This window comes from Rhodothermales bacterium (assembly GCA_040221055.1).
In the GTDB taxonomy this organism is placed as follows: Bacteria; Bacteroidota; Rhodothermia; order Rhodothermales; family UBA10348; genus 1-14-0-65-60-17.
The window spans coordinates 1-230,686 of the sequence record JAVJVN010000009.1 but is presented as its reverse complement, the minus strand read 5'-3'; the positions used below and the strand labels follow the sequence as shown (position 1 = coordinate 230,686).

192 protein-coding genes and 7 tRNA genes (1 of these 199 cut by a window edge) are annotated in these 230,686 nt (G+C 59.4%); 98 read left to right on the top strand and 101 right to left on the bottom strand.

Going from position 1 to position 230,686, the window contains the following annotated elements; all coding sequences use genetic code 11:
• The 7 genes from RIE53_03650 to RIE53_03620 all read left to right on the top strand — a co-directional run.
• Positions 1-117: the end of an MqnA/MqnD/SBP family protein gene (locus RIE53_03650; GenBank protein ID MEQ9103770.1), read on the top strand. Its footprint begins 750 nt before the window's first position; only the last 117 of its 867 coding nucleotides appear in the window; its start codon lies beyond the left edge, outside the window; the stop codon is at positions 115-117.
• Positions 114-563 carry an SsrA-binding protein SmpB gene (gene smpB, locus RIE53_03645; GenBank protein MEQ9103769.1) on the top strand — a complete coding sequence of 150 codons (450 nt, stop codon included), beginning with the start codon at positions 114-116 and terminating at the stop codon, positions 561-563. The genes RIE53_03650 and smpB overlap by 4 nt, the downstream gene beginning before the upstream one ends.
• A 5-nt stretch (positions 564-568) precedes the next feature.
• Positions 569-2,083, top strand: a complete 1,515-nt coding sequence (locus RIE53_03640; protein MEQ9103768.1) for a hypothetical protein — start codon at positions 569-571, stop codon at positions 2,081-2,083.
• 87 nt (positions 2,084-2,170) lie between these two features.
• Complete coding sequence (locus tag RIE53_03635; GenBank protein ID MEQ9103767.1) at positions 2,171-2,569, top strand: hypothetical protein; 399 nt, start codon at positions 2,171-2,173, stop codon at positions 2,567-2,569.
• A gap of 3 nt (positions 2,570-2,572) precedes the next feature.
• Positions 2,573-4,870: a TonB-dependent receptor gene (locus RIE53_03630; protein ID MEQ9103766.1), complete on the top strand. Its 2,298-nt coding sequence runs from the start codon at positions 2,573-2,575 to the stop codon at positions 4,868-4,870.
• A gap of 8 nt (positions 4,871-4,878) precedes the next feature.
• The gene (locus RIE53_03625; GenBank protein ID MEQ9103765.1) at positions 4,879-5,790 is read left to right on the top strand and encodes a hypothetical protein; all 912 of its coding nucleotides are present in this window, start codon (positions 4,879-4,881) and stop codon (positions 5,788-5,790) included.
• Positions 5,791-5,896: 106 nt separating this feature from the next.
• Positions 5,897-8,356 (top strand): tetratricopeptide repeat protein, encoded by a 2,460-nt coding sequence (locus tag RIE53_03620; protein MEQ9103764.1) that lies wholly within the window; start codon positions 5,897-5,899, stop codon positions 8,354-8,356.
• Between the two features lie 3 nt (positions 8,357-8,359).
• Here RIE53_03620 and purE read toward each other — a convergent pair whose 3' ends face one another.
• From purE to RIE53_03595, 5 genes are all read right to left on the bottom strand, one after another.
• Positions 8,360-8,884: a 5-(carboxyamino)imidazole ribonucleotide mutase gene (purE, locus tag RIE53_03615; GenBank protein MEQ9103763.1), complete on the bottom strand. Its 525-nt coding sequence runs from the start codon at positions 8,882-8,884 to the stop codon at positions 8,360-8,362.
• A 2-nt stretch (positions 8,885-8,886) separates the two neighbouring features.
• Complete coding sequence (locus RIE53_03610; protein MEQ9103762.1) at positions 8,887-10,020, bottom strand: 5-(carboxyamino)imidazole ribonucleotide synthase; 1,134 nt, start codon at positions 10,018-10,020, stop codon at positions 8,887-8,889.
• Complete coding sequence (locus RIE53_03605; GenBank protein ID MEQ9103761.1) at positions 10,017-12,416, bottom strand: DNA translocase FtsK; 2,400 nt, start codon at positions 12,414-12,416, stop codon at positions 10,017-10,019. The genes RIE53_03610 and RIE53_03605 overlap by 4 nt, the downstream gene beginning before the upstream one ends.
• Before the next feature lie 61 nt (positions 12,417-12,477).
• On the bottom strand, positions 12,478-13,587 hold the full coding sequence (gene gcvT / locus RIE53_03600) for a glycine cleavage system aminomethyltransferase GcvT (protein MEQ9103760.1): 1,110 nt from the start codon (positions 13,585-13,587) through the stop codon (positions 12,478-12,480).
• 19 nt (positions 13,588-13,606) lie between these two features.
• The gene (locus RIE53_03595; protein MEQ9103759.1) at positions 13,607-14,746 is read right to left on the bottom strand and encodes a prephenate dehydrogenase; all 1,140 of its coding nucleotides are present in this window, start codon (positions 14,744-14,746) and stop codon (positions 13,607-13,609) included.
• A 134-nt stretch (positions 14,747-14,880) separates the two neighbouring features.
• Here RIE53_03595 and RIE53_03590 point away from each other — a divergent pair, with 134 nt between their 5' ends.
• The 4 genes from RIE53_03590 to rsgA are packed head-to-tail and all read left to right on the top strand — an operon-like array spanning position 14,881 to position 17,669.
• The gene (locus RIE53_03590; protein MEQ9103758.1) at positions 14,881-16,092 is read left to right on the top strand and encodes an acyl-CoA dehydrogenase; all 1,212 of its coding nucleotides are present in this window, start codon (positions 14,881-14,883) and stop codon (positions 16,090-16,092) included.
• 42 nt (positions 16,093-16,134) lie between these two features.
• Positions 16,135-16,395, top strand: a complete 261-nt coding sequence (locus tag RIE53_03585; GenBank protein ID MEQ9103757.1) for a hypothetical protein — start codon at positions 16,135-16,137, stop codon at positions 16,393-16,395.
• Positions 16,388-16,735 carry a hypothetical protein gene (locus RIE53_03580; protein ID MEQ9103756.1) on the top strand — a complete coding sequence of 116 codons (348 nt, stop codon included), beginning with the start codon at positions 16,388-16,390 and terminating at the stop codon, positions 16,733-16,735. The genes RIE53_03585 and RIE53_03580 overlap by 8 nt, the downstream gene beginning before the upstream one ends.
• A 1-nt stretch (position 16,736) precedes the next feature.
• Positions 16,737-17,669, top strand: a complete 933-nt coding sequence (rsgA, locus tag RIE53_03575; protein MEQ9103755.1) for a ribosome small subunit-dependent GTPase A — start codon at positions 16,737-16,739, stop codon at positions 17,667-17,669.
• Positions 17,670-17,708: 39 nt separating this feature from the next.
• Here rsgA and topA read toward each other — a convergent pair whose 3' ends face one another.
• Positions 17,709-20,369: a type I DNA topoisomerase gene (topA, locus tag RIE53_03570; protein ID MEQ9103754.1), complete on the bottom strand. Its 2,661-nt coding sequence runs from the start codon at positions 20,367-20,369 to the stop codon at positions 17,709-17,711.
• Between the two features lie 196 nt (positions 20,370-20,565).
• Between topA and ppdK the strand changes: the two genes are divergently transcribed.
• The 3 genes from ppdK to RIE53_03555 are packed head-to-tail and all read left to right on the top strand — an operon-like array spanning position 20,566 to position 23,842.
• On the top strand, positions 20,566-23,205 hold the full coding sequence (ppdK, locus tag RIE53_03565) for a pyruvate, phosphate dikinase (protein ID MEQ9103753.1): 2,640 nt from the start codon (positions 20,566-20,568) through the stop codon (positions 23,203-23,205).
• A gap of 60 nt (positions 23,206-23,265) precedes the next feature.
• Complete coding sequence (locus tag RIE53_03560) at positions 23,266-23,595, top strand: hypothetical protein (GenBank protein ID MEQ9103752.1); 330 nt, start codon at positions 23,266-23,268, stop codon at positions 23,593-23,595.
• A 4-nt stretch (positions 23,596-23,599) separates the two neighbouring features.
• Positions 23,600-23,842, top strand: a complete 243-nt coding sequence (locus RIE53_03555) for a hypothetical protein (GenBank protein ID MEQ9103751.1) — start codon at positions 23,600-23,602, stop codon at positions 23,840-23,842.
• Here RIE53_03555 and lon read toward each other — a convergent pair.
• Both lon and RIE53_03545 read right to left on the bottom strand, forming a co-directional pair.
• Positions 23,829-26,330, bottom strand: coding sequence for an endopeptidase La (gene lon, locus RIE53_03550; GenBank protein ID MEQ9103750.1), 2,502 nt, complete (start codon positions 26,328-26,330; stop codon positions 23,829-23,831). The genes RIE53_03555 and lon overlap by 14 nt on opposite strands.
• Before the next feature lie 86 nt (positions 26,331-26,416).
• Positions 26,417-27,853, bottom strand: a complete 1,437-nt coding sequence (locus RIE53_03545; GenBank protein ID MEQ9103749.1) for a response regulator — start codon at positions 27,851-27,853, stop codon at positions 26,417-26,419.
• Between the two features lie 47 nt (positions 27,854-27,900).
• On the opposite strand from RIE53_03545, the gene RIE53_03540 reads away from it, so the two are divergent.
• Both RIE53_03540 and RIE53_03535 read left to right on the top strand, forming a co-directional pair.
• Positions 27,901-29,277: a pyridoxal-phosphate dependent enzyme gene (locus RIE53_03540; GenBank protein MEQ9103748.1), complete on the top strand. Its 1,377-nt coding sequence runs from the start codon at positions 27,901-27,903 to the stop codon at positions 29,275-29,277.
• Complete coding sequence (locus RIE53_03535; protein ID MEQ9103747.1) at positions 29,274-29,600, top strand: DUF3467 domain-containing protein; 327 nt, start codon at positions 29,274-29,276, stop codon at positions 29,598-29,600. Before RIE53_03540 ends, RIE53_03535 begins: the two co-directional genes overlap by 4 nt.
• 26 nt (positions 29,601-29,626) lie before the next feature.
• Here RIE53_03535 and RIE53_03530 read toward each other — a convergent pair whose 3' ends face one another.
• Positions 29,627-30,712, bottom strand: coding sequence for an LptF/LptG family permease (locus tag RIE53_03530; protein MEQ9103746.1), 1,086 nt, complete (start codon positions 30,710-30,712; stop codon positions 29,627-29,629).
• A 114-nt stretch (positions 30,713-30,826) separates the two neighbouring features.
• Here RIE53_03530 and sucC point away from each other — a divergent pair, with 114 nt between their 5' ends.
• Positions 30,827-31,999 carry an ADP-forming succinate--CoA ligase subunit beta gene (gene sucC, locus RIE53_03525; protein MEQ9103745.1) on the top strand — a complete coding sequence of 391 codons (1,173 nt, stop codon included), beginning with the start codon at positions 30,827-30,829 and terminating at the stop codon, positions 31,997-31,999.
• 37 nt (positions 32,000-32,036) lie between these two features.
• Positions 32,037-33,002 carry an ABC transporter ATP-binding protein gene (locus tag RIE53_03520; protein MEQ9103744.1) on the top strand — a complete coding sequence of 322 codons (966 nt, stop codon included), beginning with the start codon at positions 32,037-32,039 and terminating at the stop codon, positions 33,000-33,002.
• A 265-nt stretch (positions 33,003-33,267) separates the two neighbouring features.
• Here the strand turns inward: RIE53_03520 and RIE53_03515 are convergent, their stop codons facing one another.
• The 9 genes from RIE53_03515 to RIE53_03475 form a co-directional block, all read right to left on the bottom strand.
• A complete protein-coding gene (locus tag RIE53_03515; GenBank protein ID MEQ9103743.1) occupies positions 33,268-33,501 on the bottom strand; it encodes a BON domain-containing protein in 234 nt (77 codons plus the stop codon).
• Positions 33,502-33,524: 23 nt separating this feature from the next.
• A complete protein-coding gene (locus tag RIE53_03510; protein ID MEQ9103742.1) occupies positions 33,525-36,128 on the bottom strand; it encodes a putative LPS assembly protein LptD in 2,604 nt (867 codons plus the stop codon).
• Positions 36,118-37,122 carry an ROK family protein gene (locus RIE53_03505; protein MEQ9103741.1) on the bottom strand — a complete coding sequence of 335 codons (1,005 nt, stop codon included), beginning with the start codon at positions 37,120-37,122 and terminating at the stop codon, positions 36,118-36,120. Before RIE53_03505 ends, RIE53_03510 begins: the two co-directional genes overlap by 11 nt.
• Before the next feature lie 14 nt (positions 37,123-37,136).
• On the bottom strand, positions 37,137-37,445 hold the full coding sequence (locus RIE53_03500) for a septum formation initiator family protein (GenBank protein ID MEQ9103740.1): 309 nt from the start codon (positions 37,443-37,445) through the stop codon (positions 37,137-37,139).
• Positions 37,446-37,456: 11 nt separating this feature from the next.
• Positions 37,457-38,746 (bottom strand): phosphopyruvate hydratase, encoded by a 1,290-nt coding sequence (gene eno / locus RIE53_03495; protein ID MEQ9103739.1) that lies wholly within the window; start codon positions 38,744-38,746, stop codon positions 37,457-37,459.
• A gap of 100 nt (positions 38,747-38,846) precedes the next feature.
• Positions 38,847-40,178, bottom strand: a complete 1,332-nt coding sequence (locus RIE53_03490) for a tetratricopeptide repeat protein (GenBank protein MEQ9103738.1) — start codon at positions 40,176-40,178, stop codon at positions 38,847-38,849.
• Positions 40,179-40,220: 42 nt separating this feature from the next.
• A complete protein-coding gene (locus tag RIE53_03485; protein ID MEQ9103737.1) occupies positions 40,221-41,519 on the bottom strand; it encodes a hypothetical protein in 1,299 nt (432 codons plus the stop codon).
• A 3-nt stretch (positions 41,520-41,522) separates the two neighbouring features.
• The gene (locus RIE53_03480) at positions 41,523-42,674 is read right to left on the bottom strand and encodes a hypothetical protein (GenBank protein ID MEQ9103736.1); all 1,152 of its coding nucleotides are present in this window, start codon (positions 42,672-42,674) and stop codon (positions 41,523-41,525) included.
• A gap of 116 nt (positions 42,675-42,790) precedes the next feature.
• Entirely contained in the window at positions 42,791-43,567 is a 777-nt protein-coding gene (locus RIE53_03475) for a glycogen/starch synthase (GenBank protein ID MEQ9103735.1), read from the bottom strand.
• Between the two features lie 189 nt (positions 43,568-43,756).
• On the opposite strand from RIE53_03475, the gene RIE53_03470 reads away from it, so the two are divergent.
• The gene (locus RIE53_03470) at positions 43,757-44,197 is read left to right on the top strand and encodes a thiol-disulfide oxidoreductase DCC family protein (GenBank protein MEQ9103734.1); all 441 of its coding nucleotides are present in this window, start codon (positions 43,757-43,759) and stop codon (positions 44,195-44,197) included.
• On the opposite strand, the gene RIE53_03465 is transcribed toward RIE53_03470, so the two are convergent.
• A complete protein-coding gene (locus RIE53_03465) occupies positions 44,148-47,546 on the bottom strand; it encodes a DUF4175 family protein (protein ID MEQ9103733.1) in 3,399 nt (1,132 codons plus the stop codon). The two genes, RIE53_03470 and RIE53_03465, sit on opposite strands and share 50 nt — an antisense overlap.
• A gap of 86 nt (positions 47,547-47,632) precedes the next feature.
• On the opposite strand from RIE53_03465, the gene RIE53_03460 reads away from it, so the two are divergent.
• Positions 47,633-48,913 carry a glucose-1-phosphate adenylyltransferase gene (locus tag RIE53_03460; protein MEQ9103732.1) on the top strand — a complete coding sequence of 427 codons (1,281 nt, stop codon included), beginning with the start codon at positions 47,633-47,635 and terminating at the stop codon, positions 48,911-48,913.
• Positions 48,914-49,104: 191 nt separating this feature from the next.
• Complete coding sequence (locus tag RIE53_03455) at positions 49,105-50,928, top strand: TonB-dependent receptor plug domain-containing protein (GenBank protein MEQ9103731.1); 1,824 nt, start codon at positions 49,105-49,107, stop codon at positions 50,926-50,928.
• Here RIE53_03455 and RIE53_03450 read toward each other — a convergent pair.
• Positions 50,911-51,282: a putative quinol monooxygenase gene (locus RIE53_03450; protein ID MEQ9103730.1), complete on the bottom strand. Its 372-nt coding sequence runs from the start codon at positions 51,280-51,282 to the stop codon at positions 50,911-50,913. The genes RIE53_03455 and RIE53_03450 overlap by 18 nt on opposite strands.
• Positions 51,279-52,094, bottom strand: coding sequence for an orotidine-5'-phosphate decarboxylase (pyrF, locus tag RIE53_03445; protein MEQ9103729.1), 816 nt, complete (start codon positions 52,092-52,094; stop codon positions 51,279-51,281). Before pyrF ends, RIE53_03450 begins: the two co-directional genes overlap by 4 nt.
• 181 nt (positions 52,095-52,275) lie before the next feature.
• Here pyrF and RIE53_03440 point away from each other — a divergent pair, with 181 nt between their 5' ends.
• Complete coding sequence (locus tag RIE53_03440) at positions 52,276-54,309, top strand: acyl-CoA dehydrogenase family protein (GenBank protein MEQ9103728.1); 2,034 nt, start codon at positions 52,276-52,278, stop codon at positions 54,307-54,309.
• A 66-nt stretch (positions 54,310-54,375) separates the two neighbouring features.
• Here the strand turns inward: RIE53_03440 and serS are convergent, their stop codons facing one another.
• From serS to RIE53_03410, 6 genes are read right to left on the bottom strand one after another with little or no spacing between them, the layout of a single operon-like run.
• On the bottom strand, positions 54,376-55,659 hold the full coding sequence (gene serS / locus RIE53_03435; GenBank protein MEQ9103727.1) for a serine--tRNA ligase: 1,284 nt from the start codon (positions 55,657-55,659) through the stop codon (positions 54,376-54,378).
• A 2-nt stretch (positions 55,660-55,661) separates the two neighbouring features.
• Positions 55,662-56,585, bottom strand: coding sequence for a dTDP-4-dehydrorhamnose reductase (rfbD, locus tag RIE53_03430; protein ID MEQ9103726.1), 924 nt, complete (start codon positions 56,583-56,585; stop codon positions 55,662-55,664).
• A gap of 12 nt (positions 56,586-56,597) precedes the next feature.
• On the bottom strand, positions 56,598-57,086 hold the full coding sequence (locus RIE53_03425; GenBank protein MEQ9103725.1) for a hypothetical protein: 489 nt from the start codon (positions 57,084-57,086) through the stop codon (positions 56,598-56,600).
• Positions 57,049-57,537 carry an acyl-CoA thioesterase gene (locus RIE53_03420; GenBank protein MEQ9103724.1) on the bottom strand — a complete coding sequence of 163 codons (489 nt, stop codon included), beginning with the start codon at positions 57,535-57,537 and terminating at the stop codon, positions 57,049-57,051. The genes RIE53_03425 and RIE53_03420 overlap by 38 nt, the downstream gene beginning before the upstream one ends.
• 47 nt (positions 57,538-57,584) lie before the next feature.
• Positions 57,585-58,823, bottom strand: a complete 1,239-nt coding sequence (locus RIE53_03415) for an asparagine synthetase B (GenBank protein MEQ9103723.1) — start codon at positions 58,821-58,823, stop codon at positions 57,585-57,587.
• Positions 58,824-58,846: 23 nt separating this feature from the next.
• Positions 58,847-60,712, bottom strand: a complete 1,866-nt coding sequence (locus RIE53_03410) for a tetratricopeptide repeat protein (GenBank protein ID MEQ9103722.1) — start codon at positions 60,710-60,712, stop codon at positions 58,847-58,849.
• Positions 60,713-60,766: 54 nt separating this feature from the next.
• On the opposite strand from RIE53_03410, the gene RIE53_03405 reads away from it, so the two are divergent.
• The 9 genes from RIE53_03405 to RIE53_03365 all read left to right on the top strand — a co-directional run bounded on the left by RIE53_03405 (position 60,767) and on the right by RIE53_03365 (position 70,032).
• A complete protein-coding gene (locus tag RIE53_03405; GenBank protein ID MEQ9103721.1) occupies positions 60,767-61,942 on the top strand; it encodes a 1-deoxy-D-xylulose-5-phosphate reductoisomerase in 1,176 nt (391 codons plus the stop codon).
• A gap of 53 nt (positions 61,943-61,995) precedes the next feature.
• Positions 61,996-63,378, top strand: a complete 1,383-nt coding sequence (gene rseP / locus RIE53_03400; protein ID MEQ9103720.1) for an RIP metalloprotease RseP — start codon at positions 61,996-61,998, stop codon at positions 63,376-63,378.
• Positions 63,375-64,136 carry an isoprenyl transferase gene (locus RIE53_03395; GenBank protein MEQ9103719.1) on the top strand — a complete coding sequence of 254 codons (762 nt, stop codon included), beginning with the start codon at positions 63,375-63,377 and terminating at the stop codon, positions 64,134-64,136. The genes rseP and RIE53_03395 overlap by 4 nt, the downstream gene beginning before the upstream one ends.
• A gap of 119 nt (positions 64,137-64,255) precedes the next feature.
• A complete protein-coding gene (gene bamA / locus RIE53_03390) occupies positions 64,256-66,730 on the top strand; it encodes an outer membrane protein assembly factor BamA (protein MEQ9103718.1) in 2,475 nt (824 codons plus the stop codon).
• A 56-nt stretch (positions 66,731-66,786) separates the two neighbouring features.
• Entirely contained in the window at positions 66,787-67,332 is a 546-nt protein-coding gene (locus RIE53_03385; protein ID MEQ9103717.1) for an OmpH family outer membrane protein, read from the top strand.
• Between the two features lie 47 nt (positions 67,333-67,379).
• On the top strand, positions 67,380-67,931 hold the full coding sequence (locus tag RIE53_03380; protein MEQ9103716.1) for an OmpH family outer membrane protein: 552 nt from the start codon (positions 67,380-67,382) through the stop codon (positions 67,929-67,931).
• 11 nt (positions 67,932-67,942) lie between these two features.
• Entirely contained in the window at positions 67,943-68,776 is an 834-nt protein-coding gene (gene panB / locus RIE53_03375) for a 3-methyl-2-oxobutanoate hydroxymethyltransferase (protein ID MEQ9103715.1), read from the top strand.
• A complete protein-coding gene (surE, locus tag RIE53_03370; GenBank protein ID MEQ9103714.1) occupies positions 68,760-69,569 on the top strand; it encodes a 5'/3'-nucleotidase SurE in 810 nt (269 codons plus the stop codon). The genes panB and surE overlap by 17 nt, the downstream gene beginning before the upstream one ends.
• Positions 69,562-70,032, top strand: a complete 471-nt coding sequence (locus tag RIE53_03365) for an OsmC family protein (GenBank protein ID MEQ9103713.1) — start codon at positions 69,562-69,564, stop codon at positions 70,030-70,032. Before surE ends, RIE53_03365 begins: the two co-directional genes overlap by 8 nt.
• On the opposite strand, the gene RIE53_03360 is transcribed toward RIE53_03365, so the two are convergent.
• Complete coding sequence (locus RIE53_03360; GenBank protein ID MEQ9103712.1) at positions 70,029-72,383, bottom strand: alpha-amylase family glycosyl hydrolase; 2,355 nt, start codon at positions 72,381-72,383, stop codon at positions 70,029-70,031. The genes RIE53_03365 and RIE53_03360 overlap by 4 nt on opposite strands.
• Before the next feature lie 25 nt (positions 72,384-72,408).
• Positions 72,409-73,278, bottom strand: a complete 870-nt coding sequence (gene folD / locus RIE53_03355; GenBank protein ID MEQ9103711.1) for a bifunctional methylenetetrahydrofolate dehydrogenase/methenyltetrahydrofolate cyclohydrolase FolD — start codon at positions 73,276-73,278, stop codon at positions 72,409-72,411.
• A 133-nt stretch (positions 73,279-73,411) separates the two neighbouring features.
• Here folD and RIE53_03350 point away from each other — a divergent pair.
• Positions 73,412-73,483 (top strand) — tRNA-Gly (locus RIE53_03350).
• Positions 73,484-73,578: 95 nt separating this feature from the next.
• Positions 73,579-74,940, top strand: a complete 1,362-nt coding sequence (locus tag RIE53_03345; protein MEQ9103710.1) for a serine hydrolase domain-containing protein — start codon at positions 73,579-73,581, stop codon at positions 74,938-74,940.
• Here RIE53_03345 and RIE53_03340 read toward each other — a convergent pair whose 3' ends face one another.
• The 11 genes from RIE53_03340 to RIE53_03290 form a co-directional block, all read right to left on the bottom strand.
• Positions 74,941-76,404: an oligosaccharide flippase family protein gene (locus RIE53_03340; GenBank protein ID MEQ9103709.1), complete on the bottom strand. Its 1,464-nt coding sequence runs from the start codon at positions 76,402-76,404 to the stop codon at positions 74,941-74,943. It lies immediately after the preceding gene.
• Positions 76,401-77,969 (bottom strand): DUF6798 domain-containing protein, encoded by a 1,569-nt coding sequence (locus tag RIE53_03335; GenBank protein ID MEQ9103708.1) that lies wholly within the window; start codon positions 77,967-77,969, stop codon positions 76,401-76,403. The genes RIE53_03340 and RIE53_03335 overlap by 4 nt, the downstream gene beginning before the upstream one ends.
• A complete protein-coding gene (locus tag RIE53_03330; protein MEQ9103707.1) occupies positions 77,966-78,916 on the bottom strand; it encodes a GNAT family N-acetyltransferase in 951 nt (316 codons plus the stop codon). Before RIE53_03330 ends, RIE53_03335 begins: the two co-directional genes overlap by 4 nt.
• Entirely contained in the window at positions 78,913-80,358 is a 1,446-nt protein-coding gene (gene hslU / locus RIE53_03325; protein ID MEQ9103706.1) for an ATP-dependent protease ATPase subunit HslU, read from the bottom strand. Before hslU ends, RIE53_03330 begins: the two co-directional genes overlap by 4 nt.
• Entirely contained in the window at positions 80,351-81,316 is a 966-nt protein-coding gene (locus RIE53_03320) for an NYN domain-containing protein (GenBank protein MEQ9103705.1), read from the bottom strand. Before RIE53_03320 ends, hslU begins: the two co-directional genes overlap by 8 nt.
• A gap of 130 nt (positions 81,317-81,446) precedes the next feature.
• A complete protein-coding gene (gene hslV / locus RIE53_03315; protein MEQ9103704.1) occupies positions 81,447-81,992 on the bottom strand; it encodes an ATP-dependent protease subunit HslV in 546 nt (181 codons plus the stop codon).
• 50 nt (positions 81,993-82,042) lie between these two features.
• Positions 82,043-83,539 (bottom strand): D-alanyl-D-alanine carboxypeptidase/D-alanyl-D-alanine-endopeptidase, encoded by a 1,497-nt coding sequence (gene dacB, locus RIE53_03310; GenBank protein ID MEQ9103703.1) that lies wholly within the window; start codon positions 83,537-83,539, stop codon positions 82,043-82,045.
• Complete coding sequence (gene mreC, locus RIE53_03305) at positions 83,536-84,345, bottom strand: rod shape-determining protein MreC (protein ID MEQ9103702.1); 810 nt, start codon at positions 84,343-84,345, stop codon at positions 83,536-83,538. The genes dacB and mreC overlap by 4 nt, the downstream gene beginning before the upstream one ends.
• Before the next feature lie 7 nt (positions 84,346-84,352).
• Positions 84,353-85,933, bottom strand: coding sequence for a bifunctional phosphoribosylaminoimidazolecarboxamide formyltransferase/IMP cyclohydrolase (purH, locus tag RIE53_03300; protein MEQ9103701.1), 1,581 nt, complete (start codon positions 85,931-85,933; stop codon positions 84,353-84,355).
• Positions 85,930-86,532 (bottom strand): phosphoribosylglycinamide formyltransferase, encoded by a 603-nt coding sequence (gene purN / locus RIE53_03295; protein ID MEQ9103700.1) that lies wholly within the window; start codon positions 86,530-86,532, stop codon positions 85,930-85,932. The genes purH and purN overlap by 4 nt, the downstream gene beginning before the upstream one ends.
• 101 nt (positions 86,533-86,633) lie before the next feature.
• Entirely contained in the window at positions 86,634-87,572 is a 939-nt protein-coding gene (locus RIE53_03290) for an LD-carboxypeptidase (protein ID MEQ9103699.1), read from the bottom strand.
• A gap of 86 nt (positions 87,573-87,658) precedes the next feature.
• Here RIE53_03290 and RIE53_03285 point away from each other — a divergent pair, with 86 nt between their 5' ends.
• Positions 87,659-88,279, top strand: a complete 621-nt coding sequence (locus RIE53_03285) for a WbqC family protein (GenBank protein MEQ9103698.1) — start codon at positions 87,659-87,661, stop codon at positions 88,277-88,279.
• A gap of 6 nt (positions 88,280-88,285) precedes the next feature.
• On the opposite strand, the gene RIE53_03280 is transcribed toward RIE53_03285, so the two are convergent.
• From RIE53_03280 to RIE53_03265, 4 genes are all read right to left on the bottom strand, one after another.
• On the bottom strand, positions 88,286-89,017 hold the full coding sequence (locus RIE53_03280) for an SIMPL domain-containing protein (GenBank protein ID MEQ9103697.1): 732 nt from the start codon (positions 89,015-89,017) through the stop codon (positions 88,286-88,288).
• 161 nt (positions 89,018-89,178) lie between these two features.
• Positions 89,179-89,252, bottom strand: a tRNA-Asp gene (locus tag RIE53_03275).
• A 124-nt stretch (positions 89,253-89,376) separates the two neighbouring features.
• Positions 89,377-89,449 (bottom strand) — tRNA-Phe (locus RIE53_03270).
• Between the two features lie 46 nt (positions 89,450-89,495).
• Entirely contained in the window at positions 89,496-90,389 is an 894-nt protein-coding gene (locus tag RIE53_03265) for an NAD(+)/NADH kinase (GenBank protein ID MEQ9103696.1), read from the bottom strand.
• Between the two features lie 181 nt (positions 90,390-90,570).
• Between RIE53_03265 and RIE53_03260 the strand changes: the two genes are divergently transcribed.
• From RIE53_03260 to RIE53_03250, 3 genes are read left to right on the top strand one after another with little or no spacing between them, the layout of a single operon-like run.
• Positions 90,571-91,839 (top strand): FAD-dependent oxidoreductase, encoded by a 1,269-nt coding sequence (locus tag RIE53_03260; GenBank protein MEQ9103695.1) that lies wholly within the window; start codon positions 90,571-90,573, stop codon positions 91,837-91,839.
• The gene (locus RIE53_03255) at positions 91,836-93,362 is read left to right on the top strand and encodes a 4Fe-4S binding protein (GenBank protein ID MEQ9103694.1); all 1,527 of its coding nucleotides are present in this window, start codon (positions 91,836-91,838) and stop codon (positions 93,360-93,362) included. The genes RIE53_03260 and RIE53_03255 overlap by 4 nt, the downstream gene beginning before the upstream one ends.
• Before the next feature lie 22 nt (positions 93,363-93,384).
• Entirely contained in the window at positions 93,385-94,905 is a 1,521-nt protein-coding gene (locus RIE53_03250) for a YifB family Mg chelatase-like AAA ATPase (protein MEQ9103693.1), read from the top strand.
• Between the two features lie 6 nt (positions 94,906-94,911).
• Here the strand turns inward: RIE53_03250 and RIE53_03245 are convergent, their stop codons facing one another.
• From RIE53_03245 to RIE53_03225, 5 genes are read right to left on the bottom strand one after another with little or no spacing between them, the layout of a single operon-like run.
• The gene (locus RIE53_03245; GenBank protein MEQ9103692.1) at positions 94,912-95,316 is read right to left on the bottom strand and encodes a biopolymer transporter ExbD; all 405 of its coding nucleotides are present in this window, start codon (positions 95,314-95,316) and stop codon (positions 94,912-94,914) included.
• 9 nt (positions 95,317-95,325) lie between these two features.
• Positions 95,326-96,033 carry a MotA/TolQ/ExbB proton channel family protein gene (locus RIE53_03240; protein ID MEQ9103691.1) on the bottom strand — a complete coding sequence of 236 codons (708 nt, stop codon included), beginning with the start codon at positions 96,031-96,033 and terminating at the stop codon, positions 95,326-95,328.
• A gap of 36 nt (positions 96,034-96,069) precedes the next feature.
• Positions 96,070-97,341, bottom strand: a complete 1,272-nt coding sequence (locus tag RIE53_03235; protein ID MEQ9103690.1) for a hypothetical protein — start codon at positions 97,339-97,341, stop codon at positions 96,070-96,072.
• 24 nt (positions 97,342-97,365) lie between these two features.
• Positions 97,366-99,156 (bottom strand): hypothetical protein, encoded by a 1,791-nt coding sequence (locus tag RIE53_03230; GenBank protein MEQ9103689.1) that lies wholly within the window; start codon positions 99,154-99,156, stop codon positions 97,366-97,368.
• A gap of 2 nt (positions 99,157-99,158) precedes the next feature.
• Positions 99,159-102,182 carry a tetratricopeptide repeat protein gene (locus tag RIE53_03225; GenBank protein MEQ9103688.1) on the bottom strand — a complete coding sequence of 1,008 codons (3,024 nt, stop codon included), beginning with the start codon at positions 102,180-102,182 and terminating at the stop codon, positions 99,159-99,161.
• A 144-nt stretch (positions 102,183-102,326) separates the two neighbouring features.
• Between RIE53_03225 and RIE53_03220 the strand changes: the two genes are divergently transcribed.
• Positions 102,327-103,253, top strand: a complete 927-nt coding sequence (locus tag RIE53_03220) for a PfkB family carbohydrate kinase (GenBank protein ID MEQ9103687.1) — start codon at positions 102,327-102,329, stop codon at positions 103,251-103,253.
• A gap of 15 nt (positions 103,254-103,268) precedes the next feature.
• On the opposite strand, the gene RIE53_03215 is transcribed toward RIE53_03220, so the two are convergent.
• Positions 103,269-104,120, bottom strand: a complete 852-nt coding sequence (locus tag RIE53_03215; protein ID MEQ9103686.1) for a hypothetical protein — start codon at positions 104,118-104,120, stop codon at positions 103,269-103,271.
• A gap of 157 nt (positions 104,121-104,277) precedes the next feature.
• Here RIE53_03215 and RIE53_03210 point away from each other — a divergent pair, with 157 nt between their 5' ends.
• The 7 genes from RIE53_03210 (at position 104,278) to RIE53_03180 (ending at position 110,111) form a co-directional block, all read left to right on the top strand.
• Positions 104,278-105,225: a hypothetical protein gene (locus RIE53_03210; GenBank protein ID MEQ9103685.1), complete on the top strand. Its 948-nt coding sequence runs from the start codon at positions 104,278-104,280 to the stop codon at positions 105,223-105,225.
• An 8-nt stretch (positions 105,226-105,233) separates the two neighbouring features.
• Complete coding sequence (gene folB, locus RIE53_03205) at positions 105,234-105,605, top strand: dihydroneopterin aldolase (protein MEQ9103684.1); 372 nt, start codon at positions 105,234-105,236, stop codon at positions 105,603-105,605.
• Positions 105,602-106,120 (top strand): histidine phosphatase family protein, encoded by a 519-nt coding sequence (locus RIE53_03200; GenBank protein MEQ9103683.1) that lies wholly within the window; start codon positions 105,602-105,604, stop codon positions 106,118-106,120. Before folB ends, RIE53_03200 begins: the two co-directional genes overlap by 4 nt.
• Positions 106,121-106,135: 15 nt before the next feature.
• Positions 106,136-107,467 (top strand): PAS domain S-box protein, encoded by a 1,332-nt coding sequence (locus tag RIE53_03195; GenBank protein MEQ9103682.1) that lies wholly within the window; start codon positions 106,136-106,138, stop codon positions 107,465-107,467.
• 19 nt (positions 107,468-107,486) lie between these two features.
• Complete coding sequence (locus RIE53_03190; protein ID MEQ9103681.1) at positions 107,487-108,137, top strand: response regulator transcription factor; 651 nt, start codon at positions 107,487-107,489, stop codon at positions 108,135-108,137.
• Positions 108,138-108,300: 163 nt separating this feature from the next.
• Positions 108,301-109,035, top strand: coding sequence for an energy transducer TonB (locus tag RIE53_03185; GenBank protein MEQ9103680.1), 735 nt, complete (start codon positions 108,301-108,303; stop codon positions 109,033-109,035).
• A gap of 209 nt (positions 109,036-109,244) precedes the next feature.
• The gene (locus RIE53_03180; protein MEQ9103679.1) at positions 109,245-110,111 is read left to right on the top strand and encodes a hypothetical protein; all 867 of its coding nucleotides are present in this window, start codon (positions 109,245-109,247) and stop codon (positions 110,109-110,111) included.
• On the opposite strand, the gene RIE53_03175 is transcribed toward RIE53_03180, so the two are convergent.
• Genes RIE53_03175 through lnt form a run of 3 tightly spaced genes read right to left on the bottom strand, consistent with a single transcriptional unit; the run spans position 110,083 to position 112,912 of the window.
• On the bottom strand, positions 110,083-110,841 hold the full coding sequence (locus RIE53_03175) for a type 1 glutamine amidotransferase (protein MEQ9103678.1): 759 nt from the start codon (positions 110,839-110,841) through the stop codon (positions 110,083-110,085). The genes RIE53_03180 and RIE53_03175 overlap by 29 nt on opposite strands.
• Entirely contained in the window at positions 110,838-111,440 is a 603-nt protein-coding gene (locus RIE53_03170) for a Maf family protein (protein ID MEQ9103677.1), read from the bottom strand. The genes RIE53_03175 and RIE53_03170 overlap by 4 nt, the downstream gene beginning before the upstream one ends.
• Complete coding sequence (gene lnt, locus RIE53_03165; protein ID MEQ9103676.1) at positions 111,437-112,912, bottom strand: apolipoprotein N-acyltransferase; 1,476 nt, start codon at positions 112,910-112,912, stop codon at positions 111,437-111,439. Before lnt ends, RIE53_03170 begins: the two co-directional genes overlap by 4 nt.
• 81 nt (positions 112,913-112,993) lie before the next feature.
• Between lnt and RIE53_03160 the strand changes: the two genes are divergently transcribed.
• From RIE53_03160 to RIE53_03145, 4 genes are all read left to right on the top strand, one after another.
• Positions 112,994-113,812 carry a ParA family protein gene (locus RIE53_03160; GenBank protein MEQ9103675.1) on the top strand — a complete coding sequence of 273 codons (819 nt, stop codon included), beginning with the start codon at positions 112,994-112,996 and terminating at the stop codon, positions 113,810-113,812.
• 137 nt (positions 113,813-113,949) lie between these two features.
• A complete protein-coding gene (locus RIE53_03155) occupies positions 113,950-116,193 on the top strand; it encodes a penicillin acylase family protein (protein MEQ9103674.1) in 2,244 nt (747 codons plus the stop codon).
• Positions 116,190-117,689 carry a sodium-dependent transporter gene (locus RIE53_03150; GenBank protein MEQ9103673.1) on the top strand — a complete coding sequence of 500 codons (1,500 nt, stop codon included), beginning with the start codon at positions 116,190-116,192 and terminating at the stop codon, positions 117,687-117,689. The genes RIE53_03155 and RIE53_03150 overlap by 4 nt, the downstream gene beginning before the upstream one ends.
• Entirely contained in the window at positions 117,614-118,195 is a 582-nt protein-coding gene (locus RIE53_03145) for a low molecular weight protein-tyrosine-phosphatase (GenBank protein MEQ9103672.1), read from the top strand. Before RIE53_03150 ends, RIE53_03145 begins: the two co-directional genes overlap by 76 nt.
• Before the next feature lie 33 nt (positions 118,196-118,228).
• On the opposite strand, the gene RIE53_03140 is transcribed toward RIE53_03145, so the two are convergent.
• Genes RIE53_03140 through rfbB form a run of 4 tightly spaced genes read right to left on the bottom strand, consistent with a single transcriptional unit; the run spans position 118,229 to position 121,228 of the window.
• Complete coding sequence (locus RIE53_03140) at positions 118,229-118,918, bottom strand: haloacid dehalogenase-like hydrolase (GenBank protein MEQ9103671.1); 690 nt, start codon at positions 118,916-118,918, stop codon at positions 118,229-118,231.
• A gap of 8 nt (positions 118,919-118,926) precedes the next feature.
• On the bottom strand, positions 118,927-119,409 hold the full coding sequence (locus RIE53_03135; GenBank protein ID MEQ9103670.1) for a dTDP-4-dehydrorhamnose 3,5-epimerase family protein: 483 nt from the start codon (positions 119,407-119,409) through the stop codon (positions 118,927-118,929).
• Positions 119,406-120,146, bottom strand: coding sequence for a sugar phosphate nucleotidyltransferase (locus RIE53_03130; GenBank protein MEQ9103669.1), 741 nt, complete (start codon positions 120,144-120,146; stop codon positions 119,406-119,408). Before RIE53_03130 ends, RIE53_03135 begins: the two co-directional genes overlap by 4 nt.
• On the bottom strand, positions 120,143-121,228 hold the full coding sequence (gene rfbB, locus RIE53_03125; protein MEQ9103668.1) for a dTDP-glucose 4,6-dehydratase: 1,086 nt from the start codon (positions 121,226-121,228) through the stop codon (positions 120,143-120,145). Before rfbB ends, RIE53_03130 begins: the two co-directional genes overlap by 4 nt.
• Before the next feature lie 97 nt (positions 121,229-121,325).
• Between rfbB and polA the strand changes: the two genes are divergently transcribed.
• Both polA and RIE53_03115 read left to right on the top strand, forming a co-directional pair.
• On the top strand, positions 121,326-124,151 hold the full coding sequence (polA, locus tag RIE53_03120) for a DNA polymerase I (GenBank protein MEQ9103667.1): 2,826 nt from the start codon (positions 121,326-121,328) through the stop codon (positions 124,149-124,151).
• Positions 124,152-125,432: a pitrilysin family protein gene (locus tag RIE53_03115; protein ID MEQ9103666.1), complete on the top strand. Its 1,281-nt coding sequence runs from the start codon at positions 124,152-124,154 to the stop codon at positions 125,430-125,432.
• Here the strand turns inward: RIE53_03115 and RIE53_03110 are convergent.
• A complete protein-coding gene (locus tag RIE53_03110; protein ID MEQ9103665.1) occupies positions 125,408-125,974 on the bottom strand; it encodes a TlpA disulfide reductase family protein in 567 nt (188 codons plus the stop codon). The two genes, RIE53_03115 and RIE53_03110, sit on opposite strands and share 25 nt — an antisense overlap.
• A gap of 129 nt (positions 125,975-126,103) precedes the next feature.
• Here RIE53_03110 and RIE53_03105 point away from each other — a divergent pair, with 129 nt between their 5' ends.
• Positions 126,104-127,894 carry a M3 family oligoendopeptidase gene (locus RIE53_03105; protein ID MEQ9103664.1) on the top strand — a complete coding sequence of 597 codons (1,791 nt, stop codon included), beginning with the start codon at positions 126,104-126,106 and terminating at the stop codon, positions 127,892-127,894.
• Here RIE53_03105 and RIE53_03100 read toward each other — a convergent pair.
• The 4 genes from RIE53_03100 to thiE are packed head-to-tail and all read right to left on the bottom strand — an operon-like array spanning position 127,873 to position 132,297.
• Entirely contained in the window at positions 127,873-129,051 is a 1,179-nt protein-coding gene (locus tag RIE53_03100) for a DUF819 family protein (protein MEQ9103663.1), read from the bottom strand. The genes RIE53_03105 and RIE53_03100 overlap by 22 nt on opposite strands.
• Positions 129,048-130,466: an ATP-binding protein gene (locus RIE53_03095; protein MEQ9103662.1), complete on the bottom strand. Its 1,419-nt coding sequence runs from the start codon at positions 130,464-130,466 to the stop codon at positions 129,048-129,050. Before RIE53_03095 ends, RIE53_03100 begins: the two co-directional genes overlap by 4 nt.
• A complete protein-coding gene (locus RIE53_03090) occupies positions 130,463-131,572 on the bottom strand; it encodes an aminopeptidase P family protein (protein MEQ9103661.1) in 1,110 nt (369 codons plus the stop codon). The genes RIE53_03095 and RIE53_03090 overlap by 4 nt, the downstream gene beginning before the upstream one ends.
• A 59-nt stretch (positions 131,573-131,631) precedes the next feature.
• On the bottom strand, positions 131,632-132,297 hold the full coding sequence (gene thiE / locus RIE53_03085) for a thiamine phosphate synthase (GenBank protein MEQ9103660.1): 666 nt from the start codon (positions 132,295-132,297) through the stop codon (positions 131,632-131,634).
• Positions 132,298-132,375: 78 nt separating this feature from the next.
• Here thiE and RIE53_03080 point away from each other — a divergent pair, with 78 nt between their 5' ends.
• The 3 genes from RIE53_03080 to RIE53_03070 are packed head-to-tail and all read left to right on the top strand — an operon-like array spanning position 132,376 to position 137,995.
• On the top strand, positions 132,376-133,434 hold the full coding sequence (locus tag RIE53_03080) for a N(4)-(beta-N-acetylglucosaminyl)-L-asparaginase (protein MEQ9103659.1): 1,059 nt from the start codon (positions 132,376-132,378) through the stop codon (positions 133,432-133,434).
• Positions 133,435-133,436: 2 nt separating this feature from the next.
• Entirely contained in the window at positions 133,437-136,004 is a 2,568-nt protein-coding gene (locus RIE53_03075; GenBank protein ID MEQ9103658.1) for a M14 family metallopeptidase, read from the top strand.
• Positions 135,947-137,995: a thioredoxin domain-containing protein gene (locus RIE53_03070; protein MEQ9103657.1), complete on the top strand. Its 2,049-nt coding sequence runs from the start codon at positions 135,947-135,949 to the stop codon at positions 137,993-137,995. The genes RIE53_03075 and RIE53_03070 overlap by 58 nt, the downstream gene beginning before the upstream one ends.
• On the opposite strand, the gene RIE53_03065 is transcribed toward RIE53_03070, so the two are convergent.
• Positions 137,979-138,902 (bottom strand): DUF4097 family beta strand repeat-containing protein, encoded by a 924-nt coding sequence (locus tag RIE53_03065; GenBank protein ID MEQ9103656.1) that lies wholly within the window; start codon positions 138,900-138,902, stop codon positions 137,979-137,981. The two genes, RIE53_03070 and RIE53_03065, sit on opposite strands and share 17 nt — an antisense overlap.
• Before the next feature lie 154 nt (positions 138,903-139,056).
• Here RIE53_03065 and alaS point away from each other — a divergent pair, with 154 nt between their 5' ends.
• The 4 genes from alaS (at position 139,057) to RIE53_03045 (ending at position 145,766) form a co-directional block, all read left to right on the top strand.
• Positions 139,057-141,894 (top strand): alanine--tRNA ligase, encoded by a 2,838-nt coding sequence (alaS, locus tag RIE53_03060; protein MEQ9103655.1) that lies wholly within the window; start codon positions 139,057-139,059, stop codon positions 141,892-141,894.
• The gene (locus RIE53_03055) at positions 141,891-142,637 is read left to right on the top strand and encodes a geranylgeranylglyceryl/heptaprenylglyceryl phosphate synthase (protein MEQ9103654.1); all 747 of its coding nucleotides are present in this window, start codon (positions 141,891-141,893) and stop codon (positions 142,635-142,637) included. Before alaS ends, RIE53_03055 begins: the two co-directional genes overlap by 4 nt.
• An 85-nt stretch (positions 142,638-142,722) precedes the next feature.
• Positions 142,723-142,810 (top strand) — tRNA-Ser (locus RIE53_03050).
• A 130-nt stretch (positions 142,811-142,940) separates the two neighbouring features.
• On the top strand, positions 142,941-145,766 hold the full coding sequence (locus tag RIE53_03045; GenBank protein MEQ9103653.1) for a BamA/TamA family outer membrane protein: 2,826 nt from the start codon (positions 142,941-142,943) through the stop codon (positions 145,764-145,766).
• On the opposite strand, the gene RIE53_03040 is transcribed toward RIE53_03045, so the two are convergent.
• Both RIE53_03040 and RIE53_03035 read right to left on the bottom strand, forming a co-directional pair.
• Entirely contained in the window at positions 145,755-147,425 is a 1,671-nt protein-coding gene (locus RIE53_03040) for a hypothetical protein (GenBank protein MEQ9103652.1), read from the bottom strand. The genes RIE53_03045 and RIE53_03040 overlap by 12 nt on opposite strands.
• Complete coding sequence (locus RIE53_03035) at positions 147,422-148,255, bottom strand: hypothetical protein (GenBank protein ID MEQ9103651.1); 834 nt, start codon at positions 148,253-148,255, stop codon at positions 147,422-147,424. The genes RIE53_03040 and RIE53_03035 overlap by 4 nt, the downstream gene beginning before the upstream one ends.
• 114 nt (positions 148,256-148,369) lie before the next feature.
• On the opposite strand from RIE53_03035, the gene RIE53_03030 reads away from it, so the two are divergent.
• Positions 148,370-149,299, top strand: a complete 930-nt coding sequence (locus tag RIE53_03030) for a DUF4835 family protein (protein MEQ9103650.1) — start codon at positions 148,370-148,372, stop codon at positions 149,297-149,299.
• A 34-nt stretch (positions 149,300-149,333) separates the two neighbouring features.
• On the opposite strand, the gene RIE53_03025 is transcribed toward RIE53_03030, so the two are convergent.
• Positions 149,334-149,417: transfer RNA gene (locus RIE53_03025), tRNA-Leu, on the bottom strand.
• 19 nt (positions 149,418-149,436) lie between these two features.
• Here RIE53_03025 and RIE53_03020 point away from each other — a divergent pair.
• A complete protein-coding gene (locus RIE53_03020) occupies positions 149,437-151,626 on the top strand; it encodes a S46 family peptidase (protein MEQ9103649.1) in 2,190 nt (729 codons plus the stop codon).
• Here RIE53_03020 and RIE53_03015 read toward each other — a convergent pair.
• Both RIE53_03015 and RIE53_03010 read right to left on the bottom strand, forming a co-directional pair.
• Positions 151,610-152,521 (bottom strand): peptidase, encoded by a 912-nt coding sequence (locus RIE53_03015; GenBank protein MEQ9103648.1) that lies wholly within the window; start codon positions 152,519-152,521, stop codon positions 151,610-151,612. The two genes, RIE53_03020 and RIE53_03015, sit on opposite strands and share 17 nt — an antisense overlap.
• A 62-nt stretch (positions 152,522-152,583) precedes the next feature.
• A tRNA-Met gene (locus RIE53_03010) sits at positions 152,584-152,656 on the bottom strand.
• A gap of 139 nt (positions 152,657-152,795) precedes the next feature.
• Between RIE53_03010 and RIE53_03005 the strand changes: the two genes are divergently transcribed.
• The 6 genes from RIE53_03005 to RIE53_02980 all read left to right on the top strand — a co-directional run bounded on the left by RIE53_03005 (position 152,796) and on the right by RIE53_02980 (position 159,251).
• Positions 152,796-154,001, top strand: a complete 1,206-nt coding sequence (locus RIE53_03005) for a DUF1015 family protein (GenBank protein MEQ9103647.1) — start codon at positions 152,796-152,798, stop codon at positions 153,999-154,001.
• A 7-nt stretch (positions 154,002-154,008) separates the two neighbouring features.
• On the top strand, positions 154,009-155,211 hold the full coding sequence (locus tag RIE53_03000; protein ID MEQ9103646.1) for a 3-phosphoglycerate dehydrogenase family protein: 1,203 nt from the start codon (positions 154,009-154,011) through the stop codon (positions 155,209-155,211).
• Between the two features lie 2 nt (positions 155,212-155,213).
• Positions 155,214-156,284, top strand: a complete 1,071-nt coding sequence (gene serC, locus RIE53_02995) for a 3-phosphoserine/phosphohydroxythreonine transaminase (GenBank protein MEQ9103645.1) — start codon at positions 155,214-155,216, stop codon at positions 156,282-156,284.
• A gap of 132 nt (positions 156,285-156,416) precedes the next feature.
• Positions 156,417-157,550, top strand: a complete 1,134-nt coding sequence (locus tag RIE53_02990; GenBank protein MEQ9103644.1) for a Re/Si-specific NAD(P)(+) transhydrogenase subunit alpha — start codon at positions 156,417-156,419, stop codon at positions 157,548-157,550.
• Positions 157,547-157,822 carry an NAD(P) transhydrogenase subunit alpha gene (locus RIE53_02985; GenBank protein ID MEQ9103643.1) on the top strand — a complete coding sequence of 92 codons (276 nt, stop codon included), beginning with the start codon at positions 157,547-157,549 and terminating at the stop codon, positions 157,820-157,822. Before RIE53_02990 ends, RIE53_02985 begins: the two co-directional genes overlap by 4 nt.
• Positions 157,823-157,826: 4 nt before the next feature.
• Complete coding sequence (locus RIE53_02980; GenBank protein MEQ9103642.1) at positions 157,827-159,251, top strand: NAD(P)(+) transhydrogenase (Re/Si-specific) subunit beta; 1,425 nt, start codon at positions 157,827-157,829, stop codon at positions 159,249-159,251.
• Here RIE53_02980 and RIE53_02975 read toward each other — a convergent pair.
• Positions 159,238-159,846, bottom strand: a complete 609-nt coding sequence (locus RIE53_02975) for an arylesterase (protein MEQ9103641.1) — start codon at positions 159,844-159,846, stop codon at positions 159,238-159,240. The two genes, RIE53_02980 and RIE53_02975, sit on opposite strands and share 14 nt — an antisense overlap.
• 192 nt (positions 159,847-160,038) lie before the next feature.
• On the opposite strand from RIE53_02975, the gene RIE53_02970 reads away from it, so the two are divergent.
• The 8 genes from RIE53_02970 (at position 160,039) to RIE53_02935 (ending at position 169,885) form a co-directional block, all read left to right on the top strand.
• Positions 160,039-160,677 (top strand): ABC transporter ATP-binding protein, encoded by a 639-nt coding sequence (locus RIE53_02970; GenBank protein ID MEQ9103640.1) that lies wholly within the window; start codon positions 160,039-160,041, stop codon positions 160,675-160,677.
• A 1-nt stretch (position 160,678) separates the two neighbouring features.
• Positions 160,679-163,198, top strand: coding sequence for an FtsX-like permease family protein (locus tag RIE53_02965; protein MEQ9103639.1), 2,520 nt, complete (start codon positions 160,679-160,681; stop codon positions 163,196-163,198).
• Complete coding sequence (locus tag RIE53_02960) at positions 163,188-163,895, top strand: YggS family pyridoxal phosphate-dependent enzyme (GenBank protein MEQ9103638.1); 708 nt, start codon at positions 163,188-163,190, stop codon at positions 163,893-163,895. Before RIE53_02965 ends, RIE53_02960 begins: the two co-directional genes overlap by 11 nt.
• 28 nt (positions 163,896-163,923) lie before the next feature.
• A complete protein-coding gene (locus RIE53_02955) occupies positions 163,924-164,715 on the top strand; it encodes a DivIVA domain-containing protein (GenBank protein ID MEQ9103637.1) in 792 nt (263 codons plus the stop codon).
• Positions 164,699-165,544 carry a purine-nucleoside phosphorylase gene (locus RIE53_02950; protein ID MEQ9103636.1) on the top strand — a complete coding sequence of 282 codons (846 nt, stop codon included), beginning with the start codon at positions 164,699-164,701 and terminating at the stop codon, positions 165,542-165,544. Before RIE53_02955 ends, RIE53_02950 begins: the two co-directional genes overlap by 17 nt.
• A gap of 87 nt (positions 165,545-165,631) precedes the next feature.
• Complete coding sequence (gene ileS / locus RIE53_02945) at positions 165,632-168,826, top strand: isoleucine--tRNA ligase (protein MEQ9103635.1); 3,195 nt, start codon at positions 165,632-165,634, stop codon at positions 168,824-168,826.
• 12 nt (positions 168,827-168,838) lie between these two features.
• On the top strand, positions 168,839-169,231 hold the full coding sequence (locus RIE53_02940) for a TraR/DksA C4-type zinc finger protein (protein MEQ9103634.1): 393 nt from the start codon (positions 168,839-168,841) through the stop codon (positions 169,229-169,231).
• A gap of 15 nt (positions 169,232-169,246) precedes the next feature.
• Entirely contained in the window at positions 169,247-169,885 is a 639-nt protein-coding gene (locus RIE53_02935; GenBank protein ID MEQ9103633.1) for a signal peptidase II, read from the top strand.
• Here RIE53_02935 and RIE53_02930 read toward each other — a convergent pair.
• From RIE53_02930 to RIE53_02920, 3 genes are all read right to left on the bottom strand, one after another.
• The gene (locus tag RIE53_02930; GenBank protein ID MEQ9103632.1) at positions 169,829-172,693 is read right to left on the bottom strand and encodes a carboxypeptidase-like regulatory domain-containing protein; all 2,865 of its coding nucleotides are present in this window, start codon (positions 172,691-172,693) and stop codon (positions 169,829-169,831) included. The genes RIE53_02935 and RIE53_02930 overlap by 57 nt on opposite strands.
• A gap of 178 nt (positions 172,694-172,871) precedes the next feature.
• A complete protein-coding gene (locus RIE53_02925; GenBank protein MEQ9103631.1) occupies positions 172,872-173,846 on the bottom strand; it encodes a FecR domain-containing protein in 975 nt (324 codons plus the stop codon).
• A 17-nt stretch (positions 173,847-173,863) separates the two neighbouring features.
• A complete protein-coding gene (locus RIE53_02920; protein ID MEQ9103630.1) occupies positions 173,864-174,427 on the bottom strand; it encodes an RNA polymerase sigma-70 factor in 564 nt (187 codons plus the stop codon).
• 346 nt (positions 174,428-174,773) lie between these two features.
• Between RIE53_02920 and lepA the strand changes: the two genes are divergently transcribed.
• The 3 genes from lepA to lepB are packed head-to-tail and all read left to right on the top strand — an operon-like array spanning position 174,774 to position 178,491.
• Positions 174,774-176,579: a translation elongation factor 4 gene (lepA, locus tag RIE53_02915; protein ID MEQ9103629.1), complete on the top strand. Its 1,806-nt coding sequence runs from the start codon at positions 174,774-174,776 to the stop codon at positions 176,577-176,579.
• 31 nt (positions 176,580-176,610) lie between these two features.
• Entirely contained in the window at positions 176,611-177,390 is a 780-nt protein-coding gene (locus tag RIE53_02910; protein MEQ9103628.1) for a hypothetical protein, read from the top strand.
• Between the two features lie 9 nt (positions 177,391-177,399).
• Positions 177,400-178,491 carry a signal peptidase I gene (gene lepB, locus RIE53_02905; protein MEQ9103627.1) on the top strand — a complete coding sequence of 364 codons (1,092 nt, stop codon included), beginning with the start codon at positions 177,400-177,402 and terminating at the stop codon, positions 178,489-178,491.
• 6 nt (positions 178,492-178,497) lie between these two features.
• Here lepB and RIE53_02900 read toward each other — a convergent pair whose 3' ends face one another.
• Together RIE53_02900 and RIE53_02895 are read right to left on the bottom strand one after the other, a co-directional pair.
• On the bottom strand, positions 178,498-179,460 hold the full coding sequence (locus tag RIE53_02900; GenBank protein ID MEQ9103626.1) for a L,D-transpeptidase: 963 nt from the start codon (positions 179,458-179,460) through the stop codon (positions 178,498-178,500).
• Positions 179,457-179,966, bottom strand: a complete 510-nt coding sequence (locus tag RIE53_02895; protein ID MEQ9103625.1) for a hypothetical protein — start codon at positions 179,964-179,966, stop codon at positions 179,457-179,459. The genes RIE53_02900 and RIE53_02895 overlap by 4 nt, the downstream gene beginning before the upstream one ends.
• A 117-nt stretch (positions 179,967-180,083) precedes the next feature.
• Between RIE53_02895 and RIE53_02890 the strand changes: the two genes are divergently transcribed.
• Positions 180,084-180,860, top strand: coding sequence for a glucose 1-dehydrogenase (locus RIE53_02890; protein MEQ9103624.1), 777 nt, complete (start codon positions 180,084-180,086; stop codon positions 180,858-180,860).
• Positions 180,861-180,880: 20 nt separating this feature from the next.
• Here the strand turns inward: RIE53_02890 and RIE53_02885 are convergent, their stop codons facing one another.
• Positions 180,881-181,957 carry a hypothetical protein gene (locus RIE53_02885; protein ID MEQ9103623.1) on the bottom strand — a complete coding sequence of 359 codons (1,077 nt, stop codon included), beginning with the start codon at positions 181,955-181,957 and terminating at the stop codon, positions 180,881-180,883.
• A gap of 118 nt (positions 181,958-182,075) precedes the next feature.
• On the opposite strand from RIE53_02885, the gene RIE53_02880 reads away from it, so the two are divergent.
• From RIE53_02880 to RIE53_02820, 13 genes are all read left to right on the top strand, one after another.
• Positions 182,076-183,677, top strand: coding sequence for a M14 family metallopeptidase (locus tag RIE53_02880; protein ID MEQ9103622.1), 1,602 nt, complete (start codon positions 182,076-182,078; stop codon positions 183,675-183,677).
• The gene (locus tag RIE53_02875) at positions 183,674-184,642 is read left to right on the top strand and encodes a hypothetical protein (GenBank protein ID MEQ9103621.1); all 969 of its coding nucleotides are present in this window, start codon (positions 183,674-183,676) and stop codon (positions 184,640-184,642) included. Before RIE53_02880 ends, RIE53_02875 begins: the two co-directional genes overlap by 4 nt.
• A 15-nt stretch (positions 184,643-184,657) precedes the next feature.
• A complete protein-coding gene (locus tag RIE53_02870) occupies positions 184,658-185,464 on the top strand; it encodes an enoyl-CoA hydratase-related protein (GenBank protein ID MEQ9103620.1) in 807 nt (268 codons plus the stop codon).
• Positions 185,451-185,876 (top strand): hypothetical protein, encoded by a 426-nt coding sequence (locus RIE53_02865; protein ID MEQ9103619.1) that lies wholly within the window; start codon positions 185,451-185,453, stop codon positions 185,874-185,876. The genes RIE53_02870 and RIE53_02865 overlap by 14 nt, the downstream gene beginning before the upstream one ends.
• A 53-nt stretch (positions 185,877-185,929) precedes the next feature.
• Positions 185,930-186,925 carry a phosphoribosylformylglycinamidine cyclo-ligase gene (gene purM, locus RIE53_02860; GenBank protein ID MEQ9103618.1) on the top strand — a complete coding sequence of 332 codons (996 nt, stop codon included), beginning with the start codon at positions 185,930-185,932 and terminating at the stop codon, positions 186,923-186,925.
• 49 nt (positions 186,926-186,974) lie between these two features.
• On the top strand, positions 186,975-187,658 hold the full coding sequence (plsY, locus tag RIE53_02855; GenBank protein ID MEQ9103617.1) for a glycerol-3-phosphate 1-O-acyltransferase PlsY: 684 nt from the start codon (positions 186,975-186,977) through the stop codon (positions 187,656-187,658).
• 49 nt (positions 187,659-187,707) lie between these two features.
• Entirely contained in the window at positions 187,708-188,730 is a 1,023-nt protein-coding gene (locus tag RIE53_02850) for an NAD(P)H-dependent glycerol-3-phosphate dehydrogenase (GenBank protein ID MEQ9103616.1), read from the top strand.
• A complete protein-coding gene (locus RIE53_02845; protein ID MEQ9103615.1) occupies positions 188,727-189,374 on the top strand; it encodes an ATP-binding protein in 648 nt (215 codons plus the stop codon). Before RIE53_02850 ends, RIE53_02845 begins: the two co-directional genes overlap by 4 nt.
• A 68-nt stretch (positions 189,375-189,442) precedes the next feature.
• Positions 189,443-191,764, top strand: a complete 2,322-nt coding sequence (locus RIE53_02840; GenBank protein MEQ9103614.1) for a DNA topoisomerase IV subunit A — start codon at positions 189,443-189,445, stop codon at positions 191,762-191,764.
• A complete protein-coding gene (locus RIE53_02835) occupies positions 191,761-193,692 on the top strand; it encodes a DNA topoisomerase IV subunit B (protein MEQ9103613.1) in 1,932 nt (643 codons plus the stop codon). Before RIE53_02840 ends, RIE53_02835 begins: the two co-directional genes overlap by 4 nt.
• Before the next feature lie 77 nt (positions 193,693-193,769).
• Positions 193,770-193,842 (top strand) — tRNA-Lys (locus RIE53_02830).
• A gap of 121 nt (positions 193,843-193,963) precedes the next feature.
• Positions 193,964-194,284 (top strand): helix-turn-helix transcriptional regulator, encoded by a 321-nt coding sequence (locus RIE53_02825; GenBank protein ID MEQ9103612.1) that lies wholly within the window; start codon positions 193,964-193,966, stop codon positions 194,282-194,284.
• 197 nt (positions 194,285-194,481) lie between these two features.
• A complete protein-coding gene (locus RIE53_02820) occupies positions 194,482-196,890 on the top strand; it encodes an FtsX-like permease family protein (protein MEQ9103611.1) in 2,409 nt (802 codons plus the stop codon).
• On the opposite strand, the gene RIE53_02815 is transcribed toward RIE53_02820, so the two are convergent.
• Both RIE53_02815 and RIE53_02810 read right to left on the bottom strand, forming a co-directional pair.
• The gene (locus RIE53_02815) at positions 196,879-197,370 is read right to left on the bottom strand and encodes a DinB family protein (protein MEQ9103610.1); all 492 of its coding nucleotides are present in this window, start codon (positions 197,368-197,370) and stop codon (positions 196,879-196,881) included. The genes RIE53_02820 and RIE53_02815 overlap by 12 nt on opposite strands.
• Positions 197,363-197,797, bottom strand: a complete 435-nt coding sequence (locus RIE53_02810; protein ID MEQ9103609.1) for an FxsA family protein — start codon at positions 197,795-197,797, stop codon at positions 197,363-197,365. Before RIE53_02810 ends, RIE53_02815 begins: the two co-directional genes overlap by 8 nt.
• A gap of 129 nt (positions 197,798-197,926) precedes the next feature.
• On the opposite strand from RIE53_02810, the gene RIE53_02805 reads away from it, so the two are divergent.
• Both RIE53_02805 and miaA read left to right on the top strand, forming a co-directional pair.
• A complete protein-coding gene (locus RIE53_02805) occupies positions 197,927-198,862 on the top strand; it encodes a tyrosine-type recombinase/integrase (protein MEQ9103608.1) in 936 nt (311 codons plus the stop codon).
• On the top strand, positions 198,855-199,784 hold the full coding sequence (gene miaA, locus RIE53_02800; protein ID MEQ9103607.1) for a tRNA (adenosine(37)-N6)-dimethylallyltransferase MiaA: 930 nt from the start codon (positions 198,855-198,857) through the stop codon (positions 199,782-199,784). Before RIE53_02805 ends, miaA begins: the two co-directional genes overlap by 8 nt.
• Here the strand turns inward: miaA and RIE53_02795 are convergent.
• From RIE53_02795 to RIE53_02685, 23 genes are all read right to left on the bottom strand, one after another.
• Positions 199,765-201,624, bottom strand: a complete 1,860-nt coding sequence (locus RIE53_02795) for a methyltransferase domain-containing protein (protein ID MEQ9103606.1) — start codon at positions 201,622-201,624, stop codon at positions 199,765-199,767. The genes miaA and RIE53_02795 overlap by 20 nt on opposite strands.
• A 71-nt stretch (positions 201,625-201,695) precedes the next feature.
• The gene (locus tag RIE53_02790) at positions 201,696-202,082 is read right to left on the bottom strand and encodes an ATP-binding protein (protein MEQ9103605.1); all 387 of its coding nucleotides are present in this window, start codon (positions 202,080-202,082) and stop codon (positions 201,696-201,698) included.
• 34 nt (positions 202,083-202,116) lie between these two features.
• Positions 202,117-203,439 (bottom strand): glycosyltransferase family 4 protein, encoded by a 1,323-nt coding sequence (locus tag RIE53_02785; protein MEQ9103604.1) that lies wholly within the window; start codon positions 203,437-203,439, stop codon positions 202,117-202,119.
• A complete protein-coding gene (locus RIE53_02780; protein ID MEQ9103603.1) occupies positions 203,429-204,121 on the bottom strand; it encodes a nitroreductase family protein in 693 nt (230 codons plus the stop codon). Before RIE53_02780 ends, RIE53_02785 begins: the two co-directional genes overlap by 11 nt.
• 3 nt (positions 204,122-204,124) lie before the next feature.
• Positions 204,125-205,237 (bottom strand): aminopeptidase P family protein, encoded by a 1,113-nt coding sequence (locus tag RIE53_02775; GenBank protein ID MEQ9103602.1) that lies wholly within the window; start codon positions 205,235-205,237, stop codon positions 204,125-204,127.
• Position 205,238: 1 nt separating this feature from the next.
• Complete coding sequence (gene guaB / locus RIE53_02770; GenBank protein ID MEQ9103601.1) at positions 205,239-206,708, bottom strand: IMP dehydrogenase; 1,470 nt, start codon at positions 206,706-206,708, stop codon at positions 205,239-205,241.
• An 11-nt stretch (positions 206,709-206,719) separates the two neighbouring features.
• Positions 206,720-207,520 carry a pseudouridine synthase gene (locus RIE53_02765; GenBank protein MEQ9103600.1) on the bottom strand — a complete coding sequence of 267 codons (801 nt, stop codon included), beginning with the start codon at positions 207,518-207,520 and terminating at the stop codon, positions 206,720-206,722.
• A gap of 20 nt (positions 207,521-207,540) precedes the next feature.
• Positions 207,541-208,260 (bottom strand): SMC-Scp complex subunit ScpB, encoded by a 720-nt coding sequence (gene scpB / locus RIE53_02760; GenBank protein MEQ9103599.1) that lies wholly within the window; start codon positions 208,258-208,260, stop codon positions 207,541-207,543.
• Complete coding sequence (locus RIE53_02755; protein MEQ9103598.1) at positions 208,257-208,964, bottom strand: segregation/condensation protein A; 708 nt, start codon at positions 208,962-208,964, stop codon at positions 208,257-208,259. Before RIE53_02755 ends, scpB begins: the two co-directional genes overlap by 4 nt.
• Positions 208,965-209,885 carry an NAD-dependent epimerase/dehydratase family protein gene (locus RIE53_02750; GenBank protein MEQ9103597.1) on the bottom strand — a complete coding sequence of 307 codons (921 nt, stop codon included), beginning with the start codon at positions 209,883-209,885 and terminating at the stop codon, positions 208,965-208,967.
• Positions 209,882-211,114 carry a pitrilysin family protein gene (locus RIE53_02745; GenBank protein MEQ9103596.1) on the bottom strand — a complete coding sequence of 411 codons (1,233 nt, stop codon included), beginning with the start codon at positions 211,112-211,114 and terminating at the stop codon, positions 209,882-209,884. The genes RIE53_02750 and RIE53_02745 overlap by 4 nt, the downstream gene beginning before the upstream one ends.
• A gap of 72 nt (positions 211,115-211,186) precedes the next feature.
• Complete coding sequence (pnp, locus tag RIE53_02740) at positions 211,187-213,427, bottom strand: polyribonucleotide nucleotidyltransferase (GenBank protein MEQ9103595.1); 2,241 nt, start codon at positions 213,425-213,427, stop codon at positions 211,187-211,189.
• A gap of 91 nt (positions 213,428-213,518) precedes the next feature.
• On the bottom strand, positions 213,519-213,785 hold the full coding sequence (gene rpsO, locus RIE53_02735; GenBank protein ID MEQ9103594.1) for a 30S ribosomal protein S15: 267 nt from the start codon (positions 213,783-213,785) through the stop codon (positions 213,519-213,521).
• Positions 213,786-213,916: 131 nt separating this feature from the next.
• A complete protein-coding gene (locus RIE53_02730; GenBank protein MEQ9103593.1) occupies positions 213,917-214,840 on the bottom strand; it encodes a bifunctional riboflavin kinase/FAD synthetase in 924 nt (307 codons plus the stop codon).
• Complete coding sequence (truB, locus tag RIE53_02725) at positions 214,837-215,556, bottom strand: tRNA pseudouridine(55) synthase TruB (GenBank protein MEQ9103592.1); 720 nt, start codon at positions 215,554-215,556, stop codon at positions 214,837-214,839. Before truB ends, RIE53_02730 begins: the two co-directional genes overlap by 4 nt.
• Entirely contained in the window at positions 215,534-215,914 is a 381-nt protein-coding gene (gene rbfA, locus RIE53_02720) for a 30S ribosome-binding factor RbfA (protein MEQ9103591.1), read from the bottom strand. The genes truB and rbfA overlap by 23 nt, the downstream gene beginning before the upstream one ends.
• A gap of 15 nt (positions 215,915-215,929) precedes the next feature.
• Entirely contained in the window at positions 215,930-218,725 is a 2,796-nt protein-coding gene (infB, locus tag RIE53_02715; GenBank protein MEQ9103590.1) for a translation initiation factor IF-2, read from the bottom strand.
• A 50-nt stretch (positions 218,726-218,775) separates the two neighbouring features.
• A complete protein-coding gene (gene nusA, locus RIE53_02710; protein MEQ9103589.1) occupies positions 218,776-220,038 on the bottom strand; it encodes a transcription termination factor NusA in 1,263 nt (420 codons plus the stop codon).
• Positions 220,039-220,050: 12 nt separating this feature from the next.
• Positions 220,051-220,569 carry a ribosome maturation factor RimP gene (locus RIE53_02705; GenBank protein ID MEQ9103588.1) on the bottom strand — a complete coding sequence of 173 codons (519 nt, stop codon included), beginning with the start codon at positions 220,567-220,569 and terminating at the stop codon, positions 220,051-220,053.
• Positions 220,570-220,794: 225 nt separating this feature from the next.
• On the bottom strand, positions 220,795-222,381 hold the full coding sequence (gene nadB, locus RIE53_02700) for an L-aspartate oxidase (protein MEQ9103587.1): 1,587 nt from the start codon (positions 222,379-222,381) through the stop codon (positions 220,795-220,797).
• Positions 222,381-223,482, bottom strand: a protein-coding gene (prfB, locus tag RIE53_02695; protein MEQ9103586.1) for a peptide chain release factor 2 whose coding sequence is annotated in 2 segments (ribosomal slippage) — positions 222,381-223,421 and positions 223,423-223,482 — 1,101 coding nt in all. Because the reading frame shifts where the segments join, the coding sequence is not laid out codon by codon here. The genes nadB and prfB overlap by 1 nt, the downstream gene beginning before the upstream one ends.
• Positions 223,460-223,825 carry a hypothetical protein gene (locus RIE53_02690; protein ID MEQ9103585.1) on the bottom strand — a complete coding sequence of 122 codons (366 nt, stop codon included), beginning with the start codon at positions 223,823-223,825 and terminating at the stop codon, positions 223,460-223,462. The genes prfB and RIE53_02690 overlap by 23 nt, the downstream gene beginning before the upstream one ends.
• The gene (locus RIE53_02685; protein MEQ9103584.1) at positions 223,822-225,021 is read right to left on the bottom strand and encodes an aminotransferase class I/II-fold pyridoxal phosphate-dependent enzyme; all 1,200 of its coding nucleotides are present in this window, start codon (positions 225,019-225,021) and stop codon (positions 223,822-223,824) included. The genes RIE53_02690 and RIE53_02685 overlap by 4 nt, the downstream gene beginning before the upstream one ends.
• Positions 225,022-225,161: 140 nt before the next feature.
• Here RIE53_02685 and RIE53_02680 point away from each other — a divergent pair, with 140 nt between their 5' ends.
• The 4 genes from RIE53_02680 to RIE53_02665 all read left to right on the top strand — a co-directional run bounded on the left by RIE53_02680 (position 225,162) and on the right by RIE53_02665 (position 229,691).
• Complete coding sequence (locus RIE53_02680; protein ID MEQ9103583.1) at positions 225,162-226,655, top strand: aldehyde dehydrogenase family protein; 1,494 nt, start codon at positions 225,162-225,164, stop codon at positions 226,653-226,655.
• 64 nt (positions 226,656-226,719) lie between these two features.
• On the top strand, positions 226,720-227,691 hold the full coding sequence (locus RIE53_02675; GenBank protein ID MEQ9103582.1) for a hypothetical protein: 972 nt from the start codon (positions 226,720-226,722) through the stop codon (positions 227,689-227,691).
• The gene (locus RIE53_02670; GenBank protein MEQ9103581.1) at positions 227,692-228,636 is read left to right on the top strand and encodes an ornithine cyclodeaminase family protein; all 945 of its coding nucleotides are present in this window, start codon (positions 227,692-227,694) and stop codon (positions 228,634-228,636) included.
• Positions 228,633-229,691, top strand: a complete 1,059-nt coding sequence (locus RIE53_02665) for an FAD-dependent oxidoreductase (GenBank protein ID MEQ9103580.1) — start codon at positions 228,633-228,635, stop codon at positions 229,689-229,691. The genes RIE53_02670 and RIE53_02665 overlap by 4 nt, the downstream gene beginning before the upstream one ends.
• 5 nt (positions 229,692-229,696) lie before the next feature.
• Here RIE53_02665 and RIE53_02660 read toward each other — a convergent pair whose 3' ends face one another.
• Positions 229,697-230,515 carry a phosphohydrolase gene (locus RIE53_02660; protein MEQ9103579.1) on the bottom strand — a complete coding sequence of 273 codons (819 nt, stop codon included), beginning with the start codon at positions 230,513-230,515 and terminating at the stop codon, positions 229,697-229,699.
• Positions 230,516-230,686 lie beyond the last annotated feature (171 nt).

The window sequence follows — 230,686 nt, the reverse complement described above, 5'->3', positions numbered from 1 at the left end:
CGTATGGATGATCTGGCCATTGCCAGCCTGACCGAATTGGGGGAATACATGTATTTCTACGAATTGAAGGAAACCATTGACCCCGTAGCCTTCGCCAGCCTGACCGACAACGAATGAAGACCATCACCACCAATCGGAAGGCGCGCCATGAGTACCACATCGAGGAATCGGTGGAGGCGGGACTCGTGTTGCGTGGTACCGAGGTGAAGTCGCTTCGCAACGGCAAGGCGAATCTGGTGGATGGGTTCTGCGTCGTGGAGCACGGTGAGATGTATCTCATGCAGTGTCACATTGCACCGTATGACCACGGCAACATCCAGAACCACGAACCGCTTCGACCGCGGAAATTGTTGCTGCACCGACGTGAGATTGAACGATTTGCCAAGGCGGCCCAGCAGAAAGGATATACCATCATCCCGTTGTCCATGTACTTCAAGGACGGTAAGGCGAAGGTTGAAATCGGCCTGGCAAAGGGCAAGAAGTTGTACGACAAGCGTCACGACATTGCCGAACGGGATACGAAGCGACGTCTGGAGCGGTTGACGGGAAAAGCCTCGGAGTGAACGGCATGCGTGTTTACGTGACCCTTTTGCTGTTGACCCTGCTTTCACCGCTTGCGTCTGCACAGTCCACGTCAAACATCGACCGCTTTCTCACAGAAGCGGAAGCCTACCTCGTCGGGCGGCCACCGCAGCCGGACAGCGCTGCCCGACTGTTGGAACGTGCCCTGGAACAGGATCCGGATTACGGCCGGGCCCGCGCCCTGGACCTCTGGCTGCGGTATGCCCACGGCCGGTCGTTCCTCCCTGCGCTGCGCCAGGAGCGTCACCGCCGTGCGGGTCTGCGGTTGCTGGCCGAAGATTCGACCAATGCCGTTGCCCACCTGCTCTTGGGAGCCATCCAACTGGACCTGTACCGGAATCAGAAAGATCGCGTTTCCATTCCGGTTCGGTATGCAGACGATAATGTCATGGACCTGGTCATCGGATACCTCGATCCAAGGCGCGAGGACGGACGTGACCTGGGAATCGTCCGCGATGCCGAGTTGGAAACCACCTATTCCGTGAACGCCGAACGGCACCTGCGGACCGCATTCCGGGTTTTGGAAAGCCCCATCCATGTGCTCGCAGCGCGCCACCTGGCGGAATTGGCCCTTCTGAAGGATGATGCGACGCTGGGCCGTGATGTGGCCCGCGAACTGCGCTCCCGACTCCCGGGGGACCCGTCGGGATATGCCCTGGATGCCTTGTTCCAGAACCGGTCAGGCAACAGGACCGCTGCCTGGAATGCTGCCCTGTTGGCCCTGGAAAAGGCAGATCCAGCTGAACGGATCGCCTTGCTGGACCGCACGCCCATTGACGCACCTTCGGCTTCGGAATCGGGGCGGGATTGGTTGGACGATGATCCACGATGGGAAACACCGGAGAATGAACGGCTCACGGAACACGTTGCCCGGCGTACAGCCCTCCAATTGCTCGACCATCCGGAGGCATCCGATCCCGGGCGCATGATTCTCCGTTACGGGTTGCCGGTGGAGTCGGTGCGCTTTTCCAGCGACAGAGACGCCTTCCTGGCCGTGTCCTATCCGTTCACGACGTTCATTTTCCACGACATGGCCAAAACGGGTGATTGGATCTACTGGTCTGCCAGTGCGGCCGACCTGACCGGGCCGCGGAACGTCGTTCGTCAGTGGCAACGGGATCAGACCATCCATGCCGCTGAACAGTTCGAAGCCAGGCCGTTCCAGTCCAGCGTGGGACCTACGGAATCCATTCCGATGCATGCAGCCATCCATGGCTTCGGTCCCCGGGACCGTCGGGAGTGGGTCGTCGGCTGGTGTCTGGAGCCTCGCGAAGGGCAGCGTTTCGATGCCGTAAACCACGTCGGGCTGTATGCTGCAGGTATTCGTCCGGGTCCGGCGTCCGACCGCCTGCCGATACCTGCACCGGTCACGGTAGCGGAGTGGACGGAGGACCTGGTTCGTCCTCCGGCTGCAGCCAACACTGCCAGCCAATCAGGCTCCACAACTGATGCAGACTGCCGTCCTGTTTTCCATGCGGTGCGGTCCGGTGCCGATCAGTAACGGTTCTCCCTGGAACTGGGGGATGGGCATGGCCGTGGGGGGGCGTACCGATTGCGGACCGCCCCCACACCGGACGATGGTCCTGTCATGAGCGACCTGATGCTTGCGTGGCTGGTCACGGAGGTCGACCCGGCCGAGGCTCGCGTTCCTGACGGTTTCGTCCTGCGGGGAGACCGGTTGATTGAGCCCCTCTTGCCGCGCGTCACAGATCAAGGAACTTCGATTGCGGTTTATTTCGAAGTCCATGACTTGACAGCAACGGTTCGGATCGAAGCGGTCATGACGCCGGTCGAGCAGCGTGATCAGACGACGGTGTCGGTTGCATTCGTGGAAGATGTCCCGGGAGGAATGTGGGCCCGGGATATCATCCTGGATCTGGATGGGGTAAAACCCGGTGCCTATCACTTGACCGTGCGCGTTACCGATATTCCGGGCAACCTTCGGGTCCTTGAACGGTCCACTACCCTGGAAATCCTTTCCCGCTGAATCATGTCCACGTTGTCCATCAACGCGTTGCGCTTGCCGGTCGTCCTCTTATTGGGCTGGCTGATTATGCTGGCCGCCCCGCTCCGGGAGGCGCAGGCCCAGTCAGGCATTGTGCGGGGTGTCATCTCGGATGCCGACACCGGAGAAGCCCTTCAAGGTGTGAATGTGGCGCTACTCGGCGCATCGGGTGAGCTGGTGACCGGAACCGTGTCTGGCTCGGGGGGCGTGTATGCGTTGTCGCGTCTTGACGAAGGGGCTTACGTGCTGCGCGCATCGTTCATCGGATTCGATACCTGGGAGCAGGGCATCACACTGGAAGAAGGGGAGCGCATCCTTCTAAACATCCAACTGACCGAAGGGTCGGAAGTACTGGATGAACTGGTCGTCGAGGAAGAGCGGGACTCGGGTTCGGTCCGCGTGACCGCTGGCCAGGTGACCATCATTCCGGCAGATATCGAAATGATTCCCTCGCCGGACGTATCCGGTGATCTGGTCAATTACTTGACCACGCTCCCGGGCATCGTATCGGTGGGCGACCGGGGAGGGCAGTTGTTTGTCCGTGGTGGTGAGCCGTGGCAGAACCTGGTGCTGCTGGACGGGCTGTGGATCTATCAACCCTTCCACGTACTCGGCTTTTTTTCATCGTTCCCGGCGGATATCATTGCCGATGTGGAGGTATTTGCGGGCGGTTTTCCCAGCCAGTACGGGGGGCGCATATCCTCGGTAATGGACGTCACAAGCCGGAACGGAAGCAAATACGGATACAAGGGTTCCGCGTCGCTTGCACCGTTCGTGTCCGGACTCATGATTGAAGGACCGCTTCACAACAATGGAAAGGTGTCGTTCCTGGCCTCTGTCCGCGAATCGGTCATCGGACAGGGTGCGTCGCGGATTATCAGCCAGGACCTTCCGTACGAATTCGGCGACCTGTACGTAAAATTACACGCACTTCCTTCGTACAACTCCCAATTCACCGTCAACTTCCTGCGGACCCACGACAAAGGTTCTGTTTTCGAGGGATCGGTTCAGCAACCCCGGGAATTCGTGGAGTGGACCAACGAGGCCGGTGGCCTGAGGTACCTGGTTTTCCCGCGCGCGTTTTCGGTCATGGCCGAATTTGCCGTCAATGCTTCCCGGCTTGAATCATGGCAGAGTCGGGGGACGGCAGCGGAACGATTCTCGCGTCTTCAGTCGGTCAATACCATTGCCAACCTGACGCACTTCCACGGAAATACAACCATTCGATGGGGCCTGTTTGCCCGCTCGTTGACCATCGAGAGTGAGTTGAACGGGCTGTTCCAGAATCTGTCGTTCCGGGAGGAATTCGTGACGGAAATCGGGATGTACGTGGAGCCCGAGTGGAGTTTCGGCAATGGATGGGAATTGCGGGCCGGCGCCCGGATCCATGGTTTCCCCAGCAAGAATGTCGGTTTCCTGGAGCCCCGGTTACGTCTCGTCCGCCGTCGGGACCATGACGAATGGTCGTTCGCTGCCGGCAGTTATCATCAGGAGATCGTAGGACTTGTGGACAGGAGGGATGCGGCGGGCGTCTTTTCAGCATGGACGTCCAGTCCGAATAATTTCGATGTTCCTTCCGCGCTCCATGCCATTATTGGATACCGTCGCGCCCTGTCTTCGTCGTTCGAAGTCGGGCTGGAGGGCTATGCCAAGAAGCTGGACAATCTTTTCATCCCGGAGTGGACGGCGTTTCCCCGCTTCACGACGCGCATCCAGAACGCTGACGGACGGGTGTTCGGCGGAGACCTGCGCGCGGAATATTCGGAAGACGGGTTCCGCGTGCTCGCCACGTACGGGTTGTCCAGTGTGGAATATTCGGCCCGTCAGGAATCGCTTCCACTCTGGTACGGAACCGAGAGTGTATCCTTTCGACCGGCGCACGATCGCCGGCACCAACTCAACCTGGTCGTCAACAAAGACACCCGACTTGCCGTCTTCTCGGTCCGTTGGCAATTCGGGAGCGGCCTGCCCTTCAGCCGGGCCCTGGGATTCGACGGATTCGTCCTGATGGAAGGCAACGTGGATGTGTTGGAAGAGGAGGGCAGTCGGCGGGTCATCTTCGAGCAGCCCTACAAGGGTCTGTTGCCCACGTACCACCGCTTGGATCTCTCGGCCGAACGGGAGATGGTCTTGACGGAAAAGGCCCGACTGACCATACATGCCGGAATCATCAACACGTATGACCGAGCCAACCTCTTCTATCTGGACGTGTTTACCCTGAGGAGGGTGGACCAGTTGCCCTTCATTCCTACGCTTGGACTCAAACTGGATCTTGAAGAATGAGGACCTGGATGCAAGAACATCTTGCCGAAACTGAACGCCGGTCCATGCTTCCGGTCCTGGCCGTTCTTTTCGTACTATTTTCTGTCGGATGCGACTCCACGGTGGACCCGATCGTGGAAACGGACCGGCCGTACACGTTGTGGGGATGGCTCGATCCTACGGCGGATCTGCAGAAAGTGCGGCTGTTTGAAATCGAGCCCATCCTGGTAGCGGACGACGGTGCGCCCTCCACGGCCACGGTGACGCTGACCGATTTGACGTCGGGAGCCAGCGTGGCCTGGCGGGACTCCGTGGTCCAGTTCGCGTCCGGGTCGTACGGACACGTGTTCATTGCCGACACGCCGGTGGAATACGACCGTGAATACCGCCTGGATGCGGCGCACCCGAATGGCCAGGTTTCCACGGTGCGCGTGGCCACGCCGCCCCGAACAGCCCCCCGCGTATCCGATATCCAGAATGTACGTGGAAACGTTCGTGTCCGGATCGACTGGGAAAACGCGCCCCGACTCCTGGACCTGTATCTCATCTATCATGTGACACTGACCACGGCGCGGAACCCCGAACCTGAACCGTTCAGTCTCGTGATCCAATCCGGCACCATCCTGCAGGATACGGGCACAGGTCTGGGGGTCGTGGTCGAGCCATCCCTGGACATCGGTGCGGTATATGGTGCTTTGAATGTTTCTCCCGGAGGGCTGACGGCCATTGAACTGTTGGGGATAGATGTGCGCCCGTTCGTCGCGGCAGCGGAATGGACGCCTCCGACCGGCCGGACGTTCAATCCGGAACTTCTGGTTCAACCGGGGACCTTGAGCAACGTCCAGAACGGATTCGGATTCGTGTCGGCCGGATTCGAGGATTCCTTCGTCATTCAACTCTCCGATGACGCCGCCCGGAACGCCGGATTCACCGTTCGGTGATCTTCTCCGGTGTTCGCCCGCGGTTTGAAGTAGAATACGTATTGAGGTGAATCACACGGTCACCAATGGCGTATGAACCTGACCAGGTATGTACCGGATAATTTGCATGAAGACTATGTCCCCCGCAAGCTCTCTCCCGGGCTTTTTCAATGGATGCGTTGCCGGCATCGTGGCTGCTCTTTTATTTGTCGCCATGCCGGTCCTGGCGCAGCAGGCGGATCCGATGACGGACGGCATCCTTGATTTCCGTCGCGGCGAGTATTCCAGTGCGGTCACGCATTTTGAGCGGGCGCTCGAACAGGATCCGGCGAATGCAGAGGCGCATTTCCTGCTGGCCCGGATCTTCTGGGAAACACCCCTTCGGGATGAACGCAGGGCAGGTCGCGAACTCGACCGCGCATTGGAAATCGAACCGGAAAACGTCCAGTACATGGTTGCGCGCATGCAGCAGTACAAAGCAGACGCTTCCAATTTCATTGTCGAGAAGTCCCGCGAAACGCGTCGCCGAGAACTGGCCCGGGCCATCCTGGAGATCGATCCCCAGAACGCGTTTGCGCACGAAGAACTCGGGGTTGCCTATATCCGGGATTTCTGGAGATACCGGAATGCCCTGATGTATCCGGCCCTGACATTCAACGAGTACAGATACCGGTCGCAGACCACGGTCGACCCTCTGGCGGGTTACCTGGTCGAACAAGCCCAGGATTACGACCGGGACCAAGGCATCGAATATGAGCCGACAACCGACGAGTTGATCGGTGCCGTGGAACAGAACCTGGACCCGAATTCGATTTTCCTTGCCGACGAATTCGACGTGGAGACACTCAAACAACAGGGAATTCCCGTCGTGGACATGTCCAGCCGTGCCCAGAAGGCGTACGACCGGGCGATCGGACACCTGTCGACTGCCCTGGAGTCGGACCCGCGTCAACGCACGGTCTACGACCACCTCATGGAAATCTACGCCCTGAAAGGGGAGTATGAGGAGGCGTTGGACATGCTCTCGCAGATGTACGTGTATTTCCCCGATGATGCCCAATTGTGGACCTATCTGGGATATGCGCACTACAACGTGGGCAACATGGACGCGGCATCGAAGTCTTTCGAGACGGCGTTCCGCTACATGACGGAAGAGGAGCAATTTGCCTATGAACGGCTGGATGATATCCTGCCCCGCGATGAACGCGCCGCGTATGCGGCGGACGCGGCAGCATATGCATCCCGGTATTGGACGAGCAAGGACCCGCGTTACCTCACGCCGTACAATGAGCGGAAACTGGAGCACTATGTGCGGCTGACCTATGCCGACTTGTTGTATGGTGCTCCGGATGTTGATCTGCGGGGCTGGAATACGGAGCGGGGCCAGATCCTCGTACGATACGGTCCTCCGCAGGGAGATGTGGTCATCATTCCCCGCAGTACATCGGGCGTACGGATGGGTGCACCGAGCTCAGGGGGCACGCAGAGTGATCCCACGGGAAACGCAGGGCTGGCGCTGGAAGTAGCGCGGCGTGGAACGGACATGGATCTGGGTGAAGAGGCCAATACCTACAATATCTGGGATTATGGCACGTTCAAGTTTGTCTTTGAAGATCCGTTCCGGAACGGAGAGTACCGTTTGTACAGCCCGTCGGCGTCCGAACTTGCCGATGGTAGCCTGCCGTGGGTGAACGATTACACGATCAAGGCATTTGAGACGTTCGATCAGACTCCGGAATTGTATGAGTACGAAGCGCCGGGACGACAGATCGAATTGCCCTACCTGGTATCGTCGTTTCGCGGACGTGACGGCAACTCGGACGTTTACGTCAACTACGGGATTCCGATCACGGAGGGGTACGACCCGGATCAGGACATGATCAACCTGACTGCGAATGCGGGTACGTTTGTTGTGTCAGACAACCGGAACATGCTGGCAGAGCGTCGGCAGACCATTTATGGGCTTCGGACCTCCCAGATTGTCCGGTTCGATGAGGCGAACTTGTGGGTGAACTCCGAGGCATTCGCCACACCACCAGGCAATCACGAGGTGTCGGTGGAATTCGAAACAGCCAGCGGTGGAACGGTGGCCGTCCAGCGACGTGAGGTGCCCGTTCACGATTTCTCCGGGGACCGATTGGCCCTTTCCGACGTCATGTTGGCGTATCGAATTGACGAAGCCTTCGATGGCAAACCGGTGGTCGCGTCCGATATCTACCGGAATGGATTTTCCATCCAGCCGGCACCGTGGTCGGTGTTCGGCGTGGATCAACCCATCTATCTCTACTTTGAGGTCTACAACCTGGGACAGAATCCGGACGGGACGGCATCGTACGACATCGAGGCCGTTCTGCTGCCGAAGGAAGATGGCAATCGGATTGGACGGGCCGTCGGGCGGCTCTTTGGCGGAGGAGACGCCGGCGTATCCGTACGTCTGCCGGTCCAGGTCGAGTCACAAGACGATGCCCAATACCTCATCCTGGGTGCAGAGAATCAGGAACCCGGTTTGTACACACTCGTGGTCCGTATCCATGACAACGTATCGGATCGGGACGTTGAAATGGAGCAGGATCTGTTCCTGGAATAGGGATCAGCCCTTCATCCCACGGACGGCTGCATCCATGTCGGCCACCTGGGCGCGCAACGTAGCACGGTACGTTTCCATGGCATCCAGATGGTGTTCCTGGCCGGCCCCCAGGATCTGGACGGCCAGCAGCGCAGCGTTTTTCGCATTGCCGATAGCCACCGTGGCCACAGGGACTCCGCCGGGCATCTGTACAATGGAGAGCAGGGAGTCCAGACCCTTCAAGCTCCGGGTTTCAACCGGAACACCGATGACGGGTAGGACCGTGGACGCGGCAATCATGCCGGGCAAGTGGGCAGCACCGCCTGCGCCGGCTATGATGACACGCATTCCTCGTTCACGGGCTTTCTGGGCCCATTCCGTCATTTTGTCCGGCGTGCGATGTGCCGAGAGAACGCGGGCCTCGAACGGGATGCCGAAGTCCTTCAATATGTCGGCTGCCGCCTCCATGGTCGGCCAGTCCGATTGACTGCCCATGGCAATGCCGACAAGCGGGGTGGATGCGGTCGTACCTGGATGGGAAGTGTTCATGGTCAAAGCTGGATGAGGGCTGCGGCGGACTCGGCTTTTTCACGGGCTTCTTCGACGGTATGGGCCGTAACCGTGACATGACCCATTTTTCGCTTGGGACGCACATCCCGTTTGCCATACAGATGGACGGAGGCACCGTCAATGCCGAGGGCATTGGTGTACCCGTCGGTGTGCAGGGCTCCTGCCCTGTGGCCAAGCACGTTGATCATGACAGCGGCTGGAACGCGAAGGGAGGGATCTCCAAGCGGCCAATCAAGCACAGCCCGGATATGGTTTTCAAACTGGGAGGTGTGGCACGCCTCGATGGTGTAGTGTCCGGTATTGTGTGGGCGGGGCGCCAATTCATTGAGTAGAAGGGTGCCATCCATGCCTTCAAACAGCTCCACACCCAGGACACCAACAGCGTCAACGGCTTCCGCGGCTTGAAGCGCCATGGCCTCGACCGCCGCAATCCGATCCGGAGTGAGGCCGGAGGGCACCCATACGGCGTGACAGCGGTGATCCTTCTGTTCCGTTACCACCACGGGATAGACCACGGTCTGACCGGAGGGACGCCGGGCGACCATCACGGCCAACTCACGCTTGAAGTCGATGAAGTCTTCAATCAGCAGACCATCCTCGGCGGCCAACTCCGACCATGCGGTTTCCACGTCCTCAACGGTACGGATGGTAGCATTCCCGTACCCATCGTAGGATCCTTCGAACCGCTTGGCAATCACGGGGAATCCGAAGTCCTTCACGGCTTGACGGGCATCAGCAATCGTGGGACAACTGCGCCATGGGGCGACAGCAACCCCGGACGCTTCCAGCGCGCGCTTCTGGCGTCCTTTGTGCCGGATGGTTTCCAGGGTTGAGGGTGAAGGCCAAACGGGTGTCCCACCAGCAGAAACACGTGCCGCCACATCGGCCGGTGCCCATTCGCTCTCCACCGTAACGACATCGACGTGCCCCAGGAAGGCCTTCATGACCTGTTCGTCCTCCCAGTCACCGGTGTGGGCATGTCCAAGCGACGCCACCGGCCCGGAGAATGACGGAGACAACGTTCTCACATCCAGGCCCATCCGGAGGGCGGCCATGGCGGACATCCGGCCAAGCTGTCCGCCACCCAGGATTCCGACCGTCGGGAAACCACTCATTCCGTATTGCCTCGCAACAAATTGTCCAAAGCCATTTCATCGTCCACGTAAACCTGCCGGGCCTTGGAGCCCTCAAACGGGCCGACAATCCCTGCATCTTCCAATTGGTCCACAATCCGGGCCGCCCTGGAATAGCCGACGGAAAGCTTGCGCTGCAGGAGCGACACGCTGCCCTGCTGGGCGCGGACAATGATGTGGGCGGCCTCGTCAAAGAGCTCGTCGCGATCGCCCCCCGACATGGACGACATGCCGGGTCCCTGGTCGCTGGTGGACTCCTCGATGGATGGCAGCATGTACGGTCCCGGTCCTTCCTGATCCACGATATGTCCCGTGACACGGTCTATTTCGCCAAGGGAAATGAACGGACCCTGCAGGCGCATGACGCGACTTCCGAGCATGTAGAGCAAGTCTCCGTTGCCTACCAGACCCTCCGCACCATTCTGGTCAAGAATGGTCCGGGAGTCGACCTTGGAAGCCACCTGATAGGCAATCCGTGCCGGGAAATTGGCTTTGATGAGCCCGGTGATTACATCCACCGACGGACGCTGTGTGGCCAGGATGAGGTGGATGCCTACGGCGCGCGCCATCTGTGCCAGGCGGGCAATCGGAGCTTCGATGTCCTTCCCTGCGGTCATCATGAGGTCGGCCAATTCATCCACGACAACGACGATGTAGGGCAGCAGTTTGTGCCCGGCGTCCTCATCCAGATTGCCCGTGCGGAAGCGCTCATTGTATTCCTTGATGGACCGCACCTGTGCATCCTTGAGCAGATCGTACCGCAGTTCCATTTCCCGTTCACAGGATTTCAACGTCCCGAGGGCCTGATGGAAGTCGGTGATGATGGCGTCGTCGGCCTCCGGTGGCATGGCCACGTAGTGGGATGTGATATTCGTGTAGACGGAGAGTTCGATCTTCTTCGGATCGATCATCACGAACTTCAACAGGGAAGGGGGTACCGAGTAGAGCAGGCCGGCAATGAACGTATTCACGCCCACCGACTTGCCTGAACCGGTAGCACCTGCCATGAGCACGTGGGGAAGCTTGGTCAGGTCCTGAAGAACCACCTCGCCCTCGATGGACTTGCCCAGGATGAGCGGCAATTCCATCTTGGTCTCTGAAAACGTCTTCGTTTCGACAACGTCCCGGATGAGCACCAATTCCCGGTGACGATTGGGGATTTCCACACCGATGGCCGACTTGCCTGGGATGGGTGCGATCATTCGGATGCCCCGGGCGGCCAACGCCATGGCCAGGTCGTTCTCGAGCGCCGTGATCCGGCTGATCTTTACGCCTGGTGCGGGTGTCAATTCATACAACGTCACCGTCGGGCCGACAACCGCGTCGATGCCGATGATTTCGATATTGTAGGTAGCCAGCTTGTCCAGGAGGATCTGCTTGTTTTCCTCGAGTTCATCATAATCAACGCGACGACCACCAACTTCGGCCGCGTCGAGCAAGTCCACCGGAGGCATCTCGAACGCATAGTCTCCCGTCCGGCTTCCCGGCCTCCGCGTGCGCGCTTTTTCCTCCACCTTCTGCTCATGGACGCGGATTTCGAGTTCACCGTCCTCCCGTGCAGGGTCGGGTTCCGGACGCCGTTCCGGCAGTACTGCCGGCGGACGCTGGTCAGGGACGGGCTCCGGTTGTCGCTGACGTTGCAACTCCTCCCGTCGGGCGGCTGCCTGCTGTTCCATGCGGGTTGTCTCCCGCTGCCGGGCATCGTTCCGCCGGGCGGCCTCGACTTCCTTCCGTTTCTGTTCGAGCAAGGCCTCTTGCCGGTCACGGCGGGCTTCTTTGCGCGCCTTGCGGCCGAACCACCAATCCTCAAGGGCCCGGAACAGGCGTCGGAACGTATTCTCAATCCGGTCGATGGTGGCCTGGATGTCCCGATCCACGAGGAGTAATGCGGTCACGAGCAAGAGCAGGACGATCAGGATGATGGATCCGGTAGCCCCGGCAATCCGCTCCAGCCATCCGGCCGTCCCCAGGCCCCACAGGCCGCTCCAATGAAGCAGGTCCGTTTCCAGACGCAGGGAAACCCAACCGAAAAGGACGGCCAGCATATAGGTTGCCAGCATCACCAGAACCGTGACCAGTCGCATGAATGCGGGCGCCCCGTGGCGCAACAGGACGTACCCCCATGCACCGATCAACCCGGACAGGAGCAGCACCGGGTAGCCGAGGAAGGAGGGAACGAGCAAGCGGGCCAGCCAGGCACCGGTCAGTCCAAGTGCATTATTGACGACATCATCCCCCGGACGCAGGATGAGATCCAGCGAAAATCGGCGGGCAACGCCGTCATCTGCCGCGTTGTAGGTCAGTACCGCGAGCGCCACCAGCAACCCGATGGCCATCAGGATGATGCCCAGGACTTCCTGCTTCCTTTCCGGGGACACGACGGAAGCGGATCCTTTTCCCGATCGTGCTCCGGAACGCTTTTTGACCGTGGATGCCATGCTATCGGTTTACGTGGAACGGGGGCTTTTCGACCGTGACACCGAAGGTACGCCCGCGGGCCGAAACGAGGAGTTCCGATCCCGGTGTCGTGTACTCTGGCTTATTGGGTACATACCCCATACCGATGCCTTTTGCAAGAACGGGACTTTGCGTACCGGAGGTAACGGTTCCGATCACGGTGCCGTCAGGAGCGCACAGGTCGTAGCCGTGGCGGGGAATGCCACGTTCGCTGGCTACGAATCCAACCAACCTCCGGGATGGACCAGCCTCCTTCACCGAGAGCAACGCATCCCGGCCAATGAACGGTCCGGCATCCAGTTTCGTCAACCACCCCAGTCCGGCCTCCAGCGGATTCGTTTCCGTCGTTATGTCGTTTCCGTAAAGGCAGTACCCGGATTCCAGACGGAGCGTATCGCGCGCACCCAGGCCGGCCGGGGCAATGCCGAACTCCGCACCGACCTCCAGGAGCGCATCCCAGATGGTCCCCGCCTGATCGTTCGGACAGTACAATTCGACGCCGGGCTCACCGGTATAACCCGTACGGGAAACCAGGATGTGCTCCATGTCCATGAAGCGCTCCGGACGTTCGAAATGATAGAATCGGAGATCCGACCAATCCCGTCCCGTCGCTTTCCGGAGGATATCCAGCGAGGCCGGACCCTGAAGGGCAATAAGCGCCGTGACATCCGATACGTCATGGATTTCGGCGCCCATGGGATTGTTCGCGTGCATCCATGCAACATCCTCATCAATACGCGAGGCATTGATGACGAGCGTATAGATTTCGGACGTCCAACGGTAGACAAGCAAGTCGTCGATAATACCCCCGTCTTCCCGGCACATGGCTGTATAGAGGGCCTTGCCGTCATACAGGGAGCCCACATCATTGGTGATCAGGTTCTGCACGAACGAGAAGGCCGCCGGCCCCTTGACCAGTACCTCGCCCATGTGGCTGACATCGAACAACCCGGCCCGCGTCCGGACGGCTGTATGCTCTTCGATGATTCCGGCATACTGGACCGGCATGTCGTAGCCGGCAAACGGCACCATTTTGGCTCCCAGGGCCACATGGCGATCGTGGAGGGGTGTTTTCTTCAATTCGGTGGACATGAGAACGTAGTGATTGGAGTCAAAGTCTATAAGCCCGGATACCGACCTCGGTCAGTGCTTCGACAGCGGATGTGGCATGTTCCGGCGATACGAATCCAAGCCGGAACGTTCCGCCCGTACCTTCCCGGATCCGGAGCAACTCGATATCCCGGATGTTGATCCGGGCATCGAAAAGTGTGGACGTAATGCGTACGAGTGCTCCCGGTTTGTCATCGGCGAAGACATAGATGTTGGATAGGGGATGCAGGAAGCCCTTGCGGTCGGACGGAACGAAATCACGCGTCTGCTCGGCGTCATTGAAAGAGGCCGCGATGGACGGCAGGTCAGCGTCCCGAACGGCATTCGAAAGGGCCTGCAAACGGTCAGAAAAAGCGGACAGGACGGCATGTATCTCGCGATCATTCGATGCCAATATATCCCTCCACATGGCAAACGGCGAACTGGCAATCCGCGTCATGTCGCGAAAACCACCAGCTGCCATCTCTAGCAGTTCCGGGTATCGGTGCCGATCCGATGAAATGACGTTGACCAGGAGTACGGCCAGCAATTGCGGGAGGTGGCTGACGCGGGCGGCAATCGCATCGTGTCGATCGGCGGGCAGTTCCATGATGCGGGCTCCGAGACGACCCAGGAATGAGACCAGTCCATGGTAACGAGCGTCCTCATGTGCAGGAGGTGTCAGGATCCAGGTTGCGTTCTCATACAGCAGGGCGTCGGCATGTTCCACGCCGGATTTCTCCGATCCGGTCATGGGGTGGCCACCGATGAACAGGACGGAGGACGGCAGCACTTTGGAAGCGCGCGTCGCAACAGGCTGCTTGACGGACCCGATATCCGTGATGACCGCATGGTCGGAGACCGATTCTCCGATTTCCCCCAGGATATCCAGTGCAGTACCCACCGGCGTACAGACCACCACCAGGTCAGCTCCCCGAACCGTTTCTGCGAGTGATGAACCGGCCTGGGAGATGGCTCCGGTCCGAAGGGCCATCTGCATTGTGGCCGGATCGTCCCATCCCACGACGGTCAGATCCGGAAACCGACTCCTGGCGGCCAATCCGAGGGATCCGCCCATTAGACCCGTGCCGACGAGGGCCATGGTACGGGGCCAATCGGACGTCGGTCGGAAAGAGTCAGGCGTGGGCTCGGAGGGACGCATGGGGTGGCCGAAGGCGGCAGAGGATGGAATCGCCCAAGGTACGCCAACTGCGTGGAAATCACGTAAAGTACTGACGTGGCGGGTGTGCCGTCGTATCTTTGAAACTACGCCAATCCGTCATTCCAACCATCGCCATGCCGCTGCCACCGTTCAATCCCGACGACGCATTCAATTTCGAATCCATGCTGGGCGAAGAGGAGCGCCTGATCATGGAAACGGCTCGCGAATATGCCCAAACCCGACTGGAGCCCCGTGCGCTGGAGGGAAACCAGGAGGGCATTTTCCATGCCGAGATCCCGAAGGAACTGGGAGAGCTCGGATTGCTCGGTGCCACGATTCCGGAGCAGTATGGCGGCGTGGGCGCCAGTCATACGGCGTATGGGCTGGTTGCGCGGGAGCTGGAGCGGGTTGATTCCGGCTATCGTTCATTTGCCAGCGTCCAGTCGTCGCTGGTCATGCACCCCATCCACATTTTCGGGACGGATGCCATGCGCGAAACATGGTTGCCGAAATTGGCGACCGCCGAGGTCATTGGCTGTTTCGGCCTGACCGAACCGGATCACGGATCGGACCCCGGTTCGATGGTTACGACCGCCGTACGCGGCGATGGGGGGTGGATCCTGAATGGTGCGAAGATGTGGATTACGAACTCACCGGTGGCCGACGTGGCCGTCGTCTGGGCCAAAGCCAAGGAGAAGAGCGGCGACAAAGGTGTCATCCGGGGATTCCTCGTGGACGCGAAGTCGAAGGGATACTCGGCGCCGGTGACCCACAACAAGATGTCCCTGCGTGCGTCCCATACCGGTGAAATTGTCCTCGAAGATGTCTTCGTGCCCGATGACATGATGTTCCCGGACGTCACGGGCCTTAAGGGACCGTTCTCGTGCCTGAACAGCGCCCGTTACGGGATCGTCTGGGGTGTCGTGGGAGCGGCTGAGAATTGCTATCAGCGGGCCCGGCAGTATGTCATGGAGCGCAAGCAGTTCGGGTATCCCCTGGGAGCCATGCAGCTCATCCAGACGAAATTGGCCAACATGGTGACTGAAATCACGCAGATGCAACTGCTGGCTCATCGTCTGGGTCAGCTCAAGGATGCGGGGCAACTCAATCCCGCCATGATATCCCTGGCCAAGCGCAACAACTGCGGCAAGGCACTGGAAATCGCACGCACGGCCCGGGACATGATGGGAGGCAATGGTATTACGGGCGAATACCGGGTTATCCATCACATGGTCAACCTCGAGAGCGTCAATACCTACGAAGGGACGTACGATATCCACGGGCTGATTGTCGGACGTGAGTTGACCGGCATCCAGTCGTTCACGCCACGGGGTAACGACCTGTAATGGCGCGTGCAACCTCGTCACGGCGACGGGCGTAACCGGGGCATGTTAATACCTGTACTCATCGTCGGAATCGTCTTCGGATCGGCCTTGTTGCTGGTCAAGATGGCCTTGGATTTCAAGAAATCCCAGGCCCTGGCCGAACCCGCGTCCGACGGCAGCCTCCGGACGTCCGAACTGGATGCACTCATCCGCCGGGCCGTGGACGATGCCGTCCAGAATGCGCTTGAACCGTACCTTGAGCGGGAAAAGCTGCTGCTTCCCGGCCCTGACACACCGCCAGACGAATCCGAGCACCATGCCTGAAGAAATCCTGTTCCTGTTCCTGTTCATGTTTACGATGGTGACCTCGATTGTCCTGACGGGCATGGTCCTGGGGCACAGGCGAAAGACCAAAGAATTGCAGGCGGGATCACGATCCGGTGACGGGAGCTTGACGACATCGGAACTCGAGCGTCTCATGCGTCGGGCCGTGGACGAAGGCACCGAGCCGTTGCGTCAGGCCCTAGAAGACCTGGAAGCCCGGTTGGCCGACCGGGGAGATGCGGTCCACGCGTTGCCCCCGGCAGACAAGCGTGTTCGTCTGGACGAGGAAGAGGAAGTCATTTCAACGTCGCCCATCCCCAGCCGCACGCGGACCCGCTGACGTGGAAGGCGTCGTCATCCGGTCGACCGGAAGTTGGTACCAGGTCCGTACCGCCACCGGCATTGTTTCGTGTACCATCCGGGGCAAGTTCAGACTGGATGGACGCGTTGCCACGAATCCCGTCGTCATCGGAGATCACGTCACGCTGTCCATGAACGAGGACGGCACGGGACTGATCACGGATATCGGTGAACGTCACAATAAACTGACCCGACGGGCGGCCGGTCGGCGGGTCGGTCGGGAGCACGTGATCGTCGCCAATGTGGACGCGGCGTGGGTTGTGCAGAGCGTCCAGGAGCCCAAATTCAATGGCGGCCTGGTGGACCGCTTCCTGGTGATGGCCGAAGCGTGGGAGATTCCGGCCGGCATCATCATCAACAAGGCGGATCTGATTGACGAGCGAAGCGAGGACGCCATGGATTTCTGGTCAGAGACCTACCGCGATCTGGGATACCCGGTTCTCTTCACGAGCACCCGCACGGGTGTGGGAATCCCGGAATTGCGCGACCAACTGGCCAACCATATCCACGTCATTGTAGGGCCGTCCGGCGTCGGGAAGTCATCCCTCATCAATGCCCTGGAACCGTTGGCGGATCTGCGTACGGGCGAGGTCAGTGAGCGGACCCGCAAGGGAAAACATACGACCACGTTCGCAGAACTGATTCCGTTGGGCAACGGGGGATACGTAGCTGATACACCCGGACTCAGGGAATACGGGCTCGTGGATATCGGTCCGGCCGAACTCAGTCACCGATTCGTCGAAATGCGCGAAAACCTGCACGAGTGCCGATACCCTGATTGTACGCACGACCACGAACCGGGCTGCCGGATCAAGGAAATGGTCGAAGCCGGTGAAATCGTGGAAGAGCGGTATGAGAGCTATCTCAACATCCTGCACTCCATTCATATGGGAGACAAGGACGTAGGGCGATAGGGACCGTTAAGACGCCCTGCGCCGGTGTCCGGCCTGCCGTCATTTCTTCTTCGGTGCGGCTTTCTTCGGGGCCGTCTTACCGGGAGCGGCTTTCTTCTTGGACGTGCCTTTAGGCTTGGCCTTCGCTTTGGCCTTCGCTTTCGGCTTGGCCTTCGCTCCCTTCTTGCCGGCGGACTTCTCGGCCAGCAGTTTCAGGGCAAGCTCCAGCGTGACATCAGCAACTTCGGTCCCCTTGGGCAGCGACGCGTTGGTTTTCTGATGCTTGATGTACGGCCCGTATCGTCCCTCGAACACCTCAATGGGCTCCTCCGACTCCGGGTGTACCCCGACTTTGAGGAGCGGCTTGTTGCGCGCCTCTTTCTTGACGATCAACTCCAGCGCGCGGTCCAGGTCCACGTGGAGCACATCGTCGTCCTTGGTCAGCGAAGCGAACGTGGAACCGTGCTGCACGTAGGGGCCGAATCGTCCGATGTTGGCCTTGATGACCGCTCCGGACTCCGGGTGATTTCCCAGCTCACGCGGCAATCGAAGCAAGTTGACCGCTGCATCCAGATCGATAGCGGCCGGATCCATGGTTTTGGGTACGGAAATGCGCTTGGGCTTGCCCTCCTGTTCGTCGTCGCCGAGCTGAACGTAGAAACCGTACGGTCCCTTCTTGACGAAAACAGGCTCGTCCGACTCGGGATGGATACCCAGGACGTCATCGCCTCGCTCTTTCTCCTCAATGAAGCGTGCCAGGTCCTCGGCCGTCAGGTCGCCGGGCGCGGTGTCGTCCGGGACAGAGGCCATGATCCGGTCGTCGCCTTCTCCGGTCTCCACGTAGGGACCATACCGACCGACACGCACGACGTAAGGGGCCCATTTCTCGAATCCGATCGCCGAGACTTCCCGCGCATCAATCGCGTCGAGTCCGTCTGCGACCATGCTCTCCAATCCGTTCGTGCCGCTGTAGAATTCCTTCAGATAGGGAAGCGATTCCCGCTTTCCGCTGGCGATCTCATCGAGCACGTCTTCCATTTCGGCCGTGAACCCGATGTCCACGAACTGACTGAACTGATCCTTCAGCAGGTTGTCCGTGGCAAACGCAGTGAACGTGGGAATGAGTTGACTGCCCTGGCGCCGGACGTACCCGCGATTGACAATGGTATCGATGATGGAGGCGTAGGTGGACGGACGACCGATTCCTTCCTCCTCCAATAATTTGATAAGTGAGGCATCGGTAAATCGGGCAGGTGGCTTCGTCTCATGACCCTTGGCCTCCAGATCCCTGATGGGAATCGAATCGCCCTCGGCCAGATCCGGCAGGGGGGCGTCCCGGTTTTCCAGTGCCGCCTCCGGATCGTCCGAACCCTCGACGTAGGCACGGAAGAAGCCGGGAAACACGATGGATCGGCCACTGGCGCGGAAGCGCGCCGGGCCATCGGAGGTGTCAGCCTCCAGGTGGACCGTTGTTTGACGGATACGCGCCTCGGCCATCTGCGAGGCAACGGTACGTTTCCAGATCAGATCATACAGGGCATGCTCCCGGTCGGACAGGCCAAGCTGATCCGCCGTACGCATTTCGGTCCCGGCTGGCCGGATGGCCTCATGGGCTTCCTGGGCATTCCGCACTTTGCCCGCATACTGTCGCGGCCCATCGGACAGGTAGTCCTTCCCGTACAGATTTTCAACCGCCCGCCGACTGGCCCTGATGGCCTCGTCCGAAAGCGCGGTCGAATCGGTACGCATGTACGTGATATGGCCGTTCTCGTACAGCTTCTGGGCGACACGCATGGTATCGCGCGCGGACAAGCGGAGTTTCCGACTGGCCTCCTGCTGCAGGGACGACGTAATGAAGGGCGCAGCCGGATGCCGGCTCGTCACTCGCGTATCGACATTGCGGACGGTCAGCGACGCCTCCTTCAGTTCATCCCGCAATTTCCGGGCACGGTCCTCCGTCAGGACAATCACGTCTTTCCCGTCCACCGTACCTGCGGTCAATCGCCCGGTATTCTGGTCGAAATTCTTGCCGGAGGCCAGGGGAATGGCGGAAAGATGCGTCATGGACGCCTCGAACGGTGTCGCGCCTTTCATGAGCGAGGCAAACAGATCCCAATAGGAGGCCGGAATGAAAAGGATGCGCTCGGTCTCCCGCTGCACGAGGATGCGCACTGCCACGCTCTGCACGCGACCTGCGCTGAGCCGGGGGGCAATCTTCTTCCAGAGCAGCGGGGATATGCTGTAGCCTACCAGGCGGTCCAGGATGCGTCGTGTCTCCTGGGCATCCACCAAGCGGGTATCCATGTCCCGGGTGTGCTCCAACGCATCCATGATGGCGGATTTCGTGATCTCGTGGAAGACCATGCGACGCACCGGGACACTCGGGCGCAGGGCTTCCAGGAGATGCCACCCGATCGATTCTCCCTCGCGGTCTTCGTCCGTTGCAATGAAGAGCTCCTCGGCATCCTTCAGCGCATCTTTCAGCATGCTGACGGTCTTCTTCTTGTTGGCTGCAACGACGTAGAGGGGGGAAAAATCATCCTCCACATTCACGCCGAGCCGGGACCACTTCTCCTTTTTGTACTTCTCCGGGATTTCGGACGCCGATCCAGGCAGATCCCGTATGTGTCCCATACTGGCCTCGACCCGGTACGAGTCGGGGAGGAATTTCCGGATGGTTCGGGCCTTGGTAGGGGACTCAACAACAACGAGCCGATTCATGCGCAGGGGGGCAAAGGATACGAATTAAGGTGGCCCTCTCACGCCGGGAGGGGTACATGCGTTCCGAAGGTCTTCCGGAAGGGCTTCCAGCGCAACGATTAATGATTTCTTGGCGTGACGGCCTTAGACCCGCTCCCGTGGAACAGTATATTCACTCGGTTACGCACATAATTATCACATTCGAACGCGCACAGAGATGACAGACGTCCTGAAGAAAATGGTCTATCCTTTCGGGGGATCGAAGACCGACGGCGACCGCAGCATGAAAGCCCTGCTGGGAGGCAAAGGTGCCAACCTTGCCGAAATGAGCTCCATCGGGTTGCCCGTGCCTCCCGGCTTCACGGTGAGCACGCAGGCCTGCAAGTACTACAGTGACCACGGCGGTGTTTGGCCATCGCATCTGGAAGAGCAGGTCCGGGATGGCATCCGCCATATCGAAGAAGCCATGGGAGCCGGGTTCGGTGATGCCAAGAATCCCCTGTTGGTTTCCGTTCGTTCAGGGGCCGCGGTGTCCATGCCCGGTATGATGGATACGGTATTGAACCTGGGCCTGAATGACGAGGCCGTGGAAGGACTGGCGAAACACACCGGGAACGTCCGTTTCGCGTACGATGCGTACCGACGCTTCATCGACATGTTCGGTGATGTCGTCATGGGCGTCCATCATGAGCATTTCGAGGAGGCCATTGAAGGACTCAAGCAGGAGCGTGGCGTCAGCAACGATGTGGATCTTACGGGCGATGATCTGAAAGTTCTTGTGGATCGGTACAAGGCCATTTACCGGAAGCATACCGGCTACATGTTCCCTGACGACCCGTTCGAGCAGCTCTCCCTGTCCATCAACGCTGTATTCGGATCGTGGGACAGCGATCGGGCTGCCAAGTACCGTGCCATCAACAAGATCCAGGGCCTCATCGGGACGGCCGTGAATGTGCAGGCCATGGTCTTCGGAAACATGGGTCCAGAGTCCGGAACCGGGGTGCTCTTCACGCGCAACCCGTCCAACGGCGAGAACAAACTTTACGGGGAATTCCTGGTCAATGCCCAGGGTGAGGATGTGGTAGCCGGAATCCGTACACCGGAGGACATTTCGCAGATGGCGAGTGAATTCCCGGCGGCGTACAAGCAGCTGGTTGAAGTCACACAGCGCCTCGAGAAGCATTACCACAACATGCAGGATATCGAGTTCACCGTCCAGGACGGGAATCTGTTCATCCTGCAGACCCGTTCCGGGAAGCGTACGGGTGCGGCTGCCATCAAGATCGCGGTCGACATGGTGAAGGAGGGCCTCGTCTCAAGCAAGGAAGCCGTTCGTGACCTCGTGGAGCCCGGGCACCTGGACCAGCTGTTGCATCCGGGATTCAAGGATGTGACTGCGTACAAGAGTGACGTCGTCGCCAAGGGGCTGCCTGCATCGCCGGGGGCGGCCGTTGGGCAGGTCGTGTTTTCAGCAGATGCCGCCGAGAAGGCCCATGCCGACGGCAAGAAAGTAGTCCTGGTCCGCATTGAAACCTCTCCAGAGGACGTCGGCGGCATGAATGCTGCCGAGGGGATCCTGACCTCACGGGGTGGCATGACCTCCCATGCGGCTGTCGTGGCCCGCGGATGGGGCAAGCCGTGCGTGGCCGGGTGCTCGGAGATTGTCATCAACTACAAGGCCGCCTCGTTCACGAACGGCAAGGTCACGGTCAAGGAAGGCGACTGGGTTTCCATCAACGGGACCACCGGAGAAGTCATTCTGGGTGCCCAGGAACTGGTAGCCCCGGAATTGACGGGTGATTTCTCCCAGTTCATGGAGTGGGTGGATGAGAACCGCACGATGAAGGTCCGGACCAATGCCGATTCTCCGGCAGACGCCGAGAAGGCCATCGAGTTCGGCGCCGAAGGTATCGGTCTGTGTCGCACGGAACACATGTTCTTTGAAGGCGACCGTATTGACAGTGTCCGCGAGATGATCCTGGCCGAAACAGAAGCCGATCGCCGCAAGGCGCTGGCGAAGCTGTTACCGTACCAGAAGGACGACTTCCTGGGCATTTTCAAGGCCATGGCCGGCAAGCCGGTAACGGTTCGTCTGCTCGATCCACCACTGCATGAGTTCCTGCCGCACGAAGAGTCGGACCAGGAGGAGATGGCCAAGCAGATGGGGGTATCGCTCGCGGTCGTGAAGGCCAAGGTGGCTGCCCTGAGCGAGTTCAACCCCATGTTGGGTCATCGCGGTTGTCGCCTGGGGATCACCTACCCGGAGATCACCGAAATGCAGACGCGGGCCATCATGGAGGCGGCTGTGGAATTGGCCGAACAGGGCGTTGAAGTATTGCCTGAAATCATGGTTCCGCTCATCGGTACCGTCCAGGAGTTCGCCAACCAGAAAGCCGTCATTAATCGTACGGTCGAAAAGGTATTCGAAGAGAAGGGTAGCCGGGTCGAATACCTGGTCGGAACCATGATCGAAATTCCCCGGGCCGCGCTCACGGCCAACGAGATTGCGCTCGAAGCGGAATTCTTCTCATTCGGCACGAACGACCTGACGCAGATGACCTTCGGTTACAGCCGGGACGACGCGGGTACCTTCCTTCCCGTCTACGTGGACATGAAGATCCTGCCGGAGGATCCATTCCAGTCCCTCGATGTGTCTGGCGTCGGCCAGCTGGTTGAAATCGGTACCTCACGGGGTCGCGAGACCAGGGAAGGGCTTAAAGTCGGTATCTGTGGAGAGCACGGCGGCGATCCCCGATCGGTGCATTTCTGCTACAAGGTGGGTATGGACTACGTCTCCTGCTCTCCCTTCCGCGTACCGATTGCCCGCCTCGCGGCGGCCCAGGCGGCACTCGCCTGAAACTCGCCGTCGGCCCGTCCGTCTACCTTGTATTGTACAAACCCATCAAGGTAGACGGACATGGCCGACGACAACAAGGCGAAGGAATCACGCAGTGAATCGTTCACGGCGGCACAGGCAGCGTTCAATGCGCTGACGACGGATGAGAAGCTCTCCTTCCTGATGGAGAACATGTTGTCTGCCGCGGTAGGCGGGGTCCAGAAGGCCTCGGACATCTTTGCGGATGCCATGGAGGAAGCCATCCGTACGGCGCGCAAGGCCTGTGCGGATGATGGTCCCGCGCCTGCGGATCGTGCGGGCGGCTCAGCCCCGGAAGCCGGGTCTGACGGAGACGTTGGCGCTGGATCCGATTCCGACTCCGACTCCCCGGAACAGCGGGGGGAAGGGTGACCACATGACCCAGCCCCGGAATGATCCCCGACGCGTCGTAGAGTTCGACAAATTGAACCCGGCCGGAAAAGTGATTTACGTCGCCGGTACGGCCGTTGAGGTCGCTACCGGACTGTTGGGTATTGCCGTGGGCGCGCTCGGTTTCCTCTGGGAGGAAACCGAGCGCGCCTTCAGGGATGGGTTGGGAGAGCGCACCCGGGATGGCGTGGACGATGCCCGCATCCTGGAGGAGTTCACGGATCCATGACCACGACCTTGCCCGACTCATTCCGCGGCGTGCCGCGTTTCTCGGAATCGGGCACGGTGAAGAAGGTCTCCGGGTTGGTTTCGGGGCGCTTCAGAAGCACGTGGTCGAGGACTTCTTCCATGCGTTTGACATAGATGACCTTGAGTCCCTTCAGCGATGAAGGCTTGAGCTCATCGATGTCCTTCTGGTTCTTGTCCGGAAGAATGACGGTTTTGATTCCGGCCCGCTTCGCGGCAAGGACTTTTTCCTTTATTCCACCTACTGGCAGGACCAATCCGCGCAGGGTGATTTCACCGGTCATGGCGACGGTATGCCGGACACGGCGCTGGGTGAAAATGGAAATCAGTGCGGACAGCATGGCGACGCCAGCGGAAGGTCCATCCTTGGGGATGGCGCCGGCAGGTACGTGGACATGCAGATCCCAGTAACGGAATGCATCCGGGGGAATGTTCCACGTGTCGGCGTTGGCTTTCACGTACGAGAGCGCGGCCTGGGCGGACTCCTTCATGACATCGCCCAATTGTCCCGTCAGGATCATCCGTCCCGACCCGCGTGCGACGGAGGCTTCAATGAAGAGGATATCGCCTCCGACGGGCGTCCACGCCAATCCCGTCGATACGCCCGGTACCTCGGTCCGCTCTGCGGTGTCCGAAAAGTGGATCCGAGCCTTGAGATACGTCTCCACGTCCGGTGCATCCACCTTTTCTCCGTCGGATTCTTCCATGGCAATCTGTTTGGCCACTCCGCGTGCGACGGCCCCGATGGTCCGCTCCAATTGACGAACCCCGGACTCCCGAGTGTATCCGTCAATGATCAGCTTCAATGCGGCATCGGAGATTTTCAGTTGCTGTTTTTTCAGGCCGTTCCGCTCAATCTGACGCGGGACCAGATACTGCTTGGCAATGGCGAGCTTCTCCTCCTGCGTATAGCCGGTGATCTCGATCATTTCCATGCGATCCCTGAGCGGAGCAGGTATCATTTCCAGGTAGTTTGCCGTGGCAATGAATAGCACCTTCGACAGATCGTAGTCCAACTCCAGGTAGTGGTCGTTGAAGGCGAAGTTTTGCTCGGGGTCGAGGACCTCCAGCAGCGCGGATGACGGATCGCCCCGGAAGTCGTTTCCGAGTTTGTCCACCTCATCCAGCATGAAAACGGGATTGGCCTTGCCGGCTTTCTTCATGCCCTGGATGATCCGTCCCGGCAATGCGCCCACATAGGTTCGGCGATGGCCCCGGATTTCGGCTTCGTCCCGAACGCCGCCCAGACTCATCCGAACGAATTCGCGTCCGAGTGCCCGCGCAATACTCTTGCCGAGGCTGGTCTTTCCAACCCCTGGGGGACCGTGGAAGCAGAGGATGGGCGATTTCATATCGCCCTTCAGTTTCAGTACGGCCAGGTGTTCCAGGATCCGTTTCTTGACCTGCTCCAACCCGTAATGGTCTTCATCCAGGATGTCGCCCGCGCGGCGGATGTCCAGGTGGTCCTCGGAATACTCCGTCCATGGCGTATCCAGGATCCAGTCGATGTAATTCCGGGTCACTGCATAGTCGGGTGAGGCCGGGTTGGATCGCGAAAGTTTGTCGATTTCCTTGTCCACCGTCTCGAATACATGGTCCGGCAGGTTCTTTTCATCCAGCCGTTCCCGCAATTCGGCAACCTCGCCCATGACGCCTTCGCCTTCACCCAGCTCATCCTGGATGGCCTTCATTTGTTGGCGCAGCAAATATTCCCGTTGCTGCTGATCCACATCGGTCTTTACGCGGGACCGGATTTCCTCAGAGAGTTGCATGACCTGCAACTCCTGGTTCAGGTGATTCATGACGAGCTCAGCCCGCTCGATCAACGGAATGGTCTCCAGCAGCTGCTGCTTCTCGGCAACCTCGATCTGCAGATTCGATGCAATGAAATGGATGAGGAACGTGGGCGAGTCAATGTGCTGGATGGCAAAAGCCGCTTCGCTCGGCAAATTCGGCGACAGGTTGACGATCTGGATGGCCAATTCCTTGATGGAACGGATGCGGGCCTCCAGCTCAATGTCCTCTCCCGGTGTTTCTTCGACAATGGGCGTGACCCGTGCCGAGAAGTACGGCTCCTCCTGGATATACTCTTCCACATGGAAGCGTCGCTTGCCCTGGATGACGATGGATTTTGAACCATCAGGCATCTTGATGAGCTTCAGGATACTGGCTACCGTTCCGGTCGAATAGAGGTCGGCAGGCGTCGGGTTCTCAGTATCGGTGCTCTTCTGGGCAACGACACCAATCAACTTGTCGTCTCCGAATGCATCCTTGACCAATTTCAGGGAGGTGTCCCGTCCGACCGTAATGGGAAGGACGACACCGGGAAACAGCACCGTGTTCCTGAGGGTCAATATGGGAAGCACGTCCGGAACGTCGGACGTGCTCATTTCTTTCTCTTCGTCGGCCGTGGGAAGCGGAATGCTTTGTTCCGGGTCGTCGCTCAAAACCAACAGGACGTCCTGTGACATGTGGGGATAAAGGTCGGTTACAAATATGGCAGGCCGTGTCGCCTGTACCCGGTACATTCAAAAACCAGGCCAAAGCCGGGTTCATGTCAGGATGTCGTGTGCGTGACCAATTCGGCGATGGCCTTTGAAAGGTCATCGATCTTGAATGGTTTTGTCAGTACGCGGGCGATTTCCGCCTCATTCACGTTCAAATCCGTGTCCCCCGTCAAGAGTACCACCGGCAGTTCGGGATGCCGTATGGCAATATGATGGGCCAGCTCCCGTCCGCTCATCCTTGGCATGCCCTGATCGGTGATGACCAGGTCGACGGGGTGTCGCTCAAGGACATCCATGCCCTCGGCACCGGAAGATGCGGCCAGCACGGTGTGTCCCCGGAGCTCGAGCAATCGGGTTACAACATTCCGGACCATGGCCTCGTCGTCAACGACCAGGATGGTGCGATGGATTTCCTCGCCAGGTTCAAGGCGGGAGGAGGCAGGAAGCGTGCTTTCTTTTGGCGCTTGCTGAACCGGGAGGGGGAGCAACAACGTGAATGTGCTCCCGGCACCGGGTTCGGTTTCGACCCGGATTTCCCCGTCATGCTCCCGCACTATGCCAGCGGCCACGGCGAGACCCATGCCCGTTCCCTTTTCTCCTTTGGTGCTGAACAACGGTTCGAAAATGCGATCGGCGACCTCCGGGCTCATGCCCAGTCCGGTAACCTTGAGGTCAACGCGGACCCGCTCTCCATCCAGGGCGGCCGACAGCTGCAACTTTCCACCGTCGGGCATGGCATGCACGGCATTCAGGATGAGATTCACCATGACATCTCGCAATTCCGCTGCCGAACCCAGAATGGACGGAAGGACCGGGAGGTTGTGATCGAACGTGATTTCGATGCCGTTCCGGCGAGGCTCATTGAACCAGTAGGGTCGTGTGAATGCAATGCATTCCAGGAGGAGCCCCGAGACATCAACCGGGGCAAATCCGGACCGGGATTCCTGGCGGATGTATCGCTGAACTTTCTGGATGAGTTCTGCACCGTCCGTGGCCGCCCGTTCCATGGTGCCGATATGCAATGCAGCACGCGACGCGCCTTCGGGATCTTCTGCACGCCACAATGCGAGGTGTCCAAGGATCCCGCTCAGCAAGTTGTTGAAGTCATGGGCCATTCCCATGGTCATCCGGCCGAGCGTCTCCATCCTGTGGCGCTCGGTCTGGCTCTCGGTCCAGGTTTCCGGCTCGGCCAGGACTTCGCCGCTGATGGCGACGTGCCAGGTGCTGCCGGAACGTACGGGAATGAAATGCAGCAGGACCGGCAGCGGCTCATCGCGCATGGGTCGGGTGACCATGAAAAGGGCATGCGATACGAGTGCCCCGCGCGCGGCTTCCTGAAGATTCTGTCGGGCCAATTCACGATCGGTTTCCACGAGACCGGACCACAGGTCGTCGTCGCTACCCATCACACGGGTCCAGCTGCGGTTTCGCCAAAGTACGAGTCCCGTCGGATCACACGTGGCGACGAGTAGTTCGGGGTCGATCATGTTGGGGAGAGGCCGTACCTTCACGGGAACGTTCAACGCAAAATACCATGTGGCACGACAGTATTCTTGAGACCATCGGAAATACCCCGCTCATTCGATTGAATCGGGTCGCCAAGGACGTGCCGTGCACGGTCCTGGCCAAGGTCGAATATTTCAATCCGGGACTCTCGGTCAAGGACCGGATAGGCATTGCCATGATAGAGGCAGCCGAGCGCTCCGGAAAACTCAAACCGGGCGGGACCATCGTGGAAGGAACCAGCGGAAATACCGGAACAGGCATAGCTCTGGCTGCCATTTCCCGTGGCTATCGGTGTGTGTTCACGACCACGGACAAGCAGAGCCAGGAAAAGGTGGATGTGCTTCGCGCCCTGGGTGCGGAGGTCCTGGTCTGTCCCACCAATGTGGCGCCGGAGGATCCCCGTTCCTATTACAGCGTGGCCCGGCGCCTGGCTGAGGAGACGCCCAACGCCGTCTATCTGAACCAATACGACAATGCCGCCAATGCCGAGGCACATTATCGGACGACGGGCCCTGAAATCTGGGATCAGACCGATGGCAGGATTACCCACTTCATTGCCACGGCCGGAACCGGCGGTACCATTTCCGGGACCGGTCGCTATCTGAAAGAGCAGGACCCGAACATCAAAGTCATTGGTGTCGACACCTATGGATCGGTTTACTTCAAGTACTTCCACACCCGGGAGTTCGACGAATCCGAGATCTATCCCTATGTGACCGAGGGCGCCGGAGAAGATATCCTGGCCGGCAACATGGACTTCGATATTGTCGATGCGTACACCCGCGGTACCGACAAGGAGAACATGCTCATGACGCGTCGATTGGCCCGGGAAGAAGGGCTGTTCGTAGGGCAGACAGGCGGACTGGTCGTGGTCGGTGCCTTGAATTGGCTGAAGGAACAGGCCGGCACGCTTTCGCCGGATGATGTGGTCGTGGTGCTCATGCCGGACTCCGGATTCCGTTACCTGTCCAAGACGTACAACGATGCCTGGATGCGCAACAATGGATTCCTGGACAGTCCGGCTGAAATCCGCGCCGGGTCATTGCGGTCGGATCGGTCACTGGTGTCCGTTTCGCCCGAGGATACGTTGGGTGTGGCTATTGATCGCATGGTGGAACACGGCATCTCCCAGATCCCGGTCCTGAACGGGGAAGACGTGGTAGGAAGTATGACGGAATCCGTCGTCCTCAATCGGCTCGTCAAGGACCCGCAGGCAAGAAATCATCCGGTTCGGGAGAACATGGGTGCTCCGCTCCCCGTAGTGGAGCCCGACCTCCCCTTGGAGGGCCTGACACGCCTCTTGAGTGAGGCACCGGGAGCCGTCATGCTCAGAACCGGGGACTCGTTCCAGATCATCACAAAGAGCGATCTGATTGAAGCACTTTCCAAACAATCGACCCCATGACCGACAACAAGAAGGAGCCGAAGAAGGCTGGAAACCAGCTGAATATTGAATTGAGCGAAGAAGTGGCCGAGGGGATCTATTCGAACCTGGTCATGCTGGCGCATTCGTCCGAGGAGTTCATCCTGGACTTCATCCGAGTCATGCCGGGCGTACCGAAAGCCCGTGTGAAGAGTCGCATTATCGTTACACCACAGCACGCCAAGCGGTTGTTGCACGCCTTGGCGGAGAATATTGATCGCTATGAACGGTCACATGGCGAAATTGACGAATCACAGGCGTCGAATCCGGCCGTTCACTTCGGGGTACCGGGTGGCGAGGCCTGAACGGGCCTGCAGGACGCTGAAACGGATCAGGTGCGTGTCCGGGCCAGGAGGATCAAGGAGGCGGCCAGGAACAGGACGTGAGGCAGCCAGGCTGCCGCAATCGGAGGGATCATTTCCGAATACCCGAAGGGTTCCGTCAACTTCATGACGGCCAGGTAGGAAAAGGCAATGAACAGTCCGAGACCGATCTGGACCGCCTGGCCGCCGCGGCGTCGCACCGATGCCATCGGGACGGCGAGCAGAAGTAGGATGATATGCGCGAGCGGATAGGAATATCGGCTGAAATAGGCCACCTGCGGCTGTCCTACCCGGTTGGCACCGGTTCGCTTCAATGTTTCGATGTACGCGTGCGCCTCAGGCAGGGTCATGGCATCCACGTCACCCTGGGTACGCGCCAGATCCCTGGGCTGAAGTGAAAGGAGGGTATCGAGCAGCGCATGGTTTACCCTTGTTTCCGTGCCCGAGGGATCGAACGTCCGTACGGTCGGATCGTACAGGCGCCACACGCCAAGGGAATCCACCCAGCTCATCCGGGGGGCATCAATGCGCGATACCAGACGCTGACGATCACTGAATTGTTCGAGTGTCACAGACGTGGCCGTTTGTGACGTCGGCTCGTAGAAGTTCACACTGAGCATGCTGCCTGGCTCGTTCTGCCGATGGATATTCGCATATTCCAGTCTGCGGGCACCGGACTTGGTGTACTCCTGTTCGAAGGCCAAGCGCACCGTATTGGTCGTCGGAACCACCCAGCCGCCCATCCAGAACAGGACAATCGTAAGCACCATTCCGACCGCGAGATAGGGCAGCATGAGGCGTCCCAGCCGGACACCCGATGTTTGAAGCGAGGATATTTCCAGGTGTTGGGCGAGCCGCCCCGTAAGGAAAACGGCGGCCAGATAGAGGGCCAGCGGGCTTATGAGCCGGACGATTTCGGGGACATAATTCGGATAGTAGACCAGGAAAACATCTTTCATGGTGGCGCCGCGATCCAGGAAATCGTCCACGTATTCCACGTAATGGAGCACAATGAAAAACAGGATGAGTCCCCCGACCAAGGCGAAATACCCCTTCAGCAGCCGCGCAATGATGTGCCGATCGTATATGGACATGCAGGCAAAGGTGAAAGAAACAACGAATACGTCGGGACCTCTGTTTGTGGTCCTGCAAGGCCGACTTTTCGGCTGTAGTTTCTTAGGATTGTCAACGTACGAATTCCAGAATCCATGAAAGTCCACGAGTACCAGGCGAAAGATCTTCTTGCATCGTATGGCGTAGCCGTCCAACCCGGAATTGTAGCTGCTTCGGTAGACGAGGCTGTAGCAGCCGCCCGGAAAATGAACGCCGAAACAGGTACGGACCTGTTCGTCGTGAAGGCCCAGATCCATGCCGGAGGCCGGGGAAAGGGCGGAGGCGTCAAATTGGCGCGTGGTATTGATGAGGTCCGGGAGAAGGCGGCCGCCATTCTGGGTATGCAGCTGGTGACGCACCAGACCGGTCCGGAAGGTCAGAAGGTCCGTCGGGTGCTGATCGCCGATGCCGTGGATATCGACAAGGAATTCTACCTCGGCATCACGCTGGACAGGCAGGCGAATATGCCGGTCATCATGGCGTCCACCGAAGGCGGTGTGGAAATCGAAACGGTCGCTGAGGAAACGCCTGAAAAGATCCTGAAGGAATGGGTAGACCCGTTGATTGGTCTGCAGGGTTTCCAGGCGCGGAAAATTGCCTTCGGACTCGGTTTGGAAGGGCAGGCGTTCAAGTCGGCCGTCAAGTTCATCATGGCCCTGTATCGGGCGTATCACGAAGCTGATTGTACGCTGGCTGAAATCAATCCACTCACGCTGACCAAGCAGGGCGACGTGCTGGCCATCGATGCCAAAATGGATCTGGATGACAATGCGATGTTCCGCCACAAGGATTACGCGGAATTGCGGGATGTCGACGAAGAAGATCCGCTCGAGGTGGAAGCCGGAAAGCACAACCTGAACTACATCAAGTTGGATGGCAATGTCGGATGCATGGTGAATGGTGCCGGACTGGCCATGGGTACCATGGACATCATCAAGTTGGCAGGCGGGGATCCGGCCAATTTTCTCGATGTCGGAGGAACGGCAAGTCCGGAGACCGTGGAAGCCGGCTTCCGGATCATCCTTTCGGATCCGAACGTGAAGGTGCTCCTCGTGAATATTTTCGGCGGCATTGTACGCTGTGACCGTGTTGCCAAGGGAATTGTCCAGGCGGCCCGGAATGTGGACATCACCATCCCGTTGATCGTTCGTCTGCAGGGTACCAATGCAGAGGAAGCCAAGGTCATCCTGGATGAGAGTGGACTCGCCGTGCGTACGGCCATCCAGTTCCAGGAAGCCGCCGACAAGGTGAACCAGGCGCTGTCCTGACGTGGAGGTCCACGGCGCACATGTTCAGACCTTCGACGTGCGTCGCACGTTCGGCGGACTCGTTGCCGTGGATGGACTCACGCTGGACATCCCACCAGGCTCCTTTTTTTCCTTGCTCGGTCCAAGCGGTTGCGGGAAGTCAACGACCCTCCGCATGGTTGCGGGGTTCGAACCGCTCGATTCCGGTCGCATCCTTCTGGATGGGACGGATATCTCGGGACTCTCCGCGCGGAAGCGGCCCACGGCCATGGTATTCCAGAACTACGCGCTGTTTCCGCACATGACAGTCGGTCGCAATGTGGGATACGGCCTGTCGGTACGCCGCGTAGCGAAGTCGGAAATCCGGAAACGAGTCCAGGATGCGCTTGAGCGTGTGGACATGGTGGAATACCAGGATTCGCCCGTAACGTCCCTTTCCGGCGGACAGCAGCAACGTGTCGCATTGGCGCGGGCCGTAGCCGTGGAACCCAAGGTTATCCTGTTTGACGAGCCCTTGTCCAACCTGGACGTGGCCTTGCGGCACCAGACCAGGCGCGAGTTGAAAGCGTTGCAGCACCGCATTGGACTGACGAGCATTTACGTGACCCACGACCAGGAGGAGGCCATGGCTCTCAGCGACCGTATAGCGGTCATGCGGGCGGGGCGGATTGTGGAGTGGGGCAAGCCCGAGGACCTTTACAGGGAACCGCAGAGTGCGTTCGTGGCCTCTTTCCTCGGTGGCGCCAACGTTCTGACCGACGCGCGAAGTATAAAGGACCTGGTTGGAATCGATCGCCCCGGGCCGGACAAGGCCCTTGTGGTCCGCGCGGAAGACCTGGTTCCCTCCCCGGACGGCGTGCCGGTGCGTGTGGAAAGTCGGCAATTCCTGGGCTTCGTAACGGAGCTCGTGGTACGATCAGGGGAGGAGTTGCTGCGCGCACTTATTCCGGGTGCCTACAACCCGTCGTCGGATGACATGCGCCTTTCCGTTCGTCACTTCCGCTTCGTGGACAACGACTTCTAGGGCGTGTTCACACTACGCCAGAACCTGCTGTAGCTATCAGAAATGGCGTTTATCACGGCGAGAGGAGTGAAGTATGGCAGCGTCATACGAGCGACGAACAACACAGAGAAACGCCATTTCCGACGCTACCCGAAGGGACGGGGCCAATTTGGCACCCACCGGCGTTGTCCTCCCCTCGAGTAACGCTGCTACACTTCGGCTCGTCCGCCTTGGCGGGCACCAAATTGGCCGCCGTCAGCGGGCTCTGGCGTAGTGTGAACACGCCCTAAGGCTTGACCTCAAGCTCGCTGATGACTGACAGGACGTCCGGAACGTCCGAGGCCAGTTGCAGGATGGACCGGATGTCCGCCTCCGTCGGTACGCTGCCGGCAATCGTTACGACCCGGTCCTGCACCTTGAACAGCAGATTGTCGACCCCGGCCAATGCGAGTTGGTCCTCGAAGAGCCGGAGCAACGCCGTGGCGATTTCCCGGTCCAGCGACTGCACCGTCAATTCCATACGTATACGTCCCGGAATGACCATTACAACAAGGATCCGAATCGATCGCGAACGTCCGACTTGGGTTGCCGGATACGGAGAAGATCGCGCAAGTGGCCGCTCTTGACGTGCAGATCGAATCCCCAGGACTGATAATTCCCGAACGGAATCCAGTTGAACGACATCTGCCAGCAGTCGAAATCCCGAGCCAGTGCCAAGTTGGAAGTCACCAGCTCCTGACGTTCGAAGTCGTAACCGGTTCGCCCGGTAACTTTCCAATTGGGTGTCAGGCTGAGATCGAAGGAGCTGTTCACGGTCGCCCGCCGGATGGTCTGGACGCCTGTATTCACCATTCCCCAGGACAGGTCCAGACTCAAGGACCAAGGAATGGAAAAATCCGTCTGCGGCGACGTCATGGTGTTCTGCAGGATCTGTCCGGTCATCTGTCCAGTACCTGGAACCATGCTTCCGCGTGGCGCCGTCAGTGGCCGGTCCCCGGAACCCCGCCGACTCCGTAGCGACGTGCGCATGGTGATGTCGGCGGATGTCAGGCGGCCAAAGGGTGTCCTCAGGGAGAAGGCCTGCGCATTGATGGTCCGTCCGGACGGATCCACATCATAGGCCGAGAACGTGCTGCGGGCATCCACATCCACTTTGCCGAGAAGCCGGGTCCGGGCCGTAAGACGCACATCATTGAATTTGAGCGAATCGGCAGCAAAATTGTAGCTGGTGGAGGCTGACAGGTCCAACAACTTCAGGGTCTGAAGTCGCCCGTCCGCCGGAGCGTCGGGATCGCTGCGACGGGTTTCGAAGGTGTTGTTCAAGGAAAACGTGAGGGCCTGCTGCTTGCCACGTCCCACACCTGGAACAGCGGCATAGGTAACCGATTCACCGTCTGCATCGGTATAGGTCCGGGTGTACCCGAATCGTTCGGCATAAAAATCCGGGCGGAACGTGAATCCCACATTCGGTCGCAGGGTGTGGCGAAGCCCGTCGAACCCGAAGGCCGACACTGGGAAGAGACCGTAGAACACGGTGCTCCCGGAAAGGGACGTATTGTATTGTCTCAGCGCAAAGAACTCCGCTTCGGACTCCGACTGCACACCCGAGGAATCCGGCGCGAGCGATCGGGTTTCGGTGCGGATGAACCAGTCTTCCGTATAGTTGACCGCCGGCGACAGGTTCAGATTGACGGCACCCAATCCCGGTATTCGCCGCACGGAAAAGGGGGCGGAAACGGGAATCCGGTGGCTGGCCTGGAAAGAAAATGGATCCGTTCCATTGGTCGCCCGCCGATAGTCTTCGGGAGATCGGAGGGCATCCCACCATGTGATATCTTCCGCGCCCGGGTCATCCGGGAATGACGCTTTCGGTGAGAAACTGAACCGATTGTCCACATTGAAGGAATAGCTCATGGTAAGCTTGTCCCGTATGCCTTCCTGTTGGCCCGGCGCGCGTCCATCCGTGCTGAACGGTTTGAAGCTGCTCTGTGAGAAACGGAACGAAGGAAGCGTCATGGATACCTGCCCGGTCGCGAGTTGCTGGCGTTGATCCAGTTGCACGGACAGGTTCTGGCCGGTCCATCGTTTTGAAAAACGGAGGGTCGACTGGATATCCTGCCGGATCCGGTCATCATATTGCTGCGATACCGCGCGCAGGTACGTGGATGACGACAAGTTCACGCCGGCATTCATATTTGCGGACTGGCCGATGGTCTGGTTGTGCGTCCAGCGAAACGAGCCGGTCTGTCGGATGGAGAACGCAGGGTCGCCTCTCACGCCGCTCCGGAAGCGCGCGTAATCAATCCGGGTTTGACCATCGAAGCCATATCGTTTGTTGTAGCGGTACAGGACACGCGATTCCCAACTGCCCTGCGTCCAGAATCCGGCCTGGAGTTGGAGGTCCATGTAGTCATTCATCGCAAAGTACCATCCGAAATCACGCAGGTAGAATCCGAATTGGTCTTCCCCGTACGTAGGAGGAAGGGGGCCTGAACGGCGGGTGTCCTGGGCGGGCAGGAAACCGAAGGGCAGCCAGAGCGGGGTAGGGATGTTGTAGAGGTACAGTTGGATGGGCCCCGTGTAGATCCACTTCCGATTGATGAGCTTCATCTTGTCCGACCGCAAGGAGTAGGACGGATCCTCCACGCAGGCACAGGTGGTATAGGCCCCGTCCCGGACGTAGAGCGTACTGTCTTCCCCGGCGGTTACCGATGCGGCACGTATGAACCCTTCCTCGATGGCGGTCTGCGCTCCGACCACGCGTCCGCGGCGACTGACCATATCGAAAAAAAGGGAGTCCCCGGTGAATGCTTCCGAACCCTGTGTAAAGGTCGGCCGGCCAATCCAACCGGTCGTGTCCTGTCTGCCACTGGCCCGCAGCCGGTCCTTGTCGAAAAACAGGTTGATGGCAAAAGCATTGAGTCGGGCTTCCTCATAGGAAACCTCGGCCTCGCCGAACAGGGTGGCGGTCCTGGCGTCGCTTCCCAGGACAATGACCAGGGAGTCCGCCGCAGAGAACACGACCGGTTCGGACAGTTCATTCCCGTCGACGGACTGCGCGTGGAGACGAACGGAAGAAAGGGTCAGAAAAACGATGAAGGCGAGGCACCGGGAGAGGGGTGCGCCACCGCAGGTCCTACGGTGCACGGTGCACGGTTCCGGAATGGAAACCTTTTTCGTCAACGTGTTGGAAAATAAGATGTGCGGCTCCAAGCATACCGACGTCATTTCCGGCGGTTTCCTGGACCACTTCGAGATCGTCGGCCAACGCCGGGAGAACGAACGACGGCAGGGTCCGGCGGGTGGCATCCAGAATGAGGTCACCAGCACCCGAGAGCCCACCACCCACAACGAATTTGCGGATGTCCAGCAGATTGGCGGCCGAACCCAGGACGCATCCCAGTTTATGGCCGGCCCAGGCCAATACTTCACGGGCACCCTCGTCACCGGACATCGCCGCATCGTACAGCATTTTCGGTGTGATCCCCATCAAATCGGGACCCGCCATCTGGTGGAGGAGGCTGTCCTTGCGATTCATCAATCGGTATCGTGCATGCCGGGAAAGGAACCGCTGCCCGAGATAGGCTTCAATGGCCCCCGAGACGCCACTGCGCGCCACAGGTCCCTCATAATCGATGGTCATGTGACCGATTTCACCGGCGGCGCCCGTGGAGCCGCGGAAAATGCGATTCTGATAGATGATGGCACCTCCGACGCCCGTCCCGAGGGTGACCATGATGAACGAGTCGAACTGTTTGCCGGCTCCGTAGTGAGCCGATCCCAGGCCGGCGGCATTGGCATCGTTTTCCACCATGGTCAGCATCGTGCTGTCCAGTCGCGAGGCCAATTCCTTGCCCAGGTGTACGACCTCCCAACCCGGAAAATTCGGCGGCCAGGATACGGTCGTGCGATCCCAACTGATGGCACCCGGGGCACCCACGCCGACACCGGCCAAGGTGGCGTGACCGGCCTCCGCAGAGAGCGTCCGGACGAGATCGGCGATGGTGTCCAGAATGTAGGCCGGACCACGATCGGCATCCGTATCGGCAATCCGTTCCGCCAGCAACCCGGTTTCCGAAGATACGAGACCGGCCTTGATGGCCGTTCCACCCAGGTCGATTCCAATGGCAAGTTGGGGCATGGACATCGTCATGTTCACGGGTGGGCCTCAATCGGGTAAACGGTCTCGTCCTCCCGCTGCATACCGTACTCCTCCCTGGCTATCCGCTCCACTTCGTCGTCGGTAAGGGGCCGCGAGAGCTTGGTTTCCAATTCCTCGATCTCCGCGGCAATGGCCGCATTGTGCGCACTCAGTCGTGCATGTTCACGATGCAACTGTACACGGGTCCACAGGCTGTGGCTGTCCAGGAAGAGGAACCAGAAAATGGCACCGATCCCCAAACCCAGCAGAACCAACCGACGTCGGGCAAGAAAAAAGCTCTTGATGTCGGAAATCCAGGTCATGGTGCCAGGGTTCAGCGCCGGAATCGGAACGTGTCCATCCCGGAATATACGGCAGCTGTACCGAGCTGTTCTTCTATGCGCAGCAACTGGTTGTATTTCGCGAGGCGATCGGATCGACTGGCCGAGCCGGTCTTGATCTGGCCACTGTTCACGGCGACGGCGAGGTCGGCAATCGTGGTGTCTTCGGTTTCGCCGGACCGGTGGGAGATGACTGCCGTGAAGCCGTTCTTGTGAGCCAACTCGATGGCTGACAAGGTTTCCGACAACGTACCTATCTGATTGAGTTTGATCAGGATGGAGTTCGCGGACCGTTCTTTGATGCCGCGTTGCAGGAATTCCGTGTTGGTCACGAACAGGTCATCACCTACAATCTGGACGGACTCACCGATGGCCGCGGTCAGCTTGCTCCAGCCGCTCCAGTCGTTTTCGGCCATGCCGTCCTCAATGGATACAATGGGATACCGCTTGACCCAGTCGGCCCAGAACTCGACCATTTCGTCGGAACTGCGCACGCGGGAAGGATCGCTTTTCCAGAACTGGTAACCGCCATCCAGGGCCATTTCCGACGTTGCCGGATCGAGCGCGAGGTGGATGTCTTCTCCCGGCCGATATCCGGCCCGTTCAACGGCTTTCAGGATGACTTCCACCGCCTCCTCGTTGGACGAGAGATTAGGGGCAAATCCGCCTTCGTCACCCACGGCCGTGCTGTGTCCCATGTCAGACAGCACCTTCTTCAAATGGTGGAACACTTCCGACCCCATGCGCAGGGCCTCAGAGAAGGACGATGCGCCCGTCGGCATGATCATGAACTCCTGCATGTCGACGCTGTTGTCGGCATGTCGCCCACCATTGATGATGTTCATCATGGGAACGGGCAATTCCCGGGCGCCGGCGCCCCCCAGATACCGATACAGGGGAAGACCGGCGGCATCGGCCGCTGCGTTCGCCACGGCCAGCGATACGCCGAGAATGGCGTTCGCTCCGAGTCGGCTCTTGTTGCGCGTACCGTCCAGTTCAATAAGGTGCTCGTCGATCTCCATCTGATCGAATACGAACCATCCGTCCAGTTCGGGCGCAATGATCTCGTTGACATTCTCGACGGCTTTCATGACGCCCTTGCCCATGTACCGTTCGGGATCCCCGTCCCGGAGTTCAACCGCTTCGTGCTCTCCGGTGGAGGCACCACTGGGAACGGCGGCCCGACCCATGAATCCATCTTCGGTGACAACTTCAACTTCGACCGTCGGATTCCCGCGGCTGTCGAAGATCTGGCGGGCGTGGACATCAAGGATTTGGGACATGCGAATTAGCGTTGGGATGGGTTTTCAGGCCAAAAAAGTGGGGGCGGAACACGCGTGTGTTCCGCCCCCGAAATATACCGAATGATCAGGTCAACTGCCGTCAACGAACGGTGGTCGATTCATTGATCCATGTATAGCAACCGAAGTCGATGGCAAATCGGTCGCCGGGATTCCAGTTCTTGAAGAACTTGTCTTCAGCGGTCGGGAAGAACCGGGCGATGTTCGAGACGCGGCTGCGGGCCTGCTGAGCAATCCGATCGTCGGCTGCGCGGGCTGCTGCCCGTTCAAAGTAGTCGGCCGCGAGCCAGTAAACGGCTCGGTCCTCACGCTCGAACGATCCGCAGCCCTGGACGGCCGAGACGTACAGGTCGCCGATGGCAATCAGCGCAATGGCGTAATTGGGGTCTGCACTCAGTGCTTCCCTGAAGGCCGTACGTGCACGCGCCAACCGTCCTTCCTGCTGATGGGCGATGCCGATGTTGTAGTACACCTCACGGGCAGACTCCATGCCGCCCTCCATGGTGAGGGATTCCTCGTAGAGGCGAATGGCATCGTCAGAGTCTCCATCCTCCAGGCGCATCTTGCCCACAACGCGATACAGTCGCGCAGAAGGGGAGGTCTGCATGACGGATTCGGACAACTCATAGGCCAGGTCGCGCATCCCTTCCTGCATGTAGAGCTCAAGGAGTTCTTCCTTCAGTTCCGAATCGTCAGGATTCTTTTCAATCTGGCCCTCGAGGAAGGAAATCCGCTCGGCGGGTGACGTGAACAGCTGTCCGCGCCACTGGTCGATCAAGTCCTGCAGTTCCTGGTTGTCCGGGAAGTCGGATTCCACGCGGTCCATGAAGTCGACGGCCGACGCCTTGTCTTCCTTCCGCACGAAGTCATCGATGATGAAGTTGATGTAATAGGACTGCAGGCTCTCCTTGTCGAGTTCGTAGGTCTGCAGATAGAGGCTGCCGACTTCGGATTGCAGATCGGGGAGGTCCGCACCGTGGGTCTGGATGAATCGACCCTTGTTGAAGATCCACCAGGACTCGCTTACTTCAGCGCCAGCAGCCGACAACTCGGGCACGGCTACATCGTGGATGTAGAGCGCGCTGTCGAGGTAGGCGCGGCGCAGCTCCGGATCTTCCAGGGACGTGGCAATACCGGTGTAGGCCTCCACGGCACGACGGTAATTGCGGTCGGAATTCGTCGGGAATGCCGGGGCGCACTTCAGGATCCAACGCAAATACGGAAGCGCCGTCTCGTAGCTCTCGATCTTGAAGTCCTCGTAATAGAGGCTGTAGTTCATCCGGATGGTGTTCTCGTCGGCGGCTTCGCATTCATTCTGGGCGAAGGCAGCCTTGGAAACGCCTGTGGTGGCGAACAATGCCATCAGCAGCGTCAGCATGACGATTTTCGGATTGGGTGCGTTCTTCCTGATCATGGTGGTCTTTGAATGACTGATGAAGGTAAGATCCTGGTCCTGTCAGCCGAGTGGCAAGCGGTCGAACCAACGTTCACCAAAATTTATGTTTATACCGAATTTCATGTACCGATCCCTGACGAGACCATCGGAGGTCGTCCCTCGACGCCCGACATCCAGATTCAGATCAATAGTCGTGCCGGGAATGCCGGTTGGAACGCTGACGCCCCCGGTTACACCGACGGACCGGATCTGTTCTGAAGGATGCGGCGAAACATACGACTCGTCCATGTAAACGCCCATTCTGTACGCCATTCGTACGAAATAGGGGCCGAACGGACGTCGTGCTCCGGGCCAGTATTCGAATCCGGCCGCCAGTCTGGTGCGGTCCATCACGCCCTGGTTCCCCGCTCCGACGCCGGGCAGGGAAAAGTCCGAAGAAAGGGACGACCATCGTTCATGGTGTACATCGGCGACTACAGTCCACTCCGTCGCTGGTTGGAACATGAGGCCGAAAAGGATGCGTACGGGCAGATCGATATTCCCGGATCCGACGACGGTAAGGGTATCGGACGTGGACCCGGCGTCCAACGTCAGCGTCCGTTCGCCGGAGAGCGTCGAGGGGAGTGTCACGGACAGACCCATGGCTATCGGACGATCCCATCCAAGGATACCCTGTCGCTGGAACCGGAGTCCCAGTGTGGCCGATGCACCACTGAGGCGGGTATTGTTGGATATGTCGCTGTCCGTGAATCGTACATTGTTGAAGGTGGTCCGTTGGGCTTCTTCCAGCAGGCCGAAGACGTACGAGACGGCCAGTCCGGCAGACAGGTTGGGCGTGAGCCGCTGCCCCAATGCCCCTGTCATTTGATAAAGACCCCCGTTTCCCTGGAAAGTTGTCAGTACGGGGGTTTCCGTTCCGTCGGCGACAATGCTCGTGGTCTTGTCAATCCGGTAGTTCACATGAGTGAACGGTTCGAGCGACAGACCGATGCCTGTCTTGCGCGTCCGGATGGGGAAGCTGATGTGCACGGCATTGAACCGCCCCGAATTCAGTATGCTGTCGTCGAGACCGGTTTCGGAGGAGGTAAGGCGCTCCATGGTCATTCCACCGTTCACACGGGTGAAAAACTGATCGGCCAGACCCGCCGGATTCGCGAGGTTCGCGTACCGGAACGATCCGAGCGCCGAGCCGGCATGACCCATCGCCTGGGACTGGGAGGACAGGAAAAACGCACGCTCACCGAGTCCGAAACGGGAGTAGACCGAGCCGTCTGAACGGCTCTGGGCCATGGACAAGGATGCGCCCGTGAAGACAAGAAGGGCGATGGCCGCCAAGGCAGGTCGGGTAAACTTCAGCATGGCTCAATCAAGCGGAGTATGGGTAACGATCAGGCGAGGGCCACCGCCGGCCGATGGTCCACCCGTCAGCGACAACGATCCGACGGTTGAGCTGCCGGTCGGGATATACAGCTCGAAACGGTCGAACTCGGACAAGCCGAGGACGGCTTGCTGCATGATCCGCGTGATGATGGGGTCCTCGAACACCACAGATCCGTCTTCGGCCGCCTGCACGGTCAGCAGTGGCAGGCGGACGGAATTGTCCGCAGTCACCGCCCGGAGTCCGATAGCCGGTGGCACAGGGCGTGCAAATCCCTGGGGATCCTCTGCTTGTGGCGTGTACACCTGGGCCCGTACCACGGCCTGATGGACGGCCATGGAGGGCAGGTCCGGAAATTTCAGTGTGACGGTATTGCGGCCGGCATCCTGGAGCACGACCGCACCCGCCGGTCCGCCGGTCGGATCGGCGGGCAGCGTGGTCAATACTTTTGACATGGCGAACGATACCGTGTCGCCGGCCACGGCCGATGCACGCATGCGGGAGTTGACCAGGTTGAATCCGACCACGGCATTGCCCGAGAGACCCCGGATGCGGAAGCCGTGGAAATCGTCCTGGAAGGTCGTGGACCGGAGAACGGCCCCATTGACGGCGACCCATTCGTCCGGCATGACAACCCGTACCGTCCGGGAGATCGGGTTGACATCGAAGGCCTGGATGGGTGAACCGACCGTCAACGTGGTATCGGCACGACGACCGACGCTCGTCCATGCCGTCGAAATGTCCGATACGTCCATTCCAAGGGTCCGGGTCGTATCACCGTGGACGTAATCGATATCCAGAAGCAGCTCCACATACGAAACCGTGCCCGAGGTAAAGGACGCGGGGAAGGTCCCGGACGGTACGAAGTCAACGAATCCATTGGCGGTGAAGACGCCGATCCTCGGATCGTCCACAAGCCCGGCGAGGGCCCGCGTGGCACCGGTTGTGATGTCCCCGCCGGTGATATCCGCGGGCCCATCGGCCGCAAAAGTCACGGCATCGTGGGTTTCCACCAGCGCATCGCCGGCTTGGGCATCGACCAGACCGATACCTACGTTTGAGGGGTCATCACTGCATCCGGTGGAGAGGAGCGTGGCAAGAATCAGGAACAGGGCTGTCGCTGGAGGACGGTACATTCAGTCGTCAATATGAAACGAGCGTACAAACCGAAAACCCCACTGACCGAGGCCGATGGGGTTTTCGACGAGTTCACCTACAATGCACTGCTGGAGTGTCAGGTTTCCCGCTGTGATCAGACAGCTACGACCGGCCGGATGGAGTCGTAAAGGGCCATGGCCTGGTCGCGCTGTTCTTCGATGGTCCCTTTGAATACCGGATGACCTTCAGCAAGCGCTTCCAGCTGTTCCGGGAAAATGACGCCATCCGCATACCGCATGCCAATCCGGTTCGGGCTGAGCCCGACAAGGTCAGCATCGGCCTCAAGGCTCAGCCCGGCGATATCACCTTCCTTCAGCGCGCCGTCGAATTCCACGACTTGCGGGGTATATGCAATCTTGGCATCCTTGAACAATTCGTCGTTGGCGAATTCCGTCCGCAGGACATAGGGCACGAACCCGCTCATCCAACCGAAGGCGTGAACCAGATCCGGTTGCCAACCCAGGTTCCGGATGGTCCGGATGACACTCCTGGAGAAAAAAGCGGCCCGTTCCAGGTTGTCCTCGAACAGCTTGCCCTGACGGTCCGCAAAAATGCCCTTCCGTTTGAAGTAGTGGACATTGTCCATGAAGTAGACCTGGAGCCGGATGCCCGGGATGGAGGCCACCTTGACGCGGAGGGTTTCCACGCGTTCTCCCAGTCGAATTTCGCTTCCTGACAATCGGATGACCTCATGCAGCCGATTTCTTCGTTCACTGACCGTAGCATAGCGCGGCATCATGATCCGCGTCTCATACTCACCTGTCTCGTGAAGCGCTTCCGGAAGATTGCGGGCAAGGCCGGCAATGAACGACGTTTCGGAAAAAGGAGCGACTTCTCCTGAAATGACCAGTATCCTTTTCGGGTTTGCCATACCTGTAGCGTTTGTTGGAACGAAGGATGGGCGACCGATTGACCAGGCTCCTGCACCGGAGGCCGAAGAAAGGTCTCCATCCAGCTTCACACGAACACTAAAAATACCACATTTGAATTGTTTTTACAAGATTCACATGTGATCTACCTGTACAGGAAGCATTCGAACGGGGTGGGCGTTCCAAGGACGATGCCTTCCCATCCGATCATACTCTTCGATGGCGTCTGCAATCTGTGCAATGCCAGTGTCAATTTCGTGATTGACCGTGACCCCCATGCCGTTTTCCGGTTCGGTGCATTGCAGTCCGAGGAGGGCAGGCGGGTGCTCGCGCAGTCCCGAGTGGATGAGGCCTGGCTGGACAGTATTGTCCTGATTGACGGGGACGGCGTCCATACGGCATCGGATGCGGCGTTGAGGATTGCATCCCGGATGCCGTTTCCATGGTCCTGGCTTCGCGTGTTCCGTATCGTGCCCCGGGCTTTGAGGGACGCCGTATATCATTGGGTAGCCCGCAACCGCTACCGCTGGTTCGGGAAGCAGGAGACCTGTCGGATACCGACACCCGAGCTGCAGGCGCGGTTCATTGACGCGGGTCCTGCTGCTGAAGCAATTCGAAATAGCGCCGGATGAGGACCTGGTAGTCTTCCGCGTAACCTGACTCCAGGGCGCGGATGAGATCCCGACGGAGTCGCTCCGCCTGTTCGGATTGCGTCAGATCGGCCGGGCTGTCCCGGAGGATTTCCTCAGCGGTCCGACCTTCCCGCTTGTTCTCGCGGCCACGCTGTTCCAGGGAGCGCGAGGCCTCCAGCAACCGGGTCAGGATTTCCTGTTGCCGCTCTACGGTCTGTCGGTTGACCCGCGAGCCCTGCAGTTCCTCAATGGTTTCCTGCATTTGATCGGCAATGCGGTTGAGGTCACCCAAGGCCTTGTTCCGGAGTTCACGGTTCCGACTCAGTTCACGGAGCTGCTGACGGATCTGCTCCTGTTGGGCGCCCATTTGTCGGAGCCGTTCGGTCATGTCCTGGGTCAGTCGGTTCCCCTGCATGTCGTTGAGCAGCTGCTGGATCTGTTGATTGATCTGTTGCTGCTGCTGGCCCATGTTCTGGAGCTGTTCCATCATCTGCTCCATGGACATGTTGCTCTGGCCGGCACCGGATGCATTGTTCATCTGGTTGAGCAATTCGGACAGGAGCAGCGCCAATTCATTCATGTGCGTCATGGAGGTGCGCTGATGATTCACGGCGCGCCGGGCCGCCCGCTCCGTCAACGCCGACGTCGCTTCCGACATTTGCCGGAGCGCACTGCCGGTCTCCTCCTGGATGGTCCTGGACATCTGAGGAACTTCACGGGCAATGCGCTGCAGCGAATCGGCCACGACGCTCAGGCCTTCACTCAAGCGCACCTGAAGTTGGGCTGCATCCCTGAGTTGGGGGGAGTCGACGGCATAGCCGGTCACGTCCACCCGCAACTGCTCCTGTCCCACGGACAGGGTAAGCACGTCTTCCAGGGCAGACCGGATGCCGGCCAGATTGAGCTGCATCTGTGCCCCCGCAGCGTTCATCTGCATATTGGACAGGTCTCCCGACAATTGATCCAGTTGTTCGGACATCTCCTGCTGTTGCTGCTGGGCCTGATTCATGTCGCCCTGGCGCATCTGCTCCGCATTCTCCTTCATTTTCTGCGGGATCTCCTGATCCTGCGTGTCTTCGAGAAGATCCTGCATTTCTTCGGTCGGCTGATTCTTCAGCTCTTCCATGCGCTCCCGGATCTCTTCCATCTTTTCCTCCAGGGCGGTCATCTCTTCCGACGCTTGCTCCTGTTGTTTGGCAAGATCCTCGGCCTTTTCCTGGGCATTCTCCGCCTGGGTCTCTTCCGCCAGTTTTTCTTCGGTCCGGGCAAGATCTTCGGCGCGTCGCTCCACTTCCTCGAGGTCCTGCTGCACGCGGAAGTTTTTGAACAGATTCAGTGACCGCTCCAGCCTCTCTTGATACTGTTGCTCGGAGAACTCGAATTTCTCCATCGCTTCCTGCATCTGGTTCGGATTCATCTGCTCGATGGACTCCTGCATTTCACGGAGGGCCTCCATCAAATCCGGAGTCCGGACTTCCTCGACGACCTGTTGCAGTTCTTCGAACGTATTGAGGGTTTCCTCCGAGACGAGGTCGTTACGGGACATTTCGTCGGCCAACTCCTCCATTTTCTGGGAAACGGCTTCGACGGCTTCTTCCATTTGCTTCTGCTGCTCCTGGAGTTGCTCCAACGCACGCTCTTCCTGCCACTCGGCTTCCGTCTTCTGCATGAGATTGCGACGCAGCTCCTCGAAGTCCTCCCGCGCTTTCTGCGCCTTCTCCATCAATTCCTCAAGACTCTCTTCCGTGTCGTCTTCCAGGTTGTCCACCGCTTCGTATTTCTCGGCAATGGACGGCATGCGCAGCCGATGGACGCGGGTTTGCGCCCGCTTCGGGCCGGTCACGGTATCGTTGTCGGTGATTTCAGCGTAGTACTCGACGACATCTCCGGGAGCAAGCACGAGGCCAGTCGTGGACGACACGTTCCATTCATGGCTGAACTCCTGGTCCAGGAGATAGGGCTCGGTCAGGGGCAGCTCCGTGGATGAGAAGGTCTCCTGGACGGTACCGAATCGGCTCTCCGCCAGCCTCCAATGGAGTGTCAGCGACCGGAAACCGAAATCATCCGTGAAGTGGAGCAGCACGAACGCACGCTGGTCATCATCCAGATTGGTCAGGGGCTCGGGCGCCAGGATGGAAATGGACGGTGCGCCGTCACGGACCGCCGTTATCCGATAGGGGATGGGTGTGGCGTTGGACACGCCCTCCGTCGAACGCAACGTGACGTGGTAGGCATCGGAATCCCGGATGACGAATGATGCCGTGGCCATGCCGGCCTCCAGATCCAGGGCGATGGAATCTCCCGATGCGAACGCGATCCAACCTTGACCGACTTCGGCGCCGGCCGTCCGGATACGCGGTCTGACGACGGTACCAGCCAATGCAGTCACGTCTCCGACGTTGGGCTCAAGGACGCGGGCCGGTATGCGTGTGTAGCCCGGATGGAGCAGTTCCAGCTGGAGTTGCTGTACGATGGGACGGTTCACGACATGCACGTCATACCACTCCGATGCGATTCCTGCTGCAGTGACCCGGTAGCGGAAGGGCTGGAGGATGTCAGGGAATTCCATGGACCAGGAAGCCGGACCCGTGGCCTGGACATCCAGGATCTGTGGGCGCGATTCGCCCGTGATGAGGCGTTCCACCACGGGAGCCACGTCCGGAATGGCGCCGTCCGCTGCCACGCTGACGACAAGGGACTCCCCGGCGACACGCTCTGCATGGCCAGGCGAAACACGGAGCGAGAACGGAGCCGGCTTCTCGAACGTGGTACCGGGGTGCAGGAGTCGCTCCGAAGCGGACAGGAAAACGCTCGGAGCGGCCAGGAGGAAGACCAGAAGGATGGACACGGGTAGCACACTCCACCGGAACAGGGGGTTCACGGAACGGAATTCCTCAATCCGTTCCCAGGAAACGCGATCGAGTGGTCGGGCCAGCCGCTGGACCGCCTGGTCCACGAAATCCGGTGGCGCATCGGAATGCTGACCTGCGGACAGCTGCAGCAAATTGATGAGGGAGTCGCCGACAAGGGCTTCGCGACGCCCCATCAAGCGGGCCACGTCCATGTCATGCAATCCAGGCAATAGTCCCATCCCGCGGGCGACCGGAACGACTATCCACGCTGTCAGGGCCCCCAAAACGGCGACGCCGGCCACGGCCAGCAAGACCGAACGGATGGAAGGCGGGGTCCAGAGCAACGCTTCCAGGATGGAAAGCACTGACCAGAGGCCTGCAAGGACCGTAAAAAGCAGGATGGTTCCCCGGAGGAGGGCCACCTGGACCATGCGTTTCCTGGCCTGGCGCAAGCCATCCCGAATCCGCGCCACCAAATCCTGTGATTCCTTGCTCATAGTGGCCCGTGTACCGACCCTTGGTGCCGGGGGTTTCACGATTTCACAACTTGACGGGTGCATCGGCACGCAGTACACTGTACCTCATGCCGTATGATCCTGCAAATACGCTGGCCATCATCCTGGGCGGAGGCGCAGGTACACGCCTGTATCCCTTGACGCAAATGCGTTCAAAGCCCGCGGTTCCCCTTGCGGGAAAATACCGGCTTATCGACATACCGGTCTCCAACTGCATCAATTCCGATATCAATCGGATCTTTGTCCTGACGCAGTTCAACTCGGCGAGCCTGAACCGGCATATTTCCCAGGCCTATCGGTTCGACCGATTCAGGGACGGGTTCGTGAACATCCTGGCTGCCGAACAGACCCCTGACTCGAAGGAGTGGTTCCAGGGAACGGCCGATGCGGTTCGTCAGGTCATGCAGCACCTGGTCAACTACCGGTATGAGCATGTGCTCATCCTTTCCGGAGATCAACTGTATACCATGGACTACCGGCTCATGCTGAATGCCCATGTCAGCTCCGGCGCGGATATCAGTATTGCCACCATTCCCGTTCACGCCGACCATGCTCCCGGATTCGGCATCCTGAAGACCGACGAAGACGGATTCATCACGGAGTTCCACGAGAAGCCTTCAGCGGACTCGTTGGCTGGAAAGGAAAGCCCGGTTTCGCCTTCCATGACGGCCGCCGGGCGTACCTTCCTGGCTTCCATGGGCATTTATGTGTTCAGCAGGGGTGTGCTCAAGAAACTGTTGGATGATGCGCCCGGTGCCCACGACTTCGGCAAGGGGATAATCCCGAATGCTATTGGCTCACAACGGGTTGCTTCCTATGCATTCGACGGGTACTGGAGCGACATCGGGACCATCCGGTCATTCTTTGATGCCAACTTGATGTTGGCCGGTCAGTCGCCCGAATTCGACATGTACAATCCCCGCATGCCGATCTACACAAATGCCCGCATGCTCCCGCCGGCAAAAATCGAGAAGTCATTCGTGGAGAATTCCCTGGTGGCTGAGGCCAGTGTCATCGGGAATGCCAAGATCACGAACTGCGTCATCGGGATCCGGTCCTTCATCGGTAACAACGTTACCATGAGCAACACCATCATGATGGGGGCGGATTTTTTCCGCTGGCATGATCCGGACATTCGGCCGACCACGCTGGGTCCGGCATTTCCGGGAGTGGGGGACGATACGGTGATCGAGCATGCCATCATTGACCGGAATGCCAGCATTGGCAAGGGATGCGTCATCCGGAACCGGGACGGGTTGACGGAAGCCGATGGACCGAACTGGTGCATCCGGGACGGCATTGTGGTCATCCCGAAAAACGCCACGATTCCCGACGGGACCATCATTTGATGGGTCGGGTGGGTTCCGGATGGACACGTCGCGTCGCACGGGCCTTCCTGTACCTGTGTCTCTTTGCCGACGTGTGTTCAGCTCAGGATGGGAGTACGCTTCCTCCGGATTCATTGCGCCAGTATGATCTGGCGGGAATCGTCATTTCAGCCGGCGCTGAGCCTCGCTCGACCTTTCCGAACGGCTCGTCCGTGTATCGTACCTCCCTGGCTCGACTGGCAGGCTTGGGTGGCGTCGGAGTGGCCGACGTCCTGGAGCTGGTTCCCGGAGCCCACATCCAGACCAACTCCCGCGGAGAACACCTGGTCTACATCCGGGGCGCCGGCGAGCGGCAAGTATCCTTGCTGCTCGACGGCGCCCCACTGAACATTCCGTGGGACAATCGTATGGATCTGGACATGCTTCCGGCGTCCGTGCTGGGTGGAATGACGGTGGTCCGGGGAATTGCGTCGTCGTCGTTCGGACCCAACACGGCTGGCGGTGTCATCCAGTTGGAGACCCGGTCGGTCCTGGATCCGGAGGGCCTGGTAGAGATGGAGGTACGTGCTGGAACAGGCCAGGAGCGGCATGTCCACGGATTGGTGTCCGGATCCGGTCGCGCCTGGTCCTGGATCGGCATGGCCTCCCTGCTCGGACGCAGCGGACTTCCCGTACCTGACAATGCGGAATTGCCCTTCAACCAGGCAGGACGCTGGCGAACCAATACCGACATGCACAGGGGAACCGTGTTCGGACGTGTGTCGTGGTCCAATCGGCTCGCCTTCTCGATCCTGCACGTCGACGGGCGGAAAGGCGTGGCACCCGAAGGACATCTTCCAGCGGAATCCGGAGCAGTCCGCTATTGGCGGTATCCCGACTGGACGTTCTCGACCCTCATTGCCGGAGGACGCCCGCTCCCCGGTTGGGATCTTTCCCTGTGGTGGACCCGGTTCGGGCAGGTCATCCACGACTTCCCCGACGGCAACTATGCCGCACCGGACGGGCGACAGCAGGATCGGGACCGGTCCGTCGGTTTCCGGTCCCGGACACAATCGACATGGCGCGGAGCGCGGGTGACATGGTCGCTTTTCGGTACGGGGTCAACCCATCATCAACGGGACATGCCACTCCCGGAGGGAAGCGTGCCTGGACTCAACGAACAATTCGGTCAGATCCTGCTGTCGTCCGGAGTGGATGTTGCAGGCAGGCTGGGGTCGGCGATGCGGTGGGGTGCAGGCGGGAGCCTCGATGCACAGTTCATGCCTGTGACCGGAGAAAAACCCCGACGGGATCCATTCCTGGACTGGACGGCTCATGCCACCTGGCAGTATCGTCATGGGGACCACTGGTGGCTCCAGGCCGCAGCCGGAAAGAAAGCACGTTTTCCGACGCTGCGGGAATTGTTCGGTGAGGCCTTGCACCGATTCGTTGTAAATCCGGGACTTCGGCCGGAGTCCGTGTGGATGGGCGAATGGACCCTGGGGTATGCGCGGGACATCATGGGCCTGGAAGTCACGGCGTTTCATCGACGATCCCGTCACACGATTGATCAGGAGTGGGTGCAAACCTTGGAAGGGACGAAGCGACGGCGTGTCAACCTGGACGGAAGTCATACCACCGGAGTCGAAAGCGTCGTCGGTATCTCGATGCCCGGGCGGGTTCGAATGGATGCACACGCCTCCGTCATGTGGCATCGGGCACGTCAGGATGGCGCGTCGGTACGCATGATCGAAAAGCCGGAGAGGCTGGGTAGGGTGGATGTGGAACGTACGTTCCTGCAGCGATGGGCGGTACGGGCGTCGGTGTCCTACCGCGGGCCTTCCTGGGGCATGTCTCCGTCACCCGGTACGGATCGACTGGAAGGTGCAGCAACGCTGGACGGCCAGGTCCGCTGGCGGTCGGTCGTCTCGGACGCAGGGACGTTCGTGGATATCCGGATCGGTGTCCGGAACATCCTGGATGCGGTCGTGGAGCCACAGACCGGGTTGCCGGCCCCGGGAAGATCGCTCCACGCCGGACTATCGGTTACGCTTTGACGCGGGCTCCTGCGTAGTGCTGACAGGTCCGTAGCTCTCGGCACGTGGGGGGGCGGCGAACAGCGCTTTGGTCAGCGACCAGGTCTTGCGGAAGAACGGCGTCTGCCGGTAGGCCTCCAAGGCGGCTTCGGATTTCCAGACGCTGAATGTGGCGTACACGTCGGGCCACTGTGCGTCGCGCATGAGTTCAACGTGCAGACAGCCGGGTTGCCGGCGGATATCGGCCACGACATCCGCGAAAATCTCCAGGAACTCGGGCACGGCTTCGGTACGGAAGGTCATGCGAACGACGCGATGCAGGCCGGTCTGCGCGGTTGGTCCGCGCTGTTCCAACGATTCCCGCTGCTCCGTCATGGCTGCACCTCGCGGAGTTCGTCGGCCAGTTGTCGGGTGGCCCGGGCAGCGGCGGCTGCGTAATCCCGATCCTGCGAAGCGTAGATGATTCCACGACTGCTGTTGACCAGTACCGGACCTCCTCCGTTGGCCTGCATGACGGCTCCCGGCGCGCCTCCCTGGGCACCTACACCGGGAATGAGGAAAGGGGTGTCGGGCAGGATCCGGCGCAGATGGGCCAGCGCATCGAGGTCCGTGGCTCCGACGACCAGACCTGCCTCGGCCGGCAGCGCGGACGCCCAATCGGCAGCGGATCGTGCCACGTGCTCGTACAGCGGCCTACCGGCAACGTCCATCCGCTGGAAATCATCACCTCCCGGATTGGACGTCCGGGCCAGGATGAACGCGCACGTACCCGCATGTTGAAGGAAGGGCTCCACTGAATCGCGGCCCATGTACGGGGCGACGGTTACACTGTCGAATCCCAGATCAGCAAACACGGACGATGCATAGAAGGAGGCTGAGTTGCCGATGTCTCCCCGTTTGGCATCGGCGATGGTAAGCGCATGGTTTCTGGCCTCGGCTACCGTCTCGGACAGGATGTCCAGCCCCGTGGACCCGAGCGCCTCGAAGAAGGCAAAATTGAATTTGTAAGCGCAAGCCGACTCCTTGGTGGCCCGGATGATTTGCAGGCAGAACTCCCGGGTGGCAACATGGGGATCGGTACCGAGGTGGGTCGGCAGCCGTGACGGATCGGGGTCCAGGCCGACGCAGACCACGGATCGACGTTCCGTCTGCAGGGCCATCAGCCGGGATGAAAAAGTCGCGTTCACAGAAAATTGATGATGATTGAATTCGTGTTCCAGTGCGCTGAACAGTGGAAAATAGCAATCCTGAACTTAACACTGTTCACCGGCCAGAATGACGTTCTGGAACCGTATTTGGTGCCCGGAATACTGACTGTACCCGGCCGGCAAAAGGGCGGGTCATTGCTCACTCAACCTCCGATCGACCATGGGACTCGACACGCTCAAGCTCAAGAACGTTTCCGCACAGGATCAGAAAATGATCCAGGATATCGAACGCATGATGGGTCCGGAGCCGGACGAATTGGGCTTCGCCAAGAACCTGTTCTGGGGGCGATTCCGTCCGGAACTGATTTTCCCGTTCCCAGCGGAATCGGATGAGGAGCGGGCAAAATGCGATCGATTGCTGGACGAGCTCGAGGTGTACCTGAAGAACGAGCATCCGGCCATTGAAATCGACCAGGAGCAATACATCCCCGACTGGGTCATCCAGCGCCTGTTCGACATGGGCGTGATGGGGATGACCATCCCCGAGTCCTATGGCGGCCTGGGGCTGGGTATTACGAGCTACAACCGGGTGCTGGAGATGATCGGTGCCTACTGCGGGTCGACCGGAGTCATGGTTTCGGCGCATCAGTCCATTGGATGCAAGGCCATCATGCTGTTCGGTACCGAAGAGCAGAAAGCCGCGTATCTCCCGATGGTGGCCCGCAAAACATTGTCCGCGTTCTGCCTGTCCGAGCCCAACGTGGGTTCCGATGCCGCAGGACAGGAAACGCGTTGTGTACTGTCTCAGGACGGATCCCATTACATCCTGAACGGAGAGAAGAAGTGGAGCACGTCGGGAGCGTTGAGTGGCATCCTGACGGTCATGGCCAACCAGCGCGTGGTGGTCAAGGGCAAGGAGCGGGATGCCGTGACGGCACTCATCCTGACGCCGGACATGGAAGGCGTGGATATTTTTGAGAAGAACCGTTCGAAGACGGGCATCCGGGGAACGTGGCAGGCGCGGATCCGGTTCACGGACGTGAAAGTGCCCCGGGAAAACCTGCTCCATGAGGAAGGCAGGGGGCTGCACGTGGCCCTGACGTGTCTGAACTTCGGTCGCTGTACGCTCAGCGCCGGGATTACGGGCGCGGCGAAACGTTCGGCCGCCCAGTCCACGAAGTGGGTCCAGTCCCGCTATCAGTTCGGTCGCCCGCTGGCGGAGTTCGAACTTGTCCAGGAGCGGATTGCCCGGATGTATGCATGGACCTGGGCCGCCGACGCGGTCCTGTACACCATGACGGGCATGCTTGACCGCGGTGACAAGGATATCATGGTCGAAACGGCCATGACGAAAGTATTCTGCTCGCAGCTGGGTTGGGAAGTCATTGACGATGCCATGGAGATCATGGGCGGCGAAGGCTACATGACCGAGCACGAAGTGGAGCGCGCCTGGCGGGACAACCGGATCCACCGCATAGTGGAGGGCTCCAACGAAGTCATGCAGCCCTTCGTGTTTGCGTATGGCGGCAAGCAACTGGCCGAACAGATGCTCGGCATCAAGGACGCCCTTGGTTGGGATTCGGACGAGTCCTTCCTCGGGAATACGGGACGATTCCTGCGCAATGCCATCAATCCCAGGATTCTGAGTCGGGCCATTCCACTCGCCGCCGAGTTGTACCTCGGTTTCAAGCGCTCAGCGCCGGCCGTGAAGGGCGTGCATGCTTCCCTGGAGGCGCATGCGGAGCGATTGTCCCAGCTCATCCAGAAGCACGCACACATGTTCAAGATGGCCAGTAAATGGCACGAGAATGACATCGTGACGCATCAGGCAACCCAGGCCCGGTTGGCCAATTCCGGCATTTACCTGTTCGCCATGAGTGCATCGCTGTCCAAGATGGACCGCCTCATGCGCACCGCACAGGATCATCCGGAATTCGAGAAGGACAAGGCGCTGTTCGCGCACGCCTTCGACCTGCTCGAGTTGCGGTTGGAGTCGGAGCTGCGCGCGGTCCGCGCCAACGCCGATCATACCATGCGAACGGCTGCCGCCAAGGTTCGCTCCTTCGTCGATACGCTTCCGGATTCGGACTTCTATATTCACGAAGCATCGCCCACCAAAGCCGGAAAGGGCAAGCCCGTGCAGACCGATCACATCCAGCAGTTTCCCGGCGACTCCGCCAAAGCCGCCACGCAGTCCGTCAAGACCGGTGGAGATGGATCGGGTGGCGTGACCACGCCGGAAATGGCGGGCTGAGCAGCCAGGGCGTAGTGTGAACACGCCCTAATAGAGGTCGGTAGTCCTACCGTCGCCGGTGGTTCGTCAGGCGCCTATCCGGTCCGTACCCATGTACCGGTGGAGGACTTCCGGCAGCATGACGCTACCATCGGCTTGCTGACCGTTTTCAAGCAGGGCGGCAACAATGCGTGGGACCGCCAGGCCGCTGCCGTTCAGGGTATGCAGGATCTGCGGTTTGCCGCCGCCCTCGGGACGGTAGCGGATGCGCATCCGGCGGGCCTGGAAGCCTTCGAAATTCGAAATCGAGCTGACTTCGAGCCACCGCTGCTGCCCGGCGCTCCAGACCTCCAGGTCATACTTTTTCGACTGGGTGAAGCCCATGTCGCCCGTGCACATCAACAATCGTCGGTAAGGCAGTCCGAGCAACTGCAGGATGCGCTCTGCGTCGTCCCGCAGGATTTCCAGTTCATCGTAGCTGGAATCGGGAACGACGAACCGGACGAGTTCCACCTTGTCGAATTGGTGCAAGCGATTCAGACCGCGTACATCCTTGCCATGTGAACCTGCTTCCCGTCGGAAGCAGGGCGTATAGGCGCAATACGTCAGCGGAAGGTCTGCTTCGTCAATGATTTCGTCGCGATGGAAATTCGTTACGGGGACCTCGGCGGTGGGGATGAGGTAGAGCCCGTCCCGCCTGGCCTCGTACATGAGGTCCTCCTTGTCCGGCAATTGCCCGGTTCCTCGTGCCGAATCCTCGTTGACGACGAGCGGGGCCTGGACTTCCGTATAGCCGCCTTCGTGGACGGCGGTATCCAGGAAGAACTGGATCAGAGCCCGCTGAAGGCGCGCGCCGGCACCCAGGTAAAAGGGAAATCCGGCACCGGTCACCTTGGATCCGCGATCGAAATCCGCGAGACCGAGATCTTCGATCAGTTCCCAATGGGGTTTGGGCTCGAAGTTGAAGGATGGGGGGGACCCCCACTCGAAAGCAGTCACATTCTCGTCCGGAGTGCGTCCGACGGGAACGGATGGATGTGGGATGTTCGGCACTTCCAGCAACAAGCCCTCGAGCGCTTCCTCCTGCTGGCGGGCCTCCTGTTCCAGGGCTTGAAGATCCTTTTTAGCGGCCGCCGTCCGGGCCATCAGGTCCTGGGCCTTGTCGCGCTCACCACTCTTCATGAGCTCACCGATCTGTCGGGCGGCAGCGTTGGCGTCGGTCTTGAGTTGCTGCGTCCGCGTTACCGTGTCCCGCCACGTGGCATCGGCCTCAAGGATGTGATCGACCAGGTCCGGTTGCCCGGTTCCCTTGTCCTGGATGGCCTTTCGGACCCGTTCGGGAGACTCGCGAAGAAGTTGGATGTCAAGCATGTTCAGGCATAGGTTTTCAAGCCGAGTTCCTGTCCGAGATGGACAAGCGCCTCCCGGAATGGCCGGGGATTGTACCCGACCTCCGTTTCGGCCTTGAGGATGATGAAGCCCGACCGGGCGGGTCGCCGGGCGGCTTGGGAAAAAGTGGAAGCCGTGGCAGGCTGTATGAGACCGGGATCGAACCCGAAAACCTCAGCGGTCTCGAGGGCCAGTTCATGGATGGACATGAAATCCCGACCGGACAGGTGGTAGACGCCATGTTTTCCGAACCGGATGAGGCGCTCGACGCCGGCGGCGAGATCGGGTGCATACGTTGGCGTTCGCCACTGGTCGGTGACCATGTTCACGGACTCACCACGGGAGAACTTGTCCAGCAACCAGAGCACGATGTTCGACCGGGTCAGACCCTCGGCATGGCCATAAACGAGCACGGTTCGAACGATGGCCCAGCGATCCATACCGGCTCCACGCGCCGCATTTTCGCCAGCCAACTTGGATCGTCCGTAATACGAAAGCGGGTTGGGACGTGCATTTTCCCGATACGGTCCGTGCTCGCCATCGAAGATGAAATCCGTGGACAACTGCACGAGACGGGCTCCTGTCTGCAGACATCTCCTGGCCAGGGTTTCCACGCTGTCCGCATTGAGTTGCCAGCACGCCTCCTTGTTGGCCTCGCACGCATCCACATTGGTCATGGCAGCGCAGTTGATGACCACGTCGGGCGCGAAATCCAGGAAGACTTCCTTTACCCGTTCCGGCTGCGTCACATCCAGTCGGGCGTATCCGCAGGAGCCACCCGAGAACCGGGGTTCATCGTCAAGTCCGGTGGCCAGCACATCATACTCGGGCTGCCCACCCATCCGGCGGACAAGCTGCTGGCCGAGCAGGCCATTGGCTCCCGTAATCAGAACACGACGATACAACAAGGAAAGGGGGATTCAAAAGGTGAGTCGCAGTCCGGCGGCGGCGAGTACATCTCCCCGCAACTCCGGGACGAGATGCAATTGAGGCACGAGCTGAAGAAAGGCGCGATACCTGGACAATGCGAAAAATACACCCAATTCGGCCGATGGCCCAAGAAAAACTTCCGAATCGTCCAATCCGAGGTTCAGTCCCGGTCCCAGGAAGGTCACCAAGGGACTGTCCTTGAGCGGACGCTCCCGAAGGACGTGGCCGGAAAGGGATGCGTACCCGGACGCATTGAAGGACAGGTGGGCGTCGTAGGAACGAGCCGTGGGGCCGCTTCCGGCAACCTTGACGGAGAGACCGGACAAGCGGCCGACCATGCCGCCGATTTCGAGGTGGTGGCTGCGGCCCTGGGCCCGTCCGTCGGAAGGATTACCGGCCACGAACGCAGCCAGCAGCACCAGGAGTGCCAACAGGCGTTCCCTACGCACTCCTGAACGATGCGAGGTAGTCTTGGACATGTACGGCATCGGAGGGCTCCATCCGACCGGACAGGAGCAAGCGGAACTCACGCCGACGCATGGCCGCATTGGACTTTTCCTGCTCCTCCGGGGTTTCTGGGCGGGAGGCCGGTACCACGACGGGCTTGCCGTCCGCGCCGACGGCCACGAAGGTGAAATAAGCACGGTTGCAATGTCGACGGGTGTTCTTCCGCGGGTTCTCGGCATAGACATTGATCTCGATTTCCATGGAGGAACGGAAGGCCCGGTTCACCTGGCTTTCGAGGACGACGATTTCGGACTGCAGGATGGGTGAGTGGAACTCCACATTGTCGACCGAAGCTGTCACGCAGACCATCCCGGCGTGCCGTTGGGAGGAAATGGCGGCGCAAACGTCCATCCAGTGGAGCAGTCGGCCACCCATGAGATTCCCAAGGCCGTTCGTGTCATTGGGCAGCACCAACTCGCTCATGACACACCGGGAAACGGAAACGGGACGTTCGGGACGCGGGTCAGCCATCAGGTTTTTTGTTTCTTCTTTTTCGCAGCCGGAAAAAGGATGTTGTTGAGGATGAGCCGGTAGCCCGGGGAGTGCTTGTGCAGGGAGAGGTCGGTGGGCTCGTCACCCACGAAGTGCTGGTAATCTTCCGGGTCGTGTCCACCGTAGAACGTGAATGTGCCCTCGCCGAAAACACCGTGCAGATAGCGTACTTCATTCCGTCCCGGAGCCTCGGCGAGGATGGTGACGTTCGGTTTGACAAGGGGTTTACGGAAGTTGGTGGTCTGTCCGACGAACCCCTTCACCGTGGCTACGTGATTCTGGGTGAGCATGGTCGGGACGGGATCGTACTTTGCGCTGAATTCGAACAATGTGAAGTAATCCACGGCAGGATTCCGCAGCTGGGGTGGCGGTGGACCGGAGTCAATGTCCGAGTGTTCATATTCCCGCGCATTGAAGATGGGCCGGAAGTCCTGGAAGGCGAACGTCCGCTCGAAGTCGAGTTTCGAGAGCGCTGCGGGATCGATCGGGTCCCCGTCATATTCCGACGGCACGATATCGGTTTGATGCGCCGCCAGTGCGATATCGAAGGTGTCCGTGCCGGAACACATGGCAAAAAGGAAACCACCACCTCCGACATACATGCGGATTTCCTCTGCTACCGCGGATTTCAACTCCGATACTTTACGGAAGCCCAGATTGCGGGCAGACAGTTCAGCGACCCGCTGTTGTTCGATATACCACGCTGCTGATCGGTAGGTCAGGAACTTGCCGTATTGTCCCGTGAAGTCCTCATGGTGCAGATGTACCCAGTCGTAATCCTCAAGGCGTCCGGACATGATCTCCTCATCGTATATCATGTCGTAGGGTACTTCTGCATAGTTCAGGGCGAGCAGGACGGCATCGTCCCACGGCAACGTCTGGTCCGGGGCATAGACGGCAATCTCGGGGGCCTTCTCCAGACGGACGATGGACGTGTTGCTGTCCTCGGCCTCAACCGTGCTGATGATGGTGGCCGAGGCCGCGGCTGAGATCGTCTCGAAAGCCACGCCACGAATGCGCAGTTCCGACTGGACGGGCTCGGTTGCGGCCAGCAGGAAAGAGCCACCGCGGTAATTCAGGAGCCAGTCCACCTCGATATTCCGCTCCAGCGCCCAGAACACCACGCCATAGGCTTTCAAGTGGTCCGTCTGCACCGCATCCATGGGCACGAGGACATCCTGTGCCAGGACGCCGGGCCGCGTCAGGGCGACAAGCATCAACAAGGTCACTATGCGCATCATCATACCTGCTCACCTCTTAAAATCCGGATGTGGTCACGGGCTTCCCGGACCAGGAGCGAACGGGGAAAATCAGTCAGGATACGTTCGTAGAGGGCAATAGCCCGATCGCCATCACCCAGGCGCCGATCTGCCACGCGCGCCGCCTGGAACAGGCTGCGGTCCCCAAGGAAGGACTTCGGGTAGAAGAGGGGCAGTTCCAGCCAGGCCTGGATGGCATCCTCATACTGCTGCAGTTCCTCGTATACCTGTGCCCTGAGGAAATGGGCATCGTCCGCCAGCTTGTGGGATCCGAATTCGTCCAGCAGATGATTCAGGGTCAGAAGGGCATTCGCAGTCTGCCGTTGCCGTTGCTCCAGCATGGCACGCGCATACCGGCGGAGGGCCGTGTCCAGGGAGTCCGGCCCACGATTGTCGTTCAGCATGACCTTGAACTCGATGGCGTCGTTGGCCACATCGGTGGATGTCTGCTCCTGCATGGCCTCGACCAGACTCTTTGCGATGTCGAATTCACCCTGGTAGAAGTGCAGTTTGGCCAGTTCGAACCGGGCGGCATCGGCCAATTCCCCCGTGCGAAGCCGGGTGACCAGTCGCGTGAACCGGATCCGGGCATCGGTCAACCGATCTGTTGAGATGGCCAGTCGACCCATGTCGAATTCAGCCTGGTCTGCCGCCTGAGTGCCCGGATAACGGGCTATGACTTCCGACAACACCATTTCCGCTGCTTCCATGTTGAGGAATACGTCCTGGTGGAGACGCCCCATCCGTTGCAGTACGTCGGCGACGTGGGCATGCTGGGGATAGTCAATAAGGAAACGCTCATACGTTTCCAGCGCTCGCGTGTAATGGGAGTCCAAGGGGGTTCCGTCCGGACCGACGGCAGTCTCAGACAAGGTTTCAGCCCAGGCCTCCTGCATGAGTCCAAGCCCGCGCATGGCATCGGGAGCGGATGGGGCTTCCGGGTGTCGGGTCAGGACTTCCTCGAAGGCTTCCATGGCCACATCGAAGGCGCCCGCATCGACCGCCGCGAGTCCGAAGCCGAACAGCGTCTTGCCCTCCTCGTTCTCCAGTCGATCGATCGCACTGTAGACGGCGAGCGCATCGGAAAACCGATCCATTTCCACGTACAACCAGGCCTGCAGCTCCCGGAACGACCGGTTCAGTGGCGCGCGCGCGACGGCTTCTTCAACGGGCGTCAAACTGGCCGCCACCGATTCATCGTCCGTGAGATATTGCCCGAGTCGGCTCTTCACGAAATTGAGTTGCCCGGCATTCTCTTCGATCAACGCCAGGTATTCCGTGGCAGCCTGGCCATGCTGGGAGGTCAACGAGTAGAGTTGGGCGAGGTCGGTCTGGAAGAGCGAAGGGCTCTCCATTTCCCGGCGACCCCGCTCAAGTACGTCAATGGCGTAGTCGAACAACCGGACCTGGAGCAGGGATCGGTACACCATGAGATACACGGACGGGGACAAGGGCTGCCGGTCCACGACGGCCATCCAGGTGGCTCGGGCTGGTTCTTCCATGCCGGACAGGAACTGGAGACGAGCTTTTTCGACCATGAACACTTCAGGAGTCGGACTTGACGCTATCCGCGATTCGATGAGCTGGATGGCATCGTCGTACCGCTTCAACTGCTCGTACGATTCCCGGAGGCGCTCGTAAAACACGTGTGTAGCCGGGTTGGACGCACTCAATTCTTCCAGCAAGGGAATGGCGCGTTCGTATTGACCCGCCTGGATGAACGTCTCCGCGAGCTGGAAGCGGGCGATCTGGGAGTCCTCCTGATCTTCGGTGGACTGCCGCGAATCCTGCCCCCGGACATCCAGGGTCAACAAGAGGAAGAAAGACAGGAACAGGCTGCGGATCATGCGTCGGACTCGATGTTTGGGCCTTTAATATCGAGCCGGTGCAGTGTATGTTTCATGATGCCCTCTGAACCTCAACAAGTGGCCATATTCGGCTCGACCGGGTCCATCGGAACCCAGGCGCTGGATGTCATCCGGAGTCACCCGGACGCATTGGAGGTGCGGGTGCTTACGGCATGGTCCAACGCAGGATTGTTGGTACGGCAGGCGCTGGAATTCCGTCCGGAATGCGTGGTCATCGGAGACGAATCGGCGGGTGCATGGGTTCGGGAGGGGCTGTCGGGGTCCGGAATCACGGTCCTTGTCGGTACGCAGGGCCTGAATGACGCCGCTTCCTGGCCCGGCGTGGATGTCGTATTGACGGCGGTGGTCGGCGCCGCGGGCCTCGAATTGACGCTCACGGCCATTTCATGCGGCCGCCGGATTGCCCTTGCGAACAAGGAAACCCTGGTCGTGGCCGGAGATCTGGTGACCCGTGCGGCCGAACAGAAAGGCGTATCCATCATTCCCGTGGACTCCGAGCACTCGGCTATCTATCAGTGTCTGGCTGGCGAGGCGATGGAGGATATCCGGCGCATTGTCCTCACAGCGAGTGGGGGGCCGTTCAGGGAGTGGACGAGCGATGCCATGAAGCACGTGACGCCAGCCGATGCCCTGAAGCATCCGAATTGGGACATGGGTGCCAAGATATCGATTGATTCGGCGACCATGATGAACAAAGGGCTTGAGGTCATCGAGGCCCGATGGCTGTTCAATGTCATGTCAGACCGGATTGCCGTCGTCGTGCATCCGCAGTCCGTTATCCATTCCATGGTGGAATTCCACGACGGATCGACCATGGCACAACTGGGCCCGCCCGACATGAAGCTGCCCATCCAGTACGCCCTGGCATTTCCGGAACGATGGCCGGCATCCCGACCGGGTGTGGATTGGTCCACGGCCTCGTCCATGACCTTCGAACCGCCCGATACGGGTCGTTTCCCTTGCCTTCGCTTGGCTTTTGAAGCATTGGATGCCGGTCCGTCGGCCACGGCCGTCCTGAATGCAGCCAATGAGGTCTCCGTGGGTGCATTCCTGGTCGGGAGGGCCTCGTTTCCGGACATTCCGAGGATCAATGAAGGAGTGCTTTCCCGATTGTCCGGCCGGGCGACCACGAGCGTAGCCGACCGGCTGGCCCTGGATGCCGAAGCGAGGGCCCTGGCTGCGGAACTCATGGGGACACGGGTTCATTAGACCGGGCTACTGTCGTATCCAATCCTTCTGCCCGTCTTTACGGCAGCGACTCAATGGAATCTGTGATCAATATCCTGTCCTATGTTGGATGGGTCCTCCTGGCAATCATGATCCTCGTGTTCATTCACGAGTTGGGGCATTTCCTGTTTGCCAAATTGTTCAAGATGCGTGTGGAGAAGTTCTCGGTGGGTTTTCCACCGAAAGTGCTTGGCTTCACATGGGGGGAGACCGAATATGTCCTGGGGTTGACGCCACTCGGTGGATACGTCAAGATCGTGGGCATGGTGGATGAGAGCATGGATACCGATTCGTTGTCCGAGGAGCCCAAGGAGTATGAGTTCCGGGCAAAACCTGTTTGGCAACGGATACTGGTGATTACCGGCGGCGTCCTGTTCAATTTCATCCTGGCCGCGTTGATATTTGCCGGGTTGAAGGCGACCTACGGGGAAATGTACGTGCCGGCAGATGGCCCGCTGCTCGTTACGGAAGGATCCATCGCCTATGATATGGGGCTCCGGACCCAGGATGAACTGTTGTCCATGAATGGTCAGCCGTATGACGGTGGCGAGTCCTATTTCAGCATACAGGAAATGCTCCTGGCCAACCCGCCCGTCCTCACGGTTCGTCGAGGCGAGGAGATCCTCACGCTCTCGGGTCCGGACGACATCATGACGCGACTGAACCAGTCGAAGGGCGAGCACGGAATTGCATTCGATCCAGCCATCATCGGCTATGTCTCCCCCGATTCACCTGCTGACCGCGCTGGGCTGCGAGCCGGTGACAAGGTCGTAGCCATTGGCGACAGCTTGGTGTCATTCTGGTCGGACGTGCCACCCCTTATCCAGCCATACAGGGATGCCCCTTTCACGCTTCGGATCCTGCGACCGGACTCGATTCAGTCCCTACCGGCCTCTGCTTCTGTCCGTTTGCCGGACTCCATACAGGTCGCCGCCGGCACATTTTTTGACATACCGATAGCGGCGGAGGAATCGGCTTCCGCTTATGTGATCGGCGTGAACCAGCTCTTCCGGACTCGGACGTACGGTCCGGTAAAGGCGGTCGCGGCAGGTTTTGGCGACATGTTCACCAACACCCGGCTCATAGGAACGAGCCTGAAGCGCATTTTCACCGGCCAGGACGCCTTCCGGGAAAACATCGGAGGTCCGGTCATGATTGCGCGGGCTACAAAGGAGGCGGCGGACAGGGGCGCACCCTTTTTCTGGAATATCGTGGCGGTGCTGTCCATCACGCTGGCCATCATCAATATCCTGCCCATCCCGGCCCTGGATGGGGGACACCTGGTCTTCCTGATTTATGAAGGGGTAACGCGCAGGGAACCGTCGCTCAAGTTGCGGATGATCCTGCAGCAGATAGGAATGGTTGTCCTCCTGATCTTCATGGTTTTCGTCATCTTCAATGACTTCCTGAACCTGTGAGCTCGGACAAGGACGATCGTGCCCGGCAGGACGCGCTGAAAGCGCGTGGCCCCCTACCGGGCCACATTGCGGTCATCATGGACGGCAATGGGCGATGGGCACGCCAGAAAGGCAAGCCGCGTGTGCAGGGGCACCGGGCAGGCATCGCGGCCGTTCGGGATGTAACGGAAGCGGCTGCGGAACTCCGGATTTCCAATCTGACGCTCTACACGTTCAGTACGGAGAATTGGAGTCGTCCGGCCACGGAAGTGAATGCCCTCATGCAGTTGCTCATCCGGTCGTTGGAGAAGGAAGCCAAGACATTGCAGGACAACAATATCCGTTTTTCCTCCATTGGCGATCGGACCATGCTGCCGCCCGCCTGTCGGGTCCAGTTGGAACGCGTTGTCGAGACCACGTCCGCGAACACCGGTATGGTGCTCACGCTTGCCCTGTCGTACTCGGGTCGGTGGGAGCTCGTACAGGCGGCGCGATCCATGACGAAAGACGCCGCTGCCGGTAAGCTGGATCCTGAACTGGTGGACGAGACAGTCATCCGGCGGTACTTGAACGACCCGGAACTGCCTGATCCTGATCTGCTGATCCGGACTGGAGGAGAACGTCGCATTTCCAATTTCCTGCTCTGGCAACTGGCCTATTCCGAGCTGCATTTCACGGAGGTGTTCTGGCCGGACTTCCGTCGGAATCACCTGTATTCCGCCATCGAGGATTTCCAGGATCGGGAACGTCGCTTCGGACGCGTAGGCGGAAGTCGGTGAAGGTGTACGCTCGGACGACGGGCCATGTCGGGGACCGGTATTCGCCCCAATTTTGTGAAACCAGGCGTCGGTATGGACCGTTACCCCGCCCGCACCATTCAACAGACCGCTCATATCTCTTGCCCCGTTTCCTCAATCTGTTATTCCCGGCCTTGGTTCTGCTCGTCCTGGCCCAGGGCTCCACGGTCGCATTCGCCCAGTTCGAGCCCCAGGCGTATTCACGACCGGAGCAACTGGACATACTCGGAATATCCGTTGAGGGGGATGTTGACGAATTCAGTCGCAGCTTCATCCAGCAGACGAGTCAGCTGACCATCGGCCAGAAAGTAAGCGTTCCCGGCGACCCTGCTTTTTCAGAAGCCATCCGGGCCATCCATCGACTGGGCACCTATGAGGATGTCCAGATCGTACAGGAGCGCCGCGTCGGTCAGGGCGTCTTTCTGGCCATCCGCGTCCAGCGGGCACCTACCCTGGGTTCGTACGAATTCTCGGGCGTGAAAAAAGGGCATGCCAAAGATCTGAGAAAGGAAGTGCCGTTGGTTTCCAGGGGGCCGGTACAGGAGAGTGCCATTGCCCGAACCGTCCAGATCATCGAGGACTTCTACCTGGACAAGGGGCACCCGCTGACCACCGTCGATGTCGTTCGCGAACGCATAGACGATCGTTCGATCGACCTGGATTTCCGGATTGATCGCGGGCCGAAAGTGAAGGTCGAGGATATCCGTTTCGCAGGAAATACCGGGATTTCCGACAGGAAACTCCGGAAGGCGATGGAAACGAAAAAGGAGTCCACCTTGCGCTTCTGGAGAAAAGCCATCCTGGACCGTGACACGTTCGCGGAGGACCTGGACCGGATTGTCCAGCTGTACAATGAGAACGGTCATTATGATGCGCGTGTCGTGCAGGATACGGTCATGATGATGAACGCGGACGGATCGGACCCCTACATGGTCCTGGAAGTGACCGTGGATGAGGGACCCCAATATGCGGTCCGGGATATCGAGTGGACGGGCAATACGCTGTACAGTGACGAGGCGTTGACGGAACGGCTGGGGCTGTACGAAGGCGATACGTACAACAGCAAAACCATCGATGAGAATCTGTACGGCACGGGCAAGGACAATGACGTCTACAGTCTGTATCAGAATTCAGGTCACATGCGGTTCCAGGTGGAACCGCGGGTTACCGTCGACGGGGACTCCCTGGACCTGACCTTCAACGTGTACGAGGGGGATGTCTATACGTACGGCACCGTGGGGATCGCCGGAAATACGACCACCAAGGAGCACGTCATCCGTCGTGAACTGTCTACCATTCCGGGATCGACGTTCCGACGCTCCCAGATCCAGGAGTCCATCCGCCGCCTCATGCAGCTGAACTATTTCACCCAGGAGTCGCTGGCGGCGGGTCCGGGAATTGAAATCCGTGACGAGACGCAGACGGTGGACCTGGCCTACAGCCTTGCTGAAACGGGCACGAGCCAGCTTGAGTTGTCCGGTACGTGGGGCCAATTCGGCCTCATCCTGCAGTTGCGATTCAACTTCAACAACTTCTCAGCCCAGAATATTTTCAAGAAGGACGCTTGGTCACCGTTGCCTACTGGTGACGGACAGCGGTTCAGCGTCGGCGTCCAGACCAACGGATCCCGGTACCAGCAGTACTCCATGTCCTTCACGGAGCCCTGGTTCCGTGGCAAACCGAAGCCGATCGGGTTCTCCACGTCGTTCTCCCGCATAAAGGGCCTGACGTTCCTGGATACCGGTGCGGGGACCACCAACGGCCGGTTGCTGACCTTCAACCAGAACGTCTTCTACGAACAGCGATTGAAGTGGCCGGACAACTGGTTCAGTACATCCACGTCCGTCGGCTACCAGTATTTCCAGAACCAGGACTGGATTGCCACGTTGCCCCAGGGCGTCAGTCAACAGGTAACCATCTCGCAGAACCTGTCGCGAAATAACACGAATCACCCGCTCTTTCCGAGCCAGGGGTCCAAATTCCTGCTGTCCGTACAGGTCGCTCCTCCTATCGGGGACCTGATCCAGTTCCACAAGTGGCGCTTGAATACGTCATGGTACGCACCGCTGACCCGGAAACTGTCCGTCAGCTTCACGGCCGATTACGGTTTCATCGGATCGCTGACCGGTGACGAAGTCGAGTTTGAGCGGTTCGTGGTGGGCGGGTCACCTTTTGAGACGCAGGGCTTCTTCAGTTTCTTCGGAAAGGATGTTGTTTACATGCGGGGGTATCCGCTGGCCGCTCTTGGTCCGCGCAATGCGAGCAATGATCCGGTTGGCGGGCGCATCCTCAACAAGTATGGTGCGGAAATCCAGTGGATAGCCATACAGTCCGAACAGTTGCAGGCAGCCCCGTACCTGTTCCTGGATGCCGCCAATTCCTGGGATACGTTCAGCGCGTACAATCCTACGGACGTGTTTCGCTCCGGGGGTTTGGGCGCTCGCGTCTTCCTGCCCATCCTCGGGATGGTGGAAATGGCCTATGGATACAACTTCGATGCATTCGTGCCGGTATCCACAAAGCACAATGGAACGCGGAAGTGGACCTTCCAGTTCAGCCTCGGGCAGGGCTTCTGACCGTGTCCAGAATGCCCCATCCCATGCACAAAATGTCCATTATACGAGACACTTTCATGCGCGTGACCTTGTTCAGTCTTCTTCTCCTGGTGACCGTTGGCGTGATCGACGCGCGGGCCCAGCAGACCATTGGATATATCGACTCCGACTATATCCTGGAGCGCACCCCGGAGTTCGCAACGGTACAGCAACAGCTGGATCGTTTGGCATCGGAATGGCAAAAGGAACTGGATGACATGCGCAGGGACCTGGATAACCGATTCAGGGAGTACCAGGATCGCGAATTGCTTTACACCAACGAGGAACGGCAGCGCCGCCGCCAGGAAATCGTACGTGCGGAAGATGAACTGGAGCGTCTGCGGGTCAAGTATTTCGGACCGGAAGGGGACATATTCCTGCAACAGGAACAGCTCATGCGACCGCTTCAGGAACGCATCCTTGCCGCCATCGAGGAAGTGGCAACGGCAGAGGGCTATGACTACGTCTTCGATACGGCCGGTGAGTTCCTTTTCATGTTCCGCCGTGAGCAATACAACCTGAGTGACCTGGTCCTTCGCGAACTTGGCATAGACGTTGAGAGTACGCAGGGCCGTAACAACTGACCCATCAAGCCGACTCCGGTCGGACCCACCTGTAAATCATCCGAATCATGATCAAGCGATTTCTCGTTCCTTTCGCCATCCTGCTGGCGGTCGTCGCGTTGCCGACCACCGAATCCCAGGCCCAGACACTCCGCATTGGTTACGCCGATCCCGAGCTGATCATCCAGTACATGCCGGACTATCAGAACATCCAGCGTCAGTTGGCGCAGGAAGTCCAGACCGGACAGCAGGCCCTCCAGGCACTGGCCGAGGATTTCCAGGAGCGTGTAGCCCGTTATGAGCGCCAGAAGCCGCTGCTGTCTCCGGAACGCCAGGCCGAACGCGAACAGGAGCTGGGCGCCCTGCAGGCGGAAATCCAGCAATCTGCTGAGGCCAAGGACGCGGAAATCGCGGCCCGCCAGGAAGAACTCATGGCGCCCCTGCTGGACCGCGTCCAATCGGTCATTGACCAGGTGGCCACTGAAAAAAACCTGGACGTCGTGCTCCGTTCTCCGGCCTTGTTGTTCGTCAAGGAAGACCGGATTGTCAATCTGAACCTGGATATCGCATCCCGATTGGGAATCGAGATCGAGGAAGACGATACTACGCCAGGAAACTGACGTAGCACGTCGTGAGCAAAGCAACTCCGGACCTTGATCCTGAAGGCATAAAGCGGGTTACCACCCAAACGCTGCAGGAAATGAAGGCATCGCACATGCCCATTGCGATGTTGACAGCGTACGACTACACGTCCGCCCGGATCATTGACGGGGCTGGTATCGACATCCTGTTGGTGGGTGATTCCGCGTCGAATGTCATGGCCGGGCATGAAACGACCCTGCCGATCACGTTGGATCATATGATCTACCACGCCCAGTGCGTGGTCCGTGGGGTGGAGCGTGCCCTCGTGGTCGTCGATATGCCGTTCGGTTCCTACCAGGGCAACAGTCGTGAAGCCCTGGCCTCGGCCATCCGGATCATGAAGGAGGCAGGCGCCCATGCCGTCAAGTTGGAGGGTGGGCGATCCGTGGTTCCCACGGCTGAACGCCTGATTGAAGCCGGCATTCCGGTCATGGGACACCTGGGGCTTACACCGCAATCCATCTATCGCTTCGGTACCTACAAGGTGCGCGCGCGAGAAGAATTGGAAGCCGATGAACTCCGGGAAGACGCCATCCGGTTGCAGGAGGCCGGTGTATTTGCCATCGTCCTGGAAAAAATCCCGGCTGCATTGGCGCGCGAAGTCTCCGGAACGCTGAGTATTCCGACCATTGGCATCGGCGCGGGACCCGGAACCGATGGGCAAGTCCTGGTCACGCACGATGCGCTGGGTCTCACGACTGATTTCCATCCGCGTTTTGTCCGCCGCTATGCTGCGCTGGATACCCTGATTACCGATGCGGTCCGGTCGTACGTATCGGATGTACGGGAGCGAAAATTTCCATCTGATGACGAAAGCTACTGAGAGACCGCTGATTCTGGTCTGCAATGATGACGGCATAGATGCTCCGGGAATCCTCTCGCTGGCAGCCGGACTGGATGGACTTGGAGAAATTGTGGTGGTTGCGCCCATCGCGGAGCAAAGCGCCGTCGGTCACGCCATTACCATGCGGGATCCAGTCCGTGCTCGTCCGTGGCCATTCCGGGGGCCTACGGGCGCATTGAAGGCATGGGCCGTTGATGGAACACCAGCCGACTGCGTCAAACTGGCCTTGGACAAGCTCGTACCCCGGAAACCGGATCTTGTCGTATCGGGGATCAATCACGGCCCGAATACGGCCGTGAACGTCATCTATTCCGGGACGGTCAGTGCGGCAACGGAAGCTTCCATACTGGGCATCCCAGCCATCGCGTTTTCCCACTGCCGGTGGGGTACGGGTGATTACGAGGCGTCTGCCCGGATTGCGCGGCAATTGGCAGAGTGGGTATTGGCCAACGGCATGCCGGCCGGGATCCTCTTGAACGTGAATATCCCCGATTTACCCCTGTCACGGATCAAGGGCATCATGCCGACGCGGCAGGCGCGGTCCATGTGGGAGGAATCATTCGCGGAACGGCGCGATCCATTCGATCGACCCTATTACTGGCTCTCGGGCACCTTTCGAAATCTGGATCCGGGTGAAAATACAGACCTTTGGGCCATTGATAATGGATGGGTGTCGGTGACACCCGTCCTGCACGACCTGACTGCCCACGCGGCTTTGCCCGCCATGCAGGATTGGTCCATGATGAAAACATTCGACGAAGACCATGGCTGACATCCGCGTCCATCTTGCGAGGCAGGAACAACCCTATCACTTCAAGGCCACGAATGCCGCCGGGCATGTCGTGGATATCGACGATGCCACGGCTTATGAAGACGGCAAGGGCAACGGGGTGGGTCCCATGCAGTTGCTGATGATGGCCATTGGCGGGTGCAGCGGCGTGGACGTCGTGTCCATCCTGGAAAAATCCCGACAGGACATCCGTACCCTGGAAATTGACGTCCACGGACACAAGCCGGACGGGACGAGCCCTTCGCTCTATGATCACGTTCACGTGCACTTCAGACTCACGGGTGAACTGGATGAAGTGAAGGTCCGTCGGGCCGTCGATCTGAGCCTGGGAAAGTATTGCTCCGTGGCGAAGACGCTCGAGAAGTCGGCGTCCATTGCATGGTCGTTCGAAATCAACGGAACACCATACGATGGCGGTTCCAGTAATCCGGTCGAGACGCCCTAATTGTCCGGATTCCGGACCCAGACCAGAGCGGTTTGTGCAGGAACGGGAATGAACGGGATTGTCCCGGAGAGCGTCTGTTCTCCCAAGCCGGTCAGATCAATCCGGTTTCCGTCCGCAACCAGGCGCCACGCGCCGTCGAAGGGAGGCAGGTCATGGAATTCCGCGTCTTCGAACGACGTGTTCATGAGTACGAATACCTCGTCGCCGACACGATAACCCAGCAACTGCGTGTTGTCCGGAGTAATGAAGTCATAATGCCCTTCATCCGGCGAGGAGCCCCCCATTCGGAACACGCTTCCGGCATGGGACAGCCTCAATTCCACAAGACCTTTCCAGTAGGCCAGCATTCCGGCATAGTCCATGGGCGTCGTAGCACCGACCGTATCCCACAGGAATCGATTGGCTCTCCGCAGATTGTATGAGTCCCGCTTTCCGTGAAAATAGAGGGGCCCGGTCTCCGTCCATCTGACGACCTCTTCGAGTGGGGCATGACCCTTGGATCGCATGATTTCCGTTCCTCCGTGCAGTACGATCGGACCAAGCGACGTGAACAACAAGGTTGCGGCAATCCTGAATGCCTTCTCATCCACGTGGAGCAACCCGTTCCAATCTTCATTGCTGAATTGATCTGCCAGTGTCCAGTTGTCATGGATGTCCAGGTAGTTGATACCGCGGTTTGGGTCGCCTTCTTCGGCCCAACCGTTCGTCAATCCCAACACGGCACGCTCGCGTACGGAGCCGTCACCTCCTGCGAAACCGCGATCGGTCAGCGGATTGATCGGGTCGGAAACCGGCCCCTTGAAGGCATTCCGGGCGTCATCCTGGAAATACGTTATCGGGGAATCGGCCTTGTACCAGCCAAAATCAGGATCCGAGGCTACTTCGGGGTCGGATGGCGGAATCCAGGCTTCCCCGTAGATGATCAAGTCGGAAGGCAACTCTGACTTGATCCAGAGAAGGGTTTGCTCGTCGATCTGTCCAGCCAGATCTATTCGGAAGCCATCCACACCGAGAACCTCGACCCAGTGCCGCAACTGATCCAGGATCCATCGCTGGACCATGGGTCGTTCTTCCGATTTGATCTCGTTGCCAAAGGGTCCGATATGGCGGAGCGAATCGTCCGTCCGGTGATAGTAGGGCAGATCGAATCCATTGAAATTCAGCAGGAGGTGCCGACCGTCCATGTTCTCGCCGGTGTGATTCGGCACGACATCAATGATGACGGATATGCCCTTTTCATGGAAGGCCTGAACGAGTTGCTTGAACTGTCTGCGTTCCTCTCCGGGTTCGGGTTCCAGCCCCCGATCCGAGCGACGATCCCGGAAGCGGGACTCCACGGCCAGCGCATGCGTCGTCCGGTAGCCCCACTGGTAATTTTCCCGGGCAATATCCTGTTCAATCATGTACGGGTTATCCGCGAACGCGGCCTGCCATTCAGCGTCCGGATAATGCAGGTACTCCTGGACCGGCATGAGATGGACCACATTGATACCCAGGTCGACGAGGTAGTCGAATCCCACACGGTGTCCATCTTCGTTCTTCAGGCCCGGCATGGCCATGGCGGAGAACGTGCCTTTCAGGTGATCGGCAACCGGAAGCGCATCGGTGAAGTCCTGTACATGCACCTCATAGGCAATCACGTCTTCCATGGAAGGGCGTCCGCCCTTGACCGGTACCGGGGGGGCGTCAGGAATCCACACGCGAGCCTTTCCGAATGAGTCGTCACTGACGAGGGCGTAGGGATCGGTGAGGTGAACCGGATGCGTCCCATGGAACCAGTTGCCGGGCTCATCCGGGCCGTGCACGGTATACGTGTAGTACACGCCGTGGTGGTTTCCAGGCTCTGTGGCCTCCCATACCCCGTCCCGGTCACGATTCATGTCGATGGATTTGTCGGGTGCATCCAGATCCCCGTACCGGTCCGAGAACAGGTGCAGACGGACCAGGGTTGCCCGCGGCGCGAACACACGGAAATCGGTATGCGTGCGATCTTCCGACACAATCGCGCCCAGGGGCTTGTCGGAATAGAGCGTCTTGAACCAGGCATCCCGGCGAACAAAGACCTGGCTGCCGTCCTTTCCGGATGCCAGAACATGTAACCGGGTGGGATCCATGTCCTGCGCCGGGACGACCAGATAGGTATCGGCGCGCTTGGGTAGGATAGAGGCGATGGGGATGATCCGTCCATCCAGCCCGGTCAATGACAGATCTTCCGAGCGGAAGGGTTTTGCAGATTCATCGACCGTCAGTTCAACGGCACGTGGGCCAAGGATGTGGGCCTCCAACAAGGCCTGGGCTCCCACGGACGGGACGGAAAGGCAGAAGACCAACAGGAGGAGGAAGGCGCGCATGGTGGCGGGAGTCAGTCGATGGGGGTCAGTGGTCGGTGGCAGCTTTGAGCGTATTCTGCAGAAGTACGGCAATGGTCATGGGTCCGACACCGCCCGGAACAGGCGTGATATGGCCCGCAACTTCCTTCACGGCATCGAAATCCACATCACCGACCAGGCGGTAGCCGCGCTCCCGAGTGGGATCATCCAACCGATTGATCCCCACATCTATGACGGTCGCTCCCGGCTTGACCATGTCCGCCGTGACGAAGTTTGCCCGTCCAATGGCGGCTACCAGGATGTCTGCCTGGCGTGCAATGGAGGGCAGGTCCTTGGTGCGACTGTGGCATACGGTTACCGTCGCATCCACGCCCTTGCGCAGCATGAGGCTCGCAAGCGGCTTGCCGACGATGTTCGATCGGCCGATGATGACGCAGTGTTTACCGGATGTCTCGATACCTGAACGCTGGAGAAGCTGGACAATGCCGGCCGGGGTAGCAGGAGCGAAGCCATCCAATCCCGTGGACAGCCGACCTACCGACTCGGGATGGAAACAATCCACATCCTTGGCCGGGTTGATCGCATTGATGACCCGGTGCTCGTCGATGTGCGAAGGAAGGGGCAGTTGGACGAGGATGCCGTCGACGCCGTCGTCGTTGTTCAACCGCTCCACCACGTCCAACAACTCGGCTTCAGTAATGGATGCGTCATAGGTGAGCGTCTCGCTTCCGATGCCCACTTCGGCCGAACTCTTGGCTTTTCCGCGCACATACGATGCCGATGCGGGATCCTCACCGACCAGGACAACTGCCAGGAACGGGGCGCGATGACCGGATGAAATGTGCCGTTCAACGGATTGTTTGACTTCGTCCCGGATTTCCGCGGAAATGCGCTTTCCGTCAATGATGTTGGCCATGATCGTGTCGGCTGGTGGAATGTCATGACCAATGTACGACCGGACGGGAATGTTCTTGTTTGAGGTTCGTGTAAAGGTGTGTGTGTGCATCTTGACGGCGGCCGGAATTCTGCCTATTATTGCAGGCTCAAATGCGGGTGTAGCTCAGTGGTAGAGCATCACGTTGCCAACGTGAGGGTCGTGAGTTCGAATCTCATCACCCGCTCCGCGAGAAGGGGGGCAGTCAAGCGACTGCCCCCCTTTTTTTGTGCCTCCGATTTGGGCTATCATGTCGGGTCCTGCCACCTTCCCCGATTGATCATGCACCTGAATCCGAAATTTCCTCTGTTTATCCTGTTCATGTTGTCGGCCGTGCATCCGGTGACGGCCCAGGAAGTGCCCCTCCACCTGGACGGGCTCAAAGCCCACGCGGACAGCCTTTTCAGCCCTTGGAACGAGGAAACACCGGGTGCCACGGTTGCCCTTTTCAAAGCGGGTGAGCCCGTGTTCGAGGCATCGTACGGCACGGCCGACCTGCAATGGGCCATACCGACCAGCGGCGATACCGTCTACATGCTTGCATCGGTATCCAAACAGTTCACGGCATGGGCCATTGCCACGCTCGCGGTCCAGGGGCGGATTGACCTGGATGCGGACGTGCGGACGGTCATTCCGGAGATGCACGCGTTCGACCCACCGGTTACCATCCGGCATCTCGTGCATCATACCAGTGGACTCCGGGATGAATTCGATCTTCTCGGCATGGCCGGTTGGCGAATGGATGACGTGACGCTCCATGAGCACATCCTGGGCCTGGCGTATGCCCAGCGGACGTTGAATTTCGAGCCGGGAAACGCGTACTCCTACAGCAACACGGGGTACACGCTGATGGCCGAGATCGTTCACCGGGTAAGTGGCCAGACGCTGGGGGAGTGGCTCCAGGAGAACGTGTTCGGGCCACTTGAAATGAAGGACAGCCACATCCATGAGTCCTACACGGAGATCGACGCGCGTGCCGCACAGGGGTACGAACCGAACGGCGAGGGGGGATATCGAAAGCAACTCCTGGTCTATGAAAACAAGGGGTCGACCGGGATGTTCAGCACGGTCGGTGACCTTGCCACATGGGCACATGCGCTGAACCGGAAACAGATCGGTGAGGAGGGCACGTGGGAGCTGGCCCACACGCGCGGCATGCTGACGTCCGGAGATACCCTGGCATACGCCTTCGGACAGAGTCTCAACACCCTGTACGGGCACGCCAGGGTGTCACACAGTGGTTGGCATAGGGGGTTCCGGACGGTACTCATGCGATTCCCGGACGATGATCTGACCATGGTCGTTCTGGCCAATACCAATTCGTTGAATCCGTCGGAAATGGCGGAGAAACTGCTTCATCATGTGTTTGCCCCGGACGCCGATTCGTTACGAACGTACGCTGGTGTGTACCATTCCGACGAGTTGGGTTCTACGTTCGACGTGTCTCTGACGAACGGCACATTGACGGCGACCCACGCCCGGAACAGCCCGTTCACCATGACCTGGTCCGACCCTGACATGTTTTCCACGTCTGCGTGGTATTTCGATACCATCCGTTTCGTGCGAAACCACGCGGGAAGCGTAGTCGGCTTCGAGGGCACCACGGATCGTGCGCGGAAGGTGCTCTTCACCCGGATCGAGTGATCATCGCACGTTCAACAGCTGCTCTTTCCGGATGACATAGAGTCCGAACAGGCCCAGCGCCACGCACGCGCTGAAAGTGGTGACCAGTCCGTTGGCGCTTGCTCCGATGAAATGCAGTGCAACAAGCAGCGGTGAACACACCAGGGTGTATCGGACATAGGGCTTGATGACACGCCGGAAGGGTACCCGCGCGAGACGCGTAAGCAGCACGATACTGAAAATCCGAACGGCAGCGCCACCCACACCGAGATAAATCATGGTGGTTGTGACATCGCCGGTCCGACCGCCGACAATCATGGCTCCCGTGAGCACGACGAACATGATGATGGCGACAACGAGCTCGAAGCGCTGGCGCTCCAGCACATCGAACAACCGCGTAAGCGGAGACGACACGGTGGTAAACAGGATCCATGGTCCCAGGAACAACAAGTATTCTCCGCTCGCCCGCCAGGTCGCCGAGAACAGGAATTCGAATACATCGCCACCGACCACCATCAGGACCGCCGTGACCGGCAGCACGAGCATGACCATCCGTTTATGGATGTTCTCCGACAGTCCGGCCAAGGTGCCCTCCCGGTGGGCTTCCACGGCACGCACGAAAAAGACCTGGGCAATGGTCATGGCCAGCTGGCTCATTGGAATGAAAAGGACGGCAAAGGCCTGTGAATAGATGCCCAGGACCTCTTTGTTGAAGTAGTACAACAAGAGCAGAGCCGGGAGTTGGGAGACGCCGGCAGAGATCATGGCGGCCGGTGTCGTGAACATGGGAAATTTCCGATAGCGGACCGCCACTTCACGGAGCATACCCGTATCCAGACCTCCTGGAGATCCTTCAAGGGCCGCCCTGACGGAGGTGCCCATCCGTTTCACGTACAGGGCGGCCTGGGCCAGGTGGCCGAGGGCGAACCCGAAAATCAGTCCGCCCGGGCTGGCCCGTACGAATCCGGCCCCGATACGGACCACCGTCATGACGGTGCTCTGCGCCACCTGCCCTCCACTGATGAGACTGAACTGTTCATTGCGCGAGAGCCAGAGCTCCATGGTCTTGGCACCCCGCTGGATGAACAGCACAACGGGGACGGTCCAGATCCAGTCGGCCATGGCCGGCTCACCGAAGAGCTGCTCGATTTCGTGGCGCAGGGGAATCAGCACCAGCAGGAGCATACACATGCCGATGAGGACACCCATGGACAGCACGAACGCGTGCGCCGCCTTCCGGGGCGTGTCCGAGATCATGAGCGCATCCTCATAGCGCAGCGTGACAAGCGGCTGGCATATACTCACGATGGCAAAAACCGCTGCGTAGATGCCAAAATCCCCTGGATCGTACATCCGCAGCAGGATCGTCTTCGCGACATAGGCGAGGATGAAGGCGTATCCCGTCCCGGTCAATAACTTCAGGACCGGGCCGCGGAAACCGGAATCATCCAGCAAATGCGAAAAACGGGCTCGGAGTCGTTTCATGGGGCGAGGGGTGCAGGCGCACGCAAGAGACACCAGCCGGACTGGCAAACAAGGGGTGCAGGGGGAGCAATGGACTCCGGAACGATGGCATGGGTAGCGTTGATCCGGGCCAGGAGCGTTTGCCATTCCCCGGCTGTACGTTGGACATAGGCCCGTGACAGGGCCTGCAGCCAATCCGTACCTGCTTGTCCCGGTTCAGGCGCGGCGCCGATGGCAACCAGACGATCGTACCACTCCAGCACGGCGTCGGACTGGAACGGGAACGCCTTGAAGTTGACGTACTGGGCCCGGTGTGACGCAAATTGGAATCCGGTCCAGCCCGGCGGAATGACCACGACGGCATTGGCGGGTGTATGTGTTTCGACCACCTGCGCCAGACGCCGGAATTCCACGCGATCGGGTCGCATGAAGGGCAGGGCCCGCTGCTGGACCGGGGTCAGGCTGACCACGAGGGCCACCCCGAGCATGGTCAGAAGCAGGGCCACCACGGCGCACTGGCGAATAGTGGGGAGGCGGTGACTGAGCATCGCCACGAGTCCGGTCGAAACAAGTACGACACAGGCGCCCCGCAGGAGCACGGCCAGTTTGAACGGCTGCACGACCGTCAGGGGGCCGTCGGGCCAGAGGTGGACGACCACGGCTGATGCGGCCAGGCCACCGGTCAGCACCCAGCAGACAAGCGCAGCGGTCTGGCGTGAAAAGGCAGACCGGAATACGGCCGGTTTGCTCCACAGGACCCACGCTGCAGCGCCGACCAGTACGAGGAGAAGCATGAGGGAGGCAGGGTCAAACGCATGCGGCAGATAGTGATGTGGCGATCTGAGGTGTACCAGGATTTCGGATGCGCGGTCATCGGCCGGAGATGAACCCGGCAGGAACATCCAGACGACGGGGATTGCCAATGCCAGCCAGAGACCGCTCCACAGTCCAATCATCTTCCAGGACAGCGTACCCGTAAAGCGGGCGAACAGCAGGACGACGAGTACGACGCCGCCGGACTGAAGACCGACCAGGGGATGGATCCACACGGCAAGGCCGAACAACAGGCCACTGGCCCAAACCGCCGTGTTTCGATTCATCCTGGCTGTCGTCCAGATGCTCGCCCCGAACAGGACCATGCCCCAGGCCAGGGACTCCGGCACGAGCAGCCCATACATGAAGTCATTCCCGCCCGGATTCCACCGACTCGTCACGATCAGGACCAACGGAATGGCCAGCAGACCGGCGCGAGGGTCATCGGTAATGGCGAGTGTCAGGCGGTAAATGCCCGCACCAAGCAGGAGCCAGGAGAGGACATACAGGGCCAGGACCGCCTGTCCTGTCGTCAGCCCAGCCAGGGTCATGCCGTGCAGCACCCAGGCGAACGCCGCACGGACGGAAACCGAAGCAAGCTGGGATTGAACGAACCAATCCGAGGTCAACCAATCGGGATTCCCCAGATGAATCAGGTAGGGCAGGAATTCATCCTGATCCGACACGCCGAAATCAACACCGAACCGGATGGCAAACCAGACGGCGGTCATGGCGGTGACCAGCAGCACAGCTGCACTCCGGACCCGGTTCATGATGCCCCACGGAAACGGCCAACAGTGCGTCGTGCCGCAGCCAGCAGCGCAGGCATCCCGTTACCCGGAAGGATCAAATGGGCGTACGTAACCCGCTCTGCGCCAAGGCGACGCTTGAATTCCGCGATGGATGGGGTGTTTGCTCCCATCAGGTCGAAGTTCCGGATACCCTGTTCGGCCAGGTCCGCAGCAGCGGTCCCCACCAGGACGGACATGGCTGGTCCTGGCACACTTCCACTCAGCCAGTACCAGGCCGTCGAACCCCGGTGAAGGACGACAATTCCGGCCGCTATCCCATTGTCGGATTGACGACGCGCAGTGTACATCCGCGCCCGTCCAACCTTGAGCATCAACAGGGCCAGGTCGGCCATGCGGGCCGGTGATCCGCCGGGAAGGGTCCGGCCATGGCGACCATACGCGTTGGCCAACAGGTCGATGGTGGCACGGACATCGGACTCCACGGAGGGTGATCGGGACGTCTCCGCGCACACATATTCATCCGCATGCTTCCGGAAGGTTCGTCTGGACGAAGAAGAATAGCCGGAAAGGACGGTTTCCAGGGTTCCGGTTGTCAATACGGCGGTATCCCGTTCGCGCACGGTCCAACCCGGAAGGGCGGGTAACGGTTGCGGCCAGGAGGCGGGCAGGGACAACAGGGCCGGAATGCCGACATTCCGGAGCATTTCGCACAGTTCCTGGAGCCCGGTGTTTGGCAACGGCTCGCCTGGGTTAGTGTCAAGGGCAAGGGCCGTCCACGGGGCAAACGGGGGAAGCACGATTTCCCGGAACGGACCGGTTCGTCGCTCCACCAGCAGGGCCGAGAGACCGACGGTCGTATCCACGCGCCGGACGGACCAGCCGAACACAGCGGCCAGGCCAGCCACAAACCGCTCATCGGAAAACGGAGTGGGCAACACCGACTGTGCGTCGATGTCAGCCCACCTCATAGGATATACTGGCTCAAGTCCCGGTTCTCGATGACCGAGTCCAGTTTGGCCGCAACCATGGCTTTGTCCACGATCACCGTCGTGTCCTGAACCACATCCGGGACATCGAACAACAGGTCTTCCAGCAAGGTCGTCAGGATGGTATGCAGACGGCGTGCTCCGATATTTTCCACATCGGCATTCACCTCCGCGGCCATCCGGGCAATCTCACGGACTGCGACGTCCTCGAAGTGTACCGTCAGGCCTTCGGATGCCAGCAGGGCTTGGTATTGCTTCAACAAGGCGTTTTGCGGCACCGTCAGGATCTGATAGAAATCATCCTCGGTAAGACTGTCCAGTTCAACCCGGATGGGGAAGCGCCCCTGGAGTTCCGGGATGAGGTCGCTGGGCTTGGCCACGTGGAACGCACCGCTTGCTATGAACAGGATATGGTCGGTCTTGACCATCCCATACTTGGTCATGACGCCAGACCCTTCCACGATGGGCAACAGGTCCCGCTGGACGCCTTCACGCGAGACGTCCGGTCCCGACTTGCCGGATCCCGTGCGTGCGGCCACCTTGTCGATTTCATCAATGAAAACGATACCGGACTGCTGGACGCGGGTCAGGGCATCCTTCGTCACTTTGTCCATGTCAATCAGTTTCTGGGCCTCCTCCTGCGCAAGCAACTCACGGGCTTCCTGAACCGGAACGCGGCGCTTCTTGGACTTCTTTCCACCCAGATTACCGAACAGATCCTGCAGGTTCACGCCCATCTCTTCCATGCCCATGGGTCCAAAGACCTGCAACATGGGCGACTTGTCGGCACTGACTTCGATTTCGATTTCCCGCGCATCCAGGTCGCCGTTGCGCAGTTTGCGGCGGAATTTGTCCCGGGTGCGCTCGCGCAACTGGGCTTCCGATTCGATTTCCGGAGCGTCTACCGACGAAGCCGGGCTTCCTTCGGGACGGACACCGTGGTCAGCCGTCAACGAGCCCTGCGCGGACCGGGTTGCCACGGGGCTGGACGGTCGTGCCTGTGCGGGCGGAGGCGGAATCAGGATATCCAGGATCCGATCTTCCGCACGTTCACGGGCCCGTTCCTGGACGCCCTCGGTATGCTCCTCGCGGACCATGTTGATGGCGATGTCAGCAAGGTCGCGGATCATGGACTCGACATCCCGACCCACGTAACCGACTTCCGTGAACTTCGTGGCTTCGACCTTGATGAACGGGGCGCCGGCCAAACGCGCCAACCGGCGTGCGATTTCGGTTTTTCCGACACCGGTCGGGCCGATCATGATGATGTTGTTCGGCATGATTTCGTCCCGCATGTCCTCCGAGGCACTCATCCGGCGCCACCGGTTGCGGAGTGCGATGGCCACGCTCTTCTTCGCTTCGTGCTGCCCGATGATGTATTTGTCGAGCGCATCGACAATCTGATGGGGGGTCAACTCAGACATGGGGCTCCTCGTAATCGTCGTCTTCATCATCTGCTGCACGGTCGTCCTCGTACTCCTCGTCCCGATAATGATCGTCGTAGTGCGGGCCCGTTCCGGCGGCTGCGTGCTCGCGTACATCCTCCACGTCCGGGTGCTCGTCGTTGACCAGCAGGACCGTGTAATTATGCGGGAAGCCCCGCCGCTTTTCGAGCCACACCGCGCCGCACTCCTCCAGGATGGTCACCAATTCCTTGGGCTCTTCGGCGTCGCCCAGGACTTCCGACAGTTTCCTGAGCAACGGGGTCAGGTAGACCTCCTCGTATTGACCGAAGAATTGCTCGATGACCTCGAGTGCCTGGCGCGCGCCATCGTCATCCAGCGGAATGATTTCTGCCGGACCGCCGGCATATTCGTCGGGGCGTTCGCCGTCCGCGTCGAATCCCTTGTCACCCCCGGGGAAGGTGGTCTTGTCCAGCAGGAAGCGGACATTCAGGAACGCCTCCATGACATCGGCAGGGAAATGATCGCTTCGGGAAGGACTTTCCAGGGAGGCCATGACGACAAAGTGCCCTTTCTTCTGGAGACGCTGCACCAGGGGCACGAACCACTGGTTTCCTGAAAGGATGATGTAGGCGTGGGGGGATTGTTGAGCGACCGCGATTTCAACGGCCTCCATGGCCAGGTCAATGGTCGTGGCTTCGTCGGACGCGAGGGCGTGGGAGAACCGGGGCTCTATGCCGGATGCCAGCCACGCGCCGGTGGCGCGATGGCCTTGTACGTGCCCCGGAGGCAGGCTGGCAAAGGCTACCGTCCGGATGGTCCGCAGCTGCAGGTGGTCCTGCACGTGGCGTTGGACTTCCTTGATGAGTTCAATGACGACCGAGTCCGGCTGTTCGTCGGTACCGGCTCGTTCCACAATGACTCCGAACAAGTTGGTGTAGTCCACAAGAAGTGTGGCGTGGAACGACGGGTCGGACATGGGATGAATTTTCTTGTTGGGCATATTTCCAATACTGATTAACGGGCGCCTTGAGTCACCTTCAATTATTGCTTTCAATTACTTATCCGGATCAAGGCGCTGAAAAAAGGCTCTGGATCATGGATTTCAATCAGGATACATCGTTCAATTCAAGGATGGTCAGGTTCGAATTCGTGTAGATGCAGATCTCGGATGCAATCGTGAGTGACTGCTCAACGATGGTCCGGGCGTCCAGATCACGACCATGTCGGATCATGGCGCGGGCCGCCGCCAGGGCAAATGGTCCCCCGGATCCGATGGCCACGATTTCATCATCCGGTTCAATAACGTCGCCTGTTCCGGAAATCACCAGAAGGCGATCTTCTGCGCCAACCGCCAGCAGGGCTTCCAGCCGCCGAAGGTAGCGATCCGTTCGCCAGTCCTTGGCCAGTTCAACGGCCGATCGGGTCACGTCTCCGCCATACCGCTGCAATTTTTCCTCGAAACGCTCGAACAGCGTGAACGCATCGGCCGTGGCTCCGGCGAAACCGGCCACGATCTTTCCGTTGAACAGGGAGCGGACTTTCCGGGCCTTGTGCTTCATCACGGTGTTGCCCATGGTCGCCTGGCCGTCCGATCCCATGACCACGCGTCCGTTGTATCGGACGCCTACGACAGTTGTGCTTTTAATGCTCACGTATACGTTTTTGAAGTGAGTGCGTGGTACGGCAACGCGTACCGGTTTGTTCAGTCGACCGATGCAGCGAGCGCCGCCCCTATCCGGTCCTGGATGGCGCGGACACCCGATGTGGATCCGGTGTAGTGATTGACCATCACGGAAAATGTCAAACGGGTACCGGATGCGTTCGTGACGTAACCGGAAAGCGCGCTCGCGCTGCCCAGCGTGCCCGTTTTCCCGATCAGATTGCCGGCAGCGGGGGTACCCCGCATACGGGAGCCGATGGTACCGTCAACGCCTGCTATCGGGAGCGAGGCGGCGAACACGGAGCGTATGGTGGAATCGGGATGATGGGCCATATACTGCAGCAAGTCCGTGGTCATATCGGCAGTCACCAGGTTCAGCCGGGACAATCCGGAGCCGTCCACGAGCTGGATGCGTGACGTATCCAGCCGCGCAGCGCCGAAGACCTCGAGGGATGCCCGTACGCCGTCGGCCGCCGATGCGCCGGTGGAATCATTGACGAGACCGCCCATGGTTTTGAGCACCTGCTCTGCGTACAAATTCTGGCTTCGCTTGTTGATGACCGTGACGATATCGACCATGGGCGGGGAGCGATGGACGGCAACTCGGGTGGCCTGCTCATAGTCGGGCAGGAAGGACAGGTCATCCACATCCCGCGGCGAGCCGCCTACCGAAATCCCTTCGGCGAGCAGCGTTTCCCGGAGCACATGAACGAAAAACAACGTCGGATTGCGGACGGCCAGCGATTCGAAGTCCGTTCGACCTTCCGGCACCTCGCTCCAGAACCGGAAGGCGTTGCCGTCCCGGCTCCGACTGTACCCTTCCCGGATCCTGCTGTCCGCCGGGCCCGTCATGCTGGCATTCTCGGTGTGGACGTAACTGGTCCGGGCCGGCTCCCAGGTCAGGAAGGCTGGCTGGTTCTCCAGAGCGGCGACGAGCGCAAAATCGACGCAATTGTCATTGAAAGACAGCCCACTGATTTCCGCCGAGTACCAGTAAGGTTCATCATCCCAGGCCCAGGAATAGCCCAGAGGAACATCATCGAACACATTGTCATCCCCGACGATGTCGCCTTCAATCCGGTGGATTCCGACGGCCTTCAATGAATCTGCCCAGGTGCGGAACGTCTGCGTAAGGTCTCCGTCGTTGAACCGGCCACCGATCACCGGATCGCCTGACCCTTTCACCACGAGCGCGCCCTCAAGCACGCCGTCCCGGACGGGCCCCGCGGCATAGAGGCCGGTTTTGTATACATGATCCGCACCCAGCATCTCGAGCGCAGCCGCTGTCGTGTACATTTTCGTGTTCGATGCGGGAATCATGCTGGTGAACCCATTCCGGTCGTAGATGACCTTGCCGGATTCCGTTTCCAGTACGCGAACGGCCCAGATGGCATTGGGTGTATTGGCGTCGAACAGGATCTGGTTCAATGTATCCCTCAGGGCCACATTGGTTTGCGCCAATGTCTGCGCAGGATGCATGAGGCAGGTCATGGCAGCCACACAGGTCATCAGAGCGGGCAGGGAGCGGAATCTCATCATGGATTGAACGGAATTTGTGAGGAAACAGGGCGCGAACGATCCACGAAGACATGGGTCAGGTCGTCAATGCGACTGAAGGGCCGCACGTAGATGGCAAGCGTCGGGGCTCCCGGTGGAACCATGACCGTGTCTATGACCCCGATGGGGGTGGAGGAATGGAAAATGTCGGATGGCCCGGCTACAACCTGGTCGCCAACCCGTACCGGAGCCGTGCGCTCCACCAGCTCCATGAGCAGCGTGCCGAAACGCTCTCCGTCCCAGCGGATCATTCCGTCCGATCCACTCGGCAGGATCCGGGCGGGGACATAGAAATCGGTATTCTGGAACGTCATGACTTGCGTGAACCGCTCCGTCACAAGCAGGGTTTTGCCCACTATGCCGCGCTCGTCGACGACGGCCATCCCTTCCTCGATTCCGTCACGTCGGCCGACGTCCAGCACAATCAGATTGCGCTCACGAGTGATATCCTTGGAAATCACGCGTGCGGCCACAAGGTCGGTGGAGACGGTATCACGAAGACCGAGCATGTCCTCGAGCTCCCGGTTCTCTACGATGGCTTCGCGCATCTGCGCGACTTCGTTGTTGAGCAATACGTTGCGCTCCCGCAGTGCCTCATTTTCCTCAAGGGCCCGGAAATAGCGGCCTATGCCGGCAAACAAGGTTTCGACGGCAGAGGTGGCTTCAAGGGATCGGGCGCGAAGTCCGCGGAACATGGGGTCATTCGCCGTCAGCAGGGTGACGACCGACACCATGAGCAGGCTGCCCAGCAGAACCCAGTCCCGAATCCGTTCCCAAATGCGCGTCATTCGTCCATCAATGGCGGAAGTGTCGGTGGCCCGTAAAGATCATGGCCATTCCATGCGCATCCGCTGCAGCAATGACTTCATCGTCCCGGACCGATCCTCCGGGTTGGATGGCCGCAATGGCTCCATTCTGTGCTGCTTCGAGCAGGCCATCGGCAAACGGGAAGAAGGCGTCGGACGCGATCACGGATCCGGCCAGGTCCAGGCTGGATTTCCGGCTCTTGCTCACGGCAATCTCGGACGAATCGATCCGGCTCATCTGACCGGCGCCTATACCGAGCGTCCGGCCATGTCCGGCATAGACGATGGCGTTGCTCTTCACATGTTTTGCCACGCGCCAGGCGAAGTCCAGGTCGGCCCATTCCGCATCGGTCGGTTGCCGCTTGGTGACGACCGTGCATCGCTCCCGCAGGGCATCCGGACCCGGGAGGACCGGATCGCGATCCTGCACCAGAAGGCCGCCGGCCACGGACCGGATGTCCCGACCCATGTCGGACCGGGCGGGCGACAATTGGCGGATGATGCGGCGGTTCTTCTTCTGCTCCAGGAAGTCCTGTACGCCGTCTTCGAAGGCCGGGGCAATGATGAGCTCGGTGAAGATGGCATCGATGGATTCGGCCGTTGCCATGTCCAACGGCCGATTGGTGACCACAATGCCACCGAAGGGAGACTGCTTGTCTGTTGAGAAGGCCTTCTCGTACGCTTCCCGCAAGGTGGATGCCGTACCGACACCGCACGGATTGGTGTGTTTCAGGATGGCTACCGTGGGTCCAGCCTCAGCAAACTCATCAATCAACAGCAGAGCAGCGCTCAGGTCCAGCAGGTTGTTGTAGGACAACTCCTTGCCATGCAGCTTCTCGAACAGGTCCTCCGGCCGTCCATACAGCTCGGCCTGTTGATGCGGATTCTCGCCGTACCGCAAGGTCTGTGCACGGGGAGCCACCCAGGCAAAGGGCGCATCGTCGCGGGTGCGTGCGAAATAACGCGATACCGCCGCGTCGTAGGCCGCCGTATGGTCGAACACGTCGGCGGCCAGGCGACGGCGTGTGGCCATGCAGAGCGTGCCGGAGTGCTCGGTCAGTTCCTGTGTGACGGCTCCGTAGTGGGTCGGATTGCAGACCGTTGCCACGAAGAAGAAATTCTTGGCGGCTGCCCGGAGCATGGTGGGGCCTCCGATATCAATATTCTCGATGGCCACGGCATCCGTGGTGTCGGCAGCAGATGTGGCGTCGGAAAACGGATACAGGTTGACCACGACGAGGTCGATTTCCTGGATGCCCTGCGCGGCAAGTTGGGCCTGGTCTTCCGGGTCCGTCCTTCGGGACAGAAGGCCTCCATGTACCGCTGGATGGAGCGTTTTGACCCGACCTCCCAGGATTTCCGGATAACCCGTGAGGTCATCCACGGGTGTGACCGGAAGCCCGGCGGCCAGCAGTTCGCGCGCCGTCCCCCCGGTGGAGATCAATTCCACGTTCAAGGCGTGAAGGGCACGTGCGAATTCAACGATGCCGGTCTTGTCGAACACGGAAAGCAACGCGCGGCGAACAGGATACCGGTCATCCGGCGGGGGCAGGTCTTTAACGTGGATCATGCGTCTTGTATTCTGACCCGACGGCCATGAACCGTCAGTCGGTTGGCGGCCAACAGCTGGATGGCCTCGGGATAAAGTGAATGTTCCACTGCCAGCACACGTGCAGCCACGTCCGCGGGAGTGTCGTCTTGATGGACCGGAACCGCCTGCTGCAGGATGATAGGGCCCGTGTCGTACGTTTCGTCGACAAAGTGGACAGTGGCACCGGTAATCCGGACACCATGTGCCACAACGGCTTCATGGACCCGAGCTCCATACATGCCGGAGCCTCCGAACGCCGGCAGGAGGGACGGGTGGATGTTGACCATCCGGTGCCTGAAGGAAGCGACCATGTCGGGCGGAATGCGTCTCATGTACCCGGCGAGGGCCACGAGGTCAATGGCGTGCTTGTCGGTGAATACCGAAGGATCGTCGTCCGGTCCACAGACTTCCGTCGGGACACCTGCCGCCCGGGCCCGATCCAAGGCACCCGCCGATGCGGACGATGCCACCAACAGGGAGACATCCGCGCCGAGTCCGCCGGCTGCGGCCCGGTCCAGGATGGCCTGGAAGTTGGAGCCGCCTCCGGAAGCAAAAATGGCCAATCTGGGCAGGGACATGATGAACGATGGGTGTGGAGCTCCAGTCTACGATTTCCGGGACTCACCGACACACAAGAGCCCATGAAATAGTCGGGCACGTCGGCTCCGGGGTGTGGAACTCACGCTGGACGGACCACCGACTCCAGCAGATCAAGACGCGCCGTGTCTTCCGTAACCGAGAGCCGGGCGCGGACACCGATCGGAACGGCACTTTTGACCGGAAAGTGACCGTACAACAACCCGGTTGCAACCGGGATGTCCAATGACATCACGTTGTCCTCGAACACCTCGTCCAGGGTCAGCGAGCGCTTTCCCGCCGGGAATCCGCACTCAGTGAATCCTGCAAGCACGATCCCGCCAAGTTGTTGCAGGACACCGGCCAAACGTAGTTGCGTGAAATAAGCATCTATCCGATAGGGTTCTTCGCCCACGTCCTCGACCACCAGGATGGCACCCGACATGTCCGGCAGGTACGGTGTACCGAGCAGTCGGACGACCATCGACAGGTTGCCTCCAATAATGCGTCCCTCCACCGTTCCACGGCGGGCGGGGGACAGATCTTCGCCTGCGGGACCCAACAGCGGCCCCGCCCCTCCGCCAGCCAGTTCCAGGAATTGCTTGCGGGAACCGGAGTCGAGATCCGGCCAGTCCACCGCCACCATGGGACCTGATACACCGGACCACCCGGATTTTGCCAGGAAGGCCAGGTGCAAGGCGGTGATGTCGGAATAGCCGACCAGTAATTTGGGATGTGCCCGTGCCGCTTCGTAATCCAGGTGGGGCAGGATCCGCATGCATCCATAGCCGCCACGGATGCAGATCAGGGCATCGATATCGGTGCGCCTGAGGAAGTGGTTGAGTTCATTCGACCGATCCTCATCAGATCCGGCCAAGTAGCCTCGAGCATCCGTGAAATCACGACGTTGCTCGATATGCCACCCTTCGCGACGCATCCGGTCGATGCCCCGGGCAATCCGGGTGTGATCGGCGGGCAAGGAGGCCGGGGCAATGAGGCCGATCCTGGAATCGGGTCCCAGTGGAGCAGGTCTGTTCAGCATTTCATCCGGATGGGTTGACGCGGCAGGGGTTGCAATATATCATCGGGCGGAGACTTCCCCGTACCCTCATCTGCCTGTCAGACACCGTGCCCCGTCAAGACGCTGCCGCGCCCCACCAAGACCTCGTCCGCATACCGGAATATCTTCCTCGTCCGGGCTGGTTCATGGAGGTCCTGGACCGGGACGTCCTGTGGCTGGACGATACAGTCCAATATTCGCGGCAGTCTTTCCAGAACCGGACCCGATTCCGCAATGCCGACGGGTTCCAGTGGCTTACCGTACCGGTGGGCAGTGGGCAGTTCGGACGGGCCATCTCCGACACGGTCATCCAGGGCGACCCGGGATGGCGGACCCGCCACCGGAAGGCGCTCAAATTCAACTACGAATCGGCGCCGTACTACGTGCATTACGAGCATCTCCTCATGGATTTCTGGTCGACGCCGTGGACGTCGTTGGGAGCGTGTACCTGCCGCAGTGTGCGTATGGTCATTCAGATGCTCCGACTGCCCGTGGACGTGCGTGTCGTCTCGGAATCCGGGAAGCAGGCACCCGGTGCTCCACCGCCGGGCCCCATTGCAGATGCGACGCCGGCATACCGTCAGAACTTCGACGGATTCATTGTGGGCATGTCGGTCATCGACCTCATCCTGAACCACGGACCCGATGCGGTTCCGTGGATGAGGAAGGCAGCGCTCCGGGCATCCTGATCCGACCTACTCCAGGTAGTACTCGACCGTGCTGACCACGCGGACGGTTTTGGTGATCTGTGCCGATTCCATGATCCCCGGTGCCTGATCGCGGGCAAGAATCTGGAACACACCCTGATTGGCGCGGCGGATGCCTCCAACGTTGCTGTTGGCATCGGACGCAAACTGTTCTGCTGCCTCCCGGGCGTTGGCCGTGGCCTCTGCAATCATGGTCGGTTTGACATCATTCAGGCGCGTGAAGATGAACGTGGGTTGGGCCGGTCCGTAACCGGAACCTGACGTGAAGACGACCCCGGCATCCACCAACTGCCCCATTTCCTGGCTGGCCGCAAGGACGGACCCTGGATCTTCGGAACGGATGATGAGCGTCTGCTGCACGACGTACCGGTTCTGGATGGGTCCACTTTCCCCGTAGGGATTCGCCAGTCGATCCGTGACTTCGAGTCCCTCAATGCTCACGCCGGACGTATCGACGCCATGCCGGATGAGGAAACGGATGACTTCGGCAACCTGGCCGTCCAGATCGGCCTGGATGCTGCTCAGGTTGTTGCCGGATACGTTCAATTTCAGGGGCCACAGCGCAAGGTCCGCTTCCACGTCCTGTTCCGAAACGCCTTTCACGGTCACGAAGCGGTCCGTGACGCGGGAGGTTATCAGGCCGTTTCCGACGAACCAACCGGCTCCGAGGATGCCGAAGGCCATCAGGAGCGATGCGAGAAGCAGGGGACGTTGTTGCATGATGACAGGATACGGAAAGGGTGTTGGACACTCTGGCACGAGCGTTGTATACGTCACGTACGACAGATGGCTCCGGAAAATGAAACGTCCGCGCGGGAACGTCCAGAACGGAACGGCCCAGTACAAAAAAAGGCCCCAGGTGGATACCTGGAGCCTTTTTGCGGTCCGGACGAGACTCGAACTCGCGACCTCTGCCGTGACAGGGCAGCGTTCTAACCAACTGAACTACCGGACCGTTCTGCTCACTCCGAGCGGCCGCAATAATACGGCGATGGAAAGGGACCTGGCAAGACGTTCACGCAATGTTGACACCGAGTGTTGACTGCTTGCCTGCGGCCCGGATTCCCTACGGAGCGGGGTGGTCAGGGAGGGAATTGAACCCCCGACACATGGATTTTCAGTCCATTGCTCTACCAACTGAGCTACCTGACCCACAGACTTCCAAATATACACGTTCCTTGGATCGAAGGTCAACCATTCACGAATGCTTAACCGATTGAAATCGTGCTCCCCACATGAGTTTGTCCCGGAGCGTGCTGAAATAGTCCTGGTCCTCGAACCGGATGAGGCGAACCGTGTGGGAGGCCTTGGCTACGTGGATGGTCACGGACTCGTTTTCGTACAGGGAAGGTTCGCCGTCAACCGTGACCACATACCGTCTGCGCTGCCCCGACACCCACAACCGGATCCGGGACGTATCGGGCAGTACGATGGGGCGTACGGTGAGGGTATGCGGAGCAATGGGCGTGATCAGGAGGCTGCCACACCCGGGAGCCATGATCGGTCCGCCAAGGGCAAGCGAGTACGCCGTTGATCCGGTTGGTGTGGATACGATCAATCCGTCGGCCCAATACGTGTTCAGCGGGCGTCCGTCCACCTCCACGTGGATGGTCATCAACCCGGTATCACCGGATCGCTGGAGCGTGACGTCATTCAGTGCCCACCGCGGTGACTCGTCGTCGACCCGCGCTTCGAGGACCAGCCGCTCATCGATACCGAAATCGCCCTGTTCAATCCTTCGGAGCGCCATCTCCAGATCGGATGCATCGACGTTGGCAAGGAACCCCAGGCGCCCGTAATTGATGCCCAGGATGGGAACGCCGCGATCGCCGACCATCCGCGCAGTATTCAACAAAGTGCCATCGCCTCCAAAAGACAGGATGATCTCCGATGCTTCGACAAATTCCTGAGCGGAGGAGACATGGACGAGATCGTCTGTCGGAATACCCGGATTCCCGTCCCGCTCGAGAACCTCCAGGATATCCGGATGCAGCACGAGGGTCCGGCCAGCCGCCACCAGGCGCCCGGCAATATCCTCGACGGGCTTCCAGAGCGACTCCTTCTGGGTATTTCCGGTAATTCCGATGCGCACGGATTTGTAACCTCCCAGGTTACATTTTCAGGGAATGCAGGGACAAACTACGTCACGGTCCGTGGGCGCGCCATGCATTCGGATACGGCGGACCGATGCCGGGTTTGGTATACTGTTCCGGCGGCCGGACGGCTGCGATCTTCACGGCACTCCGTTCATTTTTCAATCGTTTTCTGCTCCAGTGCACGTCGTCATCATCGGAAACGGCATTGCCGGAATTACTGCAGCCCGTTTCGTCCGCAAGAACGGTGACGCCCGGTTGACAATTGTCAGTTCGGAAACCGAGTACCATGTGGCCCGGACTGCATTGATGTACGCCTACATGGGCGATCTCAGGGAATCCGACCTGAAGCCCTACGAGGACGACTTCTGGACAAAGAACCGGATGGAGCTCGTCCTGGACCATGCAACGGACCTGGATACCGCTGCCCGGAGCGTTCAACTCGCTTCCGGGCGTCGTCTGACCTACGACCGCCTGGTACTGGCCACCGGCAGTCGCCCGAACCGCTTCGGATGGCAGGGCGAATACCTGGATGGCGTGCAGGGGCTGTATGCCTGGTCAGACCTGAAAACCATGCAACGGGTCACTGAGGGCATTACCGATGCGGTCGTGGTCGGCGGCGGGCTGATTGGCATCGAATTGGTCGAGATGCTCCGGTCCCGTTCCATCGATGTCCACTTCCTGGTCCGGGAGACGGCCTACATGGACCACCTGTTTTCCCGGGATGAGTCGGAGCTCATCCACCGTCAGATTGACCGGCACGGCGTGCATTTGCACCTGGGTTGCGAAGTGGACCGATTCGAGGATGACGGCAACGGTCGAGTGGCTGCCGTGACCACCCGGGACGGCCGCTCGTTCCCGGCCGCGTTCGCGGGTATCGGAGTCGGAGTTCATCCCAGGACGGAACTGGCCGAAGCGGCCGGAATCGAAACCAACAAAGGCATCCTCGTCGACCGGTCCTTCCGCACGAGCGCCCCGGACGTGTTCGCGGCCGGAGATTGTGCCGAATTCCGTCGCCCGTTGGTTGACGGCCGCACGATTGAACAATTGTGGTACAGTGCCCGGAGGCAGGGACGCATCCTTGGTTTGATCCTGTCCGGAAAGGACCTGTCGTACGATACGCCCGTATTCTACAATTCGGCCAAGTTCTTTGATCTTGAGTACCAGACGTATGGCAGCGTACCCGCCACCGATGATGCCGGACTGGAAACGCGCGCCTGGCAGGACGGAACGCGCTTGGTCCGTGTGGCGCGGCGCGCCGACACCGGTGCGCTTGCCGGCGTGACGGGCTTCGGGATCCGACTCCGTCATGACGTCGCCGCCACCTGGATCCGGGCGGCGCGCCGCGCCACATTTTCCGGGCAGGACGTCCGGGAGTTGGCATTCGACCCCGAATTCACCTCACTGCCGCACAACGATATAGCCCGAGAGCTCTCGGCCTGGACATGACCCGTCACACAGATACAGCAGTTGCTACCGACCTTACCCTTCGGTGGTTGGTCCGGGGAACGACGGCTACGGCCGCGATCCTCCTGCTGACGGCCGTTTTCGACATCTGGCCTTTCAAGCCGCTCGCATCGACGGGCACCGCCATGCTGTTGTTGGCGGCTGCGGTCACGATCGAGGTCTCCCGGCGGTCGGGCTGGCGATCGCATCGCATCCATCATCGGTGGGCAGGCATGTTGACCGGGTTGGGTATCCTTGGGACCCTCATCGCGATTTCGGGTGTGGGCCAGGCCTGGCCGATTCCCATGTTCGGACTTGGACTGGGCGCCCTGACGGTCGGCTCGACGTGGATGATCCTGGCACGCTACCGGAGTACACCTGAGGGTGTCGACAACCATGGCGTCATGACGAACCCCACCATGAACCGGGGCGCTGCCGGATGGATGCTCGGTATTCTCATGACGGGATTCTACGTCCTGGTCTACTGGTATCCGTCCGCACTGGATGGACTGGTCCGGACCACCGACTGGCTGTCGTGGGCCATGCGCGGGCGGGCTGCGGACCATTGGTTCATGTACAGCCTCGTCTATACCCTGGCGGTCGCGGTTTTCGGTATCCGCGCGTGGTACCGGTACCGGCACGTCAAATACCAACGCCTGAGGACGCTTTCGGTCGTGTTCGTGCAGGTTATTCTGGCCTTCGTCCTGCCAAGTATCCTCGTCCTGTTCCAGCAACCGGAGTTCTACTTTTCGTACTTCTGGCCCCTTAAATGGACCTATCTGTGGCCGGGAGACTACGGGATGGGGTGGATCCTGGCCGATTCGGGGCGGCTCGGGATGTTCATGATCGGGTGGGGGGCCATCATGAGTTTCGTGGCGACGCCCATCCTGACGTACTACTACGGCAAGCGCTGGTACTGCTCCTGGGTCTGCGGCTGCGGTGCGATGGCCGAGACCATGGGCGATCCGTACAGACACTTGGCACCCCGATCCACCGCCAGCTGGCAGCTGGAACGGTGGATGATCCACGGGAGCCTGCTGGTCATTGTCGTGGCGACGGCGGTCCTCTGGATCAATTCGGCCACCGAAGGAGCGATGCTGGGAAGTCTGTCCGGAGCCTTTGCACAGACGTATGGATTCCTGTTCGGCTCCATTTGGGCCGGTGTGATAGGGGTCGGGTTCTATCCGTTCCTGGGCACCCGGATCTGGTGCCGGTACGGATGCCCCATGGCGGCCATCCTGGGCCTGCAACAGCGATTCTTCTCCCGATTCCGTATTACCACGAACGGCGGACAGTGCATCTCCTGTGGAAACTGTTCGGCATACTGTGAGATGGGCATTGATGTCCGTTGGTATGCACAACGCGGTCAGAACATCGTGCGGGCCTCCTGTGTGGGATGCGGCATTTGCAGCTCGGTATGTCCACGGGGTGTGCTGAAGCTGGAGAACGGACCTGCCGATGGCCGGCTCGGCCGACCCGTTCTGGTCGAATGGGAGGACGTGGATATACTGTCGGGTTACGACTGAGCGGGGACCGTGTCATGGATGCATGCCCGGATCATCCTACAGTCGCATAAATACGGGGGCCATTTCCGGCTCCGGTGCCATTCCGGTAACTATTGAGACATCGGTCGCCACGGGACTTCCGCGGCATACGGTCGTGGGGTTGCCTGGAACTGTCGTTAGGGAGTGCCTGGACCGGATCCTGACAGCCTTCCGAACGGGTGAATGGCCATTTCCGAAGGGCATACTGACGATCAACCTGGCGCCCGCAGACATTCCCAAGCACGGAAGTGGATTCGATCTGCCTGTTGCACTCGGTCTGCTTCTTGCGACAACCGGATCAGACGTGACGTGCCGAACAGGACGCACCGCCTTCGTCGGGGAGTTGGCCCTGGACGGCCGCCTCAGAGCCGTGCGCGGCATCCTGCCCATCGTCAAGGCATTGCGGGATGACGGCATGGAAACGGTGGTCGTACCGGCAGCGAATGCACGGGAGGCTGCATTTGTCACGGGTATTCGGGTCCTGGGTGCTGACCACCTGGAGACGGTCTGGAATTGGCTGCATGAAGGTACCGGTCTGGACGTTCATGTACCGGAGACCATGTCCAGGACACCGTCCTGGGACGTCGATTTCGCCCAGGTCCTGGGGCAGGATTCCGTCGTGAGCGCGATGACACTGGCAGCGGCCGGAGGGCACAATATGATCATGATCGGCCCCCCAGGGTGCGGGAAAACCATGTTGGCGGAACGGTTCAGGACCATCCTTCCATCCTGGTCCGACGAGGAGGCGTTGGAGGCCAGCGCCATGCACTCCCTGAAGGGCTTGCTCCGGGGAAAAGGAATCCTGGACGGACGGCCTTTCCGCGCACCGCATCATTCCGTGACCCGGCCGGGAATGCTTGGTGGCGGTAATCCGTTGCAACCCGGCGAGGTATCTCTTGCGCATGCCGGTGTGTTGTTCCTGGATGAGTTGCCGGAGTACCCTCGTTCGGTCCTTGAGGGATTGCGGGAGCCACTGGAGTGCCGTTCGGTCGTGCTTTCACGGGTGCATGGATCGGTACGATTCCCCGCCGGATTCCAGTTGCTGGCTGCCATGAATCCGTGTCCCTGCGGATTCCTGGGTGACAAGATCAAGGCCTGCACGTGCTCGTATCCCATGCGGATGCGGTACAGGAGCCGAATATCCGGGCCCCTGCTGGACCGGATTGACATCCATTGTCAGGTGCGGCCGGTAAATCCATTGCACATGACCGGGGCGCGGCCTTCAAGCTCCAGTGGCCGTATCCGTCGCCGGGTCGAACGGGCCCAGGCTCGACGCATGGACAGGGGGCAGACATGCTTGAATGCCCATTTGCCCGGGCGGGAGGTCCTGCGTCAGATGTCCGGGGACGCCCAGGAAACGCTGCAGGATGTCATGGTGCGGCACAATTTCTCCATGCGTGCCCGGGAACGGATTCTCCGGATGGCCCGAACCGATGCCGATCTCCGGGACATGGACACCGTCGACGCCCAGGCCATTGCTCACGCAGGTCGATTGCGGTATCTGGACGAGGCGCAGGAGCCGTAACAGGCCCTAGTTGATCTGTCCCCGCTCGGTGGCCATCAGGAACCGGAGGTTCAGGGCCCGGGCAATGCCACCGACCGCGGCGAAGTTCTTGACGGTACTGTTCTCATCTGCGCGGAGCACCAACGTCGTGCGCCCCTTCAACTCCGTGCGGATGACCTCCAGCAGACGCTCACGGGGTACGCGTTGCTGCTCCACATAGAAGGTGCCATCCGCGGAGATGGACACCGTTATGTACTGTCCCTGGTTCGGAGCCGCGGTTTCGGTCCGGGGCAGGTCCACCTGGATACCGAATTGCGGAATGAAGCTGGACGTGAGCAGGAAGAAGACCAGGAGTAACAGTACGATGTCCGCCAGGCCGGCGAGGGAATAGGCCGTCAGCGGCTTTCTTTCCGTATTGAAATCAACAGACATGGTATTCTCCTAGAATCGTTCCTGGGAACTGGACGGACGGGCCGGCGCGGGTGCCGGAGCCTGCAACAGGTCGATGAACTCGGTAGCAGACGATTCCATGTCGTGCACGAGGCGATTGATCTTGCCAAGCAGGAAGTTGTAGAAGAAGAAGGCCAGAATGCCCACCACCAAACCGCCGGCCGTGGATACCAACGCTTCCCAGATGCCTCCCGCCAGGACGGACGGATTCACGTTGCCCTGGAGACTCTGGATTTGCTGGAAGGCCTCGATCATGCCCGTCACGGTGCCCAGGAAGCCGAGCATGGGACCGATGCCGGCAATCGAAGCCAGCATGTCCATCCGCTTCTCCAGCTCGAAGGCTTCGCTCTTGCCGGCTCCGTTGACGGCATCCTGGATTTCGGAAATCGGGCGACCCAAGCGCTCCAAACCATGCTTTATGATGCGGGTCAGCGGTTTGTTCTGGGCCTCACAGAATGCCTTGGCCCCCTGGATGTTGCCCTGTTCCACGAACTGGCGCACGCGATCCATGATCTGGTCTCGGTTGGCCTCGGCGCGTTTCAAGGTCCGAAGACGCTCGACAAGCAAATAGACCGTGAGAATGGAAAGCAGGAAGATGGGGACCATGATCCACCCGGCCTGCATGAGGATGTCCAGTTGGGAGGTGGTTTCCACGGGCAGACTCTGGAGCGTGTCCAGCGCAGCACTTGTGTCCTGCATGGCTTGAAGGTTCATAGTTGATATAGGGTTGGAAAATCAGTCAAGTCGCTTGACCCACGTGCCTTCCGGCAGTCGATCCGCAAGTATGGTCCGCATGCTGTCGGCTTCTGCCACAGTAGGCCATTGGCCCAGGGCGAGTCTATTGAGCGTGCCACCGTCGGATGGATACGTCAATACTCCATACGGAAGGCCGAGATCAGAGAATGTACGGGCCAGCGCTACCGCGGAACCCTCGCTGATGCCGGATGCGAGGATGAGGGTATAACCGGGCAGTCCCCGAGAGAGCGCATAGGTCAAGGCGGGAGTGTCGGTTGGGGAGGCCGGCGGCGGTTCCACGGGGGAAACAACGGTTGTATCGGAGGGGGCAGCCATACCGTCGTCCGTACCGGCATCGGCGTCATCCTCCGTGCCGGTATTGGCTGCCGTCTGCAGTGTGTCTGCCGGCATATTCTCCGACGCATCGGATACAGGATCGGAGGCGTCGGGCCAGAGCAACACTCCGAGGACCACGACAAGGACAGGGATCAATGCGCCCGCAATCATGAGCCAGACCGGCATCCGTGACGATTCACGCTTCCGGTCCTGACGGGAAGCCGCCGCGCTCCTGCGCTCCTTCGGTTTCTTTTGAGCCGTGCGGTCCGACAACTTGGACGTGCCTCCGGTGGTTGCCAATTCCTGCCATTCCGGGACGGGACCGGATGGGGACGGGTGAGGAGGGTTCGGCTCTGCGATCGGCTCGGGCTCAGGCTCAGGCCCTGCGATCGGCTCGGGCTCGGGCTCAGGCCCTGCGATCGGCTCGGGCTCTGCGATCGGCTCGGGCTCGGGCTCAGGCTCTGCGATCGGCTCGGGCTCAGGCTCAGGCCCAGCAATCGGCTCGGGCTCCGCGATCGGGCCGGAATCGGTTTCTGGGGGAGTCGCGAATACCGGTGGCGCAGGCAATTCGTGGGGTTCCAGATGCCCCCACTCTGCATTCACCGAGTGCCGGAGGCGTTCATCTGCAAGAAAAACGAGACCGTCCGCTTCCTGCTCGAACGTTCCGAGGCCGTCGACCGTAACACGTGCGTCGTCAGACAGTTTTTCCCGGATTTGCCGGGACAGGAAATCCACCGGAACCGGCGGCTCGGATTCAGCCAGGTTGGGCTTGGTGTCGAGTACGATGTCCACGAACGGAGGCCATATCTGCGCGTCTTCCTGCCGTGCAGGGGTCCAGGACGAGCGCAGGATCCCGATACGGGCCATGCGGACGTCGTGCCCGCGCATGAGTCGGGCAGCAATGGCAGATACGGTGGCGGGGTCCTGTAGCGACATGGATGGAAGATAGCGGATGGAAGGCTACCAGCGCCAACGCAGGCCGGCTCGTACGGCAGTGGATTCAAGCGGATAGCCGGGCCAGAATGTCGGCTCGGACAAAAGGTGGCGGATACCGACCGTAATGCCCAGCTCCGGACGGATCCACCACTGACCGTTCAACTCGGCATCCAGCAGGGAATCCCCGTCGTTGTCACCGCCCGGTTGTACGGGTCGGGCTGATTCGAACCGGATGGCTGAAAGCAGTTGGAGGCGGGCATCCAGGAAGGACGAAGTCACCCAGATCCGGGAAGAGACGGGAGACACGAATGGCAGCGCCTGTTCCGTTTCCTCAAGCTGGGCATCCTGTACGCGAAGGCGGACGCCGGCTTCGAGTGCGGTGGATGCGATGTACGTCAGATCGCCCTCGACCCAGGTCGTTCGGGTCCGGGCATGATCATACGCGAAATACCCGCTCGTATATCCTTTGAGCGATGTCGTCGGCACGCGTGCATAGGATGCGGACGGCGAATCGGTCCAACCGGCTGACAGGACGCCGTTGAACGAAACCGACGTCAATTCAACACCCAGGTACGCATCCACCGAATTCATACGGGGAAGGACGAGCGGCTCGTCCATCAGGAACGGATGCACATCGTATGCGGCTTTCAATGAGGTCGCTTCAAGCCCTGGTCGGGTTCCTCCGGTGACAAACAGACCCCCTCCCAACCAGTATCGCGCACGGAGGACGGGGGCAAACCAGGCCAGGTAGCGTTCCGAACCGGAAGCTGTCTGCGCTTCGGAGTCGTACCCCATGACTGAACCTCCGATATCGAGGGTCAAAATCCGGTCGCGAGGCGTCAGAAAGACCAATGCGGCTTCGCCATACTTCAGCGTGGAAACGTCAAGAGCATTGCCCGTATCGAATCCATGCATTCCGCCGGCCACGTCAAAGCGTACACCGACGGGTCCAGCCGGGATTTCCAGATAGGAGTCGAGGGAAAGACGCTGGGTTTGGCGTGCCGTGGACGGATCGACCCGGACATCCGGATTGAAGATATCGGTCTCCACCAGGGTGCGCTCCACTTCAAGTCGGGTGTGGCTGCCGATGCGGGAGCCGGCCCGGGTCTCATGGGCCAGACCGGTGAACCAGGACGTCAAAGTCCGATCCGGATTGGGCGATGCGCCGGAAAACGCGTCCGGCGTTGCCCCGAACAAGGACCACGCATTCCTGGTCAGGCCGGCCTGGGCCGTGAACCAGCCTCCGGGAGCCATTCGATTCCAGGTCAGGTCGCCATTGAACAGATCCCGGGCCGACGAGGCGTTTCCGGGACCGACGTCCTGGCCGTTCGTTCCGAAATAGTTGATGTCCAGAGTGGTTGATGATCGCTCGGTGAGGCTGAGTGTGAGGACCCCTTCGACCGTGCGGTCCAGATATCGACCGGCGGTCGCCGTCACATAACCCCGCGCCGGCATCCGACTGGCAAGGGACGAGACGGCCGGGGGAGACGGCGGCTGGAGCGGGCTGGGTGGGAGATCCGCACTGGGCTGTTTGTAGGCCTCCGAGAACGGAATCCGGGAGACCGGGATTTCCGGGACCCGGGGCGGAGGATTGAAGCCGATGAGCGGCTGTCGACGAAGCGAAGGAAACGAGATGGTCAGGTCTCCCGTTATCTCGACCTCGCGGGGCGCCAGGTCCGGCAACACCACGTCCTGGGCGCTCGAGGACGAGACCGTGACCCATGCAAAAAGGAGCAGCGGCAGGACACGGGCCAACCCACCGGATGCCCGGATGGCTTGTGCCGGATGCGAGAGTGTTCGGAGCGGATTGTTCATGGTCAGTTCTCCAGTGCGGCTATCCGGGCGCGTGCGGCGGCGGCCTCGGTGGCGTCGGGATAGGTGGAAACCAACTCATTGTAGAGTTGGAGGGCCTGGCCGGCTTCGCCCAGCGATTCGAAGGCTTGTCCCTGGGCCATGAGCGACTTCGCCATCCACTCCGGATAGCCGGGAAAGAGCGCGGCCATCCGTCCCAGGGTTTCTATCGCTTGGCGGGGATTGTTTCTGAGCAAATACTCCTGTCCGAGCAGATACAGGGCTTCGGCACCGGTTTCATCCTGGGCTTCGGCAGCCAGCTGGTTCAGCAGGGGTACGGCTGCATTGGTATTTCCTTCGTCCAGATACAGACGGGCAAGACCCAGGAGAGCCGGGTGCGCATCGGGGGAGGAGCCGGTTTGCTCCACCACATCCTCAAGCAGGCGACGCGCCTCCGCATCGCGCCCCAATTGAGAGAGGGCCAGACTTTGCCCGAACCGCGCTTCCGCCACCAGCCGGGCATTGCCCTCTGCGGCGCGCTCTACAGCCTGGAACGATGTGAGTGCCGCTTCGGCATTACCGGCATCCAGTTCGAGGTGACCGAGTTCGCGCGCGGCCTGCGCCCGGCGGTTGGCGGTGGCCGGGGCTTGCAGGACCTGACGGAACGCATCCATGGCCTCTGCAGGCCGCGCATCATCCCGTGCAATCATTCCCAGGTAATACCATGCTTCGGCTTTCAGAACGGGCTCGGCGTCCGAGGACACGAAGGCTGCAAAATCAGTAGCAGCAGCTCCGGAGCGACCACTCTGGTATTTCGCTTCGGCCTGGCGGAAGCGGAGCTGATCGGCTGCCGGAGTGCCAGCCAGCGCTGTTGCGAGCGAGTCCACGATGGAATCGGCCCTTCGGTCCTGCCCGTCGGCCATGAGGGCAAACTGGATGCCTGCGGCGGCATCGGCCGTGAACGGGCTGCCCGGATAACCGGTCAATACCTGCTGATAGGCACGTACGGCAGCTTCCGTCTCTCCGGCATTGAACCAGGCATCGCCGATGCCATACTGCGCCTTGGCGGCGAGCGGATCACGCGGAAAATCGGCAATGAGTTCTTCCCACGTCGAGATGGCCAATTCGTATTCCTGGCCCAGAAAATAGAGATATCCGAGTTGATACCGGGATTCCTCCTGCCACTCCGAATCCGGGTAGTCGGTCAGGAGTTGCCGGAACGTGGAAATGGCTTCGAAGGCGTCACCGGCGTTGGAGTAGGCCTGACCGATCTGGTAGAGGGCATAATCGTCGCCATCGGCAGCCATCTGGCCGTAAACCCGTACGGCTTCTGCGTAGCGCTTCAGGGCAAAGTAGCTGTCCGCGAGGCGCAATCGGGCATCGGAGCGGTACGGAACCGTCTCGGAAGTTTCCTGATAGGCGTTCAGGAAGCGCTGGAATTCCGGGATGGCTTCGGTATAACGACCTTGTCGGAAATACGTCCAGCCCAATGCATAGTGGGCCGCGTCCACGTGCCTGCCACCGGGGTAGCTGTTCAGATACCGCTCGAACAGCGTCTCGGCCCGGCGGAAATTGTCCACCTGGAAATAGCTTTCGGCGGCCCAGAACAGGGCCTCGGCGGCTTGCACGGAGACGGAATTGGATTCGAACAGTGCCAGGAATTGTTCGGAAGCCTCCCGGTAATTCCGATTCCTGTAAAGCAACCATGCTTTCTGGAACCGGATGTCTTCACGCAGGGATACGGGCGCCGCGTCCAGCGCGATGGCCCGATCGAACGCTTGCAGCGCGGGGTCGAATTCCCCAAGGGCGATGTGGGCGTTTCCAAGGTGCATGAGGGCGTCACCACGGACGTCGGACTCCGGGAATCCGCTGACGAAGACGGACAATGCATCCCTGGCCTCTGCCCAGTTCCGACGCTGGTATTGCAACACGCCGAGTTCATGCCATCCATGGTCCACCATGCTGTGGTCCGGCCAGTTCGTGACATAGCTCTCGAATATCCGGACGGCTTCTGCATCCTCCCGGGCCATGCGCCGGTTGACGGCTTCGTAATACATGGACTCGGCCGACAGGTCATCCGCCCCCGATTCATGGACCAAGCGGAACGTATCGGCCGCCCATTGCCAGGATTCCTGGTGGTGGTAATTCCATGCCAGGCCGTACAGTGCACGACGATAGTATGGATTGCCGGGGTCACCTTCCGTGAAATACCGGTACTCCACGATGGCATCGTCGTGCTGACGAAGCTGATTGAGCGACTCGGCCAGCAGGAACCGCGCCCGGTCGCGCGCGACCCCGTCCAGATAGGGCAATTGGCGCCGTATTTCGTCGGCGGTGCGTCCGAAATCATCCAGTTCGTAGTAGACTTCGGCCAGGGCCAGCCCCACATTGCGCGCATAATCCGAATTCGGCCAGCGTGATGCCAGGTCCTCGAAGCTGCCGGCTGCCTGGTCGTAGCGGGCCATGTTGACCTGGGCGACTGCAATGGCGTACGCGGCACGCGGGGCGGTCGGAGTCCCGGGGAATTCATCCACAATCCGCTGGAACGTCCGGATGGCCGCATCGGGTTCATTCATCCGGATCCGTGATTCAGCCATCCAGTAGAGGGCGAGCGCCGAGGATTCGGGGCCGGGACTCCGTTCCAGAACGCTTTCCAGGACGTTGCTGGCCCGGGACCACTCACCCCGGTCGAAATAGAACTTGCCCAGGGCGAGCCGGGTACCGAAGGCGAACGGGTGGGTGGGCCAGGACGCATCGAACGCATCCAGGATGCGGATGGCTTCTTCATCGCGACCGAGCGCCAGTTGGGCTTCGGCGGTGTAATACATCGCATCCATCGAACGGGGATGGTCAGGATAGGTCCGGCGCAGCTCATTGAACGAGTCAATGGCGTTGGCGAAAACGTTGTTCTGGAACTGTTCGAAGCCGGTTTCGAACAGTCGTTCCGCGTCCGTATTCACCGGCTGTGCCAGGACGGGAGCCGTCATCAGGAGCCAGGCAGACGTCAACGTGGACAGAAAAAACAGTCGGATCAACCGTCGGAGCTTCATGCGTTGTGGAAGGAGAGCGCTGCGTGGATGTTGGCCTCCAATACGGTCGCTGATCGGCTACGTTTCCGGGATCGCCTGCGACAACCAAAAAAGACGGGCAGGCGTTGTATCTTGGGGCGCTTTCTTTGCCACAACCGGAAAAACATGAGTGTTCTCGCAGTAGGTACGGTCGCTTTCGATCGGATCCAGACTCCTTTTGGTCAGCGTGACCGTGTCCTGGGCGGGAGCGCCATGTACATCACGATGGCTGCCCGGTTCATGTGTCCGTCACCTCGCCTTGTGGCGGTGGTGGGGAACGATTTTCCGGACGAGTACATGCAGGTCATGCGTTCGAACGGCGTGGATCTGGAAGGGCTTGAAGTCCAGGCAGATGGCAAGACGTTTGCGTGGGGAGGACGGTACCACTACGACCTGAACACGCGGGATACGCTCTATACGGATCTGAATGTACTGTCGACCTTCCGTCCGAATGTGCCTTCAGCCTATCTCGACAGTCGGATCCTGTGCCTGGGCAATCTGGACCCGACGGTCCAGGCCAGCGTCCTGGATCAGGTGCCCGATGCAGATTTGGTGATCTGTGATACCATGAACTTCTGGATTGATCATACGCCCGAGGCCCTGAAGGACTTGTTGCGACGTATTGATTGCCTGGTGATCAACGATTCGGAAGCGCGGGAATTGTCTGGCGAGCCGAATCTCATCCGGTCGGCCCGGTTGATTCGGGAAATGGGCCCCCACATTGTCGTGATCAAGAAGGGGGAGCATGGCGCGTTGTTGTTCGTCGACGATACGGTTTTTGCCGTTCCCGCCTATCCACTCGAGGACATCCAGGACCCGACCGGTGCCGGTGATGCCTTCATGGGCGGTTTCTCGGGATATCTCTCGACGTGCGGACCCATTGACGAAAGTGCGTTGAAGAACGCCCTGGTCTATGGAAGTGCAGTAGCGTCATTCTGTGTAGAAGCGTTCGGGCCGGACCGACTGGCAACCCTGACGGCGGATGAGTTGAGCTATCGTATCCACGAATTCCGGAGTCTGACGTCCATTCCGGCGGTGACGCTGGCGACGTAGGCCGATCGCCTCGCGTCAAGTCCGGTTGAATTCCGCGCTGAATACGGCTTTCTGTGCATCCGGTATCCAATGCTCCCGGATCTCGCTTTCCGGCACGCCGAATATCCCGGACAATCGCTCCACGGAGACCGTGGTCAGCGATGCGATCCGGTCGACCGTAGCATATCCGATTTCTTCGAGCAGGGCATATTGTTCGGCATTCATGCCAAGCAGACGCTGGAGCGGGGGGGCACCGCTCGTATCCCGTGACGGCTCCACGAGGTCGGATACTGGTTGGAAGGCCGGGCGTTTGGGAGGTTCAGGACGTCTGGGAGGTTCAGGGGTATGTGCCGGTGAAGGAATAGGCAGGGGTCCGGTCCAATGGAAATCGAATGGGTCATCGGGCTCCGGTTCGGGCTCCGGTTCGGGCTCCGGTTCGGCAAATCGGATGTCAGACAGATCCATTTCGGGGACATCCACGAACGAGGCCGGGGCGTTCCTGAGGCGCTCGATTTCATCCCGGGCTGCGCGCAGTTCTTCCTGCAGGATGGTGCGCTCGATTTCATGCTCCTCCTGGAGGGACACACGTTCGAACTCTGCCTGGGCCAATTGTTCGCGGACAGACGTCATGAGCGCTGATTCCACGTCTGCGGCCCCGGTTTCGGACGGATCCTGGGGATCACGCCCTCCGTGGATCCGGGTCGTCGAGTCCTGGAATGTGCTGCGTTGCAATTCAAGGACTTTCAGACGGATGCGACGCTCGCGCTCGTCAAGCTCTTCCTCCCGGCGTTGCATGCGCCATACGGCTGCAAACCAACCGATGGCCGGTCCTGCGATGAGCAGGGCGAAACCGATGATTAGGAGCCATATGGGCAGCGTTGTGTCCAATTTGCGTAGTTGAGAGGTTCAATTGCTCTCTGGATCGGTCAAAATACTGATTCCTCAAGGGAACGCCTCGAATGTCGGTATCGTTGGGCCGGGACGTTGATCATTTGTCTGTGATGCCTCTATGTCCTACATGCGATGGATGCTGGCTCTACCCGTCATGCTGGTACTGCTCGCTGGTTGCAATCCGGCAGCGGAGGATGACGGGTCGGGATCGAGCCGGATACCCATCCGCCTGGACCGGTCGGGAGAGGATGCCCTGATCCACTATTATTTCGGTTCCTACCTGGATCCGGTCTCCAATCCGGTTGCGGCCGGCCTCGTGACGAACGAGGATGGAGCCTGGTATCTGAACCGCCCCGCCTCGGTCCCGCAAGCCATGGCATCCATGGATTCACTGTATCTGTCTGTCGGGACCGGAGCGTTGACATGGGATATCCTGTCCACATTCGTGCGTCAAACCTGGTACGAAGCACGCGGACTGCCACGCACGACGGCAGACCTCATGGAATCGGTAGGCTCCTTCAGGGACGATCCAGCCTGGTTCCGTTTGGATGTGTCGGGTTCCATGTCCCCCTGGGAACGACGCATCCATGTACCCATGGACGCGCTCCTGCATGCACTGGAGTCCGGCGCCGAACCGGAAGGGCTGCGGTATCCGGTCGGCACGTGGTTCATTGCAGACCACTACGACCAGGACCGATTGGTGGAAACCACGGCGATGGTGAAACGGGCCGATTCCCTGTGGGACTATGCCGGATACGATGCGTCGGGGCGGCTGGTCGACCGGATCCGTAAACATGACGGCACCATGGATGTGCCGACGCAATGCCTGGGATGTCACAACGGAAACCGTGCGTTCGAGCCCGAGCGCAGTTTTCCGGCCGAGGCATCGCCCGGACCTGCCGGGGAGCGGCGTATTTACGTCGGCGCCGACTTCAGGGATCCGGTTGTGGCATCGATCCTCTCGGAGCATATGAAACGTGCCGACACGATATTGGGGGTTTATGCCACCGTATTCCTTTCCGGAATACGATCCCGTGCCATCCGTGGTGAAGCAAGTCCCGAAGAACGGGTGCTTCTGGAGAAGTACGGGGTTTCACCCTGAAGATTACCATGGAATTGGGAACGGTTCGACTGATCAATGCGGTTTTTTACGCCCACCATGGCGTCATGCAGGAGGAACACCGCATAGGGGGGCGATACGAGGTGGATGTGGAAATGGCCGTCAACTTCGAGGATGCGGCCCGGAATGATGATCTGGAACGGACGGTGGACTATGAAATGGTCTACGCACTGGCGAAGGAGATCATCCTCAACAACCGGTTCTTCCTCATTGAACGCCTGGCGTACTTGATGGCCCATCGGATTCTGGACGAGGCGCCCATTGTCCACAGTGTGCAGGTTACGGTCCGCAAGGCGAACCCGCCCGTGGGAGGTCCGTGTGACCGGGCAGAGGCCGTCTACAAGTGCGTACGGGGATCATGATCGACGAGAATTCAGTACTGGACAAAACGCTGTTGCTCATGCGACACGGGAAGTCTGATTGGTACGCTGGTGCGGACTCCGACCATGAGCGACCACTCAACAGTCGTGGACGCGAGGAGTCGGCAGCAGCTGGGGTATTCCTTGACAGGAATGGGTTGGTGCCGGTACTTGTCCTTTGTTCGACAGCCTCCCGCACCCGGGAGACGTGGACCACGGTCCGGGACGCCGCCGGATGGAAGGATATTCCCGTCGTCCATCTCGACGAACTGTACCTCGCGCCGGTTGCCAAAGCATTTGAAATCCTGGCTGAACACATTTCGCGCGTTGAAACGCTCATGATGGTGGGACATCAGCCGATCTTGTCCGGATTGGTTTCCCGGATAGCCGCTGGTTCCTCCTTGGAGGTTCCAACCGCGACCCTGGCCGTTCTTCAGGTGCCTGGAAGGATGACTACCGGATCCGGACAACTGACGGCATTGGTTACGCCGCGTGAATTCCCAACGACCAATCTGTAATCACGAGGAAGGAGCATGCACGTTCTGGTCGTAGGGGACAGCAGGATGGCGGGGGAGGTCGTGGATGCCATGTCACAGGCCGGGCACCTGGTTGCTGCTGCCGGGTCATTGGACGGGATCGAGCAGGCAAATCCGCTGGATTGTGATCTGGTCGTCATTGTGGATTTGCCCGATGCCGCCGGATTGGTGGATACCGCGCTGGGCGTAGCGCACTCGCGTGTTTGCCTGGCATTCGGGTCGCTGTCTGAACAGTTCAGCAACGTGGATGCGATTGACGACTTGTTCTATTCGGTGGATCACCTGGTTCAACGACTGCCCTTCATAGAACGGCGTGTAGGCATCCGGGATATTCGGCAACGGGAGTATGCGGCCTTGTTCGAGACGACCGTGGACGGCATTATCATCATTGACAGCAAGGGCATCATCCAATCCTACAACCGGGCCGCGGCGTCCATTTTCGGCTATGAAGCCGAGGAAGTTATTGGACGCAACGTCTCCATGCTCATGCCGAATCCCCACCGGGAGCAGCACGATGAGTACGTGAACAACTACCTCCGGACCGGACAGGCCCGGATCATCGGGATCGGGAGGGAGGTGAATGGTCTGCGCAAGGATGGCACGACCTTCCCGATGGACCTGGCCGTGTCGGAGGTTCGCAAGCACGGGGATGTGTTTTTTACGGGGGTGGTTCGCGATATCACGGAGCGAAGACGGCTGGAGAGTGAAATCCTGCGCATTTCGGAGCAGGAGCGCCGGAGGATCGGTCAGGATCTGCACGATGGATTGGGACAGATGCTGACGGGAATCGGTCTGATTACCCAGAACCTGGCACGTCAGATGGAGGCGCAGGGCTCCGCGTTGGCCGGTGATCTGTTCGAAATCACGCAACTGGTAAGGGATGCGGATCAGCTGGCGCGGAATCTGGCCCGGGGATTGGTTCAGGTTGAACTGGAGGGAGATGGCCTGCTGGCCGCGCTGCGTATCCTGTGCAAGAACGCCGAGCGGATGTTTGACGTGAGTATCACCCTGGAGTCCCAGGGTGACCTGTCGTTGGATGACAGCGGCATGGCGTCCAATCTTTATCGGATTGCACAGGAGGCCATCAGCAACGCCGTCAAGCACGGTCGGGCTTCCCGGATTTCAGTTCGCCTGGCCAAGAAAGGACATGCGGTTGAATTGGCCGTCGAGGACGACGGGGTGGGCTTTCCCAAGAAGTTGTCCGCAGACCGGGGGATGGGTGTCGATATCATGGGATACCGGGCCCGGGTCATCGGTGGTTCATTGTCCATCCGTTCCCGGCCATCCGGCGGTACAGCCGTCAAGTGCGTCGTATCTTCGTATTCTTGACTGACCACACCCTATTGCCATGACACGAATTGTAGTTGTCGACGACCATCCTCTCATGCGGAAAGGACTCATCATGTCCATCGATGCAGAGTCCGACTTGACCGTGGTCGGCCAGGCATCCAGCGCCGAAGATGCACTGGGGATCATCGAGAAGGAAAACCCCGATCTGTTGGTCGTGGACATCTCTCTTCCCGGCATGAGTGGACTCGAACTGGTGAAACAGATCCAGGCCATCCGTCCGGGCATCCGGTCCCTGGTGGTCTCCCGGCATGACGAAATGCTCTACGCCGAGCGGGCCATCCGGGCAGGCGCGCGGGGTTACGTCATGAAGCTCTCTGCAGTTGACGTAATGGTCAAAGCCATCCGTCGGATAATGAATGGTGGAATCTATGTTTCGGAAGAGATCAACGAGCGCCTTTTGCTGGGCATGGCATCGGGACATGAACCCTTGAAGGAGTCTCCATTGGATGTGCTTTCCGATCGGGAATTGGAGGTATTCGAGCTGACCGGACGGGGAGCGGGTACGCGGGATATCGCAGAGCGGCTCCATCTGTCCGTCAAGACCGTCGAGTCTTACCGTGCAAGGATCAAGACGAAGTTGAATCTGGACAGCGCGGCCGAACTCATGCAGCATGCTGTCCAGTGGGTTGAAGGGGAAAAGGCCGGATAAACACGTCATTGTCGGCAACGGATCGTGTAGGGCCAGGGACTACACCTGGTCACGGTATTCCTGCATAGGGTGCAAGGTGCTGGCCCTATACCGGGCCTTTGGGATTACGGGTAATCTGCGTGTGAGCTTGGAACACACCCGTTCAAATCCCAGAGAGGTTGACATGAAAACCAACCAAACCATTCGAGAGATCCTCCTCGAGAATCCGCGCCGTCCCCGCAAGAACGAAGGGCTGGAACACAAGTCGGCTTACCGGACCATGGTCATGGCCGGACTTGTCCTGTCGCTATCCGTCATGGTGGTCCTGGTACGCATGAACTTGACGCCTGCCGGTGAGGGGCTGGACTTCGTACTTGTGGATCAGGAAACCGTCCAGATGGAGGAAATCATCCAGACCACACAGGAACTGAAGGCGCCCCCACCACCCCGACCGCCGGTCCCGGTAGAGGTCCCCGATGACTTCGTGTTCGAGGAAGAAGAATTGGATCTGGATGCGACGCTCGATCTGGATGCTCCTCTTTCAGACCTTCCTCCACCGCCACCCATGCCGGCGAGTCCTGAGCCCGAGCAGGAAGACGAGACCGAAATCTTCGTGGTCGTCGAGCAGATGCCGACCATCATCGGGGGTGCCCAGAAGGTCTACGAATATCTGGAGTACCCGGAAATCGCCCGGCAGGCTGGATTGGAAGGCCTGGTTGTCATCCAGATTGTTGTGACGCCGGAAGGGCGACCGGCCATGCCGGAAGTTGCCCGTTCCAGTGGTCAAGTACTGGATGAGGCGGCCGTCAAGGCCGTCATGCAACTCACGTTCCAGCCGGGAATGCAGCGGGGACGTGCCGTGAGTGTGCGGATGTCCATTCCCATCCGGTTCCGCCTGAGGGACGCGGCGAAGAACTGACTGCCTGTCGGGAAATCCACTACAAGAATGAAAAGACCATGCTGGCAAATCCGGAAAAAATACACGCCTAATCTTGCATGAACGTCGCTATTCCCTCCACATATCCAGCGCCATCGTCGGTATTGATGTCCAACCAAGGCCACAATCCCCGGGATGTCAGCCCGACCGGATTTCCGGACGGGCTTTCGTTGCAGGCTCAACTTCGATTCTTGATCCAGTACGCTGTTCTGGCACCGTCAACGCACAATACACAGCCTTGGCTGTTCCAGGTATCCGGCTCGAGTGTCTTTCTCTATGCGGACCGGAGCCGGGCGCTTGCTGTCGTTGATCCCCAGGTTCGCTCGCTTGTAATGAGTTGTGGAGCGGCCCAGTGCAACTATGAAATGGCTCTGAGCGCATACGGATTCGATTTTCGCACGTCTGTTTTTCCGGAGATTGCGGATGCCGATTTGTTGGTCAGGACCGATGTCCTGAACAGGAATCATATGGACGTCGATATGGACATCCTGAACGCCATGCGGGAGCGACGCACGGTCCGGACGGGTTTCCGCGCGCCGCTTTCCGACGGGAAGATCAGGGACGCGCTGTCTGGTATTGCAGACGACGGCGGCGTGGTCCTGCAATGGTTGGATCAGAACCAGATCCGGACGCTGGCGGATGTGAGCGGCCGGTTGCCGCGGCTGAGTGAAAATCGTCTGCGCGAACTGGAAGCATGGCGACACCCGAACAGGTCGCGTTCCCGGGACGGACTCCCTGGGGAACGCCCCCCCTCGTTCGCGTTTTTCGGAGACGCCGATGAGGACGTCAGCATGGCGCTCCTTAGTACGCGTGGTGATCGCATGGCGTCCTGGCTGCGTGCTGGTCTGTCCCTGGAAGCCGTGCTGCTGTCCGCAACACGGCGCGGCGTCCGGGCCTCGATGTATGCCATCGATGCCATCCGCGACGAACTCACTGGGATGATGACAGAAAGCGGGACTCCTCAGCTGCTGGTTCGATTTGGATACAGTGATCCCCCCCGTGCAACGAACCGGAGAAGCCTGGTCGACGTCATGCTGCATCCGGGGTATGCCCCGTGACCAATCGCAGGAAGTCGAACAGCAGATGATCGACTTCCGTGGTCTCCGCCAGGTTGTCGATGATGCGTTGGAGGGCCGAGTCGTCCGGCAACTCGTTCCGGTAGAAGCGCTGATACCGGATGAGGCGCTCCCGTTCACGCCGCGCATCGAGTTCCGAGTGGAATTGGGTCCCATAAACCCGGGTACCTTCCAGGCGGAAGGCTTGGTGCGGTTGCGATTCGCTGCGTGCCAACTCCACGGCTCCGTCGGGAAGGATGGTGACCCGGTCGTGATGGCCCATGTTGGCAAGAAAGGATGGCGGGAATGGAGAAAAAAGGGCATCCGCGCGCCCAGCCTCCGTGAGTTGAACCGGGAGGCAACCCATCTCGGCCCGGGTCGGATCGTGTTCAACACACCCACCCAGGGCGCGCGCAATGATCTGGTGCCCCCAACACGAACCGAAAATGGGCACATCCGCATCCACCGCGAACCTTACGAGGTCAAGAACATGCGGCATCCAGTCATAATCCCTGGTGGCGGAAAATTCGCCCGCGCCTCCGATGAACAACACATCCTTGTCCGTCAGGAGATCCCGGGAAGGCGTGCCATCGGTCACATTGAACGTGCCGAGTTGATGACGCAACAGACGCGTACGTTCGGCAAAACAGTCCAACTCCTGACTGGCCATGTCAACTTCGGTGCGGGCCTGCAGCAACAGGCAACGCAGTTCCGGAAAGGAGGACTCAATCATGGGCTGGCTCGAACAATGAGGTCTGCGAAGTCCCGCAGCAGGATCCGGTACAGTGCGTTCAACGGAAGCCCAACGACGGTGTAGTAATCGCCTTCAATTCCGGCAACGAACATGGCCCCCCGGTCTTCCTGGATACCGTACGCACCCGCCTTGTCCATCGGGGAGCCTCCGGAAACATAGTCGGCGATCTCGTCCGGTGACAGCACATCCATGGTGACGTGCGTCCGGCTTGCGTGCGAAACACTCCGCCTCGAGCGACCATGCTCAAGCGCTATTCCCGTATACACCACATGCGTTCGGCCGGACAAACGTGCCAGCATGGCACGGGCGTCGTCGGCATCCTCCGGCTTTCCGAGGATTGCGCCGTCCAGGACCACGACCGTATCTGCTCCCAGAACGAGCGCGTCTTCATGCGAATAAGAGACCTCCCTGGCCTTTTCGGACGCCAGGCGCCGGACGAGGGAATCAGGTGTTTCTCCCGGCACATGCACCTCTGCCGTACTGGACGGAATGACCTCAAACGGGAAACCGAAAACGCGCAACAGATCGCGCCGACGCGGGCTGGCCGATGCAAGGATGAAGGGTGTGGACAGGATCATGGATCGGAGGACGCGCGTCGGAGTCGACGATTCCGGACTGAGGCGAGGATGAGTGATCCAAAGATAACCCATGCCGGCCAATCACCCACGACGGAGTACGGGGTCGCCACTTTCACGGAAGGCACCGTGAAGGTTCTCGTGGCCTGGACGCCCTGCGGAATGGTCTTCGTTGCCTTCCCGCGAGCACCGATAACACCGCTGGGACCATTCACGCTGGATACGATCAACGGCAGACCCACACTTCGGGCCGTGAGCGAGGAGTAGGCCATGTGCTGATGGGCCGCCCGCGGCAGCGACCACCATCCGGTCTGTGACAGGACAACCAGTACATCGGCGCCTTCCCGGGCGTGTCTTCGGGCCAGTAGGGCAAAAACACTTTCGAAGCAGATCATGGGGGCCAATGTCCATCCGTTCACGGTCCAATATGACGAATGATCACCGGGTGCGTATCCCGGTACGCCTCCGGCATCCACCGCCAGCGCCGACAGAGCGGATATCCACCGGCTTCCCGGCACATACTCGGCAAACGGTACCAATTCCTGTTTTGCATAGACCTCTGCCACCTTGTCCGGCATCAACAGGATTGCTGCATTCCAGGGAGCGGTATCCGACCGGGACAGGATGCCGCCCGACAACAGGGGCAACGGGAGCGGACCCCGGGGACCGTACCCGGCCCCAGAGTCCCTCCACGGCAACGGGTCGGCAGGTGTCTTCGGTAATGCCGTCTCGGGCCAAACGGTGAGGTCGACCGCCGATCCGCTGGACAGACGCAGCAGTGAATCCACCCGGGTCGATGACTGAACGTCTGCCCAGGTGTCGGGTGTCATGTTCGGCTGGACGATCCGCACGTTCAATGGATCCTGCAGGGGAGTCGTGACATCGGACCCGGGGAGATGAGACCCAAGAAAGGTGAACAGGGACATGAATGCCGCCACCGCCACCATCCTGGTCCACGGTCTGTGTTTCCCCTTGCGCGCGACGAGGGCCAAGGCCGACGTCCAGAGCAGGACGGACGTTCCGGCTATTCCGAACAGCGAAACCAGTGGCGCCAGAACCGTCCCGCTGACCGTGAATCCCGACGAGACCCAAGGCATGGAAACAGGTCCGTATGTCAGCAATCCCTCCAGGGCGAGGTGTCCCGTGGCCAGGCCGGGAAGTCCGGCCCAGTTGAAACCGGCGGTTGACGCCGCCGTCGCCAGCATGATGAGGGCCAGCAGCACCAGCATCGACGTCGCGGACACATGTGGCACAGCATGGAAGCCGACCCACGAGAACGCCCAACCCCAGGCTGCCATCATATGCAGGAGGATGGGTATGGCGGGATTGGTGTCATCTTCCTGCCGCCGCATGACGAACAGGAACACCACCAGGCCCGGACCGGCCGTGATGGGCAGGAGGGAGGGTGGAAACGAAGCGCCGACCATCAACCCACTGACCATGGCCCACATCCAGGACGGAGGAATGTGCTTCATGGTACCTGGCGCTCAGGGTTTGACATCGCGATTTCAGGCCCTAACTTGCGCCCCCGTCGTGTTACACTCAATCCAGTCTGCATGCTCACGCTCACGGTTTGCAACCACAAGGGGGGGACGGGTAAAACCACTTCTTCCATCAATCTGGCCGCTGCCCTTGGTTTGAGTGGCCTCAATGTACTGGTTGTCGACCTGGATCCCCAGGGTTTCCTGACGCGGATGATGGGCGTGCCCGAACCGGACCCGACCCGGTCGTCCGTGGTTATTTTCGATCCGGACATGAAAGATGGCCATCGGCCGGGTATTCTGGAGTTGGCATCGTTCAATCTGCTTCCCTCTTCCCCGGCATTGTCATCCGGTATCCGGAAGTTGACCCGACCGGTGGACGTGCTTTGGGCCCGTGAATTCGTCCAGCGGGATGTTTCCGGATACGACGTCCTGCTGTTCGATACGGCTGCTGCCGTTACCGTGTACAGCCTGAACGCGCTGGCCGCCAGTGATCATGTGTTGGTTCCGGTTCTTCCAGAGTATCAACCCGTGGTTGGTGCCGAACAGACCTGGCAAACGGCGCGCATGGTTTCCAAGAAACTGAACCCGTCGCTCGCAGAGCCCAGCTTCCTTTTCACGATGGTCGATGCCCGCAAGCGGAATCATCATTCCTTCCGGAAATACATGCGTGACAAATATGGCGAGCACGTGTGTCACAGCATCATCCGGACGTGCACCACGCTCTCGGTGACCAATTCGGATGGCCTCACGGTATTCGATCGCAGTCCACACGCCCGTGGTGCGGTCGACTACGCCAATGCCGCAGAGGAAATCTGGGCTCGAGCGGCACCCGCTCCTGCTCCCGCTCCCGCGTCCGCAGTGCGCGACCAGAACGCAGAACCGATTCGATGAAGGGATTGGTGACCATTGTTGCTGGAGGCATTACGATCGGTCTCGTCGGATTGCTCTTTCTGCCGCTGGCTGGGACGTTTCGATTGGGACCCTTGCTCGATCCAGTGGATGGACTGTACGCAACGGCTCGCCATGCCGTGCCCCATGTTTCCTCGTCGTTGTTCCTGGACGGGATGGATGCACCGGTCCACGTGGAGGTGGATGCCCGCGGTGTGCCCCATATCCACGCCGGGAGTGAAAAGGATGCAACCATCGCGCTTGGGTACGTCGTGGCACGGGATCGCCTCTTCGAGATGGAATTCATCTGGCGGGCCGCCACCGGCCGTCTTGCCGAATTGCTCGGTCCGGCGGCCGTCGAGCAGGACCGGTATTTCCGGGACATCGGAATGGTGCACGCCGTTCGGAACAATACGGAGCTCCTGATGGCCGAAACGTCGGCGGTACGGAGCCACACGGAGTGGTATGTGCAGGGGGCCAACGCCTGGGTCGAGAGTCTGTCCCGCTCGGAATGGCCATTCGAATTCCGGTTGTTCGGGCGTGGCCCGTCCCGGGTCACGCCCGAACACACACAGGCCCTGTTTTCATTCATGGCTTATGACCTCAGCTTCCGGAGTGATGATGTACCGCTGGATCTGGCACGTCAGCGGTTGGGTGGTGACGGGTTCCGGGCGTTGTACCCGGAATTCTCGACCCACGAGAAGTACATCGTGCCTTCGGGAAGTCATATCGGTTCGTCTCGCACGGATGAAGGGACGGGCAGTCCGGAGACGGGCACGGCCGTTGCATCTGTGAGCAGCGTGATGGACAAGGGAACGCATGCAGTGTTGGACGGCTTGGCCGAAGGACTCCGTCCCGGAAAGGGGTCGAACAACTGGGCGGTCAATGGGCACCGGTCCCTCACGGGCATGCCTATTCTGGCCGGAGACATGCATCTGAACCTGTCCCTGCCCGCTATCTGGTATGAAGTGCACGTGGTGACGCCGGAGTCGAATTCGTACGGCGTCACGTTTCCCAGCGCTCCCGCCATCATTGAGGGCATCACGGAGACGCACGCGTGGGCGTTCACCAACACCGGGACGGATCAACTGGATACGTACCTGCTCCAACTGGACGAAACCGGGGAGCGATATCTGCACGATGGCCAGTGGAAGCCCCTGGTGTCTGTCGTCGACACGATCAGGGTCCACGGAGGGCCCGATGTCGTGCACGGAGTCCGCTGGTCTCACCACGGTCCTGTTCGCACGGCAGGGGACCGAACCCTGGCCATCCGCTGGGTCGGTCATGAATACGGTCGGACGCTCGAAGCCTTTCTGCTCATGAACAAGGCGGTCGACCATGCTTCATTCGAGGAAGCCACGCGTTCGTGGGACTATCCCATGCAGAACATCCTGTATGCGGGCCGGGATTCCATCATCTCGTTGCGTTCGACCGGGTATCTGCCCATACGCGGGACCGGAAGTGGTGCCGGGATCCTGGATGGCACCTCGTCTTCGACCGAGTGGGTAGGGCGTGTTCCCTTCGATGCGTTGCCGGTCATGCATAATCCCGGTTCGGGATGGGTCAGCTCAACGAATCAACGACCGGCTGGCGCTGACTATCCGTGGTACCTCGGCACCAATTGGGAGCCCATCCATCGTAGCCAACGCATCCACGAATTGATGACAGCCGCTGAACGCCACGGCGTGGGGGATCTGAAGACGTATCAGGCCGACGTTTATGCGAAGCAGGCGGATTATCTCGTACCGGTCCTCGCGGAGTTGGACGGGCTGCTTGCCGCTTCCGCTGAACGGGTGCGGTTCCTGTCGGAGTGGGATCGCCGGATGACGGTGGAGTCCCGGGAGGCTACCCTCTTCGCACAACTTGTGGACACCCTGGAAGCGCTCGTCTGGGATGAGCCCTCATTCGACGGGATTCCGCCGCCCTCGTTCGTCCGCATGTTCGACCTGCATCCGGACTCTTCCGTCTGGTTCGACATCCAGGGCACGCCGGAACGGGAAGACAGACAAGCGGTGCTCAAGGCCGCACTGTCGCGACTTGACGAGCTACACGAGGTGCCTCCGTGGGGCCAGGTGCATACGCTCCGGATGCGGCATCTGACCAGGAGCACGGCTCTGCGCCCACTGTGGCGGGAAGGGATGCCCTATCCGGGTTGGCGCGAGACGTTGTCTCCGGCCGACGGAATGGCGGCGACACATTCAGCCTCGTGGCGCGTGGTCGTCGATTTGTCCACGCAACCGCCGACAGCCTGGGGAGTCTATCCTGGTGGCCAATCCGGGAATCCGTTTTCCCGGCTCTATGACGCCCATGTCACGACTTTCACGTCGTTTGAGTATTATCCGCTGAACCTCTCCAGAACTTCCCCACGTGACACATCGCAATGAGCACCGATAAAGGACCCCGTTTTTCAAGTCGACTTGGCATGATCCTGAGTGTCCTCGGGATCGCCGTGGGAACGGGAAATATCTGGCGGTTTCCTCGGATAGCGGCGTCCAATGCCGGAGATGAAGGTGCAGGGGCGTTCCTGTTGGCCTGGGTCACATTCCTGCTGGTCTGGTCGGTACCGCTCATCATCGCGGAATATGCGTTGGGCCGGAAGGGACGGATGGGCGTCATTGGGTCCATTGCAAAAGTGGCTGGCGAGCGCTTCGGTTGGATGGGTGCGTTCATTGCTTTCGTGGCAACGGCCATCATGTTCTATTATTCCGTGGTTGCCGGCTGGTGTGTGTACTACATCACTCAGATGACAGCCAATCCACTGCCACTCTCATTGGAAGCGTCGACCGCCATCTGGGACGGTTTCCAGGCTGGAGGATTGCCGATAGCATTCCATGCCCTCGCCATGATCATCGGGGCTGTCGTAGTGGTCCGTGGTATCTCATCCATTGAAAAGGCGAACAAATTCCTGATTCCGGCACTCCTGGCCATCGTGGTCATCAGCCTCATCCGGACGCTGACCCTGCCCGGCTCCGGTGATGGAATCGCGTTCCTGTTCACTCCGGACTGGGCGACCTTGACGCAGCCCAGGACGTGGCTTGAGGCGTTGACCCAGAATGCCTGGGACACCGGTGCGGGTTGGGGACTCATCCTGACCTACGGCGCGTACATGCATGCCAAGCACGGTGTTGTCAAGAACGCCTTCATCACCGGGTTCGGAAACAATCTGGTCTCCATCATGGCCGCCGTCGTGATCTTCGGGACCGTATTCGCGACATTGGGTGCCCAGATGGACAAGGCGGACGTGCTGGCCATCATGCAGACCAGTGGACCGGCTGCGACCGGCTTGACGTTCATCTGGATGCCGCAGTTGTTCGCCATGATGCCCTTCGGCGAGGGACTCGCCATCCTGTTCTTCCTGGGTCTGGCGTTTGCCGCGCTCAGCTCTCTCATTTCCATGATTGAACTGACCACCCGAATCCTGGTGGATCTTGGCATAAACCGACGGACGGCTGTCCTTTCGGTCTGCTCCATAGGATTTCTCCTGGGTGTCCCATCGGCAGTCAATCTGGACTTTTTCGGAAACCAGGATTTCGTATGGGGCATTGCGCTCATGATTTCGGGTGCCTTCATTTCCTTCTCCGTGGTCAAGTATGGCGTTTCGGCTTTCCGGCGTGAAAGCGTGGATTACGGAGCGGAAGGCGATTGGCGCGCCGGGCGAATGTGGGAAATCCTGATCAAATGGGCGGTACCTGTCCAGGCGGTGGCGCTACTGACATGGTGGTTCTTCCTGTCGGCCACGGTATACGCTCCTGATTCCTGGTACAATCCGCTGGATCCGTATTCCGTCATGACCGTGTTGGTTCAGTGGGGCATCGTGTTGGCGGCATTCGTCCTGGCCAACAAGTGGCTGGTGTCCAGAACCTTGATGCAGCGGGCGTGAGCAGGTCGATATCGAATCCCATACGTGTGCTGTTTGTCTGCTTGGGCAACATCTGCCGGAGTCCGTTGGCCGAAGGGGTGTTTCGTCACAAAGTGGCTTCAGCCGGAATGGACTCGCATTTCATGATTGCTTCGGCCGGGACGGGCGGATGGCATGTGGGTCACCCACCAGATCCTCGCATGACGGAAACCGCGTTGGCGAACGGCGTGGATATCCGGTCGCAGCGGGCCAGGCAGTTCATGCCGGAAGATCTCTCCCTTTTCGACCACATTTTCGTGATGGACAAGAGCAATCTGGAGGATGTACTTGCGCTCGATCCGGATGGTACGCTGTCCTCTCGCGTGCGACTGTTCCGGGAGTTCGATCCGGAGCCAGGGGATTTCCAGGTCCCCGACCCCTATTACGGCGGTACGAAGGGGTTTGAGGACGTATTTGCCATCGTGGATCGCACCGCGGACCTGTTGCTTCACCGCCTGTGGGAAGAATTCGGCGGCATTCGCGGCTGACCGACCCGGGGTGCCGGGCGCGTCCGAACCGTCCTACGCGGGAAGGGTATCCATGAAGGCCAGTACCGGGTCCATGGGAGCCAGGCTGTCCAGGAGCAGGTCGGGCCCGTGGATTTCCAGCATGCGTCGGTCCGAGCGTCCCGTACAGACGGCAATCGCCCAGGCACCGCCGGAGCGGGCGCAGGTGATGTCATGCTCCGTATCTCCAATGATGATGGTCCGGGAAGACGGGAAAAAGCGACCGGTCCGCTCGCGGAAACGATGGGCGGCAATGCCGGGCAGTTGATTGCGGTCGTGATGGTCGCTCCCGAAAGCACCCCATTCGAAGTAGTCGTTCAACCCGCCGGCATGCAACTTGGCCCAAGCGGTGCGCTCGAGGTTTCCGGTCAGCAGTGCAAGATGGGTGTCCGGTCGGATACGCAGGGATGAAAGGATTTCTGTTACGCCGTCAAGGACTGTGATATCGGACGGTTGCAGTCGCGCTGTCAACTCGTCCGCATACGCCTCAAGGCAGTCGGCAAGCGAGGCGTCTATCTCGCTGGTCGTACACCCCGATCCAGCGAGCATGTCCCGGACGATGGCCGGATCTGTCCGGCCGGAGAAGGCCACGCCCTCGGCCGTTACGGCTCGACCCATGCACCGTGAGAGTGCGGCTTCGATGGCCGACCTTCCAGCACCATTGGACGTGAGCAGGGTACCGTCAATATCAAACAGGACAAGCATGGAATTGGTCAGAGTGTGTCAACCAGGGTGAACGGGGATTCGGGATCATCCTCATGACGTATTTCGTCGACCACCTCCTGACGGTTCCGGCCTGCGTAGAGAGCGTCCGGAAAGTTCATGACGAAGGCGTCTTCGCTGCCCTCATTCCGATAGGCGTGTACGACACCGGGAGGGATGACCAACAGGAGTGGGAAGTCGGCTCCAGCCGTCAACATCTGGCGGCATCCACGCGTAGCCGAATCCGGACGTACATCCCAGAGCCAGATCCGGTAGAGCCCGTGGAAAAAAGCGAACCGGTCGGACTGGCGGACATGTTCGTGGGGACCGCGTGCCACGCCAGGGTACGTAACCGACACGTATCCCATCTCCGGAAAACCGGCCGGGACAGGATCGTCGGATCGGAAAAGCTCGGCGAGCCATCCCCGGTCATCCCGGAAGGGCGTCAGGGGCCGGGCGAGCACGCCATCAATCAACGCATCTTTCCAGATCATTCAGCAGACTCATCCAGTTCAGGGTAGATCACGTCACGAGCCAATCGGTTGGCTTCATCCCATCCGTCAAACGTGCCCGCATCTCCCCAGAATCCCTTCAGGATTCCATGGGAGAGGACATTCCTTGCCGCATAGTGATTGTTCACGTCACTGATTTCGAACTCACCGCGGGCCGACGGCTCCAGTTGGTTGATGATGGAGAAGACATCGGCGTCCAGGAAATAGATGCCAGTCACGCTGAACGAACTGGGAGGCTCGGTTGGCTTCTCGATGACCTCCACGATTCGACCGTCAACCAATCGGGGTACCCCATAGCGTTCGGGATCGTGGACTTCCTTCAGCAGCACGCGCGCTCCGGATGCCTGGGCGCGGTAAGCATCCACTTCATGGCCAATATCCGATCCCAGGATGTTGTCACCAAGGATCACTACGAACGGCTCGCCACCGGTGAACGTCTCACACAGCGCAATGGCCTGTGCAATTCCGCCGGGCTCATCCTGCACCCGGTAGGTCAGATCCAGGCCCAGCCGACGACCGCTTCCCAGCAGGTTGACGACATCTCCCATGTGTTCGGGACTCGTGACCACCGCGACCTCCCGTACTCCGGCCCGGCGCAACCGCACGAGTGGGTGATAGATCATGGGATACCGCCCAACCGGTAACAGGTGCTTGTTTGTCACCCGTGTCAGTGGATAGAGTCGGCTGCCGGTACCCCCGGCCAGGACAATCCCTTTCATAGTTGTTGCTCGGCCGCGTTTCGATAGTGTTCGTCAATATAACTGCGGTAGCGTTCATCCCGAACCGCGTCCATCCACCCCACGTTCTCAACATACCACGCAACCGTCTGACGCAAACCCGAAGCCAGGTCATATTCAGGAGTCCATCCGAGTTTCGACGTGATCTTGGAGGAATCCAGGGCATACCGGAAGTCGTGTCCGGGTCTGTCCTTGACGAATGTGATGCGGGAAGCGGACGTTCCGGGCGGATGCCCCAGATGCTCGTCCACCACCGTGAGCAGAAGCGTAACCAAGTCGATATTCCGGGCCTCCTCATTGCCGCCAATCAGATAGGTCTCACCGACCTCTCCCTCCAGCAGGACAGCCTCGAGCGCGGCACAGTGATCGTCCACGTGCAGCCAGTCCCGGACCTGCTCGCCGCGACCGTAGACGGGAATCGTCTCTCCCGCCATGGCCCGTGCAATGACGAGGGGAATGAGCTTTTCCGGAAATTGACGGGGTCCGTAATTGTTCGATGTATTGGTCAGCACGAACGGCAAGCCATACGTCACGCCGTAGGCACGGACGAGGTGATCGGCCGATGCCTTGGATGCCGCGTAGGGCGATCGGGGGGCATATGCGGTTTCTTCCGTGAAGTGGCCGGTTGATCCAAGTGTACCGAATACCTCGTCGGTGGAAATATGATGGAAGCGCACCGATCCATCGGTTCGCTGCTCCCAGGCCCGGCGCGCCGCCTCCAGGAGGACATGGGTCCCGTTGACATTGGTACGGATGAAGGCCGATGCGTCACGGATGGATCGATCCACGTGGCTTTCGGCCGCAAAATGGACCACGGCATCCACGTCGTTGCGGGCGAAGACATCGGCCACAAGCGATATATCCGTGATATCCCCGTGGGCGAACCGATAATTCGGCGCCGACTCGATTTCCCGGAGGCTCATGAGGTTGCCCGCATACGTCAACGCATCCAGATTGATGAAGCGGATTTCCGGATGGCGGGGTACCATGCGGAGCAACCAGTTGGAACCGATGAATCCGGCACCTCCGGTCACCAGGACACACTTTGGCTGAAAACTTTTCACGGACGTGCAATTTGCGTTGAACGGGTCGGGACCCACAGGCCATCCGTTCCGTGTAAGGACGACAGCCCACCCGGTTCCGATACCCACCACAGCGTTCATGGCGACTGCTCAGAAACAGCTTTACCTGTTGGATGCGATGGCCCTGGCCTATCGCGCGCATTTCATTTTCATCAATCGTCCGCTCGTGAATTCGAAGGGCTTCAATACCAGTGCGACGTACGGATTCACGTCAGCACTTGTGAAGCTCATAGAGGACAACGGAATCGACCACATCGCTGTCGTGTTTGACGTCATGGAAGAGGGGGGCACGTTTCGGGACGAGATGTACGACCAGTACAAGGCGCATCGCGATCCCCCCCCGGAGGATCTGCTCGCCAACCTTCCGCCCATAAAACGGATTGTCCGGGCGTTCGACATCCCGGTGGTCGAGATCGGGGGCGTGGAAGCCGACGACGTCATCGGAACGCTGGCGCGTCAGGCAGAACGGGATGGCGCGCATGCGGTCATTGTCTCGCCCGACAAGGATTTCCAGCAGTTGCTGTCCCCGGCCGTATCGATTTTCAGGCCGGCCTACCGGGGTGAGGAGTTTGATGCCATCACGGATGTCACGTTCCGGGAGAAATACGGGCTGGAACCGGTCCAATTCATTGACCTCCTGGCCCTGATGGGCGACAGTGCAGACAATGTGCCCGGAGTGCATGGCATCGGTGAGAAAACGGCCGTCAAGTTGATCCAGGAATACGGTTCCGTCGAGAACCTGCTGGAGCACGCGGATGAGGTTTCCGGCAAGCGGGCCAAAGAAGGGCTGCAGAACCATAAGGAAGACGCCTTGCTCTCAAAGAAACTGGTCACCATCCGGACGGACGTACCAACAACGGAGACCTGGGATGATTTCACGGTACGTCACCCTGATCTGGAGGAGGTCCGTCGGATATTCGACGAGTTGGAATTCAGTCGGTTGTTCGAGCGTGTAGAACGGGTTGTCGGGGCGAAACGGGTGGGTGCTGGCTCGGGCGGAAGCACTGCCAAGACGACCGAGGTGGTTCGGTCTGGGCAGGACGCGCCTCAGCGCGATACTCCGTCGGTTCCGGACAGCCTGTTCGATACCGGATCCGAGTTGGATTCGTGGTCAGAGAAGGAGGTGGACTATCGTACGGTGCGCACCATGGATGACCTTGCCGACCTGGTCAAGGCCATGGACGGGGCCCGGACTTTGGCCATCGATACGGAAACCACCTCGGTGGATGCCATGATGGCGTCGCTGGTGGGCTTATCGCTGTCACGCGGCCCCGGTACAGCGTGGTACGTGCCGACCCCGCTTCCGGACGGGACAGGCACGTCGGAGATCCTTTCGGCGATGGAGCCCGTCTTCGCTTCGGAAGCGCTCAAGATCGGACAGAATCTGAAATACGATCTCACCGTGTTGGGGCGGCATGGTGTCGTGTTGAACGGCCGGCTGTTCGATACCATGGTAGCTCACTACCTGATAGCCCCGGAGGAGCCCCATGGCATGGATCATCTGGCCCGGACGCTTTTGGGATACCGCACCATTCCCATAGTCGACCTGATCGGACGGGGCAAGGAGCAGGTGAGCATGCGGGACGTTCCCGTGAGCAAGGTGGCCCCGTATGCGTGCGAGGACGCCGATGTGACGTACAGGTTGTACGACCATCTGGCACCGCGCCTGGATGCCGATGGGTTGATGAAAATCGCCGAGTCCATGGAATTCCCGCTCGTCCGGACGCTGGCCAACATGGAGCAGCATGGAATCCTGCTGGATACGGACGTACTTGCGGAATTGTCAGAACGTATTGCCGCTGATCTGGAAACGCTTGAGGCCCGGATCCATGAGGAGGCGGGAGAGTCCTTCAACATCGGCTCGCCAGCGCAGATCGGTACCATCCTGTTTGAAAAACTGGAATTGCCGGTCCTGGAGAAGACCTCCAAGGGCAAAGCGTCCACGAAGGAAAGCGTCCTCCAACAGTTGGCATCGGAACACGCATTGCCCGCCATGATCCTGGACTGGCGGGAGCTGGCCAAACTGAAATCCACCTACGTGGACAGCTTACCGTCGCTCGTGCATCCGGAAACGCATCGGGTGCATACATCCTACAGCCAGACGACCGCGGCGACGGGACGGCTTGCCAGCTCCAATCCGAATCTCCAGAATATTCCCATCAGGACGGAGCGGGGCCGCGAGATCAGGAAGGCATTCGTGGCGCAGGACGGATGGCTTCTGTTGTCCGCGGATTACTCGCAGATCGAACTTCGCATATTGGCCTCGTTGAGCGGTGACGCGGCGCTTGCGGCTGCCTTTGCCGAAGGCGAGGACATCCACCGAGCGACGGCCGCCACGGTGTTCAAGCTGGCCCTGGACGACGTGACGGACGACCAGCGTCGCAAGGCGAAGGAGGTGAACTACGGAATTCCCTACGGGGTATCCGGTTACGGCCTGGCCCAGCGTCTGCGGTGCAGTGTGGGTGAGGCCCAGGAATTGATAGATACTTACATGAAGAGTTATCCGGGGGTGGCCGCGTTCCTGCACGATCAAGTGGAGAAGGCCCGGGAGTGCGGGTATGCCGAGACCATGCTCGGCCGCCGCCGGTATGTCCCGGATATCAACGCAAGGAATCGCAACGTGCGATCATTCGCAGAACGTGTGGCCATCAACATGCCCATCCAGGGGAGCCAAGCCGACATGATCAAGTTGGCCATGGTCCATCTGGAGCAAACGCTGGTCGATCATGAGCTCAAGGCCCGCATGTTGTTGCAGGTCCACGACGAACTGGTACTTGAAGTACCGGAGAGCGAGGTCCATGCGGTCAAGCCGCTGGTCCAGGAGGCCATGATTACCGCCATGCCGCTGTCTGTCCCCATTGAAGTCACGATGGATACCGGAAAGAACTGGTTGGAGGCACACTGAGTGGAAGGTTATTCGTTCGTCGAGGAGTCCGAGGGAATTGCTTGCTGGAGGTTGGACAGCAACGGGTTGCATGTCCTGCTGCTGCCCCAGATGCTGGCACCCGTGGCCACATTCATGGTTACGTACCGGGTGGGCAGCCGGAATGAACGACTGGGGGAGACCGGGGCCACGCACTTCCTGGAGCATATGATGTTCAAGGGAACGGAAGCCTTCAACAAGGCCAACGGCCAGACGGTGTTCAAGACGCTCCAGCGTTTGGGGGCGCAGGTCAATGCAACGACCTGGAACGATCGAACGAACTATTATGAGATGCTCCCGGCAGAGCACCTGGAGACCGCCATCCGTATTGAAGCGGACCGGATGCGCGGGCTGCTGCTCTCCGAGGAGGACGTGCGGTCCGAGAAGACGGTCATCCTGAATGAATTCGACCGTGGCGAAAACGAGCCGATCAGGAAGATGTACCATGCCGTCTGGTCTGCCGCATTCGAAGCCCACCCATACCACCATCCGACCATCGGATGGCGGAGTGATATCGAGAACATGACGGCCGAGGGGCTGCGCTCGTTCTATGACCGGTTCTATTGGCCGGACAATGCCTATGTGTCCGTCATTGGCGGATTCAATTCGGAGCGCGTACTGGCGGCCATTTCGGACGCATTCGGAGCCATTCCGTCTGCCCCTCATCCCATTCCCGAAATCAGCATCCGGGAGCCCGTCCAGCGGGGAGAACGTCGGGTAACCGTCCGCATGAAGGGCGACGTTCCTGCCGTTATGATGGCATACAAGGCTCCAGACGCGCTCTCAGCCGTTTCGGCACCGCTTCATCTGGCGGCCATGGTTCTTTCCCATGGAAAGACAAGCCGGCTTTATCGCGCCCTGGTGGATGCAGGACTGGCCACGGCCCAGCGTGCGGCCATGTCGGCCTTTCGCGACCCCGGACTCTTCACCGTGCTGGTCATGTTGAACGCGTCTGCCCGAACGGAGGATGTCGAGCGGGTTCTCCTGGAAGAACTGGCCCGAATGACGTCAACAGCCATCTCGGACGCCGAATTCAAGCGTGCGCTCACAGCGCTTGAGGCCGAGACCCGGTACAGTCGGGACGGTTCATTTGCCACAGCGGCCCTGCTCAACGAAGCTATTGCCGCGGGAGATTGGAAACTGTTCACAACGTTTCTGGAACAGGCCGCCCGACAGACGCCGGAGTCCATCCGGTCCGCCATGCAGGAGGTGGTGAATCCCGATCAATTGACGGTGGGTTATTTCGATCCCATCGATTCCTGAGCGGAGACCATTGCGTCCAGTTCAGCCCGGGCGTCCTCGAACGGAAAGAGTCCCACCCACCGCTTTCGGATGACGCCACCCGGATCGACCAGGTACGTTGTCGGGAGGGCATACGCCCCGCCGAATGCCTCAGCCAATTCGATTTCGTCAACAAACACCGGATACTGGACTGAAAAGTCCTCGACGAAGCCCACGACCTCCTCGTCAGCGTACGCATCGAGCGAGGCACCCAGCACCTGGAATGGCCGGTCCTTCCATTCTTCCTGGAGTCCAACCAACTCCGGCGTTTCGACAATGCAGGGGGCACACCACGTAGCCCAGAAATTGACGAGGACCACCTTTCCCGAAAGCTGCGTGGAGAACAGGCTGTCTCCATGGACGGTGGCTACGCGGAACGCTGGCATGGGTGTTTCAAGGTCCGTGATGGCGACTCCTGAAACGGTGCGCGTCACGGGCTCGGGTGGTTCCACCGGATCGGCTTTCGGCCCACAGCCGGCCAGGAACACGAGTGCAGTCAGCGGAAGGAGACGGTAGGGATGCATGCAGATGGCGGGTTGGCGTGGGCGGGCGTTCTTGCAACGTACGTATGGAGGGGGAGGTTCACCGGGACAGGGAACGCCCTTGCTTGCCGTGCGTGAAGAGGCCACCACCTTCCAAAACGACATCGAATCATGCCGAAAGAACGACCCACAGGAGCAGAAGCCATAACCTGGGATCTGACCGATCTCTACACGGACGGGGAGACGGCCATAGCCGACCTGGGATCCACCGGAGATAAGGCAAGGATGTTCGCGGAGCAGTGGGCAGGACGCATTGCGTCCGCGACGCCGGATGCGTTTGCAGTGGCGCTTGCCGCGTATGCCGAACTCCAGGATGCTACGGGACGGGCCTATACCTACGCCTACCTGGCATGGTCCGCAAACACCGCCGATCCCGCTGCCGGCAAGCTGCTCCAGAATGTGAAAGAGCGGTATACCGCCATCGCCTCGACCTTGTTGTTTTTCGAGCTCGAATGGTCGCAGATGGACGACACCAGGGCACACGCCTGTCTCGAGCATCCGGGAACCGGCATGGCCAAGCACTGGCTCACGGTCCTGCGGGAGCAGAAGCAATACCTGCTGTCCGAGCCGGAAGAGCGTATTGTCCTCGAGAAATCCCTGTCCGGGCGTTCGGCATGGAACCGCTTCTTCGACGAAACCATGGGGGCCATGCGGTTCTCGCTGGACGGGGAGGAAGTGACCCAGCAACAGGTTCTTTCCAAGCTGCACGATGCCGACGCGTCGCTGCGGAAGTCCGCTGCAGCCGCCTTCACGGAGGGGCTGCAAAAGCACAACCGGACGCTGACATTCATCTTCAATACCATCCTGCAGGACAAGGCTACGGAGGACCGGTTGCGTGGGTACCCGTCGTGGATTTCAGCAAGGAATCTGTCCAATGAAGTGGCGGATGGCGACGTGGAGGCCCTGGTTGAAGCCGTGACCGGAAGCTATGGACATGTTCGACGATTCTATCGGCTGAAGGCCCGCCTGCTGGGCCTCGACGTGCTGAACGACTACGACCGGTACGCGCCGGTCGGCGAGGCGGACAAGCATATTCCGTGGGATGAAGCACGCCGGTTAGTCACGGAATCCTATGCGGCGTTCCATCCGGAACTGGGTGCCATCGTGGACCAGTTCTTCGAGCAACGCTGGATTGATGCGGCATTGCATCCGTCCAAGCGGGGTGGAGCCTTCAGTCATGGCGCGGTGCCCTCTGCGCATCCCTACATCCTCATGAACTATACCGGCAAGGTGCGTGATGTGCAGACGCTTGCACACGAATTGGGCCATGGGGTGCACCAGTATCTGTCCAGGGAGCAGGGCATTTTCCACGCCGATACCCCATTGACCACGGCCGAAACGGCGTCGGTTTTCGGGGAGATGCTCGTTTTCCAGCGGTTGCTGGCGAGCGAATCCGATCCCTCAAACCGGCTCGCGATGTTGATGGGCAAGATTGACGATACCATGGCAACGGTATACCGTCAGGTCACCATGAACCGGTTCGAGGACCGGATCCATACCATGCGTCGGGAGGAAGGTGAACTGGGTGCTGACCAGTTTTCCGATGCCTGGATGGAGACGCAGTCAGCCATGTACGGCGATTCCGTAACCCTGACGAATGATTATCGCTGGTGGTGGAGTTACATCCCCCATTTCCTGCATACACCTGGTTATGTCTATGCGTATGCGTTTGGCGAACTGCTTGTCCTGGCGTTGTACCAGCGCTATACGTCTTCCGGAGACGATTTCCCGGACCGCTATCGAGAACTGCTGGCGGCTGGCGGATCGGATTGGCCCCACGAATTGGTCGGGAAGATGGGCATTGATCTTCGGGATGCCTCCTTCTGGAAGGCTGGAGTAGATATGATCGGTCGCCTGGTTGACGAGGCCGAAACTCTCGCTCAGACGATCGTGGAGAGATAACTCAGGATCCTTGCGGCCAACAGGGCTGCGTAGATACCAAGGATGTAACCGGAAACGCCCATCAACAGGCCGATCGGGGCCATCGCCGGGAAATACACACCGGCTACGATGGGTGCGCTCGCGGCCCCACCGATGTTCGCCATGCTGCCGGTGGCCACGAAAAACAGGGGCGCACGGATGAGTTTGGCAACCATGAGCAGAATCAGAATGTGTATGAGGATCCAGACGAGTCCGGTCAGCATGTACATGGGTGCGTCCAGCACCGCTGCCAGGTCCGCTCGCGCCCCTATGGACGTCAGGAGGAGGTAGAGCGCGAAATAGCCGACCTTGCTTGCTCCTGCATGCTCCAGGGATCGCAGGCGGGTAAAGGACAGGATGAGCCCCAGCGTAACAACAATCAGGATGGCCCACGTGGAGCCCGAAATAATGGTCGGATTTCCGATTGACGGGAGCTGGTCTGCAAGCGCCATGGCCAATACCGAAACGAACAGGGCCATGCCCACGATATAGGCCAAGTCGGGTACTCCCGTTGGGCGACGGGTCGTGTCCAACTCCGCCAGACGCTGGTTCGTCTTCTCGATGACCGTCGTGTCCGCATTGATCCAGCGATCAAACGGCTTCTGGAAGGCGCTCAGGAAAATCAGGATCCCCATCCATCCATAGCCGACCACCGTATCCACGACGATGATCGGACCGAGGATGGAGTCGTCGGCACCGACACTGCTCTGGATGAACAGCATGTTGGCCGTGCCTCCAATCCAGCTTCCGGACAGAATGGACATGCCTTGCCAGGCATCGTCTGGCAGGAACTGGTTGAACAACAAGTAGGCCACGGCACCACCGATGACAATGCCCGCCGTTCCGGCTACCATCATGGTAAGTGCGGTCTTGCCCAACTTCAGGATGGCGGGGACGTCCACGGTGAGCATCAACAGGAAGAGCGAGAACGGCAACAGATACGTGGACATCCACGAATAAACGGGACTGATAGCGGGTGTCAGGCCTGCGGTTGTCATGATCATGGGTACGAAATACGCCCAGATGACCGGCGGCAGGAATTCGAAGAAACGGGCCAGCGGCTTCAATGTCGACAGCCAGAAAACCGCCGCCAATACAGCCGCCAGCGTCGCAAACAGGGTGGTGGGTTCAGTAATCACGCTTCAGATTCAGGGATGTTGACTGAGAATTCCGTTCCAGCACCTTTTTCGGAGACCACCTCAATAGTCCCCCCCAGTCGTTCAACCAGCTTACGGGTGATGGCGAGTCCGAGCCCGGTTCCGTCGTAGGAGCGGCCGCGGCCGGTGCTTTCCTGGGTGAACTCGTCGAACAATTCAGGCAGGAATGCTTCGGAAATGCCGATCCCCGTGTCCCTGACGCAGACAATCAGTTCGCCATGTTCCTGTTTCCAGGACACCCGGACCCATCCGTTGGTCGTGAACTTGATGGCATTGCCGACGAGATTGTTCACAATCCGCTCCAGGAAAAGCGGGTCGGTCCGGAACGCCAACGGGGAGGGCCCCGTCCGGATGAGTTCCAACTTTTTCTCGTCAGCCAGTGGCTTCATGAGTCGCACCGCGCTGTCAATGACGTCGGCCGCATCCACGTTTTCGGGCACGGGCTCGTAGCGGCCGGCCTCCAGGCGCGTCATGTCCAATACGGCGTTGATGGACCTGAGCAGACGTCCTCCGGACTCCTGGATGAGCGTGGCGAATTCACGTGTTTCATCGTCCGTTGCATTCTCCGCCAGGATCTCGGCGAAGCCGATGATGCTGGCCAGCGGAATCCGGAGTTCATGACTCATATTGGCCAGGAACGAGGCCTTCAGTTCCTCCGTCTTTTCCGCCGTCGACCGGGCGCGCAGCAGTACTTCGCGGACTTCATATTCAGAGGAGAGATCCCGCATGGCCAGCATCCGTGCTGCCCGGCCATCCCAATGCAGCGTGGAAATGAAGACGCCGGCATTCAGGGTGGTTCCGTCGGGTCTGTTCCACTCCAGGATATGCATGTCTGCAGCATTGCCTGGATTTTCCGGAAGTCCGAAGGGGCAGGGTGCTCCATAGAGCGCCTCGATCGGTTGCCCCAGCATGTCTTCGAAGGCGGGATTCGCAAAAACCACCCTGTCGGATTCATCCACGATCAGGACCGCGTCGGAAAGGTGCTCTACGACGGTTCGGATATGGAATGCAGCCTCCTGGGTGATACCGAGGATCCGGGCACGCTCGATGGCCATTTGAAGGCGGTCGGCAAACGTGGCACGGCCGTCCTCCGTCCATGGAACCACGTCCTGCACTCCCATCCGGATAAGGGCCGCGTGACCGGTATCGTCCTGGGAGCGCTGGACCACGAGGACGGCCGTGCTGGACTGACCTGAAAGGAGGTCGTGCAGTACGGACCGGAGTTGCGCCGTCCCGATGCGTTCGTCGACCAGGACCGCGTGTGCGTCTGGAAGTCCGCCGGCCAGATCGGCCAACGACAGGCCATGAATGACGAACCGATCATCCAGGAAGACCGTGAGTTCGTCGGTCAGCGTGGGATCGGAACTGACGACAAGAATGTCGTACGCCTCATTCATGTGGGGAGGATGGTCAATTCCCGAGGCCAGGTACTCAGGGAACGACATCCATCCGGTGTAACCAACATGTCATCCTCAATGCGTACGCCTCCTTTGCCTGCCAGGTATATGCCTGGCTCCACCGTGTACGTCATTCCCTCGGCCAGTGGCTGCTGATTATCGGACCGGATATACGGGTCCTCGTGGACTTCCAATCCCAGGCCGTGGCCGGTACGGTGGACAAAAAAGCGCCCGTATCCAGCTGTTTCAATAACCGACCGCGTGGCTTTGTCGACGTCCCCTGCCGGAATGCCGGGGCCGCCGGCTGCCCGTCCCGCCTCATTGGCCTTCCGGACCGTTTCGTATACGTTCCGCAACTCCTCTGAAGGCTCGCCGAGGGCGAATGTGCGCGTCAGGTCCGAGAAATAGCCATCCACATTGGCCCCCCAGTCGAAGAGGATGAGATCCCCTTCCTGCGCGGCATAATCGGTTGGAACGGCATGGGGATTGGCGCTGTTCGCGCCGAAGGCAATGATCGGTTGGAAGGGGAGTTCACCTCCCGAGCCATGTTGCAGCATGGCCTGGATGAGACGGGCGTTGATTTCGCGCTCGGTGACACCGGGTCGCACGTGTGGCAATGTATCGGCCAGGGCTTGCTCGGCAATCTTTACGGCCCTGGTCATGGTTTCTACTTCCAGCGCATCCTTTTGCATGCGCAGCGAGGCCACGACGGGTTCGGCCGAAACAAACGTGGCCTGAGGCATGGCGCGCTCCAGGAACCGCAGCTCCAGCACCCGGAGGCAGCGATCCTCAATGCCCACACGGGACCCTGCGGGTACGTGTTCGAGTGCCGCCGTGAATGCCGTTTGCCAGGATTCGAGGCTCTCTGAATAGGAGTAGGTATCCAACGCGAACGGCGCATGTTCGACTTTCAGCAATTCGAGCTGCGGACAGACGAGGGTCGGCGTGGAATCCGGAACGAAGCAGGCCACGACGGGACGTTCGCTGATGTGGAAATGCAGATTGGTCATGTACGGAAGCGTAGGTCCCGGATTCAGGATGAGCACGTCCAGGCCGTGGTCGTCCATCACGGCATAAAGTCGATTGAGTCGGTCTGCGTAAGGCATGCGTTCGTGGTTGAGGGGATGCGGTGGTCGTTCAATCCGATAAAGTAACAGGAGGCCCGTTACCTGTCCAGCGCTATCCGGAATTCACGTGCTGCTGCGGTTGGATGCGTCGCCAACACCACGGAAGACATGACGGCCACACCCCCGGCCCCCGTATCCATGACCGGACCGCATCGTTCGGGAGTGATGCCGGCAATAGCCAATACAGGGATGGAAACCGACTGCGCTGCCTCGTGAAGTCCTTCGAGACCTTTGATGGAGGCTGGATTGTCTTTTGAACGCGTGGGATAGACCGGGCCGAATCCAATGTAATCCGCCCCGTCCGCCTCTGCTCGGATGCATTGGGCAAGGGTCGTGGCCGTCACCCCCAGTATCCGATCGGGACCGATCATTCGACGGACAACATCCGCCGGAAGGTCTGACTGGCCGACATGCACACCGTCCGCACCGATGGCCAAAGCTACATCCACCCGGTCGTTTACCAGGAAAACGCGTGGGCGATCATGCGGAATGGCCCGCTTCCAGGCACGGAACGCTGAGAGGGCCAGTCCGGCTTCGTGCATGAACGGACGAACGGATACGGATTTGTGCCGGAACTGGATCATGTCGGCCCCTCCATCCAGCGCCATGCAAGTCAGTTCGGCGTGGCTGTGCCGCTGCTGGTGGTGGAAGTCCGTGATGACATGGAGCAGTCGGTTGTTGCTTCGGAGTTGTTCCCGGTTCATGGTCGTCGTAGGTTTGAAAGCGAAACGATTGGCACAGTCCGGAGGGTCCCTGTGAGCAGCAAAGACAGACGAACTTTCTTGAAAAGCGGTTTGATTGCGGGTGCCGGCGCCTTGTTGCCCGGCGCGCTTGGACCTGTACGCGTGTACGGATCCACTCCGGGCACGCCAATTGGCGAACACCGATCGCCAGGCCCGGTCGTGATTTCAAGCCGGAATGGCCTCGAAGCCGTATCGCGGGCCATGGCGTCCATCCAGGCGGGCGCGGACGCGCTCGATGCCGTGGTTTCGGGTGTCAACCTGGTGGAAGAGGATCCCGATGACCGGAGTGTGGGGTACGGGGGCTTACCCAATGCGGACGGCGTGGTCCAGTTGGACGCTTCAGTCATGCATGGTCCGAGCGGGAGGGCCGGTGCCGTGGCGTGCCTCGAGGGTGTCATGTATGCTTCCAGGGTTGCGGTCCAGGTGCTCCGTCGGACGGACCATGTCCTGCTTACCGGGAAGGGCGCACAGGATTTTGCACGGATGCATGGATTCCCGATTGAGAACCTGTTGACGGAGGAGGCACGTCTTGAGTGGGTGACCTGGAAGGAAGGCCTTTCACCGGTAGACGAATATCTGCCTCCACACGGGCTGGACGATGAAGGTATTGGCATGCACGTGCGTGAGTCAAAGCGGCACTGGGGTACCATCCATTGCAGTGGCATTGATCTGGCAGGGAATATATCAGGGGTGACGACCACGTCCGGACTGGCGTACAAAATCCCGGGGCGGGTTGGGGATTCCCCCATTCCGGGCGCTGGACTCTATGTCGACAATAACGTCGGTGCTGCGGGATCGACGGGGAGGGGCGAAGCCAATCTGGAAGCCCTGTCCTGTCACTTGATCGTCGAACGCATGAGGGCCGGCGACACGCCTGAGGCGGCCTGTCTCTTTGCGTGCCAACGCATTGCAGATCGTACCCGACTCGCACATCTTCGGGATCGGAATGGACGTCCGGACTTCAACGTCCAATTCTATGCCCTCAACAAATCCGGACAGGTCGGTGGTGCCGAAATCTGGGGAGGTGACGGCCGGTTTGCCGTGGCCGATTCCCAGGGTGCCCGTACTGTCCCTCTTGCCTGGTTGTACAAATCCTGATCATGATGAACCCATCGAAACGTGCCACCCTGCTGGCCCTCCTGTTGCTGCCGTTCCTGACCGTTTCTGCCCAGCAGGTTCCGCTGGCCATCGAAACTCCCGTCAGCGGCATTTCTTCCTACGACGGCGCAATACCCACTCCGGATGATGTTCTGGGGTATAGGATTGGCACACGTCATACGACGCCCGCTGAAGTCATCCGGTACTACGAAGCGGTTGCGGCGGCAAGTCCCCGAGTCGAAGTCCGTCAGCATGCGGTCTCCTATGAAGGACGTCCGTTGGTCCACGCGGTCGTTACTTCGCCTGAGAACCACGCCCGGTTGGAAGACATCCGGGAGGCGCATATCACGGTCTCGGAATCGCCGTCCTCGGTGTCGGATGCAGACCTGGGTGCCCTTCCCGTGGTGGTGTACCAGGCCTACAGTGTGCATGGCAACGAGGCATCGGGAACCGAGGCCGCGCTGGTCTATCTGTACCACCTTGCAGCGGGAATGGGCCCTGCCGTTGAGGACGCGCTGGAGCACGCGGTGATCATCATTGAACCCATGCTCAATCCGGACGGACGCGATCGGTTCGCGGATTGGGTCAATCGCCATCGTGGTGGCGTTCACACGACGGATCCCAACGACCTGGAACACAATGAACCATGGCCGGGCGGCAGAACGAATCATTACTGGTTCGATCTCAACCGGGATTGGCTGGTCACGCAGCATCCGGAGTCCAAGGGCAGGATGGCTTTGTTTCATGCCTGGCGCCCCCATGTCCTGACCGACCACCACGAAATGGGGGGCAGTTCCACCTTCTTTTTCCAACCCGGCATTCCACTCAGCACGAACCCCAACACGTCCGATCTGAATCAGGCCTTGACGGCTGAGATCGCAACCTACCACGCTGCGTACCTGGATCGTGTGGGTGCGTCCTATTTCTCAGGCGAGTCTTTCGATGACTTTTTCTACGGAAAAGGATCGGCATTCCCGGACATCAACGGAGCCGTCGGCATCCTGTTTGAGCAGGGGTCTTCCCGCGCCCTTGAAAGCGAGGTGGCCGATGGCCTGTTGCATTACGCCTACACGGTCCGGAATCAATTCCTGACCTCCCTGTCCACGCTCGAAGCCGCCGTGGAAATGCGCCCCCGATTGTTGGCCATGCAGCGGGATTTCTATGCTGATGCGCTGGCCCGGGCGGAGCGGGACGGCCATGAGGCGTGGCTGATCGATTTGAAGAAGGACCGGACGCGTGGACAGCGGCTTGCCCAGGTGCTGTCCGGCCACCGGATCCGGATCCATGAACTTGCGCGGACGGTGGATGCCGGTGGTATGACGTACGCACCGGGCGAAGCCTACGTCGTGCCCGTGCGGCAGCCTCAATACCGGTTGATCAAGGCAGCGACAGAGCGCACGCTGGAGTACAGGGATTCACTCTTCTACGATGTCTCCACCTGGACCTTGCCGCTGGCCTTCAACGTGGACTTCATCGGTGTGCAGCGTCTGGGATCCGTGTTGGGACAGGAAGTGTCCGAAGTGCCCTTGGACGGTGGAAGCGTGCAGGGAATGAAGGGAGGGACCGGATACATGTTGAAATGGGACCGTTTCCATGCTCCCGCAGCGCTCTACGAAATCCTGGCTCAGGAAATCGAGGCGCGGGTAACCAGTCAGGAAGTGGTCGTGTTCGATGGTACCGCGCAGGTGACCTTCCCTCCCGGGTCGGTCTATGTATCGAGATACCGCAGGGACGGGGTTGACGTGGCCGGCCGGGTGGACCAATTGGTGGAGTCGTTGTCTGATCGATGGTCCGTCGAGTTCCACGGCGTGGCCTCTGAATTGACCCCCGTCGGGCCGGACCTGGGCGGACCTTCAGTGGACCGATTGTCCCTGCCCGTAGTGGCCATCATCGCTGGATCCGGCGTCAGTTCGGGACAGGCCGGTGAAGCCTGGCATGCCCTCAGCGAACGATTCCGCATCCCGGCATCGCTGCTGGATCCGGACCGGGTTTCCCGGGCAAACCTCGACCGGTACTCCGTGATCGTCCTGCCTGGTGGTGGATTGGATACCGACGGAACTGAAGCGATTACCCAATGGGTTCGGGGCGGTGGCCGGCTGCTCGTCATGGCGGGGGCTACCAGTTGGGCGGTCCGGAATGGCCTGTTGAGCGCGGAAGAGCGGGAGGTGGATGTGGACAGCTTGCTGGCAGGAAGACCCTGGAATGAATTGTCATCCACGCGGGGAGCCCAGGCAATCGGAGGGACGATCTTCGAGATGGAATTGGACGCGACGCATCCGCTTTCATGGGGTATAGGTAAGCGCCTGCCCGGATTCCACAACAACTCCGAAGTCTGGGCATCCACCGGAGGCCCCGGTACGCTGATTGGACGCTACATCGATGCGCCCCTGTTGAGTGGATATGTTTCGGAAGAGCGGCTGGCAACCCTTCCCGGTGCCGCAACGGTCATGGTGGAACGGCACGGAGGAGGACGTGTCGTAGCTTTCGCCAATCGACTCAATTTCCGCGCGTATTGGCTGGGTACGCAGCGCTTGTTCATGAACGCGGTGATGTTCGCCCCGGTCTATTGAGTCCGGCCGGTAACAGACTTGGTGCGTCGGCCAGTCCGTACCTGCGGCAGCATGCCCATCAGGCCATCGAATGGCACGAGTGGGGTTCCAGGGCGCTGGCGCTTGCGCGCGAACGCGATGTTCCGTTGTTCATTTCCATCGGATACGCAACGTGCCATTGGTGTCACGTCATGTCCCGGGAGACCTTCGACAACGAGGAGGTGACCCGACGGCTCAACGCCGGATTCGTGTCCATCAAGATTGACCGGCAGGAACGCCCCGACCTGGACCACTACTACATGACAGCCTGTATGGTAATGGGCAGGCAGGGCGGGTGGCCTTTGACGGTGATCGCCTTTCCGGACGGCCGGCCGTTCTATACGGCGACCTATCTGCCTCCGTATTCAACATCGGGACGGGCGGGGCTCCTGGATGTCCTGGACAGGGTAGGGCAGCTGTGGTCCACCCGTCGAGATGCACTCCGGACGTCGGCTGCTGAGGTCCATGCCGGGTTGCAACCGGCCTCCGCTTCGCTGGAGGAACAGAAGGCGGAAGTGTCGCCCGGAGCGGGTGACCGCCTTGTGCAACGCGCACTTGAGGACCTGACCGCATCGTTCGATCCAGTAAACGGCGGGTTCGGCGGGGCACCCAAGTTCCCGACATTCCAACACCTCCGGTTCCTGCTCCGCTTGGGCCCGCGTCCGGCGGCCATGGTGTCGGACACTCTTGAGCGGATGTTGAATGGCGGTATCCATGATCATGTTGGAGGGGGGTTACACAGGTATTCCACCGACGCCCATTGGCACGAGCCGCATTTCGAGAAAATGCTCCATGACCAGGCGGGGTTGCTTCGAACCCTTTCGGAGCGACACGCGGCGTCGGGTTCAGCGCACACGGTTGACCGGATCGGTCGACTCATGGATTTCCTGGAGTCCGCGTTCCTGACACCTGAAGGCTTGTTCTACGCGGCCCTGGATGCTGACAGTGACGGTCAAGAAGGCCTCTTCTACACGTGGTCGAAGGAGGAATTGACTTCGGTCCTGTCTCCGTCGGATGCAGCATTCGCGGCGGAACAGTTGGGTGTGGGGCCGACGGGTCGTCATGTCCTGGACAGGAATCGTTCCCGTGGACCGGATCCCGGGAATGGTGCCCCCTCAAGCAGGTTGACGGACATCCTGGCCATACTGGCGGAGGCACGGGACTTGCGGACGGCACCATTCCGGGACGAGAACATCCTCGTCGACTGGAACGGGATGCTTCTGGGTGCGCTTGCGGCGGCCGCCCGCTTCGTTCCGTCCGAACGAGCCCTGGGCTTGGCCGAACGGCTCGGCGCAGCGTTGTGGACACGCTTCCACGGAGGGGCCGTCCTCCATCATCGTGCATTCATGGCTGAGACCGGAATCGAGGCCCAGTTGGATGATTATGCCTGGCTCATTGACGGCTATCTGGAATTGGCCCAGGTATCCGGGAAGGTGTCGTGGCTCGAGAAAGCCAGCAGGCTCACAAAGGAGGCCGTTGAACGCTTGTGGGATAGCGATGCGGGTACGTTCATGATGTCGGCATCGGACCAGATGCCGGTCCGGCTTCCGAAATGGCATGATGAAGCCTACGAGTCTGGCAGTGCCATCATGTTCCGGAATCTTGCCGTGCTGCAGTCCTTGTCCCCGGATCCTTCCCTGGATGTGATCAGGGCGACGCTGGAACGGACACTGCTGCGCGTGGCAGCGACGGCACCTTCCGGCTTCACCGGATTCCTGTCCGTACTGGTCGAGGAACGGGGCGGACGCGGGACGCTCACGGTTCCCGCTACGGGAACCGTCCACAAGGATGCCAAGGCCCTGTTTGCTCCTCACCTGTTCCTGCTGCATGGGGAATTGACGAAATGGAATGCCGAAGCAGTCCATTCGGAGTTACCCGAAGGCACGGTGCAGGTGTGTCGGAACCGGACGTGCGACCGTCCCACACGGAGCGTACATGCGTACCGATTGCCGCCCTTTACCACGCGGTCTTGAGTATGACCGATCCGTGGGACGTGTTCGCGGTAATGTGGTTCGTCCCTCGACCGACGCGTCCCTGGACCCGATCTTCGCCGACTTCACCGTCAAAGACCAGGGAAGAGGATATGCGCGCGCGTGCTCCCTTCAGGTCCAACCGGGCATCCAGGTCCTTCCGGGTATCGATCTCGATGTCACCGTGACTTGTCCGCAAGTCGGCGTCGGCATGTTGTGCCAAGGCGACATGTATGCGACCATGGGACGTCCGGATGCTGAGATCACCATCCGTTCGTTCCAGTTCTACGTTGCCGTGACTGGTACGCGCTTCGATGGTTCGGGCTTTCAGGTCGACGGCCTCGATGTCGGCATGGCTGGTTCGAAGGCTGATGGTGTTTGCACTCATCCAGCCGATCCCGATGTCGCCATGGGACGACTGCACATCCATGATGGGGCCTTCGAGACGCCCCAGTTCCACATCCCCATGGGACGTCACCAGTTCCAGACGTCCATTGAGGTCACCAATGGCAACATCCCCATGGGATGTCCGGGCAACGATGTCGAAATTCCTCGGAAGATGGACTTCGATTCCGATTTTCGCGCCACCGGTTTTCCTGGAGTTCCAGCTGCGCTCCGGTTGTTCGGCACGGATGACAATGCCATTGGGTGATTCAAATACCTGGAAATCCATGCGCTCGAACCAATCGCGTGCCTTTGACATGTCGCGGCCGTCAAGACGGACCAGAACCCGGGCCGTTTGATTGTCGGACGTCTTTACCAGGAGGTCGCTGTGGTTCACATCCATGTCGAGTACGCCTCCGGGACGCACGTCGAAGCTACGGTCAATCATGACGTCCGAAGACAGGTTCTGGGCAGGGCCTTCCAGGAAGGGGACAAGTATGAGCAGAAGGGTGGCTATGAAGGGCATGGGGGACATCCGGTTTGTTCTGACGTCCCTACGCAGCCTGTGACGGAATAGTTACTTCGGACGTATATTGCAAGCCTACGGAACGTCGTCCACGGCCGTTTTCGCCCCGTCGAAAAGGGCCGTTTTCATTCCATTCAACTTCTCCAGCCTCCACGTGAAGACCGCCGCCGAAATCCGGGCCGAATTCCTTTCGTTTTTCGAAGAGAAACAGCACACCATCGTTCCCAGCGATTCCCTTGTTCCGGGTAATGACCCCACGCTCATGTTCACGAATGCGGGAATGAACCAGTTCAAGGATGTTTTCCTGGGAGAAGGATCACGGTCCTACGTGCGGGCGGCCGACACGCAGAAATGTCTTCGGGTTTCCGGCAAACACAACGACCTGGACGAAGTGGGGTATGACACCTACCATCACACCTTCTTCGAGATGCTCGGTAACTGGAGCTTCGGCGACTACTTCAAGAAGGAAGCCATCCAGTGGGCTTGGGAATTGTTGGTCACGCGCTGGGGACTTGACCCGGGGCGCCTGTATGTGACCGTCCATGAAGGCGATGCGGTGCTGGGATTGGAGCCCGATGAAGAGGCGGCGGAATTGTGGAAGACTGTCACAGGGATTTCCCCGGACCACGTCCTTTACTGTGGCTCGAAGGACAATTTCTGGATGATGGGAGATACCGGTCCGTGCGGACCGTGCTCGGAGATCCACATCGATCTCCGTACCGATGATGAACGTGCCCGTACTCCCGGGGCTTCGCTGGTGAACATGGATGATCCCAGGGTCATGGAAATCTGGAACCTGGTGTTCATCCAGTACAATGCACAATCCGACGGTTCGCTCAAACCGCTGAAGGCGAAGCATGTGGACACCGGCATGGGCTTTGAACGTGTGGTCGCTGTTCTTCAGCAGAAAACGAGCAATTACGACACGGACTTGTTCCTTCCCATCCTTGACGATCTGGCAAAGCGGGCGCCCGTTCAAGGACTGGATACCTATGTGTCCGCGAGCATGTTGGAAGACGGGGCTCGCTTGCAGATTGCGTTGCGTGTCATGGCGGACCATGTGCGTACCATCGGATTTGCGGTAGCCGATGGCGTCATGCCGTCCAATGCCGGACGGGGATATGTCATCCGAAGGATTCTGAGACGTGCCGTCCGCTATGGATATCAGACGCTGGGATTCCGTGAACCCGTACTGTGCCATGTCCTGGATTCCGTAGAGGCTGTCATGGGGACCGCATTCCCGGAATTGGTCAAGCAGCGGGATTATATCCGGCGGGTCGTCCGGGCAGAGGAGGAGAGTTTCCTGGAAACGCTGGGCACCGGTATCCAGTACTTTGAACTCGTGGCACCAGCCGTGGCAAGCATCCGTGAACATGGAGCACAGAAGGCCCGCACAGACATCCTCGAGGAACGCGCTCTCCAAGAGTTGCTGGAGCCGGCCTATGGCCATTCCGGCACGCGGACGGAGCGTACGGATCGGTTCGTTGCGGATGCTGAAGGAGGGCGGATTCCGGGGGCAATCGCCTTCCTGCTTCACGACACCTACGGCTTCCCGATCGACCTTACCCAGCTCATGGCCCGTGAGGCCGGGTTGGACGTGGACATGGAGGCATACGAGACGCACATGACGGAGCAGAAGGAGCGGGCGCGCTCGGCATCCTCCTTCAAGGTCGATATGAGCGGGGACGACGATTGGGTCCGCGTGAGTAGCGGTGCCTCATCCGTGTTCACCGGGTATGGCACCTTGGAAGAATCGGGTGCAGCCATCCGGAGCATGCGTACGGTTGCCGGCACGGAAGGACAGCAGGTACACCAGGTCATCCTGGACAGGACTCCGTTCTATGCGGAATCGGGAGGCCAGGTGGGGGACACGGGAACGCTGGATGTGGGTGGGGATGTGCTTCGGGTCCTGGATACCCGGAAGGCCGCAGAACAGATTGTCCATTTCGTGGATCGGCTGCCGGGTGAGCCCCGGGAACCGGTCATCGCCCGGGTGGACGCCGATCGCAGGTCGCGAATTGCCAAGCACCACTCCGTGACCCATCTGTTGCATGCTGCGCTGAAAGAACGACTTGGTGATCATGTTGCCCAGAAGGGGTCGCTCGTGGCTCCCGATCATCTGCGTTTTGATTTTTCGCATTTCGAGCGGATGTCAGACGAGGATCTGACATGGGTCGAACGCCGCGTGAACGAGGTCATCCAACAGAATATCAAGCGAGGGGAGGACAGGGACGTGCCTATCGCCCAGGCCCTGGAACGTGGAGCCACGGCCTTGTTCGGAGAGAAGTACGGGGAAACGGTACGAATCATTACGTTTGACCGCGCATGGTCGGTGGAGCTGTGTGGTGGAACGCATGTGGATGCTACAGGCGATATCGGGCTGTTCCGGTTCCGCAACGAAGGCAGTGTGGCCGCGGGCGTCCGTAGGGTGGAAGCCGTAGCCGGGATGGATGCGCTCAGGTGGATGACGGAGGAATTGGAGGAATTGCAACGCGTGCGCGACCGATTCAAAGCGCTCCAGCGCCCGGTACACGAAGAAGTTGCCGCCCTGCAGGATCGAACCCGGCAATTGGAGCGGGATCTGGAGCAGCTGCAGGTATCGGGATTGCACACGCAGGCCATGACTATGGTGGGAAATGCCACCGAGGTGGATGGCGTGCGTGTCATCTCCGGACAGTTGCCCGACTCCGGAATGGAGGCGCTTCGTTCCGTTGCCGAATCCCTTCGCGAAGAACTCGGTGGGGGTACGGTAACGGTATTCGGCACGAAGGATGCCACGGAAGAGAAGGTCTATCTGGCCTGCTCGGTATCCGATGACGTGATTGCCCGTGGCATACAGGCCGGCAAACTTGTCGGCACGCTCGCCAGGATGGTAGGAGGCGGGGGAGGAGGACGACCGGGATTTGCCACCGCCGGTGGCAAGAATCCGGAGGCTCTGGAATTTGCTCTTGTCGCCGTGGCGACGGAAGTGCGCACATTGTTGAAATCATGACCATATTCAATCACCTGAAAGACGTTTCGGTACGGCGCGGATCGGCGTTCATTGTCCTCCTGGACCCTGACAAGTTCCGTGGTAATGAGCTGGGCACTCGGGTTGAGGCGTGCACGCGGGCTGGAGTAGACGCGTTTTTTGTCGGGGGAAGCCTTGTTCACGCACCGGTCGTGGACGCGTTCGTGCGTCAGCTGAAAAGCTTCACGGAACTGCCGGCCATCGGGTTTCCGGGTGCCGTTTCACAACTGACGCCGGCCTACGATGCGCTGCTGTACCTGTCCATTGTCAGCGGACGGAATCCGGAATACCTGTTCGGTCAGCACGTCCACGCCGCACCGCTCATTCGCCAGATGAAGCTGGAAACCATTCCAACGGCATACATGCTGGTGGAAAGCGGCCTACTGACCACGGCCCAATACATGAATCAGTCGTTGCCGTTGCCCCGATCCAAACCGGACGTAGCCGCGGCAACCGCGCTGGCTGCTGAAATGATGGGCATGCAACTCATGTACACCGATGGGGGATCGGGAGCGGAACATCCGGTCCCCACGGAAATGATCCAGGCCATCAGGGAAGTTTGCACTTCACCGATCGTAGTGGGCGGCGGACTCCGCACTCCGGTTTCCGTTCGGGAAAGGGTGGATGCCGGCGCGGGTTTCATTGTCGTAGGCAACGCCATAGAAGATGATGGCGCGTCTTCCTACATCGCCGAAATGGCCGCCGCAGCGCATACGAAAGGATGAGCCCTATCGTATCAACATAGTTTTAACCGGACGCGGATTGATCGCGGGCCGGAGTCGGAGTACATTTTCCTTTCTGTCCGCTTCAGGAGGGGTGCCGGAGTGGTCGAACGGGGCGGTCTCGAAAACCGTTGTACCCTTATGGGGTACCGAGGGTTCGAATCCCTCCCCCTCCGCAATGTGCCCCGGCAGCCTTCCAGACTGCCGGGGCACATGTATTTTTGGCCGTTCCCATTGGTTCGGTCAGACGTTCGAACATCTGTTGTGCCGTGTTGTATTGCCGAGGGCCGCTATATTCAGTGCACCATGCGCACCGCCACGACCTTCCTGTTACTGTTTCTGCTCTGGATGTCCTTTGGGCGTACGCACGCCCAGGTCATATCCGTTTATGACGTCCTTAACAGGCCGCCGGGTGTAACCTACCAGGAACTGCGGCATGCCTCATGGCGCGTCATCTTCCAGGACGGATCGCGCGAGCAGGCAGAGGAACTGCTGTGGACGTTGAATGAAACGTTCGGTGCGGTGGATTCATTGGTCGGAGACGGACACCCACCGTCTCTCACGGTGGTCCTGAACGATTACAACGACCGGGGCAACGGCTACGTTACGTCGTTTCCGTTCAAATCCGAAATCGAATCAACGGCCATTTCCGGACGTGGATTGTCTACGCGGAATTCAAACTGGACACGGTTGGTAACCACCCATGAACTGGTCCACGCCGTGCAGGCGGACGCCCGGCATGGTTTCGGAATGGCTTCCCTCATCCGGCCGTTTGCGCCCGATCTGGCAAGGTCCATGAACATGTGGATGCCCAAAGGCTGGCTGGAGGGACTGGCCGTTGTGCATGAAAGTACGTTTGAACGTGGAGGCGGCCGGCTCAATCACCCCTACTTCAGCATGCAGTTCCGTGCCGGAATGGACCGCGGATGGACACTCGCTCAAATGTTGGAGCCACCGAGCTACCATCGTCCCTTCAACCGGTTCTATCTCGGTGGCACCCTGTACACGGAGTTTGTCCTGCAGACCTATGGCACGGAAGCCGTACGGAGGGCCTCGGCTTGGCAGGGGCGCCTCCCGTTCATGGGCTTCGGAACCGTCATGCGGTTGGCCACGGGCGATTGGCCGGATGCACAGATGGACCGGATGCGTGTCTGGTATGACTCTACCTATGGACACCGTACACCGGTCCATCCCGAGGGGGCCACGGTATTCGGGCGAACGGGATTGGTGCATCGCAACCCACAATGGCTGAATGATAAGACCGTCCTCGTGTACGCATTCGCCTACAACGTGGCACGGGGTCTTTTCACGGTGGATGCAGAAAGTGGCAAGCGAAAACGTCTGACCGTGCAAGAGACGAGTGAGGATGCGGTATTCAGCGTGGATGACACGGGCCATGTCCACTATTCCCGGTACGAACGGCATCCGGTCTCGGCCATTGCGTGGACATCCCGCTCATTCAGCGTGGACCGGAACGGGGATACGACCGTGCATCCCGGGAGTGACCACACGCTGAATCCGGTTCGCGTTCGGGACGGGAGCGTCTGGGCCATCCGGACGCGGGGGGCATTTTCGGACATCGTGTCCCTGGATGACCCAACGCGCACGGTGGCTAGCCTGCCCCGTGTCCGGATGGAGAGGATGGCTCCTCGCCCTGCCTCGGATTCCGTCGCCGTTGTCGCCCACTTCGAGGGCCAGCAAGGCCTGTTCCTGGCATGGGACGGCCAGTTCCGGCCGTGGTTCGGATTCCGCAACGCCAGCATTTACGATGCATCGTGGAGTGCGGACGGAGAATGGCTCCTGTTCACGGCCGACCTTTCGGGCACGCTGCAGGTCCATGCTCTCCGGATGGATGACGGTCGCATTTTCAGGGTCACGGATGACGTGTACGCAGCCATGGAACCATCCTTTTCACCGGATGGCCGTCGTCTGGCCTATGTCGTATACAGGGACGAACGCTTCGATCTGGTGATTGACCGCGTCCAACCGGAAAAATGGCTCGAATTGGGCACGCTTGCGTCACTTGTGGATTGGCCGGAAGGACGAGTCGAAAATGCGGCCTTGCAAATCGGGTCCTACGCAGACCTTCCTTCCAGGCCTTATTCCACGTTCCGGAATCTGACCTTCCGGTCCGTATTTCCAGTCCTGTATCCAGCCGTGGAAAGAGATCGCGACGCAGATGCTCGGTTGGGTGTCGGTGCCGGGTTGGGCTTCCACGGCACCGATCCGCTCCAGAAGGTGAGTTGGTACGGAGAGGTGTTCATCCAGAATGGACGGCCCTGGGGTACGACCGGAGTCAGTACGAGTGCCGGGGCCGTATTTCCGACGCTCCGGTTCTCGAGACGTCCCGAAACCATCCAAGCGCTGGACAACCAGGGTCAGGCCCGCCGGGCCATCCGTGACCGATTGTCCGCTTCGGCGGGCATCGTGATCCCCCGGGTATTCCGCCAGAATGTTTCGCAGTCCTCTGCGCGCCTCGGCCTGTTTGTTTCGCATCGGACCGATCGGATCCTGGATGATGATCTTCGACAGATCACCGATGCCTTTTCACGCTGGTCATTTACTCCGTCGGCCACGTTTTCCTGGCGGATCCAGCAGAATCCGAGGGATATCATTCCCCGATCCGGAACCGTCCTGCGCTGGATAGGGGAGTTTGATCTGGAAGCCAAACGATTTCCTAAAAGGAAAGCCTGGATTTCCCGATTGGACCAGTACGTGCCCATCGGGGGACGAACCAATACGGGGATCCGCCTGACGTCCGGCATCCTGCACCAGAACGTAGCATCGGTTTTCAATCTGGATGGTTTCCGTCCGCGGGGTTGGGAAGACGGTTTCGTCGGGTCGGGCGATTTCCTGCAATACGGGATGGAGGTCCGGCAACCGGTATGGTTCGTGGACAATGGGTTTGTCACGATACCCGTATTCATGAAAATGGCCTACCTGTTCGGGTTCACGGAACGATTGCATGATCTCCGGGCATGGGATCGGCACTTCGGATCCGCCGGATTCGGCTTGGGTCTGGAAACCCGCCTGGCTCACGTCGTGGCCCTTGATCTGCAATGGCGATGGGCCTATCGATTCGAGGACCGGGAATGGCGCTCCGATTTCACGTTCATCGACTCAATACCGTAACGCTACGACCAATCGGCGTCGGATGTCACGGGTGCCCGTAAAGGACGCCCGTTGGGCGCGTTGGTCCATGAACAGGGTCATCCTGCCCAGCCCGGATCGGTTCCGTTCAAGGCGTATGCTCCAGTGCAGGGTAGGGCCGGTCATGCGCAACAGCCCCAACATGCCGGTCGTCCTGTCCGTGACAAGAACCGCCCAGGGATCGGAATCATGGCCCCATATGACGGTTCTTCCAACCACGAAGCGCGTCCGTGGGGATGCTTGCCACTGCACCCGGGCTCCCAGTCCACCTGCACCGGCGGCAACGGCCTGCATGGTTATGCGCACGTCAGGCCGGACCGTGGTTTCTTTGCGGACGGAAAAGCGGGCCTGCCCATTCCAGGCGCCGGTCATGGCATCCTTCTCGTTCCTGATGCGAAGCTCAAGTGCCCAGGTATACCGCTCGGCATGGATCCATGCGGCAACCTGATGGCCTTCGGATTGTCGATGCCGGCTCGGCGCCCGATGATGGTGCCGGATCCCCCAGACCATCGCGCCACCCCGTGTGAGGCGGGTTCCCACGGATGCAACCGTGGTTCGTCGCGTGTGGTCCCTTGGCTCCATTCCGGCTTCGGGTCCCCACGGAAGGGAGGCCACCGGTTGCTCATGAAGATGGTACAGGTTCAATGCCATATCCGTCACGGGTATGGAGATTTCCACGGCCCAACTCACCAAGGCACGATCCGTCGGGGTCATTCCGAATCGGGTGGCGACGAAACCGGTACGTGCCCCGGAGGTCGACCATTGCCACCGTCCCATGGACTCGAAGACGCTCCGCGATCCACCAGGGACCGAAAAGCGGGTCCATGTGGCGCCCGCCCGAAGCGGACCGCGAAGCATCCTTGCTGCACCTCCGTGAGCTGTCACGCGGACCCGTCGACGTGACATGAGGCTGGAGGCCGAAGTAAAGTGCCAGGATTTTCGTAACGAGGTTTCCTGGACCGGATGGGTACCGGAGCCTGATTTCACGGTCCCGTCTTCCCGTCGTGCCGACGTGAACACGTCGATGGTCCAGCCTCCGGCAAGCTTCAAAGACAGCGCCATGCCTCGCGGAGCCGGTTGCTGGGAGGAACCGGCATAGGCTCGTACGTCCGGCATTCGGAGGGTGGGGCGCCACGGATGCCGTCGGGACGGCTCCGCTGTCCGCAACCCCAAGGTGGACAGCGCGGCCGCCGATCGAAAGCGGAAGTCCCCGAGGACCAGTCTGAGTCGCCGTCCACCCATTCGGACGTATCCGCTGGCGTGTTCACCGAAGAACCACTGGGCACCCGGATCAAGGCGTACCGGCTCAGATGACTCCCGAAGCAGGCTGCCGGCCATTTCCAGCCAAGGATGGGGAGACCATGCAGCGTTGAAAGCAACACGGCCCGATGAGGCGAGAACAGCATTCCACGAGAGCGCTCCTGGATCTGTTGGCTCCTGGGCTTTGCGGGTCGCGCGCAAGGCACCAACCCCATCGCCCGGGGTATTTTCCGATCCCAGTACGTATTCGGGCAAAGCATGCTCGTGCAGCAACTCCAGGTACGCCAGCGAGTCGGTGACTTGTGCCGTCAGGTGACCCGGATGCAGTCCAATTCCCCAGGCGGTCATCACCAACATCCCCTTTGAAACGAGCCCGTTCATGACCACCCGATTGATATCCACCGACTTATTCCGGGGTCCGGTTGCCACTCGAAAGCAAAACGTGCGAAGAGGGTGCCGCTCCGGAAGCGGATGGAAGCGGCCGTCCTGAACGGATTCCCGGCACCCCCGATGTCAATCCACATGCGTTCCACGGCCTTCCAGGTGCTTCCGATGTGCCAGGCCGGACCGAAGTCAGGATGGATGGAGACGGTGGCATGCAGCAGCGGCCAGTGTGCACCGGGGTCGTAGGTCCCGTCGGCAGCCACGACCCAGCCATGGAGTCTGGTCGCCCTGTAATTCAGCAGGTGGAAGGCTACGGAGGTTCCCTCACGGGCATGCCAGTTCACACCGAGCGCCGAAACCGGCGTACGCCGAGCGCCGAGCAGCCCCATCCGTTCATGGGTCCACCCGAAGCTGGCTCCCGCGCGTACGCCTTGTGCCAGGGTCAGGGGCCGCATGTACGACAGGGCGAAGAACACGGCCTGGTATGCGTCGAACCGGGTCGCCTTGGTCGATGCCAGCCACGTGGATTGACCGTTGGACCGCCCGAAACGTGCACCAACCGTGGACGCCTCGGTCACGCCGAACGGGACATGATGATCCAGGCGGACGTGCCAGGTCCCGTCCACCGGAAGGTGGGCGGGGCGGAGCGGTGACAGGATGCCGCCGGTGGCACCCGCCGCTCCGCCCCGCCCGGCTGTTTCAGGATCGGGTGGCCACTGGCCACTCGCGGTCGTGACCGTCCATGCCAGCAAAACCATAAGCGCGACCGGAAGCCACACCGTCGGTCTGACGGGAAATTGCAGAAGCGTTACCATTCGCAGGAGCAAGACGCCGGATGGGCGTCCGGTTTGATCCACAGGACACCCAAGACCCATCGTGCGTGAAACTGTAACTGGCCACCCCGGTATTACGCGCACTTCCGAACACGCCAGATTGTCTTCATGCACGGTGTCGAATCGTCCACTCGTCCCATAAGACGCATAGTCGCGTCGATCGCGGTCGTTCTTGTCCTGGCAGGCCTGTCTGTGACCAGGAGTCATGCGCAGGAATTCAATTGCACTGTCGCGGTCAATTATTCCAGCCTTACAGGCACGGACTACAGTTTTCTGGACGACCTCCGTCAACGGGTGTTCGAATACGTGAACCAGCGCCAGTGGACAGAGGACCGTTACCGGGATTTCGAACGGATTGACTGTTCCATCCAGATCGTCATGACGGAGGCCATATCCTTGACGCGTTTCCGGGCGCGTCTGGTGCTGGCCTCACGACGTCCTATCTTTGGAACAGGTCAACAGTCCACCGTTCTGCAGTTGAGTGATGAAGCGTGGGTTTTCGATTATGCACAGGGATCCCCGCTGATCTTTGAACCCGACCGATACCACTCCATCACGTCGGTTCTCAACTTCTATGCATACATAATGCTGGGCTTCGACTACGATACCTTCAGTCGCATGGGAGGGGATCCGCATTTTGAACGGGCGCGCCGGATATCCGAGATTGCCCAGAGCAGTGGTGCTGTAGGCTGGTCGTCCATGGGCGGAGACGTCAGCCGCGGCCAACTCATCTCGGATATCATGAATCCCCGGTTCCGCTCACTGCGGGAAGGATACTTTGACTACCATTTTGAATCCCTGGATCACTTCATTCGCGACCCGGAGCGCGCCAGGACGGTTCTGGTTGACCTGCTGAACAATCTTGCCAGCCTGCGCGAGGACGTATCCCGCGCCTACTATCTGGATCAGTTCTTCTCCAGCAAATATGGAGAGATTGCAGCCATGTTGAAGGGCTCCACGCAGGCAAACCAGGCTTTTGACGCCTTGTCCAAAATGGACCCTGCCCATATTTCCGACTATGAAGCCATGCTGAACTGATGCTGGCCGTCATGCGGTCGGAACAGCCTTCTCGTGCGAAAGGGGGGACTCGAACCCCCACGTCCTTCCGGACACCAGATCCTAAGTCTGGCGCGTCTACCAATTCCGCCACTCTCGCCGTGGCGCCTCTAATACCCATGCACCCGAACCGGTTCCATATGCGAAACGTCGCAGCAATGCTCGTTCTTGTCGTCTTTGCAACGTCCGCCTGCGCTCCGCCCCGACAGGTCGCGGAGGTCACGTCCCGTCCGGTCATGCGGGCCGATACGGTTCGGGCGTACCCGGCATCTCCCGCGCAACCGGCTTATGAAGAAGTGCCGGTGCCTCACCATGTGAATGGTCGCATGTGGGTATTCGATGCGCTGCCATACGATTGGTGGGCCGAGGAGTATGACCTCCGTCCAGACTCATCCTGGAGCACCCGAGCCATGCGTGGCGCGTTGCGGCTGGGTACGTTCTGTTCGGCATCTTTCGTTTCGGCGGAGGGACTGGTTCTGACGAACCACCATTGCGTCCGGGATCAACTGGAAAAAGTGGAACAGGACGGGGAAAATCTGCTGAAAGACGGGTTCGTCGCTCGTCATGATTCCCTCGAACGGCGCATTCCGGATCTGTACGTGGATGAACTGCTGCGGATTGAGAACGTGACCGACGAAGTCCGGAAAGCGGCCGAGGACGTCCGCGGAGCGGGCCCCAGGATGGATGCCCGTCGAAAGCGCGCGGAAGCCATAGAACGTCGGATGACGGAAGAACTGAACGGATCGGATTCCCTGTATGTGGTGGAGGTATTCGAGACGTGGAGCGCCTACCGGTACAGTGCCTACGTGTATCGCAGGCACCGCGATGTGAGACTGGTTCTGGTTCCGTCGGAGTCAGCCGGTTACTTCGGGGGGGATGCTGACAATTTCTCGTGGCCGAGGCATACCCTGGACATGGCGTTCCTGCGTGTCCGGGACCGGGAGGGACATCCACACAAGCCGGCCCATTACTTTTCCGTCGACACGACCTCGGTACAATCCGGAGATGCGGTATTCGTCGTCGGCAACCCGGGTACGACCGACCGACTGTCCCCGGTTTCCATACTCGAGTACGAGCGGGACGTCACCTTGCCACGCAGCATAGCCGTGCTCATGAACCGACAACAGGTGCTTCGGAACCATTCCGAACGGCTGGCCGATTCGTTGGCCAATGATTTGATGACACTGGAGAATACGCTCAAAGCAGAGCGGGGCTCGCTCGAAGGATTGAATGAAGGAGATGTCCTCGCCGTCCGATATACGGCGGACCAGGTACTGCAACGGCAATTCGCCCAGGAAGACTCGCTCGCGCAGGCATTCGGCAATCTGCAGCGGGACCTTCGGCTGCTCCAGCAATCCAAGCGGATTTCTGCGAGAAAGGCGGAAGCCTTCACGCATTTCCTGAATCCGGTGGCTTCATCCAGGATCCTGGCCCGGGCCATGTATGGATATGTCCTTACGCTCTCCAGACAACGAGGTGCAGATGATGAAGCCTTGGCATCGCTCCGGAAAGATGCCCTAAACATCGAGGATTGGCCCCGGGACGTGGAACGGGACATGATCCAGGCACGGCTGATGGACGTGATTCATGCCCTCGGTGAAACGGATCCGACCGTCCGGCGCTTGCTGGACGGAAAGGATGCAGCGACCATCGCCGATTCCATGGTGACGCACACCCGGATTGCGGAAAAGGATGCGTTCCAGGAAATCCTTGACGAAAACTATCTGGCCAGCGGGGACGTCACGGTTCCGTTGATCGAGGCACTTGCCCCCCTGTATTTCACATTGGATGCCGAACTTTCGGGGCTCGTCACGCGCGAAAACGCCTTGCTGACCCGTCTGGAAGAGGGACGGTACCGTGTGGAAGCAACACCGTCACCGCCGGATGCATCCTTCAAGCTCCGCATTTCAGACGGGCGCGTGAAAGGGGTCGACTCCACTTCCGCTTTTACGACGTTTGCCGGCCTTTTTGCCCTGGCTGAGCGGCAGGGGGCCGGAGCACAAGCATCACCCTGGTCGCTCCCGAAGGAGCTTGACGGGCATGCCGCCGTGTTGCGGGACATTCCGCTCAATCTGGTCGCTACGACCGACATTGCCGGTGGAAACTCCGGCTCGCCACTCCTTTCCCGTGACCTGGACCTGGTGGGACTTGTTTTCGACAGCAATTGGGACGCCCTGCCTTCAAACTGGGTCTTCGGCCGGGAGGATGGAAGAACCATTGCCGTGGACATTCGGGCCATCGTGGCCATGCTCAGGCATGCCTACGGAGCCGACCACGTGCTGCACGAATTGCTCAACGAACGCCCCTGAACGCCTGGATGATGGCGGGCACCACGTCCGTCAAGTCGACGACATCCACGAAGGCGCCAGCGCCAGGACCTGAAACTGCGAGCGGCACCGGATTCCGGGTATGTGTCCGCACGGAGAGATCTTCCAGGTTGCCGTGATCCGATGTGATCACGATGGTCATGCCGTCCGGCTTGCATGCATGGAGGTGGCCCAGGAATCGGGAAACGGATTGTAGTACCTCGACCGCCTGGCCCGGGGACTGGGCATGGCCGGCCTTGTCTGTCAGGAAGTACTCGAACAGCGTGAATGCATGTTGTTGGGCCACAGCGAGCAAGCGGTCTGCGGCGTGCTCTTCCGTCTGTTCTGTCGTGTGGCCCGTGAAGCGGCGCAGTCCCGCTCCCGTGATATCCGCGGCCACCGCATTTCCGGAAGCGAGATCCTCCAGCGTGCGGAGCGGAGTTCCCGAATCCAGGCAGCATCGCGTCGTGGTCGACCACCGGTCCGTCCGTGTGGCACGCTCGAAGAAGGCTTCGGGAAACGCATTCGCGAACGCCGTATCCCGGCCCGTATGCTCCCGGACGCGTCGAAACACGTTGTGGCTGCGCAACGCATTGCGCGTGCTGGAATGTGGCCAGGGTCCGAAATGCCGCTGCGCCAGTCTGGCGCAGTTGATTCCCGTAAAGAGTGTGGCCTGCCCCGTACCACTCTGCGGCAGTCCCGGAACGCCGAGACACGCATCCACAGCCGCAAAATGATGCATCTCGTCAGGGACAGGAGTGACGGGAAGCGTCCAGGGACGGCCACCCGCCCACATATGCAGTCCGGACAGGTCCGGGCCGGATAATGGATTGTCCGGACCCGGAGGGGCCAATCCGATTCCGTCCAAGAAGACCAGCAGGACGCTCGCAGGATGCATGGAAGCGTTCTAGAATAAAGTAAAAGGGCGTCCCGATCGCATGATCAGAACGCCCTTTGCAGTAGCGGGGGCAGGATTCGAACCTGCGACCTTCGGGTTATGAGCCCGATGAGCTACCAGCTGCTCCACCCCGCGATGTAGGATACAATAATACGGAAATCATGGGCTACAATCAACGAACTCCCGTTGAAGAATGGACGCACGGTATATCCCTCCGGGGTTGCATTGTATTTTCGGAATTCCTGTTCCACATCCACCACACGTGTGCTTCGACATGGCCCTTCTTCACCCTTTCAAAGCACTCCGTCCGGTACCCGAGCGGGCACAGGACGTTGCCTGTGTACCATACGACGTCATCAACACCGAAGAAGCGCGTGACCTGGCGGAGGGGAATCCGCTGAGTTTCCTGCATGTCATCCGGCCGGAAATCGATCTTCCGGTGTCCATGGACGAGCATGACCCTGAGGTGTACGCCAAAGGCGCCGAGAATCTCCGTTCCTTCCGTCATGCCCCGTTTTCAACCCAGGATGTTAATCCGTGCGTGTATGTTTACCGCCTGGTCATGGATGGTCGTTCACAGACGGGCGTCTTCGGGTGCGTGTCCACGGACGAGTACGACAGCGGACGCATCCTGAAGCACGAACTCACGCGTCCCGTCAAGGAAGATGATCGAACACGTCACATCCTTGAGCAGCAAGCTCACGCAGAACCTGTCATGCTCGCGTTCAAGGACCATCCCGGGGTCCAGGCGCTGATTGAGGAAGCACAGATGTCACCCGCGTTGTACGATTTCACGGCGGATGACGGAATCCGACACACGGTCTGGCGCATCACTGACACCGGGCCCATCGTGAAGGCGTTTGCTGACGTACCACAACTTTATGTCGCCGATGGGCATCACCGATGCAAGGCAGCCAGTCGGGCAGCCGAGGAGATCAATGGGCCACCGGACCATGAATCCCGATTCTTCCCGGCCGTCCTGTTTCCCATGAGTCAGGTCGCCATACTGCCGTACAATCGGATTATTCGCCGTCTTCCGCAAGGTCCGGACGAGTTCCTGTCAACCCTGCGCTCACGATTCGATGTCGGTCCGGTTTCCCAACCGACGCCAGATTCCAAAGGCCGGATCTGTTTGTATCTTGGCAACACATGGTACGGACTGACCTTGCCTGAACCGGTTACATCCGATGTGACGGCCAGTCTGGATGTCGCCCGACTCTCTGCCGGTATCCTTGAGCCCCTCCTGGGTATTACTGATCCGCGCCGGGACAGCAACATCGACTTTGTCGGCGGTATCAGGGGAACGCGGGAACTGGAGCGACTGGTCCACGAAGGAAAGGCAGCACTGGCCATATCCATGTATCCGACTTCCATGGACGAATTGGTGTCCGTTTCGGATGCCGGCGAACTCATGCCACCAAAATCCACGTGGTTCGAACCGAAGTTGCGGTCCGGCCTCCTGATTCATCTTTTTGACTGAGATCCCCATGCGCGTATTGCTTGCCGACAGTCTGTCCGACACTGTTCTATCCATGCTTGGTGAAGCGTCCCTGGAGGTGGTCAACGAACCCGGACTATCGGGAGACGCGCTGACGGCCGCGTTGGGCAGACATGCCCCTCAGGTATTGGTCGTCCGGTCCACGAAGGTACCCAAGGAGGCCATCCTGGCTTCGCCAGCACTGGAACTCATTGTACGGGCAGGCGCGGGATACGACACGATCGATGTGCTGACGGCATCGGAGGCAGGCGTGTTCGTGGCCAATTGCCCCGGAAAGAACGCCACGGCGGTGGCCGAATTGACCATCGGCCTCTTGATGGCGCTGGATCGGTCCATCCCGGACAATGTCATGGATGCTCGCTCCGGCGCATGGAACAAGGCCAAGTACGGAAAGGCCGAGGGCTTGAAGGGACGGACGCTTGGCGTAGTCGGCTTGGGAAACATCGGTCGGGAAGTCGTCAGCATGGCCCATGCACTCGGTATGCATATCGTAGGATGGTCCAGGTCCCTCACCGATGCCCAGGCGAGGGAACTCGGTGTCCTTCGTGTGGACTCCCCGGTGGATGTTGCAGCCCGCGCTGACGCGGTGACCCTGCACGTGGCGGCGACGGATGATACCCGCCAATTGGCCGACAAGGCATTCTTCGGCGCCATGAAACAGGGCGCCTTCTTCATCAATACCACGCGGGCGTCCGTCGTGGATGAAGCGGCCATGACACAGGCCATGCAGGACAAGGGCATACGCGTTGCACTGGATGTATTTTCAGACGAACCTGCCGCCAAGAGCGGGTCGTTCCAGCATCCGCTCGCATCCCATCCGAATGTCTACTTGACCCATCATATCGGTGCATCCACGGAGCAGGCGCAGAACGCCATCGCCGAGGAGGCTGCCCGTATCATTATCACCTACGCGACGACCGGTGACGTACCCAATTGTGTGAACCTGGCCACGAAAACGCCAGCAACCCACCAGTTGACCGTCCGGCACCGGGACAAAGTCGGTGTGCTGGCCGGTGTCCTTGAGACCATGCGGCAGGCGAACTGGAACATCCACGAAATGGAGAACGTGGTTTTTGATGGTGCGAAGGCAGCGTGTGCGTACATTCGGTTCGATGGAACAGTGCAAACGGCCGTCGTCGAACGTATTTCTGAACTTGATGATATTCTGGCCGTGAGCCTGATGGAATTATGACCATGGAACGCATCCACAACTTTTCAGCCGGACCGGGCACGTTGCCCCGACCCGTTCTCGAAGAAGCGCGTGACGAAATGCTCGTCTACAAAACGGCCGGCGCATCCATCATGGAAATCAGCCACCGTTCGGCGGAGTACACGGCAGTCGCCGATGCGGCCCGGCAGCATTTCAAGGACCTGCTGGGCCTGGATGATGATTGGCAAATCCTCTTTCTGCAGGGCGGTGCATCGCTCCAGTTCTATCAGACGGCACTTAATTTCCTGCCCGCAGGTCGTACCGCCGATTATGTGGACACGGGTGAGTGGTCCAGCAAGGCCATCCAGCAAGGCCAGTTCGTGGGTACGGTGAACGTGGCTGCCAGCAGCGAAGAGACCGGCTACGACCATGTGCCACCGCAGGCCAGCTGGGTCCATTCCGAGAACCCGGCCTATGTCCATGTCACTTCGAACAATACCATTTACGGTACCCGCATGACGTGGGATCCGGATGTACCCGCACCCCTCATCTGCGATGCGTCGTCCGATTTCCTGGCGCGCCCCCTCGACATGAACCGGTATTCGCTCATCTATGCGGGTGCGCAGAAGAATATCGGACCGGCCGGAGTGACCGTCGTTCTCGTTCGTTCATCGTTCATGGAACGCGCCAATCCAAACGTGCCCACGATGCTGGACTACCGGGTGCACGCATCCAAATTGTTCAACACGCCACCCGTTTTCGCGGTATACATGGTTGAAAAGGTGCTCCGTTGGTTGAAAGATCTGGGAGGTCTGGTCGAGATGGAGCGTCGCAACGACCAGAAGGCGCGCCTGCTCTATGACCGGCTGGATCGGACGGATTTCTACCGGGGCACGGCACAGACGGCTTCGCGGTCGAACATGAATGTCACATTCCGCCTGCCTGATGAGGCGATGGAATCCGCATTCATTGCCGGGGCCAAGAAGAAGGGGCTTGTGGGCCTGAAGGGGCACAGGAGTGTCGGGGGCATCCGTGCATCCATCTATAATGCCTGTGATCGCTCATCCGTGGAGGCACTGATTGATTTCATGGACGGATTCGAACGGGACGCCTGATAAACAGGGCGTTTGAACGCACCCAAGTCGTGTCAGGGAATCCCCTGCAACAGTCCGCTGGATCTGCTCCGTTGCGCTGACGGGTAAGGCTTTGTATATATATGCCGCACAACAAGTCAAGACGGCAGGCCCATGGGATACACGATTGGAGTTCCGAAGGAAACCGCGACAGGTGAACGCATGGTCGCGCTCGTACCTGAAGTGGTGAGCAAGCTGGTGAAAGCCGGCGCCACGGTTCAGGTCGAACGTGGTGCGGGTGACGGCGCATACGTATCGGACCAGGAATTCACGGACGCGGGAGCCACGATGGTGGATCGGAGTGCCGCATTCTCAAGCGACATCGTGGTCAAGGTTCGTCCTCCCGATGATCAGGAAATCGGATTGATGCGCAAGGGTGGTGCCTACATCGGATTCCTGAGTCCATTGGATGATGCCAGCCGGTCGGCTGCGCTTGCAACGCAGGGGGTAACAGCACTTTCCATGGAGCTGGTTCCGCGGATTTCACGTGCCCAGAAGATGGACGCGTTGTCTGCACTCTCCTCGATTGGTGGATACCGGGCCATGCTGATGGCGGCAACTACCCTGCCGAAATTCTTTCCGTTGTTGACGACCGCGGCCGGTACCGTCCGACCGTCCAACGTGCTCGTTCTGGGAGCAGGCGTTGCCGGGCTGCAGGCCATAGCCACGGCGCGACGGTTGGGAGCCAAGGTGTCCGCGTACGATATCCGGGAGGCGGCAAAAGAAGAGGTCCACTCGCTTGGGGCACAATTCGTGGAGTTGGAACTCGAGATCGGCGACATGCAGGATTCCGGCGGCTATGCGAAAGCGTTGGCCGAGGAAAAATCAAAACGCCAGGTGGAATTGCTTGTGCCGTTCATCGGCAAGTCGGATGTCGTCGTATCGACCGCACTCATTCCGGGCAGGAAAGCCCCTGTCCTCATTTCGGAAGATGCCGTCAAGGCCATGACGCCTGGCAGTGTCATCGTGGACATGGCAGCCGCCAACGGAGGAAACTGTGCCTTGACCGAGGCCGACCAGACGGTTGTCCGGCATGGGGTTACCATCATCGGTGCAACCAACCTGACCACGGACATGCCGGTACATGCCAGCCAGTTGTACGCACGCACGCTGTTGGCCATGTTGCAGGACTTCACGGACGAGAACGGATTCAAACCGAATACGGACGATGAGGTGTTTGCCGGATCGTGCGTCTGTCGCGACGGGGAAGTGGTCCACGAACGAGTCAAAAACGTGCTTTCATCATGATTGAGAACCTGATCGTATTTGTATTGGCGGCCTTCATCGGGATGGAAGTCATCTCGAAGGTCCCCCAGACGCTGCACACACCGCTCATGTCCGGGTCGAATGCCGTTTCCGGCATCACCATTGTCGGGGCGCTCGTCGTGGCCGGTATGGTGGACGATCCATGGGCCATGTGGATTGGTGTTGGCGCGTTGATCTTTGCCACCATCAACGTAGTGGGCGGTTTCATGGTCACCGACCGGATGCTGCAGATGTTCAAGAAAAAGGACAAGTGACGTGATGAAACAAGCCATTATTGACATTGCCTACCTGGTTTCCGCAGTCCTTTTCATCTTTGGACTCAAGCGTCTCCAATCCCCGGCTACGGCGCGGAAGGGCAACCAGCTTGCCGCCCTCGGAATGTTGGTGGCGGTCGTTGCCACGTTGTTCCTGCAGGAAATCCTGACGCCGGCACAAATGCTCCTGGGGCTGGTGGTCGGCACCGGTATCGGACTGCTGCTCGCCAAGCGCGTTGAAATGACCGGAATGCCGGAACTGGTCGCGGCGTTCAACGGATTCGGGGGTATTGCCTCCACGCTCGTTGCTTCGGCAGAAATCGCGCGGATCCTGTCCCACGGGGAAGTGGTGCTGGACGCGGTCAGCGCCTTCACCATCGCGTTGTCCATCCTCATCGGTACGATCACCTTCACCGGCAGCTTCGTCGCTTTCGGGAAGTTGTCGGAACGCATTTCAGGAAACCCGATTTCGTTTCCGGGCATGCGTCTCCTGACCATCCTGTTCGTTCTGGCAGTGGTTGCTGGCACGACGTGGATGGTCATGGGAGCCAACGAGATTCATCAGATTCCCGAGCCAGTGATCTATGGAGCACTGATCGTGGGAGGCATGGCCTTCCTGCTCGGTATACTGCTCGTCATTCCCATTGGTGGGGCCGACATGCCAGTGGTTGTCGCACTGCTGAATTCCTATTCGGGTCTGGCCGCTGCTGCTACGGGATTCGTGCTGGACAACACCGCCTTGATTGTATCGGGTGCGTTGGTAGGCGCCTCCGGACTCATCCTGACGAACATCATGTGCGTCGCCATGAACCGTTCCCTGCTTAACGTGCTTCTCGGTGGATTCGGTGGCGATGGTGGAGGGGACGCGTCCAGTGGTGGACCGACTGTCGGCAATCTGACTGTGAACTCAACGACACCGGACGACGTGGCCATTCTGCTGACGTATGCCAGCAAAGTCATTTTCGTGCCGGGATACGGCATGGCAGTAGCCCAGGCGCAGCATGCGGTCCGTGAGTTGGCCGAGGAACTTGAAAAACGGGATGTTGAGGTCAAATTTGCCGTTCATCCCGTGGCCGGTCGCATGCCGGGGCACATGAACGTGCTGCTCGCCGAGGCGAATGTATCCTACGACAAACTGTTCGAAATGGACGAGATCAACGGTGAGTTCGCCACTACGGACGTGGCAGTGGTCATTGGTGCCAACGACGTGGTGAACCCGGCTGCACGACACGACAAGAGCAGCCCGATCTACGGCATGCCCATCCTGAACGTCGATCATGCGGCTACGACAATCGTCCTGAAACGATCCATGCGACCCGGATACGCCGGAATCGACAATGAGTTGTTCTACAACTCGAACAACCAGATGCTCTTCGGGGATGCGAAGGAGTCGATTGCCAACGTATTGAACGAAGTCAAGGCACTCTGACGCGGTCCCTGGCAACGGGGTACAATACGTCCCACACGGTCTCCGCCAGGATGCGGTGACCCTCGGCGGTGGGGTGTATGCCATCCGGAAGGTTCAAGGCGGGATTCCCGCCGACGCCTTCCAGGATGAAGGGGATGAGGTGCGTTTCGTATTCTGCAGCGAGATCCGAATACATCGAACTGAAGCGACGTGTATAGTCCTGACCCAGATTCGGGGGGACCTGCATCCCGGCGAGGATGATCTCCGTGCCCGGGGATGCGGAGCGGGTTTGTTCGATGATGGCCGCAAGGTTCGAGCGGGTCAAGTCCACATCAATTCCCCTCAGCCCGTCATTGCCACCCAGCTCCAGGACCAGGATATCCAGTCCCTGGTTCAGGAGCCAGTCCAGTCGATTCAGGCCACCGGTACTCGTATCGCCCGAAACGCCGGCATTGATTACGGTGGACGGGATTCCCACGGAATCCAGACGTTCTCCGACAAGATGCACGAATCCCTGTCTTTCGTCCAATCCGTAGGCTGCCGTGATGCTGTCGCCAAGAAAGAGGATGCGAAGCGCATCCGGGTTGTCCGCACGTTCGCTGGCGGACTCGGCCATCGGTTCAGCCGTGACGGCGGATTGATTTTCCGCGCGTTGATCGGATCCGGATGAACTATCGGAGGAACACGCAGGGAGGGACAGAACCCCGAGTACCAGTGTGAGGTATAGGACAGCCTTTCTCATTGAATATCTGGGCAGATGGCGTTTGTACTTGAGGTCAGGGACCTGACCAAAACGTTCCGGAGTGGAATGAAGTCATTGACTGTACTCGATTCAGTCTCCTTTGATCTCACTGCCGGAGACACATGTGCCATCGTTGGTCCATCAGGCAGCGGCAAGACAACCCTTTTGGGCCTTGCGGCCGGATTGGACGCGCCGACGCGTGGAACGGTCCGGTTGTGCGGAAATCCGCTCGTCGAGATGGGTGAGGACGAACGGGCCCGCGTCCGGAATGAACACGTCGGCTTCGTCTTCCAGTCCTTCCGACTGTTGCCTACGCTGTCCGCCTTGGAGAACGTGATGGTACCCGCCGAACTCCGCGGGCGCCGCCATGTCCGAGACGAGGCTGCCGCATTGCTGTCGAGTGTCGGATTGGGGGATCGCCTGGATCATTATCCTGCCCAATTGTCGGGAGGGGAGCAGCAGCGTGTTGCCTTGGCGCGGGCATTCATCAATCGGCCGGATATCCTGTTCGCGGATGAACCCACGGGAAATCTGGATGCCGAGACGGGAGAGCAGGTGGAAAATCTATTGTTTTCACTGAACGAAACCGCCGGTACGACACTCATCCTCGTTACGCACGATGCCGAGCTGGCATCCCGGACCGGTCGGGTCATCCGTCTCAAGGGGGGTAAAGTCATCGAAGACACCGCCCTGGTGGGGGCCTGACATGGGTTGGATCCGATCGTTCGCGTGGCGGGATTCCCGTGGTAGCAGAAAGCGGATGCTTCTGTTCGTATCGTCCATGGTCCTGGGCGTTGCCGCGTTGGTATCCATCAACTCGTTCGGTGACAACCTCAAGACGTCCATCGACAATGAAGCCCGCACATTACTCGGCGCCGACCTGAGTTTCGAGAGCTCGACGCCGTTTCCGGACCCTATTGAAGCCCTGATCGATTCGATCGGCGGGACACAGAGCCGCCGGACATCGTTCGCATCCATGGCGCTGTTTACCCGGTCATCGGAAGCGCGTCTGGCGACCGTTCGTGCTCATGAACCGGGGTACCCGTTTTATGGCTCCGTGGTCACCGACCCGCCAGAAGCGGCAGACAGCTATCTCGACGCGGGAGGAGCGCTGGTCGATGGAACGCTCATGAGTCAATTCAACGTGGCGGTTGGCGACTCGGTACGCATCGGTACCGTCTCCTATCCAGTCATGGGGAAATTACTGGAGACGCCACGGGAGTCCGGTGCCGCCATGCTCTTCAGTCCTCGGATATACATTCCGCTGGCCAAGGTGGATACGACGCTGCTGGTTGCCGGTAGCCAGGTGGATTACGAGGTCTATTTCCGGTTCGATGACGGCAGGGATGCCGATGCGCTCCGGGATTCCTTGGAAACCACCCTGCGGGAGGCCCGAATCGGCTCCGATACCGTCCAGGAGGAGCAACGGAGCTGGGACCGGGGCCTGACCAACCTGTACCGGTTTCTGGGGCTCATCGGCTTCATGGCGCTGCTGTTGGGTAGTCTCGGCGTGGCGAGCTCCGTGCATGTATACATCCGGCAGCGCATAGCCACCGTAGCCGTACTTCGGTGCTTTGGCGCATCTTCCTGGTCCACAGTGGGTGTGTATGTACTACAGTCTTTCGGGATGGGATTGGTCGGTGCGCTGCTGGGCAGCCTGGTCGGGGTTGGTATCCAGACGCTCATTCCTCGAGTACTGACCGACTTCCTTCCGGTCGATGTAGCCTTTTCCATCTCATGGTCCGCTGTCCTGTTGGGCAGTGGCATCGGGATTGGTGTGACCATGCTTTTTTCCATCCTGCCGTTGCTCACCGTACGGTCGGTCTCGCCCATGGATGCGCTCCGCTCGGGCAGCGATGCTGTCGGGAGCGGTGGAAGGGATGGACTCTGGTGGTCAGCCGTGCTGCTCATGGCAGCTGGTTTGACGGCATTCGCCATCATTCAGGCGCCTACCGTGGGAATCGGTCTGGCGTATGCCGCTGTATTGGGCGTGGTCTTCCTCCTGTTGACCGGAACCAGTCATATCCTCATGCGCAGCCTGGTCAGGTACACGCCGGCCCGCCTCCCGTATGTGGTCAGACAAGGGATATCCAACCTTTACCGGCCCAACAATCAAACGCTGATGATGGTGCTGGCGCTCGGCCTGGGTTCGTTCCTGATCGCAACCATGCTGATATCCGAGCGCGTCCTGCTGAGCCAGATCGAAGTCGGCAACCAGGAAGGGCGACCCAACCTGGTCCTGTTTGACATTCAGCCCCCTCAAGTGGCCGGGGTCGCGGCTGAGCTCTCCGGACTGGGTGTGCCGGTCCTGTCCGAGACGCCGGTCATCTCCATGCGGATCCATGCCATCGGGGATCGCACCGTGGATGACATGCGGGCCGATTCGACGTTTGACACATCATGGGCTCATAGAAGGGAGTACAGGTCTACCTACCGGAGTGTCCTTACGGATGCCGAAACGGTAATGGAAGGAACATTCATCGGTACGTTCACCGAGCCGGATGGTCCCGTTCCGGTTTCCGTAGAGGCCGACGTGGCCGCGGAGTTGCAGGTGGGATTGGGAGACCGCGTGGTTTTCAACGTGCAGGGGGTCATGATCGAAACGGTCATCGGCAGCATTCGTGCTGTCGACTGGCGCCGTCTGCAGACCAACTTCTTCTTCGTTTTTCCGGACGGTCCATTGGATTCCGCCCCGGCCTTCCATGTGATCACGGCCAGGACTTCGTCCGAGGAGGAGGCCGCCCGGGCACTCTCGACCCTCGCCCGATCGTACCCGAACGTGTCTTCGATTGACCTGTCCCTCGTGTTGTCCGTATTCGATGCCATTTTCAGCCGCATTTCCTTCGTTATCCGCTTCATGGCCCTGTTTTCCATCCTGACGGGTTTGATCGTGCTGGCAGGAGCTGTGTTCGTGAGCCGGTTCCAGCGGATGGAGGAGAGCGTACTGCTCAAGACGCTCGGCGCGTCCCGTCGGACCGTGCTCCGGATCATGGCCGTCGAGTATGCCGTACTGGGTTTTGTTGCGGCGAGTACGGGGATCATTCTTGCCCTGGGTGCCGGCTGGGCACTGGCGCGCTTCGTGTTCGAGACGCCATTCGTGGTTGCTCCGGTGCCCGTTCTGGTCTTGTTGGGTGGCGTCATCGGTTTGACGCTCTTCATCGGCTTGCTGAACTCCCGCGGCGTGTATGACAAATCAGCCCTGGACGTACTCAGAAATGACACTTGAAGAACGCCTTGAAGCCGTCCGGACCCGCATGGCCCAAGCCGCCCGCCGCTCCGGACGGGACCCCGGCGCCGTAACCTTGATTGCGGTATCGAAGACCTTTCCGGCCCAAGCCGTGCGCGACCTGCATAGCCTTGGACAGACCGATTTTGGGGAAAACAAGGTCCAGGAGTTCCAGGAGAAGTCCCGCGAATTGGCGGATACCTCAATACGATGGCATCTGATAGGCCACTTGCAGCGGAACAAGGCCAAGGATGTCACGGAGGATGTATCTCTTTTCCACGGTCTGGACAGCATCCGACTTGCTCGGGAACTGCAGAAGCGGCTTCTGGCCGCCGAATCCCGACTGGATTGCCTGCTTCAGGTCAACGTTTCAAATGAGGACTCCAAGTTCGGTGTGCCGGTCAGCCAGGTGGCGTCTGTCCTCGACGGCATGACCGGCTTGAACCGGATTCATATCCGGGGCTTCATGACGTTGGCCTCGCCGGCCGACAATCCTGAGGATGTCCGGGGAGAGTTTGCCCTGCTGAAAGACATTTCCACCCGTCCGGACGTGGCCGCGCACCTGGTGGATGCCGCCCATCCCGTGTTGTCCATGGGAATGAGCAACGACTTCGAAGTAGCCATTGAAGAGGGTGCTACACATGTCCGGGTGGGTTCTGCTCTTTTTGGTTCACGGGACCCGTATCTTCCGGGTTGAACCCGAACCCGACTCGACCCGACCCGACATGAAACTTTCTTCGCTGGACATCCGGAAACAGGAGTTTTCGCGCTCATTGCGTGGCTATGACCTGGATGAGGTCGACGCCTTCCTGAATCTGATCTCTACGCAGTGGCAGGAACTGACAGACGAACTTCGCCGGTCTGAGGAAAAGGTCCGTGAGCAGCAGCTGAAGCTGGATCACTATATGAAGGTCGAAGAGGCGCTGGAAGAGGCGCTGAAGACAGCCCGCTCGAGCGCCCGCCAGACCTTGGAGCATGCGGAAAAACGAGCGTCCGATACGCTCAAGGAATCGGAGTCGCGCGCGCAGGCCATCCTCCGGGAGGCGGAATCGGAGCGGCATGCCATTCGTCTGGAAACCACCCGGTTCAAGATGCGACACAAGGAAGTCGTTGCCAAACTGCGGGCCTTCCTGATGTCGGAAATGGAAATGCTGGCCCATCACGATGCAGAGGAGGGGCGTCCCCTTGAGCTGGAAGGCTCCCGGGTCGAATTCCAGCCCGAACCGGATTCACGGCCCGCGCCCGCACCCCTGCGCCATGCAGAGCCGGAGCAAGAAGACGAGCCCGAGCAAGAATCCAGGCGTGAACCGGAACCTGGAATCGAACAGGCATCCCAGCCGGAAGCTGTACACGATGGCGTCGGCATAGAGGATGACGAGGATACGCCATCCTGGAAGATCAACGACGTGTTCACGCCCGAAACCCACGAAGAAGACGCAGACGACGGGGATGAAATCCGGAAAATCCGCCGGATCCTCGACGCGATGGATGACGAGGACGATGCGCGATCTGTTTGATTCGATGCCGGCCTATGTGCAGGCTGTGGAAAAGGCCGCAGAGCTCGTAGTGACCCTTCTCGGGGATGCGCCCGCAACGGCTGTCCTTGTGGGCAGTGGACTCGGAAGCATGGTGGATCGATTCGACGTCCATCATCGCCTGAACAACGCCGATATTCCCGGAGCGAGTATTCCCGGTGTACCATCCCACAAGGGGCAGCTGACATCCGTTTCGGTTGATGGACATCCGGCGTGGATCCTGGATGGACGGATCCACCTGTATGAAGGGGCTTCCCCGCGTCAGGTTGTTTTTCTTGTACGGGTTTTGGCCCGCGCCGGCGTCAAGCGTCTGTTCATAACAAACGCCGCGGGCGGGATGAACCTGTCCTTCGGTCTGGGCGACTTGATGCTGATCACCGACCACATCAACTTCATGGGTGTCAACCCATTGGAAGGTCCCAACCATGATCACTGGGGGCCCCGGTTTCCGGACATGTCCGATCCGTACGCCGCCCGTCTGCGACAGGCATTGACCCGGACCGCCGCGCGGGAGGGAATACCGCTCCACGAGGGCGTGTACGTCGGCATCAAAGGTCCGAATCTGGAGACACGGGCAGAATATCGGATGCTCCGACAACTCGGTGCCGACGTTGTCGGCATGAGCACGGTACCTGAGACCTTGGCCGCCGTACACATGGGCATGGAAGTCGCGGGAGTGAGCGTGGTTACGGATGTTTGCGACCCTGATCATCTGGAGCCGGTTTCCATTGACCAGATCCTGGCGGCGGCCGCAGCGGCCGAGCCGGCACTGGCTCGACTCGTGCGCGCATTCATTCACGGAGAATCCTGACCGATCCCTGTCAACTCCGTTCCGCACGCCGGACTCCGGCTTACGTCCGTTCGTATCTTCTCTTTTCTGTTCGTTCAAGGCATTTCCATGAAATTCACTGAAGTCAAAGATCTCCATCTTCCTGCCATGGAGGAATCCATCCTCGCGTGGTGGAACGAGCATGACATCTTCGAAAAGAGTGTCCAGCAACACCCGGCCGACCGGACGTTCACGTTCTATGAAGGACCTCCCACGGCCAACGGGCGTCCCGGCATCCATCATGTGATGGCGCGTACCATCAAGGACACGTTCTGTCGCTTCCAGACCATGCAGGGACATCGCGTGGAACGGAAGGCCGGATGGGATACCCACGGGCTCCCCGTGGAAATCGAGGTGGAAAAAGCACTTGGACTGGAAGGAAGGCACCAGGTGGAGGAGTACGGAATTGCCGAGTACAACGCCGCCTGCCGGGAGAGCGTCCTGAAATACAAGGACCTCTGGGACACGCTGACGACACGCATGGGCTACTGGGTCGACCTGTCCGATCCGTACATCACGTTCAAGTCCTCGTACATCGAAAGCGTATGGTGGCTGTTGAAGCAGATGTACGAAAAGGACTTCCTGTACAAGGGGTACAAGATCCAGTGGTACAGCCCGGGGTCCGGTACCGTCCTTTCGTCCCATGAGGTGAGCCTGGGCTACAAGGAGGTCCAGGATCCCAGCATCTACACGCGCTTCCGTTCGAGCGAACGGGATGACGTTTACTACCTGGCCTGGACGACCACTCCCTGGACCACCGTATCGAACGTGGCCATTGCCGTGGGCGCAGACATCGATTACGTCCAGATCCGCCTGACCACGGATGATATAGGTACACACGAACTCATCCTGGCCGAAGCCCTCCTGTCAGTAATCAAGGAAGACTACGAAATCGTGGGCCGGATGACCGGACGCGACCTCGTCGGTCGCACCTATGAGCCTCTGTTCGATCATTTCAAGAAGGCGGATGGAGCCGACCGCGCATGGCGGATTGTGCCCGCAGACTATGTGTCCACGGCAGATGGCACGGGACTGGTCCACACCGCCCCGGCTTTCGGTGCCGATGACCACGAGACCGGCAAGGCCATGGATCTGCCGGTATTCAACGCGGTGGAGCCTGACGGCACGTTTTCCACCAATGTGCCCCTGGTCGGCGGCATGTGGTTCAAAGACGCGGACAAGGTGATCAATCGGGATCTGAAAGAGCGGGGCTTGCTGTACCGACAGGAAACGTATCTGCATAATTATCCGCATGACTGGCGCAAGGGCACGCCACTCATGAGCTATCCGGTGGACTCCTGGTTCGTGCGCACGACAGCCATCAAGGACCGATTGATTGCCCTCAACAATCAGATCAATTGGCAACCGAAGGGAATCGGGACCGGACGATTCGGCGACTGGCTCGAAAACAACGTGGATTGGGCCCTTTCCCGGCGTCGCTACTGGGGCACACCGCTGCCCATCTGGCAGTCCGATGCGTCGGGATCGACGTATATCGAAGTCATCGGATCCATTGCTGAATTGCGTGAGCGGTGCGGCAGCGCCTTGCCGGAGCGCGATGAAGACATCGACCTGCATCGGCCATTCGTCGACGGCCTGACGTGGCCCGCACCGGACGGAGGGACCATGCGGCGAGTGGAAGACCTCATCGACGTATGGTTCGATTCCGGAGCCATGCCGTTTGCCCAGTGGCATTACCCCTTTGAGAACAAGGACCGGTTCGAACGCAATTTCCCGGCGGATTTCATAGCTGAGGGGGTGGACCAGACGCGAGGCTGGTTCTACACGTTGCACGCCATCGCTGCGGTCGTCATGGACAGTGTTGCATACCGGAATGTCGTCGTGAACGGTCTCGTCCTCGACGAGAACGGCGAGAAGATGTCAAAATCGAAAGGGAATGCGGTCGATCCGTTCGAAATGATTGACCGTCATGGCATTGATGTCATCCGCTGGTACATGATGAGCAATACCCCTCCCTGGGAAAACCTGAAGTTTTCGGAACGGGGAATCGTGGATACCCAGCGGAAGTTTTTCAATACACTCACGAACGTGTATTCCTTCTTCGCCACCTATGCGAATATTGACGGCTTCACGTACGGTGCACCCATTCCCGTGGAAGACCGGGAAGAAATGGACCGGTGGATTCTGTCCCGGATGGGTTCAACGGCCGCAGAATGTGCATCTGCGCTGGAGGACTACAATCCAACACGGGCGGCGCGCGCCGTCGAGCAACTCGTGGACGATCTGTCCAACTGGTACATCCGTCTGAACAGACGCCGTTTCTGGTCGGCGCGCGCCGCCCATGCAGCCGACAGCGGCTCCAAGGAAGCGGCCTACCAGACCGTAGTGGAATGTTTGATGGGTATTGCGCGTATGATGGCCCCCATCTCCCCGTTCTACGCGGAATGGATGTACCGGCAGGTCAATGACGGTGCCAACATCCACGGGGCGGAATCGGTCCATCTGACGTCCTACCCGACAGCGGCTGAACATGCGGGTGCCATCGATTCCCATCTGGAACATCGGATGTATCTGGCGCGCACGGTATCGTCTGTCGTGCTGGCCCTCCGCAACGGGGCAGGAATCAACGTCAGACAGCCTCTTCCGCGGATCATGGTCGTTACCGGTCCCCGGGTGGAGGAGGACGTCATACAGAGTGTATCGACCATCATCCGCTCGGAGGTCAACGTCAAGCTGGTCGATTGCATCCACGGTAGCAGCCCCGTCGTTTCGCGATCTGCCAAACCTGACTTCAAAAGACTGGGCAAGCGGCTCGGGCCGCTCATGAAGCAGGTCAATGTGGCCATCCGGGCCTTGACCGACAACGATCTTGACTCGTTTCTCGAGACGGGTTCACTGTTGCTGGATATCGATGGCGAGGACGTCCGACTCGACCGGGACGATGTCGAAATCGTAACGGAAGGCGTGGAGGGTTGGCTGGTCGGCCAGGAGAACGGGGTTACGGTGGCACTCGACGTCTCCATTTCGGACGAATTGCTCAAGGAAGGACTGGCCCGTGAAGTCGTGAACAGAATCCAGAATCAGCGCAAGAGCGCCGGATTCGAGGTAACAGACCGTATCCATGCGGCATGGAGTGCGTCCGGAATCCTGGCCCAGGCCATTCGTGAACATGGGCTGACCATCCGGAACGAGACATTGGCTCTGGAGTTGACAGAGGCCGCCGTACCGGCAGGGGAGTCGGTTGCCGATTTTGAAATTGACCGTGAACAAATGCGGATCGGGATTACCCGTGTGCTGCAGTAACCCATCAAGACGATGTCCAAAGAAAAGAAGAACACCACGACACCGTTTTCAGACGAGGAGTTGGACTTTTTCCGCAATCTGATCCTGGAAAAGCGAACCGCAGCCCATGAGGACGTGGACCGCATGCGTAGCCAATTGGCCGATGCCCGTGAACAGGCCGAGAATGACACGGCCTACAGCTTTCATATGGCTGACGCCGGCACCGATGCCATGGAGCGCGAAAAGCTGTATCTGATGATTGCCCGGCAACAGAAGTACATCGGCTACCTGGACCGGGCCCTCGAGCGGATCGAAAACCGCACCTATGGCATCTGCAAGGTGACCGGCAAGCCGATTTCCAGGGAACGACTGGAAGCGGTGCCGCACACGGAGATCTCCATCGAAGCCAAATTGCAGCAGAAATAACCGTCCTGCCATCCCTTGGAGTCGTCCGTTCATACCACACGCAATTGGCGGCTCGGCCTGCCTTTCGGCATCGTACTCTCGATTCTGGTCATCGACCAGATCACCAAGGTGGTCGTGCTCAACACGATGGAACGGGGACAGTCCATTCCTCTGTTGGGTTCGTGGCTCCGGTTCACGTTCACCGAGAATCCCGGAATGGCCTTCGGACTTTCCTTCGGTCCTCCGGCAACCATCACGATCCTGTCCATTGTTGCGACCGGCCTTATTGTGTACTACCTGCTGGCGGTCGCCAGGTATTACACGCCTTATGCCGTCAGCCTGAGTCTCGTTCTCGGTGGTGCACTCGGCAACATCATTGATCGCGTATTCTACGGGAGACTCCTGTACGACAGGCCGCTTTTCCAGGGGCATGTAGTCGACTTCATCCACGTGGATGTCTGGAGGGGCTATGTGTCCGAGGCTGTTCCATTCCTGGGCGGCAATTACATGGCACTGTTCCCCATATGGAACGTAGCTGACATGGCCATCGTGGTCGGTGTTGCCGGTATCCTGATTTTCCAGAAGTCCTTCCACGCGTTCGAAGTGTCCCGAACGTCCTTACCAGGTGACCCTGGCAGCCATGGCGACGACCCGGGGAAGGAGCGGGCGATCTGATCGGTCCAACAGGCCGGTCAACCCATTCACCCCGCCGTTGAAGTAGCGGTCTTCGTCCAATCGGAATTGCCATTCGGCTGCGTTTTCGCGATCCAGTACGTTCATCACGTCCAACCGGAGTTGGAGTGCCCAGTCCTGCTGTTTGAATGTGTACGCGGCACTGATATCCAACTGGTGAAGCGCCGGAAGCACATGGTGGTTCGGGCGTGTGAGGTCATAGTGGACAATCTGCCGTTCCACACGACGGATGGCGTCTTCTGACACACCATTTGCCCGCATGTCGGACACAATGGCATCCAGGTCATTCAGATAGGCACTCAGGAAGTCGTAATAGGATTTCCGGAAACCCCATGCGCGGTCCAAAACCGTTTTCCAGCGAATGGCAACGACCGTGTTGGGCAAGGGCACCAGATCAGCACCCAATTCAAGCCGGATCGGTTCATTCCAGGGAACGGTTACGGCGGCATTTCCGAATTGACCCGCAATGGTTCGCTCGGCCTGACTCAAATCCACTCCGGCATGGACGTTTCCAGGGCCGATCTGTCGCTTTACGCCGAATCCCAATCCTCGGGACGTCCCTTTCGATGCGGCCAGGAATCCGGACTGCTGAAGGTCGGCCGATACGCCAGGGTCTGCGGAGTAATCAATCCCCAGGATGTGGTAATGCCGTTTATAATAGATCTCTCCGGAAAGAGACCAAAGGCCATTGGGCAGCACCAGCACTTCGGCGGCGACGTGGGCCGCCTTGGGCGGCGTAACCGATGCATCGTTCTGCATCCAGAACCGGGTTGAGGAAACGAACGATCGTGGGCTTCGACTGGAAACATCGAATTGGTTCACGAACTGCCGGTACAAGCCGCCCCCAACGAAAAACGAGACTCCTCCGATCGGGGTCCCGGTGAAGTCGAATCGTGTAGAAAGTCGTGGTTCGGCATACAGGGAGCGTCGGGAATGCAACCATGTGAACCGCGTCCCGGCTTCAAGACTGCCATTCTCGCCGATCTGGACGATGTCAGTAATGAACGTGGCCAGGCGCATTCCAGTCGACGCGTGCCGGAGCGGTAGATTCTGGGTGCCGGCCACAATGAAATCCGTGCCGGTCAAGGCCCATTCGATTCCTGTTTCAAGTCGATGTCCGGAATCCGAAAAATAGTCCGCACCAACGACGGCGGACAGTTCGTACACCGAGTTCCCATCATCCGCATTGTCCGTCGCCGTAGCGGAGGCAGCGGGTGAGCGGAAGTCATGATCCAGTCGGTAGAAGCTACCCCGGACCTGCGCATGCGACAGAACGTGTGCACTGCGGACAATGTCGTATCGTGCTTGAAGCATCCCGTTCTGCCATGCATACAGGTCCTTGAATCGCGCGGCCTGCTCCGGAAGAGACAGGGGATCGTCCTGCGTCAGGTCGATGTCTGACAAGGCGTTTCCTATGCTGCTCCGTCCCCAGTACAGCGATGCGCCCAGTGTCCTGAGCGAAGAAAGCCGGATCCGACCGGCCATATGGATATCGGCGAATGCCAAGGTGGGATTTCCCTCGGGTGGCAGATTGGCAAACGGAGTGTTCCGTTCGGCAAATGCCGATAGCAGGAACGTGTCCACAACGTTCCATGAATCCAGCAATCCGGCAAGGGAGGGGGGAGACACCAATTGCCACATGCCCGCTCGTCCAGCGCCCAGCAGCGTCACGTGGCGTCCAGCACGTGTCCGGAAACTGTGCGAGTAGCGGGCATTTGTCGACAGGGGGTCGATCTGCGCGGTGAATTGACTTCCGCCCCGTACACCATCCGGCGCGCTTGGCACACGTAGATCGTGCTCGGCCTCGATAATGCCGGATATCTGGCTGCCCAACGCCGCACCGAAACCTGCCTTGTGTACCGTGATTCGGCCGAGGGCAAATGGACTGAACGGGCCAACGAATGTGGCCACATTCATGGGAATGAACAGCGTTGCTCCATCCAACCTGAACTGATGCTCACCCGCTTCGCCTCCCTGGATATGGATATCGGACGTTGCGTCGTTGACACGGACACCCGGCATGGCCGCAAGGGTCTGCAGAACGGAGGCTGAGCTGCCGGACAAATCCGATGCAATCTTCTCCTGGTTGGCAACAGCCGAGCCCATCATGGATGAAGACGGCGTCGAAGCCAGGCCATCGATGATGATGGGGGCAATGAGGTAGGACTCCGACTCCAGAATGACTTCGGTAGAGGATATGCCACCTGCCGTCACTGATACATCAAGGGTTTCATGTCGGTATCCCATGTGGGAAACGCGCATGCTGTAAATTCCCGGGAGCAATCGCGGAAAAATGAACATGCCTTCGTGGTTGGCGACATCACCCCGGCCGGCATCGGCCAGATAGATGTGGGCGTTCGGAATGGGCTGTTCCGAGTCGGCATCCAGTACTATCCCGCGCAGGTTTCCGTAGACCGGAGGGCCTTGGGAGGCAACTTCCAGGACGTAGAGTCCCGTGGAACGCCGGACGAAGTCGAGACCGGTTCCGGTCAGTACGCAGGCCAGCAACGACTCGAAGGGCGCATCCTCAATGACGCAGAAACTGCGTTTACCGCTTACGAGCAGCGGATCCCATGCCAGGTCGGCCCGGGTCACGTCGACCACGATCTGGAGGGCTTCCTGCAGAGGGACTCCCCTGACAGCGATGGCATGACTGGCGGTCGTATCCTGTGCGGAAACGAGACCACGCCATGGAGCGAGAGCCAGCAAGAAAAACAGACCCAAGAAGACCGACCGGAACGCCATATGCATGCCGGTTGCAGTCAGGCCTATCGATTGACGTGGCGGCATGGGCCGCAGAAGCTTGCGGAAGAAAACGGGAGCGGGAAAACGACGTTGTCCTGGGTCCCATCAATATACATTCCGGCCGGAAACTCTGTGGGCCAAAAAGAAAGGCCTGGTCACGCAGTGTGATCAGACCCTGACACGTTGACTGGGGGTAGCCAATGGGCGACCAAGCCTGGCCGGCTTACTGAAGATACAGCTCGTATCCGCCCTGGATGGCGCGGTAGCGTATACCGACGGTGGCAGAAATGTCACCAATCACTTCCGCGACATCCGATGCCTGACGTTTCTGGATGGAAATCCTCCGCAGACGGATGGATGCCGGTGCTTCGAGTTGGATGGCGTAGCGACGCTCAAGATCAGCCAGGACGTTGCCGACGAGCTCATTGGAATAGGACAGACCACCGGTGCGCCATGAGGTCACCAGAGGCACATTCACGTCCGTTTCTATCGTGTTCGACGATATGCGGAGCGCCTGTCCGGGGGTCAGGATCGATGCCTGTTCCCGTGAACGCACTTCCACCTTGCCCGTGGCCACAACAACACGGGATGCGGCCTCGATATTGGATGGCCATGCCTCGACGGAGAACGACGTTCCGAGCACACGGGTCACGGCATCGAACGTGACCACCTCGAAGGGAACGCTGGATGGCTCGACATCCAGGAATGCCGCCCCATGCAACGTCACGCGTCGTGTGGTGCTGTCAAAGGATTCCGGGAAGGAGAGTAAGCTACCGGCGGAGAGCGACGCAATGGACCCGTCGGGAAGCGTTACCTGGGAAACCAGCGTACCGGATGGAACCCGAACGGTCACGATATCAGGAGACATGACGAAGCTGGCAACAACCAGAAGCGCCAGGCAGGCCGCGACGACCGAATGTGCGGTAGCCTGCAACGACATCCGCGAAAAGGCCAATCGCAGGGGAGAGCGTTCTGATCGTCTCCGAAGTACCGGGGGAGGGGCAGGGGAGGATGAAGCCTGGATGGAGGCCAGGACCTGCGCTCGTACACGCTCCTTCCGGGAACTGTCTGCAACGGGTGCGTCCGTTCCGACCATGTGCCACACGTCGGCAATCTCCGGGATTATACCGGGATTGTCGATCCTGAGGAGATCGAGGATCTCTTCTGGAAGGTCATATGGAGGGTGGAGGTGCTTCATGATTTGCAGCAGCGAGGCTACGATGTAGTACGGTACGCTTTTACTTTGTCGCGCAAGTGTTGAAGAGCCAGCACGATGTGGTTGTTGACGGTCTTGGGAGCCAGGTCCATCAACTGGGCGATTTCTTCGTGGCTCAACCCTTCGAACCGGCTGAGCATGAAGGCCTCGCGGCGACGATCCGGCAACTCGGAAATCCATTCGTGGATACGAGCGCTCAGATCGTCAGCATCGAGCTGTTCATCATTCAGATTGTCAAAGCCGACAGACGGGTGATCGGCATCCAACGGATCGGATGCATGACGTTTTCGCTGTCGTTCATGATTGAAGGAGTAGTTCCGGACCATCTGATACATCAGAGCCCGGAGCGACCGTTCCGGATCGACCGTTTCCCGGACCTGCCACAGCTTCAAAAAGACATCTTGGAGGATATCCGAGGCGGCTGCTTGATCGCGCGTGATATAGACCGCATAGCGGTACAGGGCATCGTACGTCCCATCAAACAGATCCCGGAAGGATTCTCCATCACCATTTCGAAGACCGTGACCCCAGGCCAGAAACTGTTCCTCCGTTTCAGAGCGCATGCGCTGCTACCTTCAGTCAGTTCTTAATACACCGGGCGGATGGGGACTACCCAATCCGCCCGGTTTGAGACAAGTGCCTGATAATCAGGAGTAACACAAAGTGAATAACATGTAGGGGGACAATGACATGGGTGTACCGGATGTATCCTCTTGAGAGATACTTGCGAAGAAGACCTGAAAAAAAGATGGGGTCTATTTGGCACGATCCACTTAATGTAACACTTCAAGTATGGCCGAATTGCAGCCCTGGAATATGAATACCTGACGGGCGTACGTGACGCCGGAACCAGAGTTCGCGGGCCGTATAATACGGCTTTCCGAAAATGATCCTTCTACCCTTCTCCCCATGGCGTTCGACCAGAGCAGAATCAGGAATTTCTGCATCATTGCCCATATCGACCACGGCAAAAGCACGTTGGCCGACCGCTTGTTGGAACTGACGGGGACCCTGTCCAGCCGGGAGTTGCAGGAGCAGGTGCTGGATTCCATGGATCTTGAACGGGAGCGTGGCATCACCATCAAGAGTCATGCGATCCGGATGACCTACAAGGCAGATGACGGGCATACCTACGTCCTGAACCTGATCGATACGCCGGGGCATGTGGACTTCACCTACGAAGTGTCCCGCGCCTTGCAGGCGTGCGAGGGTGCCATCCTTGTCGTGGACGCGGCTCAAGGCATTGAGGCCCAGACCATTTCCAATATGTACCTGGCCATAGAGGCCAATCTGGAAATCATCCCGGTCCTGAACAAAGTCGATCTTCCTGGATCCAATGCCGACGTGGTTGCCAAGTCCATAGAGAATCTGATCGGGGAGCCCGCGGATGAGATTCTGAAGATCTCGGCAAAGACCGGAGAAGGTGTACACGAGGTACTGGAAAAGATCGTCCAGCGCGTTCCGGCGCCCACCGGCAGTCCCGATGCCCCCCTGCGTGCCCTGATCTTCGATTCCGTGTTCAACACCTATCGGGGATCGATCGTCTATGCCCGGGTATTCGAGGGCACCCTGAACACGCGCGAAGCCATCCGATTCATGGCCACGAACAAACAATACGACGCGGAGGAAATCGGATACCTGCGGCTCGGAATGGAACCGGTCAAGCAGATCCGGGCCGGCGAAGTAGGGTATGTCATCGGATCGGTGAAGGATGTCAAGGATGCGCGGGTCGGGGACACCATCACGACGGTAAAGAACGGATCGGACCGACCCATTGAGGGGTTCCGTGAGGTTAAGCCCATGGTGTTTTCCGGGGTCTACCCCACGAATTCTGACGAATTCGAGGATTTGCGGGCTTCATTGGAAAAACTCCAGTTGAACGATGCTTCCCTGACGTTCGAACCCGAGACGTCGGTGGCTCTGGGATTCGGTTTCCGGGTTGGCTTCCTGGGGCTCTTGCACATGGAAATCGTCCAGGAGCGTCTGGACCGCGAATTCGGTCTGGACATTATAACCACGGTGCCGAACGTGAAATATCGCGTCCTTAAAACGGATCGCGAGTGGACCACGGTGGATAATCCCTCCAAGATGCCTCCGACGGGTGTCATCGACGAAATCCATGAGCCGTACGTGAAGGCTGAAATCATCACACCGTCGGAATACATCGGTGCCCTCATGCAGCTTTGCCAGGACCGCCGGGGGGACTACGTGAATACGCAGTACCTGGACACGGAGCGCGTGAACCTGGAGTACAGACTGCCCCTCGCCGAGATCGTATTTGACTTCTACGACAAACTCAAGAGCGTCAGTCGTGGCTATGCCTCGCTGGATTACGAATTCCTGGATTACCGGGCGAGCCAGCTGGTGAAACTGGATGTGCTCATCAATGGCGAACCTGTCGATGCCTTGTCCACGATTGTCCATCGGGACAAAGCTTACGACATGGGTCGCCGCCTGACGCGGAAGCTGAAGGACCTCATTCCCCAGCAGATGTTCGAGGTGGCTCTCCAGGCCTCCATTGGTACGCGTGTGATTGCCCGTGAATCGGTACGGGCCATGCGCAAGGACGTTACGGCTAAATGCTATGGTGGGGACATTTCCCGCAAGCGCAAACTCCTGGAGAAGCAGAAGGAAGGAAAGAAGCGCATGAAGCAAGTGGGGAGGGTGGAAGTCCCGCAGGAGGCATTCCTGGCGGTCCTGTCAATGGATGAATAAGTTTCTCCAAACCGGCTGTGCGTTGTTGTGCGTGCTGTGGCTGTGGCCAGTAAGCGTTTCTGCCCAGCGGGAGAGCACGTCGGAACTGTTGAGTATCTACGTCCGGAACCGGACCCTCGCGCTGGCCCGTCTCGAGGCCATGCGCACCGATGGGCGGGTCGGACTGTTCCCCGTCATGCCGGTCCCGTCTGCTTCCGATTCGCTGCTCCGGTATCTGGAATCATTGAAGGAGCCGCTCCCGGAGCCCGACGTCACTCCGGCGACCATCGAGATCACGCATTGGAAATGGGTTGAGCGTTTGCGTCGACCCACGTATGAGGATGCATTCCGTGCCACGCCTTGGGCCTTTGTCGGCTCAAATTCCCGTGATGGGCTCGATACGCTCCAGACGCGTGAAATCCGGGCTCGGATGGAAACCGTTTTTGGTCCACCAACCTTCACGCTGGCCGAAACCGATGCCTTCGATGAACTCACCAACGATGAAATCATCCAGTTCGAATACTGGTTCATGCTGAATGATTCCATTCCGGTCATGGTCATGGACCCGAACGGTCCATGGGATCGTGGTCTGGTCGTCGCGGCGCACGAGGACTATCGGGAACAGCTTCGTGATCTGAAGGATGCCTTCCTCTGGCAACTCCTGGGAGATGCGGACCGTACACCCTTCGCGGACTATTATTTCAATGTCCAGCAGCGGACGTGGTACATCACCGGATATGATGGAGCATTGTTCTTCGACAGGCGTATTGCCCGACCGGATCTGGAGTTGGGGCGCCCTTCCATCATTCCCTTCCTGAGGGACGAAAACTGATTATACACCGTGGCAAACAGCCGGAACAAAGACCGCCAGGAGCGGCGAAGCAAAAGAGCGGACGGTAAGGACACGCCCCGGAAGAAGGGCCCCATCCGTGAATGGCTGGACGCCATGGTTTTTGCAATCGTGGTCATGGTCGTGCTCCGGGTACTCTTCTTCGACTTGTTCCGGATTCCGACCCCATCCATGGAAAAGAGTCTCCTTGTCGGAGATTACCTCTTCGTGTCCAAGGTCCACTATGGGACACGGACACCCATGACGCTGGGTATTCCGTTCACCGGCATCTGGTTGCCGGGTGTCGAGCTTCCTTGGACGCGCCTGCCTGGATTTACCGACGTGGACAGGGGGGATGCCATTGTATTCAACTGGCCCGACGACGAGGTGGAGATCATTGACCGCCGCATGCACTACATAAAACGGGTCGTGGGGTTGCCCGGCGAGACGCTGCAGATCTCGGACAAGGAAGTCCTGGTGAACGACCAGGTCTACCCTCGAATGGAGAGCATGCAGATCTACTGGAACGTCTTCAAGAGCGATCCCCGTGTCCAATTGAACCCGGCCTCGTTGGACGACCTGGGCGTCTCGAACCTCATCCGGACTGCCGATCCGCGCGTGGTGCAGATCGTGGCCACACAGGCTGCTGCCAATGCCATCGAGGCTCTTCCATGGGTGGAGTCGGTCGAGCCGGCCATCGTGGAACCCAACCAGGTGTACAGTAACAACATGTACCCCGCCGGAATGGGTTGGACGCCGGACAATTACGGCCCGGTCACCATTCCGGCCGCCGGACAAACCATAGCACTTACGGCTGAATCGGTTCGGATGTATGGCTTGGTCATGACCAAGTACGAGGGCCACACCCTTGAGGAATCCGGTTCGGATTCATGGCTCATTGACGGACGTCCTGCCGAAACGTACACGTTCGAACAGGATTACTTCTTCGTCATGGGCGACAACAGGGACAACTCAGAGGACAGTCGTTTCTGGGGCTTCGTGCCCATGGACCACGTGGTCGGGAAAGCCCTGGTGGTCTACTTCTCCTGGGACAAAGTCGCGAAATTGCCCCGATTCTCACGGATCCTTTCTTCGATCAAATAATCGGTGTCACGGGCCGGTTGTGCGCCGTACCCGGTCGAAATACTCCTGCTGTGTAGTGCCTGGAGGTACGTCGAAGGGGTGGTTGGGCAGCTGGACCATCTGGAGTTCCGGCATTCCATTGACCATTCGGAAGGGCTGCGGATTGCCTGGCGGATCTTCACCGATCACCAGCACGGTAGTACCGGGCTCGGATATCGTCCCGAAACCCGTCTTGTAGCCGGTTCCTGAACGCGACAGAGTCCACTGGTCTGCCCAGGAGTAAATCCATCTGGCGTCGTCATCCACCAGGCGCACGCATCCGTGGCTGGTTGGACCTCCGGTGGGCATGGGATATTGATGGATGTGGATTCCACGGCTTTCAACGAAATTGAAGACCCAATACATTTCCCATGGCTCTCCCGGCGGACTGAGGGATGAAATCCGGTACTCCGTTTTCCAGTTGAAATTGAAGCGTCCCGTAGGAGTGCGGTACGATTCGGCACCGGTATTCACGATCCCCCAACGCACGAGTCGACCGCTTTCGTAGGCTGCCCATCCCTGGATGGTCTTGTCAATGACGAACACTTTGTCGAAGGCAACCCCGCCCGGGTAGAACCTGGGAAATGGGGAATAGGCGCAGAAATTCAGGTCAAACCGATCGGGCACCATGAGTGTGTCACCGATCTGGGCCATGTGCACGAGCTGCCTGTTCAACAAACCGACCAATTTGGCGCGTTTCTGGCCTTCCTGGACATCCCCGTCACCGATGATCTTGTAGAACGTTGAACGGGCGAGGACGTTGTTGCCCCTCGTATTGTAAAGGACACGGTAGTCATAGGACACGCGTGGAAGTGTAGCCAGATCGTCCGAACACGCGGTCAGGATTTCGGCCAGTTCGGACTGGTTGATGTAGTACTGGGCGCGCGCAGGTCCTGCCAGGGAAAGTGCACCCAGCAGGAGGGCAATGGTCAGGGAATGACGGAGGTTCATGAGGACACCGAGTGGGCTTGGGCAATGTATTTGGCATGCCAGGAGGTCCCGGCTGAACGTTCGACTCCATGTTCGCGCAGATCACCGAGTGACCGGACCGACAAGTCAACCACAGGCGTCTGGGCATCCACGGTTCCGCGGACGGCCATATCGGCGAATGCGGCACGTGAAACCGTCTCGAGTGCACCGGATGGGGTCCGGTAGACAACCATCAGCCCGGAGACCCATGAGAATCCTGCCTGTGCAGCGAATGCATCGAGGGCGTGCAAGGATTTGTCGATACCGCATCCGGACATATCACCATCCGGTACATGGGCCGCAAGCACGAGCAACCGGTTGTCCACGACGGTTGCCCCGGATTGCACCCGTCGCCCATGGGTCGTCCAAGCATCCTGAAATGGTTCCAGTGCCGTGAGCAGGGATCGGACCTCCGCTTCCGTCAATGAATGGCTTGCAGCGTACAACCAGCAGTGCGAGTCGTCCGGCAGATGTTCAAATAGCGTCATGGGTTGTCGTATCAAGAATCGTCCAAACTTGTTTCCGGAACGCCATGCCGGACGGAAAGATCACTATCATGACACCATTCGATTTCGTCCGCAACCAGAACGACCGGAAAAGCGATCATGGAACTTGAATTGAGGGACAAAGCCGCCATCGTCACCGGAGCCAGCCGTGGAATTGGATTGGCCATCGCCAACAGTCTGGCCCGGGAGGGTTGCAGTCTCGTCATTTGCGCAAGGGGAGAGGAGGCTCTTTCCGAAGCCGCCTCGGCGCTGCGTCAGCATGGCGGTCAGGTCATCGAAGTGGCCGGGGACGTAACAGACCCAGGATTGGGGGAGCGGCTGGTCACCACGGCAGAGCGGGAACTCGGTGGATTGGACATACTCGTGGGAAATGCCGGAGGAAACCGCCGTAAGCCATTCGAGGAAACCTCGGACGAGGATTGGACCAGTATCACGGAGCTGAACCTGATGGGGCATCTCCGCGCAGCTCGTGCGGCCATTCCTGCCATGCGGAAACGAGGCGGTGGTGCCATGGTCTTCATCGCATCCATTTTCGGCCGGGAAGCAGGGGGAGCCGGGCTGTCCATCTACAATACCACGAAGTCGGCCCTCATCAGTTCATGCAAGATCATGGCCGTCGAGCTGGGCAAGGATGGTATCCGCGTCAATACGGTAGCGCCCGGATCCATACGTTTCCCCGGTGGATCCTGGGACAAGCGTGTTCAGAGCGACCCGGAGGGTATGGCGCGTTTCGTGGCCGAAAACATCCCGATGGGACGCTTCGGGACCGCTGAAGAGGTTGCCGATGTCGTTGCGTTCCTTGCTTCCTCGCGCGCCAGTTGGGTTTCAGGGGCTTGTATTACGGTAGACGGCGTACAGTCCCATTCGCTGATCTGATCGCCGCCAGGCCCCAGGCCCTAATCGAAACGCGTGAACGTCGCCTCGATAATCCGCTCCCGGGAATCCTTCTTCTTCCACTGGACCAGGATCGGGCTCTGGTAGGTACCGGATACAATACGAGCGGTCCCGTCCGGATTTTCGTTCGAGACGACCAGGCCGACCCCGCGCTTCATCCGCAGGAATCGATGGGCCGGAACCTGGAAGAATTTGTCGATGATGCGTTCCACAAGGGTCTCACTCAACCCCATGGCATCAATGAACTCGTTCACGACGTGGACCAGGTCATACTTCATGTAATCCTTGGCCTTTTCCTTGATGGCACCGGGATCCCGCAGCATGTTGCGACCCCGCTGTGCCATGAACCGGATGGGGTCGTGCAGGACTTCCACGAGATCGTGACGCATGAGCAACGTTTCGTACTCGTTCACGGTCAAGCCGGTATGACGTTCTTCGGGGGCCAGTGAGAGATCAATACGGCCTTTTTCCATGCCCAACCGGCGGGCTTCCTCCTGGAGTTCGTCAAGCAGTCCGACCTTGGGGTCCCAGAGATTGACCGAATCGATGGGATGCTTGGACATCTGGATGCCCAGCTTCCGACGCAGGACCACGGACTCAGAGTTGTAACCGATGACCGTGGTTCGCCGCTCCCGATGATGGTCTCCATTGGTACCGTCCAATTCGACAAAATAGACCGGCAGATCGGAACGGCGATTCAGATACGTGACGGTGTTCTCCAAACCGGAACCAATAAAGGTCAAGTGGGAGTCGGCGTTCCGGGGTTCCACGAGTTTCTGCTCGTCGGACAACTCGTCCCGCAAATCCATTTGGTCATGCCGATAGTCGGCATCGGGCGGAAACAGCTTCTTGAACGATTGGACGTAGGCCTCAAGGGCCTCCGGATTGTTCTTCAACCGGTTGGCGAAACTCTGCTCGAAATAGCCGGCCGTCGTGTGGTAGGATGTGAACGTACTCTTGTTGAATCGCTCGAAAAAATCCTCCTGGCGCTCGCGGACACGCTCTCCGACGTCTATGATTTCGGTGCGGCTCTCGGGGCGGATACCCAGTGTGATATCCTTGGGTTTGGCAGCGGTCATGCAACGGGTTGGTAATTCACCACCCGCATACCCCGCTCCGGAGTTCTCGTTCCGGCGCAGGCTGGATGGGTGCCTTTGGCAGTCCTATCTTGATGGCCCATCATTCCGGAGATAGTCCATGTCCCGCACTGCCACCCCTTCTGTCCTCGCGCTGTTGTGCGTGCTGCTCTCGGCGCCTCCCGCCGGCGCCCAGGAAGTCGATCTCGGATTCCTGCTGACACGGGCCGAACGGTCGGACTGGATGGAGACCACCACCTATGACGAGGTCGTGGGCTTCCTTGACGTCGCGGCGCGGAATGCGTCCAATTTGCATCTGACCTACTTCGGATATACAACCGAGGGGCGGGCTCTGCCCTTGATTGTATATGGCAACGTCAGTGGCCCTTCGGCAGAAGCTGTCCGTGCCAGCGGAAAGACCCGTGTCTATCTTCAGGGCAATATCCATGGAGGCGAGGTTTGTGGAAAGGAATCGCTGCTCATGTTGGTACGGGAACTGGCATCGGGGCGCCATGCCCAACTGGCAGATTCACTCGTGCTCCTTATAGCCCCCATCTACAATGCAGACGGGAACGAACGGGTGCGTCTGGACAACAGGCCGCGACAGAACGGTCCCCTTGGTGGCATGGGTCAACGTCCGAACGCGGAGGGACTGGACCTGAACCGCGACCACATGAAGACCGCAAGTCCCGAAGCGCACAGTGTGATCGGGCTCATGCGGGATTACGATCCACACGTGTCCGTGGATCTGCATACGACGAACGGCTCACGTCATGCCTATCACCTGACCTATGCACCGCCATTGAATCCCAACACGGAGCCGGCGCTCGACACGCTTCTGCGGTCAGAATGGTTGCCCCGGTTGACGGAACGCATGAAGGACGCCCGTGGATGGAATACGTATTACTATGGCAATTTGCCGTTCCGGCCCGGAAGCGAGGGATGGTATACATTCGACCACCGTCCGCGCTTCAACAACAACTACACAGGCTTGCGCAACCGCCTGTCCATCCTGAGCGAGGCGTATGCGTACGACACGTTCCGGAATCGGGTATTGTCCACGAAGGATTTCGTGGAGGAGATCCTGCTTCTGGTCCACTCGCAGGCAACGCGCGTCAAATCCCTGACGGCGGCGTGGGACGCCATGGACCTGGTCGGGAAGGAACTGGCCGTTCGCAGCGAGATCGCCATGAATGAGGCCAGCAGTACCATCCTTCTGGGCGAAGTGCGAACGACAAGCCATCCGTACACCGGCGACATGGTCCTTGAGCGGGAGGACGTGGAGATACCGACACCTATGCCGGAATACGGCATGTTCGTGCCGACGGAACGCAGTCGTGTTCCCCTCGCCTGGATGGTGCCGGTGACCGACAACAGCACCATGGACCGGATCCGGAAGTCGCTGGACCTGCACGGGATTGTGTATTCCACCCGGGAGGGGGCGGGCATCCAGGCCGAATCCTTCCGCGTCGACTCGCTCCTCCGGGCTGAGAGACCGTTCCAGGGCGTCTTCGAGGTCGAGGTGAAGGGCGCCTGGATGCCCGCCCCGCCCTCGGTGATTGGTGACTCGGCGATCCTCTATATCCCTTCGGCGCAACCATTGGGACGTCTGGCGCACTACCTGTTGGACCCGCGGTCCGACGATGGTCTGGCCAACTGGGCTGTCATGGATGAACTCCTTGAAGAGGGATCTTGGTATCCCATCCTGCGAACCGTGGAATGACGGACGACATCCTTCGTGTAGAGCAGGCATTCACGGATATACGTTCGCCGCAGGAATTTGACCGGCTGGAGGCGTTGATCCATGCATTCCAAAAGGCTCGGAATCCGTTCTACGCAAGGTTCAACGGTGGTCGGCATGTGCCCATCGAGGCCTTCAAGCGTGCCGACATGACCTGCTTTCCAGCTGCGGAAGCCGAGGTCGTGTTCCGTAGTTCAGGGACGGGAGGGGTCCAGAGTCGCCATCTGGTCCGACGGGCGGCCGTTTACGAGAGAAGCATTGTGGCGGGATTCCGTAGGGTTTTCGGCCCCGATCCCGTAATGCTGCTGACGCATGCTCCATCCTACGCCCCGGACTCATCGCTGGTATGGATGATGCACGTCCTCCAGCGGACCGTTGCCCTGCCTGGCTCCGGATTCCTTGACCGCAATCCGGACATCCTGGAGCAAGCGGCCAGAGCCAGTCGGTCCGGGGGCGTGCCCTTGGTTCTTTTCGGTGCGGCGTTCGGTTTGCTGGATATCGCAGAATCCGGAGTGGTCGATTTGCCCACCTCGGCGCTCATCGTGGAAACCGGCGGGATGAAGACGCATCGGCGGCATGTGCCACGCGCCGAGCTCCATGCCCGGCTTTCTGAAGGATTCAGTGTGGATGCGTCCCGTATCGGCTCGGAGTATGGCATGTGCGAATTGCTTTCGCAATGCTGGACCGGACAAGACGGGTTGTTCCGTTCGCCACCGTGGATGCGGTGGGACGTCAGGGATCCCCTCGACCCCGAACGTTCGTGTGCCATCGACGAGGAAGGTCTGCTCGCGGTAACGGATCTGGCAAACATGTACTCGCTTTCGTTCGTATTGACGGAAGATCGGGCGGTGCGCAGAAACGGCACATCCGGCAATCCAGGGTTCGAAATCCTGGGCCGGGCAAGCCATGCCGAACTGCGCGGTTGTAATTTCCTGTTCGAAAACTGAGGCGCCGCTTGCATCATGCTGCTGCTTGAACACACGAACGACCACCGTATTGCTACGCTGACGCTGAACCGGCCGGACAAGCGCAACGCGCTGAATGCGGCCCTCGTCAAGGAACTGATTCGGTACCTGAATGACCTGGCAACCGATTCCCGCATGCGGGTCGTCATCCTGACCGGCGCGGGAAACGTGTTTTCTGCAGGAGCGGATCTCCAAGCGCTGCAACAGCTCAAGGACGCTTCGCTGGATGATAACTTGAACGACTCGTTGCTGTTGGCCGAATTGTTTGTGACCATGAGGACCGTCCCGTACATCATTCTGGCCCGCGTTCAAGGGCATGCCATTGCCGGTGGCGGAGGACTGGTGGCGGCGTCTGATCTGGCCATCGCCAGTGACGGCGCTAAGTTCGGTTTTACGGAAGTGCGCATTGGATTCGTTCCTGCGCTCGTCAATGTGTTGCTCGAGGATCGTATCTCAAGCGCCCATCGACGGGACCTGTTCCTGTCGGGCCGGCTGATTGATGCCAAGACCGCATTGCGGATGGGACTCATCCACCGGGTGACCACCGATCTGGAACTGGACGACCTGGTTCGCCAGCAAGCGGCCGATTTGGCCCGGAATACCAGCCGGAATGCGGTGGCTCGTACGAAATCCTTGCTCCACGGTCCTCCCGATGCCTTCCGGAAACGCATGGAGTCGGCGGCACATGTGAACGCCGAAGCTCGGGGAGACAGCGAGTGCCAGGCCGGGGTTGCTTCTTTTCTGGATCGTGTGGATCCCCCCTGGGTCCGCGCATGGGATGCCGACCATCATGATCGCGCCTGAGTCGGCGACGGAACTGCTGGAGCGTGCCCTGGACGATGTATTGGAGACACGCGACAGAAAGAGGGAAGTGCCCGCATATGCCCGATCCTGGCAGAAGGAGGCCTTTACGTCCATGCTCCTTGCCCACGACGGCATGCTGCGCGTACTCGATGGAGACCGGTCGTTCAAGGGCGGGAACGAATTGTGGCGCGAACTCATCCGCATCCAGCAACTCCAGTCCGAGTGTGCGGGAATAGCGCCGGAATTGGCCAAGCGCCATAATCGCGCGCTGAGAACGTGGTGGTATACCATGATCGAGACCAGCAGCCGACTGAACAAAGCGGGGACGGCCGGTCCGGTATCCATCGGACCATTCGGGCGCGCACGCATCGTCTGGCTGACGGCTTTCGGCAAAACCGCATTCAAACGCTGATTCGGGATCCCTATCTTGTCGCATCTGCATCCTCCATCACCCATCGTTCATTCATGGCCACGTACAAGGAAGCCGGAGTAGACATTGCCGCCGGTGAAGAAACCGTCCGGCGCATAAAGCCGCTCGTCAGGAGCACCTTCACGAAAGGTGTGATGACCGATATCGGAGCATTCGGAGCCTTTTTTGACGTGGATTGGAAGGCCTACGATCATCCCGTGCTGGTTTCCTCCGTGGACGGGGTCGGCACGAAGTTGAAGGTGGCCTTCGGCATGGGTGTGCATGACACCGTGGGCCAGGACCTGGTCAACCACTGTGTGAACGACATTGCGGTCTGTGGAGCCATCCCGTTGTACTTCATGGACTACTTCTCAACCGGGAAGCTGTCCACGGACACCGCGGTTTCGGTGGTGGAAGGGTTTGCCACGGCCTGCCGGGAGAACGGTTGTGCGCTCATCGGCGGCGAGACGGCCGAAATGCCCGACATCTACACGGAAGGCGAATACGATCTGGCGGGAATGATTGTCGGTATCGTGGAGAAGAATCGGATTGTGGATGGCAGTGGAATCCGGAAAGGCGATATCCTGATCGGTTTCCCTTCCACAGGATTGCACACGAATGGGTACTCGCTGGCTCGCCATGTCCTCCTCTCCGTCTTCGACCTGCACGACCGGCCGGATGAACTGGGTGGTGCCAGCGTGGGGGAGGCCCTGCTGACGGTCCATCGTTCCTATCTGGGCCTCATCCAGGCCCTGGTTGGACACGGGGGTGTCCGGGGGCTGGTTCATGTCACGGGTGGTGGCATTCCCGGAAATACGGCCCGGGTGCTTCCGGATGGATGTGGCATGGAGGTCGATTACGCCGCGTGGCAACGACCGGCGTTGTTCCGTTTGATCCAGGAGCACGGCCAGGTTCCGGAGGATGACATGCGATCGGCGCTGAACCTGGGTATCGGTCTGATTGCCATCGCCTCGCCGACCGATGCGGATGCCCTCATGGCCGCCGCTCGCGCCCTTGGTGAAGAACCTGTGGCCATCGGGCGCGTGACATGATCGAAGATTTGTCGTAATCTTCGATTCCCTTCACCAATCCTGAATCTGCATGCTCTCGCTTGCGGTGATCATCGTTCTGAGTTATCTCATCGGATCCATTCCGGGCAGTATCCTGGTCGGTAAGCTGTTCCACGGGATCGATGTGCGGAATCATGGCAGCGGCAACGCCGGTGCGACAAACACTTTCCGGGTCCTCGGTTGGAAATCCGGTGTGGTCGCGACCGTCATCGATCTGGGCAAAGGCATTGTCGCCGCTGGCGTCATCTCGGGCTTGCGGATTGATCCCATCCCCGGAGGGCTCGGGTTCTGGGATGCCAACACGGTTGTCAGCCTCATTGCGGGTGTCGCGGCCGTAATCGGGCATATGTTTCCCATCTGGGCGGGCTTCAAAGGGGGAAAGGGGGTCAATACCACCGCCGGAATGCTGATAGCACTGACCCCCGCCACCATGGCCTTGACCCTTTCCGTATTCGTCCTCGTCCTGGTACTTACCCGGTACGTCTCGGTGGCTTCCCTGTCCGCGGTGGTCACGTACCCGCTGGCCATCGGGATCAGCAAGTATGTGTTGGGGTCGACGGTACTCGACGCATCCATATTTGTCTTTGCGCTGTTCCTGGCGGCCGGTTTATTCATCGCCCATCGGACCAATATCCAGCGCCTCATGAGCGGAACGGAGAACAGACTTCGTACTTTCCGACCCGGTCGGGGCATGCATGGGCGCGGAGAAGTCTGAGCCGGTCCTCGACTCCTTCATCTGAACACGAACACCAAACCTCAGCAGCATGGCGCACGTCGCCGTCATTGGAAGTGGCAGTTTCGGCACGGCACTCGCCATATCACTGGCCGAGTCCGGTCAGGACGTTCGCCTTTGGGCCAGACGGGAAGAGTCAGCCCGGGCCATGCGGGAAACCCGCCGCAACCCGGACTACCTACCCGATGCCACACTCCCTGATTCGATCTCGATTTCTTCCGATTTGGCAGCCAGCGTGGAGGGTGCGGATCTGTGGCTGATTGCCACACCCTCCCAAGCCGTGCGATCGGTTGCCGAGCAACTGGAACCGATGTCGCATGCCGGACTGGTCATCGTTTCGGTCGCCAAGGGAATCGAGAACGGGACGTTATTGACCACGACGTGTGTACTTCGTGACACACTGCCGCGTGTGCCCTTGTCCCGGTTGGCTGTGCTGTACGGACCCAGTCACGCGGAAGAAATTGCACGACGGGTTCCGACGGCCGTCGTTTCGGCGGCCTACGACCGCAGCGTCTCGGAATACATCCAGAAAGTATTCATGTCTCCGACCTTGCGGGTGTATGTGAATGATGACGTGCGGGGCGTTGAGATTGCCGGCTCGGTCAAGAACATCCTCGCCCTCGGTGCGGGTATCTCCGACGGGGTGGGGTACGGCGACAATGCCAAAGCGGCGCTCATCACACGGGGGATTGCCGAAATCCGGCGCCTTGGCGTGGCCATGGGGGCGAATCCCCGCACGTTTGCGGGTCTGGCCGGGATCGGAGACCTGATTGTCACCTGCATGAGCGGATTGAGCCGTAACCGGAATCTGGGCGAAAAGATTGGCCGGGGCATGTCGCTGGAAGAGGCGGAGGCCGAAATGACCATGGTGGCAGAAGGAGTCCGTACAACGGCGTCTGTCCATGACCTGGCCAAGAAGCTGGGGGTTGAAATGCCCATCACGGAAGCCGTCTATTGTATCCTGTTTCGTGGGAAGCCGCCGCTGGAAGCGGTCCAGGACCTGATGATGCGTTCGGCCAAAAACGAGGATTGGTTGGCGTGTGAAGAGCCATGACCCTTGAAGATGTCAAACGGATCGTGGCCAGGGGAGAGGGGCAGCACATCGAATTCAAGCGACGCGTTCCGACACACGAGCGGATTGCCAAGGAAATGATTGCCTTCGCGAACACCGGCGGAGGTACCGTATTGATCGGAGTGAACGATGATGGCTCGGTCGTGGGTGTAAAGGATGCGGAAGAAGAGGAGTTTTCGTTGCGCCAGGCCGTCTCCTCCCATTGTCGTCCGCCCGTCCGGTGGCGGAGTTATCGGGTACCGGTCACGAACAAGCGGGACGTCCTCGTCGTGACCGTGCCGCGCAGCGGAATCAAGCCGCATTTCCTGTTGCCTGATGGGGGCGGATCGCAAACGGCCTATATCCGTGTGGATGAAATGAGCGTCGAGGCGAGCCCTGAAACGGTTTCCCTGCTCCGGTCAGAGACATCCAATGAGGGCGTCCATTTCGAGATGGGCGAACAGGAAATGATCCTCTTGCGCTATCTGGAGCAGTACGGGAGCATTACCGTGGCAACGTGGGCCAATGTCTCCAATACGGATCGATCCACGGCGGGTGAACTTCTGGTGACGCTGACGCGGGCGGGTGTCCTGGCGCATCACACGAGTGACCGCGGAGACTATTTCACGCTCCACTTCGCGGACTGACGTCCGGACGTGCCGGATTTTTTCGTACATTCCTTCCGTCCCCAAACGCCCGTTATTGTGCTCCGATCATGCCTGTTGTAGATGTCATCCCATTGCATGAAACAACGCGTTCCAGGTATCTGAACTATGCGTTGTCCGTTATTACCAGCCGGGCCTTGCCCGATATCCGGGATGGTCTGAAGCCGGTCCAGCGTCGCATCCTGTACGCGATGTTCAACAACCTGCACCTTTACCCCGACGGGCGATTCAGGAAGAGCGCAACGGTGGTGGGGGAGGTCATGGGCAAGTACCACCCACACGGTGATTCCGCCATCTACGACGCCATGGTCCGGATGGCGCAATCGTTTTCACTTCGTGCGCCGCTCGTGGATGGTCACGGGAATTTCGGGTCCCTGGATGGGGATTCGCCGGCGGCCATGCGCTACACCGAGGCCAAGCTGCAACCGCTGGCCATGGAGCTGCTGCAGGAACTGCGTAAGGATACGGTTGCGTACCGGCCGACCTTCGACGGAACGCTGTTCGAGCCCGTCGTGCTGCCCACCAGTGTCCCGAACCTGCTGCTGAATGGCGCATCGGGCATTGCAGTGGGTATGGCCACGAACATTCCACCGCACAACCTGGCGGAATTGGTGGACGCCTGCATCTACCTGATTGCATCCCCGAATGCGCGCGTATCGACCCTCGTCGAGAACCACATCAAAGGCCCCGATTTTCCGACGGGCGGCCGGATCCTGAATACCCCTGATTCCATCCGGCAGATCTATGAGCAGGGGGAAGGGGCCATCGAGTTGCGGGGGGAATATGAGATGGAGGGCAAATCGCGCGTCATCATCACGAGTATTCCGTACGGACTCACCAAGAGTGCCCTCATCGAGCAGATAGCGGACCACATCCTGAAGGGAAAAATCCCCCAATTGGTGGATGTGCGCGACGAATCGACGGACGACGTGCGCATTGTGCTGGAAATCAAACGCGGTGCCGATCAGGACGTAGCCATGGCATATCTCCTGAAACACACGTCGCTTCAGACCAAATTCCACGTCAACCTGACGTGCCTCATCCCGACAGACAATCCCGAAGTGTGCGCTCCGGCACGTGTGGACCTGGTCACGATTCTCCGGCATTTCCTTGATTTCCGGATGCAGGTGGTGGTCCGGAGGCTGGAGTATGACCTCGCTCAGCTGGAAAAACGGATCCACATCCTGCGCGGGTTCGAGAAAATCTTCAGCGCCCTGGACGAAGCCATCCGGATAATCCGTTCATCGGACAACAAGGCGGATGCCGCCCAGCGCCTCATGCATCGTTTTGGCCTGGATGACATCCAGGCTGATGCCATCCTGGAAACGAAGCTGTACAAGCTTTCCAAGCTGGAAATCGATGCCATCCGGACGGAACTGGAGGAAAAGGAGGCGAAGGCCGCGGAAATCCGGGCATTGCTTGCCGATGAACCTGCGCGATGGAGCATCATCCGAACCGAACTGCGGGATCTGAAGGAGAAATTTGCCGATCCGCGCAGGACACCCATCGCGGGTCCAGATGAGGCCATCGAATACTCTGCCGAGGACTATATCGTGGAGGAAGACGTCTTCGTCATTGTGACCGCGGACGGTTGGGTAAAACGGCAGCGTTCCTACGGAGATGTGGAAAGCATCCGCGTTCGTGACGGGGACTCCGTCAATTGGATTTACCCGTCCACGACCCGGGAGGCGGTCATTTTCGTGACGAACTTCGGGAAGGCCTACACGTGCCGGGTGGAAGCCCTGTTGAGCACGACGGGTCACGGAGCGCCTGTCCAGAAGTTGTTCGATTTCTCGGACAGGGAACACATTGTCGGTGTGGTGTGCACGGACCGACGGTCATTGCCGAAACCTGCACCGCGAGCCGAGGATGCCCCTGAATTGTTCGGTGAGAACGGCGAACCGGTCGAAGAGCCGTTGACCATCGTGGGCGTGTCGACGGATGGCCAGATATTGCGGTTGCCCCTGGAGAATTTTTCCGATCCGTCGACGGTTGCCGGGCGGATGTTCATGCGCTTGCAGAAGGGTGCCGAAGTCATCCGGGCTGAAATCGCCGGTGGCGGGGAAAATGTGTGTTTGGCCTCGCGGGGTGGCTATTGCCTGATTTTCCCCGTGAATCAGGTGCCGATCATGAAGAGTGCGGCCAAAGGGGTACGGGCCATCCGCCTGGAAGCGAAGGATCAGGTGGCAGGCTGGACGCTGTCCGATGCGGCCCGCCAGGGTCTCGAGCTGGAAACCAGTCGCGGACGGACGGAGATTGTCCGCACGACCAAGTTTGACGTGGCCAACCGTGCCAACAAGGGCAAACTGATCATCAAGCGGGGTGGCGTTGCCCGTGTGGTCTATGAAACCGTAGAAATCCGTTCAGAATGAGCAATTTGTACACGGGAGAAAACATCCAGGTGCTGGAGGGGCTCGAACCCGTCCGGAAGCGACCGGGCATGTATATCGGGGGCACCGGAAAGCCCGGCTTGCATCATCTGCTTTGGGAAGTCGTCGACAACTCGGTGGATGAAGCCACGAACGGGTATGCCTCCCACATTGACGTCGTACTCCACCGGGATGGTCGTTCCATTACCGTGTCGGACAACGGTCGGGGCATCCCCGTGGATATCCACCCGACCAAGAAGATTCCTACGGTCCAGCTTATTCTGACCACCCTGCATTCCGGAGGCAAATTCGACTCCAGCAACTATATCACGTCCGGTGGCTTGCACGGGGTCGGTGCGTCCGTGGTGAATGCCCTTTCGGAAGAGCTGCTGATTACCATCAAGCGGGACGGGGGGACATGGGAGCAGCGCTACGAGCGCGGTGTTCCGGTTTCGAAACTGCTGAAAACGGCCTCCAATTCGCGGGGATCGGGAACGACCACCTATTTCCGGCCAGATCCGGAGATCTTCGAGACCGTCGAGTTCGACGCCGAACTGATCGAGGAAAACCTCGAAATCAAAACCTACCTGAATGGAGCGCTCAGGATTGCCTTCCGGAACGAGGTTACCGGTACCAAGAAGGAATTCCACCACGAAGGGGGTATATCCGAATACCAGCAGCATTTGCTGGAAGAGGCGGGCGCCCGCCCGGTTCATCCGGAATCGTTCGTCATCCGGCAGGCAGACATGACGGATGGCGCCCGCGTGGAGCTGGCCTTGCAGTGGACAGAGTCGCCGCGGGAACTGGTTCGTTCGTTCGTGAATGGCATTCCGACCCGGGATGGGGGGACCCATGAGCAGGGCTTCCGGGATGCCGTACGCTCGGCAGTACGCGCCTACATGGACACGCACGACCTCATGCCGAAAAAACTTGAGATTTCCGCGGATGATATCCGGGAGGGAATCGTGGGCGTGGTGAACCTGTTCATGGTCGATCCCCAGTTCCAGGGCCAGACGAAGGAAAAACTGAACAATCCGGAAATCAAGTCCATTGTTGCCGGTGCGGTTCGCCTGGAGTTGGAGCAATTCCTGAACCAGCATCCCACGACGGGAGACGCCATTGCCACCCGTATTGTGCAGGCGGCAAAGGCCCGGCACGCAAGCCGGGCGGCCGCTTCCAGCGTCCGGCGCAAGTCCAGCGTATCACACCGGTTGAACCTGCCCGGCAAGTTGGCTGATTGTTCGAGTACCGATCCGGCAGAGAGCGAATTGTTCATTGTTGAGGGCGACTCGGCGGGTGGATCGGCCAAGCAGGGGCGCAACCGGAACACGCAGGCCATTCTGCCGCTTCGTGGGAAGGTGCTGAATGCCGAACAGGCCACGCTCAGCAAGGTCATGGAGAACAAGGAATTGTCGAATGTGGTCCAGGCTCTGGGATGTGGACTGGGCGATCAGCTGGACGTCGCGAAGCTCCGCTATCACAAGATCATCCTGCTCATGGATGCCGATTCCGATGGTCATCACATCACGACGTTGCTGTTGACCTTCCTGTACCGGTACATGAAGCCGCTGATAGAGGAGGGGTACGTCTACATCGCCCAGCCACCCCTGTATCGCATGGACGCCGCAAAACAGACCTGGTGGGCCCTGGATGATCTTGACCGGGAACGCATTGAGAAACTCATCCGCAAGAAAAACAAGAATGCCAAGATCGAGCTCCAGCGTTTCAAGGGTCTTGGCGAGATGATGCCGGCAACCCTGCACGAGACCACGCTCGACCCTGACAGGCGGCGGTTGTTGCAGGTGGCCATACCCGATGCTGAACGCATGCGTACGGAGCAGACCATTTCAGACCTTATGGGGAAAGATGCATCTGCCCGTTTTGATTTCATCATGAACGGTGCCGGCGAAGTCCAGGAGCTGGACGTGTAGCGTGACGAATCTTTTCACGCAGGCCTCACATTTTCGCCGAACCCGGCGCCGGGAGTGGCGTTGACAAGCGCCAACCCAGGTCCGTAGCTCAACTGGCAGAGCAGCTGACTCTTAATCAGCGGGTTCGGGGTTCGAGTCCCCGCGGACCTACGAAAAGCTCCTTCAGTGTATCTGAAGGAGCTTTTTACGTATCAAAGGACCGCGATATTTCGCCTTGGCGTAACCATGGCAGCGATCCTGCGTATTTGTTCGGCATAACCAAACAAATGCCATGGATTACCTGTCCCGAACGGAAGAACTCATCCTGTTGGTCGTCTGGCGCTTGCAAGGTGACGCCTACGGTCTCACCATCCGCGCACTCCTGGGTGATCTCACAGACACCGAGTGGTCGATCGGTGCCGTCTACAGTCCCTTGAAGCGACTGGCACGGCGCGGCTACTTGGAGTACTGGGACAGCGACCCGACTGATGAACGGGGTGGTCGCTCCAAACGGTGTTACCGATTGTCCGACAAAGGTGTACGTGCACTATCCGCCGTCCGTGCACTGACCGAGGCAGCGTGGTCTGGCCTGACTCCGGTACCGTCGAATTGAGCCGTCGGGAGCCCATATCCCTTCGTGTACTCGGCTTCCTTTTGCCGAAGGACCTGCACCACCTCGTCGGAGACCTTTCCGAGGAGTACGTGTGGTACGAATGTACACACGGACCCACCAAGGCCCGATTCCACCTATGGGCCATCATCCTGCATTCTTTCCCGTTTCTGTTTCAACAATACGTTCTGTGGCATGCCATGATGTGGTCACACCATCTCAAAACAGGGTTTCGGGTCGTCTCCCGGAACGCAACGTTCTCGGCCATCAATATCTTCGGATTGGGTGTCAGCATGGCACTCTGTCTGCTGGTTCTGCTCTTCATTGCAGACCAATGGCGGTATGACACATTCCATGAGAAGGCAGACCAGACCTACCGGATTGTCTCGGACTACAAGTCCCCGTCCAATGTGGAGTCTGAGATGTATGCCACGTCTCCGTCCACCCTGGCCGAACAACTGTTGGCCGAGGGAATTGGCGTGGAGAGTGCCGTCCACGTTCGTGATGGCTTCTCCGGCGAGTTCATTGTTGATGACAACGCCATTCGGACGCCGGGACTTTATGTAGGTCCGGATTTCCTGAAGACATTCGATTTCCGGATGCTGGATGGCGACCCGGAATCCGCCCTGTCCGCGCCGGGATCCCTCTTGCTCACCCCGGAATCCGCCATTCGCCTTTTTGGACGTACCACCGAGCCGGTGGGACAGGTGCTCATTGAGCCGGGAGGGAGGACGTTCACGGTAACCGGACTCATTGAAGCGAATCCACACAGCCACTTCCGTTTCGATGCATTGGCTTCGCTCACGACGTTGACCGAGAATCCAGTGTTTACCCAACAGTTGGCCGACTGGCGGACGTCGATGTCACGCTCGTATACATACGTGGTGATTCAGGATGACACCGTCGACCGCCTGCAGCAATCGCTGGAACGACTCCGGACATCGGCCTACACAGATCCATCCGGCGAGCACCGATACGATGCGTTCGTGTTGCAGCCACTCACGGACATCAACCTGGGCATGCTCATGGCCAACCAGCTCGGTGCGGTCATGCCCCGAATTGCTGCGTTTTTCCTGGGTGGATTCGGGCTCGTCATCATGCTGATTGCCGGTTTCAACTATGTCACGCTGACCGTTGCCAGAGGAACGACCCGGTTCAAGGAAATTGGCATCCGTCGGACGATGGGAGCTGGAACGTCGTCCATTTTCTTTCAGTTCATTGTAGAAGCCGTCCTGATTGCGCTCTTGGCGCTCCTGATTGCAGCCGGCATTCTGATGTGGTTGCTTCCAGCCTTCAACAGTCTCTCGCTCATTTCTTTTTCAGAGAACCAGATCCTGATCGACCTGGGCAAGGATATGTGGGTGTACGGCCTGGCCATTGCCTTCACGTTGGCGGTCGGTATCCTGGCGGGGGTGTACCCGGCGCGCCGGTTTACACGAGTCAATACGACAACCGTTCTCGCCGGCACGGGCTCCGGGCATGCACCTGATCGGGGTCGGTTCCGGAAGGTCGTGACGACATCCCAGTTCGCATTTTCCATTGTCTTCGTGGTGACGTCATTCATGATGCTCGGTCAGTTCCGGCATATGGCTAACACCGACTATGGATTCAACCGGGAGCACGTTGTCAACATCGCGCTACAGGATGTGCCGTTCGATCGGCTGAAGAACGCAGTGGCATCCAACCCGTCGATCGTCCGCATTGCCGGAAGCGACAAGGTCCCGGGGCTGGGATCAACGAACGGTGCATGGCTCTATCGTCCCAGCCTGGCCGATTCGGTCAATTCCCACCATTTCTCGGTCGATGAAGCATGGCTGGACGTCATGGGTCTTGACCTGTTGGCCGGACGGAATTTCGATCCAGCGCGTACCACGGATTCGACCGATGCGGTAATCCTGGGTGCGTCGGCCGTCAGAAAACTCGGATTTACATCACCCGTTGACGCCGTGGACGCTGTTCTGACAGTCGATGGGTCTCCTGCCACGGTCATTGGCGTAATTGCCGATTTCATATCGGCCGATCCAATGCGCTCTGGTGATCCCATTTCCGTGCGCTACCGACCGTCTGAATTCCGGTATGCCGTCGTGACAACCGTTCCCGGGGGCGTCCAGGACGCCATCTCTGGTATCACGAGGGAGTGGTCACAATTGCCGACCGTTCACGCACCGATTTTGCAGGTATTGGATGATGAGCTGAAAAACAATTTCATTGTCCTCCTGTTCGCTGACCTGTTGTCCATCGTCGGTGTCTTTGCCTTTTTCTCCGTGTTGATATCCTGCTTGGGCCTGTTCGGTATGGCCATGTATACCGCGCGTCACCGAACACGGGAAGTTGGAATCCGCCAGGCGCTCGGCGCATCACACGAACAGGTTGCCCTGCTGCTCTCGCGTGAGACAATCGTCATGATGCTTTTTGGCGTTGCAATAGGGACGCCGGTAGCCTGGCTGTTGAATGCCTTGTGGCTCTCAAATCTGAGTAATGGGATTGAACCGGGCATTGGGACCGTGGTATGGTCTGTTTTGCTTATCGCCCTGTTGGCAGTCGCAACCGTTGCTACGCAAACCATCCGGGCTGCGCGTACGCACGTTGTCGACAACCTACGATCCTAGAATATCGTCGATGATGGCAAGATGATGCGCGTTGTGAACCACCAGGAACCGGAAGACTTCGTCCCGGGAGAATGTGCCCAACAGTGGATGATCCGCTGATCGGTCCGGTGGCTGCGACATGGCGTTTTTCAGCCTGCCGTGCGTTTTCTTCAGCAGCGCAGTCAACGCATCCGGATCTTCGATGCCTGTCGGCTGAGCAACCGGAGGGGCTTTGACTTTTCCGCGAGGAATGCGCCCTTCATTCAGGACCTCAGGCCGATATTCGGGATGCGTTGGCTCCAGGCGCGGTCCGCGACCGGTCAGGAGTACCACAGCGAATCCGCCAGCAACAATGCATATATGCTCCAAATGCTGACTGACAGACCATCCCGAAGTGTCTGTGTCCCTCACAACCAACTGAGGCACAAGCGCATACATCGTTGCGAATTGCTCTTCCAGCGCGTCAATTGATTCCTGAAGTGGAAAGGAGATATCAGTCATCTTCTACAGACCATTCGGCGTCGGTCATCTGATGTTCTCCTGAACCCGTAAATCCGGAGCGTGTGTTCAACGTAAAGTGTTGTCTGACATACGCTGACAAGGGTTTGCGGAGCATGCGACGCGTAAAGGGAATCAGACCAGCCAACCCCAAAATGTCTGTCAATACACCTGGTGTAAGCAGGAGCGCACCGGAGACCAGGATGATGAGCCCGTCAATGAGCTCAGCTCCGGGCATGCGGCCCTCCGAGAGCCGCGCCTGGAATTTTTTCCAAACAGAAAGTCCCTGAGTACGCGCCAACGCCGAGCCAGCCAGACCCGTTACCACAATCAATCCGAAGGTTGGAAGAGTTCCTATGATCTGGCCGATCTCAATAAGAAGCATGAGCTCGATTGCCGGAACGACGACGAACAGAAGGAACAGGCGCATACCGATGGATGCCGAAGTGTCTAGGATGTTGAGGAGACTGCCGCTGGAATGAGTCATTCCTACGCGCGGATCCGGTCAAAAGTCCCGGGCACTTGTAACGTTACATAATTAACCTTATGTTACACATGAATGAAAAACACGCTTGGAATGGCTTCCGATTCGATTCTTCCTGAGCTTGTCCGCGGTGACGCGGGCACTCTTTCATCCGCTCGTACGGACGATCACGTCATCCAATTGTGGCTGCGCGGCAAGAGCGAGAACTCCCGTGACGCCTACGTGCGCGACATCCGGCAATTCTTTGATTTTGCCGACATATCCCTTGCAGCCATCAAGCTGGAACACCTGTGGGGTTGGGATGAGCAACTGCACCGTTCCGGCAAGGCCGTATCAACACGCGCCCGAAAGCTGGCTTCCATCAAGAGTCTGCTCAGTTTTGCGCACAAGATCGGATTCACGGAGTTCAACGTGGGTGCAGCCGTCTCCTTGCCCAAGATACCGGATATGCTTGCCCAGCGTATCCTTTCGGAAGATGAACTCCACTTGATACTCGATCAGGCAGATACCTCCAGGAATCGACTGCTGTTGCGTCTCTTCTATGTTTCGGGTGCGCGCGTATCGGAGTTGGTCATGTTGTGCTGGAAGCATGTAACGGAGCGAAGAGCTTCATCAGGAACGGCCGGTCAGATTACCGTTGTCGGGAAAGGCGAAAAAGCACGGAATGTCCTGGTTACAGCTTCTGTCTGGAAGGATTTGATGGAATTGCGTCAACGCGAACTTGCGGACGGATTCGGACGATCGCCGGACCCGGTATTCCGGTCGTCCCATGGCGGCAACCTGAGCCGTCAACAGATGTGGCGTATTGTGAAGTCGGCCACAAAGGCCGCAGGAATCGATAAAGACGTGTCTCCTCATTGGCTACGGCACGCCCACGCTTCCCATGCCATGGACCGGGGTGCGCCGACGCATCTCGTGAAAGAAACCCTGGGGCACAAATCCCTGACTACTACCAGCAAGTATTCACATGCCCGCCCGGATGATTCGTCCGGCACGTACCTGGATGTCTGAACGCATACCAGTCATTACGGGACCGACCGCCGTGGGCAAAACCGAGACGGCGGTCAAGCTCGCGCATCGCAGTGCGACTCTCCAAGATGGCCCCGGCGAAGTCATTTCATGTGACAGTCGTCAGGTTTACGACGATCTGGCAATCGGAACAGCCAAGCCGACGGCCTCCGAGATGGACGGGATTGTTCACCACTTCACCGGTGGAATGTCCCTGGATGAAACCTGGTCCGCTGGGGCGTTCAAGAATCATGCGGAAACGCTCATCCGATCCATCCTTTATGCCGGGCGCCTTCCTGTGGTCGTAGGTGGATCGACCCTGTACCTGTCGGCCCTCGTGAACGGCATTGGTCGAACGCCCAAGGTGCCGCCTGATATCAGAAGTCACCTCAATTCACGACTGGTAAATGAAGGGGCGGCAACGCTTTATGTAGAACTATCCGATGTGGATCCTGCGTACGCAGCCACGCTCGACGCGACCAAAACCCAGCGAATTGTCCGGGGATTGGAAGTCTGGACGGCTACCGGACGACCGCTCTCGTCTTTCTTCCACGAGCATGAAGAACCCGCATTCCAGTACCAGGTCTTTGTGCTGCACAGGGATCGCACGGGGCTGTACAGCGCCATCAACGAACGCGTCGATCGCATGTTGTCGGATGGCCTGATTGATGAGGTGGAGCGGCTCCACGCATTGGGCTACAACGAGATGGACGCTCCGCTCCGAACCATCGGTTACCAGGAACTGTTGCCATATGTCCGGGGTGAATGTACTCTCGCCTCGGCCGTCGAACGGGTAAAGCGGAATTCCCGACGATACGCAAAGCGACAGTTGACCTGGTTCCGCAAGTTGGATGGAGCCATCTGGATCGATACCGATGCGCTCTCCATGGACGAGCGCCTGGACATCATCGCTTCTTCGCGATGACGAGGACTGCGGTTACGTGCCCGGGTCGCACGACTGTTCGCCTTCCGACAACCACGCCCCCGAGCTCACGGGCCGCGTCGACCCATTCGTCCTCCCGACGATGATTGAGGCTATCCGCATGCCGGCTCATTTCCCCCCTGGATCGGACCGCATTCGCAAGGTGGTCCGCAAAGCGAAGCCACCGCAGGGAATATGAAGAGCGGTAAACCGACTCGAGAATGACGACACGACCTGCACAAACGCGAAGGGCTTCGGACAGAACACGCTCTGGATGGCTGGAATGGTGCAAAACGTACGACAATATTACTAAGCCATAGGATTCGTCATCCATGGGGAGTACGATTCCATCGTACACGTGGTGTTCATTCGACGTCCGACCGGCGGGTCGGATATCAACAACAGCAGCCCTGTCCCAGCCCGGAAATCGGTCCAGTACAGCATCGGCAACGTATCCTTCAGCGCCACCGAGATCGAGGATCCTCTCCCCTGCCACGGCGAAATCTGGAAACACCCAGGGACGCATCAACAGCATCTTGCCCCATGCCCGCCAACGCAGGATGGTGTCCATCCAACCTGTCCGGCGGCCGGTGGCCTGCAGCCACATCCATACAGCAGCGGCTCCGGTCCAGGAAAGTGCAACGGTCCACCAGTACGGCCCGCCCACATACAACAGGTACGTTCCGAACGACAGGACACTGAATACCAGGATGTGCCAGGGAATCCGGTCCTCGAACAGGACCATACCCAGGACCACCAATCCTACGATGTACCAGGGATGGATGGTCGTCGAGAGAAGGAAGTACGCACAGGTTATGACCCAGCACAGGAACCACGGCTGATTATCCGGCGCGGAAACCACGAACGCCAAGCGACGAGCCTGGACCAACTGCAGCAACCAGATGAACGCCGTACCGATCAGGAACAGCAGGCGGAATGCAGGACCAATCTGCTTGGACCAATCCATCCCGGTGGTCCACCAGTACCACTCCTTAACGATGTAGTACGGGCCGGCATTGAACTCAAACCACCGCACATAAAGGTCCAGCGATTCAAGGATATGTCCCGGAACCGCTCTGTGCATGAAAGGCATCCACAACAACACGGTCATCGCGACCGTCAACACCGCGCCACGGAAAGCCACTTTCGGATCTTCCTTCGAGAGATGGATAAGGAATGTGACCACGAACAACAAGGGCCACAACTTCACCCAGCCGGCCAGCGTCAGGATACCGATGGTGGTCACGCGGTAATTCCGCTGCCAGGCCCACAACGCTCCGCCGAACAGTGCGACGAGAAGAATGTCGGTATGGCCCTGTACAGCTCCAGCCACCAGCAGAACCGGACTCAATGCAAGCAACATGACGGAACGCTCCCTGGCTATGCGGGACAACAGGTACAGTCCAAACATCTCAAGCAGGACCGCAATGGACTTCAGCGCGAGAAATGCGCGGGTCCATGACTCTCCCCCTATGGCCGCTGCCGCCGTGAAAAGGGCTTGGGAGACCGGTGGATAGACAGAGTGGACATCGGGTCGGTTGATGAGTGGATAGACCGCGGCATCGTGCAGGAAGCGCAGCGAAGGATCACTGGGCACCAACAGGAAAGGATTCATGCCCTCAAGGTTCACCATTCCATCCCAGATGTACCGATAAGCATCATCCGAAAGCACCGGTGGAACCGGAAGGGCCACCAGACGCACCAGAATCGCCAGCAGGGCTATCCCCTTCCAATCCAGCGCATCGGTTTGCCACATCCAAATCTGGATGAACAGCATGGCAAGGGCAGACGCCACGAATATCAGGAACCACTCTTTGCGTGTCGCACCGACAACCAGCGCCATGGCGGCGACACTGTACAGTCCAGAGAGGACGATGGCCCTGTTGGACGCTGCAGCTCCTTTCCCGGGCACGCCTACTTTCTGGTCAGAACGATGACGACACGTCGGCCTCCATTCTCATATCGGACGGCATCAGCCAGTCGCTCGATCAGGAAAATGCCTCTTCCGCCGTCGTCAAGTATGTTTTCGTCTGAAAGCGGATCGGGAATATCGGCACGATTGAATCCGGAGCCTTCATCCTCGAAGTGCATCTCAACCGAGGGTCCATGGACCTCATAGGAAATCCGGACCATCCGCGCCGGGTCGAGCTTGTTGCCGTGCTCTATGGAGTTTGTGGCAGCTTCGCTCGCCAACAGTACCGCGGTGTACACGAAGTCCCCGTCGTCTGAAAGCGCCGAAAAGAACGACTCCGTCTCATCAACCACCCGCTCGAGGTCGTCGAAATTGCTGTGTATGGTCAAATCCAGGCGATTCGGGGTCGGCACAGGCGTGAAATCAGGTGAAAGGAACCAACGACTGGAATATATGGGCCATTTGCCGGGCTTGCTCGCATCGATTGTAGGTTTCCAGAAACGTTGCGGGAGCCGGACCGGGAAGACGGTGTTCCTGCCATAACCCGAAGAGCCGCAACAGCATGGCAGCCACCTCCTCAACGGAATCCGGATCGCATACGTACCCGATACCACTCGCTTCCAGCGTCTCTCTCGCGACACCCTCCGGAACCAACCCCAGGATGGGTTTTCCTGCCCCCAGATACTCATACAGCTTGCCGGTGGAGATGCCTTCGCTGCCCACACGACGACCGATCGTCATCCACAGGACATCGGCATCCAATTGGTTCCTGACCACTGCGTCGTGGTCCAGGTAGCCCAACACCTCGACCTGCGGGGCGATGCCCAATTCACCGACCAGGCGGTCCATGTGGGGTGGCACGAGCCCCGCGAAACGGGCGCGGGCGTCGCGACGGAACGCAGGGGACGCCGCGCATGCGGCGGCGAATGCACGCAGGAAGACGTCGGGGCGCTGGACATCGTAGAATATTCCCGAGTACAGGAACGTGCATGTTGCATCCGGAAGATGATCATCGCGCGTTTCGACAGAGGACTGTGCATGCACGTCCGACGCGAAGTCATCGGGGTCAAACCCTTGTGGCACTACAAATATGCGATCGGAAGCACCAGGATGCCGCGTCGCCAGTTGGTCGCCAATCAGGCGGTTTACGACATGGATGCGTTCTGCCTGCTCCAACACGCGACCCTCCATCCGGACGGCGAATTGCTTATGCCACTCCGTCGGGTACGTGTGTCGCGGATTGCCAACCCAGTCATCCCTGAAATCCAGGACCAACGGCAGAGAACAGGCACGAGCGAGGTGAGCCCCGACGAGCAGCGACGTGTAGGGCGGAGCGGTCGCATAAATCAGATCATGAGGCGTCCGGTCCAGTATCCTCCTCCCCTCTTTAACGGCAAACGGATACCAACCGATCTTGTTGTCCGGTTGGAATATCCACTCTGCGGCTCTGCTCAGCCTGCTGCGACGGGACTCCGCTGGCAGCCCGACGGTCCGCCGGCCACCCATCCATTGGGTCGGATCCAATGACCGGGTTCGCACGATCGTCGCTCCCGAAGCATTCACCTCTGCTTCCAGCGTCTCATCGAATGCGAAATAGGCCCCCGGATGTACGGTAAGAACGGTGACGTCCACGCCATTTTCAGGCAAATATTTGACGAGCTTCGCAATTCTCTGGACACCGCTCAACCCCATGGGAGGAAAATAGTAGGCCAGCACCAGGACCCGCAATGGACGATCATGTGCCATGGAAGGAGGCGATCTGATCAAGCGGGTTGCGATCCAGCATCGGCACCCGGGCATGGTCTGCGGCATGGCCCACGACGAGCAGGATGGTGGCCCGTTCGTGCGATGGCCGTCCCAACAGATCGTTCAGGAAGCCCATGGGACTGGGCGTGTGGGTCAGCGTGGACAGACCGGCGTTGTGCAAGGCTGCAATCAACAGACCGGTGGCAATACCGACGGACTCCTGGACGTAGTAGTTCTTTGACCGCGTCCCGTCCGGCAGTACATCGAAAGGTCTGGCGAAAATGGCAATCAGCCAAGGTGCGATTTCCAGGAACGGTTTGTCCGCGTTCGTGCCAAACGGTTGGAGTGCCTTGAGCCATTCGTCTGGTGCACGGTGATCGTAAAAGGATGCTTCCTCTTCCTCGGCTGCTTGTCTGATTTCCGACTTCAGCGCCGGACTGGAAATGGCTGCAAAATGCCACGGTTGCTTGTGGGCGCCGGACGGTGCGGTTCCGGCGGCACGAATACAGGTTGCAATGATGTCCTCGGGCACCGGCGTGGACGCAAATTCACGCACCGTCCGGCGCCCAGCCATCAACGTATGGAAAGCTGACGCACGTCGGGATCGCTCACTGTTATCCAGGTCGCCGAGAGGGTGACTGAACGGCACGAAAGAATCGGACATGCGCTTGGCGTCGGACATGAGCTACACGATGAAGAGTTCGGTGGACAGTCGATTCAGGCGTTCAGCGGGTCCCGGGCCCAGTCGTACGGTGTCTTCTATCCGGATACCATACCGTCCGGGAAAATACACGCCGGGTTCGACAGTAACGACACTGCCAGCAGGCAGTACGGTCTCCGAGCGGAAAGAGACCGGTGGCCATTCGTGGACTTCCGTACCGAGTCCGTGTCCGAGGGAGTGCGAGAACGCATCGTCCATTCCGGCGTGCGCAATGACATCCCGAGCCACCGCATCCAATTCACGGGAGGTCATGCCGGCACGGGCCTGGATGACGGCGGACGCACGCGCCTGATCCACGATCGTATAGGCCGAAAGGAAGTCGGCGGGCGGCTCTCCCAGGCAGAACATCCGGGTCATGTCGCTGCACCATCCGTCCAGGACGCATCCAAAGTCCACCAGGACGGGCGTGTGGGGCGCGAGTCGCGTCGTCCCGGGTCGGGCGTGCGGCAAGGCACTGTTGGGACCGGATGCCACGATGGTTTCGAAGGAGGACCGACTCGCGCCCGCCATCTTCTGACGATAGTCGATTTCGGCGGCCAGATCCAACTCCGTCATCCCTTCCTTCACGATGCCGAGTACGGCTTCGAAAACGGTCTCACTCAGCGCAAGAGCGCGCTTCAGCGCACCCAGATCGTCATCGGACTTCAGAGCGCGCGCACGGTTGAGCAGTCCTGAGACGCCCTCAAGACGGGAATCGGGAAGTGCCAGCACGAGGGCATCGTAATCGGCAACGGTCAGGTGATCCGCCTGGAAACGCAGCACGTCCTTCCGAAGGTCAATCCGCTCCCGACAGAGGTCCCCGACCGCAGCAATCAAGGAGCCCGACACGATCCTCACGTGCACCGTCCCTGTCTGCGCAGGGGTACCTCCAGCAGCCGTGGTCGGCTGATCTTGGACACTCCTGAACCGGTGTGCCTGAATCTCCCGGAATTCCCGGACTTCCTGCTCGGCCTGATCACGATAGCGTCCATCCGTGAAAAGGAACGACTCCTGGCCAAGCACCAGACAGATCCCGTTCGATCCGGTGAAACCGGTCAGCCATTGGATATCCGCAAGGGATGAAACGAGGACCGCCACGTCACGTCCGGGTATTGTAATTCGGCGCCTCTTTCGTGATGGCAATGTTATGCGGGTGGCTCTCCACGAAGGAAGCCGCCGATATACGGACAAACTGGGCCTTCTCGAACAGTTCCTGCACGGTCGCGCAACCGGTGTAGCCCATGGCTGCCCGCAATCCCCCCGCCATCTGGTAGACGACTTCATGCAGCGTTCCACCGTAGGGCACCCGCCCTTCAATGCCCTCTGGCACGAGTTTCTTGATATCATCTTCGACATCCTGGAAATACCGGTCCTTGCTGCCCGCCTGCATGGCACTCAACGAGCCCATACCGCGATAGCTCTTGTATTTCCGTCCTTCGAAAAGAATGGTCTCCCCCGGACTCTCTTCCACACGGGCGAACATGCCTCCGATCATGACACTGGAGGCCCCGGCGGCGAGTGCCTTCGGGATTTCTCCCGTCTGTTTGATACCACCGTCCGCAATGACCGGGATATCCAGGGCGGCCGCGGCCTTGGCGCATTCCAGGACGGCACTCAGCTGTGGCACCCCTACACCGGCAACCACCCGGGTCGTACAGATGGACCCGGGCCCGATTCCGATCTTTATGCCATCGGCTCCGGCTGCAATCAGATCCTCGGTGGCTTCCGCCGTCGCCACGTTTCCGGCAATCACATCGAGCTCCGGGAACGTTTTTTTGACAAGCCGCACGGCATCGATCACGCCCTTGCTGTGCCCGTGCGCCGTATCGATCGTGATGAAATCCACCGCCGCCTCGACAAGGGCACTGACCCGATCCACGATGTCGCCGGTAATCCCTACTGCGGCCCCGACACGCAATCGCCCGTGCTCATCCTTGCAGGCATTCGGGAATTGCCGCTTCTTCTGGATGTCCTTGAACGTGATAAGGCCCGTAAGACGGCCCTCGTTGTCCACAACCGGCAGTTTCTCGATCTTGTGTTGCTGCAACAGAGTCTCCGCGGCCTGGAGCGTCGTTCCTGACGGCGCTGTGACCAACGGAGCCCCCGTCATGATATCCCCCAGTCGTTGGCTGCCGTCGGTCTGGAACCGCAAGTCCCGGTTCGTGACAATGCCCACCAGGACACCGCCCTCGTCGACAATCGGAATGCCCCCGATGGAATAGCGAGCCATGATGGCCCAAGCGTCCGAAAGGGTATCGGTCGGAAGCAGCGTGATGGGGTCCAGGATCATGCCACTCTCGGAGCGTTTGACGCGCCTGACTTCAGCGGCCTGCTGGTCAATGGACATGTTCTTGTGCAATACACCGACGCCTCCCTCTCGCGCCAGCGCAATGGCCAGATTGGACTCCGTGACGGTATCCATGGCCGCCGAAATGATGGGAAGATTCAGTCGGATGCGACGCGTAAGCCGGGACGACGTATTTACGTCGCGCGGCATGATGTTCGATGCGGCGGGAACGAGCAGGACATCGTCATACGTGAGTCCCTCCCCCCTGAATTTCTCGGGCATGCCCTTGGTGCTCATAATTTTACTTTTCTGTAGAGTGCAGCAACTTCATCGCGTGAAAGTCGCCGCCATTTCCCCTTCCGTACGCCGTCGGTGGTCAGGCCGGCATACTGGACGCGCTCCAATTGCCGGACGCGATGTCCGAGGGATTCGAACATGCGTCGTACTTGACGATTGCGGCCTTCATGAATGGACAGTCCGACCACCCGCCGAGAGCCACCGGGAAGGCGGGCGACGCGGTCTGCTTTTGCCGGTCCATCTTCCAATTCGATGCCGGACGCAAGGGCCTCCAACTGCTCGTCTGTCACCTCCTGCTCCAACTCCGCCACATACATCTTCTCGATGGTGTACCGGGGATGCATGAGCCGGTGGGCCAGGTCTCCGTCATTGGTGAGCAGCAGGACACCGGTGGTATGCCGATCCAGGCGGCCAACAGGAAAAAGCCCGATTTTCTCCAGTGCCGGATCCTTGATCAGGTCCATGACCGAGGTTCGCCCCCGTTCATCGTCCGTCGTCGTGATCGTGTCGCCCGATTTGTTCATGAGGAGATACTCGAGATGTACGGGCACGACACGCCGCCCATGCACATCCACGCGGTCGCGGGGCGTCACTTTGGTACCCAGTTCGGTTACGACGGCGCCATTTACCGACACCTGCCCGGCCGCAATCAGGGTATCGGCTTCCCGTCGTGAACAAACGCCACTGCGGGCAATGAATCGATTCAATCGGACTTCATCGTCTGCCTTGAACGGGCGCTTGATGACGGGTTCTTTTCCTTTTGCTTCCGGTTTGCCCCGTCGCCGGACAGGTTGCATGTGGGGCTTGTTGCGATCCTTCATTCCTCTTCTCCGTCAGCATCGTTCCATGTCTCAGCACCGGGGTCGGCGTGTTGTTGCAACCCGGCTGTCATGAGCAACTTCGCCTTTTCTTTCTGGAACGCCGGATCATCAAGAATGGCTTCAATCTCCCTGAGATTCGGCAAGTTGCCTATGGATGCCAATCCAAAAAGGTCCAGGAAGCGATCCGTGGTGCCGTACAGCAGCGGACGCCCCAATCCTTCGGACCGTCCCATTACATCCACGAGACCATACTCCATGAGCTTGCGGATGGCATAATCACAATCCACACCCCGAACGAATTCAATATCACTGCGCGTTGTCGGCTGCCTGTAAGCCATTATGGCAAGCGTCTCCATGAGCGTGCGCGACAATCGCTTGCGTGACGATGTATCTACCAATACTTCAACAAACGGAGCTACATCCGGCACGGTAGCAAACCGGTAACCACCTCCCCACTGTGCAATCCGGAATGAACGTCCGGTGCGCTCGTAGAGTCCATTGATGGATTCCACGATTCCCGCTATATCATCGGGCGCAGGCAAGGCTTCTCCAGTGACATCCGAATAGGCCTTCGCCAATTGCGCTGCCGGAACCGGTTCGTCGGAGGCAAAGATGAGCGCCTCCACAGCCATCTCCAACCGCGTGGCCCCGAGCCCCTGGATGCGGCCCTGGTTTCCCTGCTCATTCGGTGTCGGTGTGGCGTCGTCGGTGGTCATGCGAGTGCAATCTGGAAATCATCGGCCTGTCCGCCAATGAAGATATCAATTTCACCGGTACGAGCCAGTTCGAGTACGGCCAGGAACGTCGTAATGATGAAGGGCTTGCTCCGGCCTGTGGCCAGCGCCACGAACGATGCCCGTTCTCCGCGAACCAGGGTCTCGCGCAGGAACTGCTGTTGCTCATCCAGTGAATAGGCTTCGACCTCCACCTGATGCACCCATTCATCAGGTGCATCCACCAACACCCGCTTGAGGGCAGAGATCAAGTCGAATACGGTCGCGTCGACGAGTTCGTCCTGTGGATCCCGGACGGGCATCTCCGGGGCCGATGCCAATCCCCGTGTGTGGCGGGACAACCGGTCCTCGAACTCCCTGGCCAGGAGCTCGGAGGCTTCCTTGAACCGGATGTATTCCATGAGGCGCTCAACCAGCTCCGCCCTGGGATCCATGGGCTCACCTTCCTCGTCCACCTGGGGAGACGGCAGGAGCATCCGGGTCTTGATGTTGATGAGAACAGCGGCCATGTACAGGAAGTCACCAACCCCATCCAGGTCCACCTCCTTCATGTAGTGGACGTACTCCAGGAACTCATCGGCAATCCGGGCAATCGGAATGTCGTGCACATCCAACTCGTCCCTCCGGATGAAGAACAGCAGCAGGTCCAGCGGACCCTCGAATTGCTGGAGTTGGATCCTGTACATCTATCGGCGGTCCCTGAACCATTCTGCCGTTGCCTTCATGCCGGCCTCAACGGAGATTTCCGGGCGCCATCCCAACTCCTGGTGAGCGAGGGCCCAGGACAGGACGGAACGGAGCTGCTCTCCCGGCTTCGCCGGCCCATGCTGTTCCTCCATATCCGGTGCCACGGTGTCCCGGATGATGCGGAACAGGGCATTCACATCGGTCTCAACAGCCGTTCCGATGTTGAAGATGCCTGACCCTGCGTGCTCGAGGGCTGCCAGATTCGCTCTCACGACGTCGAATACATGGACGTAGTCCCGGGTCTGGCCTCCATCGCCGTTGATGATCGGTTGCACTCCGTCCAACATACGTTCGGCGAAAATGGCCACGACGCCAGCCTCTCCATGCGGATTCTGGCGGGGTCCGTACACATTGCCATAACGCAATGCAACGAAATCCACTCCGTAAGTCTGCTGGTAGAAATAGAGGTACTTTTCTGTACAGAGCTTTGTGATGCCGTATGGAGAAAGCGGTTGCAGCGCATGGCTTTCATCCTGCGGTACATGGTCGGGTTCACCGTAAATGGCGCCCCCTGTAGACGAAAAGACCACCTTCTTCAGACCGTTCTGGCGTCCGGCTTCCATGAGATTCAGGAAGCCCCCGATGTTGACGTCCGCATCAAAACGCGGATCGGCGACGGATTTCCGGACATCCATCTGGGCCGCCAGATGATACATGACGCTGAATCTGTGGGTGTTCCATAGATCTTGCACGTCTGCGCTGCGGATATCCATTTCGTGAAAGGTCGCTCCCGAGGGCACGTTTTCCCGTTTTCCACCGGATAGATCATCCAGGATGTGGACATCGTGTCCCCGGCCAAGGAGGGCCTCCGCCACATGCGATCCGATGAAGCCGGCTCCGCCTGTTACAAGTATGGTCATGCTGATTGGGGAATGAGTCGCACGGTTGAGAAACGATCCCTTCCGAAAAGATCCTCGGCAACGCTGCGAACGTCGTCCACCGTCACCGTATCGATCATTTCAAGTATTTCATCGAGAGAAAAATAGGCATCGTAATACAATTCCTGTCGACCAATCCGCATCATCCGGCTTCCCATGCTTTCCAGGCCGAGCATGATACCGCCTTTCACCTGACTTTTCGACCGTTCAAGCATCCGTTCGGAGACCGGCTTCTGGGCCAGCTTGTCCAATTCCCGGAAAATGAGTCTTTCCGCGTGATCAATGTGCTTGGCATCCGTACCCATGTAGACACCGAAGTCACCCGCGTCCGAGTGCAGGTTCACATAGGAGTAAATATTGTAGCAATAGCCGTATTTCTCACGGATGTTCTGGTTCAATCGGCTGGACATGCCTCCACCCAGCAGGGTATTGAGCACCGAAAGTGCAGCCCGCCGGGGATCGTGTACGTGATAGGCCCGAGACGCAAGTACCAGATGGGCCTGTTGGACGGGCCGTTGGTCAATAAGCGTACGTGCCGGAGCGGTCGACGGGACCGGGATGATTTCCGGCGATACGGGCCGCCGGTCCGATTTCCGGAACACCTTTTCGACCAGTTTGACCGTACGCGCATGATCCACATTGCCGGCCACGGCAATGACCATCCGGTTTGGCACGAAATTCCGGTCCATGAATCCCGACAGCCCGTCCCGCGTCATGGATCGGACCGTATCCTCCCGCCCGATCACCGGTCGGCCCATGGCGTGATCCGGGTAGACCACCGTGTCCACGAGGTCGAAGATGCGATCCTCGGGGGTATCGTCATACATTCGCATTTCCTCGATCACGACGTCTTTTTCGCGTTCGATCTCTTTTTCAGGCAGGGACGGATACAGAACCAAGTCACACACGGTATCGATGGCGCGCGGCAGGTGCTCATCGAGTGCGCGGGCATAGAAACACGTGTACTCTTTCGAGGTGAAGGCATTCAGGTAGCCGCCCACGTTCTCCATCCGTTGGGCAATATGATGCATGCGGCGATGGATCGTGCCCTTGAACACCATGTGTTCGATGAAGTGACAGATCCCCCCCTCATCTTCATGCTCATGCCGGCTGCCCACCCCGACCCAGGCTCCGATGCTGATGCTTCGGACCGAAGGGATGCGCTCCGTCAGGACGCGGACGCCATTCTCAAGTATGGTTTTTTCGAACATCTACAATATGCTGAATACAAGAATAGCGGGGACCTGACGGCCCCCGCTATTCGATCTCGTTGGAAACGATGACTAGCGACGATCGCGTCCGCCACCACCGCCACGACGGCCGTCACGACCACCGCCGCGACCACCACGATCACGATCTCCCCGGTCTTCACGCGGGGGACGCTCTTCGTAGCCTTCGGGTTTTTCGATGAAGGGCTTGCGGCTGAAGCGCAGCTTGCCATCATCCCGGACTTCAATGAGCTTGACCTTGATCTTGTCGCCCACCTGGACATATTCGTCCACGTTGGAGACGTAGCCCCAATCCAGTTCGGAAACATGCAGGAGACCTTCCTTTCCGGGCAGGATTTCAACGATGGCACCGAAGCCTTCGACCTTCCGGACGGTGCCTTCGTACTCCTCGCCTTCTTCCGGCTGGGTTACGATACCCTTGATGATTTCGAGGGCACGTGCCGCATCGTCACCGTTCACAGCGGAAATGGTCACGAAACCGAGGCCGTCCTCTTCCGTGATTTCAACCGTCGTGTTGGTATCGCGCTGGATACCCTGGATGATCTTGCCGCCCGGTCCGATGACCGCGCCAATGAAGCTCGGGTCAATCGTGATCTGGGTCAGTCGGGGAGCATACCGTGAAAGGTCTTCACGGGGCTGGCTGATGGCACTGTCCATGATGTCCAGGATGTGCAGGCGGCCTTCCTTGGCCTGATGCAGGGCCTGGGACAGCAGTTCACGGGACAAACCGTCCACCTTGATGTCCATCTGGCACGCCGTGATCCCGTCGCGGGTACCGGTCACCTTGAAGTCCATGTCTCCCAGGTGATCTTCCGTACCCAGGATATCGGACAGTACCGAGAACCGCTTCCCATCCGAAATGAGCCCCATGGCAATACCGCTGACGGGCTTATGGATAGGTACACCCGCGTCCATCAGGGCCATGGAGCCGGAGCAGACCGAGGCCATTGAGGATGAACCATTGGATTCCAGCACATCCGCATTGATCCGGATGGTGTACGGGAATTCCGTCTTGTCGGGCAGCATGCCGGCAAGGGCGCGCTCGGCCAGGTAACCGTGACCCACTTCCCGACGGCTGGTGCCGCGAAGGAATTTGGCTTCACCGGTACAGAACGGCGGGAAACTGTAATGCAGGTAGAAATCACGATCGGTCTGGTCGAAGACCTGATCCACAGCCTGGACGTCCCGGCCTGTTCCGAGCGTGACGCTGGCGAGGACCTGGGTTTCTCCACGGGTGAAGATGGAGGATCCATGGACGCGGGGCAAATAGCCCACTTCGCACCAGATGTTGCGGATGTCCTTCAGGCCACGGCCGTCAATACGCATGCCGTCCGCCATGATCATTTCCCGCATGACATCGCGTTCAACCACCGAAACGGCCGACTTGATATCGCCTTTCTTCCAGCCTTCCGGCGTGGCTTCCACTGCATCGTCACCCGCACCCAGCAACGCCTCGACGGTTTCCGCCTTGATTTCGTCCATGCCGCCGTAGAACGATTCCTTGTTGTACGGCTTGCGGATGTGGGCATCGATCTTCGCGGACACCATGCCACGGACCTTCTCAATGAGCTCGGATGGAGTAGCAACCGTGCTGTACTCAATGGGGGTCACGCCGAACGCTTCAGCGAGATCGATCTGCAACTGACAGAGCTTCTTGATGGCCGCATGAGCGACTTCAAGGGCTTCCAGCATGTCGTCTTCCGAGGCTTCATCCATTTCCCCCTCGACCATGACGAGCGCATCCAGCTTGCCGGCAACGATCAGGTCGAAATCGGACTCTTCCGACTCACTCAGGGTCGGGTTGACAATGAATGTGCCGTCAATACGTCCAATGCGGACTTCCGCGATCGGACCATCGAAAGGAGCTCCTGAGAGCAAGAGTGCCGCGGAGCTTCCGACGGCGGCAATGACGTCTCCGTCATTCTCTTCGTCGGCCGAAATGACGGTCGCAATGATCTGGACTTCATTCATGAAGCCGTCCGGGAAAAGCGGACGGACCGGGCGGTCAATCAGCCGGGACGTCAGGACCTCCTTGTCGGTCGGGCGTCCTTCCCGTTTGATGAATCCACCCGGAAACTTGCCGATGGCGGAGAATTTCTCGCGGTAGTCTACCGTGAGCGGAAACCAACTCTGGCCTTCCTTGATGTTCTTGTCCACAACGACGGTACACAGGACCATCGTATCTCCCATGCGGGCAACGACCGATCCACTGGCCAACTTGGCCAGGCGGCCCGTCTCGAGGGAAATGACTTTTCCGGGAGCAAACTCGACGTCCCGGACAATAGCTTCTGACATGATTTTTCTTTTTTCCTTTTCCTTTTCTCAGTGTGCGCCAAAACCATGGGCGGCACCCCCGAGACCGGGGGTGCCGCCCATATGAAAGGCCTTACTTGCGGATGCCCAATTCAGCGATGATGGTCCGGTAGCGTTCAATGTCCCTGTCCATCAAATAATTGAGGAGGCGACGACGCTTGCCGACCAGCTGAAGCAACCCGCGACGCGTGGAGTGATCCTTTGAATGCGCCTTGAGATGCTCGGTCAGCTCATTGATCCGCTTGCTGAAAATCGCGATCTGCACTTCAGGAGTACCCGTATCGGACGGCCCTTTGCCGTACTTGTCGATAAGCTCCTGTTTATCGTCTTTCGAAATCATCGAGAGAACCTCTTTAGATTTTACCATGCTAAAGAAGAACCCGTTTCCTTTCTGGAATCGAATTCGCACATCCGGGTATATCCCGAATCACTCAAGTTAGGGCGGAATCACACGGATTCACAACCCGAATGTCACCTGAGTGCGGCCCTGCAACGCTCCCGGTCTTCGTTTAGTTGCGCCACAAGAGCCTCTATTCCATCGAATTTGCGCTCGGAACGAATCCGTTGGGCATATTCCACCCGAACTTCACGCCCGTACAGATCGCCGCTCCAGTCCAGGATGTTCACCTCGAGGTGCATCCCTGTACCCCCGAACGTGGGGCGATAGCCGATATTCATCATGCCGTCGTGCACGGATCCGTCGTCCAGATATACATGCACGGCGTACACGCCCCGGTCCGGGACGACTTTCCGCTCATCTTCGGACTGCAGATTGGCGGTCGGGAAACCGATGGTCCGTCCGCGCCCTGCTCCATGAACGACCGTACCCGTCAGGCCATAGGCATAGCCGAGCAGGTCGTTGGCATCGTGCACGTCCCCCATGCCGAGCGCGACCCGGATCCTGGAAGACGAAATGACTTGCCCGTCCGTGGTGAGCGCGGGCAGCGCTGTCACTTCGAACCCGAGGTCAGCGGAAAGCTCCCGCAGGACAACGACGTTTCCCGTCCTTCCCCGGCCGAAGTGATGGTCATGCCCGACGACGGTACCCTTCATGTTCAGGCCATCCAGCAACACGCGACGCACAAAGACGTCGGGATCCAGCGCGGCGACATCAGACGTGAACGCCAAGACGGAGACGCCATCCATACCGAACTGGCGAGCCAAACGGGATCGTTCCGCAACGGTTGTCAGGAGCGACGCACGACGCCCGGTCAGGACTTCCCGCGGGTGTGGATCGAACGTGACCATGACGGCCGGCAACCCCCGTCGTTCGGCCTCTTTCCGGGTGGCTTCCAATAACGTCTGATGCCCGAGGTGCAATCCGTCAAAACTGCCCATGGTCACGATGCAACCGGACTTCAGGTCGGCCTCCACCGTATGTCTGAACGTGATCATGCCGATGATGTCAATTCGTCCAGCGGCCACGCTCGGGCCACGTTGTACGGCCCGATGGACTCGCGCCTCAATGCGGTCAAGTGGCCCCCGGTGCCCAGTCGTTGACCCATTTCGTGTGCCAATGACCGGATATACGTTCCCTTGGAGCATACGACCCGGAAGTCGATGTCATTCCCGCGCCGCTCCGTGATGTCGAAAACGTCAATCCGCACGTGCCGGGGAGCCCGTTGCACGGTCTCACCTCTTCGTGCCTTCTTGTAGAGACGCTCACCACCCACCTTCGCAGCAGAGTACATGGGCGTTTCCTGCGTGATCTCACCGAGGAAGGCCTGTCGCGCCGCCTGGATGTCGTCCCAGTCAACTGTCGACGCATCGCCGACATCAACGGGTTCGGTTTCGGCATCGTACGAGGGCGTTGACTGTCCCAACCGGATGGTGCCCGAGTAGGTTTTGTCCATATCCATGAACCGGGACATCTGCTTGGTGGCTCGCCCGGACAGGCAAATGACCAACCCCGTCGCCATCGGATCGAGCGTACCCGCATGCCCGATTTTCCGGATGGGCGATATCCTGCGCAACTGACGAATGATGTCGAATGACGACAGCCCTTTCGGCTTGTCGATCAACAGAATCAGCGGATCCCAGGACTCCGGCCTGTCCGGATATTCCAGAACAGGCGGCACGTCCGGTCGATCATTCATCGTCTTCAATTCCACGACGGGCCCGTTCCTTTCGGATGCGTCCGAACAGTTCGTCCATGTGGAGGGCGTTGTCGAGCGACTCATCCAGGAAAAAACGCAACTCGGGTATATTCCGGACCTGGTGGCGGACGGCTTTACCGAGGCTGCCACGGATGCGTGGGGTAAGGTCCTTGAGTACCGCCAATGCCCCCTGTTTCTCGGAAGTCGATGATCCCATGACGGACACGTTAACGTACGCGATCCCCAGGTCGGGCGTTACGCGAACACCCGTCACGGTGACCATGGGTTGCAGTTGGTCGCTGAACTCCGATGACAGGATGCCGGCGATTTCACGTTGAAACAGGCTGGCAACCCGCTCTGTCCGGATACTCATGGCTGGCTGTCCGACTTACTCGTTGAGGGATCGCTTGCGTTCAACAACTTCGTAGGCTTCTATATGGTCGCCTACCTTGATGTCGTTGAAATTGTCAATGCTCATGCCGCACTCATAGCCGTTCACCACCTCCCGGACGTCGTCCTTGAAGCGCTTCAGCGAGGCCAGCGTACCCTTGTACGCGACCACACCGTCCCGGATGAGATGGATCTGATCGGAGCGACGGATTTTCCCTTCAATGACCATGCAGCCGGCAATCGTTCCGGCTTTGGGCACCTTGAAGATGTCACGCACCTCGGCTACACCCAGGATGGACTCACTCTTCTCAGGCGAGAGCAATCCTTCCAGGGCATCCCGGACTTCCTCGATGGCATTGTAGATGACGGAATACAGGCGGATGTCGATTTCTTCCCGCTCGGCCAACTGGCGTGCACCGATGACTGGACGGACCTGGAAGCCGACAATGATGGCATCCGAGGCCGACGCCAGCATGACGTCCGACTCGTTGATGGCGCCCACACCCTTATGGATGATGTTGACGACGACTTCTTCCGTGGACAGCTTCAGCAACGAATCCGAGAGGGCTTCGACCGAACCACCCACGTCGCCCTTGACGATGAGGTTGAGTTCACGGAAGTCTCCCAGTGCCAGGCGACGACCGATTTCGTCCAACGTGATATGTTTACGCTGACGCAGCGATTGCTCGCGCTGGATCTGTTGACGGCGTTGCGCAATCTCACGGGCTTCCTTTTCATCGTCCATTACGATGAATGAGTCGCCCACTTCAGGCTGACCATCCAGTCCGATGACGAGGGCCGGCCGGGATGGTCCTACCTGCTTGACGGGCCGCTCCCGTTCGTCGAACATGGCACGCACGCGTCCGGCAAAACTGCCTGCAATGAAGGCATCGCCAACCTTGAGAGTACCGTTCTGGACCAGGATGGTGGCCACATTGCCACGGCCCTTTTCCAACCGGGCTTCGATCACGGAACAGATGGCATTCCGGTCCGGATTCGCCTTGAGATCCAGGATCTCTGCTTCCAAAGCGACCTTCTCCAGCAGTTCGATGACGCCCTTTCCTGTTTTCGCGGAAACCAGTTCACACTGGACCTTTCCACCCCATTGCTCGACGAGCACGTTCTTGTCTGCCAACTGCTGCATGACGCGGTCGACGTTTACATCGGGCTTGTCAATCTTGTTGATGGCGACGACGACCGGCACATTGGCTGCCGAGGCATGATTGATGGCCTCAATGGTCTGTGGCATGACGGCATCGTCGGCGGCAACAACCAGGATGACGACGTCTGTGACCTGGGCGCCACGGGCACGCATGGCCGTAAACGCTTCGTGACCCGGCGTATCCAGGAACGTCATGGATTTGCCACTCGGAAGCTCTACGTGGTAGGCACCTATGTGCTGCGTGATTCCACCGGCCTCACCCGCAACCACATCCGCGCTCCGGATGTAATCCAGAAGGGATGTCTTTCCATGGTCCACGTGGCCCATGACCGTGACAACCGCATCCCGCGGCTGCAAATCCGCTTCGTCGTCCTCTTCTATCTGGATGTCCGTTCCGGAGAAGTCCGTTATGAACTCCACGTCGAATCCGAACTCGTCCGCCACGATCGTAATCGTATCGGCATCCAAACGTTGGTTGATGGATACCATCATACCGGCAGAGAAGAGCGTTGAGATGACAGCATTCACGCCCACGTCCATGAGATTGGCCAATTCGCCGGTCGAGACGAATTCGGTGACGCGCAGGATCTTGTCCTGTCCTTCGTTTTCCTCAGCCGTACGATCCCGTTCCGAAGCACGCGTATCCCGGCGTTGCTTGCGTCGTTTCTGGCGTACCCGACTGGCACCCATTTCCAGTTCGCGAAGCGTTTTCTGGAGTGTTTCCTCCACATCCGCTTCGTCTACCTTGGGGCCCTTCTTGCCTACACGTTTTGCGGCCTTGACCGGTTTGGCGGCTTTCTTTTCGGCTACGGGGTCGGCGGCTTTCTTCCCCCCAATGCGTTTGCGCTTGCGCTTGCCGGAGCGATCCCCGCTGGCGTCCTCGATGGTACTCAGATCCAGTGTACCCAGGACCTTGGTCCCGGCCAATTTGTATCGATCGGCAGAAAGCGTCTTGTTTCCTTCCTCTGCCGGAGCCGCAGGTTTTTCCGCATCCTCCGCAGTCGCTTCGTCCAAGGGTGCTTCCTCGGGCTCTGCCGCAGGCGCCTGTTCTGTTTCGGCGGCCTCGGGGATTGCCTTGGGCTCCGGCTCGGGATCGTCGGTGATTTCCGGTTCTGCTGCCGGCACGTCCGCATCCTTGTCTGCGTCGGTTTCCGTTGCCGGCTCCGGACTGCTTGCGGGTTCAGGTTCCGTTTCGGGCTCGGGCTCCGGCTCGGGCTTCTGCTCCGCCACGGGCTCAGGTTCGGGTTCGGGTTCGGGTTCCGGCTCAGGTTCGGGTTCCGGCTCAGGTTCGGGCTCCGGCTCAGGTTCGGGCTCGGGTTCCGGCGCTGGTTCGGGTTCCGGTTCGGGAGCCACAGCTGGCGACGCGGCAGCCTCTGCTTCCTCCGCATCCGTCGCCCTTCGCTGTGCACGCTTCTCGCTGATTTTCTGCGCCTGCCTCTTGTCGTCCGCAAAGTGGGACAACAAATCCTCGTACGCTTCCTCCGTCGTGATTGCTGCGTTCAGACCGGTCCCTGCTATGGCCTCGGCATATCCTGCCTCGGTAAGGTGACCCACAATGTGATCCACGGAGACGTTGAGTTCCTTGGATACCTTGAAAAGTCTGACTTTCTTGAATTTGTTGGTCGTTGCCATGTAGGGAGATCTTGAACAGTGCGATATTGGAGGGCGTCAGTTGTACGGCGTCAGGGGGCCATTCCCTCCTCTTCGTCAAACTCTGATTTGATGACCCGCATGATGAGTTCCGCAGCGACTTCCTCCATCCCGGTACGTCGTATGAGTTCGTCACGGGACAACTCCATCACGGCGCGGGCCGTGTCACAACCGATATCCCGCAGCTGCTGCAGGAGGTCCGCAGGAATCTCATCCGCGAACTCGGTGATTTCGATGTCTTCCTCCGTGTCGGCAATCTCACGGTAGATGTCGATTTCGTACCCGGTGAGTGCGGATGCGAGCCGGATATTGATGCCACCACGCCCAATGGCCTGGCTGACTTCATCCGCCTTGACGACCACTTTTGCACGGGGAGGATTCAATTCATCGTTCGTGATGATCTGAACCGGATTTGCCGGGGAAAGTGCACGTGAAATCAATTCCATGGTATCGTCTGACCACTGGACCACGTCGATATTCTCGTTGCCGAGTTCGCGAACAACCGCATGGATGCGCGAGCCCTTCATACCGACACAAGCCCCCACCGGATCTATGCGATCGTCGTGGCTGATGACCGCCACCTTGGCCCGATCACCGGGCTCCCGGACGATCCTTTTCACCTCCACGATTCCCTCATCGATTTCCGGTACTTCCAATTCGAACAACCGCTCCATGAACAACGGATCGGCTCTGGAAATGATGATCTGCGGATTGCCGGCGACATCCCGGCCGACCTCCTTGATGACAGCACGGACCATGTCCCCCTTGCGGTAGCGGTCCCGGTGGATCTGTTCATGGCGAGGCATGATCAACTCCACCTTGTTGTGGATGACCAACATCTCCCGACGACGAATCTGGTAGATTTCGCCCACGACGACCTCGCCCACGAGATCCTTGTACCAATCGAAAACGTTGTCTTTCTCGATATCACGGATACGCTGACTGAACGTCTGACGAGCGGTCATGACGGCCCGGCGACCAAAATCCTTCAGGTCGATTTCCTCGGCCACTTCGTCGCCGACCTCGAAATCCTCGTCCACCAATAACGCGGCCGATGCCTCGATCTGCGTGGCAGGATCCTCCACGTCCCAATCGGGCACGACTTCCCGGACATGGATGATCTGCATGTCACCATGATCCGGATTGAAAATGACTTCGAACGAATCGTCCGCGCCATAACGCTTGCGGATCATCGCCTTGAACACATCTTCGATGATCAATTGCAGGTTATCCCGGTCTATGCCCTTTTCACGGGCAATCTCGGCAAACGACGATACAAGGTCTGAACTTTGCATGTTGGTGGATCCCTACCAGGGTAACTTTATGCGAGCCCGGGAAATCGACGAGAGATCGACTTTCCGCGTCTCCTTTGCGGTTTCCAGAATGAGCCGTCCGTCATCATCCATTCCGGCGTGTTTTCCTTCCAAGGCTTCGGCTGCATCACCTTCCCCGACCACGACTTCCAGCATCCGGCCCTTGTGACGCGGGTACTGACGCGGAAGGACCAGGCTGCGTTCTTCTCCGGGCGATGACACATTGAGATGATATTTGCCCCGGATGACGTCCTCCGCCTCCAGGACAAAACCCAACTCGCGGCTGTATGCTGCCAGATCGCGGATACCAATGCCGTCGTCGCCATCCAGATATACCTCCACAACAATGGACCCGCTGCGTCCACGCACCGCAACGTCCACGATGAAGTGGTCGGACGAGTGCAGCAATTCCTCCATGGCGGCACGGATACGCGATTGCGTCGTCTCTCCGGTCCTGGAAGATGCTTCAGTATGTGTGGCGATGTCCGTCACGATGTCGGTCTGGCTGATCACGGTCTGGCTTCTATGTAAACGGACACGGATGCCAGTTGTAAAAAACGCCCGGTCCGAAGCTCGGACGGGCGCCACCAGAATCCGCTCATCAACAAAAAGGGGCGGCCTCATCCGCCTCCCCTTTTCTCCGAACCTCCAATATACAACGGAATCTGCTTCCGAAGCAACGGACTGTCCGCTTCTCCCAAGGCATGCCTGGGTCCCTGAAATGTTCCCCGCTGACGTTCAGAGAAGGGTCGGCTGCGCCCGGTCCTCCCGCATCTCCGGGTAATCCGTCATATAGTGCAAACCACGGCTTTCACGTCGTGTCGTCGCCGATTTCACGATCAGATAGGCCACGGCAATCATGTTCCTTAATTCTCCCAAGCCCGTAGAGACATTGGATTTCCGGTAGAATTCCTCCGTCTCTTCATACAGTACATGGATGCGTCGCCGGGCGCGCTCCAATCGCAAGCGCGAACGCACAATGCCTACATAGTCCCACATGATGCGCTGGAGTTCGTCTCGGTTGTGGGACACGAGCACCCATTCAGTGGGATTGGACGTACCCGAGTCATCCCACTCCGGGATGGTCGGGCACAAGGTCGTGGACGCCGCATCCTGACGCGCCGAAACCGCGGCCCGGCGCCCGACGACCAGCGCCTCGAGCAAGGAGTTGGATGCCAGTCGGTTGGCACCATGCAGACCCGTACAGGCCACTTCGCCTACCGCATACAGATTCCTGATGGAGGTCTTGCCGTCCACATCGGTCTTGACACCACCACACATGTAATGAGCGGCCGGAACGACGGGAATCAGGTCCTGGGTTATATCTATGCCCCAGCCCAGGCAGGCTGCATGAATGGTCGGGAAATGCGCCACCACTTCCTGCTCATCCAGATGCGTCACATCCAACCACACGTGGGGCTCCCCTCGCGACTTCAGCTGATCATCGATGGCGCGGGCCACGATGTCCCTGGGGGCCAATTCCTCGCGGGCATCGTACCTGGACATGAAGCACTCTCCAGCGAGATTCCGCAGCTTCCCCCCGGCCCCTCGTACCGCCTCGGATATAAGGAAGCGGTTGGCATCCGGATGATACAGGGACGTGGGGTGGAATTGAACGAATTCCATGTTGGATATGAGCGCCTTGGCCCGATACGCCATGGCCACCCCATCTCCAGTAGCGACCACCGGGTTGGTGGAGTGCAGGTAGACCTGGCTGGCCCCGCCAGTGGCCAGGAGCGTGACCTTGGCCAGGAAGGTCACCACGCGCTCCTCCTGCTCGGACAGGACATAGGCCCCGAAACAGTGGATATCCGGTGTCACTCGACTGACATACTGACCCAGATGATGCTCTGTTATGAGCTCCAGGGCCATATGATGCTCGAAAATCCGGATGTCCGGGTGCGCCTGGACACGCTCCAGAAGAGATCGCTCCACTTCCCGACCCGTGGCATCGGCGGCATGTACAATGCGATGTTTGCCATGGCCACCCTCACGTCCCAAATGAAGTGCTCCGTCGTGCTCTGTGAAGCGCGCTCCACCCTGTTGGAGTTCGCGGATCCGGTCCGGGCCATCAGCAAGAATGGTGCGGACGGCCTGTTCATCACACAACCCTGCCCCGGCAATCAGCGTATCGCGGACATGTGCCTCGATGGAATCTCCGGCATCCATGACCGCAGCTATGCCACCCTGCGCATAATTCGTGTTCGATTCCACCGCTTCTTTCTTGGTCACGATGGCCACTGAACCCGACTGGGCCAATTCAAGCGCTATGGACAGGCCGGCCGCTCCACTGCCAAGAATCAGGTAATCGAACGTCAACTGCATCAGTCCATCATCAGGAAAGCCTGGATGAAGACGTCCAGGTCGCCGTCCATGACTGAATCGACATCGGTTACCTTGGTCTCCGTCCTGTGATCATTCACCATCGTATAGGGCTGGAAAACGTAGGAACGGATTTGTGAGCCCCATTCTATCTTCTTCTTGGTACCCTCAATCCTGTTCTTCTCAGCCTGCAGGATATCCTGTTCAAGCTGATAGATCCGGGACTTCAACATGACCATGGCGCGCTCCCGGTTCTGGAGTTGACTCCGTTCCTCGGTACATTCCGCGGCAACCCGCTGCTGGGTACCGTCCGACAGCTTGCCCGTCCATACCAGCCGGACGCCGGTCTCCAGCTTGTTGACGTTCTGGCCACCTTTCCCGCCACTCCTGAATACCTGCAACTCGATATCGTCCGACTTGAGCTCGATCTCGATGGTGTCGTCGATTTCGGGATACACGAATACAGAGGAGAACGACGTGTGACGCCGGCCACTGGAATCGAATGGACTGATCCGCACCAGGCGGTGGACGCCCGATTCAGACTTCAGGTAACCATAGGCCATGTCGCCCGCAATGTGGAGCGTAGCACTTTTTATACCCGCCACATCCCCCTCCTGATACTCCAGGAGATGGACTTTGTACCCGTTGCGCTCGCCCCACCGCGTATACATCCGGACCAACATGTCGGCCCAGTCCTGGCTCTCCGTTCCACCCGCACCGGGGTGGATGGTGACAATCGCGTCCCGGTGGTCATCTGGACCGTTCAGCAACTGCTTGATTTCAAGCTCGTTGACCTCCCGCTCAAGCGGATTCAGCTCGGCCTGGATTTCATCATCCAGGAGCTCGCCTTCCTCCGCCGCCATTTCCATGAGGGTCTGGACATTCTCCACACGAGTCTGGATGCTGTTCCAGGCATTGATCCATTCGTTGTGGGCTGAAATCTCCTTCTCCACAGCCTGTGCCGCCAGGACGTCGTCCCAGAACGAGGGATCGAGCCGTTTTTTCGCCAGTTCGTCCCTGGCCTCTATGTGAGCTGATACGTCAAAGATACCTCCCGAGCGTGCCCACACGCTCTAACAGGTTACGTATCTGTTCGTTGTCCATGATAGAATATCCGTCTGAGTGTTGAACCGAACCAGCCTCCGGAGAGACCGAGCGCGGCTGCGATGAAAAGGGTCAATGCGACGGTCACGGGTGACGGAAGGTTTCCAAGCAGTGCCGCCACCACCCTTGCCATCTCCGCCGTCTCGCCCGGTGCCACCATGAAACTGTACAATACGGCGAGTCCCCACGCCAGCACCATGCTGGTCGCTCCGACCAGTGCGCCCAGCCGGTCCGTCAAGCTGCCAGCCAGGATGGCACCCACCACACTCCATGCCCAACCCAGGACGACATGCAGCAGGAGGCTGACCAGGGTTCCGACGAGATAAGCGATGCGGATGCTCATGCTCCCACCGATGCCTCGTGCCGGGCCTGCTCGGCAAAACGCGTAATCCGTCGGACGGCCTCCTGGATGTTGGCCATGGAATTCGCATAGGAACAACGGATGTAACCGGCCCCGCTGGGACCGAAGGCATCCCCCGGTACAACGGCAACTTTCTCGGATTCCAGCAGTCGTTGCGCGAACTCCTCAGAGGTGAATCCGGTCGAGCGGATGTCCGGGAAGCAGTAGAATGCTCCTTCGGGTTCAAACGTGGGAAGCCCTGCGGATCGGAATCCGTCCACGATGAAACGGCGGCGGCGGTCGTACTCCAGACGCATGCGCTCAACATCGTCCTGGCAGTCCTGGATGGCGGCCAATGCGCCCCATTGGCCGGCTGTCGGAGCGGACATGATGATGTACTGATGCAGTTTGTACATCGCATCGTAAATGGGCTTCGGCGCACATGCATATCCGACGCGCCAGCCCGTCATGGCGTAGTTCTTCGAAAATCCCCCCAACAGGATGGTCCGGTCCCGCAACGTCCCGATGGAGGGAAGGCAGGTGTGCCCTCGCTCATAGGACTTGCCGTAAATCAAGCGGTCGTAAATCTCATCGGACAACACGAGCAAATCGTGTCTCACCACCACTTCCGCGATCTCCTCCAGGAACGACCGCCGAAGGACAGCACCTGTGGGATTGCTCGGATAGGCCAGGAAGATCATTTTCGTTCGGGGCGTAATCCGCGATTCAATGTCCTCGGCGGTTACCTGGAAATCATTCTCGACGGACGTCGGAACGTATACCACCTTGGCTCCGGCAAAAGTCGCTGTCGGACCATAGGACACGAAACAGGGCTCGGGAATGAGGATTTCGTCCCCGGGGTTCAGAACGGCCAGCATGACCAGCTGGACCGCCTCCGAAACACCTACCGTGGTCAGGATCTCCGAGCCCGCATCGTAGGACACGTTGTACCTGGCCATCAATTGCTCCGAGATGGCGTCACGCAACTCCTTGATGCCGGCGTTCGACGTGTATCCGGTGCGTCCCGCATCCATGGAGGCCTTTGCAGCCTGGATGATGGGCTGGGGAGAGACGAAATCCGGCTCGCCGATTCCCAGGGTGATCACATCGTCCATCGTGGCGGCGATGTCAAAAAAACGACGGATCCCGCTGGGCGGTACCTGCTTCACGCGATCGGAAAGTCGGTCGGACAGATTCATGGGCTCTCAGATGGTTGGACAGCTCGAAATATACGCCCGGTGCCCGGACCGGACGAACAATCCGCGCAGAATCTTTGATTGATGCCGGACGCTCCGCCGTATAATTTGGACGGCATTCACATTTCGACCCAAGCATGACCATGAACGACGTACTCACCCAGAACTTCATTGACGGCGTCTGGCAAGACGGCTCCACCGGCAAAACATTCAAGGACATCAATCCGGCCATCCACAGCGACGTGATCGGTCAGTTTCCGGAATCGGGGGTCGAGGATGTGGACGATGCGGTCCGAGCGGCACGGAAAGCTTTCCGGAGTTGGAGTCGCATGCCCGCCCCGGCCCGCGGCGACATCCTGCGGCGGATTGGCGACCTCCTTACGGAGCGCAAGAGCCAGTTGGCGTTCCAGATGACCCGCGAAATGGGGAAACCGTTCTTTGAAACCAAGGGTGATGTCCAGGAAGCCATCGACACGGCTTACTACGCGGCTACGGAAACGCGTCGGCTGTTCGGGCACACGGTACCCAGCGAGCTCCCGAACAAGTTCAACATGAGCATCCGTCGCCCCATCGGGGTTATCGGCGTCATAACTGCGTGGAATTTCCCGGTTGCCGTGCCCACGTGGAAGATGTTTCCGGCACTTGCCGCGGGGAATACGGTCGTCTTCAAGCCCAGCGAAGACGCCCCGAACTCCGGCGCCCTCCTGGTCAAGATCATGTCCGATGCGGGCGTGCCACCTGGCGTACTCAATCTGGTCCAGGGAGCCGGTACGGCTGGCCGGGCGCTCGTTGAGCATCCGGACGTGGACGCAGTCTCCTTCACAGGATCGTCCGAAACAGGGTCCCGGATCGGTGAGGCCTGTGGTCGCATGCACAAGCGATTGTCCCTGGAGATGGGCGGAAAGAATCCAGCCATCGTTTTGGCAGACGCCAACCTCGACCTGGTCCTTGATGGACTGGTCTGGGGAGCGTTCGGTACGACCGGCCAGCGATGCACGGCGACATCCAGACTGATCGTGCATGAAAGCCTGCATGATGAACTGGTTGGCCGCCTGAAGAAGCAGGCCGAAGCCCTGGTCATCGGTTACGGCAATGACGCATCCACGCAGATGGGCCCCGTCATCAACCAGAAAGGGATGGACAAGATCGAGTATTACATGGGCGTTGCAAAAGAAGAAGGCGCCACGATCCTGACGGGTGGCAACCGTGCTACGGATGGCGCGCTTGCGGACGGGTTCTTCTTCAAGCCCACCATTCTCACCGGTGTTACTCCGGACATGCGCGTGGCGCGCGAGGAAATCTTCGGCCCGGTTCTGTCGGTGATCAAGATCAAGGATTACGAGGAAGCCATCGCGGTCGCCAACAATGTGGAGTACGGTCTGTCCTCCGCCATCTACACGAACGACGTTTCCACGGCTTTCAAGGCCATGCACGACATCGAGGCCGGAATCACCTACATCAACGGGCCGACCATCGGCGCCGAGGCCCATATGCCGTTCGGGGGCGTCAAGGCTACCGGTAACGGCCATCGTGAGGGCGGCTGGGAAGTCTTTGACTTCTATACCGAGACGAAAACCGTGTATGTGGACTACAGCGGTCGCTTGCAGAAAGCCCAGATTGACAACGTGGAAGACTGAGGTACATTCGCAGAAGTGTTCAAGGTTGCGTAACATGGCGCCGCAGCCAAACAGCCAACCTTCCATGTTACACCGCCTTCTGGCCCTTGGCGGTATCCTGTTGGCGTGCAGTGCCTTGCAACTGCGCGCGCAGGATTCCGTCCGACTCAGCGGCCTGATCTACGCCGATTACGCCTACACCATCACCTCGCCGGATGGCACATCGGATGGTGAGAATGCCTTCCAGTACCGGAGGGCCTATCTGACAGCCGATTTCGTGAAGTCGGATCGTTTCTCGGGTCGATTGCGTCTCGACGGAGCGGGCAGTCGATTGAATGGAAGCGGTCCCCAGACCCCCTTCGTCAAGGACCTTTTCCTCGTTTGGAAAAATGCGATCGGTGAAGGTCACAACCTGACGATGGGTCTTTCTCCACCCCCTGTATTCGGTATATCGGAGGCCCAATGGGGGTATCGGGGACTTGAGAAGACCATTCAGGATCGCGCTGGCATCTCCTCGTCCCGGGATCAGGGCGTCAAGCTTTCCGGGCCGTTGGGACGCCTGCCATCCGTGCGTTATTCCGTCATGGTCGCCGGCAATACCAGTGTTTCGCCGGAGGATGACAAGTACAAGAAGGTCTACGGTCAACTGGAATTCAAACCCGGCGAGCGTTTTCACGGCACCCTGGGCAGCTCCTTTGCAGACCGGGCGGATGGATCCCAGATGGACGTGAATGGCTTCATTGGATATACGTCCGGAGGGACCAACGTCGGAATCGAAGCATTCCATTCGGTACGCACCATTGACGCGGCTCCCGGCGACCTGCAGCGCACCGGCATTTCGGTCTTCGCCCGTCATGCCGTCTCGGATTCGAAACGTCTGATTGGCCGGGTGGACGTATTCGAAACTCCGACCGTCCGGAATACCTGGGTGACGGCAGGCTTTGCTTTTGTCCCGGAATCCGGAATCCAGTTCGTTCCGAACGTCATCTGGTCCAAGGATGACATTGACGATAATCCTGAGGTCATTGCCCGGATGACCATGATCGTATCGTTTTGAATGACCGTTCTGACGGATGACGAGGTAGCAGCCCGGCTTTCATGGGAGACGCTCGTGCCGGCACTCCGCTTGGCCTTCGCCGAGCAGCGTACATCGTCGCCTTCCAGTGCATTATCCACACACGGCCAACCCACCCGGGCTGCGTTCCGGATTCCGGGAGGGCACCTTCTCGCCATGCCGTCATGGGGAACCCATCTCGGCGTCAAGATTGCGACCATATTTCCGGATCAACGCCCTTCGGTACAGGCGACCTATGTACTCCTGGACCGGGCTACCGGTGAACGTTTGGCGGTGATGGCGGCCGACGCCCTGACACGACTGCGCACGGCGGCAACGTCTGCCCTGGCTTCGTCCTTCCTGTCCGCACCGGACGCCGGAACGCTGCTCATGATCGGTGCCGGACGGATGGCCGGGCCATTGATTTCTGCGCATGCCCACGTACGTCCCGTAACGCGGATCCTGCTCTGGAATCGGACACCCGACCGGGCAGAAGAACTGGCTTCTGAAGTGCGTTCGTCCGGATGGGCCAAAGAAATCCACGTGGTACGGGACCTTTACCAAGCCATCGGTGAATCCGATATCATTTGTGCCGCAACCCTGAGCAGGGAACCACTCATCACCTTGCGGGATGTCCGTCCGGGAGCGCACGTTGACCTTGTGGGAGCCTTCACCCCCGACATGCGCGAATCCGATTCGGCCCTGATGGCCGCCAGCAGCTTGTTCGTGGATGAACGCAACGCAGCGTTGAGCGAGGCTGGAGACGTAATTCAGGCTGTCCATGAACACGCCATAGGGCCCAACCATATCCAGGCGGACTTGTTCGACCTGTGTTCCGGTGGCCACATCGGCCGACAGGATCGCTCTGAGATTACCGTTTTCAAGTCGGTGGGAAATGCGCTCGAAGATCTGGTTGCCGCCTCACTGGTTTTCCAGCAGCTGCCATGAAGGTTTCCATTGTCGGCGCCGGAATCCACGGCCTGTCGACGGCCGTCCAGGCCAGAAGAATGGGAATGTCGGTCACGTTGTACGACCAAGGGCCCATCCCGAACCCGGCATCGTCCAGTCATGATGCCCATCGTCTCATTCGACATACGTACGGGGATCGTCACGGATATGCCCAACTTGTAGTGGACGCGTACCGCGCGTGGGACCGCCTGTGGGAGCAGACCGGAATCTCGCGGTACGTCCCGACCGGTACGCTCGCCGTCGGTTTCAAGGGCTCCAAATGGATCCATCATTCGGTGAAGTCCCTGCGCCGACTCGGCCTGACCGTTGAAGCTCTCCCCGCGGGAGCCCTCAGGGAGCGGTTTCCCTGGATCCTGCTGGACCATCAGGACGACGCACTCTACGCTCCGGGTGGGGGCATCCTGCTCGCAGATCGTATCCTCGAGGACCTGGCGATATTGGCCCGGCAAACCGGCGTGGACATCCAGGAAAACCGCCGCATCATTCCCGAGCATCTCCCGTCGGACCAAACAACGTTGTGGTGCACGGGGGCCTGGACGCACATGCCCGACGTGATTCCCTCCAGGCAAGTCATCGGATATCTACAGGAACGGCCTTCCTGGGCCGGAATTGCGAGCCACCCGGATGGAGCATACCCCATGATCCTGGACCTCGACGAACGGGGTGGACTATACGTCGTGCCGGGTGTGGCCGGTACTCCCTGGAAAATCGGCATGCATACCTTCTCCCGGTCCGGATCGCCAGACGACAGTCGAGAGGTTTCCAGTAAGGAACTGGATGAACTCGGGCACTTGTACCGCAGCCGCATTGCCGACCCGACCGGTCCCGGGATTCTGGCAGGTCGCGCGTGTTGGTACGCCGTCCAGGAAGACAGCCGCTTCCAACTCCGCGAAACGCCAATGGGCCTCCATTTTTACGGAGGATCGGGGCATTCCTTCAAGTTCGGGGCACTCACGGGCGAAATCCTGGCCAGTGTGCTGACCGGCAATACGCGTGTCGGGGATGCTGCTCGCGTGCTGTCAGGACGCGGATGAGCCCTTTAGCGCAGGTAAAGCTTGGGCTCCTGGCCCGATATTTCGGCGGCAATCTCCAGGAACGGCATGATCGGTGATGCCTTCACCTTGGTCATGAGCACTTCCTCGATCTGGAAAAGCCCGGTTACATCGTTCATCTGGATGGTCAAGCGGACTGGCTTGTTCGCTCCCGGCCCAAGATCCACGCGCGTAATGGAGTTCGCAGAATACCGATGCATATCTCCCACCATGGGATCCCGTTCCAGGTTCATCGGAATCCGACTGCGTCCACGCGTCATGTCGGTACCATCAGCGACCAACACCACACCGGCTTCAAGTGAATGGATCCGGTCGTGCGCCATATGCCCGACAATCGATTCATGGATGACCGAACGCAGTACGATCTGCATGGCCAGGTCGTCGGGATAGAAGGTGTCCAGATAGCGAGTGATGATTTTGTCGGCCAGGATAATCGAATGCCATTCGTGCCGCTCACGCGTAACCGACATGCCCAGGTCATGGAGGAAACATCCCAACGCCACGGCAAAACAGGAATCCTCGTAGGTAGCCACGTCTTCCGCCACCAGACTCGTTTCAACCCCTCCTTCATGAAGGAGGCGCATGAGTTTCAAGGCGTTGTACGTTGTTACACGGGCATGTACGGGTCCATGGTCATTGTACCCCAAGCGGCGTACCGAGACGACATTGGCGTAGCTGTGGTACAGGTTGATTTCCTTGTCCGATACCATGGCCTTGACGGCCTCATGGAGTCGACCATCCGTGTGGGACAGCAGCGCCCGATCGAGTTGTTCTTCCTTCGGACTCGGGGTCTTCCAGTCCGGCATGTGATGACTATCCACTGACATTACCTGCTATTTCGTTCCGGGCGGATCCAGGGCGTACAGATCGCGCCTGGTTGATCATGGCCCGGGTTTGGGGATATACCCAAAAAGAGTGGGGGGGGGGGGGGGGGGGGTGGGGGGGCAGCGAGCCCACACAACCACACACGGGGAACC

What these genes read in the sequence shown, in the direction of transcription:
- RIE53_02835 (MEQ9103613.1), top strand. Translation starts at nt 191,761, where the DNA reads ATGAGCAATTTGTACACGGGAGAAAACATCCAGGTGCTGGAGGGGCTC.
- RIE53_02985 (MEQ9103643.1), top strand. Translation starts at nt 157,547, where the DNA reads ATGATTGAGAACCTGATCGTATTTGTATTGGCGGCCTTCATCGGGATG.
- rpsO (MEQ9103594.1), bottom strand. Translation starts at nt 213,785, where the DNA reads ATGATTTCGAAAGACGATAAACAGGAGCTTATCGACAAGTACGGCAAA.
- surE (MEQ9103714.1), top strand. Translation starts at nt 68,760, where the DNA reads ATGACGAAAGCTACTGAGAGACCGCTGATTCTGGTCTGCAATGATGAC.
- RIE53_03235 (MEQ9103690.1), bottom strand. Translation starts at nt 97,341, where the DNA reads ATGTCGCTACAGGACCCCGCCACCGTATCTGCCATTGCTGCCCGACTC.
- RIE53_03030 (MEQ9103650.1), top strand. Translation starts at nt 148,370, where the DNA reads ATGCACGGTGTCGAATCGTCCACTCGTCCCATAAGACGCATAGTCGCG.
- lnt (MEQ9103676.1), bottom strand. Translation starts at nt 112,912, where the DNA reads ATGAAGCACATTCCTCCGTCCTGGATGTGGGCCATGGTCAGTGGGTTG.
- folD (MEQ9103711.1), bottom strand. Translation starts at nt 73,278, where the DNA reads ATGGCCAACATCATTGACGGAAAGCGCATTTCCGCGGAAATCCGGGAC.
- RIE53_03515 (MEQ9103743.1), bottom strand. Translation starts at nt 33,501, where the DNA reads ATGGAATTGACGGTGCAGTCGCTGGACCGGGAAATCGCCACGGCGTTG.
- RIE53_02810 (MEQ9103609.1), bottom strand. Translation starts at nt 197,797, where the DNA reads ATGCGCCTGTTCCTTCTGTTCGTCGTCGTTCCGGCAATCGAGCTCATG.
- RIE53_03075 (MEQ9103658.1), top strand. Translation starts at nt 133,437, where the DNA reads ATGATGAACCCATCGAAACGTGCCACCCTGCTGGCCCTCCTGTTGCTG.
- RIE53_02750 (MEQ9103597.1), bottom strand. Translation starts at nt 209,885, where the DNA reads ATGACCATACTTGTAACAGGCGGAGCCGGCTTCATCGGATCGCATGTG.
- eno (MEQ9103739.1), bottom strand. Translation starts at nt 38,746, where the DNA reads ATGTCCCAAATCCTTGATGTCCACGCCCGCCAGATCTTCGACAGCCGC.
- RIE53_03465 (MEQ9103733.1), bottom strand. Translation starts at nt 47,546, where the DNA reads ATGAGCAAGGAATCACAGGATTTGGTGGCGCGGATTCGGGATGGCTTG.
- RIE53_02805 (MEQ9103608.1), top strand. Translation starts at nt 197,927, where the DNA reads ATGAAAAACACGCTTGGAATGGCTTCCGATTCGATTCTTCCTGAGCTT.
- pnp (MEQ9103595.1), bottom strand. Translation starts at nt 213,427, where the DNA reads ATGTCAGAAGCTATTGTCCGGGACGTCGAGTTTGCTCCCGGAAAAGTC.
- RIE53_02670 (MEQ9103581.1), top strand. Translation starts at nt 227,692, where the DNA reads ATGACCGTTCTGACGGATGACGAGGTAGCAGCCCGGCTTTCATGGGAG.
- RIE53_03225 (MEQ9103688.1), bottom strand. Translation starts at nt 102,182, where the DNA reads ATGAAGCTCCGACGGTTGATCCGACTGTTTTTTCTGTCCACGTTGACG.
- RIE53_03320 (MEQ9103705.1), bottom strand. Translation starts at nt 81,316, where the DNA reads ATGTCCGACCCGTCGTTCCACGCCACACTTCTTGTGGACTACACCAAC.
- RIE53_03195 (MEQ9103682.1), top strand. Translation starts at nt 106,136, where the DNA reads ATGCACGTTCTGGTCGTAGGGGACAGCAGGATGGCGGGGGAGGTCGTG.
- RIE53_02980 (MEQ9103642.1), top strand. Translation starts at nt 157,827, where the DNA reads ATGAAACAAGCCATTATTGACATTGCCTACCTGGTTTCCGCAGTCCTT.
- RIE53_03610 (MEQ9103762.1), bottom strand. Translation starts at nt 10,020, where the DNA reads ATGAGTGGTTTCCCGACGGTCGGAATCCTGGGTGGCGGACAGCTTGGC.
- RIE53_03020 (MEQ9103649.1), top strand. Translation starts at nt 149,437, where the DNA reads ATGCACCCGAACCGGTTCCATATGCGAAACGTCGCAGCAATGCTCGTT.
- thiE (MEQ9103660.1), bottom strand. Translation starts at nt 132,297, where the DNA reads ATGAACCGGGAACAACTCCGAAGCAACAACCGACTGCTCCATGTCATC.
- RIE53_03230 (MEQ9103689.1), bottom strand. Translation starts at nt 99,156, where the DNA reads ATGAACAATCCGCTCCGAACACTCTCGCATCCGGCACAAGCCATCCGG.
- RIE53_02820 (MEQ9103611.1), top strand. Translation starts at nt 194,482, where the DNA reads ATGATGTGGTCACACCATCTCAAAACAGGGTTTCGGGTCGTCTCCCGG.
- RIE53_03450 (MEQ9103730.1), bottom strand. Translation starts at nt 51,282, where the DNA reads ATGACGGAGCAGCGGGAATCGTTGGAACAGCGCGGACCAACCGCGCAG.
- RIE53_03500 (MEQ9103740.1), bottom strand. Translation starts at nt 37,445, where the DNA reads ATGACCTGGATTTCCGACATCAAGAGCTTTTTTCTTGCCCGACGTCGG.
- RIE53_02870 (MEQ9103620.1), top strand. Translation starts at nt 184,658, where the DNA reads ATGCTGCTGCTTGAACACACGAACGACCACCGTATTGCTACGCTGACG.
- rseP (MEQ9103720.1), top strand. Translation starts at nt 61,996, where the DNA reads ATGGAATCTGTGATCAATATCCTGTCCTATGTTGGATGGGTCCTCCTG.
- miaA (MEQ9103607.1), top strand. Translation starts at nt 198,855, where the DNA reads ATGTCTGAACGCATACCAGTCATTACGGGACCGACCGCCGTGGGCAAA.
- RIE53_03540 (MEQ9103748.1), top strand. Translation starts at nt 27,901, where the DNA reads ATGTGGCACGACAGTATTCTTGAGACCATCGGAAATACCCCGCTCATT.
- mreC (MEQ9103702.1), bottom strand. Translation starts at nt 84,345, where the DNA reads ATGACGCGCATTTGGGAACGGATTCGGGACTGGGTTCTGCTGGGCAGC.
- RIE53_02965 (MEQ9103639.1), top strand. Translation starts at nt 160,679, where the DNA reads ATGGGTTGGATCCGATCGTTCGCGTGGCGGGATTCCCGTGGTAGCAGA.
- RIE53_03560 (MEQ9103752.1), top strand. Translation starts at nt 23,266, where the DNA reads ATGGCCGACGACAACAAGGCGAAGGAATCACGCAGTGAATCGTTCACG.
- RIE53_02970 (MEQ9103640.1), top strand. Translation starts at nt 160,039, where the DNA reads ATGAAGTCATTGACTGTACTCGATTCAGTCTCCTTTGATCTCACTGCC.
- RIE53_03345 (MEQ9103710.1), top strand. Translation starts at nt 73,579, where the DNA reads ATGCACCTGAATCCGAAATTTCCTCTGTTTATCCTGTTCATGTTGTCG.
- serS (MEQ9103727.1), bottom strand. Translation starts at nt 55,659, where the DNA reads ATGCTTGACATCCAACTTCTTCGCGAGTCTCCCGAACGGGTCCGAAAG.
- RIE53_03385 (MEQ9103717.1), top strand. Translation starts at nt 66,787, where the DNA reads ATGCGCGTGACCTTGTTCAGTCTTCTTCTCCTGGTGACCGTTGGCGTG.
- RIE53_03545 (MEQ9103749.1), bottom strand. Translation starts at nt 27,853, where the DNA reads ATGATCGACCCCGAACTACTCGTCGCCACGTGTGATCCGACGGGACTC.
- RIE53_03200 (MEQ9103683.1), top strand. Translation starts at nt 105,602, where the DNA reads ATGATCGACGAGAATTCAGTACTGGACAAAACGCTGTTGCTCATGCGA.
- folB (MEQ9103684.1), top strand. Translation starts at nt 105,234, where the DNA reads ATGGAATTGGGAACGGTTCGACTGATCAATGCGGTTTTTTACGCCCAC.
- infB (MEQ9103590.1), bottom strand. Translation starts at nt 218,725, where the DNA reads ATGGCAACGACCAACAAATTCAAGAAAGTCAGACTTTTCAAGGTATCC.
- RIE53_03280 (MEQ9103697.1), bottom strand. Translation starts at nt 89,017, where the DNA reads ATGCAACAACGTCCCCTGCTTCTCGCATCGCTCCTGATGGCCTTCGGC.
- RIE53_03335 (MEQ9103708.1), bottom strand. Translation starts at nt 77,969, where the DNA reads ATGAACCGGGTCCGGAGTGCAGCTGTGCTGCTGGTCACCGCCATGACC.
- RIE53_03590 (MEQ9103758.1), top strand. Translation starts at nt 14,881, where the DNA reads ATGCCGCTGCCACCGTTCAATCCCGACGACGCATTCAATTTCGAATCC.
- RIE53_03480 (MEQ9103736.1), bottom strand. Translation starts at nt 42,674, where the DNA reads ATGTACCGTCCTCCAGCGACAGCCCTGTTCCTGATTCTTGCCACGCTC.
- RIE53_03185 (MEQ9103680.1), top strand. Translation starts at nt 108,301, where the DNA reads ATGAAAACCAACCAAACCATTCGAGAGATCCTCCTCGAGAATCCGCGC.
- RIE53_02765 (MEQ9103600.1), bottom strand. Translation starts at nt 207,520, where the DNA reads ATGCAACCTGTCCGGCGACGGGGCAAACCGGAAGCAAAAGGAAAAGAA.
- RIE53_02920 (MEQ9103630.1), bottom strand. Translation starts at nt 174,427, where the DNA reads ATGCGCTCTGAAACGGAGGAACAGTTTCTGGCCTGGGGTCACGGTCTT.
- RIE53_02865 (MEQ9103619.1), top strand. Translation starts at nt 185,451, where the DNA reads ATGATCGCGCCTGAGTCGGCGACGGAACTGCTGGAGCGTGCCCTGGAC.
- RIE53_03585 (MEQ9103757.1), top strand. Translation starts at nt 16,135, where the DNA reads ATGTTAATACCTGTACTCATCGTCGGAATCGTCTTCGGATCGGCCTTG.
- RIE53_02990 (MEQ9103644.1), top strand. Translation starts at nt 156,417, where the DNA reads ATGGGATACACGATTGGAGTTCCGAAGGAAACCGCGACAGGTGAACGC.
- RIE53_02850 (MEQ9103616.1), top strand. Translation starts at nt 187,708, where the DNA reads ATGGCGCACGTCGCCGTCATTGGAAGTGGCAGTTTCGGCACGGCACTC.
- RIE53_03555 (MEQ9103751.1), top strand. Translation starts at nt 23,600, where the DNA reads ATGACCCAGCCCCGGAATGATCCCCGACGCGTCGTAGAGTTCGACAAA.
- RIE53_03490 (MEQ9103738.1), bottom strand. Translation starts at nt 40,178, where the DNA reads ATGATCAGGAAGAACGCACCCAATCCGAAAATCGTCATGCTGACGCTG.
- RIE53_02955 (MEQ9103637.1), top strand. Translation starts at nt 163,924, where the DNA reads ATGAAACTTTCTTCGCTGGACATCCGGAAACAGGAGTTTTCGCGCTCA.
- RIE53_02895 (MEQ9103625.1), bottom strand. Translation starts at nt 179,966, where the DNA reads ATGACGCTATTTGAACATCTGCCGGACGACTCGCACTGCTGGTTGTAC.
- RIE53_02950 (MEQ9103636.1), top strand. Translation starts at nt 164,699, where the DNA reads ATGCGCGATCTGTTTGATTCGATGCCGGCCTATGTGCAGGCTGTGGAA.
- RIE53_02940 (MEQ9103634.1), top strand. Translation starts at nt 168,839, where the DNA reads ATGTCCAAAGAAAAGAAGAACACCACGACACCGTTTTCAGACGAGGAG.
- purH (MEQ9103701.1), bottom strand. Translation starts at nt 85,933, where the DNA reads ATGATCCACGTTAAAGACCTGCCCCCGCCGGATGACCGGTATCCTGTT.
- RIE53_03595 (MEQ9103759.1), bottom strand. Translation starts at nt 14,746, where the DNA reads ATGCGTCCCTCCGAGCCCACGCCTGACTCTTTCCGACCGACGTCCGAT.
- polA (MEQ9103667.1), top strand. Translation starts at nt 121,326, where the DNA reads ATGGCGACTGCTCAGAAACAGCTTTACCTGTTGGATGCGATGGCCCTG.
- RIE53_03015 (MEQ9103648.1), bottom strand. Translation starts at nt 152,521, where the DNA reads ATGCATCCTGCGAGCGTCCTGCTGGTCTTCTTGGACGGAATCGGATTG.
- sucC (MEQ9103745.1), top strand. Translation starts at nt 30,827, where the DNA reads ATGAAAGTCCACGAGTACCAGGCGAAAGATCTTCTTGCATCGTATGGC.
- RIE53_03535 (MEQ9103747.1), top strand. Translation starts at nt 29,274, where the DNA reads ATGACCGACAACAAGAAGGAGCCGAAGAAGGCTGGAAACCAGCTGAAT.
- RIE53_03175 (MEQ9103678.1), bottom strand. Translation starts at nt 110,841, where the DNA reads ATGATTGAGTCCTCCTTTCCGGAACTGCGTTGCCTGTTGCTGCAGGCC.
- RIE53_03130 (MEQ9103669.1), bottom strand. Translation starts at nt 120,146, where the DNA reads ATGAAAGGGATTGTCCTGGCCGGGGGTACCGGCAGCCGACTCTATCCA.
- RIE53_03000 (MEQ9103646.1), top strand. Translation starts at nt 154,009, where the DNA reads ATGCGCGTATTGCTTGCCGACAGTCTGTCCGACACTGTTCTATCCATG.
- plsY (MEQ9103617.1), top strand. Translation starts at nt 186,975, where the DNA reads ATGCTCTCGCTTGCGGTGATCATCGTTCTGAGTTATCTCATCGGATCC.
- RIE53_03170 (MEQ9103677.1), bottom strand. Translation starts at nt 111,440, where the DNA reads ATGATCCTGTCCACACCCTTCATCCTTGCATCGGCCAGCCCGCGTCGG.
- RIE53_03055 (MEQ9103654.1), top strand. Translation starts at nt 141,891, where the DNA reads ATGACCATATTCAATCACCTGAAAGACGTTTCGGTACGGCGCGGATCG.
- guaB (MEQ9103601.1), bottom strand. Translation starts at nt 206,708, where the DNA reads ATGCCCGAGAAATTCAGGGGGGAGGGACTCACGTATGACGATGTCCTG.
- RIE53_02890 (MEQ9103624.1), top strand. Translation starts at nt 180,084, where the DNA reads ATGGAACTTGAATTGAGGGACAAAGCCGCCATCGTCACCGGAGCCAGC.
- RIE53_03415 (MEQ9103723.1), bottom strand. Translation starts at nt 58,823, where the DNA reads ATGCTTGTCGCCCTGACGCGGCCCGGCGTCCTGGCACAGGATGTCCTC.
- RIE53_03065 (MEQ9103656.1), bottom strand. Translation starts at nt 138,902, where the DNA reads ATGCCCTTCATAGCCACCCTTCTGCTCATACTTGTCCCCTTCCTGGAA.
- RIE53_03110 (MEQ9103665.1), bottom strand. Translation starts at nt 125,974, where the DNA reads ATGCATCCCTACCGTCTCCTTCCGCTGACTGCACTCGTGTTCCTGGCC.
- RIE53_02925 (MEQ9103631.1), bottom strand. Translation starts at nt 173,846, where the DNA reads ATGAAGCACCTCCACCCTCCATATGACCTTCCAGAAGAGATCCTCGAT.
- RIE53_03290 (MEQ9103699.1), bottom strand. Translation starts at nt 87,572, where the DNA reads ATGCTGAACAGACCTGCTCCACTGGGACCCGATTCCAGGATCGGCCTC.
- ileS (MEQ9103635.1), top strand. Translation starts at nt 165,632, where the DNA reads ATGAAATTCACTGAAGTCAAAGATCTCCATCTTCCTGCCATGGAGGAA.
- RIE53_02795 (MEQ9103606.1), bottom strand. Translation starts at nt 201,624, where the DNA reads ATGGCGCTGGTTGTCGGTGCGACACGCAAAGAGTGGTTCCTGATATTC.
- RIE53_03530 (MEQ9103746.1), bottom strand. Translation starts at nt 30,712, where the DNA reads ATGTCCATATACGATCGGCACATCATTGCGCGGCTGCTGAAGGGGTAT.
- gcvT (MEQ9103760.1), bottom strand. Translation starts at nt 13,587, where the DNA reads ATGTCCACCGAATTGAAGAAAACACCCCTCCACGATCGCCATGTGGCC.
- purN (MEQ9103700.1), bottom strand. Translation starts at nt 86,532, where the DNA reads ATGTCCCTGCCCAGATTGGCCATTTTTGCTTCCGGAGGCGGCTCCAAC.
- RIE53_02660 (MEQ9103579.1), bottom strand. Translation starts at nt 230,515, where the DNA reads ATGCCGGACTGGAAGACCCCGAGTCCGAAGGAAGAACAACTCGATCGG.
- purM (MEQ9103618.1), top strand. Translation starts at nt 185,930, where the DNA reads ATGGCCACGTACAAGGAAGCCGGAGTAGACATTGCCGCCGGTGAAGAA.
- RIE53_03105 (MEQ9103664.1), top strand. Translation starts at nt 126,104, where the DNA reads ATGCCGAAAGAACGACCCACAGGAGCAGAAGCCATAACCTGGGATCTG.
- RIE53_03625 (MEQ9103765.1), top strand. Translation starts at nt 4,879, where the DNA reads ATGCAAGAACATCTTGCCGAAACTGAACGCCGGTCCATGCTTCCGGTC.
- RIE53_02875 (MEQ9103621.1), top strand. Translation starts at nt 183,674, where the DNA reads ATGACGGACGACATCCTTCGTGTAGAGCAGGCATTCACGGATATACGT.
- RIE53_02930 (MEQ9103632.1), bottom strand. Translation starts at nt 172,693, where the DNA reads ATGCCGCCACGTCAATCGATAGGCCTGACTGCAACCGGCATGCATATG.
- nusA (MEQ9103589.1), bottom strand. Translation starts at nt 220,038, where the DNA reads ATGCAAAGTTCAGACCTTGTATCGTCGTTTGCCGAGATTGCCCGTGAA.
- RIE53_03140 (MEQ9103671.1), bottom strand. Translation starts at nt 118,918, where the DNA reads ATGCTTGTCCTGTTTGATATTGACGGTACCCTGCTCACGTCCAATGGT.
- RIE53_03005 (MEQ9103647.1), top strand. Translation starts at nt 152,796, where the DNA reads ATGGCCCTTCTTCACCCTTTCAAAGCACTCCGTCCGGTACCCGAGCGG.
- RIE53_03330 (MEQ9103707.1), bottom strand. Translation starts at nt 78,916, where the DNA reads ATGAGGTGGGCTGACATCGACGCACAGTCGGTGTTGCCCACTCCGTTT.
- RIE53_03505 (MEQ9103741.1), bottom strand. Translation starts at nt 37,122, where the DNA reads ATGCCCCAACTTGCCATTGGAATCGACCTGGGTGGAACGGCCATCAAG.
- topA (MEQ9103754.1), bottom strand. Translation starts at nt 20,369, where the DNA reads ATGAATCGGCTCGTTGTTGTTGAGTCCCCTACCAAGGCCCGAACCATC.
- RIE53_02960 (MEQ9103638.1), top strand. Translation starts at nt 163,188, where the DNA reads ATGACACTTGAAGAACGCCTTGAAGCCGTCCGGACCCGCATGGCCCAA.
- RIE53_03040 (MEQ9103652.1), bottom strand. Translation starts at nt 147,425, where the DNA reads ATGAACGGGCTCGTTTCAAAGGGGATGTTGGTGATGACCGCCTGGGGA.
- RIE53_03365 (MEQ9103713.1), top strand. Translation starts at nt 69,562, where the DNA reads ATGGCTGACATCCGCGTCCATCTTGCGAGGCAGGAACAACCCTATCAC.
- smpB (MEQ9103769.1), top strand. Translation starts at nt 114, where the DNA reads ATGAAGACCATCACCACCAATCGGAAGGCGCGCCATGAGTACCACATC.
- RIE53_03440 (MEQ9103728.1), top strand. Translation starts at nt 52,276, where the DNA reads ATGGGACTCGACACGCTCAAGCTCAAGAACGTTTCCGCACAGGATCAG.
- RIE53_03090 (MEQ9103661.1), bottom strand. Translation starts at nt 131,572, where the DNA reads ATGCCTTACGCAGACCGACTCAATCGACTTTATGCCGTGATGGACGAC.
- RIE53_02780 (MEQ9103603.1), bottom strand. Translation starts at nt 204,121, where the DNA reads ATGTCCGACGCCAAGCGCATGTCCGATTCTTTCGTGCCGTTCAGTCAC.
- RIE53_02885 (MEQ9103623.1), bottom strand. Translation starts at nt 181,957, where the DNA reads ATGACCGCTGCCAAACCCAAGGATATCACACTGGGTATCCGCCCCGAG.
- RIE53_02785 (MEQ9103604.1), bottom strand. Translation starts at nt 203,439, where the DNA reads ATGGCACATGATCGTCCATTGCGGGTCCTGGTGCTGGCCTACTATTTT.
- RIE53_03620 (MEQ9103764.1), top strand. Translation starts at nt 5,897, where the DNA reads ATGAAGACTATGTCCCCCGCAAGCTCTCTCCCGGGCTTTTTCAATGGA.
- RIE53_03150 (MEQ9103673.1), top strand. Translation starts at nt 116,190, where the DNA reads ATGAGCACCGATAAAGGACCCCGTTTTTCAAGTCGACTTGGCATGATC.
- RIE53_03135 (MEQ9103670.1), bottom strand. Translation starts at nt 119,409, where the DNA reads ATGATCTGGAAAGATGCGTTGATTGATGGCGTGCTCGCCCGGCCCCTG.
- RIE53_03425 (MEQ9103725.1), bottom strand. Translation starts at nt 57,086, where the DNA reads ATGTCCAAGACTACCTCGCATCGTTCAGGAGTGCGTAGGGAACGCCTG.
- nadB (MEQ9103587.1), bottom strand. Translation starts at nt 222,381, where the DNA reads ATGCAGTTGACGTTCGATTACCTGATTCTTGGCAGTGGAGCGGCCGGC.
- RIE53_02900 (MEQ9103626.1), bottom strand. Translation starts at nt 179,460, where the DNA reads ATGAACCTCCGTCATTCCCTGACCATTGCCCTCCTGCTGGGTGCACTT.
- RIE53_02755 (MEQ9103598.1), bottom strand. Translation starts at nt 208,964, where the DNA reads ATGTACAGGATCCAACTCCAGCAATTCGAGGGTCCGCTGGACCTGCTG.
- RIE53_03640 (MEQ9103768.1), top strand. Translation starts at nt 569, where the DNA reads ATGCGTGTTTACGTGACCCTTTTGCTGTTGACCCTGCTTTCACCGCTT.
- RIE53_02680 (MEQ9103583.1), top strand. Translation starts at nt 225,162, where the DNA reads ATGAACGACGTACTCACCCAGAACTTCATTGACGGCGTCTGGCAAGAC.
- RIE53_03160 (MEQ9103675.1), top strand. Translation starts at nt 112,994, where the DNA reads ATGCTCACGCTCACGGTTTGCAACCACAAGGGGGGGACGGGTAAAACC.
- RIE53_03475 (MEQ9103735.1), bottom strand. Translation starts at nt 43,567, where the DNA reads ATGGCAAACCCGAAAAGGATACTGGTCATTTCAGGAGAAGTCGCTCCT.
- RIE53_02745 (MEQ9103596.1), bottom strand. Translation starts at nt 211,114, where the DNA reads ATGTTCGAAAAAACCATACTTGAGAATGGCGTCCGCGTCCTGACGGAG.
- RIE53_02880 (MEQ9103622.1), top strand. Translation starts at nt 182,076, where the DNA reads ATGTCCCGCACTGCCACCCCTTCTGTCCTCGCGCTGTTGTGCGTGCTG.
- RIE53_02685 (MEQ9103584.1), bottom strand. Translation starts at nt 225,021, where the DNA reads ATGAATCTGTCCGACCGACTTTCCGATCGCGTGAAGCAGGTACCGCCC.
- RIE53_02730 (MEQ9103593.1), bottom strand. Translation starts at nt 214,840, where the DNA reads ATGATCACGTTCAGACATACGGTGGAGGCCGACCTGAAGTCCGGTTGC.
- RIE53_03190 (MEQ9103681.1), top strand. Translation starts at nt 107,487, where the DNA reads ATGACACGAATTGTAGTTGTCGACGACCATCCTCTCATGCGGAAAGGA.
- RIE53_03220 (MEQ9103687.1), top strand. Translation starts at nt 102,327, where the DNA reads ATGAGTGTTCTCGCAGTAGGTACGGTCGCTTTCGATCGGATCCAGACT.
- RIE53_03210 (MEQ9103685.1), top strand. Translation starts at nt 104,278, where the DNA reads ATGCTGGTACTGCTCGCTGGTTGCAATCCGGCAGCGGAGGATGACGGG.
- RIE53_03255 (MEQ9103694.1), top strand. Translation starts at nt 91,836, where the DNA reads ATGACCCGTCACACAGATACAGCAGTTGCTACCGACCTTACCCTTCGG.
- RIE53_02825 (MEQ9103612.1), top strand. Translation starts at nt 193,964, where the DNA reads ATGGATTACCTGTCCCGAACGGAAGAACTCATCCTGTTGGTCGTCTGG.
- RIE53_03580 (MEQ9103756.1), top strand. Translation starts at nt 16,388, where the DNA reads ATGCCTGAAGAAATCCTGTTCCTGTTCCTGTTCATGTTTACGATGGTG.
- RIE53_03245 (MEQ9103692.1), bottom strand. Translation starts at nt 95,316, where the DNA reads ATGTCTGTTGATTTCAATACGGAAAGAAAGCCGCTGACGGCCTATTCC.
- RIE53_03460 (MEQ9103732.1), top strand. Translation starts at nt 47,633, where the DNA reads ATGCCGTATGATCCTGCAAATACGCTGGCCATCATCCTGGGCGGAGGC.
- RIE53_03360 (MEQ9103712.1), bottom strand. Translation starts at nt 72,383, where the DNA reads ATGCGCGCCTTCCTCCTCCTGTTGGTCTTCTGCCTTTCCGTCCCGTCC.
- RIE53_03485 (MEQ9103737.1), bottom strand. Translation starts at nt 41,519, where the DNA reads ATGCTGAAGTTTACCCGACCTGCCTTGGCGGCCATCGCCCTTCTTGTC.
- RIE53_02690 (MEQ9103585.1), bottom strand. Translation starts at nt 223,825, where the DNA reads ATGAGCATCCGCATCGCTTATCTCGTCGGAACCCTGGTCAGCCTCCTG.
- RIE53_03380 (MEQ9103716.1), top strand. Translation starts at nt 67,380, where the DNA reads ATGATCAAGCGATTTCTCGTTCCTTTCGCCATCCTGCTGGCGGTCGTC.
- RIE53_03630 (MEQ9103766.1), top strand. Translation starts at nt 2,573, where the DNA reads ATGTCCACGTTGTCCATCAACGCGTTGCGCTTGCCGGTCGTCCTCTTA.
- RIE53_02845 (MEQ9103615.1), top strand. Translation starts at nt 188,727, where the DNA reads ATGACCCTTGAAGATGTCAAACGGATCGTGGCCAGGGGAGAGGGGCAG.
- RIE53_03250 (MEQ9103693.1), top strand. Translation starts at nt 93,385, where the DNA reads ATGCCCGGATCATCCTACAGTCGCATAAATACGGGGGCCATTTCCGGC.
- RIE53_02665 (MEQ9103580.1), top strand. Translation starts at nt 228,633, where the DNA reads ATGAAGGTTTCCATTGTCGGCGCCGGAATCCACGGCCTGTCGACGGCC.
- dacB (MEQ9103703.1), bottom strand. Translation starts at nt 83,539, where the DNA reads ATGATGAGATTCCGCTCCCTGCCCGCTCTGATGACCTGTGTGGCTGCC.
- lon (MEQ9103750.1), bottom strand. Translation starts at nt 26,330, where the DNA reads ATGTCACAGGACGTCCTGTTGGTTTTGAGCGACGACCCGGAACAAAGC.
- RIE53_03470 (MEQ9103734.1), top strand. Translation starts at nt 43,757, where the DNA reads ATGCCTTCCCATCCGATCATACTCTTCGATGGCGTCTGCAATCTGTGC.
- RIE53_03340 (MEQ9103709.1), bottom strand. Translation starts at nt 76,404, where the DNA reads ATGAAACGACTCCGAGCCCGTTTTTCGCATTTGCTGGATGATTCCGGT.
- RIE53_03410 (MEQ9103722.1), bottom strand. Translation starts at nt 60,712, where the DNA reads ATGATCCGCAGCCTGTTCCTGTCTTTCTTCCTCTTGTTGACCCTGGAT.
- hslU (MEQ9103706.1), bottom strand. Translation starts at nt 80,358, where the DNA reads ATGTCTGAGTTGACCCCCCATCAGATTGTCGATGCGCTCGACAAATAC.
- RIE53_02840 (MEQ9103614.1), top strand. Translation starts at nt 189,443, where the DNA reads ATGCCTGTTGTAGATGTCATCCCATTGCATGAAACAACGCGTTCCAGG.
- RIE53_03405 (MEQ9103721.1), top strand. Translation starts at nt 60,767, where the DNA reads ATGATGCCCTCTGAACCTCAACAAGTGGCCATATTCGGCTCGACCGGG.
- scpB (MEQ9103599.1), bottom strand. Translation starts at nt 208,260, where the DNA reads ATGACCACCGACGACGCCACACCGACACCGAATGAGCAGGGAAACCAG.
- RIE53_03420 (MEQ9103724.1), bottom strand. Translation starts at nt 57,537, where the DNA reads ATGAGCGAGTTGGTGCTGCCCAATGACACGAACGGCCTTGGGAATCTC.
- RIE53_03045 (MEQ9103653.1), top strand. Translation starts at nt 142,941, where the DNA reads ATGCGCACCGCCACGACCTTCCTGTTACTGTTTCTGCTCTGGATGTCC.
- RIE53_02815 (MEQ9103610.1), bottom strand. Translation starts at nt 197,370, where the DNA reads ATGACTGATATCTCCTTTCCACTTCAGGAATCAATTGACGCGCTGGAA.
- RIE53_03095 (MEQ9103662.1), bottom strand. Translation starts at nt 130,466, where the DNA reads ATGAATGAGGCGTACGACATTCTTGTCGTCAGTTCCGATCCCACGCTG.
- RIE53_03240 (MEQ9103691.1), bottom strand. Translation starts at nt 96,033, where the DNA reads ATGCAGGACACAAGTGCTGCGCTGGACACGCTCCAGAGTCTGCCCGTG.
- lepA (MEQ9103629.1), top strand. Translation starts at nt 174,774, where the DNA reads ATGGCGTTCGACCAGAGCAGAATCAGGAATTTCTGCATCATTGCCCAT.
- RIE53_02975 (MEQ9103641.1), bottom strand. Translation starts at nt 159,846, where the DNA reads ATGGCCGAGTCCGCCAGCGAACGTGCGGACAACCCGGATGCGCTTCGC.
- ppdK (MEQ9103753.1), top strand. Translation starts at nt 20,566, where the DNA reads ATGACAGACGTCCTGAAGAAAATGGTCTATCCTTTCGGGGGATCGAAG.
- RIE53_03635 (MEQ9103767.1), top strand. Translation starts at nt 2,171, where the DNA reads ATGAGCGACCTGATGCTTGCGTGGCTGGTCACGGAGGTCGACCCGGCC.
- purE (MEQ9103763.1), bottom strand. Translation starts at nt 8,884, where the DNA reads ATGAACACTTCCCATCCAGGTACGACCGCATCCACCCCGCTTGTCGGC.
- serC (MEQ9103645.1), top strand. Translation starts at nt 155,214, where the DNA reads ATGGAACGCATCCACAACTTTTCAGCCGGACCGGGCACGTTGCCCCGA.
- rbfA (MEQ9103591.1), bottom strand. Translation starts at nt 215,914, where the DNA reads ATGAGTATCCGGACAGAGCGGGTTGCCAGCCTGTTTCAACGTGAAATC.
- RIE53_02675 (MEQ9103582.1), top strand. Translation starts at nt 226,720, where the DNA reads ATGTTACACCGCCTTCTGGCCCTTGGCGGTATCCTGTTGGCGTGCAGT.